Source organism: Aestuariibacter sp. GS-14 (assembly GCF_006494365.1).
Lineage (GTDB): Bacteria > Pseudomonadota > Gammaproteobacteria > Enterobacterales > Alteromonadaceae > Alteromonas > Alteromonas mangrovi.
The window spans coordinates 1-230686 of record NZ_VHIP01000006.1 but is presented as its reverse complement, the minus strand read 5'-3'; the positions used below and the strand labels follow the sequence as shown (position 1 = coordinate 230686).

Genomic DNA, 230686 nt, shown 5'->3' with positions numbered 1-230686 from the left:
TGTCAGGACACTCTGCAACCCGGTATTTTACAAGCCAACCGCGAAGGCAGGTTTGATCCGGCCATCATGCGTCAGTTTGGTGAAATGGGGATGCTGGGTGCAACGATTGACGGCTACGGTTGTGCTGGATTGAGCTACATTGGGTACGGACTGATTGCCCGCGAAGTCGAGCGTGTAGACAGCGGTTATCGCAGTGCCATGAGCGTGCAATCTTCACTGGTGATGCATCCGATCAATCAATTTGGTAGCGAAGCGCAAAAGCAAAAGTTTCTACCAGGCCTGGCAACCGGTGAACTCATTGGTTGCTTCGGTTTAACGGAGCCCGATGCCGGATCAGATCCCGCTGGGATGAAAACCCGTGCGGTAAAAGTGGATGGTGGGTATAAGCTCACGGGAAGCAAAATGTGGATCACCAACTCGCCTCTGGCTGACGTGATGGTAGTGTGGGCGAAAAATACCGATATGGATAATGCCATTTGTGGCTTTCTGCTCGAACGCGGCATGGCTGGCTTAAGCACCCCTGAGATCCATGGCAAGTTATCGCTCAAGGCATCGATCACTGGCGAGATAGTAATGGACAATGTGTTTGTACCAGACGAGAACATCCTGCCGGGTGTGTCAGGGCTAAAAGGCCCGTTCAGTTGTTTGAATATGGCTCGCTATGGCATTGCTTGGGGAGCCATGGGGGCGGCTGAATTTTGCTGGCATGCTGCGCGCCAGTATGGGCTTGAACGTACGCAGTTTGGCAAGCCTCTGGCCCAAACACAACTGTTTCAAACCAAGTTGGCCGACATGCAAACTGAGATTACATTAGGATTGCAGGCGGCTTACCGGGTAGGGCAGTTAATCGATAGCGGCGACTATGATCCTGCAATGATTTCGCTAATTAAACGCAATAACTGCGGTAAAGCGCTGGATATCGCACGCAAATCGCGCGATATGCATGGCGGCAATGGTATAGCCGACGAGTTCCACATAATGCGCCATATGATCAACCTTGAAACGGTGAATACCTATGAAGGTACTTATGATATTCATGGCTTGATTCTCGGACGAGCGCAAACCGGCCTGCAAGCCTTTTTCTAACCACAAAGTAAGGACGTGAAATGAACCTGAATCAGGTAACGCTGCCGGTCACCAATATGCCGGAAGCTGTGGATTTTTACTTAAAGCTGGGCTTCACGCTCATTGTGGATACACCGCATTACGCCCGGTTTGCCTGCCCGGAAGGCGAATCCACGTTTTCGCTATCGTTGACAGACCATTGCGGTGCTCAGCATGCGGTGATCTATTTTGAACACGAACAGCTGGATGAATGGGTAGAGCATTTGCAACGCAAAGGTGTGGTGTTTGAACAGTTGCCGAAAACCGAGCGGTACTTATGGCGCGAAGCCGTTCTTCACGACCCGTCAGGAAACAAAATAAAGCTGTATTGGGCGGGCGAGAACCGACTGAACCCGCCCTGGCGGGTTAATGTAACTGAGTAACTTTGTGAAAGGGAGTGGCACGTCTCAGGCTACTTTGTTGGGTATAGCGAGTGAGTGTCAACTTGATCTGACTTTAAATAAAAGCAGGATGAGTAACGCTTTTATTGGTCAGACTCAAATATCGCTGGAAAGCACAGTTACAATAGCACTCTATTTTTTGTTTACTGAGGTCATGGCTTCTTGTGTGCCAAAATGACACTGTGATTGCTATTTAATCACACTAAGAGCACAATTTTGGTGTGACACTTTGACACATTAGGATGAAGTTTATGGCTACCACAATACCTCGCATCACCGCCAGAGTTGACTAGTATTAACTCATTTGTTTTGAGTGCTGCAAAATCATACAGCAAAGATCAACACGCCCTAGTTATCTAAGAATAGCAATGTGCCTGGTAACGTGTTCATTGAATTTATGATATTTATCTAAATATGATTTCTGATAAACCTATATTTCTGGCGATGTAAACTGTTATGAAACTCATAAATACGCTCTTCGGATGCTACGGTAATACTACCAGATTCGCACTAGCACTTGTGATTGCACTGGCAGTTGTGTCGATAAGTGGATTTGACAACATTACCTATATGCCACTTGGGGTATATTTATTTCTGACCATTGTATTTAGCGCTTTACTGCTCATCGCCTATAAGTTTGGGGTGTTGCCGGGACCACAAGGTTCACTTAGAAAAAAGCAAATGCCATTTTTTTACTACACTGGTATCACGATCGTGAGCACACTACTAATTACTGTTAATGTCTATTTTTTAATCTCGTTAATTCAATAAGCACTTAAAATATATAGAGCTATATTTTTTTACCGTGATTTTCTCAACGGACGGTGTGCCTGCCTATTGTTCCCTTCTGTTTACGTTTTTCTGAGCTAGGTTGAGATCGTGTTAAGAAATAGCGTAACGTTGCTTTTACCCTTAACTACACCTTGTATGTTCATTGTTTTCTTTCAGAATTGTCGCTAGCTGAGATGCCAGTGCTTTGGCTGCGCTTTTGGCATTTTGCAATGAGCGTTCGTGACGATGATCGGCAAACTCCTGATATTCAGAAGCAATCTCGTAAATATCTGTTACGCCGAGATATTTGCTTAGTGTGCGTAAATGCGGTACCAGATGGCCTGATGCTTCGTTAACCCCTCCCTTTTCAAAGCCAAATTCGCCACTTGAGGTAATGATTACTAAGATTTTATTGGATAACAGCGGTGCCAGCGGCTGATCGCCACGGGCCAAGTCAAAGTCGAACGTTTTATTGATACGGATAATTTGGTCAAACCATGCTTTTAATTGGGCAGGCATACCGTAATTATACATTGGTGATGAAATTACTATGAGTTTAGCGCGATCTATTTCGGCTATGAGTTCATCTGACAACGCCAGGGTTTGCATTTGCTGTTTGTCCCTTTTGGCTTCAGAAGTAAACACCGCACCAATCCAGTCCTGAGTAATAAAATGCGGTGGATTCATACCAACATCACGATAGATATATTCATCTATATCCAATTCGCACTTTAGTTGTGTAATAAACAATTTCGCCAGATTTTTAGAGATCGAGTCATGATCAGGGTTAGCATTAGATGCTGCCCTTACACTTGAATCTACATGTAATATAACACTCATTGTTAATGCCTTTGTTAGTTTACTCAGGCTGCTATAATGAAGCGATTGAACATAAGTAACAAACGAGTAAAATGCATCTATGGGTGAGTTTAATTCATCTATTTTGAAGTGCTAACGACAGGAGAGATTATGCAGGTTTCTTTGCCCGCACTGAAAGCGTTTGATGCTGCAGCACGGCTTGGGAGTTTTAAGGCGGCTGCGGCTGAATTGTCCATTTCTCCTACAGCGGTATCGCATCACATTTCTAATCTGGAGCAGCGATTAAGTGTAAGCCTGTTTGAACGTGTGGGAAGGAAGATAAAACTAACTGAAGCGGGAAGGGAACTTTCAGTTGCGACTGGCCAGGGATTTAAAACCATTGAAGCGGCAATCGAAAAAATAGCGGTAACAGACAAACACATCACCGTGTCTACCACATCGTCATTTGCTGCGTTGGTGCTAATTCCTTCGCTACAGGCGTTTTATAACAAGTATCCTGATGTTCAGGTAAATATAATAAGTGGAGAAAGTATCGATACGGATAGTTTCCATTTGCCTGTTAGATTTGGTGAAACAGTGCGGCAAAGCACAGATGATATTCTGGTTACGGAACGGTTTAACGTATTCAGTAGAGTTCAGTCGGTACACCAATATGAGCAGGCTGAACACCTCACCATTTACACAACGGAATGGAAAAATAATGAGCTGCCAAAGGTGCCTTTGAACGCTTGGCTTGAGCTTAATGGCTTGCAGAATAAACCTGTAACAGTCAAAACATTTGATCAGGAGCTATTTGGTATCCAACAGGCACTGCTTGAAAATGCGTTGGTGTTTTGCTCTGCCACACTCGTGAAAGGTTACGTTAAAGCAGGCGTGCTCACAGAACTGCATACAAAAGCTGTTGATTCAGCGCTTTGTTATTACATTCCAGATAAGTCAGATCGTTGTAACAGACACAACGTTAAGTTCATAGACTGGCTGGAAAATCTCATAGGTGACTGAAAAAGATGATTGGTTAAATGCGATTAAACGTTAGGCTATTTATAACTAACGCTCATTGTTATAATCATCGAGTATGTTTGTAATTCTTTGTCGAGAACTACCTGGTGCTGACAGTCAGGTAAGATATGACACGCCATTCCGTGTTTTCAGATACAGAAACAGTCAGCACCGGTAAAACCTGCCCGGCATTTAAAACAAGTAAATAAAACCAACACCCACTTCGGTTTCATAGTCGCTGCGGGCGATAGGGCTCTTACGCACTTCACTGCTGTAATATTCGAACAGTGCCTCACCGTATAGTTGCCAGTGTTCATTCAGGTTATGGCGGAAACTGTAATCAACGCCAATGGAGCGCAACCCGCCGCTTAGCGTGATGGCATCAAGCCCTGATGCTGCTGATTGCGCATCGTTTATACCAAACCCTTTATTGGCATATTCGCTGTCGTGAAAAACGGCCACCAAATTAATTTCTGAGCCGGAACCATCGGTTTGCTCACCAAAACGAGTACCTACACCGAACAAGCCCAGGTTGCCGTCACCGCCCGTTACCACACGCCCTACCAGCCAGTAACGCCAGTCACTGCTGAATGCTCGGCGAGCCTGAAATACTGCTTGAAAGCCTTCGTCCTGACTACCTAGTCCGTTAAGGTGGCCATCATCTGAGTCACCTTCTTCACGCCCTTCTTCAAAGCCCAGTAAGGCTTCAAACAGCCAGACGTCGTCGCGAAGGCCCCGCCAGCCAAAAGCTTCACCAGCAAAATAGTACAGGTTGTCGCCGCTACGCCACTGCACCGCACCGGCCGGTTGAATCTCTAATCCGAATTCGTCGGAGCCCTCATAAGCGGTTTCATATTCCACACCCAGGCCCAATCCAACTGCCCAGCCGTCATTGCCCTTGGAAAAGTCATCCAGGGAGGGCAGGGGAACCAAAGGTGAATTTGTTTCCTGCGCGAGCGTCGAAAAAGGCGCAAGTAAGCTTGCGATAGTCAGGCATAAAAGGGCAAAGTGGTTTTTCATGGTTGGTCTGTCCGTATTCTGGTTTGTTTTACACTGAAGCCACCAATTACTGTATTGAGGCGATTTTGCTTTATAGCGCTGGTTGGTCTCGCAATGTGCTTTACACCCACCCTATACGATAGTAAATGCTGAACAGTTCAGACGGGGTTGATCTAATCGAAAATGACAGTAGGCTGGGGTATTTCAATTGAGTTCTTGCAACGATCACCGCTGTGATTCACGCAGCTTTTTGGCGATATGAGCGCGTTGGATTACATCGGTTGTGAGGTCGAGGGCTTGCTGATAAAACGCGGAAGCTTGCTCACAAGAATCTAACATGGCATAAATTTGCGCGTAGGCTAATAGTGCAGGCTGGAAATGAAACTTGTGTGGATGCTCAATGTTATCCAGATAATTCAGTGCAACTGAGGCCCCCTGACTTTTGAGCATCACCAAAGAAAGCGACACATGTGCACCAAGACTTGGGGCGATGGTAATGAGGCCTGTGTACAAATTCTGAATTTGCTCCCAGTTTTTTTGTCCGGTTATTAATCGGTGGCAGTGGGCACTTTGGATTGCGGCTTCTAGTTGATAGCGGCCAGGTTGCTTTAACAGAAAAGCTTGGTGAATTAGGTATTCGCCTTGCCGCAGTAGTGACTTGTTCCAGTGGTTGGTGTGTTGTTCTTCAAATGGCACAAAGGATCCATCAATTGCAAAACGGCTTTTTGAGCGAGCATGACTAATACTTAACAGCGCTGCCAGTCCGAATGACTCCGCATGTTCTGGCATCAATTTCACCAGTAAAGTAGCCAGAAATAGCGCTTCTTCAGCCATATCTTCATTCGTCTCAACTGCATTGAACCGCAACCAATCAATGGCATAGCAGCCATATATTGCAGCCAGTACAGCATTCACTCTTGATGGAAACGTGTCCGGTTCGGGTATCTCGAATGGGAATTTGCTAACACTTAATTTCTTTTTTGCTCGCACAAGCTTTTGCGCCAAACGCGTTGTGGGAATGGCAAAAGCACGGGCAATTTTCTCTACATTAATACCAAGCACTAATTGCAGCATTAAAGGTGTATGCACATTTTTGTCTATAGCAGGATGCGCGCAAGCGAACAGTAAACCTAATCGATAATCCTCAAAGGCCTTTTCGATATATGGTTCTGCAACTTCGCAATCAATTACCTCAATACTAATATGATTGGCTTCATTGGATTTAAAGCGGTTCAACATATAGTTCACGCCAACGCGATAGAGCCATGCGCCCGGAACACGAGGAATCGCCTTTTTACTCCAATGTTCTGATGCTTGAGCAAAGGCAAATTGCAACGCATCTTCGGCCAGACAAATATCGTTACCGTATTTGATGAGCAAGGAGAGCAACCGGCCATAATCATTTGTTGCCAGTTGCTCTATTTGTTGCTGAATTAATTCGCGGGTTGCCATTGATTATCTTTAAAGTAAACGGCTGTTGGTCTTACCTCAATTACACCATATTGTGCGCCTGGGCATTTCTCAGCCCATGCAAGCGCTGCGTCTAAAGTCGGCACATCAATAACAAAATTTCCCGCTAGTTGTTCATTGCTGTCGATAAAGGGGCCATCTTCTATTTGTAGCTCGCCATTCTTCAATGTCACGGTAGTGCTGGCACTTGAAGGCTGCAGTACATCAGCGGATAACAACACACCAGCTTGCTCTAAGGCTTTTGCATACTTATCAAAAGCCTGCATGAATTCGGCTATGACTTCCGGATTAATTTCCCCGTCTTTCGGCTCGTTGCTGTGAAGTAGTAGTGAATAACGCATTTTAAGTCCTCTTATGTATGTCAGCGGATTGCTGATATACCTACAACAACTGAATAGTGGGCATTTCGACAACACGGTAGAAATAATTATTTAAAATTTAACTTATATGTGAAGAAAGGAAAAATAAAGTCGACTCACTATAAGCAATGAGTGGCTGATTCATTGCTATTCGGATAGCGCTAAGCCTTTTTAACATTGGGCTGCACTCCACGTCGATGAGGAATACAGCCCACACGCTTTAGCCCTGCACGACAAATTTATGCCATTGTCGCTCCAGCGTATTAGCGGTAAATACTATGGCGCTTACCGCGACCAGGTTGGCGTTATCCAGGTTAAATAAGGTGATTATTGCCAATCCACTCGCCACTGAAAACAGAATGCGGGTTGCAATGGTTTTCAGCCACTTAGACTGAGGAGGTGTATCACTCTGCAAATGAGTGTGTGCCATTTTCACTGCCCTTACCGTGGAACGAAGCACTTGCTTCACCCCGCAGTATCGCCAGTGAAAAGAAGAGAATCTACTGAATGGGAGATCAGGATATTAGGGAAGAAGTACGTTGTGTTAATCGGAGTGTTTTACCAACGTGGATAATACCCCAGTGTAAATCCCTGATGATGGAAATATCGTATTATGTTGCATTACGCACAGCAAGTAATCCGCCTAACGCGAAGCGGTACAAATGAGCGGTGAGTTGCTCAACAGATTGTTGTCGCATTTCGGACAGTGGGCCCGGCACCTTGTTGCCAGCCACCAACATAACAAAGCAGGGAGACATCACGCTGATAAGCATGGGGATGAGTGCCGGATCGTCTGGTTTTATGCCACTGATTTGGCTGACGATATGTTTCATAATCTGAATCTTGGGCTGGATCTCTTTGGTCATCAGTATTTGCAGGTTTTCGCTGGGAGCCAGGAACTCGCGTGCGAGTAGTTTGAAATGCCAGCTATCATCAGTTAACGCTGCCGACACAATAATGTGGAGCATGGATTTTAGTTGCTGTTGAGGGTCTGACTCTCGTTTAATCAAACTTTCCAGGTCTTCAAGATGAATAATGCTGGCATGCGCAGTGATCAACGCCTGTTGGTATAACCCCTGGCGACTGCCAAAATGATAGTTTATCAGGGCAACATCAACATTGGCCTCTGATGCAATGAGCTTACTTTGTGTGGACGCCAATCCATGCAATGCAAACAAATTTCCTGCGGTATCCAATAGTTGCTGGTAAGTCTTTTTACCGTCACTTCTCAATGGTTTGGCTTTTTTGGTCATCTTTTAGATGCAGACCACTTGATTCAATATGCAGACAAGTTTAAATTAAATTTAATTTAAACTAAACCGAAAGATGATTCGTCTTGTATAGAAAAGGTTTGAACCAATGAAGCAAACTCGCGTTGCTGTAATGTGCGTGTTAAGCGTATTTGTGTGGGCATGCTCACAACAGGATCTCAGTGTTGTGTACGGCACTGTTGAGCGGGACAGAGTATCGGTACGGGCAACCTCGGCTGAAGTGATTGAATCTATTCATGTTACAGAGGGCTCTACCGTTCAGCAGGGGGAATTGCTGGTATCGTTGAATAGTGCCAGACAACAGCTGGTAGTGAATCAGGCAATGGCCTCGGCAAGCCAGGCTAAATCTGCCTTAGAAAAACTGCTCAATGGTGAACGCATGGAAGATCTGCAAATAGCCCGGGCCGAACTTGATAAAGCAAAAGCGCAATCGCAAGAGAAGACACTTGAATTCCGTCGCATTAAAACACTGAAGGAAAAAGCATTAGGTACTCAGGCTGAATTGGATTTGGCACTCGCCGCATTGCAAACGGCGCAAGCGTCAGAAAATGTAGCTGAACAAACGTTGCAAAAACTCGTTGCGGGCAGTCGATCCGAGGATATCGCCAGTGCACAGGCGCTCTCAGACGCGGCCAATGCCAAGGTCGACTGGGAAACCATTAAATTAAACGAGCTGCGTATTGTGGCTACGCGTAGCGGTATTCTCGATTCGTTGCCATATAATGTTGGCGACAGAGTACAGGAAAACAGTGTTGTGGCAATTATACTGGCCGACACCGTTCCGTATGTACGGGTGTATTTACCAGAACCCTATAAAGCCAAAATTGCTGTGGGCAGTGAGTTGCAACTACACATAGATGGAATCGATGAACCTGTGAAGGGGACGTTGCGATGGCTGTCTGCTGAGCCTGCTTTTACGCCTTACAAAAGTATGAGTGAGGACGACCGTTCCAGGCTGGTGTATTTGGCAGAAATCGACCTGCCCGAACGCTACAAACATCTGAGTGCCGGGATCCCGGTTCAGGTTGCGTTGGACCCGCTATGAGTAACTATGTAATTGAAGCGTTGAACATAACCAAGCATTTTGGCGGGTTCAAGGCGATTAATGACATAACGCTGCGGGTAGAAAAAGGCAACATCTACGGCTTCTTAGGGCCAAACGGGTGTGGCAAATCTACCACTATAAGGGTTCTCACCGGTTTGTTGAGTCCCAGTGCGGGCAGTGTAAAGGTGTTGGGGTACCGTATTCCCGAACAGTCTGAACAATTGCGTTTAAACATAGGCTACATGACGCAAAAATTCTCGTTGTACGACGATTTAACGGTAATTGAAAATCTCCGCTTTATGGGGAAAATTTATGGCCTAACCGGCGCTATGCTGATAACCCGCTGCAAAGATCAAATGCAAACCTATGGGCTCGACCAATTACAACACCAAATGGTAAAAGGCATGAGCGGCGGGCAGAAACAGCGCTTATCTCTGGCGTGCGCCACTATACATCAGCCGAGTCTGCTGTTTCTGGATGAGCCCACTTCTGCGGTAGATCCTGAAAATCGCCGTGACTTTTGGGAAAAACTATTCGATTTGTCTGAGAATGGCACCACGATTCTGGTTACCACCCACTACATGGATGAAGCCGAGCGATGTCACAAGCTGGCAATTATGGAAGCCGGACAAATGCGCGCTGATGGATCGCCGGATGAGCTGATGGCTAAGATGGGGGTGAATATTGTAGAAATTAAAACCGCGGGATTAAGGCAGCTTAAAGCCACATTGCTGGCCAATGAACATATCCGCTCTGCTGCTCAATTAGGGGTAAGACTCAGGGTGTTGGTATACAACCACATTGCGAATCCCATAGACTGGTTGAAAGCAACTTTTCCCGCCTTGCAGAATGCTGAGTTAACGCAGGCCCGCCCAACGCTGGAAGACGTGTTTGTGAGTGTCACAGGAGCGAGCAGACAATGATGTCCACAACGCGAATTGGCGCCGTAATGTTTAAAGAATTCAGGCAGTTGTCGCGCGACAAGTTAACGTTTGCCATGATTGTGATGATCCCGCTTATTCAGCTCACGCTATTTGGTTTTGCAATCAATACCGACGTGCGCATGATCCCGGTTGCCGTGGTAGATAACACTAACAATGCAACAGGCAGGGCAGTTCTGGATACGCTAAAAGCAACACAGGTTGTGGATATTGTGACTTATCTGCCAGATGCGGAAACGGCCAGACAAGCCATTCAAAATGGTGAAGTAAAGGCGGTACTGGTGCTGCCCCACGATATAAACAATCGAATTGAAACTGGTCGGGTACTGGGGCAATGGATGGTGGATGGTACCGATAGCGTGATTGGGGGTGCGATAACGGCATTACAATCCATGCCATTTACATTAACGCCCAAACTGGCCAATCAACAGCAAACCCTGGCTACCTCACAAACGTTCGATATAACGCTTTACTACAACCCTAGCAGGCGCACCGCAATAAATATTGTGCCGGGATTATTGGGCATTATTCTCAGTATGACGATGATCCTGTTTACCAGCATTGCGATTGTCAGAGAGCGCGAGCGCGGTAACCTGGAATTGTTAATTACTACGCCCGTGAGTTCGTTGGAGCTGATGATCGCCAAAATTGTGCCTTATATTTTTGTAGGTATGTTACAGGTAGCGATTGTTCTGGGATTGGGCGCACTTATGTTCAACGTGCCAATAAATGGTAGCCCTATCGATATTGCATTGGGTTCACTGCTGTTTATTTCGGCCAGTCTTACATTGGGGTTACTTATTTCAACCATTGCACAAAGTCAGCTTCAGGCCATGCAAATGACGTTATTTGTACTGCTCCCTTCTATTTTACTATCGGGGTTTATGTTTCCTTATGAAGGCATGCCTGTGGTTGTGCAGTGGATTTCAGAAGCCTTGCCAGCAACACATTTTATGCGCATGATCAGAGGGTTAGTACTGCGCAGTGCTGAGTTGTCGGATTTATGGAAGGATACACTATGGCTGATAGGCTTTACCTTGCTGGGGGTGTTGGTGTCAGCCAAGCGCTTTGCTAAATCACTGGATTAAGAGACTGCTTTTCAGGTACCCGCACTGATGAACTCGCTGCTACCAGCGATTCATCATGTTTTTATATACTTCGTGATCAAGATACGACTTACGCGCCGTTTGGGGAGAATTAGCCAGTTTGGTCTGAACTGCCTGCCAGTCTGGCACTACTTCACCGTCTACAATAAATTGTGAGGCCGCGGAAGGGGCGGTTGCATCCAAGTGAAACGCGTTGGTGAGTGCATCAGTGGTTGAGGTAGTATGTGCTACCTTAGCGCTGGTGATCCAATCAGCTACACCGTCGCCGTTAACGTCTTTAGCCAGCCAACTGATCCCCAGCACCTGATTATAGGTGCCATTTTGCTGTGCTAGCTTGATATAAGTATTGAATGCACTTATTTTTGCTGCAGCGTTGGGCGTATCTGAACGAATACTCAGATGCAAACTTGCCTGAAGTATGGGTTCAGGCGTGCTAAACAGCGGTAGTTCTTTATTTTCAGCCAGCATGCGATTGAATTCCCTGAGCAGCAGTTCGTCTTCTAACAGGTATTCGGCGCGTTGTTCCGACAACTGCTTAAAACTGTCGAAAACGGTTGGGTTTCTTACCCAGGACACAGCTTTAATCAGGCGCAATGGCGGTGTATTTGCCAAACGGTTTTCAGCGGCCACCCGTCCATTGCGAATATGCGAAAAATGGCTGATATCTTCCAGAGAGTTTTTTCGGCTCGCCAGATACAAATTTACCGGCAGGTAAGCGTCGGAATACAGAAAATCACTGCGTTTATCGTTCAGGGAAAGAAACGCATACTCGCCATTGTATTTGCCAGTAAGCAAACCACTTCCCGAAAAAGCCGGGCGGTCGATATGTAAGGTAGCAGGCAAGTCTATGGCTTTCAGTGCCTGTGAAATAAGCACATTGATCCTCGCCGGTTCGTTGTCTTCGGCTACCAGAGTAGGCAACGGATTAGCAACCAGGTTTAGTGGCTCGGCGCCAATGGCATTGCCACTGCCAAACAGTACCGATATAAAACCCAACAGACCCGGCAGTGTGCGTATTGTCATAGTGCTTGTTATACCTTTATTGTGTTGTCAGCGCGGGCTGCATAGTTACCTGCTGCGCCCGCACTGCGTTATCGGATGCTGGCTATTCGCCAAAAGCACCTGCGGCTCCTGGGAACACCACCGGGCTTTCATATCCGTCTTTACTTACACTGGCTACGCCAAAGAAATAGTTGTCGATCACTACGTTGTCCAGCGTAAAACTGGTGACGTTGCCAACAAAACGACTGAATTGCCATTGCGGGGCATCGGTGTAGCGCCAGTAAATTTTGTAGCCAGCAAGGTGTGGATTCTGTTCGGCGTTAAGTGCGTTCCAACTGAGTGTGGTAGACGGTTGAACCGCGCCTTTAATGCTTACATTAACTGGTGGGTTGGGCGCCCAAGCCATACTGGCCAGGCTGGTGGCGTTTAACGCGGTGAGCTTGGCGGCATAATCAAAGTTAACGCCGTCGATGGTATCACCGTACTTAATACCGTCTTCGGTACGCAAGTCCTGATGCTGACGGTTGTAGTTCTCGTTGGTTTCCATAATGCGCACGCCCGGGTAGCCTAAGTCGTTAAACGGGCGATGATGGCCGCCGCGACCAAAACGGTCGAGTCGGTAGATCACCATGGTATCCAGATTTTCAATGTAGCGGTCGGCAATCAAATCAATGTACCGCGCCAGATTGCGGCTGGGTGAATCCACTTCGCCGCCGGTAAAACGACGACTGCGCGCTTCTGCTTCTGTTTCGGTTTGGCGGGTGCCTTCAGCAAAAATACGGGCGGTAGTGTTGTTTATTACGCCGTTAATTCCCTCGATGTTGCCAATCATGTCGTTGTTCAACACCGCTTTAATGCGCCAGCCGTCTTTTTGCGCTTGTTCGGCCATGATTTTGCCGCCAAATAGACCTTGCTCTTCACCCGACAGTGCGGCGTAAACAATGCTACCGTTAAACCGGTACTGGCTGAGTACGCGTGCCGCTTCAATCGTGCCCGCAACACCGGAGGCGTTGTCGTTTGCGCCGGGGGAATCCGATGTGGCATTCATTACGTCAGAAACGCGAGAATCGATGTCGCCAGACATGATCAGATAGCGCTCAGGGTCTGTAATCCCACGTTGAATGGCTATCACGCTGACCACCTCGGTGGCATCGGGTATACGCTTTTCACCGCTAATGGTGGCCGATTGATAATACACTTCCAGACAGTTGCCGCAGGCAGCGGAAATCTTGTCGAATTCCTGCTTAATCCAGCGGCGAGCTGCACCTATACCGCGTGTGTCTGACGTTGTGTCAGACAACGTATGGCGGGTACCAAAACCCACCAGAGTGCGAATATCCTGCTCAATGCGCTGGGCCGATATGGCGTCTGCAATATCGTGAAGTCGCGCCTGATCGATATAAGCCAGTTCAGCACTGGATGCTGTTGCACTGCAAAACAATGTGGCAACGGCGAGTGGAAGTGTTATTTTTTTCATTCTAACCACCTGATTCTGTCGGTTTAAATAAAGGCGTAGGCATCTCCGAACAGATCGTCTTTTAACAGGCCGCGAGCAAAGAAATCATCACGTGCTACTTTGGCCATCTCGAAACGACCGGCAATGTATACCTGGACGCCGGATAAATCGGCATAGTCGGTGAGTACTGCGTGATGAACCCAGCCTTTGCGACCCTGCCAGTTTTCTTCTGCAAACTCTACCACAGGCAAAAAGGTGAAATGCGGGTGGTGAGCGGCTAAAGAAACCAATTCATCGTGATAGTACAGGTCGTCAAGGTGGCGACCACCCCAATACAGGGTAATATCGCGATTGGGATCTTCTTTCAGCGATTGCATCAAAATAGAATAGGCATACGAGAAACCTGTGCCACCAGCAATTAACACAATCGGCTTGTCGGTAGCTTGCAGATACGCTTTGCCGTGTCCGCCAGAAACGTAAATGGCCTTTTCCTGACGCGCGCGCTCAAGTACTTCACCAGCGTATTTATTACCGGGTTCGGCACCAATGTGCAGTTCTAAACGATTATTGTCGTAGGCGGCATTGGCAATTGAAAATGGGCGCTGATCTTTTTCGCCCATATGCACCATAACGTACTGGCCAGACTTGAAATCCAGTGATACGTCGGGGGTTAAATCAACCCGAAAAACGGTTTTGGTCAGCGGCGCAATGCTTTCCACCTGGCATCTAATTTGTGACATGAAAATAGAATCTCTTTTTGTAAATCAAGGTTGCGAGGAGTTGCCCGGCATAATGCCCAGCGTATCCCAAATTTCGTCTACACGACGTTTAACTGCTTCGTCCATTTCGATGGGAACACCCCATTCCCGATCGGTTTCGCCGGGCATTTTATTGGTCGCATCCAGGCCCATTTTGGATCCAAGGCCCGATACTGGCGACGCAAAATCCAGATAATCAATGGGAGTGTTTTCAATCAACACTGTATCACGGGCGGGGTCCATTCGGGTAGTAATTGCCCAGATAACGTCCTGCCAGTCGCGGGCGTTTACGTCGTCATCGCACACCACTACAAACTTGGTGTACATAAACTGACGCAGGAACGACCATACGCCCATCATGACTCGCTTGGCGTGACCAGGATATTGCTTCTTCATGGTTACCACCGCCATGCGGTACGAACAGCCTTCGGGAGGAAGATAAAAGTCCACAATTTCCGGAAACTGCTTTTGCAAAATGGGCACAAATACTTCGTTCAGTGCCACACCCAGAATGGCCGGTTCATCGGGCGGACGTCCGGTGTAGGTTGAATGGTAAATCGGGTCGTCGCGGTGAGTAATGTGAGTAACCGTGAATACCGGAAATTCATCTACTTCGTTGTAGTAACCGGTATGATCGCCGTAAGGTCCTTCCGGCGCGGTTTCGCTCGGGTCGATATAGCCTTCCAGTACGTACTCGGCGCTAGCCGGAACCTGCAAGTCGTTGCTGATGGATTTTACTACTTCGGTTTTGTCGCCACGTAATAAACCGGCAAACGCGTATTCAGACAAAGTATCTGGTACCGGCGTAACGGCGCCTAAAATGGTGGCGGGATCGGCCCCTAAGGCTACTGAAACCGGATAAGGTTGCCCAGGATGAGTCTGACACCATTCGCGGAAGTCCAGTGCGCCGCCGCGATGCGACAACCAGCGCATGATCAGTTTGTTTTTGCCTAGCACCTGCTGGCGGTAGATGCCTAGGTTCTGGCGCTTTTTATGCGGCCCGCGGGTAACCGTTAGACCCCAGGTAATCAATGGCGCCACATCGCCCGGCCAGCAGTGTTGTACCGGCAGTTTGGTCAGGTCAACGTCGTCTCCCGTAATAACATTAGCCTGACAGGGCGCTTTGCGCACCTCTTTGGCTGGCATGTTCAATACTTGTTTGAATACCGGGAGTTTTTCCCACAGATCTTTCAGTCCTTTGGGCGGCTCAGGCTCTTTTAAATACGCCAGCAGTTTTCCTACTTCACGCAGTGCTGACACCGAGCTTTGACCCATGCCCAGCGCTACCCGCTCCGGGGTACCAAACAGATTCATCAGTACCGGGGTGTCGAACCCTTTGGGATTCTCAAACAACAATGCCGGACCGCCCGCTCGCAAGGTGCGATCGGCAATTTCGGTCATTTCCAATTTAGTATCAATAGGTTGGGATATGCGTACCAGATCACCATTGGCTTCCAGTTGCTTAATAAAATCCCGAAGATCTTTGTATTTCATGATGAACAAACTCAGACTGCTGTGGCTCAGGCAGTATACCACTAAAGCGACCAAGCCGATCACATTGATGCATAACAAAAAACTCGCGATAGCCTGAACAGGATCTACAATTAATGACAGAGCCGTTTAATCGGCGCATACTGGCTACAAAGAATAAATTGCCTGGAGACACTATGGCCTTTACCCACGACGTAATTGAAGAGCTGAATTTATTGTTAAAGTTTCCTGCTGAAAGCCTGATGCAGGGACTCAAAATCCACCACGATGCCAGTCAGGCAATCGTAGAAGCCGCATCCAGACTATACACCAAGGGCCTGATCACACAGGTAGATGGTGGATACCTCACCGACCTTGGCATAGACGTTGTAGAGCATACAAGGCGCATAAACAGTGCCATGTGCATTAAATTTAATTAGGTTTTTTTAGCGGCGGCCGATAACCTGAGCATAGATATTGGCCGTTAGCAGGACTCGTTATGCATACCTTCGTTCGTACCTCCATGTTTGCGTTAGCCTGTGCGCTGTTACCAGTGTCGGCGGTCAACGCGCAGGAAGTTAAAGCGGTGCAACTGTACACCCAGGACGAACTAATAAACCTGATTAATAAAAACGAGCACCTCGATCGCGTAGTACTTGATCGTTGTCAGTTGAATCAGGATATCGAAGCCCGCGCAGAAGTGTTAAAAGTGCCGGCCTACCAGTTTTTATGGGGCGATATGCTGGCCTGGGGCGTATGTGTAAGCGCAGACCCGGTGCGTGGTATCGACTTTATGCGCCAGGCTGCTAATCAGGGATTACCCGCCGCCTTAGAGCAGCTCGGTCGCTACTACAGCAAAGGTACGCTGGTACAGCAAGACAGAAAGCGCGCGGTGATTTTCTTACGCGAAGCGGCGGCGCTGGGCAATTTGAAGGCGCAAATGCAATTGGCCGAATTGTTTATTGAAGGCTACGGTAGCCCCTACGATTATCAGGACGCATACCACTGGTTGTACAACGCAATTACCGACGATAAGCCTACCCATAAACAAATAGCGGTGTATTTGGCCGAACTTGAAAAGCTGATGCATCCGCGCGCTGTGCGTGACGCCCGTAAACCGCTGGATAGTTAGTAAGTCGGAACTAGCTTTTGGATTGAAGGTCGTGTTTGCACCATACTTATCTTCCCATCATCTCGCACAGTAACCGTCATACCCGCCTCTAATTCCGTCATCCCCGCCTCTAATTCCGTCATCCCCGCCGCTTATCTAGTCATCCCCGCGTAGGCGGGGATCTTGTTTGGCTGCGGCACACTGTTTAAGTAGACCCCGGGTCGAGCCCGGGGAGACGGGGAGGGGGTCATACCCGCCTCTAATTCCGTCATCCCTGCCGCTTATCTCGTCATCCCCGCGTAGGCGGGGATCTTGTTTGGCTTTGGCACACTGTTTAAGTAGACCCCGGGTCGAGCCCGGGGAGACGGGGAGGGGGTCATACCCGCCTCTAATTCAGTCATACCCGCCTCTAATTCCGTCATCCCCGCCGCTTATCTCGTCATCCCCGCGTAGGCGGGGATCTTGTTTGGCTTTGGCACACTGTTTAAGTAGACCCCGGGTCGAGCCCAGGGTGACGGGGAGCGGAGTCATCCCCGCCTCTAATTCAGTCATACCCGCCTCTAATTCCGTCATCCCTGCCGCTTATCTCGTCATCCCCGCCGCTTATCTCGTCATCCCCGCGTAGGCGGGGATCTTGTTTGGCTGCGGCACAATGTTTAAATAGACCCCGGGTCGAGCCCTGGAAGACGGAGGATCCTATAAAACAACCTGCGAAACGTTACCCTACAAACTGCTCGCGATGCTGAGTTAATACGGTGTAAGTGGTGGCTTTAATATTGCTCACATAATGCCAGGCGGTGTTCACCTGTCCGAGGGTAAATTCCACGGTCATGTAACCTCGCTGATGCAGGTTACAGTATTTCACTTCGTCGATTAACAATGGCAGGGCGCGGGCAAGGTCTTCTGCTTGCTTATCGGTCAAGCCCAAATAGTCTTCGAATCCAGGCGATGATACGCCCGGTGTTGCGTACTCCACAGCAACGGTCTTGCCGGTGTTGTCGGTTAACGCATTTGCCCAGCCGTTGTGGGTGTCACCCGCCAGCACAACCAGCGATTTACCCTTTAGGCTAAACAGGTTTAGCACCTTTTCACGTTCAGCGGCGTAGCCGTCCCAGGCATCCAGGTTGTAGGGAATTTTAACGTTCAATCGCTGTTGTTCGGCCGCAGTAAGCGTACGTCCTTCAAGTTGCTGCTGACGCAGTTCAACCAACTGAGCAATAATGCCCGGCACGGCTTTACGGTCAGTACTGGCGATGATTTCGGCCGGATAATGCATCTTGCCCATGAGTATTTGCTGGCCCAGTACATGCCAGCGGTTGTTACTGGAAGCGACTTGCTTTTGCAACCAGGCAAATTGCTCGTTACCCAACAGAGTGCGCGAAGGGTTGTTTACGTCCCGTTCAAAGGCGGGTAAATCGAACCGGCCGTCGGGTTGTTTGTACGCACCCAACGACAACTGCTTTTCCCGGCCTATCACCCGTGTATCGAGCATGTAAAGGCTCACCAGATTACCAAATTCGAAGTGGCGGTAAATCTGCGGGCTCTCATCGCCCATGGGCGGTCGAATAGGCAGCCATTCGTAATACGCCTGAATAGCTGCTGTGCGACGCGCGAGAAAGTCGCCTTCTCCGGCATTGTGATTTTCAGCCCCCGACATGTACGTGTCGTTGGCAATTTCGTGATCATCCCAAACGGCAATAAATGGCTTGTGCTGATGTAGCAACTGTAACCCTTTGTCTTCGCGATATTGAGCATAACGGGTGCGATAGTCAGCAAGATTGAGTAATTCACCTTCATTGCCCGGCACGAATCCGCGCCCAATCGCATCTGCATTTGCGGTGGCATAACCGCCTTTAGGGTATTCGTAAATGTAATCTCCCAAATGCAGTACTACGTCAATACTGCTGTCTTTTGCTGCGGCATCATAGGCATTGAAATACCCTGCCGGGAAATTCGCGCAGGAAAATACCCCAAATTTAACTCGCGTGGTAACGCCATTGTTCAACGTGATTGTTTCGCCAATGGGTGAGCGTGTTTCACTGGTAAAAAAGCGATAGTAATAGCGCTGGCCTGGCGCCAGATCTCGCACATCTACTTTCAGTGTGTAATCGCGGCTGCGTTCAGTTTTTACCACACCACTGCGCACCGGCTGGGTAAAATCGGGCGTTGTGGCCAGTTGCCAGCGAATGTAACTACTGCTGCTATTGCTGGCAGGCACGGCGCGGGTCCACAGAATAATAGAACTGGACGTAGGGTCGCCACTGGCAACACCGTGAGTAAAGGCAGCGGGTGGAACATAATCATCACCATCGGGTGCAAAGGTTGCCCCACAGCCGGATAATTGCGTTGAAATGGCAATACCGCCGCCAAACAAAGAAGAAAGCTTTATAAAATGTCGTCTGTCCATAACACTGCATCTGAAAGGGCGAAAAAATTACTTTAACCAAGCTTGAGCGGCTTGCCTACCTTGAAACGGCAATTTGCGGTAAATGGTTGAAGTTATGTGTAAAGCGGAGGATAGTAGAACGATGTAAAACCCGTGTAAAAAAGTGAGGGCTGCAATGGAACTGGGCGCATTTTCGGTAAGTCTGACGGTGAAAGATATTCACGCGTCGAAAGCGTTTTACGAGAAATTGGGATTCTCGGAATTTGGTGGCGACATAACGCAACACTGGCTCATCATGAAAAATGGCGATCACATCATTGGGTTATTTCAGGGTATGTTTGAAGGTAATATCCTCACATTTAATCCCGGCTGGAACCAAAGCGCACAGAACCTCGACAGCTTTACCGATGTTCGGGACATCGAAAAGCACTTAATTGCTCAGGGACTCGAACTCACGAAAACAACAGAGCCCGGCGGGCAAGGTCCAGAAAGTATTGCCCTTACAGACCCCGACGGCAATGCAATACTGATCGACCAACATCGTTAAACACACGTTTATGGTGTTATTGACACACTTTTTTACAATACTGTCTTTAAGGGCAGTAGCCAGTAACGCCAACATTGCTTACTGTTGCGATACCAAAACACTATGCGTTGGGCTGTTTTTCCGCTAAATCTGCGTCATTTGGTCTACTTACACGTATATGTTCACGAATAACAATTAAATAAGGCACCTAGAATGAAAAAGCTTTTTGCTATGAGTGCAATTACACTGGCCATGCTGGCTGGATGTAGTGCAGAAAAAGCACAGCAAACCCCTGCTCAGACAGAATCTGCCGCGCCGGCACCAGCAGTCATTATTTCAGCAAACGATGATCGTCAGTACGATACATTTACCCTGCCTAACCAGGTGGAAGTGATGCTGGTATCCGATCCCGCCGCAGAAAAATCCGCTGCCGCACTAAGTGTCAGTGTTGGCTTGTTACACGATCCGATGTCGCAACAAGGGATGGCGCATTACCTAGAGCACATGTTGTTCCTGGGCACTGAGCGCTTCCCGGATACCAAGGGTTACACTGACTTTATGACGGCCAATGGCGGACAGCATAATGCTTATACCTGGCTGGACATCACCAATTACATGTTCAAGGTAAATAACGAAGGTTACCCTGAAGCACTCGACCGTTTTTCCGACTTTTTTAAAGCGCCCAAGCTGTACCCGGAATACACAGAGAAAGAGAAAAACGCCGTAAACGCCGAATGGTCGATGCGCCGTGAAATGGACTTTTTTGGTCAGTTTAAACTGGCTCGCAGTCTGATGGGCGACCACCCTGCAAACCGATTCTTAATCGGTAACCTGGAAACCCTGGGCGACAAAGAAGACAGCAAGCTGCACGCTGAAACCGTGAAGTTTTACGACCAGTACTATTCGGCCAATATCATGAAAGTGGCGATGATCAGCAACCGCCCACTTAGCGAAATGAAAGCGTTGGCAACCCAGTACTTTGGCGATATTAAAAACAAGGAAATTGCTGATCCGGAGGTTACCCAAACCCTGGACTTCGACAAAGTGGGTGGTAAACGCATTCACTATGTACCTAACGAAGATGTTAAACAGCTGAAGATTGATTTTACGATCACCAATAACAGCGACCAGTACGCCTCTAAACCAAACAAATACCTTACCTACCTGATTGGTTCAGAAATGCCTGGCACACCGGCTTACCAGCTCAAAGCCATGGGGCTTATTTCGAATCTGATGGCCAGTGCCTCACCTGATATGTACGGCAACTATGGTTCATTCAGCATTGATATTGATTTAACCGATGCTGGCATGCAAAACCGTGAAGCGATTGTGGCTGTGGTAATGCAGTACATAGACCTGATTCGCGAAAAAGGCGTGGACGAAAAATACTTCAGCGAAATTAAAACCAGCCTGAATAACCAGTTCCGCTTCCTGGAAAAAGCCGACGAATTTGGTTACGTCTCTAATTTGGCAGCGGCTATGCAAAATGTGCCGGCCAAATATGCCGTATCGTCACCGTTTTATTACGAAGCGTTCGATGCAAAATCGATTAACGATGTACTGGCGCAATTAACGCCTGAACATTTGCGAATTTGGTATATCAGCAAAGGCGAGCCGTCAGATAGTCAATTGCACTTCTACGATGGCAAATACATGGTGGCCGACATCAGCGATGAAGAAGTGGCCAGTTGGCAGCAAGCGCCGCAAATTCCTTTGCAGTTACCAGCAGTAAATAACCTGTTACCTGAAAACTTTGACATTAAGACCACAGCAAGCAAAGCCAAGCCAGAGTTGGTAGTAGACAAGGATGGCATTAAGGTATGGCATTACCCAAGCAACGCGTTTGCCGACCAGCCGCGTGGCGAGCTGGAGATTTATATTAACAATGGCAAAGCAGAAACCGACATCAAAGCCAATGTACTTACGACGCTTTGGAAGGATTTATATGCCTTGCAACAAAGTGCACTCATGACAGAAGCCAACATTGCCGGGATGGGTGTTAAGCTTCAGGATGGCAATGGGTTGCGTTTATCTCTTTCAGGCTTTACCGATAAACAGCCTCAATTACTCAAGCAAGCACTGGAAGCATTGGTGGTTGATGTGAACGAACAAAACTTTGCTCAGGCGGTAGACCGCTTCGTTCGCGGCCTGCAAAACGAAGGCAAGCAGTTCCCGTTTTATCAGGCTTTTGATGCGTATAGCCGTTTGGTTCGCAAAGGTAACTTTAACACTGAGGCGTTAATTGCCACGGCACAAGCCTTGAAACCATCGGATTTGACCGACTTCATGCCTGCCTTACTGGGCGAGCATCAGTTACGCGTATTTGCGTTTGGTAACTACGACAGCAACGACCTGAACAATGCCGTTGCGCAAATCACTGCAGCACTGCCACAAGACCGTAAAATCATTGCTTATGATTACCGAGACTTCTGGCTACCACAGGCGGGTGAAAAACTGTTGTGGCAACAGGATTTGGACGTAGCCGATGTGGCGATTGTTGATGTTGCGGTGCACCCGCAAGCCGGTTTTGACGCTCAGGCTCAGGCCGCGGTGCTGCGCGGACACTTCCGCACAGCGGCATTTGATAAGCTGCGTACCGAAGAACAGCTGGCTTACGCCGTGGGTGGCACAGCCGTGCAGATTGGCGAATACACTGGCTTTGCCATGTACATTCAAACACCGGTAAAAGACGTAGCATCCATGCAAGCGCGCTTTGATACCTTTAAGCAAGAGTACCTTGAGCAGCTTAACGACATGACTGAAGAAACGTTCGAGCAGCTAAAAGCCAGTACGCTGGTTACGCTTAAAGAGCCGCCGAAGAACCTGCAGGACGAAGTCAACCCTATTATCACCGATTGGTATAAGGAAAATTACAACTTCGACAGCAAGGAAAAGCTCATTGCCGCCGTGGAGAACGTGACGCTTGAAGGACTGAAAGACTTCTACGCAAAGACCATGCTGAACAACGACGCTGCCAGAGTGTCAGTACAGATGCGCGGTACGAAGTTTGCCGATAAACCATTTGCAGGTTTGGCTGGAGCGAAGCCGATTGCGGATCTGGCTACTTTCCACAGTAAAATGAAAACCCAGTAGTACTACTCAGTGTGAGTTTTGTGAACTGATATCGATAAGGCCCGCTGAATCAGCGGGCCTTTTTATTCGTTATACAGAAAAGGACACACGCATTGCAGGCAAGCTGTTATACTGCAAACAGATTATAAGGAAGATCCATAGACTATGAGTAAAGATCCGCATTTTGAGCGGGAAAAATCCAAATACGAGAATCCGGTAGCCAGCCGTGAATATTTGCTGGAAACACTGAAAAAATATGGCAAACCCATGTCATTCATGGATATTTGTCACAGTGTAAATGCCCTGGATGAAGACAGTCGTATTGGTATTCAACGCCGATTACGCGCCATGGAGCGCGAAGGGCAAATTCAGTTTACCAAACAAAAGCGTTACGCCGTGCTTCAGCAGGAGCAGTTGTTTCGCGGGCATGTGATTGGCCATCGCGATGGCTACGGTTTCTTGCGTCCGGAAGATAAGTCTGGCGATTTGTTTATCAGTGCCGGGCAAATGCAAAATCTGTTACACGACGATTTTGTGGAAGCCAGGGAAAGCGGTACCGATCGCAGAGGCAAGCGCGAAGCTTTTATCAATCAGGTAATTGAACCGCGTAAAGAGCCCATTGTTGGCCGTTACTTTACCGAACACGGGATGGGGGTTGTGATCCCGGACGACAGTCGAATTAATCACGAGATCATTATTCCACCTGAGCATACCCATGGTGCCCGTCAGGGGCATGTTGTGGTAGTGGAGATCACACAACGTCCGCGCAAACGGGTAAACCCGGTTGGCCGTATTGTTGAAGTGCTGGGCGAGCACATGGCGCCCGGTATGGAAATCGAAATGGCCCTGCGCACCTTCGATATTCCTCATCAGTGGCCCAAAGGGGTGACACGGCAGATTGAAGGGCTGGGCGATACCGTAGACGAAGAAGCCAAAGTTGGGCGTGTCGATTTACGCCAGTTACCTTTGGTGACCATTGATGGCGAAGATGCCCGGGACTTCGACGACGCGGTATTTTGTGAACCACTGGATGACGGCGGTTGGCAGCTTTGGGTTGCTATCGCCGATGTAAGCCAGTACGTGCGCATGGGCACAGCACTCGACACCGAAGCGTTAAACCGGGGTAACTCCGTGTATTTCCCCGATCAGGTGGTGCCAATGCTGCCGGAAATTCTGTCGAATGGCCTGTGCTCGCTGAACCCAGAAGTTGACCGCTTGTGTATGGTATGTGAAATGACCATCAGTCCCCAGGGACAGCTCAAGCAATACCAGTTTTATGAAGCGGTAATGAATTCGCATGCCCGTTTCACCTATACCAAAGTGTGGCATATCCTGGAAGGGGATAAAGAGCTTCATCAGCGCTATGCTGAGTTTGTGCCGCACCTGCGCAACTTACACAATTTATATCGCGCGTTGAAAAAAGCACGGGGCCTGCGCGGGGCCATTGAGTTTGAAACGCAGGAAAGTAAGTTTGTATTCAATGCTCAACGCAAAATTGAAAACATTGTGCCCATTGAGCGTAACGATGCGCATAAGCTCATTGAAGAGTGCATGATCATGGCCAACGTGAGTGCAGCGCAATTTATTGAAGCCAACAAGGCCCATGCTCTGTTCCGCGTTCACGATAAGCCCGATGCCGACCGCTTGGCAGCGTTTACGGCCTACCTGGGCGAAATTGGCATTCCGCATCATATTACCGATGGCGCAGCGCCAGCCGACTTTACCGATGTGGTTACCAAAACGCGCTTCCGGCCTGATCAGGAACTGATTCAAACCATGTTGCTGCGTTCTATGAAACAAGCCATTTATGACGGTGAGAATATCGGTCACTTTGGTTTGGCACTGGACGCTTACGCGCACTTCACCTCTCCCATTCGCCGTTACCCTGACCTAGTGGTGCATCGCACCATCAAAGCGATTCTTAAGAAGAAAGGGCAGCACGTGAGTGGCGCAAAAGCCTACAGTGCAGAAGAAATTGAGCAGCTCGGTGAGCAGTGTTCAATGACCGAGCGCCGTGCCGATGACGCTACCCGGGACGTAGCAGACTGGCTAAAATGCGAGTTTATGCAGGACCATGTAGGCGAGACCTTCGAAGGTGTAGTGAGTTCGGTAACTGGCTTTGGTATTTTTGTACGCATCACCGAATACCATATCGATGGCCTGGTGCATATTACCTCGCTCGATGACGACTACTATCGCTACGATGATGTGAAGCAATGCCTGGCGGGCGACAGCGGTGCTAGACAATACCGCCTTGGCGATCCGCTGCTGGTAAAAGTGGCCGCTGTGAATCTGGACGAGCGTAAAATTGATCTAATCCTCGACAGCAAATGGGTAAAAGCCACCACAGGCAAAAAAGTGAAAGTAACCAAAAAACGGGAGCCTCGCAAAACAACCGACGTCAAAGGTAGTCGAAGTGCGCCCAAATCAGCCCCGTCACCAAAAAAACGCGGCTCGAAGAAACCAGATAAAAACAAAGGTAAGCGACGTTAATGGCACAACAAGAGTGGCTATATGGCCTGCATGCACTGCAGGCAGTAATCGACAAAGAACCCGAACGCCTGATTGAAATTCTGGTGTTAAAAGGCCGTGATGACGCACGCCTGCAATCTATTGTAAACGAAGCCCGTCGAATGGGCGTGTCAGTGCAGTTTTGCAACCGCAAGGTACTGGATGACAAAGTAAGCGGTGAACAGCATCAGGGCATTGTTGCCCGGGCGAAGCCTGCGAAAACCCTGGATGAAAGTGACCTGGATTACCTGTTGGACAATACCGATGCACCACTGCTGCTATTTTTGGACGGTGTAACCGATCCGCATAACATAGGTGCATGCTTGCGAACTGCAGATGCTGCCGGGGCGCATGCGGTTATCGTGCCTAAGGATAAATCCGGCGGCTTAACGGCTACGGCGCGCAAAGTAGCGTGTGGAGCCGCTGAAGTTGTACCTTTTATTCAGGTGACTAACTTGTCGCGTACGCTTAAACACATTCAGGAAAAAGGCGTGTGGGTTGTAGGTACCGCTGGCGAAGCAGAACAACTGATTTATGATTGCAAACTCACCGGTCCTACTGCACTGGTAATGGGCGCAGAGGGCAAAGGCATGCGCCGCCTTACCCGTGAACATTGCGATGAGCTGGTTAAATTACCCATGGCTGGCAGTGTGTCGAGTCTGAACGTGTCGGTGGCTACCGGCATATGCCTGTACGAAATAGTGCGACAGCGCACCCTTGGCTAGTTGAGTACACAATGACGCCGGCGGTGTTAGCCAATTGGTTGCAGGCCATTAATGAACCTCATGTCATTTTGGGTTACGGTAGCCTGATGAATGCCGATTCTCGCAACCGCCACTCCAACATTCCCCATCATGGTATCGCAGTGAGTGTACTTGGGTTTGAACGGGCGTGGGTAACGCGCTCGTTGCCAGAACAGCAAACCTACGTTGGCGCATATCAATGTGCAAACGCGCGGTTAAATGCACAGTTAGTCCCTTCTCACCTTGATCCCAGTATTCAACAGCGCGAACAGGACTACCGGTTTACCCCTGTGAGCACTGACCAGCTTCGTTTGCCTTATGACGATACCGTAAATGAAACGCTGATGTCCTGGTTATCTGAAAGACAAGTGTGGATATGCGAAACCTTGCAAATCCATCCTGCCGATAATGATTTTCCGGTTTATCAGAGTTACGTGGATACCTGTCTGGCGGGGTGTCTGGAGCTGGGTGGCGAAGCCATAGCCCGCGAGTTTATTCAGTTAACCGCTTGTTGGGAGCATCCCCGAATAAACGATCGTGCATCGCCAGAATATCCCAGGGCAGCTAGCGTTAGCAGTGCTGCCCAGAACATCATAGATGGACTATTGCATGAATACGGTTATTGAATCTGCGCGTTTGCGATTTCGCCAGCTTACTGCTGACGATGTAGACTTTGTACTGGCAATTACCAGCGATCCGGACTGGTTGTATTTCATTGGTGATCGCGGCGTTAAAGATCCCGACCAGGCCAGACAATATATCGATACCTCGCACAATAGCTTCAGCCAGCAGGGATACGGCCTGTGGGTGGTGGAAAGTGATGCTGTTGAAGGCGATAGCCGGGTGGGGCTGTGCGGCTTTTTACAGCGGTCGTTTTTAGCTTGCCCTGATTTAGGTTACGCGTTTCTGCCTCATGGCAGGGGGCAGGGATTGGCACTGGAAGCGGCTACCCTGGCGCTTAAATGGGCAAAACAACACAATCTGCATGGGCAGATAAGCGCTATATGCCGTTGTGACAATCAGCGGTCGTTGCAATTGCTGGAAAAGGCCGGATTTACGTCCATGGGTAAGTTTTTTCAGCGCGGTGTGCCCGCACATCAATTCTTTTTAATCTCCATTGATAACCAAGGCGCTTCTTACGCTAAATAGCTGTGATATCTGGTGAGTCGGTATAAACTGGAAATTGGTTAAACGTTAGCGGAAGAACAGTGTTACTCAGCCTTTGTTAACCTGCGCGCGTTTAATTTAATGGCAAGTGCACTTTCTCAACTATCCTTGGTCGAAGTGTGCATACAGGATTAACTCCCTCCGGTTGATTAACTGATTCCGCATAGAACAAAAGGATTTGAAATGAGTGTTTTTAAAACTACGCGTCACTTGCTGTTTGCCGCCGTGGCATTGTTATCTTGCAGTGCGCATGCTTTGCCAAATACTGACAACACCAGTATTGAAGTGTTGACTGAACACGCAAAACAAGGGGATTTTGAATACGTAATATCCGTACTGGAAGCTGTAAAAGGCAAAACAGTTGAGCAATATAATTTGCTCATATCCGCACTGATGAATACCGATCCGGATGACGCCGAAGACGCGGCCGAAGAGTTCATTACCGCACATAGCAAAGACTACCGGGCTTACCACATGCACGCCAGTGTAATGGGTGCGCAAGCCTCCAACAGTATTTTTTCCGCGCTGGGTTATGCCAGCAAAGCGAAGCAGAGCCTGGAAACCGCCGTTGAGCTAGCACCCGACAACGTGGAAGTATATCAGGCACTTATGCAGTTTCATTTAATGGCGCCGTCGATAGCGGGTGGCGACATGAAAGAAGCGGAAAAGCTTACCGACAAGATTGCCAGTATTGATCCTCAGGAAGGGCAGTTTGCTAAAGCAACCTATTATCTTCAGGACAAGCAGGAAGACAAAGCCAGCGCCATTTATACAGCGCTAATTGCTCAGGACGATACAAAAATACGTGCAGGCTTAGAGCTGGGTACGCATTATTTGCTGGCTGAGCGCTACTCTGATGCCTTCAATGTGTTGTCTGTGCTATTAACTGCCGAAGTAAACACCGTTGATGATAAAGCGTCAGATAAATGGGACGCTTATGAAGAGAACACGCGTCATTTGCTGTATGGCAAATACCGGTTGGGCTTACTGGCAGTAAAAAGTGGTGAAAATACCCAAACAGGCATTGCGGCGCTGGAACAATATATCAGTGAATACACCGCCACCAACATCGATACCGCATCTCTACCGGGGCTGAATTGGGCCTATCTGCGTCTGGCAGAGCTTCAGCTCAACATTAACGAGATAATAAAAGCCAAACTTACCCTTGCCAGCATTAAAGGGGAAGACGACAAGCGTTTCGCCTCCCTACTCAGTGATCTGAAAAAACAGATTAAAAAGAAAGCCTAGTGTGAACCAGCCCGGTTTATTCGGGCAAACTGCTATACGAATTGGTATTAATTCGTTTGATAGTAAAAGCTGTTGTCTGAGATTTTATGCACGATATCGTATTGGAGCCCCAGGTGATTGTAGTCGCCGGAGGCGGGAATGGCCGTTGAATGAAACAGCACAGCCCCCCAGTGATTATCTGCGATGCCACCAAAGACAATGTTTATGCTCTGCTCATTTATTTTAGCGATGGCTGCTACCTTGTGGCTGGCCATCATCTCTCTGAGCTGAACGGTGGTATTGGCCAGTAACAGCAAATCCGGTGCTTCATTCGGACTGGTCATATGAAAATTAGCCGACGGTACAAACCCGGCCTTCTCCGATGGATAATAGGTGATCAGCTGTGTGGGGCTATAAAACGTGTTATTTACCCTAAACACCTCTGGCGCAGTTTGCTGAACAATAAATACCTGGGCATTTTGGCGTAATAATGCAATGTCGTCGGCGGAATCAGCAATAAAGCGTTTTATGTAATCGATTCGTTCTTGAGTGCAATCCTGCTTTTTGCAAATAGTCAGCGCAGGCAATTGAGACAATTGTTCGCGGGTCACATTTAGCATTCGGCTGCCGAATACGCCAAAGCTGAAATTCGAAAAGGCTTGTTTGTCTTCGTTACGGGTAAACTTAGTGGGCCGGATTTCCAATAAGTTGAATGGGGTAAAAGAAGGCAGGTACGCAAGCGGTAAATCGGTTTGGGGCAGAAGGGTGTCTATGTGTTTAAGCAGCGCGCGGTATTCACTGTCCATCTCATCAGTAAAAAAGTCTGGTTTGGCCGCGTGCGCAAAAATGGCGATAAAAAGGCCACAGCACAATACAAAACATCTAATCATTAGTTAATTCAATTCCCTGTAAAATCAATACTCATTACTGAACTCGTCGATTATACCAATTCGCATAGAAGTTTGCCCTCTCAGAGTGATCCCTAAGGGCTAGTCGAAAACGACTTAGATCACGACGCGCACTCCGAGGCATAGTCATTCTATGTCCGGAGGGCGCAACACAGATGTAAGTCGTTTTGGCCACTCCCTTCGGGCATCACTGGCAGACTTTTTAGCGTTGTTATGCTTGCTTGATTTGGAACCACCAAACCTGCGCAAACAAGCCTAGCTAAAAAGCCAGCCAGTGCTGCTGAGTGGGTAAACTTCTATGCGAATTGGTATTGCTCTAAACCAAATAGACGTCAGCGTTAAGTGGGTATTGGTGTTAGCTTGCCCGAGCCCGATTGTTGCAATCATGTTGCATACGTATTCTTATTGAGTGAAAGGGCTTTCCAGCCTAGGGTTAGCATCTGTTATTTTGCCCGGAATAGAAATCATGTTTACTGCTTTTGTTCGTTCGTTTGGTTGTATGGCTTTATTATTTACTTGCTGCTTTCCAACCGTACTGCAAGCAAAGCCTCACGCGCAAGCTAAGCCAGACGTACAGGCCGACACCTTCGTGCATCTTTTTGAATGGCGTTGGCCTGATATTGCTACTGAGTGTGAGCACTTTTTGGGCCCCAATGGCTACCACGCAGTGCAAGTGTCGCCGCCCAGTGAGCATAGGGCTGGCCCCCAATGGTGGACACGCTACCAACCGGTGAGTTACGAACTGATTAGCCGTAGTGGTGATCGCGCAGAATTCACCAATATGGTACAGCGCTGTAACGCGGCCGGTGTTGATATTTACGTGGATGCTGTGATCAATCACATGGCAGCAGGCAGTGGCAGGAGCTTAACGGGCACCCCATTTACCCGAAAGCAGTTTCCAGACTATACCCCTGGTGATTTTCACCCCGATTGCGGGATCACCAACTACCGCGACCGAAACAATGTTCAGCAATGTGAGCTGGTGGGGTTAGCCGACTTAAAAACCGAAGCGCCTGATGTACAGGCGCGCATTGCGGCTTATTTAAGTGATTTGGTGAACATTGGCGTAGCCGGATTTCGCATCGACGCGTCCAAGCATATGGCCGCAAACGACATCAAACACATACTGGCGCAGGTTCAAGGCGCACCCTGGGTATTTCAGGAAGTCATTGATCAGGGTGGCGAACCTATTCGGGCATCTGAGTACACCGGTAATGGGGCCGTCACAGAGTTTCACTATTCACTGGCCATTGGCGAGGCATTTGGCAATGGCACATTAGCGTCATTGCGACATGCCGTGGCAACCGACAATTGGCTGGTATCAGGTGACGCGGTAGTCTTTGTTGATAACCACGACAATCAGCGCGGGCATGGTGGTGGCGGACACGTTATTACCTTTGTGGATGGCGCATTGTACGATTTAGCGAATGTGTTTATGCTCAGCTGGCCTTATGGGTATCCCAAAGTCATGTCGAGTTATGCTTTTCAAGGTGACACCGACGCGGGGCCGCCTTCGTTAGCTGTTCACGCGAGTAGCCAGCCAGCCTGCTTTGAAGACACATGGCAGTGCGAGCACCGGCGCCCGGTTATCGCGGGGGCAGTAGACTTTCGACGCAATACGGCTGACCAGCAAAGGGTAACCAACTGGTGGGATAACGGCGGCAACCAAATTGCCTTTGGGCGGGGTAGCGCCGGGTTTGTTGTCATTAATGCTGGGGATACGACTCTTAGTACCGCCCTTGAGTCATCAATGGCGCCGGGACGTTATTGCAACATACTTAACGGTAAACCGGATGCCGAAACGGGGCAATGCCGGGGCCAGGAAGTGCTGGTGGATGAACGCGGCAGAATTCAGGTTGCCGTGCCCGCGCTAAGTGCGATAGCGATTCATCACAACGCCAAACCCGGTGGTTAAAAATGGAATTCCAGAACGTAATTCAACACCACAGAAGCAGAATCAAACAGGACGCATAGCGCTATGTCAGAGTTATATAATTTAAACGATAAAGTGGCCATTGTTACCGGCGGTGGAAAGGGACTGGGTTACACCATTGCCGAAACGTTGCTGCGAGAAGGCATGCAGGTAGCAATTTGTGGCCGTACTGAAAAAACCATCACAGACGCGGTTGCCAATTTATCGGCCCAATTTGGCGAGCGCATTTTGGGCGCAGTGTGCGACGTTAGTGATGCTCAACAGACCAGCCGGTTTGTGGAGCAGGTAATCAATCGCTTTGGTGATATTCACGTACTAATCAATAACAGCGGCTTCGGTAAGGAAACCCGAGTGTGGGAAACCAGTGAAGCTGACTGGGACGAGGTAATGAATACCAATGTGAAAGGCACTTTTCTGATGTGTAAACACACCGTGCCCGCCATGATTGCCAATCGCGAAGGGTATATTCTGAATATTGCTTCGCAGGCTGCTTTAAACGGCTATGCTAAAGCCGGCGTGTATTGTGCTTCCAAGTTTGCCATGGTGGGTTTGGGTAAAGCGCTGCAGGAAGAAGTTCGAGAGTATGGTATTCACGTTCATTCCCTGAACCCGGCATTAATTCAATCAGGTAAGCAACCAGGGGACGCCATTGATTCGGGACTGATTCAGAACGAGGATATTGCGAATATGGTGGTGTATTTGCTTAAGCAACCGCGCAGATTGAAAATTGATAATATTGGTATGTGGGGTTTTTAGCCCTAAGTAACCGATTCTTTCTTGAAATTTCGCATCCCAAAGCGCAGTATAAATAATATACGCTATAGTTTAAGTACCCTGGTTTCTGAACGCCAGCATTAAGCTAAGTAGTAGTGCTGGCAAAAGATTTTACTTCCACAACCTAGTGAGGGATGCACTAGTGGCCATGATTTCTGGCATCAAGCAATCTCTGTTCTCCGCTAATCGGCGCGAGGGGCATGCGCTCACCGTGTTGGCCATTGTATTGTTTCTGCTGTTTGATTTTATTGCGTTGTCGTTAAACGTGTGGTTGTCGTATCGCATCGAACAACAGGCAATTAATATTAACCTGTCTGGCCGCCAGCGCATGTTAAGTCAGCGCATGGTCAAAACACTGCTGCTCATGGATAAAACGGTCAGTGACGAAGTGCAGTACTCCGAGTATCTGGAAGAATTGCGCGATACGTTTAATCGATTTGATTTGACCCTTGATGCATTTCACCGCGGAGGGCGGACGTTGTCTGCTGAGTCTGAAATGATTCAAATCGAGCCACTTACCGGTGACGAAACCCGCACCATTATGAATCAGGCACTGTTGGAATGGGCGCCTTTGCGGCAAAAAATTCGCCAGCTAATCGGGCGGGAGTTTGACACCGCATTACTGCAACAGGCAAATGATGTCGCGCAGCGAAAAAACCTCACCCTGTTGGCGCTAATGAATGGGCTTACTATAGAACTTGAGCATGACACTCAACTTGAAGCCCAGCGAATTCGCTTCTTTCAGGGGCTGGCTTTCCTGTTAGCGCTGATCAATTTTTCTGTTGCAATTGTTTTGTATCGTCTCCGAGTGCGCAAAGCACACCATACCCTCGATTTAATCGACAATATTATGAATCGCATTGCCAGTGGCATCGTAGTTGTTGACCAAAACGGGGTAATTGTTCGCGTTAACAGGGTAATGGCTAAAATGAGTGGCTTTTCACAGAAAGAGTTACTGAACAAAAAGTTATCGGTATTACTGGGGGAATTTGAAGGTAAACCGTTTGGGCTTAAAAAGCAGGGGGAGCGCTACCACTGTAAAATTGAAATCAGCAATGTATCGCTCAATAACAAGCCTGCTAAGGTGTATACCGTTATTGATGACACAGAAGCCGTCGCGCAAAAGCAAGAGCTGACGCAACTGGCTTACCATGATCAGCTGACCAATTTGCCAAACCGGCATTTATTTAATGATCGTTTGGAGCAGGAACTAAAGCGTTCTATCAGGCGCGGTGAGAAAATGGCCGTGTTGTTTGTTGATCTTAATGGGTTCAAAGAGGTAAATGATAAACACGGGCATAAATTTGGCGATGTGCTACTGGGACGTGTTGCAATGCGTATGCGCGATGCCGTAAGAGAATCTGATACTGTTGCCCGAATAGGCGGCGATGAATTTACATTATTGCTTACCGATGTCTCTCACTTTGAACAGTGCAAAGCATTGGTTGAAAAAATCCTGCGAGAAATTTGCAAACCTTATTTAATTCATGAATTAGTAGTTGAAATTGGAGCAAGTATTGGTGTGTCGTGTTTTCCGCACGATGCAAATAATGAAGCCGATTTAGTCAGTCTGGCCGATAAGGCCATGTATAAGTCAAAGGCAAGTGGCGAAAGCCGAATCACTTTCGCCAGCGAATGGTTAACAAATACAAGTTTATAGTTCAGGCAGCAAGGTCACTTTGTGCAGAATAATGGGTTCAACAGGGGCATCGGCAAAGCCGAGCAGGGCCTTGTACTCCGTTTTTACTGCACCCATGGCATCTACCACTTCATACCCTTCTACCACTGCACCAAAAACGGTGTAGCCCCAGTTTTTACCAGGATCCAGACTGTCGTTCTCATCGAGATTAAAGAAAAACTGGCGGGTAGCAGTATGCGGATCGTTTTGACGCGCCATGGCTACCGAGTAGAGAGAGTTCTTTAAGCCATTACCGGATTCATTGTAAATTTCAGGAAACGAGGGCTTTTCCTCAAAATCGACGGTGTAACCCCCACCCTGTACCACAAACCCGGGTACAACTCGGTGAAAAATGGTGTCTTCGTAACTGCGTTTATCCACATAGCGCAAAAAATTGTTCACTGTAATAGGCGCTTTGCGTCGGTCCAGTTCAATAACAATGTTACCCATGGACGTTTCCAGTTTTACTTTGGGGTAGTAGTTGTCGGGCTGAATTTGCGAGCCGTCATCAGCCTGTTTGGCGGCCAATACTGGCAATGAAATTAACGCAAAACACAAAAATAGCGTTCTAAGCATAGGGATTCCTTATCGTTTAGCGGCGCTGTAAATAACAAATTTTCTATCGTTAGCGAGGGTTGTTACACCTCCGAACAAGCGCTTGAGTTTAGGGTAATAATCTAGATGCCGGTTGGCTACCACTATCAGATGGCCGCCTTTGTTTAGCAGTTCGTAGGCATCATGGAACATTTGCCAGGCAATATGATCGGTAATGGTATTTTGCTGGTGGAATGGCGGGTTGCAAAATACTTTGGTAACCGTTGGTCTGTCCGGACGGTTCAGCAAGGCTTCCAGGCAGTTACTTGCCACAAACTGGCACTGCGCCAGTTGATGGGGGAAATTCGCTGCGACGTTGTCTCGGGCCGATTCAATTGCCATGTAGGATTCATCTACAAACGTTACGGAGCACTGCGGTGCCAGCGTCAGCGCATTCAAACCTAACACACCATTGCCGCAGCCCAAATCCACAACGTGATCATGATTGGCAACTGACATGTGCTCAAGCAGTAATCTTGCACCAATATCGAGAGACTGACGCGAGAATACATTAGCGTGATTGCTAACGCTTACACTGTTCCCCGTAGGTAATTTGCACTGCCAAACTGTGGGGTAAGGTGAAGCCATCTCTCTGCTGAGCCTGACAGGATCGGGTGAACAAAATATCAGGCGCGATTTTTTCTTTGCCAGTGAGGTATTTGTAGGGCCCAGGTATTTTTCAAATAAATCCAATACGCCCCGGGTAACCGCTTTAATTTTTGCCGCCGCAATAATACGGGTGTCTGGCGTAACAACACTGTGTAGCTGAATAAGCTGGTGTTCCAGCAAGGCCAGCGTGCGCGGGATTTTAATGAGTACCAGAGCCGGTGTGGCTGGCAGTGCGGTAAGGCAATCAATCGCAGAGATCGCGTTACATGCGTTAGCCTGAAGGTTTTCGCTCAGCGATAAACGGGCAATGGTAGAGTCACTTACCCAAACAGGTTGTTGTTCAGCAAAAAAGGTACCGAGTGATCCAAAATCATCATTCATGATTATCCAAGGCTGACCTACAGGTACACTCGGTTCGGTTAACAGGTGTTCGATGAGCAGCTCGTCGGCACTGTCCCAGGCCTGCAGGCTTTTATGTTGGTGTTTGGCCGGATAACGAATCAAGGTTAGTTGCCGGTCAAATAGTGTAAACTCTGTGTTCATGAACGCATTTTATCTTGGTGTTAAATACTGTGCAGTCTGATCTTTTTCTCTCGCCCGCCCAGGGGCTCAAAGCACTGCCGCTAAGAGATGCCCGGGTGAGTTACCAGCCGGACTGGCTGAGTGAGCAAGAAGCATTAACATTACATGCTCAATTACAGCAAAGCTTGCCCTGGCGGCAGGATACTATCAAATTGTACGGTAAATCGGTATTGATTCCACGCCTGCAAAGCTGGCATGGTGCAGCGCATTGTGAATATACCTACTCAGGTTTGCGCATGATACCTCATCCGTTCACCCCCTTGTTAGACTCATTAAGGGAGAGGCTTACTCTCGAGCTGGATACACAATTTAACTGCGTGCTGGCTAATTGGTACAGAGACGGACAAGACGGCATGGGGCTGCATGCCGATGACGAACCGGAACTTGGGCCCGAACCGGTAATCGCATCCATATCGTTAGGGGCAGAACGCAAATTCAGTTTTAAACATTTACCCAGCGGTGAGCGCACCGATATACAACTTGCCAATGGCAGTTTGCTGGTAATGGCGGGTCAAACACAACGTTTTTATCATCATGGGTTGAGCAAGACGCGCAAAGTCATTGATGGTAGAATCAACCTCACGTTTCGCTATATTGCTCCTCACTTATGCAAGTAAATGCTTTTATTGAATCGCAACTCAATGCACATCTTCAGCCAGTATTTCTGGATATTCAGGACGAAAGCCATCAGCACAATGTCGCGCCCGGCGCGCAAAGTCATTTTAAGGTAACGATTGTATCAGATGCGTTTGAGGGGCAGCGCCTGATTGCCCGGCACCGACAAGTTAATGCCTTGCTGGCTGACGCATTAGCCGGACCGGTGCATGCGCTGGCGTTACATACTTACACACCTCAGGAATGGACTGCCCGTGGCGAGCAATCCTTTGCTTCTCCGCCCTGTCGCGGTGGCAGTAAATCAGGCTAGCAGCTACAGCAGGTTCCGCGACGCCAACAGATCAAACGCTACAATGGTCACCGGTAACGACAGCAGGGTGGTAACTGCAATAATACTTGCTGCCAGCCGGTGGTCGCCGCCCAGACTTCGTACCATAACGTAACTGGCGGCGGCCGTAGGCGAAATCGCCATCAGCAGTACAATGCCCAAAGGCATACCCTGTAAACCTGCAAAATAGGCAATCCCCACCATAATAGCCGGGTACAACACACACTTACTTAGCGTGCTTAAGGAAATGTTAAACCAGTCATCGCTGAACGATCGAAATTGCAGTGATGCTCCCGTGCAAAGTAACGCCAGTGGCAGTGTTAACTGCGCGAAGTATTTACCGGTGGTAATGGCAATGCCCGGCAGTGACCAGTTGAAATACGAGAACGGCAGTGCACAGCAAATAGCAATGATCAGCGGGTTTTTAGCAATGCCGGACAGTTGCTTTGTAAGTGAGCGCTTACCTTCCTGATAGAAGTTTAAAACAAATACACTCAGTACATTAAACAGAATAGTTACCAGACCCAGATACACCGAGGCTGCAGCGAGTCCATCGCTGCCATAGGTATTGGCGCAATAAGCCAAACCAATGATCCCCATATTGGCGCGAAAGCCGCCTTGGGTAACCACACCTTTTGCATCAGGGTTGGCAACCAGCACATGACTTAATCCCATAAACACCAGGAAATAACCCAGGGTCCCGGCAAGCCCGATACCAATAAGTAATGGATTTGCGGCATGGCTGAAATCAGCCTGACTGATTGATAAAAACAACAACGCGGGCAGGGCAACGGTGAATACCAGTTTGGATCCCGTTGCAACAAACTCGTCGTTGATCAGTTTAACGCGGATTAACACGTTACCCATTACCAGCAACGCCAGTACGGGCCCGATAACGGTGATCGCAAAATCGATAGTGGAGGACTGCATGAATAGTTTGGTGGTTCGGAAAAGGTTACTTCGTAGCTTAACACTCAAATCCATATATTTTCAGTGTTATTAATGTGTCCCTTTCCTCAAAGCGCATTGATTTGTCCTGTTTATCTGCAATTCAACGAGTGCAGGTCATCGACTCTATTTACATCGGCGGCGTTATACCTGATGTTATAAAGTAACAATTTCAGGAGCTAAGCATGCAGAGCCGGCGACAACTTTTAAAAACATTTACCACGCTATCACTTGGTGGATTATCTCATTCAGTATTCGCCAGCGGTGAGGACTCAACAATAAATGAGCTTGTAGATTTACTTCACACCAATGCATCACCGCAAGCAGTGGCAAGGGATGAGTCTTATTGGAACAAAGTGTCGCGTTATTATCTGAAGGGAACTGATACCATCAACCTTGAACAAGGCTATTGGGGGAAAATGGCACTGCCGGTCGAAGACGAATACATTCGATTGACCCGGAAGATAAATCAGGAAATGGCCTGGTACGCCAGAAAACATTGGTCGGATGATTTTAAGCAGGTGAAACAAACTGTGGCCAGGGCGTTAGGTGCAGAAGTAAACGAAATTGCGTTAACCCGAAATGCCACCGAATCGTTTGTGAATCTAATTACTCAGTATAAAGGATTGCAAAAACAGGACGCTGTTCTTTGGGCCGATGTTGATTACCCGAGTTTTCAGCACATGATGCAATGGCTGGCCAATGAACACAAAGCGGAAGGTATCGCACTATCCTTGCCTTCATCCGGTAGCAAGCAGGATTTCATTGATGCCTATACCGCTGCATTTCAACAACATCCAAATTTAAAGTTGATGTTGTTAACTCATACCAGCAACCAACACGGTTTAACGTTGCCCGTAAAGGAAATTGCGGCCCTGGCTAAATCAAAGGGAATTGATGTAATTTGCGATTGCGCGCAATCCTGGGGGTTGGTTAATTTTAAAATGGACGACCTTGGCGTAGATTGGGCAGTATTTAACTTGCACAAGTGGATTGGGTCGCCTGTTGGCGTGGGTGCTTTGTACATGAAGGCAGGCACACTTGAGCGAGTTTCACCGTTCCCGGGAGAGGCAGGTGGAAATGAATCAGCACAGAATCGAGTGCATATAGCTACGTCTGACTTCGCCGCGTTTCTTGCAGTGCCCCACGCCATTGCATTTCATTTTGCCATAGGGGGTGAAAACAAAGCTGAGCGGTTACGTTATTTGCGCAGCCGCTGGGTTGATGTAGCGAACACACTGCCAAACATTGAAGTGCTGGGTGCAGCCGACGTTGACGGTAGTTCAGGCATGGGCGGATTCAGAATTAAAGGCCAGGTGACCCAGCCGCAGGTCTCGGCGCTTCAACAACGCCTGGAAAACGAGTTTGGTGTATTTACAGTGGTGCGCCAGGATCTCGCCAGTGGCTGTAATATTCGTGTTACGCCACAGGTGTTTACTACGTTAGCGGAAATCGATACGTTCGCCAATGCGTTGATTAATATCGATAAAGCATTGTAATAAAACGTTTCTGTATGATAACTGGATAGGTGGCTAGCTCGAGGTATACTCGCGATTTATACTGGCCACCTGCACCTGATAATCCTGATACCAGTTTTGTTTTCCCTGCTGCTGGGCGGCTTTGTGGAGCGGATCGTTTTTCCAACGTATTACGCTGTCTTCGTCTGGCCAGTAGGATAACGCAATCTCTTTGTCGCCTTCACACAGCGCGGTAAATTCGAGGCAGCCGTATTGGTCTAAAGCCAACTGGCGCAGTTTGCCTGCTTGTTGCAAATACTCGTCATCGAGTTGTTTAACGGTGGCGCGAAAAATAACAACTATCATTGTGGTGCGTCTTTTAACACGGCCTTTAATCCACTTTGCATCAGGGCTTCCCGGCGGTTGTTGATCATGATGCGCGAAATAACTAATCCCGCAATCAGGGCTACCACAGGCACCCAACTGGCAAATCCCACCGCAACGTAAAGCACACCGCCAATACCAACAATCCACAGCAACGGAATTAACCAGCTGTAAAGGGTATAGCTGCGCAGGGCAGAAGGCGTAAAAGCTGCGGCCTGAGCTTGTTCAAGTATTTTAAACTGTTCGTGACGTTCGCGTTGGGCGATTTCAGGGAAATGGTCGATGTACTCTTTAATATCCATAAGATGCGATCAGGTTGTTTATTCGCTGCCAGTAAATCGAATATCACGTGGCTGGTCAAGTTCAGGCGGCATTTATTAACAAACTGTTAAAGGACAAATTCGCCTGACAGTGGTAGGATCGCCGACCGTTTTTTAATCACCCACTGAAGAAGCAAACATGTTTGACATAATCTCCAGTAAAGACAGCAACATCAAGAACGATGTGCTATCCGGGATAACGGTAGCGCTGGCACTGGTGCCAGAAGCCGTTGCCTTTGCCTTTGTGGCAGGTGTAGAACCAATGATTGGTTTGTATGCCGCCTTTATGATGGGTTTGATCACGTCTGCCATCGGCGGCCGTCCCGGTATGATTTCCGGTGCAACCGGTGCCATGGCGGTGGTAATGGTTTCGCTGGTTAGCCAGCACGGTGTGCAGTATTTATTTGCCGCGGTAATACTCGCGGGCTTATTGCAAATACTCTGCGGCATATTCCGGTTAGGTAAGTTTATCCGGCTGGTGCCATACCCGGTAATGCTGGGTTTTGTAAACGGCCTGGCAATTGTGATATTCCTGGCACAGTTAGGGCAGTTCAAAGTAGCTAATGCGCTGGGCGAACAGCAGTGGATGCAGGGCACCCTGTTGTACTGGATGCTGGGTTTGGTTGCGCTTACCATGGCCATTATTTACATTTTGCCACGGATTACCAAAGCCATTCCCGCGTCACTTGCCGCTATTATTACCATTACCTTATTGGTTCACGGACTGGATTTAGAAGCGCGAACGGTAATTGATTTTGTGCGCGATATGCTGCCTGCCGACCAAAAAGACAGTGCGACGCTTGCCGGTGAATTACCGTCGTTTGCCATCCCTATGGTGCCGTTTACCTGGGAAACCTTCATGATTGTGTTGCCTACGTCGGTGATCCTCTGTTTGGTGGGCTTAATTGAATCCTTGTTAACCTTGTCACTGATTGACGAAATGACCGACACACGTGGCCGTGGCAACAAAGAATGTATTGGTCAGGGTGTGGCAAACACCGTGAACGGCTTCTTCGGCGGTATGGGTGGTTGCGCCATGATTGGTCAGAGCATGATTAATATTAACTCTGGTGGTCGTGGGCGCCTTTCCGGTATTACTGCTGCCGTGGTGCTGTTGGGCTTTATTTTATTTGCTGCACCGCTGATTGAAATGATCCCGCTGGCTGCGCTGGTGGGCGTTATGTTCGTGGTGGTAATTGGTACGTTTGAATGGGCGTCGTTCCGCATTATTCGCGGTGTGAACAAGGAAGATGCGTTTGTACTGTTCCTGGTAACTGCGGTGACGGTAATTGCCGACCTGGCCATTGCGGTTGTGGTGGGCGTGATTGTGTCTGCACTGGTATTTGCCTGGAAACACGCGCGCCACATTGAAGTAAAAACGCACGTAGATAAAGACGGCTGGAAAGTGTACGAGTTACAAGGTCCATTGTTCTTTGGGTCGGTTAGTCACTTCCGCGATTTGTTCGATATTGCCAACGACCCGGATGATGTGGTGATTGATTTCCAGTCGAGCCGTATCTGGGACTCGTCAGGTATCGACGCTTTGGATGGCCTGGCCGATAAATACGAAAAAGCAGGTAAAAAGCTGCATATTCGCCACGTAAGTCACGAGTGTTTAGCACTGCTTACCAAAGCGAATAAGTTTGTAGAAATTAACGTTAATGAAGACCCACGCTATCACATTGCATCAGATAAGCTGGGTTAAGTTGCACATTTACGGTTAACGTCTACCGTTTCAGAAACCGAGCCAACTGGCTCGGTTTTTTCTTGTGCGCCCAGTGCTAATTTAGATCAGCACGCGTTGTTCCGAATGGCATTGATATGTAGGTTGCGCGGGGTTATTTCCCGTGGGCAAAAACGGGTTAAGGCTACGTCGCATCCGCCTTCTTGTAAAAACAATACCAAGTCCAGTACTAACCACATTTCCAGAGCGCGCCGAAATCCCTGCGACACCAACTGCAACCGGCGAAACTCACGGTATCTCACTTCTGCCTTTTGCAAAAATGGTGCAAAGTTAATGTCAGGCGGCAGGGCAATGTTACATTTTTCTGCCAGTGTTCGGATCGTTACTTCAGGGCCAAGGGCTACGTAGGAGTAGGGTAACGACGGCGTGGAGCGGTATTCATCTTTGCCGGTGATGTCCCGCTGAATCAAATCAAAGGCCATTCGCCATTCACTTAAGGTGCTCACTTGTTTGCACACTCTTGGTGACGAGGTAACCATTTCTTGTACCGCAAGGCGCACCTGATTTTTACTCAGATACAGGTTGTTGTCAGCAGCGATTGCAGACAGGGGCTCATAATCTCCATGCAGCCACTGATGGTAACAACAGGGTGCAAAGGATAAGTACTGCGAGTTGCTCGCCAGCCATTGCCTGAGCAGAGTTCGGTGCAAGTCGCCACAAGCATGCAAGGCAATAACATGTTCGTGCGAATGAAAATCATGACTTTCTGCCAGCACATCCTTGCAGCTAAAGTGTGCCTTGTTAACCCAGGGCGCAGCAAGTGCGCTGCCTTCATCACACAGTTGTGATTGCATTTCTATACCGTGTAAATCGCGCTGCCAATGATGAGCAACCGCGCGGCCTAAATGCGCTTTACCTGAGCACCAGTCTACCACTGTGGATACGCCTGGTGCCGCCTTTTCCGGCAAGGCGCCAATGAAGGCAAAAATTTGCGACCATTTTCGCCCCGACACGCCCGTTGCCAGGTGTTTGTTGAGTTCCACCGGATGGATGTTCTGCGCAACATTTAAGAGGGCCAGCATGTCCCCATAGTGGGGAATATAATTGGCTAAAAACTGATGGAGTTTCTCTGCACTGTTATCAATGTCATTAAACGCTTTCTCACTGAGTTGCAGTACCTGCTTGCTTAATTCAGGGTAGTGCTTGCGCCACACCATGTCGGGATTGTAAAACGGTGAGTCTCGCCAGAAGTCCTGAAATTCAAGGAGTTGTTTAGTGAGTGCAACAAATTGCTGAGCGTGGTTCATTATTCAGGTTAGTTCAGATAAAACGATTGTTTAGTAATGGCTTGCAACGAGAGAATGATACCTGAGGGTACACTGCAAATCGATTGATAAAGTCAATTTACTTATGTGTAGTGATCATGAGAGGGAAGTACCAATGGCGATTGAAAAATAAGGCTACTCTGATGGGACGTTGGAGACAGATTGAGTGCCGCTATCTGGTAATGGTTACGTCACGAGCGTCGGCACCTTGTTCAATATGAGTGCTGGAAGGGGGGATGGCGAGTTTTGCCATCATCCTGTACCGAATCGCAATGAGGTATGGTGAATCGCATATCACTGACTCACCGCTGTGAATACGCTTCGTTAAGTGCTTTTAACCGGTAGCCATTACCGCGGATAGTGGTGATCTCCAGGCCCGCTGTTGGGGGGATTTTTTGCCGTAGCCTGCTGATGTATACGTCCACAATATTCGTTAGCGGATCGGTATTGCTTTGCCACACACGGCTTAATATACGCTCCCGGGTAAGCACTTTATTCTGTGACTCTATAAAATAGCTCAGCAGGTTGAACTCAATGTTGGTCAGCGTCAACTCCTGCGCATTCTCGTTGTGAATAATACTGGCCAGCTTGGATTCTAAGTCCAGCACCAGATTGGCAAAACGCATTTGTTTGGCTTGCGTAATTGGCTGCGCTCGTTGGCGTCGTCCAAGTGCATTCATACGGGCTAGTAATTCGTCGAAATCGAAGGGTTTACACAAGTAGTCGTCGGCACCTTTATCTAGCCCGTTTACTTTGTCGCCTATATCGTCGAGGGCGGATAACAGTAACACCATCGGTGCATGACTGAGCTGCTTCAGGGGTGAGAGAAGATCAACGCTATCGTCCTCACCAAACATCCTGTCGAGTACCAGCAGATCTGGCTTCTCCCGTTTAACTACGTCAATCAGGTTGTGCAGTGAAGTCTCTTTAATACATTCAAAACCCTCCGCTGTAAGCCCCCGATACAGAAAATTTACTAACGAGATTTCGTCGTCGGCAATTAACACTTTCATGAAACAACATCCATTGGCAAATAAACTTGAAACAAGGCGCCTTCTCCTGGGGTTGAGCTGACCCGGATTTCGCCACCATGAGCCTCAACTATTGCTTTGGCGATAGCCAGCCCAAGCCCCAGGCCCTCCGACTTATGTTTAAAGCGAACAAAGCGTTCGAAGATATGATTAATATCCGAAGGCGAGATCCCTTCTCCAAAATCCTTAATGTCAATGCAGGCACGGTTGTTGATTTGTTTAAGTGACACGATAACTGGCGTTTGCGGCGCTGAATATTTGCATGCGTTATCAAGCAGAATTGCCACTACCTGCTTAAGGCGCTGGTGATCGAAACTTAGCTGCAGCGTTTTGGCGTGATTATCTATTTCAAGGGTAAAGTCGCGGTCTTTGTGCAGGCGTTGCCACTGGCTTACCTGGCCGTGTAAAAAGTCGCCAAGCGCCTGACGGGCGGTGTCGAGTTTTAACTGGCTTAGTTCGGCTCTGGCCAGTAACAGCAAGTCATCCACCAGTTCACTAAGATTTATCGCCTGAACCAGAATGGAATCGAGTGTTTCCCGGTATACCTGTTCAGACGCTGCAGACTGTCGCAGTGTTACCTGTGCTTCACCTCTAATAATGGTGAGCGGTGTTCTGAGTTCATGGGAAACGTCAGCAAGAAACTGTCTTCTCCGGGAATCGACTTTGGTGAGTTGTTCATTAACCTGACTTATTTCTCTGGTTCTTTGCTCGACTTCAAATTCCAGTTGCCGGCGGGACTGTTCTGCTTTCATTTCGTGATCAGCCAGTTTTGTAGCCAGCAGGTTGAGTGACTTTACGAGTTGAGAGAACTCGGTATCCAGAGTTTCCGGTAAGCGTTGCTGGTAATCCCCCGCAGCAATGGCATTGGTTCCGTTATTGATTATGGTAAGCGGCTGATAAAGTTGATTAAACAGCCAGTAACAAGCAAGAATAATACACGGAGTCGCAAACAGGGCTATACCAACCGCGAACCATACGATGGCGGTATTGAGCGTTTCTATTTTGGCGTTAAGTGCGGCTACCACATTACCCTGACGTACTACGGCTGCATTGATAGCTTCACGGAACTCGTTATCAATTTTAACTTCAAGCAGGGTTCGTAAACGATTCTGCTGGTCGAGTGGCGTATTATTATAAATGGCGGTAATGGCTTTAAATTCTGCAATGATGGCGTTAATAAGTGCTGCCAATTCGTCGGTGTCTTCAACACTGCCCGCCGTCAGCTTATTGCCTAGTGCCTGTCTCTGCTGAAGTTCCAAACGTCGGATCTTCTCTAACGACTGACCAATCAGAGCCTGCTTGTTACGAATAATGGCCTGATTGGCACTCTCCCCAAATATGAGCTCGTCGGTGAGCTGCTTAAACATGCGATAAGAAATGCTACTGAGTTTTTGATGCTCTGCCAGCAGGGTCTGCGCCGTATTGCTTTGCTCTAGATTGATTTGGGTCAGATAAGAGGAAACGGCGGTAAAGCACAGCGCAATCATCATGATGAGCCCGGAAGTTATCCCAAATAAATAGATTTTTCGTTTGTACATAAACGTTCGTCGCCATTACCTTTTCCTTATTACGTAGATTTCTCGAAAAGAGTGCAATGTGTACTGCGCTATGTGAACGTATTGTTAATGATGTTCGTATTATTTTCTGGTTTGATCGGGCAGTCCGGTCTATTGCTGTTTATTGTTCGGTAGACGCAAGTCTGAAGAAGTAACAAATTACAGGCGGAGTATTATATGTTCTGGCAACAAAAGACGAAAACCAACCAAGCAATTCAGGCCCTCGAACAGAGTATTATTGCGGTGGTCAGTATCGACGAAAAAAATATAGTTACATTTTTTAACCTTGCTGCAGAACAGATCTGGGGCTATCGAAAAAGTGAAGTCGTGGGTAAAAACGTAGCTATGTTACTTCCTCATGAATTGCGCGCTAAGCACGATAGCTTTGTAAACCACCATCGCCAGACTGGTCAGGATAAAATTGTTGGTAGCTCCAGGGACGTCCAGTTACAACGCAAGGATGGCAGTAAGCTGTGGGTACAATTGTCGTTGTCCAAAATTGTGCTCAACGGGCAAATTCATTACACCGCTTTTGTGCGTGATATTTCTCAGGAAAGAGATTCCCGGGAAACTATGGCGCAAACGCTCGAGCAGGCATTGGATGCCGTTGTCTGTATCGATGAACACAACTGCGTTACCTTGTTCAATGCCGCCGCTGAAACCTTGTGGGGATACGATCGTGAGGAAGTGCTGGGGCAAAACGTGAAGATGCTGGTTCCACAGGCTATTCAGGCAAATCACGATAGATATGTTAACGCTAACCGGGAAACCGGGCAGGATAAAATCGTCGGTACCAGCCGTGAAATTAAAATAGAACGTAAAGACGGTAAAGTGCTGTGGGGGCAGTTATCGTTATCGAAAGTCAGACTTGAAAGCAAAACGTTGTATACCGCGTTTGTTAAAGACGTAACCCAGGAAGTACTCATGCGGGAAGAGCGGGAAATGCTCTCTATGGTTGCCAATGAAACAGATAACTCAGTCATTATTACCAATTCGGCCGGGCTGATTGTGTACGTGAATAAAGGCTTTGAAAGGTTAACCGGCTATTCACTGGCAGAAATTAAACACAAGAAACCGGGCGACTTCCTGCAGGGCCCCGAAACCTCAGTAGACACCATAGCCCGAATTCGCAAGAATCTGCACGACCGTACGCCGTTTTATGATGAAATCCTAAACTATACCAAGAGTGGCGAGCCGTACTGGGTATCGTTGTCTATCACGCCAATCCTGAATGAAAAAGGCGAGGTGAAAAACTATATTTCGGTACAGGCTAACATTACCGAGGTTAAACAGATGGCGCTGGACTTTACCCGTAAAATCAATGCCATCGACAATTCATTGGTGCTAATCGACATTGATAAGGATGGCCGGTTGAAAACGCCCAGTGATTTGCTGGCAGCAAAGCTCGGTTCAAGGGCCACGCAGCAGGCCTTTGTGGATCAAGTGTTAAAAGAACTCAGCGCAGAACACAAGGCAGAGTTGCAGGGCAGTGGGAATATTAAATTGCAGATAAATTTTGGTCATGGTGATTTTCTGTTGTCGTTGGATGCCGGAATTTGTGCACTGAAGAATTTTAAAGATGAAATTACTCAATACGTGTTGTTTGGTATTGATATTACGGCCCGAAGGATTGCTGTTAATCAAACTCAGGAAGCCATGAAGGGAGTGCTCAGTGTAAGTCAGACCATTAGTAATATTATTGGCACTATTAACGGGATTTCAGAGCAAACTAACCTATTGGCGCTTAATGCTGCGATTGAAGCGGCCCGGGCGGGTGATGTAGGTCGTGGTTTTGCCGTGGTGGCGGATGAAGTAAGAAACCTGGCTTCCCATTCTCGTGACGCCAGTAACGAAATTGATAAACTGGTGAAGGATACGGTAACCCGCATAGACGACTTGGCGGTGATGCTAGGGAAAATTGATCAATAACGACCGGGACTAACTGCAAACAGGGTGCAGTTAGTCTTGTAGTTGGTTGATTAATGCGCGTGCGTTAAAGTGGATCGCCTGGGTACCATTTAACTGTGGCCTGGCAAACAAAAAGCCCTGAAATTTACGGACCCCTGTATTATTCAGCCAGAGCCACTCTTCAAAGCTTTCTACGCCTTCAACTATCAGGTGGCTGCCCGTGGCATTGGCAAATTCAAATACCGAGTGCAGAATAGCCTGACGCGGCCCACTTTCATGAATCCCGTTGGTAATAGCTCTATCCAGCTTAATTTTGTCAGGCATGAGATCTGCCAGTAATGAAAGACCGGCGTAACCCGCACCAAAATCATCCAGTGACAGGCGGATCCCTGTGGCACGAATGCTTTCAATTACAGCAAAAAAGGCATCACTCTCTTTCACCATTTCACTTTCGGTGATCTCCAGTATTAATTGTTCCGGTCGCAACCCGCCTTCTTTCAGATAGCGTAATAATTGGTCCACCACTTGTTTATTTTGCGTTATTGCGCCGGGCAGCAAGTTAACCGATAAAGACTGACCGGGTTGTAAAAGTTTTGCGCCCTGTGTGATGGCAATTGCCTTGGAATTTAAATCAAACTCGTATCGTTGTTGCTCAGGAAGGCCGGCTAAAATTAGCTCCGGATAGGTCCCATCCTGATTGCGTAATAGTGCTTCATAGGACGAGATACCACCAATTCGGGTATCGACAATTGGTTGAAAGGCAAATTGAATTTGACTGGCAGGATAAGGGGCCAGCGTAATCGCGCTGGTAGCAATAATACAATTAACTGAGGCTTTGTCTTCTGCCGACACGCAGCTGCGCCAGCGGCCGGTAGCGAAGCTGTTAAGCAACGAGAATACCCTGCTGTCTCGTCTTACGGTAAGGTCTTGAGGTAACCAGTAACACTGGTTATCGGGATTTAAAATTAGGGTCCGCAAATGCCATTTCCCAAATTCGCGTTGGGCGCAGGCGCTGTCGACGACTTTCACAACGTTGGTATGGCGGGGATCGCTTTTAATATGTTCAAACAGACCATGAACGGTTTCGCCCTCACCCTCAAGAACCTGAAAAAAGAATTCTCCATCGAACAGCAATAAACCGGTTATGTTGTTGGCCTTATTAAAGGGAACTGAATCATCGACTATTTTATCGATATCCTGTTCAGACATCTTTTGGGTAGCCCGACTACGATACACCAGTTGTCTTAACATGAGCGACTCCAACATTAACAAGGATGCGGTTCCACACTCCTAGTATAGACACTAACAAGTATACGAAAAGACCTCTCCAATAGTTTATTGATGCCGGTTACAGCACGGCTGAATCCTTGTTGAAACTGCGAGCTTCCAAAGCCTGCGCATTTTTAATGTTCTTTTAATCTTCCTTTCAAGTTTTATTCAGGCTTAAACAATACGCTTAATCATGAACAACAGGCAGTGATTAGTCGACACTGTTTACTTATCTAATTTAGGTATAAGAGAGTATGATTATGCAAAAAATGAACTTAAAAACGTTAGTGGCTATGTCGCTTTCTTCAGTGATATTAACAGGTTGTGCTACCGCGCAATCCCAGCAGTTAAACAGTGCTGCAAGTGAGCCCGCAATGAGCCATTCATCCGCGCCGGTGGCAGATAACCGTTTACTCTATTCTGATTCCTGTATTTCAGAGCGCGAAGTGGTTGAAGCCCAGAAATTATGGGGAGATGGGATTGTTCGTATTGGTTCGGTGTATACGGCTAACGGGGACTATAAAACTGCGGCTGCAGATTTTATTCAGGACATGTATGGCTACGACCTAAGCAGCGTGTTGTTCAAACCCACCCTGGCCGCCAAGGTGCAGTTTAGATCGAGTTTTGACGCAGCATTATCTTACTTTGTAGGTGGGAATGAGTCGTACACTGAAGATAAAGGTTTTGCCATTAAGCCCTATACCAAAGTGAAATTTGACAATGTTGGGATTATTAATAATAGCTGTAGTATGGCAGTGGCCATGGGTAATTATTATTTTACCGACATAAAAGGTGGCGAAACAAAAGTGGAATACACCTTTGCTTATGTTAAGGACAAATCCGGCAAGCTGAGAATTGTTGCACACCAGTCATCATTGCCTTACTCCCCGGCTTGACTCTGCGTATCAGTCAATACATGAGGTAGCTGCCTGCAGCTACCTTTTTTCGCAACTAAGCTGTGTTGGCGGGTTAATAATACCTGAAAAATGGGCGGTAGAAGGTGACTAATGACCGGTAAGGTTGCAAGGCCCTGATGCCGGGAGACGGTATCCTGCTATTGCGCATAACTCGTGCTTTCCCTCGTTAAAAGAAGCAGAAATAAAAAAGCCGAACATTGCGTTCGGCTTCTTATAGCGTAAAGAGGCTGTATTAGCTTTTCTTAGCGGCCAGGAAGTTAATGACGTCCAGGCGATCCTGTTCGGTCATGTCGCGGGTAAATTGTACTTTGTATTTACCGTTAACAATGAAAGTAGGTACCGAACGCACATCGTTGCGGTAATCTTCAATGACTTTATTGTTTTTCGCCAGCATCGACTTAACGCCAAAGCTGTCTACCAGACTGTCAAATTTCTCGCCATCCACACCATTGATCACAAAGATATTGCGGATATCCTTGATGCCGGTAATGGTTGCGCGCTGGCGATGAATGTAGTTAAAAATGGCACCGCTTAACTCGTCTTCCTGCTTCAGCGCTTTGGCCAGCAGCATGCCTTTTGTTACGTCGTCCTGAACTTCCTGACTGGTATAAGGCATGAAGTTTACGTGCACTTTTTCGAATTTAACACCTTTGTCCAGTGCTGCTTTCAGCTTGACTACAAAAGGCTCGGTGCGATAACAGTGAGGACACCAGTACGAGAAAAACTCAACGACCTGAGGTTTTTCACTCAAGGGCTTATCCAGTACTTCATAGTGCTCGCCTTCCTGCCATTTTTCGGCAGCACACGCCTGTAGCGGCACCAATAATGCCAGCATTATCAACAATGCAAACTTCTTCATTCTTGTATACGTCCTTCGTCAAGCTATGGAAAGTGCTGAGGTTATCACAAGGGCCGCACTTCGCCTAGTCGCTATCGACCAGGCGAATGTGGTTGTCGGCAAACCGTTAAAATGAATAGCTGGTGTGAGCCAGAATTCTGCGGTTACTGCCCTGATACCCTACGATATCCTCAAATGATTCATCCAGTGCGTTGTCAATGCGCAAACCTGCCTGCCACTGGCTATCGATTTGATAATCGATGTTAGCCGTCGTTAGCCAGTAAGGCTTTAAATGCAGGGTTTGTGCACTCGCCGGCCACGGTGGGTAGAAAGTATCTAACCGGGTACCAGTATACGCAGCCTTAATATAAGCAGACAAACCCTGAACCGGGAATGAATAGCGTGCAGTGAGTGAGCCTGTGTGATTTGGACGGCGCAGTTCAACTGTTTCAGTTTCACCCTGGGTTGCATCCAGGTATGTGTAGTGTGCCGTTACGCTGATATCGTCATACTGCCACTGTGCGGAGGCTTCAACACCGTCGCGACGCGATTTGCCAAAGGCATTCTGGGCCGTGTACATACCGCTGTCGGCGTCGTACACGAAACCCTGAATCTCGTCTTCTAAGCGCGTTGAAAACACACTTAGCTGCAAGGTGACATTGGCCGGTAAAATAATATCTGCGCCTAATTCAACATCCTGGCTTTGTTCAGGAAGCAGGGCAGGGTTGCCAATAAATGTGGCGGGATAATAGCCATACAGCTCAGTGAAGCTGGGCGTTTTTACGGCTTGCCCCACACTGGCGAATACCTTTACGTTATCGGTAATGGCATAACGTGCCCCGGCGCGATAGCTCCAGGCGCGGCTAAAGCGTTCGTTGTCGTCGTAACGCACACTCAATTGTGTATTCAGCTTGTCGTTGCCCAAACCGGTTAATTCGGCAAACACACTGCTGGTACTGTCTTCACCGCGGTAATTGGGGTCGTCCCAGCTAACCGGGCCACTTTGCTCGAATTCACGGCGCAGGTACTCACTGCCAACTGCCAGTGTGGTTTCACCCAGAGCAACAAAATGCGTCCAGGTAAACTGTTTGCGCTCACCCTGTGTACCACCTGCATCAATACCGTCGGTAGTATTGCTGTTTTCGTTGCGGTTGTAATGAATGCTCACTACGCTGCGATAGGGCAGGTCTGTAGGGGTAAACTGCCAGTTTACCTGTGCTGATAACTGCTCACCATTGGTAACGTTATCCGCATCGGCTGGCAGACCAGTTACCGCGTAATCTACCCCATCGTACTGATTGGTGTAGTCGGTGAAGCGTACTTTTGCATCCAGACTGTGTTGCTCGGCTGGTTGCCACTGAATACCACCATTCAATGTGGTGTTTTCGTATCCGTCGCGCTCACCACCCAGGCGTGACACGTTGTCACCTGCGGTATCAAGCACACTGGCAGAGGCATTTGCCTGAAGTTGCTCGCCACGGAAACTGGCAGAGGCTGCTGCGCGATAGGTGTCGGCGTTACCGGCACCGGCCGACACACTCACAGTGGAATTGGATTGATTGGCCGCTGTGGTGGTAATGCTGAGTACGCCGCCTACGGCACCACTGCCCCACAAGGCGCTTTGTGCACCGCGGAACAATTCAATGCGAACAATATTGGCGGCGGTTAAATGGGCGAAGTCGAATAAGCTGCCCTGGCTGATGTCGTTGGCTACCACACCGTCGATGAGCACCAGCAGATGATTGGTTTCACTGCCGCGCAAGCGCAACTCAGTTAACGAGCCCGGGCTACCAGACTGACTAATACTAATACCCGGTAAACCGCGTAACAAATCGGTGATCTGCGACGCGCCGGATGCCTGAATGTCCTGTTCGGTAAGCACGGTAACCGACGCAGCCAGTTTACTGAGTGCCAGTGGCGTACGCGAACCGGTTACGGTAATGGTTTCAACGGGTGCTGATTGTGCGAATGAAGTAGTTGAAAAGCCCGCAGTGCAGGCCAGTGCTACCGCGCATGAAAGTGTACGAATGATCATAATAGGTTCTCTGTTTGCACTCCCACCGAGTGCCGAGATAAGATTTTCGATGCCTTGCTGGTGCATCGACCCTGCACAGGCCGGTCTCCGGGCTGTCAAACACGCGGTTGCGTGCGTCCCGCCTTCCCGGCAAAGCCGGTGGCGCATAGGGAACACAATAAAACTATTGCTTGATTACCGTTGCGGGGGCAGCGTAAGTCTTTCACTTACTTCCCGATTATCCCAGCGCGTATAAGGCTGGGCACCTGTGTTGGCGGCAATTATAAGTGGATGGAATAAAAAGTAAAATTTTTATACCGCAATGCCAGCTGTACTGGCATGGGTATGTTTATGTGGATCAGTACTGCGGAGTGAGTGACAACGGTGGTTCTTGCAGAACAGACAATTGCTCTTTCAGGGCCAGTACCTGCTGTTCCCAGTATTTGAGTTCACCAAACCACGGGAATGCCCTTGGAAACGCGGGATCTTGCCAGCGATCTGACAGCCAGGCCATGTAATGCACCATTCGCATAGCGCGCAGAGGCTCAATTAACGCCAGTTCCCGATTATCGAAGTCGCAAAACTCTTCATAGGCTTCCAGCATCGTTTCTAATTGCAGTAACTGTTGAGGGCGGTCGCCGCTTAACATCATCCACAAATCCTGCACTGCCGGGCCCATTCGGCAATCGTCCATATCAACAAACATCGGGCCGTCTCGCCACAAAATATTCCCCGCGTGACAATCGCCATGCAGGCGAATGGTCTTTTTGGGTTTGTAGAGCGTTTTGGTTAGGCTTATTACCTGATCCAAAATGGTAAAAAAAGCGTTTTTCAGGCCATCTGGCAACAACTCACTGTGCTCCAGCGTATTGCGCGGCTGAGTTAAAAAACTCTCGGTATTCAGCGTAGGGCGGTGCGCAAAAGGGTTGCTCCCGGCTACTTTATGCATACGGCCGATAAAGCGTCCCATCCACTCAAGGTGGTCAAGGTTATCCAGTTCAAACTGTCGTCCGCCCGCAGACGGAAACAATGCGAAACGGTACTGTTGAGCGTAATGCAGCGACTGGCCATTGTGCAGGCAAGGCGCCACTATGGGAATTTCGGCGTCTGCCAGTTCCTGGCTAAACTGGTGTTCTTCCAGAATTTGCTCGTCGCTCCAGCGCTGCGGCCGGTAGAACTTCACAACAAAGCGTTGCTGCTCGTCGCTAATAAACTGATAAACGCGGTTTTCGTAGCTGTTTAACGCCAGCAGGCCCGACTGGGGATAGATGCCGCACTGTTCAAGTGCGGCAAGGATGGTATCGGGCGACAGCGCGGCAAAAGTAAAGTCACTCACTGAATAATTGGTTACCGGTAGAGGAATTTCGTTGGTTCAAGAACCTCTACAATACTGCCATCCTGGCCGGTAGTCGAGACATGGAAGTAGATTTCGGTTACCCGGCCGTCAAGATTCTCGGGATCCGTTGCCACCGAAACCGGTAAGCTGAACACCTCACCACCCTCTACGGTAACCACTTGTTCACCAATAAACTGATACTCAGCCAACCCTTCTACTTTGATGGTGTAAGTATACTGGGATTGCGATTTGTTCAGCACTTTTAACGTGTAAACGTTCTCTATTTGCCCGTTCAGGTTTTCGCGATACAGCGAGTTGCGGTCACGAATAATGTCGACTTCAAGGGGAACCCGCGTAGCGATATCGGCAATCAATAATCCCACCATTACCAACAGTACTACCAAATACCCAATCAGTTTGGGGCGAACAATGTGGGTGGTGCCTCCATTTAATTCGTGTTCGGAAGTAAAGCTGATCAGGCCTTTGGGGTAATCCATTTTTTCCATTACGCCATTACATGCGTCCACGCAGGCACCGCAGTTAATGCACTCATATTGCAGGCCGTTGCGAATGTCGATACCGGTTGGACATACCTGAACACACAGGTTGCAGTCGATACATTCCCCCAGGCCTTTGTCGGCGAGTTCGGCATGGGCAAGTTTGCGAGGGCGTGGACCGCGTTTTTCACCCCGGTTGGGATCGTAAGACACGGTAAAGGTGTCTTTGTCGAACATTGCCGACTGAAACCGCGCATAAGGGCACATGTGCGTACACATAATTTCGCGCATCCAGCCCGCGTTTCCGTAGGTACACACAGTGAAAAACAGAATTGAAAAGGTCGCCCAAAAACTGGCGTTAAAGGTAAAGAAATCAATAAACAACGGCCCAATTGGCGTGAAATAGCCCACAAAGGTGAGTGATGTTAATAGTGCAACCAATACCCAGGCAGTATGCTTGGCCGTTTTGCGCAGGAACTTGTCTGCGTCCATAGGGCGCTCGTCTAGTTTCATACGCTTGTTGCGGTTGCCTTCAAACTTCTCTTCAAACCATACGTAAATGTATGTCCAGGTAGTTTGCGGACACATAAATCCGCACCACACGCGCCCTGCAAAGGTGGTTATAAAAAACAGTGCGAACGCGGAAACAATGAATATGTAGGCAAGCAGAGTAAGATCCTGCGGCCATAACGTTAATGAAAAAATCGTGAAACGCTGCTCCATAATATCCAGCAGGATGGCCTGATGGCCGTCGTACTGTATCCACGGAAACACAGCGAAAATGGCAATAAATACAAAACCAAACAAACGACGGAAGTTCTCAAGTGGCCCCTGCACAGCCCGCACATATATCCGGCTACGGGGCGTGTATTTCTTAGCCTCCTGGCTGCCCTCGGGCTTGTGAACTTTTACCGGGGTAACGTTTTTCACCGGAATATGATCGTTCATTTGACTACCTTATTTAAAAAACAGAAATCGAAGAATACGGCAGGAGTATATCAACAACATATTAATTTTAATTAATATAGATCAATCCCTGTGTTGTCTTGCCACCACAACGCTGCCGATGCGTTGTGAAAAGCGATAGCTTTTACCGCGCGTAAGTGTATATCACTGATACCTTTTCTTCTATGCCACAATGGTATCAGGCTGTCAGTGTAATCGAACTGATACGTTGAGGTTATACACATGTTCAGAAAATAGGGTGCCAGAGCACAAATGGCAGAGTATCAGCTAAACTATAATCAGGTATAAATTCCACAACGTATCTGAGTGAGAGATTGCGATAAAGTAAATCATGTTGACCTGGTTGTATTTTAGCGCGCATCTGCGCGCTGATTTTTCAGGACGGTATCATTAACTAACGGAGACTATTACTCACATGTTTCGTTCATTTGCCATCGCTTTAGAAATTGCAGTGTTGGTGGTGATTTTACAGTTGCCTTTTGTACAGTATTTACTGTCGGATGTGCAGGCAACCGTAAGTGAATGGATGACCGACATTGCGCAACGGGAAGAACGCGAGCAGCTTGCCGACATTTCTGCCAACATGCAGGGGCAAATTCAGGCTATGCGTCCTTATCAGCAGGAATATATCGCAACCATACTGTCGTCGCGCTTACAGCTTATGCAGTTTTATCATAATTACTGCGCCAACGACGATCACAATCCTTATGTGTACGGTGCCACCTTACATTTGTTTTGTCAGGAAATTGAACGCTCACCGCTGTCTCATCACGACAACAACGGAACTCAACTGACAGCAGTAAAGTAGCCGGGCAAACCGATCATCTTGCACAGTACACCTGTTGTTCATGTTCTGTTAAGGATATATATTAGATACTGAACACCGAGAACATACACTTTGGGTATGCAGTAAAAAGTGCTTGTTGAATAGTCTGAATTTCAGAACGGGAGAGCAATTATGCGTGTACTGGCAAAACTACTATTGTTGTCATCAGCCGCAGCGTTTTCGCTGGGTACGGTGGCAGACGAATCAGAGTCTGTTAGCAACGTTGAAGTAACCTGGGAAGACCCAAAGTCGTATTCTGATATACGCCCAAGTAACGAATCAAGAGTGCGTTTTCGCAATCGGGTAATGCGCGATTTAGGTGAATACTTCGAAGAATTAGCTGCGACATTACCAGAAGGGCAGCAACTTAGTATCACAGTAACCAATTTGGATTTGGCTGGTCAGGTTTGGCCAACGTTTGGTTCGGGGATGGACGTTCGCATTATTCGCGAAATTGATATACCCCGTATGACGTTCAGTTATTCGTTATCTGAAAACAATCAGGTGATTAAAAGCGCAGAAGTGTCACTCAAAGACATGGCATTCATGAATCGCGGCGGCACCATTCACACCAATGACTTACTGCGCTACGAAAAAGTGATGCTAAAACGCTGGTTCGATGAAGAGTTCAGCGACACAGTAGCAAAGTCTTAATTTCTTCCTAGATAAGCGTGGTGTTGTTTTGATACCACGCTTATAACCAATACTATTGGTCTTACCTTTTTTCCGTAAAAAATATTCTTAAAAGTCATTCCTGTTGGTTGTCAGTTTTTTTTACAAACTGTAGAAATGGGGTGATAGCGCTAACTGATTATTTCATAAACTTCTCTTTTATTTTTGTCAGCCAAAACCAAACTTATCGGTACTTTTTGTGTCAGTTATTTTTACACTTATATCAGATTTTTGACCAGACCGTCCGGTCCGTTTACAAATATTAATAATTGATACGTAAAGAAAATTCTCATAACTTGTACCATTGGTACAGGTGTCACAATCTTGTCACTTGATACTGATAGTTTTACTGGCCCGAAACACACACCTAACGATAAGAATTAGGACAACTGGCTTCCAAGGAACAACAATGAAAATAAAGTATCCCGCTCTCATCAGTGCGATGTGGGCGACACAGGTTTTCGCAACCGATGTGTTCATCAATGAGCTTCATTACGATAATGCAGGTACTGACGTTGGCGAGTTCGTCGAAGTCGTGGCACCTGCTGGTACCGATTTAACCGGATATAAAGTGCTGTTTTATAACGGCAGCAATGGCACTCAGTATATCAGCCAGGAACTGGTTGGATTGGTTGCCGACATGGGTAATGGCTTTGGCACTTACGCTATCGACGTATCCGGCATTCAAAATGGCGCACCTGATGGTGTGGCATTGGTAGATGCAAGCAGCACTGTGATTCAGTTTTTAAGTTATGAAGGCAGCTTTACCGCTACAGACGGCGATGCGGCTGGCATGACAAGTGTTGATATTGGTGTAAGTGAAACAAGCGCAACACCAGAAGGCGCGTCTTTACAGTTAACAGGCACCGGCGCACAGTACAGCGACTTTACCTGGCAAGCGTTTAATAACGCTACCAAAGATGCGTTAAACGAAGGGCAAACCTTTACCGGCAATGAAGTTGTGTTTTTTAACGAAATTCACTACGACAACGCTGGCACCGATGTAGGCGAGTTTATTGAAATCGCTGGTACGGCAGGCCTTGATCTGACCGGTATGACCATTGAGTTATACAACGGCAGCAATGGCGCGGTTTACAACACAATTGCACTGTCTGGCACACTGCCCGATAACGGCAATGGTTTTGGTACTATCGCTGTTTTACCGTCTTCTATTCAAAATGGCGCGCCGGACGGCATGGCATTGGTATCGGCTACTGGCGAAGTGATTCAGTTTTTAAGCTACGAAGGTGTCATGACGGCAACTGACGGCGCTGCCGTGGGAACCGACAGTACAGATATTGGTGTAGCAGAAACCGCTTCAACTGAAATTGGCCAGTCTTTGCAATTAAGCGGCTCCGGCACCAGCTATAGCGACTTTACGTGGATCGCAGGGGCAGAAAGCCCAAATAATACCAACCCATCGCAAACCTTTAACGGCAACGGCGGTGGCACTGATCCGGAAGAGCCAGAAGAGCCGGAAGAACCAAATCCAGAAACCGGTGACGTAGCCAAATTGTTCATCAACGAACTGCACTACGACAACGTAAGTTCTGACGTTAATGAATTTGTTGAAATTGCGGGCCCTGCGGGCACCGACCTGACTGGCGTAAGCATTGAGCTTTACAACGGTAACGGTGGTACCGTGTACAGTACCGTTGCGCTTTCTGGCACTATCCCGAATCAGGCAAATGGTTTTGGTACGCTCGTTACGTATATTTCTGGTATTCAGAACGGTTCACCAGACGGTGTAGCCCTTAGCTACAACGGTGAACTGATTGACTTTATTAGTTACGAAGGTGACTTAACCGCTACCAGTGGCAGTGCATCAGGTGTAACAGCATCGGATATCGGTGTTGCTGAAACCGGCACCACACTGGACAGTGAATCCCTGCAGTTAAGCGGCACTGGCAGTGAAGTGTGTCACTTCTCGTGGAGCGGCCCTGCAGCCGCATCGCCTGGTGAAATTAACGCAGGTCAAACTTTCGACACTACCGTTGGGGCAACTTGTGGCGGTGGTGACGGCGGCGACGGTGGTACCGGCGGCGAACTGACACTGGTTAAAATCAGCGCTGTTCAAGGTAGTGGATCGGCTAGCCCGTTAGTGAATACTCAGGTAGCCATTGAAGCAATTGTAGTGGCTGACCATCAGAGTGGCAGTGGTAGCGATGGCGATTTACGCGGATTCTTCGTACAGGAAGAAGACGCCGATGCCGATAGTGATGCGTCAACGTCTGAAGGCTTGTTTGTGTTCGATGGCAGCTCACCTTCGGTAAATGTATCGGTGGGCGACAAAGTATATCTGGTGGGTACTGTAGCAGAATACTTTGGAGATACGCAGCTGGATGTGCAGTCTGGTAGTGTTCAGGTGGTATCTTCAGGCAATGCGCTGCCTACTCCGGCAGTGATCACATTACCTGTGGCAACCACAACTAATTCCAGTGGCGAAGCCATTGCGGATTTGGAAGCCTACGAAGGTATGCAGGTTGTGTTTGCACAAACCCTGGCAGTAACCGAACTGTTTAACCTTGATCGTTTCGGTGAATTACTGCTGAGCAGCGAAGGTCGTCAGGTGCAATATACTGAGATCAATGCGCCATCAGCGTCGGGTTATGCAGCCTATGTTGCAGCCGCTGCGGCAAACCGCTTAATGCTGGACGACGGCTTTAGCATCCAGAATCCTTCACCTATTCGCTTCCCTGCGCCTGGCCTGTCAACGGCAAATGCAGTGCGCATGAGCGACGAAGTGACGAACCTCACGGGTGTGATCAGCTATCGCAAAGCCAGTGGAGGTTCGGGTGATGAGATGTACCGTTTAATGCCAACCGTTGAACCGGTATTTACCCGTCCTGAAGCACGTAAAGACCGTCCTGATGTAGGTGGTTCAATTCAGGTAGCCAGCTTTAACCTGCTGAACTTCTTCAATACCTTTGGTAGCAGCTGTTATTTAGGCGGTGGCACAGGTGATTGTCGCGGTGCGGATAACGCTGAAGAGTATGCTCGTCAGTTACAGAAAACTGTAACCGCTATTACTGCACTTGACGCTGACGTTCTGGGTGTAATTGAGATTGAAAATGACATCGTGGAAGGCTCAAACAGCGCCATGGCGTCACTGGTAACTGCGTTGAATCAAGCCGAATCGGCCTGTAGCAATTATCAGTATGTTGATCCGTTACAGCGCGTGGGTACTGATGCTATTGCGGTTGGCTTCCTGTATTGCGCGGATACTGTAGAAGTAACGCCGGGTAGTACGTTAGCTATTCTGGATGACAGCCAGTTGGCTGCGTTGGGATTAAGCAGCTACGCGCCAGTATTTGATGGTTCATCTACCAGTCGTCCAAGCCTGACTGTCAGCTTCACTGAAAAAGCGACCTCTGAAGTGTTCACGGTATCGGTAAACCACTTTAAATCTAAAGGCGGTTCAGGTACGGGTGGCAATGCTGATGCGGGCGACGGTGCAGGCAACTGGAACGAGCGCCGTACTCAGGCTGCTGAAGTGCTGCATAAGTGGCTGGCCACTTACCCAACTGGCGTTAACGACGATGATATTCTGATCATTGGTGACCTGAATGCGTACAGCATGGAAGACCCCATTGTTGAGTTAACATCTAACGGATACACCAGTGTCACTGCAGGTGAAGCACACTACTCGTATGTATTTGATGGCTTTGCAGGTAACCTGGATCACGGTTTGGCGTCAGCGTCGCTGATGGACCAAATCACCGGAGCAACGTCGTGGAATATTAACTCAGACGAAGCCGATGCGTTGGATTACAACACCGACTTTGGCCGTCCGACGGACATTTTCGATGGCACTACACCTTACCGTACGTCAGATCACGATCCGTTGTTGATTGGTTTGTCGTTATCGTCTGCCTTAAAAGGCGATTTAGATGGTGACGGAGACATTGATCTTAACGACTTCATCCTGATCATGCGTGCAATCCTCACTAAGCGCCCCTATGATGCCGTAAACGACATCAACGGTGATGGCCTGGTGAATACGCTGGATGGCATATTGCTGCGCCGCAGCTGTACACGTTCGCGTTGTGCAGTACGTTAAGCAACAATGCTATTTTAAGCACGTTTTGAACTAATAAAGAAGCCGCTCTCAGAGCGGCTTCTTGTTATGTGAAATCCGAAAAACAGTATTGCTTACACAAGCGTTTTACAGATAGTCAAACTCACTGCCCGATACGGCCAGTATGTTGGCAGCCTCTGCAAACAGCGCTGCTTTATGACCTTGCATACGCGGTAAAATGCGCTCGGCATAAAATGTACAGGTTTTCTGTTTACCGGCAGCGATATGTGGATTGCCACACTGGCTGGCCGCATCGGCCATGGAATACCACAATACACCAAGTAAGGCGTAACCCGTGTATTGCAGGTAATCGCATGCGCCGCCAGATACATTCACCGGATCAAAACCCTTCACCGTTTGCGAAGTGGTATACCACTCCTGTAACAACTGCTCAGCCGTTTGTTTGTTATTGGGCTGTACTATGTTGCTAACTAACTCATTGAATGCCCGATAGGTGCTGTCCAGCATACCTTGCTTATCACGGGTGAGCTTTCTGCCAATTAAATCCTGAGCCTGAATACCGTTGGTGCCTTCATACAACATCGCAATTCGCACATCGCGCATCAGTTGTTCCATTCCCCATTCGCGGATGTATCCGTGGCCGCCATAAACCTGTACACCAAGACTGGTTGCTTCCAAACCGGTATCGGTCATGAAGGCTTTGCATACAGGGGTAAGGAATTGTAAAACGGCATTGGCCTCTTCTTTACGGTCATCTTCGGTATTATGCGCTATATCCATGTACTTGGCATAAAGCATTGCCAGTGCCCGACACCCTTCTGCGAAGGACTTCTGGGTAAGTAACATGCGCGCTACATCGGGCTGAAAAATAATCGCATCGGCTTTGTCGTTCGGTTGCTGAATACCCTGAGGCGCACGCGATTGTAAGCGCTCGCGGGCATAACTTAGCGCCCCTTGGAAAGCGGCTTCAGACGCCCCCAATCCTTCCAGGCCAACCTGAAACCGCGCATCATTCATCATTGTGAACATACAAGCCAGACCCTGATGAGCCTCACCGATTAACCAGCCCGTTGCGCCGTCGAAGTTCATTACGCAGGTGGGGCTGGCTTTAATGCCCATTTTCTTTTCCAGAGCACTGGGGCCGGCAGCGTTGCGTTTACCGGGATTGCCATTCTGGTCGGGCAGAAACTTGGGTACCAGGAATAAACTAATTCCTTTAACCCCAGCAGGGGCGTCGGGCAATCTGGCCAGTACCATATGAATAATATTGTCGGTCCAGTCATGGTCGCCAGCGGTAATAAATATCTTACTGCCCGTGATAGCATAGCTGCCATCACCATTAGGCTCAGCCTTAGCAGACAGTAAGCTTAAATCACTGCCCGCATGTGGCTCAGTAAGATTCATAGTGCCGGTCCATTCACCGCTGATCAGTTTTTCCAGATAGATGGCTTTTAACTCGTCGCTGGCATGTTTAGTGATAGCTAGTACGGCACTCTCGGTTAACATAGTGGTAAGCCGCCAGCTCAGGTTGGCGGAATTAAGCATTTCATGTACGGGTACCGCCATGGAGTAAGGCAAGCCCTGTCCACCGTAGTTTACGTCTCCCAGCATGGCATTCCAGCCGTTTTCCACATAGCTGTGGTAGGCCTGGGCAAATCCCTGGGGGGTAGAAACCTTGCCATCGGTAAGATGACAGCCGTACTCATCGCCTTCGCGATTTAATGGGGCAACCACGTCAGCAGCGAACTTGCCGCCTTGTTCTATGACTTCCATCGCGAGATCGGCGTCAAACTCGCCTAATCCCAGCGAAGCGTAGTGTTCGTTTATCTTTAACCAGTCTTGCAATAAAAAGCGGAAATCCGCAAGCGGCGGTAGGTAGCCGGGCATAGCATTCTCCTAGTTGTATGCATTTGAATCCCGTCATCAGAACAATGGGGTTAAAACCAGTTATTTCCTGACAAGGCATTCAGCAGGGTAACAAATATAAACAAGTGTTTTAATTGTAGGGGTGCTACCCGAAAAATGTACAGCCGGATCAGAAATATTCCGCCACAAAGTCACGATTAGTTGAGCCAGAACAAAGTGAAAATAGGGGGTATTACTACAGAGGATGTGCCGCGACAGTCAGTTTGCCTGCTTTTACGTATGCATCCCGAAGAGGAATGAGATCATCAGCGAAACGCAATTCATCTTCACTGAGTAAAAATGGATCAACCTTTTCAAGCAGTTTCACTTCCAGACCAGACCAGTCAGGTGCATCAAATTGAGCAGGTAATTTGGCAATGGACGAATCGGCCGTGCAGTTGAATACCGGCATGTCGGAGGCGGTGAGCGAAAGCAGAGGGCCTACTTCCACATTGAAGCCGGTTTCTTCCCAGGTCTCGCGATGGGCGGTGCATTGCAAGGTTTCATTACCTTCACGACCACCTGCGGGAAAGTCCAGTTTACCGGTTAAACGATGACGAATAAGCAAGACCGAATTATTCACTCTTATCAAACAAGCAGCCCCCTCAGAGCTGACGTTCTCAGGGAGGGCTGTTGGGACACTTCGGCAAAATGGGGCAGACGGAGTAGGGTCTGAGCAGCCAAAAAGCGTTAAAACTACCAAAATCGCTGTTAAAAGCGATCCGCATTTCAATGGTTTCGGTAGAATTAGTAAGAGAATTTGCATGTTTTTAACAACAGTATGCGCCGCAGCCAAATGTAGGTGATCGCGGGGCAGTATAACAGGGTTTACTATGGCATTGGGTAAAAAGCTGTCGCCGTTATTGTTAGGTGTGGTCGCGATGACCGGTTTATTGGTGTATTTAAACTGGCCGGCAGACAATGTTGCACAGCCCATGGGGCAGCGCGCCACACCTGTTAAGGTGTTTACCGTTGAGAACAGGTTGTTTCCGGTAACCATAGACGCGCTTGGCACGGCTAAAGCGAATGAGTCTGTTACCTTAACGGCGCAGGTTACCGACACGGTTACCCAGGTTCAGTTTAACGATGGCGATACTGTGAAAGCTGGCCAGTTACTGGTTCAGTTGAACAATACCGAAGAAGTGGCGCGTGTTGCGCAACTTCAGGTAAGTCTGGATGAAGCTAAGCGCCAGCTGACCCGCATTAAAAATCTGGCAAAAACCAGTGCTGCTTCTCAGCAACTGTTAGATGAACAACAGGCGCTGGTAAAATCACTGGAAGCGCAAATCGCAGTTGCCAATGCCCAGTTAGCCGATTTGCAAATTCGCGCACCGTTCAGCGGCAAATTAGGCATACGTCAGGTGAGCGTTGGGTCATTGGTGCGCCCTGCCGATGAAATCACAACGCTCGATGATATCAGCGTAATCAAGGTTGACTTTAACGTTGCCGAAAATCACCTGGCAAGCATGGCGGCGGGCCAAAAGGTAACTGCTACCTCAGTTGCTTATCCAGGTCGGGAGTTTTTGGGGGAAATCACCGCCATTGATTCGCGTATTGATCCGGTTACCCGATCGATTCTGGCCCGCGCAATGATCAACAATGCCAGTGCTGATTTGCGCCCGGGTATGCTGATGAACGTAACCATTGAAAAGCAGGTGCTGGACACCCTGGTGGTACCTGAAGAAGCGCTCGTGCCTAATGGTGATAAACAGTTTGTGTATGTGGTAGCCGAAGATAATAAAGTGTCGGAACGGGAAATCCAGATTGGTGAGCGCCGCCCTGGCTGGGTTCAGGTTGTAACAGGATTGCAACTGGGCGAACAAATCATTACCGAGGGCACGCTCAGGGTTCGCGAAGGCTCGCTGGTTAAAATACTGAACCGTTCTGCTCAGGAGAGCTAAGCTATGTGGCTGTCTGATGTATCGGTAAAACGTCCGGTCTTTGCCTCGGTTGTTAACCTGCTGCTGATTATTTTCGGTATTGTTTCTTTTACTATGCTGTCGTTACGCGAATATCCGGACATCGATCCGCCTATTGTGAGCATCAGCACTAACTATCCTGGCGCGTCGGCCAATATTGTTGAAACGCGAATCACCCAGCTTCTGGAAGACCGTATCAGCGGTATTGAGGGCATTAAAAATATCACCTCTACCAGTCGTAATGGACGCTCCGATATTTCCATTGAATTTGAACTGTCACGTGATATTGATGCCGCGTCAAATGACGTTCGCGAGCGGGTTAGTCGTGCACTAAACAACTTGCCTGACCAGGCTGATCCACCGGAAGTGTCCAAGTCGAATTCCGATGAACAGGCGGTGATGTGGTTCAACCTGCGCAGCACCAACCTTAATACCATGGAGCTTACCGATTACGCTGAGCGTTACCTGGTGGATCGGTTATCCATTGTAAATGGCGTTGCTCGCATTCAAATTGGTGGAGGTCGCACCTATGCCATGAAAGTGTGGCTGGATCGCACTGCAATGGCGGCTCGTGGAGTAACTGTGGCCGATGTGGAGTCAGTGATCCGCTCTGAAAACGTAGAGTTACCTGCCGGGCAGGTTGAATCGTTTAACCGCGATTTTGAAGTACGTGTAGCCAGAACGTTTTTAACCCCCGACGACTTTGCTGCATTAACCATTGCCATTGGTGAGGACGGCTATTTGGTCCGCCTTGGCGATGTGGCCAAAGTAGAATTGGCAGCAGTAGATGATGAAACCGAGTTCCGCGGCGATGGCGTGAACATGATTGGTCTTGGGATCATTAAGCAGTCTAAAGCCAATACCCTTGATGTAGCGCGTGCGGCCAGAGCGCAAATTGCAATCATTGAACAATCGTTGCCAGACAATATCTTCATTGTGCCCAGCTACGATTCATCCGTGTTTATTGAAGAGTCAATCTCAGAGGTATACAACACACTGGGCATTGCGATGCTGTTAGTTATTGTGGTGATTTACCTGTTTCTGGGGAATGTGAGTGCCACACTGATTCCGGCGGTTACCGTACCTGTTTCACTGATTGCTGCATTTATTGTGATGCTGGCATTAGGCTTCTCTATCAATCTACTCACGCTACTGGCCATGGTACTGGCGATTGGCCTGGTAGTAGACGATGCGATTGTTGTGCTTGAGAACATTCACCGCCGGATTGAAATGGGCGAAGCGCCGTTGCTTGCAGCCTATCGCGGAACGCGTGAAGTAGGTTTTGCCGTAGTTGCCACTACTCTGGTTCTCATTGCGGTATTTGTGCCACTGGTTTTTCTTGAGGGTAACGTAGGGCGCTTATTCACTGAATTTGCTCTTGCTATTGCTGCTGCCGTGGCCTTTTCCAGTGTAACAGCGTTAACCCTGTCGCCTATGCTCGGCTCAATTTTATTGAAGAAGAGTGAGCGCTCTGGGTTTGGCAATTGGCTGGACGGTCGGTTTAGAAAACTGGAAAACGGTTATCATGCGAGTCTGGGTAAAACCATTCATCAGCCAGTGATGATGATACTGCTGCTGGCCTTTGCTGTGGTTGCCATTTATCAGTTGCATGAACGCATACCGAACGAGTTCACCCCAAAAGAAGATCGCAGTAACTTCTACATCATTATGCAGGCGCAGGAAGGGGCCAGTTTTGAAAGCAATGCGCGCAACCTCAAGTTAATTGAAGATATCGTGATGGAGTATCGCGAAGCCGGTGAATTAGACCGGGTTCTGGTTCGTGCTCCTGGCTTTGGTGGCCGTGCAGCTATGGTAATTGTGGGCGTAGTGCCTTGGGATCAGCGCGACCGCAGCTCATTTGAAATCATGGATGAGATAAGTGAACGCCTGAACGTGATCCCCGACGTACGGGCCTTTGCCAGTATGCGAACTGGCTTAGGCGGCGGTGGCTTTAACCGTCCCGTGCAGTTTGTATTACAGGGTGATACCTATGAAAATCTGGCTGAATGGCGCGATATTCTGATTGAGAAGGCATCAGAAAATCCCAAACTGGTAAGGTTGGATTCTGACTACAAATCCACCTCACCACAGTTATTGATCGAAATCGACCGCGATCGGGCTGCCGATCTTGGTGTGTCAATAAGCGATGTGGGTCGCACGCTTGAAACCATGCTGGGATCGCGCAGGGTATCTACTTTCCTTGATCGTGGCGAAGAGTACGACGTTATTCTTGAAGGGGAAGAATCGGCCTTCAGAAGCCCCGACAGTATTGAGAATCTGTATGTTCGCTCTGGTTATACCGGCAAGCTTATTCCGCTGGATAACCTGCTTAGCTTTACTGAATCTGCCACGTCAGCCCAGCTTAACCGATACAATCGCATGCGCTCAGTGACTATTTCAGCCAACCTTGCCAATGACTACACCATTGGCGAAGCGCTGGATTACCTGAATCATATTGTGGATACCGAGCTACCCGATGGTGTGTCGGTAGACTACAAAGGTGAGTCTCAGCTCTATCACGAGTCAGGCAATTCGTTTATCTTTGTATTTTTGTTAGCGCTGTCGATTACCTATCTTATTCTGGCTGCACAATTTGAAAGCTGGGTGCATCCTTTGGTGATCATGATGACAGTGCCACTCGCGTTACTGGGTGCTTTTATTGGGATTTACTTTGCCGGTATGACACTGAATATCTACAGTCAGATTGGCCTGGTAATGCTGATAGGCCTGGCGGCTAAGAACGGTATTTTGATTGTTGAGTTCGCCAACCAGCTCCGGGATGCTGGCGAAGAATTTGAAGAAGCGTTGCGTAAAGCTTCAGCAATGCGCCTTCGTCCGATTGTAATGACCGGATTTACCACCGTATTCAGTAGTGTCCCACTGGTATGGGCATCAGGTCCTGGTGCCGAAAGTCGCATGGCTATTGGTATGGTGATTTTCGCCGGGGTACTTGTGTCGGCATTTCTTACCCTGTACATCGTTCCTACCGCATATTACTGGATGGCCCGACACACCGGCTCGCCACTAAAACGCACGCACGAACTGGAGAAGCTGGACGCCGAAACGCCTTATGTAAAAGGCGAATAGGGGGATTCTATAGCGTGAAATGCATGAAAAAATAGGTTAATGCAATTACCTGAAAAATTGTTAGTATAGTGTTTGGACATCAGGGAAGATGTTTGAACGTGCCGTTTAACAATGCCACATTTGGGTATTCGGTAACTATTTTCTTCTTTGGTGTTGATTTGGAACATTTAAACCAAGGAAGTATTTATGAACAGACACGCATTCAAGCTTGCTCCTATTTCTCTATCTGTTTTACTGTCGTTGACCGGTTGTATCGAGGTTGATGATAGTGGGAATAAACAGGTAGTTGCCTCACTTAATCAACAAAATGCCATTTTGGCAGAGCAAAATGAATTACTGTCCCAACAGCTTTCAGAGCAAGTAGCAACTATAACAATCTCTGGCGCGGTATTTGACTTAGATACCTTTAAACCCATTTCGGGGACAATTGCGAGTGTACAGGTATTAAAAGGTGAGGTCGTACTTGTAGAGCAGATTCAAACTGAAGATGGATTGTTTTCAATTGAAGGGCTGCCTGCTAGCAGTGACTTAACACTGTACGTAACGTTTAGTGATAATGCATTTGTTAATCGTGCGTTTTTTATCACCACACCGCCCGCCGCAGAAGATGTGGTATTTGATGATATTGGCTATTTAGATGTATCAAAGCCGCTAGATGTAGTGTTCAGCGTTATTGACAACGATAGCGGAGAGGCGATTCCGGACTTACTTTTCTCTGGAACGTCTCACTCCGGAACCAGTAGCTATAGCACAGCATATAATTATCAACATGAAACTACATTTGATGCTGATGAAGGTGTCTATCGTATCACGCTACCTAAATACCTGGACGTAACGTTACGTGCAAACCTGGATTTGGACGGCGATGGCGAGATGGACTACGACATTGCGGTGGGCAATAACACTTATATTGCGGGCGATCGTCTTACGATAACATCTGCAAATGAACTTCAGAATGAAGTTATTAGCCTTTCCGTGGACGACGAACCGATCATCGAAACCAAACTGGTGTATGTAACCTTACTAGATGAATCTGGCTTACCTGTTGAAGGGGCTAGTTTTGTAAACAGTTTAAACGACATCGTGATCTCTGAATATCATACGGATTCCAGCCGTTATGTGATTAGTACCGATTTCAATGGATACGCTTCGCTTAGTATGCCAGCGTTCGAACATGACGGTGTTACCTATTCAACCGGTCAAATAACTATTGATCGGAACTCAAGTGCTTCTGTAGGCGACTACCTGCGTATTTATACCAGCGGCTTTAATTCAAACAGTGGATACAGCATTGACGATACCGAAACTATTTCTATTGTTTTGGTGGCAAAGACAGTGACCGATTCTTTTGATGTTGAAATGGTAACGTCATTCTTTAGCGCTCAGGATTATACTTACACTGTGTACTATTCTGAGCCAGTTGTATTAGCAGATGCGGAAGTGAGTCTGACTTTTGAAAACGTAGAGGTGGTGGCCGGTAATGCAAGTTCAACTGATTCTGTGCCCGCTGGTTTTACTTACATTTCAACGGTGCAGCAAAGTACCGCTGTGAATATACTAGCTGAGCTCAATAACACCAAGTTTACGCTTTCGCCAGACACAGCTTTAAATTCAAATACAGAATATACGTACGACATCGGTTCGTTAATCGCTCCTACTTCTTCCGCGCAAGTAGATTTGTATGGTGATACAAAGGAATTTACCACACCAGTAGATAGCGCAAATGCCTTCGATATCAATGATGTTTATGTGGATAATGCAAACTTCTTCTCTAACGGCACAGTCTTAGTCAGCGAAAATACTGCTGGCGTAGCCAGTAATGATTCGGAGAGTTATAGTTCGGTATATCTGCATTTACCTACCAGTATTGAGTCGTTAAATTATTTGATTTTCAATGTAACTGGTTACACTGAAAGTGGCAACGAATACACTGATTCTCGGCAAATGAATGTTGTACTGGATAATGAAGTGTCAGCTCAAAAGAAATTAGGTGTTTCTGCAGCACGAAACGAAGAAATTCGATACGACACTTATGTGAATTACCTGGTAGGGTCTACTATGGAAAATGGAACATATGAGTATAGGCTCCACACCGGTCAGTATTTGCGTGATAATACGCCATCCAATGTAAACTCAATTAGCTTCAATTACGAATATCAGACTTTAGACGGCGAAACAGTATCTGGTACGCTCACATTACCAGTATTGTAAATCTGTAAAAAATACACCAGTTTAGGCCTGCAATTAACGCAGGCCTTTTCATGGTGTTTCAATGGGTAAAACCTAAATCAACCAATCCGGCAAAGAAGAACACACAACGACCAACAGGGTACACCAAACAAATAGCGTAATAATGAATGTGGGTGTTAATCCCTGACTAATGCGTTGTGGACTGGGTTTGTTGCTTCGGGGAATGAGTGTATTGGTAACGTGTGCGGTTGCGATTGTTATTACAAAACCAATAAAGTTCCACCAGAACCAGAATAGCGGATTATCGCTTAGCCACAGGAACGTATTGCTGAAGACACCCAGCAATAATCCGGTGTTAGCTGCTTTGGCCGTGATGCGCTTGCTATGTATCCCCAACAGAAACGTGGCCAGAACCGGCCCGTAAAAAACGGAACCAATTTTGTTGATGGCTTCTATGATAGTAGGGGCAATATCGCCGGCATAAAAAGACAACAACAGCGTAACCATACCCCAGCCAATGCCCGCGAGCCTGGCAAAGCGCATATATTGTTGGTCGCTTACATCGCTGCCCTTCATCCGGCATATATCTTCTGTTGTCACTGCCGCCAGGCTATTTATTGCGGAACTTAACGAAGACATGGCTGCTGCCATGATAGCCACTACTAACAGTCCGGTTAATCCGGTGGGCAGGTAGTTTACAATGAAAACTGGCATCATCCAGTCAGGCTTGTTGGCAGGAATCTGAGCTTGTAAGTCTGGTGTTTGCATAACCAGTGCACCGATTACCAATCCTGCGCAGCAATATATCAGGGTGATAGGAAAGCGGCTTAAGGCAACGGTGTACATTACTTTGCGTAAATCACTTATGCTGTGCGCTGACAATGAGCGTTGTGCTTCAGATTGATCGCAACCGTAGTATGAAGCATAGAGTACCACCCCACCAAACAGCATGGGGAGTAAGCCAAAGTCATTCCCCTGTAAACCCAGGGAGTCAAGATTGATGGCCTGCAAGCGATTGGTATCAAGTGCGGCCAGTGTGGCGTCTATGCCGCCCATTGCATCCAGCGCCATCACCAAGCAAATCAAGGCTCCGGCCAGAATGAGTAACATTTGTAAGGCATCGCCAAACACTACCGCTTTCATGCCTCCCACCGCAGAGTAGATGAGGGTGATCACCCCTATCAGAACAATACTGTGCCATTGCGCCATCCCCATGGTTCCCTGCAGGATCAGCGAGATGGCGTAAATCATCATTGCGGTGGCGAATGAGCGGCTAAGCTGAAATACAAAACTGATGAGTAAACGCGTAGAGCGTTCGAACCGTCGCTCCAAAAAATCATAAACACTCACCACTCCGCTTTGATGAAGTGTAGGGAGTAGGCGCCACATCATCAGCATCACTGCCAGCGGAAGGGCTAATTCATAAGACAGCCAGATCAGCCCACCGCCCTCGCGTAATCCCACAAAAGCAGGCGCCGAAATAAAGCTGATTGCAGATAATTGGGTAGCCATTACCGACAGTGCCAACGCTGGCCAGGGTAGCGTGCGCCCACCCAGGAAATAGTCTTTACGGGTGGGTTGATTGCGAAAGCTGATCCCCATGGCTAATAAGCCTACGAGATACAGGGCAATGATGCTGTAGTCAATCCAGGTCATAGTCAGATTCCTTTCTTTATTCCAGTATGCAGATTTGATTATTAAATTACCAGTTGATGTTTGGTCGGTCAGGCTGGTGGTTTTATCGCGGTAGTCTTGCCTGAAATTCACTCAACTGATTAGATAGTCTCATTCAACAAAGGGTATAACCTCATGGGTAGACTGGTCGGTATAGTGTTCGTTGCATTGTTGGGTGTAGTCGCGTTTAGTAATCAGGACTGGCGCACAGCCAGCCGGGAACCTGCAGGCATTTCGTTATCACCTGACTTGATAACCGATGCCGTTATCGAAGTATATGCGGCTGATGCCTTTAGCTGGCGAGGCTGGTTTGCTGTGCACACATGGATAGCGGTTAAGCCCGAAATGGCAGAAGAATACACGGTGTATGAAGTGGTTGGCTGGCGCGTGAGACAAGGCCAACCCGCACTGCGCACCTATACCACGAAAACACCCGATCGGTATTGGTATGGGGCGAAGCCAGAAAAGCTATTGTCTGTACAGGGGGTTAAGGCCAGCGCACTGATTCCTCAAATAACCGATGCGGTATCCAGATATCCCTGGGCAAATGAATACCAGGTCTTTCCCGGCCCAAACAGCAACACGTTTCCCGCGTGGATAGGATTACAAGTACCGGAGCTAGAACTGAATTTGCCTTTTAGCGCTATTGGGTCTGGTTATGCAAGTAACAAAAGTGAGCCACGATGATGCTGTTTAACCAGGTACGTTTAACCCTGATTGCCTTTTTTAGCTATATGGTTATGTCGGGGCTACTTACACAAGCGGGCGTTATTCTGAATGCTGTTGCTACTACGTTACAGCTTCCGCCGGCGGTTGCTGTGAGCATGTTTTCGTGGCTTACCGGAGGCGTGCTGGTTGGCACCTGTGTGTCGATGTACCTGTATACCAGATTTCCGCTAAAATATTTGTTGGTACTCACTTACTCAGGTTTGCTTATTTTACTGTTAGTGCTGGGCGTAATCATGCCTCAGAGTTACAGTGCTGTAGCTGCGATCTTCTGGTTATTGGGGCTTGCATGTGGTTGTGGGCTGTCTGGTGGTGCGGTAATCATTTCCAAGATTTATCAGGCGCAGAGACGGGCATCGGCGTTTATTGCAACCGACTGTGCATTCAGTGCTGCGGGTTATCTATTTCCTACACTGGCGGGTTGGTTACTGGCACAGCATTACCCGTGGCAGTACAGCTACCTTGCCGTTGGTGGAATTGCGCTGCTCATTCTGATTTTTGTTCTGTCTGGAGATTGCCCGCAAGCACATGAGTCGCGCAGTCCACTATTACAGGGGAATAGTCGTAATACGGTTGCAGATAACTCTGCATGGCTACAGTTTCGCTCGATAGTTAATGTGCGGGTAGTATGCATGGCACTTGCAGTGTGTTCGTATCTGATTGCGCAAACCAGTTTTCTTACCTGGGCCCCCAGTTATTTGTCGGTTGCATTTGGCTTGTCAGCGGACGCGGCAGGGCAAGTAGTTGGAAATTACTGGGGCGCGTCAATATTTGGATTACTGCTGTCTGTGGCACTGGTCAATGTTGTGCCTACCAGATGGTTGTTAATCTGTGCCAGTATGATGGCTATTGGATTAACTTTCTCCATGGTATCAAGTGGCTCTGGAGAAATGTTTATTTCTCTTGGGTTTGCGTTTGGCTTTCTCACCACGTGTATCTACAAAGTCGCAATATCGCTGGGAACACAGCAGATCCCTAATGCGCCGCCCATGCTGGTTACCTTGATGCTGTTTAGCGGCAGCGTTGGGAGTACTATTGCGCCGGCCATTTCGGGTGTGGTTGTAGCAGCGTCAAACGAGCAAGGCGCACTGTGGTTGTCTGTTTGTTGTTACTTGCTTATGGCACTTTTATTTATTGTTACTCTGGTAAGCGAAAACAAAAAAGGCCAGTCGGGTGACTGGCCTTTGAAACGGGTTACTTAGTGTAACAACTTGGCTTTCTTACTCGTCAAGGAAGCTGCGCAGTTGCTCAGAACGGCTCGGATGACGCAGCTTGCGCAATGCTTTTGCTTCGATCTGACGAATACGCTCACGGGTAACGTCAAACTGCTTGCCTACTTCTTCCAGTGTATGGTCGGTGTTCATGTCGATACCAAAACGCATACGCAGTACTTTTGCTTCACGCGCTGTCAAACCAGCTAACACTTCTTGTGTCGCGTCTTTCAGGCTGTTGCCTGTTGCTGAATCCAGAGGTTGCACTATGGTGCTGTCCTCAATGAAGTCGCCCAGATGCGAATCTTCATCATCACCGATGGGGGTTTCCATCGAGATTGGCTCCTTGGCAATTTTCAGGACTTTACGGATCTTGTCTTCAGGCATCATCATGCGCTCAGACAATTCTTCCGGGGTAGGCTCGCGGCCCATTTCCTGCAACATCTGACGCGAAATACGGTTCAGTTTGTTAATGGTTTCAATCATATGAACCGGGATACGGATAGTCCGTGCCTGGTCGGCGATTGAGCGAGTGATCGCCTGACGAATCCACCATGTTGCGTAAGTTGAAAACTTATAACCACGGCGGTATTCAAATTTATCTACTGCTTTCATCAAACCGATGTTACCTTCCTGAATCAGATCCAGGAACTGCAAGCCGCGGTTGGTGTACTTTTTGGCAATCGAAATTACCAGACGCAAGTTAGCTTCAACCATTTCTTTTTTCGCGCGGCGGGCTTTTGCTTCACCAATAGACATACGACGGTTGATGTCTTTAATGTCTGCGATAACCAGACCGGTTTCTTGTTCAACCTGCGAAATCTTGCTTACGCTACGTTCAATTTCTTCTTTGTACTGTGCCAGTAAGCCAGTATAAACTGCACCGCTTTTCAGCAAAGCGTCCAGCCATCCGGTTGTGGTTTCATTACCCGCAAATGCCTTAATGAAATCTTTCTTAGGCATTTTAGCGTGAATAACGCAGTACTTCATAACCAAACGTTCCTGAATACGAACGCGGTCCATCATTTCACGCATGTTTTTAACCAAGCGGTCGAACTGCTTGGGTACTAAACGGAATTCTTTGAAGATATCGCTAAGCGCTGCGATTTCTTTCCGAGCGGCATCATGTGTGCGGCCCTTTTGTTCAATTACCTTGCGGGTAATTTGGTACTGTTCGCGTAACTGGGCAAATTTTTCGCGTGCTTGCTCAGGATCAACGCCGCTGTCATCTTCTTCTTCAGCGTCGTCATCATCATCGTCGTCATCGTCGTCTTCATCATCCAGTTCTTCCTGTGATAATTCAGAGCCAACGTGGGTCGCAGTAGGGGCAAGGTCTTCTTCGCTGTTTGGATCAACAAAGCCAGAAATGATATCGCTTAAGCGAATTTCTTCTGCTTCGTACAGATCCCATTGGTCCAGTAAGTAGGTAATGGCTTCCGGGTATTCCGCAACTGAACACTGTACCTGATTGATACCGTCTTCAATGCGTTTGGCGATTTCAATTTCGCCTTCACGGGTGAGTAGTTCAACCGTTCCCATTTCACGCATGTACATGCGCACCGGGTCGGTAGTTCTGCCGATTTCACTTTCAACCGTTGCCAGGGCCTGTGCGGCTGCTTCGGCAACTTCTTCATCAGTGGTACTTTCCTGCATCAACAATTCATCGGAATCCGGCGCCGACTCGGCAACCTGAATACCCATGTCATTGATCATGCGGATGATGTCTTCGATCTGATCTGAATCGACAATGTCCTGTGGCAGGTGGTCATTAACTTCAGAAAAAGTCAGATAACCTTGCTCTTTACCTTTCGCAATCAGGAGTTTAATCTGAGACTGCTTGCTTTGCGCCATATACCCTACACTTCTTAAATTCTAACCAATGCAAAACCTGTAAAGTGAGACACTTTACAGGTGTGAATGTTCGATAATCGTTGAACGCCTTATCGAGATACACGTGCTTCAATGTGGTTTTGTCTGTTCAACTGCCTTTTGCGACGGTGGCAGCGAATTACACAGTATAACAGAACCGTCGTTATTTTGACTACTCTACTGCCTATTTTTGACTCGTTTATTTTAATTGGCCGTGGCTGATAATTATCGGCCTGCCTGTCGCTCTTTCATAAGCAAGTTTAGTTCCTGCTTTTCAGCGGCTGACAACGCATTAATACGTGATTTGGATAAAAGTTGATCGATGCGGCTGTCGAAATGCCAATCCAGCAATTTAGCGAAACTGTCGCGATATACCCTGGCCGCGTCCTCTTCCGAGACAAAATGTTCCTGCATAAGCATTTTACCCAAGCTGACAGAGTGGGGGTGATTGCGGAAGTTTTCAAGTACCATGGCTGTGCTGGCTGACGGATATTGCTCACAGAACGCAAACAAATCCTGCAATACAGGCAGGCCTGCAATGCCTGAGCCGGTAAGAAACGCGGGCTGAACTGAATCACTGCAATCGGCTGCCAGGTTAGGATGCTCAAGCAGGAGGCGGATCATCATTCGAATCGGCGACAAGCGTGACTTTTTCATGTTGTCGAAGGTGCCAGCCCGATTGGGCTTCTGCGTCCTGTCGTTGGCGTTGCGAATATCTCTGTCCAGTTTAAACCGGTCGTATTCGCCAACATGCTTGCTAAGCTCTTCCTGCAACATGATTTTTTGTTGTTCGCCTGCTACCTGATCAATCAGGGGCTGAGCTGCAGATTTCAATGCTACTTTACCTTCAGGTGTACCTACCGGGTGCTGTTTAAGTAAGGTATCGAAAAAGAAGCGCGACAGTGGTGCGGCTTGCGCGATCAGTGCTTCAAAGGCTTCTTTGCCAATTTTCCTTACCATGGTATCGGGATCTTCGCCGTCGGGTAGGAACAGGAATTTGAGGTGCACACCGTCTTTTAATACGGGAAGGGCATTTTCCACCGCACGCCATGCCGCATCCCGACCCGCGCGGTCACCGTCGTAACAGCACACAATTTCCTGATTGCTGCGCATCAGCATAGTCATGTGCTCTTGTGTGGTAGCAGTACCCAGTGCTGCGGTAGCGTACTGAATGTCAAACTGACTCAGGGCCACCACATCCATGTAGCCTTCCACAATCAAAATGCGCGGCAGGTTGCGCTGCTGTCGGGTATGGTGATATCCAAACAGTTCATAGCCCTTGTGGAATATGCGGGTTTCCGGCGAGTTCAGGTATTTAGGGCCGTTGCCCTCCATGATTCGTCCGCCAAATCCACATACCCTGCCGCGTTTGTCCCGAATTGGAAACATAATGCGGTCACGAAAAAAATCGTACTGCTTGCCGTTGTCGTTCTGATTAACCAGTTTTAATTCAAGTAACTGTTTGCGTGTGTGTTGGTCTGAACCGAATGCAGACAGTACCGCATCCCAGTCGGGTGGGGCATAGCCAATTTCCCATTGCTTAACTATTTCACCCGACAGTCCACGCTTTTTAAGGTAGTCCACGGCAGCGTTTGCTTGTTTGTGATGCTTTAGCTGATGCTGGAAAAATCGTGTGACTTTTTCCATGAGTTGGAAGTCAGATTCGGTTTGCTGTTTTTTCTCAGGACTAAATGAGCGGGCTCCTATGCCTTGTTCTCTGGGCACGTCGATGCCATGTAACCGGGCGAGCTCTTCAATGGCTTCAACAAATTCAAGGCGATCGAATTCCATTAAAAATGAGATTGCATTGCCATGGGCGCCGCAGCCAAAACAATGATAGAACTGTTTATCCTGAGCTACAGTGAAAGACGGCGATTTTTCGTTGTGGAACGGGCAGCACGCAGAGTAGTTTTTACCGGCCTTTTTGAGGCGCACGCGACTGTCGACGATTTCGACAATATCGGTACGAGCCAGTAAATCATCTATAAACTCGCGGGGGATCTTACCTGCCATAAATGCTACACATTGCCAAAATAGTTAATGCTGGTACACAGTAGACGTACTGTATCAGGCTGGAAGGAATGCGCAAATAGGGAATCTGTTGCTGCAAAACAGGGATGCAGGCATTAATTCAAACGTTGTTTGATCTTTGCACTAAGTGCACCCATGTCGGTGCGACCCTGAACTTTAGGCTTCAGTAAGCCCATTACCTTACCCATGTCTTGCATACCACTTGCACCACTACTGGTCATGGCTTCATCAATCAACGCAGACAGTTCTTCGTCGGTTAATGCTTGTGGCAAGAAGGATTCGATAACAACAATCTCAGCGCGTTCGGTTTGCGCCAAATCATCGCGACCTGCCGCGTCATATTGTGACGCAGCATCCTGACGCTGCTTTACCATTTTGGTTAAAATAGCAAGCACATCGGCGTCAGTCAGGGTAACCTGTTCGTCGATTTCTTTTTGCTTTATGGCAGCAAGGGCCATACGAATAGTTCCCAAGCGAAGTTTTTCTTTCGCTCGCATAGCATCTTTTTGTGCGTCTTTTAAATCGTCAATCAGTGCCATAGAATACTCGTAGATAGCTAATCAATAGACATGCAAAGAGGCCTGTAAGCAGGCCCCACTGCCAATCATTGCTTAGTAAAGTTTTACGCGACGTGCGTTTTCGCGAGCCAACTTCTTAAGATGACGCTTTTTAGCAGCTGCTTTCTTGCGCTTGCGTTCCCAAGTAGGCTTTTCGAAGAATTCACGACGACGTACTTCAGCCAGTACACCTGCTTTTTCACAAGAACGCTTAAAACGACGCAGTGCTACGTCAAATGGCTCGTTTTCTCTTACTTTAACGATGGGCATTAAAATCTCACCTCAAAACTTAACGGATTTCCGGGGTTCAACTGGGTTTTTTCAACCACCCGGGTTAAAAATGGTGCGAAATTCTAAACATTCGAGGCCGGGATGTAAAGTCCGGATAACAAAAAAGGCGATAAAAAATAGTCAGCCTGCTGATTGGTGCTTGTGCTGATTGAGATTGTTGATTGTCCACGAAGCTATGAATCGGGTAAACTTTACCAATGAGATCAGTTTAGAGCAAAGAATTTACTGCCATGCGTGTATTAGGTATTGAAACCTCCTGTGATGAAACCGGTATTGCGGTGTATGACGACGAAGCCGGGTTGCTGTCGCACACTTTATACAGCCAGGTAAAACTGCATGCCGATTACGGCGGTGTAGTACCTGAACTGGCGTCACGCGATCATGTAAGGAAAATTATCCCGCTAATCCAAAAGGCATTGTCCGACGCCGGGTGTAAAGAAGGCGATATCGACGGTATTGCCTATACACAAGGCCCCGGTTTGGTGGGGGCGCTGTTGGTTGGCGCCTCAGTGGGGCGGTCGCTGTCTTTTGCCTGGAATGTGCCGGTTATTGGCGTGCATCACATGGAAGGGCATTTATTAGCGCCGATGCTGGAAGATACCGCTCCCGAGTTTCCGTTCGTGGCACTATTGGTGTCAGGTGGACATTCAATGCTGGTGCAGGTAGATGGGATCGGACAATACACATTGTTAGGTGAGTCAATCGACGACGCCGCAGGTGAGGCCTTCGATAAAACGGCTAAATTATTGGGTCTGGATTATCCAGGCGGGCCATTGCTAGCGAAACTGGCAGAGCAGGGCGAGCCTGGGCACTATGCGTTCCCGCGGCCGATGACAGATCGCCCGGGTTTGGATTTTAGCTTCAGTGGTTTAAAAACCTTTGCAGCCAATACTATTCGCGATGCCGATGATAGTCATCAAACCAAGGCAAATATTGCATTTGCTTTCCAGGAAGCGGTTATCGATACCCTGGCAATTAAATGCAAACGTGCACTTAAGCAAACCGGCTTAAAACGGCTGGTGATCGCAGGTGGGGTTAGCGCCAATACCGAATTGCGCAGTGCGATGAAAAAGCTGATGCAAGATGTGCGTGGTGAAGTATTTTACCCCAGTCTCGGCTTTTGTACCGACAACGGTGCCATGATTGCGTACGCCGGTTTACAGCGATTGAAAGCCGGTCAACGCACGCCGTTATCTGAATCCGTTAAGCCCCGTTGGCCTCTTGATACACTATCTGCACTTTAAAATCATACCGTTATCGCAAATTCGCCGGTTATCCGGCGAATTTCACTGGAATGTAATTCGTCGGCGATAAATACTATTCATTCGAATTTTAAACCATCCTTAACCCACATGTTTTGGATGATTGGATAACAGTAAAGGTATTGATTCGTATGCAGCGCTTTGTTGTGTTAGTTGCAATGTTACTAGCGGTAGTTACTCCTCGCGTTTTCGCAGATTCTTCAGACCAGCACGTTGTGTTGATTTCCATCGACGGATTCCGTCACGACTATATAGAAAAGCATCAGGCAAAACACATTGCAGCCATAGCGCAGCAAGGTACCCGTGTAATGTCGATGCAGCCCGTGTATCCGGCTAATACCTTTCCCAATCACATTTCATTGTTAACTGGCTTGTTGCCAGCGAACCATGGGATCGTTAACAACCGGTTTTACGATAAATCCCGCCGCGATTATTACAGCATGGGGAAAGGGTATCAGGACAGCACCTGGATTACGGCGATGCCCATGTGGAACCTGGTGGAGACGCATGGGTTAAAAGCGGCTACTTTTTTCTGGCCTGAATCCGATGCGCGCATTGGCGGGCAACTGCCAACTTATCACTACCATTATTCGAAATACGCAGACTACCAGCAGCGTATAGATCAAATGATGGAATGGTTATCGTATCCCGAACAATCCCGTCCCCGGTTTATTGCTGGCTATTTCTCGCTGGTCGATACCGTGGGGCACGATTACGGACCCGATGCACCAGAAACCTATGAAGCAGTGCAGCAACTGGATGCCCTTATGGGGCAGCTGTATACCCGTATTCAGGCATTGCCGTTTAAGGTGAATCTGGTGCTGGTATCGGATCACGGCATGACGCCGGTTGACCGCAGCCAGGCAATAGTGGAAGCCGATTTAAATATCAGCGAGGATTTTCTGGTGTTAAATGAAGGTGAGCAAATATTGTTGTATGCCAAGGACGGAGTAGACCAGGCCGCCATTGATGCGCAGCGCAATATTATTAACGCTATGGATTTACCCGGTGTTCAGGTATTTGATGAGGATCAACGTCAGCACTACCGTATGCCGCATAATAAGCGTACCGGGGACTTAATTATTACCATTGCACCGCCAGCTAAATTTACTAAAAACAAAGACAGTAAGGTTGGGCCGGGAGGCCATGGTTATTTGCCTGAACATCCCGATATGGGCGCGTTCTTTGTGGCTGCTGGGCCTGCGTTCAAGTCGGGCTACACGCTGCCTGCCATGAGTAATCTGGAAGTCTATCCGGCATTGGCAAAGATAATGGGCCTAGACTTGCTAACTCCCATAGACGGTGAGTTATCGAAGTTAGCCCCTGCTTTGCTGGTTAACTAATCCGGCAATGTGTGTCAGAGCAATTCTGCTCTGACACCATGCTGTCAGGAGCAAATTATGAGCAAGTCCTATCCCGAAATTACCCAACGTATTTCCAGTAACATGAAAGCCCTGCGCTCAGATATCACCGATACCATGCAAGGGTTTTCAGCAATGGCGCAAGCGGCTACCCGCGATGGCGTGCTTGATAAAAAGACTAAGGAACTGATAGCCCTGGCAATTGGGGTGTCGACCCGTTGTGACGGATGTATTGGCTTTCATGCCAAGGCGCTGGTTGAACTGGGAGCGACTAAAGCGGAAGTGGAGGAAACACTGGGTATGGCAATCTATATGGGCGGTGGCCCTTCGCTAATGTACGCCGCCGATGCGATGCTGGCATTCGAGCAATTTAGCCAGACTGCGAAGTAGTTTTGCATAGTATATCCATAGGGCCACTGGGGCTCTCTATTGAATATGCGCTGATATGGGGTGCTTTATTACTATCTTGGGCAGGCTGTTATGTATTTAGTCGGCGTGCAGATAGCCCAGTAACCTGTTACCAATTTTCCAGCAATGCGGTTTTTGGTGCCTTTGCTGTGGGCTTCTTTTTTGCCAGGCTGGGATTTATTGCCGGACAGTGGTCGTATTTTCATGGTGATGTTATGGCTATGCTGGATGTTCGCGACGGCGGTTTTTCTGTCGGAAGTGGCTTGATCGCAACTGGTCTGTACGTCAGTTATAGTATCCATCGCCATCCTGCAATCCGCTCCACTCTAATGTGGGCAGGCGCTGCAACATCCGCCGTTATGCTCCCTCTTTACGTCGCGGTTTCCTTATCGTTGCGTCCAGAGTGGATGCCTGTGCCTACGGTTGACGCGCTGGCCGGCAGTCCGGTAACACTGTCTGACTTTAAAGATAAACCGCTGGTGATTAATTTCTGGGCAACCTGGTGTCCGCCGTGTAGGCGCGAGATGCCTGCGCTGGCCAGGGCGCAGCAACATAACCCGGACATTCATATTGTGCTGATTAACCAGTCTGAATCGCCCGCTCAGGTGCAGGCGTTTCTCGCGGAGCAAGAGCTCGCATTGAACAATATGCTGATGGACGTCACGGGTGACGTAAGCCGGGAGTTTGGTGTTGCCGTGTTGCCCACCACGTTGTTTTATTCCCGGGATGGCAAGTTAATATACCGGCACGTTGGCGGTGTATCTGATGCCAGTCTGGCAAAAGCAATACGCATGTTGCAGGCTGAATCAACGCCGTAGCTAAACGGGGAGCAAAGCTAAGCTTTTTTCACTAGGGCGTGTTGATCTTTGCTGTATGATTTTGCAGCAGTCTGTGCGACGTTTATACAATGAAGCGCAAGTGAAGTGTAGTCATCTACATGAACTTGGGCTGAAGCAGTATAAATATTGCACCGGCGCTGCCCGAAGGGTTCGCTCTAGGTGTCCACCGCTCTTTGTTGCATGCTCTTGATGCAGAACTACTGCACCTGCGAACATGCGCCGCGATCGCTGAACACCTAGAACGAACAAAATTAATACAGCAAAGATCAACACGCCCTAATGTGAATTGCAAAATCTGGTCTGCTTTTCGTTGGTTTACAAGCCTCTGTATTTCTTTTCATTCTTTCTTTATTTGCATCGTGCCAGTATAGGAATTACGTTTGTAATCTCTATGGTAAAGGGATGTAGAAATGAAATTACCCGTCTATTTAATGGTGATGGCAAGTCTATTTCTTGCTGGATGTGCGAATAAACCAACGGTGTATGTGTACGCAAAATATTTAAGTGAAAGTCAGAAAAAAGAAGTTAAAGAGACGTTAGAGGAGTCGAAGCAATATCAAATCAAAATGAATGATTTCGATATGCCAGCATCCATTACTGAAAATACCCTTCTTTATTCTCTATTGCTTCGCGATCCTGAATTCATTGCACTTGCAGAGGAATTGTCTGTTGAGGCAGGTTTTCCGATTAAGCGTACGCAGGGTATGACGGAGGGAAATCACTGGTATACGAAGAATTCACTGGCTTTGTTTTTATTGCCGGAAGACAACGGCAGTAACCTTGTGCTATTTAAACAAGATCTTATCAACCGATACGAAGGAAAACAGTGTGAAAATGTGACCGCGTTGAATTTAGATAACGACGGCACATTTGTTCTGGATGTTCAGCCCCAAAGCGATGGCTACATGAAAGATTCGATTAAAGGCACCTGGAAATACCGGCAATATCCATTCGTAGAATTGCAAAAAGAGGGGTTAGCCTACGCAGAGTATTATTTTGAAATACAGCAATTCACTGGCAGCGATGTTGTGGGCGAAATAGACTACGTTGAACTTGTTTCGCTCAATGCCGGTTCTCTACCTGGCGGCTGTTCGTTTATTGTGGGCACCAGGCGCTAACACAAGCAGGGCTGTGCTAAGGTACTACTCGTTGGCTTTGCCTTTGTCCCACACTTTACTCTCTTCCCCTGCCAACAACCGCTTGATGTTGTCGCGATGGCGAAAAAGAATCAATATCGACAGCATTGCTACCGGAAGTGTGTACAGGGGTTTGATAAACCAGGTAAAAATGGGGGCTAAGAGCACTGATACTATCGCGCCCAGAGACGAGTAGCCCCAAATAAATACCACCAGTGCCCAACTGGCAATTAGCATGCCCGCCAGTGAAGGGCCAATCGGTAGCATGGCACCAAATGCTGTGGCTACGCCTTTCCCGCCTTTAAAATGAAAGTAAAGTGGATAGATGTGACCCAAACAGGCAGCAATAGCAATGAGGCCTAATGCGACGGGAGGAATGCCCATAAAGTAGGCGGAGTACACGGGGATTGTACCTTTTAATATATCGGCTAACAACACCAGTAATGCCGGGAAACGGCCACCCAGTCTCAGCACGTTGGTTGCACCGGGATTACCAGAACCGTGCTTTCGGGGGTCGGGCAAACGAAATAGTCGGCTGATCAACACCGCACTGGAGACAGACCCAACCAAATAGGCCACGCTTATCATCAGTAAACTCAGTGCAATCATGACTGTATCCGGTGTCATACAATAAGTGTGCACACACTACTAGAATCTAATAGCGAATGCCAGACGCTTGATAAAAGTTCGATATACGGAAGCGGCTGCACAGCTGCATTGGTATGGTATACTGCGCGCAAAAATAACGCCTGAATGATCTGTTTACCGGCGCGTTTGCGATATCACCGCCACTGGCGAGAGGCCATAAAAATGCAACAAATTTTTATTGAAGGACTCAGTGTTCCCACCTTAATTGGGGTGTACGACTGGGAACGCACGCAACAAACTATTCTGATCATGGACCTGCTTATTGATGCAGACCTGACTCAGGCAATGACTTCAGACGATGTTAATCATACTATTGATTATGCAGCGGTTGCCGAGTGCGTAAAAGAAATAGGCGCTGCAACTAGTTTTGAGTTGCTCGAGGCATTATCCAAAGCGATTGTTGATGCGTTGTGTGCGCGTTTTCCTGTCCAAAAGTTGGTGCTAAAAATTGAGAAACCGGGCATTTTGCCCGATGCGCAAAAGGTGGGCATTCAAATCACTCATGAGGTTCGTGCGTGACAGTACACCGTGTCCTGATTGGCGTCGGTTCAAACATCGAGCGTGAATACCATACCAGGCAGGCCTATCAGTTACTCAATCAACATTTTACCAATGTCAGGGTGTCCAGTGTTTACGATTGCCCGGCTGTAGGGTTCGATGGCCCCGGTTTTTACAACTGGGTTGCCAGTGTTGAGACCACATTAAGTCTGTTGGAAACCTATCATTTGTTCAAGCAAATTGAAGCGCAGTTCGGCCGAAAAAACTGGCATAAGACGCCGTGTTCCCGCACAATGGATTTGGATTTATTGTGCTTTGATGATCAGGTATGCAATACACCCGTAGTGCTGCCCCGGCCTGAAATGCTGGAGCGGGCATTTGTACTGCGGCCACTGGCTGAGCTGATCCCCGGTGAGCGGCATCCTTTAACCGGTAATACCTACGAATCGCACTGGCAACAATTTGACCAAGCATCCCAGCCTATACAGCCTATCGCATTTGAATGGAGTTCATCACAGGCATGACATTATTTGAAATCATTGTTCTGGCCATTATTCAGGGCTTAACTGAGTTTTTGCCTATTAGTAGTTCTGCTCACTTAATCTTACCTGCCGAAGTCCTGGGCTGGCATAACCAGGGGCTGGCATTTGATGTAGCTGTGCATGTTGGCAGTTTGCTGGCGGTTATGATTTATTTTCGTCAGGATATCTTCAATATGTCTTTGGCGTTTTTGCAATATGGTTGGCGTAAAGAGCAAACCACTGATAGTCGTTTAGCCTGGTTTGTTGTTATTGCAACAATTCCTGCGGTAATCGCCGGGTTTGCCTTGAAAGACATTATTGAAACCCACGCCAGAAGTGCCGCAGTGATCGCCGTTACTACCATTGTATTTGGTTTATTGCTCTGGTACGCCGATGTGAAAGCAAAGCATGTTCAAAAATTGGAATCCATTACGTTAAAGCAGTCTGTCATTATTGGTCTGGCGCAGATGCTGGCGCTAATTCCGGGAACATCGCGCTCTGGCATCACCATGACCGCCGGACTCATGTTAGGTTTAGATCGCGAGAGTACCGCGCGTTTTTCATTTCTGCTTTCCATTCCCGTCATTCTTGGCGCCGGACTACTGGCGGTAAAGGATTTGGTTGAAGCGGAAACAGCCGTCGACTGGAACGCACTTATTTACGGTGCTGGATTTTCGTTTGTTGCAGCATACCTGTGTATTTTTCTGTTTTTAAACTGGATCAGCCGGATTGGAATGTTGCCGTTTGTGATATACCGATTACTGCTGGGCGCGGTATTACTTGCCTTTATTTTCTGGTAAACCCTTTATTGGAGAGAACGGATGGCTGACACCATTTTTGACAAAATTATAGATAAGTCGATTCCGGCTGATATTTTATACGAGGATGAATTGGCGCTGGCGTTCAGTGATATCAATCCTCAGGCTCCGGTGCATTTTCTGGTGATCCCAAAAAAACGCATTGCCACGATTAATGACATTACCGAGGACGACCGCGAACTGGTGGGTCATTTGTATTTTGTGGCCGCTAAACTGGCAGCGCAAAAAGGCTTTGCCAGCCAGGGTTATCGCGCGGTGATGAATTGTAATGAATACGGCGGACAAACGGTGTATCACATTCATCTGCACGTATTAGCGGGTAAGCCTTTGGGCTGGCCACCTTATACCGATAAAATGAAGCCGCTGGAATAGCGCAGTGAATAAAATAGGAAGCCGCTGAATAGCGGCTTCCTTGTTTTAATTACGTGATTGAAATGACGTTTACTTGAGACCCAGTTGCACCTTGCCCTGTTCGAACACAATATCAACCGGGATACTGGCACTGGCCAGTCTGTCTAAATCGGCAGCCAGTTGTGGTTTAATTACGCCTTTGTCTGCAACTAATTCAGCAACGCCGGTGTAATCTCCGTCGCCCTGCAGTGTCAGAATACGCTCGCTCAACGACGCGACAGCCGCAGACATTTTTTCCATGTTCACGCTGTACAACCCTTTATCATCGCGGTCAAACGCCCCTGCTTCAGCAAAGTAGTTAAAGCGGATCATATTGGCTTTGCCGTGTGCAGAACTGGCTCCAAAGCGCACCGAACGGAAAATACCTGCCATAAAGGTCACGTAATAGTCTTTCAGCGTACCTTCGGTGATTTCGCCTTTTTCCAACAGGCTTTGTACCATGTATAACCCCAGAATATCGGCTTTGCCTTCTTCCAGTGCAGAAGCGTGTTCTTTTAACGCGGCGCGAACTGTTTGCCCACCCGTCAGGGTATTTTTAATGCCCAATCCGTGCGCGACTTCATGAAACATGGTGTTAGCGAAAAACGCGTTAAAGGTAACGTGTTCGCGCTGTGCCGGCGCAATCAATAGATCAGCGATGGGGGCAAGAATATGATCAAACTTAGCCTGCATGGCATTTTTTAACTGTAATCGGCGCGTACCTTTTTCCAATTGCACACGTTCGTCGTTGGGTAGGTTTATCGCAATGGTTTTACTGCCTGCATTAGAATGGCCTGCGTAATACACTACATCATAGGCGTTCAGGTCGGCATCCGACCCTGGGGTTTCTTGTTTGTAAGCATCCGGCACGGGCAAGCCGCGCTGTAGTTCGGGTAAAAACTGAGCGTATTTCGCCAGTTTGTCACTCCAGGCCATATCTTTAATCAGTACATAAGCTTCAAACGCAGCACGGTAGCCGAATAATTGATCTTCGTAGCTTTCAATCGGACCAATAACCAGTTCAATCGGGTTGGTTTTCATGTCCATCCAGGCCATATCCGACGCCAGGTAGTCATCGGAAAGGAGGGCGTCTGCGCGCAATTGCAGGTAATTGGCAAACTCCGGATGATCAGCTAGTTTGGCCGCTTCTTTCAGCAGCGCAGCGGCTTTTTGAAGTGGCGCTGCATAGGCTTGGCTATAAGGTATGCTAGTAAGATTTCCTGCATCGTCGTAACGAACAACGGAATACAGGCCGTCTTTGTCGGTAAACGCAGCATTGTTAAACGCGTCTTTTGTCATGTCATGCGGATAAAACTCTGCGCCTGGGGCTTTTTCAGCAAAGCCGCTTAAAAACGGGCTATCGCCATTTAATCTATCCCATGGGCCATAGTTGATATCAGCAAAATGACGGACTTTTGCATCACTGATTGATGCCAGAAATTCTGCTTTGTTCTGATAAAACGCCTGTTGCCAGAAGAGGTCATCCATAATATCGGATGCGTCAATTAACAACGACAGCATGGCTTTCTGGTTGTCACTCAAATGGCTCAGGTCTGCCTGCAAAGGGACGTTGTGATAAATATCCAGGCGTTCTGGTGCAACTAATAAAGCAGGTGAGGCTGGCGCGCTGGCTTTTGCTGAATCCGTGGATGGCTGACTACAGCCAGTTAAAGACAGCGTTGCGCCTACCAGGGTAGCAAGTAAGGTCTTGGTAAATAACAGTTTCATAGGATTTCCGTCGATTATTGTTGTTCTGTAATTTAATTGTCTGAAAATTAACGTTAGCATAACTAACCTTTTATGCAGATGCTATACTCAGACCAGACAGGGCAAACACGCTGGATGTCACAACAGTTGCGTGTTTCTGTATGGCCCGGCTTTTTTATTGCGCAGGGTCAAAAAGAATAACAATCCCTGGGTGCACGATCTCTGATTCGTTGATATATTGGATTTTATGCATACTAATGCCGATAGCAAGGAAGGCATGAGATCGCAAAAGAATAGTTGCCCGGTGCACGCCAGGCACATAATAAGCCAAGACTAAGGTAGGACTATGTCGACACAAAACGCGCTGTTAACCATTCTGGTTGAAAAGATCAAGAACGATACCCTGGTATTACCCACATTACCTGCAGTTGCCTTAAAAGTGCGTAAAGCAGCAGATGATCCAGACATTAACCTTCATCAGATGGGTGATGTAATTGGATTAGACCCTTCTCTGAGTGCGCGCATGATCAAAATTGCCAACAGCGCTTATATGGGGCGTGCGGTAAAGGTAACGTCGGTTTCTCAGGCTGTTACCCGAATTGGCTTGCGCCAAATTAAAAACATTGCGACGGCACTGGCCATGGAACAACTGTTTGTGTCCAAAAATGAGCTGGTAGGCGATTACATGAAGCGCGAGTGGAACAATACGGTAGACGTAGTGGCCAATGCGATGGCAGCACTGCAAATGTACACTGCCCGTACCAAAAATCGCGAAATGACCATCGATACCATGACGCTTACCGCTTTAGTTCACAACATTGGTGTGTTGCCAATTCTAACGGAAGCCGAGCGCCACGTTGAAGTGTTTGCCAGCCCTACGTTCCTCGATGACGCTATTGATAAACTCGCGCCGCGAATTGGTGGCAGCATCATGCAAAGCTGGGGTTTTGGTGAGAGCTTTGTTACTGTTGCTGAACGTTGGCATGATCTGGCGTACCTGCCAGAAAAACTGGGTTACGTAGATTTCGTGCGTGTAGGCGCAGCGCTATCCGGCCAAATCAACCGTCAGAAAGATGCGATTCTGAACCTTGCCGTTCAGCGTGGTGTAGTGGAAGACGTTAATACACTGTTGTCAGACGAATTCGCTGAAATGCGCGCTGCTGCAAAACAGATTTTTGCTTAAATACAGCAAGCGTTCGCGGCAGCGTTGTTGCCGCGTTCGTTGGCTATTTCCCAACCATCGGCTGTTTCCAGCTATTTGCAACAACCAGAGTTACCACTCCCAGCAACAATCCCCACACTGGCGCACTCATACCCAGTACGGTTAATCCAGACGCACTGCATAGCATTGTCATTAGTGCTGACTGTCGGTAATGGGCTTCTTCCAAGGCGCGAAGCAGGCTGCTTTGTAGCGTGGCAAACAGCGCAATACCCGCCAGCAAATGTGTTACTACAATAGGCATAAGTGTAAACACCGACACAATCGCCACCGCCATTACACCCGACAACAAGTAGCCTAAGCCAGCAGCAACGCCAGCCTTATATCGTTGAGAAGGGTCGTCATCTACGCTATCAGCCATACAAATAGCGGCGGTTATAGCAGCCAGGTTATACATAAACCCACCAAATGGTGCGCAGATCAGTTGAAGCAGAGCGATACCCGTTAGTACAAATCGATTGTCGGGCTTGTATTGATGGCTATGTAAAATACTGATCCCAGGCAAGTTCTGCGACAACATGGTAATAAGAAACAAGGGTATCCCAATGCTCACAAATGCAGACAGTGACCACGCTGGTGTAACCCACTCCAATGCAGGTAGTCCCAACGTTACCGGTTGCACATCGGCCGGGCTCAACATCCAGGCAGCAATGCCTGCGACCAATAGCAGCACTAACATGAGATAGCGCGCGAAAAAGCGGCTGCCTATCAAATAGATCCCTACAAACATTATCGTTAATAGCGGCGAGTGGGTTGCACTGCTAAATACTTTAAGGCAATAGGGAAGCAGTATGCCTGCAAGCATTGCTGCTGCAAGGGCGGGAGGGATTCGCTCTATACCCCGCAAAAGTGCGCGGCTTCGCCCGACTATCAGACTGAGCACGCCCGCGCCAATTAATGCACCGGTGACTTCGGCCAACGTGAAGGCTCCGGCAGTAGAAATAAGAAAAACGGCACCAGGCGTTGACCAGGCGGTAACCACCGGCATACGGAATTTCAGAGAAAAATACAAACAGGATATACCCATGCCGAGGCCAAGCACCAAAAGCCAGCTAATGATTTGGGTTTCGTTTGCGCCTGCTTGACGTGCGGCTTCAATAACAATAACTACCGAACTGCTGTAGCCAACCACTACGGCAGTAAGACCTGCTGCGATATGGCTGATGCGAAATGAACCTGACATGGATAACCTCAATATTGCAGTATCGCGAATTTGCCGTTAATGTGCGTTATAGCGCACGGATGAAACAGCATAACATTGTGCGTTATAACGCACAATTGGGAAATATATGCAGGACAACATTACATACAGTATCGCTCAGCAAATCAAACAGCGCCGCAAAGCGCTGGGGTTGAGCCTGGACAGGCTGTCTGCTGCCAGTGGCGTATCAAAAGCCATGTTGGGTCAAATCGAGCGGCAAGAGTCCAGTCCTACTGTGGCTACCCTGTGGAAAATTGCAACCGGGTTACAGTGTTCATTTTCGGGGCTGCTTAGCAGTACTGAAGTGTCTCCGCATTCCGTAAGCGAGTCACTCAAGCGCAACGAAGCCAATTTTCATATTAATACCCTGTTTGCGTTTAACCCGGAGACCCGCTTTGAAATGTTTGAACTCACGTTGTTAAATGACCACACACAATGGTCTGATCCACATGCCAATGGTGTTTATGAACACGTTGTAGTACAACAAGGCGAATTGTTACTTTACTATAACGAACAATGGCATACGCTTAACGCAGGCGATAGCGCCCGGTTTCATGCTAATCAGCGACACGGGTATAAAGCGAAGGGTCCGTTAACCCGGTTTATCGATGTGATTAGCTATCTTTAGCTACACAAAAACGGCCAACCGACTCACTTTTGAATGGGTGAACAAGGAATGAGTTTGTCTGAATTAAAAGCCCCTCAGGTCAATCTGGCATTGTCAGTCAATGCCAGGTATGTGTGCCTTGACGCCCTTCGCGGCTTCGCTTTGCTGGGTATTCTTATGATGAATGCCATTGCTTTTGCTTATCCGGAAATCGTGTACTCCAATCCCTTTGCGGCAGGGCCGCTTTCGAATGCCGACAAACTGCACTGGTTCTTAAGTGAGCTTCTGTTTGCCGAAAAGTTTTACGCGCTGTTTGCGATGTTGTTCGGTGCCGGTATTCTGTTGATGGCAGAACGGGCCGGGGATGAACAACAGGCCAGACGATTACACTATCGGCGTATGTTTTGGTTACTGATGATAGGCATGCTCCATGGTTATCTGGTCTGGTGGGGGGACATACTGGTTACTTATGCCATTGCTGGCATGATAATTTACCCTTGCAGATACTGGCGAGTCCGCAATTTGTGGATACTGGCGGTGGCGTTGCAATTTGCCATTAGCTTGCTGTATTTACTGATGTACTGGGGGGGGAGTGGTATGTCACCAGACGAACTGACAGAAACCTACCTGACATTCTTTCCTCCAGCCAGTGAATTAACCGCAGAAATTAATGCCAATCGGGGTACCTGGTGGGAGCAGGCCAGTTACCGTGTGGCGTCTACTGTTGAATATCAAACCAGTTATCTTATTCCTTTGTTGGTGCGTATGTCGGGGATCATGCTGATGGGAATGGCACTGTTTAAAACCAGTGTGTTATTAGCTGCCAGGTCATCGCGTTTCTATATTATTCATCTTTCGCTGAGCCTCCCAACAGGCTGGGTATTGAGTGCTACCGGCGCGTGGTTAATTGTCAGCACTGAATTTGCCTTACCCGACTCGTTCTCTATAAATCGATTGTGGAATTTGTGGGGAGCCTTGTTTACGGCGTGGGGTTATACCTGTGCATTTATGTTGTTTGCCCGTCAGCTAGAATATCGTGGGGAGAGTATTGGCGCAGCAATCACCTCCCGACTCGCACCAGTAGGGCAAATGGCACTCACTAACTACCTGATGCAAAGCATACTGTGCAGCCTGGTATTTTATGGATGGGGTTTTGGTCTTTATGCATCGCTGTCGCGCTGGCAGGTCACGGCTGTTGTTGTGATCATTTGGGTTGCGCAAATAACCTGGTCGCGCTGGTGGTTAGCGCGGTTTTATTACGGGCCAGCCGAGTGGGCGTGGCGAAGTGCCACTCAACGCCGCAGGCAAGCCTGGCGGCGTTAATTAGAGGCGCTGATTTACAGGTCTCTGTCTAATCCCAGTGCGTCACTGAGATAGCCAACTACGCCGCAGATTTCAGCAGACATTAAAGCAAACTCCGCATCCAGACGAGCAGCAACCTGATCTTTTGGAATATCCTGGGTTTCTTCTTTAATGCGGTCGGTAAACTTCACCCGTTTGATGGTGCCGTCTTCCTGAATTACTGCTTCCAGCGTTTCGTCGAATTCAAAAGCCACTTTTTGTACGAGTTTACCGGCATCCAGGTGATGCTGAATCTCTTCGCTGTCCAGAGGTTGGTTCTTGCAACGAATAATGCTGCCGGTGTCGTCAGTCGACTTAAACTCTGCTTCTTCCAGCAGGGCAATTTTTTCAGGTGGCTGCTCGGTTAACCAGTGGGTTAACTCGCTCTGTAAGCTGCTGCGAACCAGTGGCACAACGGGTAATGAGCCAAGGGCTTTGCGAACCATTGCCAGGAACGCTTCTGCTTTGCCATCAGCGCTGGCATCTACCACTACCAGATTGTCCGGAATTGAAATAAAGCCATTAATGTAGGTGTTTTTAGTAAACGCCTGTGGCAACAATCGGGTAATAATTTGCTGTTTCAGATCGGACTGGGCTTTTTTACCCACGGGAGAACCAGTTTCCGATTCGATTTGCTCTACTTTTTCGGCCAGTTCAGCATTCACCACAGATGAAGGCAATAAGCGCTCTTGCTTCTTCAACGTGATCCAATAACGCAGTTGCGTCTGATGAAACAGCAAACTGTGTTGTCCCGCTGAATGGAATGGAGATGCGAAACCCATTGTTGCGGTTTCCTGCGTGCCACACGGGCGGAATGCAAATTCATTCAACGCTGTTTGCAGCGCATCGTCATCCAGTGATAAGGGTTGAGTCAGCCGATAGGCCTTAATATTTTTAAACCACATAAAGCAAAATATTCTTCTGAAAAGGGCGGCAAAGGTTAGCAGTGCTGCCCGGTGATCGCAAGCGCGGGTTGACTATAGATTAGGTGCGTTTGGGAAAGCGGATCTGGTATCGCAAACCTTTACCCGGTTCGCTGAATGCTTCAATCTGGCCGTCCAGTGCCTGTGTCACCAGGTTGTACATAATGTGCGTACCTAAGCCACTGCCACCCTGTCCACGTTTAGTGGTAAAGAATGCGTCGAATAACCGGTCAAGTTGACTTTCATTCAAGCCGCACCCGTTGTCTTCATAGGTAATAACAACGTCTTCGTCTTCTTCCTTCACTACCAGATTGATGATGCCGCCGTTCATGTTTTCAAATCCATGAATAACAGAGTTCATGATCATATTGGTAAAGATTTGAGCAATGATGCCGGGCGCTGAACGGATATCCAGATTGTCAGGGCAGTCAATATTCACGGTGTGTTGTTGATGTTTAAATGACGGAGCCAGCGACTGCAACACTTCGTTCAAATAGATTTTTAAATTGAACACTCGCTCAGCTTCGCTGGTTTGATCCACCGCTACCTGTTTAAAACTGGTAATAAGCTCTGATGCGCGGTTCAGGTTAGTAAGCAGCAGGTGTGTGGTTTGTTCAGCTTCACCTAAAAACGAAGCCATGGTTTTGTTGGTCAGAGATTTGTCTTCATATGCCGCTTTTACGGTATCAATGCGGTCGCGCAGGAAACTGGCGGCCGTTACACCAACACCCAGTGGCGTGTTCACATCGTGCGCAATGCCAGCTACCAATCCGCCTAATGAAGCCATGCGCTCAGATTCGAGTAACTGTTCCTGAGCGAGTTTAAGGTGCTCCATAGACTTAGCCAGTTCCTTGTTTTTGTCGCGCAGCACGTTTTCAATATATTGACGGTTCTCGTTTTCCTGACGCAGCTCACGCTGATTGGTGATTAGTTCGTCTTTTTGGCGCTCCAGATCCAGCATGATCTGGCTTAGGGAAGCTGTCTTCTTGGCCACCTCTTGCTCTAACAGTAAGTTTTGGTCGTCCAGCTTTTTGTTTACCCGTTTGAGTTCTTCCTGCGTGCTCTTAAGCTTTTGCTGAGAAATAATCAGATCGTCAATAACCTGGTTATAAGAGTATTGCAGCAAGCGAAGTTCATTTTCGTCATGTAGGGTTAATTTTACTTTAGATTCTTCAGGGTGTTCGGGGTTAAACGCACTCATTTGCTGAGTGATTTCCATTAGCGGGTCGGAAAGCATTCTTCTGAAGGCCGTCATGAATAAAAATACCAAAAAGGCGGTTTTTACAATGGCATTGCCCAGCAGGAAAAATATCCCCACTTCGATACGACTAAAAATGATATTGAAATTAGAGTAAAGCGTGACATCACCCACCGTTGAGGCGCGATTGGAAAACTCGAAAATTAACGGGAAGCTGTAGCTGAACAAACCACCGCTATGGTCATCCAGTTCGCCCGTGCTGATGGGGGCCCTTATTTGCGCGATGGTCATGCCCAGATCAGCTATGTATTCACCATTTTCGTCGCGAATTTGCACGCCTGTAACAATGGGTAATTCCATTAAGCCTTCGGCTATGGATTGCGCCTGGGGTATGTTCACTTCCCAAATGGCTCGGGTAAGACTGGTGGAGAAGGTGTTTTTTAAGGTTTGAAGTTCAGATTCAATATGGCTCTTGGTGCTTAGGTATTCAGTAAATATCTGACCTATGGTAACGATAAATGTCAGTATAAAGTACACCGACAACACACGGGTAAGAAGTTTTCTCGACAATCCTGTCTGCACCGACGCCATTTGCAACCTATTCGCTATACCGACTGAAAAATAACTGCTTCGTCAAGAATATGTGCTATTCGCTGAATTAACAAGTTATACCCGAGAGTTTAACGTTATGAGTGTGTCACTTATACGGAATATAATTCGCAGGCGCCAAAGTTCATAAACTTGACATAATAATGTAATCGTTTAATAAAATTGTCACACACCCTGATAATAATAGCGGCGTTTTCTTATGAGCTGGAAAAAAACTATGTCTAGAAGAGTCTTGTTAGTGGAAGATGAAGCGCCGATTCGCGACATGCTGAAATTTGTGCTGGAGCAGTCAGGATTTGAAACAATTGAGGCGGAAGACTACGACATTGCGCAACAAAAACTGGTAGAGCCCTATCCGGATTTGATTCTGTTGGACTGGATGTTACCTGGTGGTAGTGGCGTGCAGTTGGCTAAGAGTCTGAAGCAACATGAGTTTACCCGCGATATTCCTGTGATCATGATCACAGCCCGCGGGGAAGAGGAAGATAAAATCCGCGGACTGGATGCGGGTGCCGACGATTACATTACCAAGCCGTTTTCACCGAAAGAGCTGGTTGCGCGGATCAAAGCGGTGATGCGTCGCGTTACCCCTACATCTAATGAACAGCCCATCGAATTTAACGGATTAAAACTCGAGCCTATCTCGCACCGGGTAATGGCTAATGACGACGCACTGGACATGGGGCCAACGGAATACAAGTTACTGCACTTTTTCATGACGCACCCGGAGCGGGTATATAGCCGCGAACAACTGCTTGATAACGTATGGGGCACCAATGTGTATGTAGAAGATCGCACGGTGGATGTGCATATTCGGCGTTTGCGTAAGGCAATAGGTGTGCACGGTCACGATGCCATGATACAAACCGTACGTGGCGCAGGCTATCGCTTTTCTACTAAACTGTAAGTCATTGGCACAATGGGGTATAGTTGCCCCATTCAGTTCTGAAACACGGTCGCGCGAGTAAAGGATAAACCGGGATGTACTACCCCTTTTCATGGTTTAAATCGATAGTGCGGTTGTGTCTTTTCCTGTTTATTTTTGCCCTTGTTGGGTGGTATCTCGATGACATGCTGCTGGCAGTAGCCTTGGGCACAACAGGTTTGTTGTTGTTCAACTACTGGCACCTGTTCAAGCTTAATCGCTGGTTGTGGCACAGTAGGAAAATGTCTCCGCCTTCGGTTAACGGCTTGTGGGAACATATTTACGAAGGCATTTATTACCTGCAACGCCGTAATCGCAACAAGCGCAAGGAGCTTGGCGCGCTGGTGAAGCGCTTTCGGGAAGGTTCCGAAGCCTTGCCGGATGCCGCTGTGGTGGTGGATGCCAAAGCCTGTATCATCTGGTGTAACCGGCTTGCGCGTTTAGAACTTGGTTTGCGCTGGCCGGGTGATGCCGGGCGGCGGTTGGATAACCTGATCCGCCATCCTGAGTTCATTCAGTACTTTCATGCCGGCAATTATCACTATCCCATTGAAGTACCATCGCCGCTCAATCCGCAAAAGACCTTTGAATACCGGATTATGCCTTATGGCGAAGAGCATTTATTACTGATTGCCCGTGATGTTACCCGCGTGTCGCAATTGGAAGAAATGCGCAAAGACTTCGTAGCCAATGTGTCTCATGAACTGCGCACACCGTTAACCGTGATCAATGGCTATCTGGAAATTCTGGCTGGTGATGAAGATGAGCTGGATCCCCTCACTCAAAAGGCCTTTATGGAAATGACGGCGCAAACCCACCGCATGCAAAGCCTGATTGAAGACTTGCTGGTATTGTCGCGTATTGAGGCCAGTTCTGAGCGGATTTATGAGAATACGGTAGATATGGCTGCCATGCTGCGTCAAATTGAGCTGGAAGCGGATACCTTAAATAAGGATAAAGGGCACACTATTGCGTTTCATTTGGAACGCGGCGTAAAAATATATGGTATCGAAACCGAGTTGCGCAGTGCCTGTTCAAATTTGATTTTTAACGCCATTCACTATACACCGCCGGGTGGGAAAATTGATGTGTACTGGAAAGTGACTAAAGACGGCGTTAAATTTGCGGTTAAGGACAATGGTGATGGCATTGAGCAGCAACACTTGTCGCGCTTAACCGAACGGTTTTACCGGGTAGATAAAGCCCGGTCACGTAAAACCGGCGGTTCAGGCCTTGGGTTATCTATTGTTAAACACGTATTGAATCATCATAATTCACAGCTTCAGATAACCAGTCAGGTGGGAGAGGGCAGTGTGTTTTTCTTCCAGTTTGATGCCGAAATGATTGCCAGTCAGGACGCTTAAGAATGTTTCGCATTGTTGTATTTTCTTTGCTGTATTGCTGCTCTTGTGTCGCAATAGCTGACGCGCCTGCCTACGAACGCAAACCCGGCGTGGCGGGCAAGATTACTTCGGTTGGCTCAGATACCCTGGCAAACTTAATGACACTGTGGTCACAGGAATTTAAGAGTTTATATCCTGACGTTAAATTTCAAATACAGGCATCGGGTTCATCTACAGCGCCACCTGCCCTAACCGAAGGTACGGCCACCATAGGCCCAATGAGCCGCGAACTGAAACCCAGCGAAATCCAGGCATTTATTCGCGCTCATGGTTATCCGCCTACGGTAATCCAGGTAGCGCTGGATGCCATTGCAATATTTGTTGAGCGACGTAATCCATTGCCGGGTTTAACCTTATCTGAAGTCGATGCGATTTTTTCTGCAACCCGTTTTTGTGGTGGGGAAGAAGCCATTACACACTGGTCACAACTTGGTGTGGATACCTACGGTAACGGTGCGCCAATTCGTCTGTTTAGCCGTAACTCAGTGTCGGGCACCTATGGTTTGTTTAAGATCATGGCGTTGTGCGATGGTGATTTTACCAAAACCGTGAATGAGCAACCTGGATCGGCGTCGGTCGTATTGTCGGTTGCATCCAGTAAGGGCGGTATGGGTTATGCGGCTTACGGATATAAAACCGCCGGCGTGCGTGCGTTGCCGCTGGGTGAAAATGCGCAACAGTTTATTCCGCTGAGTGTCGAAACCGTGCGTGAGCAACAGTATCCCTTTACCCGCTTTCTCTATCTGGTTGTGAACAAGGCACCGGATGAACCTCTGCCTACACTGGTGCGCGAATTTCTTACTTTCGTATTGTCTGAATCGGGGCAAAAACTGGTTGCCCGTGATGGTTATTTTCCGATTAAAGAATCGCTGTTAATGCGCCAACGACGTCAGTTACTGGACGTATCTGAATAAATTGTGACAGATTTACTACCGTTTCAGCTCGGTTCCCTGCTGGATGCTGGTTACTTCTGATATCTGTGTGAATGCATTTAACTTGTTGTTATTAAATAGTTATTTAGTATTCATTCTGAGTTTGCTAGTCTAAAAACTCCGATTGGCCTAATTTTTATCCCCGTTTTTTTATTAAAGTTTTGTGACGAACCTGTAATGTAACATTTCTGTCATTTTGCTTAGGTACTCTTCTCGCGTTTTTAAATTATAAGTCTATTTCTCACTTGGAGACACGCATGGAACTTAAGCAGTTATTTCAAGCCTCAGCCATTGCTGCGGCGCTGGCTCTTGCTGGTTGTGGTGGCGACATTAACATCACTGAAGGTAGTATCGACAACAGCTCTACTGTTACCAACAACTACGGTAACTCGGGCACTGATAGTGGTACAGGTGGTACTGACAGCGGCACAACCGACACGTTACCGGGTGAGAAAAGCAGCTATTTGACTTCTGAAGTATCTGCAGCCCTGGGTCAAACCATTGAAGTTCGCGTACTGTCAGGTACCTTAACAGCTGATGACGCTGACGAAAGCGGAAATATTACGCTGACTAACGATACAGTTTGGGCAATTGAAGGTCCGTTATTTGTTGGTGAAGATAAAGCTAACAGTGTAAATCTGGTAATTGAAGAAGGCACTATCATCTTTGGTCGCAGCGGTGGTGACTACCTGGTAGTTAGCCGTGACTCTTCTATTGAAGCTGTAGGTTCTGCAGATGCGCCAATCATTTTCACTTCGTTCCAGGACGTAGTAGGTGATGAAGTGGGCGCGGGTCAGTGGGGTGGTATTGTATTATTAGGTAATGCGCCATCAAACAAATGTCCACAAGACGGTTCTGACTGTGCTCTTCAGGTTGAAGGTGTTGAAGAAGGCGCGGTATTTGGTGGTACCGATGAAACTGACAGCTCAGGTACGCTTAACTACGTAGTTGTAAAGTATGCGGGTTACGAAATTGCCGTAGATAACGAATTAAACGGTGTGACCTTCGGCGGTGTAGGTTCTGGCACTGAAGTAGATTACCTGCAAGTACACTCAAATGCTGACGATGGCGTTGAGTTTTTTGGCGGTAACGTAAACATTAAACACCTTGTGTTAACAGCTAACCAGGATGACTCAGTAGACTGGGACAACGGTTTCCGTGGTAAGTTACAGTACGTATTTGTTCAGCATGACACTGCTGACGGAGATGCAAACCGCGGTATCGAAGCAGATAACGACGGTTCTACTCCGGACATCACGCCACAGTCGAACCCAATGATCTCTAACCTGACCATCATTGGTAACAACTTCGACGGTGAAGACGATTCAGAAGGCGTGTACCTGCGCGAAGGTACTGGCGCTCAAATCTATAACATGGTTATTACTGGTCCATCTGGCATGGGTGAGTGTTTCGAAGTTGAGAACTCAACTGAGTCACAAGCAAACCTGGCTGACGGCACCATCACTGTTAAGTCTTCTGTTATTGCTTGTGCTAACGGCGAAAACTTCAAGTCAGATACTGCCAACGGCGGCACTGATTTAGCGGCATGGTTCACCGCAGAAACCAGCAATCAGGTTCTGGATGCATCAGCGATATTATTAAGTTCTACTGGTAAGCCATTAGCTGACAGCCCATTATTAGGTGCAGGTGAAGATGCGTCTCAAGTTGACGGTTTCTTCGAAGCGACTGACTTTATTGGTGCGGTTGGTTCTTCTGACTGGCGTCAGGGTTGGGCGTTTGGTTTCGGTGGCGGTACAATTCAGGTAGTTGAATCAACTTCTGGTTGCCCGGCTGGTACGTCTAACATTGCGTCTGTTGACGGTGTAACGACTACCTGTTCATTAAGCGGTACATTAACGACTGACGTTAACCTGACTGAAGGTAACATCTACGCACTATCTGGTGCCGTGTTTGTAGGCGGCGACAACGAGAACAGTGCTACGCTGTCTATCGAACCTGGTGTAACAGTATACGGCGCGTCAGGTAACGATTACCTGGTAGTGAGCCGTGGCTCTAAAATCGAAGCTGAAGGTACAGCAGCTAAGCCAGTCGTTTTCACTTCTTATGAAGATGTAACTGGTGCAGCAACTTCTGCTGGTCAATGGGGTGGTCTGGTTCTTCTGGGTAATGCGCCTTCTAACAAGTGTCCAACAGACGGTTCTGCTTGTGCCCTTCAGGTTGAAGGTGTAGAAGAAGGTGCGGTATTTGGTGGTACTGATATCACAGACAACTCAGGTATCCTGCGCTATGTTCGTGTACAGTTTGGTGGTTATGAAATCGCACTGGATAACGAACTGAACGGTATTACCTTCGGTGGTGTTGGTTCTGGGACTACAGTTGACCACGTTCAAGTTCACGCCAATGCTGATGATGGTGTGGAATTCTTCGGTGGTGCAGTTGACGTTAAGTATCTGGTATTAACTGGTATTCAGGACGATAGCATTGACTGGGACAATGGCTTCCAGGGCCGCATGCAGTATGTGTTGGTTCGCCAGGCTACTGATGATTCAGATGCCAACCGTGGTATCGAAGCAGACAACGACGGTTCTAACCCATCAATTGAACCACAATCTAATCCTTCACTGGCTAACGTAACCATTATTGGTAACAACTTTGACGGTGAAGATGATTCAGAGGGCGTGTATCTTCGCGAAGGTACTGGTGCTCAGTTGTATAACTTCATCGTAACGGGTCCGTCAGGCATGGGTGAGTGTTTTGAAGTTGAAGATTCAACTGAATCACAAACTAACCTTGGCGATGGCACCATTACGTTCAGCAACTCTGTAATCGCATGTGAAAACGGCGAAAACTTCAAAAATGCAGCGACAGCTGTTGATTTGGAAAACTGGTTCCTGAACACTCAAACAGGTAACTCAGTTGCGGCAACTCAGGCTGACGTACTATCAGGTATCTACAGCACTACAACGGCCACACCGTTCGACTTTACTGGCGATAGCTTCTTCGACAACGCTGACTTTGTTGGTGCAGTTAAAGAAGGCGACGACTGGACTGCTGGCTGGACCATTGGTCTGGAATAAAATCGGTAGTTAGTTACGAAGTAAGCCCGTTGCAACGTGTAGCGGGCTTGCTTGTAAGTTTAAGAGAACGTGATGTACTCACATTCTGGTCGATATTGCTTTCAACGAGGTAGCAAAATGAAAAATCCTGCCTACAAGTTTTCTATCAAATCTTTGTCACTTGCGGTGGCTGCCGGACTGTTCGCTCAGTCAGGTGTAGCCCTGGCGCAGAGTGAAGAAGAAGCGATTGAAGAAGTTGTTGCTACAGGAACGCGTCTGAAAGGTACAGCGACCGCTGTAATCGAAGAGCGTAAGAACCAGGCTTTCGTTGCCGATATTATGGGCGCGGAGCAAATTTCCAGAACCGGTGATGGCGATGCAGCATCTGCACTTCGCCGTGTAACGGGTCTGACCCTGGTCGACGGCAAATTTATTTACGTTCGTGGTTTAGGTGAGCGTTATTCATCAACGCAATTAAATGGTGCTTCAGTACCGAGTCCTGACCCAACACGTAACGTTATTCCTCTGGATTTATTCCCATCAGGCATCATTGAAAGTTTGTCTGTGCAAAAGGCCTTCTCGCCTTCTATGCCAGCTTCCTTCGGCGGTGGTAACGTAAACGTCCGTCTTAAATCTATTCCATCACAGTATATTTTTAATATCAGTGGTAGTTTGGGAACCAATTCTAATAACTTCGACGACGCCTATTTTTATAATGGCGGCGGTGATGACTGGATGGGTAAGGACGATGGCACCCGTGCAGCGCCTGCGTCTATTGTTCAGCAATGGAACGAATATAAGTTTTTAGACGACCTGACTCAGGCTGAGTCAGTGGAAATGTTTAAAGCCCTTAATCGTGATTACGATCCGTTCCTGGAAAAAGTGGATCCTGACACAGGCTTAAACTTTACACTGGGTAACAGCCACGACATTGATGATGAGTGGCGTTGGGGATATCTGGTCACCACCGGGTACAACAATCAATGGAATGTTTCTGAAGAATACATCGGTGAGCAACCTCTGCGTGATGGCGAAGATTCTATCCGTATGGTGCGCTTCTTTGATGAAGTGGATACCACCGAACACTCGGTTAAATGGTCTACCCTGATGAGTTTGGGTATCGATTACAACCGTCAGCATCAGATTGATTACAGCCTTATCGTTTTAAACGATACGCGTGATCAGTTCCGCGAGAAAGTAGGTAACTCGGCTAACATTCAGTTAATTGACGACCAGCGCATTCGCGAATACGAAGTATTGTATGAAGAGCGTCGGATGTTCACCAATCAGTTGAAAGGTATGCATACCTTCCCGAGCCTCGGCTTTTTGGGTGTAGACTGGAAATACTCGTTGGGCCGTTCGTCGCGTAACGCACCTGGAAACATGGAAGCGCGCTTCATCCTGACTGATGAAAATCAGGATGGTGTTTTCGATAAAGTAAACGAAAGTGTATTAACTAATGCGCAAACAGCTGCACGTTACTCGTTCCAGGAATTGCATGACCGCGTAGAAAACTACGGTTTCAACGTAAATTATCCGGTGTCTTCGGGTCGTTGGGAAATGGAATTCAAGGGTGGTTACGACTTCATTGAAAAAATGCGTATCGCTGAAAACCGTCGACTTGACGTCAGTACCCGTGCGTTTGCTGATGCGTCTATTTTAGAAGGCAACGTATATTCGGATATATTAACCGACGACGTGCTCGACTCAGCCGGTTACACCAGTATTAATCTGTTGCGTGACACCACGATTGCCGGTGACGATTACATTGCTGCCCAAATGATCGACGCTTATTACTTAGAAGCGGATTTGTTTTTCGATAACAAATGGCGTTTGAGCGGTGGTGTGCGGTATGAAGACTTCCGTCAGGCGGTTGTACCGTTTAATCCGAGAACCAACCAAATTGACTTGTCAGATGATGCTGACCGAGATCAGTTGGCGTTCCTGGAAGATGATTTTTATCCGTCAATTGCTTTGACTTACTTCCTGGAAGAAGACATGCAATTACGTGTGAGCTTCGGTCAAACTGTAGTTCGTCCGGATTTGCGTGAAGTGTCTTCAGCCACCTATATCGATCCGTTAACGGAGTTCCCGATTGGGGGTACCCCGGGTATCCGAACAACGAAAATCGCTAACTACGATATTCGTTGGGAATGGTATCGCGAAGCCGGTAATAACTTGTCTGTGGGTTTATTCTACAAAGACATGACAGACCCGATTGAATCTGTACAGTCACCTGCCCAGGATGGACCGCCTTTGGTGCGTATTGCTAACGCTGAATCAGGTGAGCTTTATGGCGTTGAAGTAGAATTCCTGCAAGGTCTGGAAGTGATTGGGGACGGTATCTGGGACAACCTATTCGTGTCGGGTAACGTTACTCTTAGTGATTCGGAGATCCAATTGGATCGTCAGAACATCGTTGAGCAAACTGGTGTGTCTGCGTCGATTACTAACCTGAAGCGCCGTTTAACAGGTCACTCACAATATGTGGTTAACCTTCAATTAGGTTATGACTCAGATAACGGTGAACATTCAGGATCATTGGTTTACAACGTGTTTGGTGAGCGGATTATTATTCCGGGTATCGACTTCTTCGATGATACCTACGAAGCGCCGTTCCACTCGTTGGATATGGTGTATAAGTACTTCCCGGACTTTAATACCACTGTCACATTCAAGGTTCAGAATATCCTTAATGACCAGCAAGAGCTGGAATTTGAGAATACCCTGGCACGGTCTGAGACAAAGGGAACCAGCTTTAGTTTGTCGTATAAGTACGATTTTTAAATTTGGGTAACCCATTGAAAAAGCCGCTTTTTAAGCGGCTTTTTTCGTTCAGGATAAAGGAAAGTTTTTTTATGACAGTCTGGTAATAAAACTGTCACATAAAACTCCTATCCTACCCGCAGTTTTTAGTGGTCGGTTGTTCCGATTTCTTATAACAAAAAGGTTTGAATGTATGAAGCTTTTTAACACCTTGCTGCTAAGCACGGCACTTTTGTCGGCATCAGCCTTCGCACAGGAGCAGGAATTAAAACCTGCTATGGATGCTGCCAAGGAAATCAATGAGTCTGCGGCTAAATCGCAGCAAAAAATAGACGGTATTACCGATCAGATCGATAGCAAACTGCAGCAGTTCAAAGCGTTGAACAAAGAGATTGAAGGTTTAAATATCTACAATCAGCAACTGCAGAAGCAAATTGCTAATCAGGAACAGGAAATGGCAAATCTGAATTTAGCCATTGATGAAGTGTCAGTTATCGAACGTCAGATCACCCCTCTGATGATTCGTATGATTGACGGCCTGGAGCAGTTTGTAGCGCTGGACGTACCTTTCCTGCCAGAAGAGCGTGCAGACCGCATCGCCAGCTTGAAAACGATGATGGACCGCGCAGATGTAGCGTCTTCTGAGAAATTCCGTCGTGTGATGGAAGCGTATCAGGTAGAAATGGACTACGGCCGTACTATGGAAGCATACAGCGGTATTCACACAATTGCTGGTCAGGAGCGTGACGTTGAGTTTTTACGCCTTGGCCGAACCACACTGATTTATCAAACTCGTGATGCGAGCTCGCAAGGCGTGTGGAACAAGCAAACCCGTCAGTGGGAAGAACTCGACAGTTCTTACCGCACTCAGGTAACCAAAGCATTGCGTATGGCCAAGAAACAACTTGCGCCTGATTTGTTAATGCTGCCAGTTGCTATTACAGACTAAGAGGACGAAGTGATGTTGAAATCGTTGAAAACCATCGTATTTGGTCTGGTTGCGGCAAGCCTGAGTTTGTCTGCCATGGCAGAAAACGAGCGTGCTCTGGATCTGGATGCACTGCTTAAGCAACTGGAAGAAGGTAAGTTTGCGCAAACGCAACAAAACAAACAGCGCGAACAGGACTTCGTTGCGCAGCGTAATGAACAGGATCAGATTTTGCGCGATACCAATAAATTGCGCGAAAACACCCTGGCTTTATCAGAGCGCCTGGAAACCCAATTCGAACAGAACGAGTTTAAACTGGCTGACTTAAACGAAGCGCTTACTGCGCGTTTAGGTTCACTGAAAGAATTGTTTGGTGTGTTACAGCAGGTAGCGGGTGACAGCAAAAACAAATTCTACAACTCCATGATTTCGGCTGAAATTACGGGTCGTGCAGAATTTCTTGATCAACTTGCACAGGATATGGGCTCAAGCTCTAAACTGGCGTCAATTGAAGAAATCGAGCGCGTATGGTTTGAAATCCAGCGTGAAATGACTGAATCAGGCAAAGTCACTAAGTTTACTACCGATGTAGTAGAAGCGACTGGCGCGAAAGTCAATAAAGAAGTGGTACGCGTAGGACCATTTGCGCTGGTTGCTGATGGTAAATACCTCGAGTTTAACGGCGTGACCGGTACCGTTTCTGAACTGCTTCGCCAGCCTGCAGAACGTTATGGTGAGTCTGTTGCTGAACTGCAAGCTTCAAATGGTGATATCGTTAAGTTTGGTATCGACCCAACCGGCGGTTCTATTCTGGGTCTGTTAGTACAGGCACCAAACCTGCAAGAGCGGGTAGAGCAGGGCGGTGTGGTAGGTTATATCATTCTGGTGGTAGGCGCGTTTGGTTTGTTACTGTCTATCGAGCGTCTGTTTACCCTTACTTTAATCCGTGCCAAGGTGAACAGCCAGTTGAAGTCTACTGAAGTGAAAGACAACAACCCACTTGGCCGTGTACTGAAAGTGCGTGACGAGCATCCAAATGCCGACACCGAAGCGCTTGAGCTGCATTTAACTGAAGCTATTCTAGCCGAAGTGCCCAAGCTGGGTCGCAATCTGACGATTATCAAAATCATCTCTGTTGTTGCACCGCTGATGGGTCTGTTAGGTACCGTAACTGGTATGATCAACACCTTCCAGGCAATTACTTTGTTTGGTACCGGTGACCCTAAACTGATGGCAGGTGGTATTTCTACGGCACTGGTAACAACCGTTCTGGGTCTGGTTGTGGCTATCCCAACTACCTTACTGTACGCGATGCTGAATACCCGTAGTAAGAACATTGTTTATATTCTGCAGGAACAAGCTGCTGGCGTGATTGCTGAGCGCGCTGAGCGAGGCTAATCAGTATGATTGAGTTTCTTGAAGCAATTCGTGATTTTACAGAAACCGGAGGCCAGGTACTCCTGGTCATCGGATTCCTGATATTCGTGATGTGGCTCTTGATCCTCGAACGCGCATTGTATCTGTTAATCTGGCACAAAAACTTCAGTAAAGAAGCGGTAACCATTTGGAAAGCCCGTGAAGATCGATCTTCATGGCACGCTGAACAAATCCGCTCCAAGATGATTTCGACACTGACCATACAGTTAAATGGCAGTATCCCGGTAATTCAGGCTCTGGTGGCACTTTGTCCACTGCTGGGTCTGATGGGAACCGTAACCGGAATGATCGAAGTATTTGATGTTATGGCCATCTCAGGCTCAGGTAATGCCCGTTCAATGGCTTCTGGTGTATCCAAAGCCACTATCCCGACAATGGCGGGAATGGTAGGCGCACTGTCAGGCGTATTCGCCTCGACCTGGTTGAACCGCAAGGTGAAAACTGAACGTGCACACCTTGAAGAAGCATTGATCAAGCGTTAAGGCATGCATCGGGTGGTCCCGGTGCATCTAGTAAGGTAAAAGAATTATGAAACAGCATTTCCAAAACCTGGTTGACGAAGAAGAAGCAACGATTGATATGACGCCCATGCTGGACGTTGTGTTTATTATGTTGATCTTCTTCATCGTAACGGCATCGTTTGTAAAAGAAGCCGGTATTGATGTAAACCGTCCGGAAGCCGCGACTGCGGTGAAAAAGGACCGTGCCAATATCCTGATTGCTATTTCAGACAAAGGCGAGATCTGGATCAACAAGCGCCGTATCGACGTAAGAGCTGTGCAGGCCAACATTGAGCGTCTGCATGCCGAAAACCCACAGGGTTCTGTGGTGATTCAGGCAGATAAAAAAGCCACTACCGATACACTCATTAAGGTCATGGATGCTTCGCGTGCCGCTGGCGTGTATGACGTGTCTATTGCAGCGCAAGAGCCATAAGCGAGCATTGCTATGTCACGATTTTTAATCGCATTTGTAGTATCACTGGCGATTACACTGGGCTTGTTTTTTCTGATGCAGTCACTGATTAAAATGGGTGGCAGTGCGTTAACTGAGCCGCCCAAAGGCAGCGTGCTGGACTTCGTTCGCATTAAGCCTGAAGAGCAGGTACAGAAGAAAGATCGCAAGCCGCGTAAGCCGCCAAAGCCGGAAGAACAGCCGCCTCAAATGGATACGCCACAAATGGATTCGCCCAGCCCGGATGCTGATGGCAGCGGGATGGCGTTTTCGGCAGACGTAGGCGATAACATGGGGCTCGACGGCGGTGGTTTAGCGCTGGAGTCGGGTGATGGTGAATACCTGCCCATCGTTAAAGTGTCACCGGTGTATCCTCGTCGCGCACTTCAGCGTGGTATTGAAGGGTTTGTTATCGTTGAATTTACTGTTACCAAGCAAGGCGCAGTAAGAGACGTATATGTAATTGAAGCGAATCCGGAAGGTATTTTTGAACAGGCTGCAATGGATGCCGCTATGAAGTTCAAATACAAGCCCCGGGTAGTAAATGGTGAAGCTACCGAAGTATCCGGTGTGCAAAACCGTATAACGTTCCAGATTGACGGGTAATGACAGTATGAAGCAAACACTCTCCCGCACCCTGTTATCTCTGGTTGCAACGGGCTTGTTGGCAACCGGTAGCGTGTCAACGTTGTTGGTTAGTACTGACGTTGTTGCACAGGAGCAAAAAGCCAGTGAACGTCCTACCCGACGTACGCCGGCATTGCGCTCTAAAGTGTATGATCAGTTGGCTCGTGCGCAAGCGGAAGCCGACGGTGGTAACCTGGCCGGTGCTATTGATATTCTGAACGTTGTAAAAGATAAAGACGACTCAATGAATAGCTATGAAACGGCTATGATGTACAACTTTTACGGCTTTATTTACTACAACGATGAGCAATACGACAAAGCGTTGGAAAATTTTGCCAAAGTGGTTGAACAGCAGCCGATTCCGGAAAGCTTTGAGTTAAGTACGTTGTTCAGTCTTGCCCAGCTACACCTGATGCAAGGCAACTACGCGGAATCTATTAAATACCTTGAGCGCTGGGAAAACCTGAATACCGGTAAAATCCCGCCCAAGAATCTGGTGATTAAAGCACAGGCGTACTATCAGAATAAGCAGTACGCCGAGGCAGCTGAGTTCATTACTGCCGCGATTAAAGGCCATGAAGAAGACGGTATGATCCCGGACGAAGGCTGGCTTATTCTTCAGCGCGCGATCTTTTACGAGCTAAAACAGCCCGAAAAAGTGAAAGACGTGTTGGTGAAAATGGTGAAACTGTTCAACGAGCCTAAGTACTGGATCCAACTGGCAGGCATGTACGGTGAGCTGGGTGAAGAGAAAAAGCAACTGGCCATTATGGAAGCGGCTTACCAGCAAGGCTATGTAAGCTCTGCGGCGGATATATTCAACCTGGCGCAGTTGTATTACTACCACAAAGCTCCGTATAAAGGTGCACGCTTGATGGAACAAGCGCTGAATGATGGCGTTCTTGAGAAAAACCTTCGCAACCTGAAGTTCTTAGGACAAAGCTGGACTCAGGCAAAAGAGCAAACCAAAGCGGTACCGGTTATGGCACAGGCTGCCGATTTGTCTGACGACGGTGAACTGGATGCACAGTTAGCGCAAATCTACCTGAATATGGAAGAATGGGAAAACGCCATAGCGGCTGCTGACAAAGCAATCAGCAAGGGTGAATTGCGCAACCCAGGTATTCCGTATCTGATTAAAGGCATGGCGCTGTACAATAAAAAGCAATACGCTCAGGCGTTAAACGAACTGGCGGAAGCCGAGAAGTTTAAGTCCAGTCGCGGCATGGCCCAGCAATGGTCCAAATTTGTGGCATCAGAGAAAGCCAGCAATGACCAACTCAAAGCTGAGTTAGGTTCTTAAGCCGGTTACTGCAAAAAATGAATGAGGCCAGCATGACGCTGGCCTTTTTGTTGGTACTTGAAATCGGCCGCGATTAGCGCTAAATTTTTGTGCTGAAGGATTCAGAATTTAATAAAGATTAAGGACGTCAGATTATGAAGCGTACACTTGCTTCTTTCGTTGTTGCTGCTGTGTTATGCGGCGCCGCCCAGGCGCAAGAAACGCCCACCAGTTTTTCTCAGGCTTACAATCAATATCAGGAAGCGTATCAAAACGGTACACTTCAGGATGTGATTTTTTATGCTGAACATGCCTACAATTTAGGTGTGCAGCAGTTCGGTAAAAAGCACGAAAATACCGCTGCACTGGCGTATAACCTTGCCAATGCGTATCGCGATGCCCGTCAGTTCGATAAAGCGCTGGACGCTTACGACAATGTTATCGGCCTGCGTGAGGATCTGTACGGGAAATACGATTTGGCAACACTGGAAGCCAGATTGGATCAGTATTATACCTACAGCGATCAGGCAAGTGCGGAACGATCACTGAGTCTCGTGGAGAAAAACACCGGCCGGTTGCACACCATTATGTACTCTGCAGAAGATGTGGCAGAAGCCAATCCGGACGATGCGGCTACTGCGTATTATTTGATTGGTACGGCTATGGCGCACAGTGGCCACATGCCAGAATCGGCACGCAAAGCAAAAAGTATTTTAAGCGAGGGAATAGCCAAAGCAACGGCTACCTGGGGCGAATTAGATATCAGAACGCTGGAACTGCAATACATTCTGGCCCTCATATTCAAAGGTGATTTTAAATTACCGGAAGCCGCGAGTCAGCTTGAGGCCCTCGCAGCAAAAATTTCTAAAAATGCTTACGAATCGCATCCGTGGGCGTTGCAGGCTCACGCGGTATTGGTGGAACTATACACCACCATGGATCAGCACGATAAAGCAACCAAACATTGCCAGATTATCGGGCAGGTAAGACCCTGGAAAGAGAATGTCGAGCCTGAACCTATTTTCCGTAAGCGAGCAAATTATCCACGTACACTCGGCCAGGCGAATATTCCAGGCGAAGTGGTGCTGAAATACGATATCGATCCTGAAGGCTACGCGGTAAATATGGACGTGGTATCGGTAGAAGGCGGTGATGAGTTTGCGAAATCTGCCCTGGTCGCATTAACGTACTGGCGCTTTGCGCCCAAATACGAGAATGGGCAACCGGTAACAGCGCTAAACAACTATTCAAAATTTACTTTTAGTATTTATAACTAGGGCGTGTTGATCTTTGCTGTATAAATTTTGTTCGTTCTAGGTGTTCAGCGATCGCGGCGCATGTTCGCAGGTGCAGTGGTTCTGCATCAAGAGCATGCAACAAAGAGCGGTGGACACCTAGAGCGAACCCTTCGGGCAGCGCCTGTGCAACATTTCTACTGCTTCAGCCCAAGTTCATGTAGATGACTACACTTCACTTGCGCTTCATTGTATAAATGTCGCACAGACTGCTGCAAAATCATACAGCAAAGATCAACACGCCCTAGGCAGAAGAATGAAAACACTCAAACAACTCACAATGGGAGTGTGTTTTGGGTTGGCAAGTAGTGTAGTCAACGCGCAAACAGTAACCACATTCAGCGAGGCGTATAACAGTTATACGCAGGCAATCAAGGAAGGTAACGGCGAGCAGGCCGTTACCTTTGCGAATCAGGCATTGTCTTTGGCCAGTGAGACAATCCTCGCCGATGCCGACAACCACTATGCGTTGCAGTATAACCTGGCAAATGCCCTGCGCTTAAACAAGCAATTAAGTGAAGCCGAAAACGCGTACCAGTTGCTCACCAATTATTCTTCGACGACATTTGGTGCATTGCATTTGAAGACATTTTTAGCGCGATTGGAATCCTACGATTTATTGCGCTCGAGTGCGAAAGCGCCGTTTACGACATCCACGTTTGAGCGTGCTGAAAAATTCTACAAAGCCATTCTGAATGATTTAGAAGACGTGCCTGCGACACCTCTCCATGATGCTGCTTTAATTTACTATAGCGCTCTGTCGCCTATTACGCGTTACGGCTCTACACCACTGACATTTTCCAGAACCGATACCCTGGTAGAAAAAGCGCGTGGGTTGGCGAACGAAAGTTGGGGGCCAGACGATGTCAGGACAATTCATTTAAACTTCCTGCAGGGAAAATTGCATTTTGCGCGTGGAGATTACGAACAGGCGAGTGGTTATCTCGAGTCAGTTGCTGAACGTGTTAATGATGCGCTGCTTTACACCCATCCCTGGGCATTAAAAGCGCATGCCATGTTAGTTGAAGCCTATTCAAGAATGGGGGAAGAAGACAAGGCCACCCAGCATTGCTAAATCATTGGCAGAATGACGCCATGGGATGACAATCAGGAGCCCGATCCTATCTATCGTGTTAATCCGGTTTATCCGCGGGACGCTGCTATAGCGCGAAGAGAAGGCTACGTGGTAATTGAATTTGATATAGATGAGCAAGGCTTTGTGCATAGCCCTGATGTACTGGAATATCAGGGGAGCAAGAAATTCATACGCTCAACGCTTGATGCATTAGAGCAATGGCGTTATGCACCAAAGTTTACCGACGGAGAACCGGTAGTCGCGCAAAATATGAAAGTACAAATGGACTTTAAATTAAGCAGATAAAAAATAGCAAAGTGATGAATTCATAGGGATTCATCACTTTGTCACAGACCACAGGCATAGTCGGCGCATCTTGATTTCTCAGTGCGTTAACACTATGACATTTTCCCGCCGTCACTTCATTAAAACTGGTTTGGCAACCGGTATTGCCGCGCCGTTTTTTCATCAGGCATTTGCTAATACAAGCAGTGCATTATTTGATTGTGGTGTCGCCAGCGGCGATCCAACCCATGATGCAGTCATCCTTTGGACACACACTGCCAGGCCTGTAGCACTTGAATGGCAGGTGGCAGAAGATTTGAATTTTGCCCGCGTAGTTAAACAAGGACGGGGAAACACAGTCGATGCGTCAGACTGCACCTTCAAAGTAGACGTAACGGGCCTCAACCCGGGATCGGTTTACTACTACCGGTTTATTGCAGGTAAAGAGCAAAGTGAACCGGGCCGCACGAAAACCCTGCCACAAGGTAATCTTCATTCACTGTCGATAGCGGTGGCCAGTTGTTCGAATTACCCGTTTGGCTATTTTAACGCTTATCACCATATTGCGGCCGATGCGGACATTGATTACGTCGTGCATTTGGGCGATTACATTTACGAGTATGGCCAGGACAGTTGGGGCGATAAAGAAGGTCAGGCATTGAATCGCCGTCATCTGCCTGCGCATGAAATCGTGAGTCTGGCCGACTACCGAATGCGACACCGTCAGTATAAAACCGACAACGGCTCGCGTCTGATGCACGCGGCACATGCATTAATTCCCACCTGGGACGATCACGAATCGGCCAATAATCCTTATATGGATGGGGCGCAAAATCACCAGTCGAATGAGGGAAGCTGGGCGGCAAGACGTGCTGCGTCAATCCAGGCTTATTATGAGTGGATGCCACTACGTGAACCATTGCAAAGTGCGGATAAAGCAAACCTGTGGCGACATTTTAATTTTGGCGATTTGGCTACCCTCACCACGTTAGAAACCCGTCATACCGGGCGTAGCCTGCAAATTGATTATGCTGAACACTTGAAGCAGCTCAATACCGAACAGGCGTTAAGGCACTTTATTGAAACTGTGTTGGGGGATCCCAGCCGCACCATGATAAGTGTTGCCATGGAGCAATTTTTACAAGCGCAGCTATCGGCGTCGGTGAAACAATCGAAGTGGCGTTTAATTGGCAACCAAATTCCTATTGCGCGAACCCATGTCCCCAAGGTTAACGACCTCACACTGCCGGCTGAACTCGCCAAAAACGATGCGGTCGCGGCGCACTTTGCCTACTTTGTGGCGCTGGGTAAACTGGATTTGCCGATTTACCTGGACACCTGGGATGGCTACCCGGTAGCCCGCGAGAAGTTTTATCAGTTATGTCAGTCGGCTAATGCCACGGATTTGATCGTGCTCACTGGCGACAGTCATGCATTCTGGGCAAATCAGCTGTTTGCGGGTGACGGCGATGCCATGGGAGTAGAGTTAGGTACGGCCGGAATTACCTCACCGGGTGATTTTGAAGTATTAGGTACAGGGCTTGCCACTGAGCTGGATAAGCGGGTAGCGAATCACAATCGGGAAATTATCTGGACTGACTGTCAGCACCGGGGATATGTGAAGGTTATACTGAATTCAGATAGCGTAAAAGCACAGTTTATTGCTGTAAACACGATCAGTTCAGAGCATTATCGGGCAAACCTATTACGAGAGTATCGGATAACTAAACAAGGCAAGTCGCTTAGCATGACTTTGGTGTAAACCAGCGGCTTGTTATGTTTGTTTAAACGGTAACATCGCGGTGTCCAGTGCGTATTGATCATTGCTACACAAGGTTAGTGACTGGCTGCTCGCGTAAATGCTTTTCGCGTGCTGGGCAACGGCTGAGCTGGCACTGCCGGTGCAACGTGGAAGCAGGTTGGCTAAGTTTTTTAACAAGTGAATGAGCACGGCAGGTTGCGCGCTGGCAGCCTGTCTTATTTGTGCGTAAGCGGTATCAATTAAACCTTCGAATGTGAATGTCCTGCGCTTCAACCAAACCGCTGTATTTTTGTTTATCAGCGTATTGGCGGGGAATTCGCGTTGGCAAATCAGCACACATGCCGCGGTGAGTTTATCGATACAGGTAATTGCAGTATGGGGATCGTTAATGCCCGGCGACAAGGCCCTTAATGCGATCTCTACCAACTGACTGATCGCGAACTCCGGATCCTGTATGGGGGTGCGTTCACTTCCCAATACGATAGCGCGACACAGGGATGCAAATGTATCTGCCTCAACGGGTTGTCTGCTGTAAACAGTGACCAGACGATCACCGTTTACCACATGATCACCGCTGCGGATGTGAATTTCACAACCAACCACTTTTACGGCAGGTAGCGCCAGGAAGCTGGCATAGTTAATGGTTTGCACGTAACCACTTGAGTCGGCATACAGTTCAACCGCGAAACTGTCATCGTGCCCGGGCCAGCTTTCATTGACTGGCTGCAAATCGGCGTTGGATTCCGGTTTGGGTAACAAGCCGTCCATACTGTTACAAAACCCGGTATAGCAATTCGCGATCACCTGGTCGGCCTGAATGGAGCGGGATACGTGATGAATAAAATACACAATGGTTACGCAGTCTGTGATGGCAAAGAATACCGTTATGCCCGCCAGCAGCGAAATGGCATCCTGGTTATCAGACATAGACGACAGATGGTGTAACGACAGTAAGCAGAATAAAAAGGTAGACACCATGAGCCCCAGCACGGACTGGGTGCTTTTGTCGTTCATAAAGTTGCGAATGAGTCGCGGGCCGAACTGATTTGAGGCCAGGGTAAGGGCAACCAGAGTCATAGAAAAAGCGATACTGGTAAAGGTGATCATTGCACCGGCAACGGTAGACAAAAGCTGCTGAACGTTGTCGGTGGTTACTTCGGGGACCAGTGGTCGCAGCATGTCTGGTAAAAAAGCACGTTCAAAGACCGACAAGCAGGTGTAGCACAAGGCTACACTACACAACATCATCATCACTGGTATAAACCAGTAGCTGGTAGACAACGATTCCCAGAAAACGCGAACGCGTGCAGTGATAATGCTCAACGACACCCTATTTCCCTTTGGCTCACCTTGTGTAATTGCTCACGCTAACATGTTTTTTCCTGTAGCTATACTGTTTACGATGAGTCAAAGTCAAGCGAGGGTGGATTACCCTCGCTTTGTATTTACCGATAGGTGAGATCAGGCCTCAGCAATTGCCTCGCGACAGGCTTTGGTTTGTGCCACCAGCGCCTGACGGACTTCCATTCCGCTGTGGCAGGGGTCGGCAAAGGGAATAAACACAATCTTACCTTCGGCTGACTGATAATGCGCGCCTTCGGAAAATACGCTCAACATAGTCACCTTATTGGTTTTCACGTTGGCGAAATGCGCCAGAATGAGTTGCATGGCTTCCTGATGATCGTCGTTCATGTGGCTGATCATGCCAGCGGTATTCGCTTGCCATTCCTCGGTGTTACTTTGCCAGTACTCCGGATTGATCCAGTGAATTTTGCCGAATCCACCAATAAAACGCACGCGTGCCACACTGATTTTGTAGAAATGAAAATCATGGGTTTGTTGATAAGCCCGCGCTTGTGGAAATAGCTGAAAATACTGTTCTGAACACAAACTGATTGCGGCTTCGTCGGTGAGCTGGCTGGCGTCACCCATTATGGTTACACGGCCATTTGCCTGTGAGTCATCTTCACTGGGATCAAATACAGTCAGACTAACTTTGCTGTCGGCTTTAATATTACGGGTATGTAACGCAATATCGCTGATGTAAATGATTACCTCTCCAGTGTGGGTAATAACAAATGGCACAATGGAGCCAAACGGGTAGCCGGGCATCGATGTCGACTGGGTACTCAGTACGCCGGAGTGCTGGGTACGACAAAGTTGTTTGGCTTCAAACGCGAGCGTTTTCATGGTCATGGGAGTTCCTATTTTTTGTTAAATCACTATACAACACGCCGTTAATGGGTAACCAGAGGCGGTTTACCCGGGCGTTCAATCAGTTCAATTGGGGTGCGATAACAACGTGTTAGCACCGGTTCGGTTAAAACTTGTTGCGGTGTGCCTTGAGCAATACAAATCCCTTCGCCCAAGACCCACATTTGCTGGCAGTATGGCGACACTAAGTTGATGTCATGACTAATGCACAATACCGACAATCCCCGTTTCGCAAGCAAAGAAAGCTGCTCCATCACGCCGCGCTGATGGCGTAAATCCAGTGCTGATGTCGGTTCATCCAGCAGCAGTAATTTGCCATGAAAATCAGGCGTGATATTTAGTGGTTGATGCTCCGGTATGAGCTGCAACACGGCTTTGGCCAGAAATATCCGCTGCCGTTCGCCGCCCGAGAGGCTTTGAATGTCCCGCCCCAGTAAGTGGGTTAATGCAAACCATTCTGCAACGGTTGCTACCCAGGCCGTGCGCAACGTCAGGGGCTCTTTGTAAAGGCTGCGGCCCAATAACAGAATTTCGTCGGTCATGTAGGCAAACGGTGTGTTGGGGTGCTGCTGCATCACTGCACGTTGTTTTGCCATGGCAGACGGAGACCACGCCGATAACGGTTTGTTATGCAGGGTGACCGGCAGGTCGTGATTGCGGATCCCGGTTAAATGAAAAAGCAATGTGGATTTTCCACAGCCATTCTCACCCACAACCGCGGTCATTTCGCCGGGTTTGAGTTGGCCGGTTAAATTGCTGATCAGCGTGCGGTTGCCACGGGAAACCGTTGCATTATGAATGGCTAATACAGGCTCAGTCATCTGTGCGGCCCCGCTGTTGGTAGAGTAAATACAAAAAGAACGGCGCACCCACTGCTGAAGTGATGATCCCAATAGGGATTTCCAGCGGGCTGAATAAACTGCGGGACACACAGTCCGACAGTACTAACAATACGCTGCCCAGAATGCCACTGGCCGGCATCAGATAGCGCTGATCAACACCCACTAAGTTGCGGCAAATGTGCGGAATAACCAAACCAATAAAACCAATGATGCCGCACAACGCGGTTGCCAGTGCTACTGCAAAGGCCACTGTCCAAAGCAGCAGGTTTTTGTAGCGTGTAACGTTAAGCCCCTGATAAGCAGCTTCTTGTTCGCCCAGCGCAAACAGGTTTAATGCCGCGCGACAACGCCAGAACACACAGGCGCTCACCAGCAGGCAACTGCTTAACATTGCCACTTGCAACCAGTTTGCGCCTGCCAGACTGCCCATAGTCCAGTAAGATATTTGCCGTAATGCGTCGTCATCGGCAACGTAGCTGATTGCGCCAATTACGGTGCCCGTTAACGCATTAATGGCAACGCCAGCCAGAATAAGTGTACTCACTGCTACGCCATGAGGACGTTTTGCCATATGCAACACCATCGCTACCGTGAGCAATGCACCGCAAAAAGCGGCGATCACCGTTGCAAACGGCGTGATCGCCGGCCAGTAAAGTGGTAATACTGCCATACTGGTTGCCGCAGCGGCGGCTGTACCGCCGGATATACCAATTAGGCCCGGATCGGCCAATGGGTTTCTTACCAGGCCTTGCATGGCACACCCTGCCATGCCCAGTAATGCACCAACGCAAATGGCCATCAGCGTTCTTGGCAAGCGCAAATCCCACAACACATACCATTGCATTGCAACATTGCGTGCTGCGGTGTCATCTGCCGTAAGGTACTGCCAAATAGCAGACCATTGCCATTGGTAGCTGCCCAGTGACACCGACAGCCAGGCACTGACGGCTACCGCAAGCAATGCGACCGTCAATATCTGTTGTCGACGGGCGTCACGACCAACAATATGCCGGTTAACCTGCATGTCGACGGCTGATGCAGACAGGTTAGTCACGGCGCGCGAGCTCCGTTTTAGCGGTAGCCGTTACAATTTGAGCGAGCGTGTCGGCAATACGTGGCGATAATCCCAGGCTGGTGGCGCTGGACAGTGCGGTTATGGCGCACTGTTTTCCGGCGTTGGTCATGGTGATCGCCGGATGCGCGCATAACGCATCCATCGCCGCCTGATCTGAGCCAAAGTGACTGGCCATAAAAATCACATCCGGATTAGCTTGCATCACACTCTCGTTGCTCATGAGTTTGTACTCATTCAGCGCAGAGGCGATATTTTGCATTCCCAGTGCCGAAAATAATGCATCGGGTAAGGTGTCACTGCCTGCTACCGTAAGCCCCCGGTCGTTATTGGCCACAACATACAAAGCTTTTTTACCCTTAATGGTGGCTACCTCTTCTGAATGCAGCACGGCGTCCACGGCCTGGCTTACCTTTCTGGTAAGTGCTGTGGCGTTCGCCTGCGCGTCTACATCCGTGCCAAGGACGGTGATCAAACTGTACAAGCCGTCGAGGGTGCGGGGTTGGTTATAGGTAATCACAGTAACGCCGGCTGTTTTTAGTTGTTCAAGGGTCGCGTCGGGACCCGTGGCAGCGGCACCCAGCAGATGAGTGGGCTGTTGTGCCAGTACGCCTTCGGTGCTGAGCTGGCGGAAATAGCCCAGCTTAGTGAGTGTTGCTGCCTCATGCGGGTAAAAGCTGGTGCTGTCGGTAGCCACTACGTAGTCACCGCGGTCCAGTGCAAACAGGATTTCGGTTACGCTGGCTCCGGCCGAAACAATGCGCATTGGCTCATTGGCGGAGACATTGCACAGCCAGAGCGAACAAAGAAATATCAGAACACGTTGCATAAATCAGTCTCATCAGGCGCACCTGGCTTGGTGTGTGGCAAGCCAGGTGCTAATGGGTTATTCGGTAATGGCGTCGGCGCGGAAGCTGAAATTACCCGATGTACCCGCGTCATCGTAATAGCTGGTGATTTGGAATTTGTAAGTCACCTCGCCCACCTGGATCAGATAAACACCAAATTGCGAATACAGCAGGTGCGTGGTGCCATCGTAGTAGTACCAGGGCGCAGCGTCGAATGCGTATTCGGTATAGGCATCACTGGTAAAGCCCATATAGGGCGCGGCGGCTGTATCGATCCCAGAATAGGTTTGCCCATCGGTTTTAATTACGGTGGCATCGTCGGCCAGTGTCAGAGAAAAGGCGGCACCACTGTCTCCACAGGTCAGCATGAGATCCCAGTCGTCTGCTGCGGTTGCCGTTGTCTGAGTGTCAAAGTCGATATAGGTATCGTCGGTACAGGCTTCGGTTTGCACTGTCAGCGTTTGCGCCGCGGCAAATTCGCTCTGTCCGTCGAGTACACTCTGGTGGGCTATTTCAAACGTGATTTCGCCAATTTCGCGGCCGGTTGTCTGTATATCGGTCACGCGAAACTTTGTGTAGTTACTGTCGGAAAAAACAATGTAATACACATCATCTGCGGCTGATACTATGTGAGTAGTCATGTCGTAATTGTAAAAACTGGTGCCCACCACAGCCGCGTCTTCATCTGTGGTAAAGGATTCTGCATCCGGCACATCGGCCAGGGTAATCGCAGTGTAATCTTCCAGTTCACTGTCCGCTGTAGCCGCGGTAAACATCTCTGCAATCACATTGCCGTCAGCATCAAAGAAGTCGGCATTATTACCGGTAAAATACAGACTAACCGGGCTGTCCTGAGCCGTATTCAGCCATACCTTGGTGCGGCGAAAGGCAATGTCCCATGTGGTATCAGTCGCCGCTTCTTCATCGGTGAGCTCAACGGTGCTTTGGGTATCCAAATCAAAATACACAGTGGTAGGTTCGCTGGTGGATCCTGTACTGAATGGACCGAAAATCTCGCCCTGTGTGCTGCTCTCTTCTACCGGGGTAGCACTGCCATTGCTACTGCTGCCGCCACAGGCACTTAACAATACTGCCATCGAGGCGGGGATGATCATGGCGGGTAAACGCGCGGTTGAAAACTTCATGGAAACTCCTGCTGTGATTAAAATTGATACTGCGTGCTAAACACCAACTGGCGACTCTCGAGCCCGCGGGCATCGAACAAGCTTTGTTGTGTTTTTGCGGCGTTCTGATGTTGGTCGAATATATTTTCTATGCCCACCTGCCAACTCAGGTGGTCGGAAAACTGATGTTTAAATTGCACATTGGCGGTAATGGCGTGGTCGCGGTATACGCCTGTGTAACTGCTGTCGGGGGATTCGTCGTCACTGGCAACCACATAAAACTGAAGATCGGCATCCCAGGGTAAAATCTGATAGGTAACAGAGGTTTTGAGTAAATGACGCGGGCGTTCTGCCAGGCGCTGCTGAGTGCCGTCTTTGGCATCCAGGTAGCTGTAATTTACCTGCCATTTTGTGTGCGTGCTTTCTGCTGACAATGCAAGATCGAAACCCTGAATAACCGCTTTCTCAACATTGCTGTAAACAAACACATCAACACCCGCCTGTTGAGACAGATCGGCATTGGCGGTGGTAATGATAAAGTCGTCAGCATCGGTGTAATGCAGATTGACATCAGTAGAAAACTGCCAGTCTTCCGCGGCACTGTATTGCCATTTCAGCCCCGCAGACAGGTTGTCGGCGGTTTCCGGCACCAGCTCGTCGTTGCCAATAATCATGTAGCCCAGATTACTGTGGTCAAATATGTAGTAACGCTCTTTGAGGTTGGGCACACGATAGCTTTGCCCGGCTCCAACACGCCATTGAAAGTTGTGCTGTCCGATTGCTTGTTGGTAACTCACACTGCCACGCCAGGCCTGATGCCAGTTAAAGTCGCTGTCGTACTGAATTCGCGATCCCAGTAAAAACTGCATGTGCTGCCAACTGGCATTGATTTGCGCGAACCCCTCAGCCGACTGTCGACTGGCGTCGTCCACTTCCACAACACCCGTTGCCTGGTTGATTTGATCCAATTGGTCCTGATGCAAGGTGACACCGGCAATCCATTCCCAATCGCCCATCAGGATTTTCTGCAATTCCAGTTCCTGCATAGCAATTTGTGTATCGCGCAGGCCGTTAGTATTGCCGCTGATTTCGCTGTGCCCCAATGCCCGTGCGCTGATGTGCCAGTCGTTTGCTTTCGCTATGCGAATATCCTGCTGCCATTGTTCGACGTCTGATTGGTAGCTAAGTAACGAGGATTGTCCGGGTACCGCAGACAGTACCTTGTGTTTGTTTTCCGCAAACCAGCGGGATTTGCTGGAAAAGCGCAGGTCAGAGAATTCCCGGGCTAAGTCAACATGTAAAAAGGTTTTGTCGTTAGACGCGCCGTTTTGCAACACAGTATCGGGATCGTAATCAAACCCCGGATCGTCGATATACTGCACATTAAGGCTGGTTTGCCAATCGTAGAAAGTGTCGGTTGCTTGTAAGCGGTATAGCTGGCCCCAGTTGTCTTCTTCCCTGGCATTGTTCGCGTAACTGTTTGCCTCAAACGTTAAACGCACAAAACCGTCGCTGGGGGCTTCGGTGATAATGTTGATTACACCGCCCATTGCTGAGCTGCCATACAGCACTGAGGCTGCACCGCGTACTATCTCGATTTGCTTTATGTTATTTACGCTTATCTGGTCCAAATCAACCGCTGAACCAGTGGGAGAGATGAGTGGCTGGCCGTCCATCAAAACTAATACGCGATCGGCACTGAATCCTTGTAGCTGAATGTTGTATCCGTCCTTGCGACTTCGGGTTACCACCACGCCCGGCATGATCTCGAGTAATTGCCGCAGTGTGCCTCGTGATAATCGCTCGATAGTGGCCTGCTCAATAATCTCGACATTTACCGGCGATGCATAGAGTGCTTTGGCGCTTCGGGTGCCGGTAACTACAATGGTTTCTGGTGCGTCAGCGGTATTCGCTGTCGCCTGGCCACTGGTTTGAATGAGTAAAGCCATGGCTACCAGTGAGCGGGGCATTGAACGGGACTGTTTGTTAAATGTCATTGGAAATACAAATGATAACGATTATCATTTGATCTTAATCAAACTTTGATTTGTTTGGCAAGCGTTAATCTTAAAAATGCGTTAAACGGTTGAAGTACAGCGATTTTTGATAAAGCGAAAAGGCACCCAAAAGAGGGGGAGTAAAGAGGGTTAGTTAATGTTAAAGCAACGCATTCTGTTTGGGGCGCTGCACAATCCAACGGGCAAGATCCTGACGTAATATACGGTAAAGCTCACCGCCAACCGCGCCAGCGATGGCCTGCCAAACAATACCTGCAACACTGCGTGTACCAGCAATTAACGTTACCTCTAGCAAGGGATGCATAATTGCCAGCATGAGCAACATCGATAACGCACCAGCCAACGGATGCAGCCAGTTGCGTTGTAGCTTTAGCCAGCGGCCTAACTTGCCGCTGATAAATAAGGCTAGCGTGAGGGTGGCAAAGATAGCGCCCCCGAATTTGGGTAATAATCCCCACCAGTCCAGCGCGGTATGCTCAAGCCACACGTTGCCGTTAATGCTTACGCCGAGATCGGTTAGGTTTTGCAGCACAAATTGCGATTGGGAGACACTGGCAATAGTGTAACAAACCAGCCAGGCAACCAGCAGTGCACCCGCTTTGGTAAAGCGGCTGATATTGGTGTCGACTTCAAAAACGGTGGCGTATTCAGACATTCACTACATCTCTGGCTAACCTGAAGGTAAATTCGTACGACTAAGGTATTTAGCGGTATTCAATAATTTCATGGTAAGCTGCGCAATACAAGTTGTAGATCATTATTCAGGCATGAAATCAGGTTTGTTGAACGGTTGGCGGATGTGGGCGGCCAGTTGTTTCTTTACTCTCTCTTCCACGCTGGCGACAGGCGCTACGGCTGAGCCGCCGGTATTGACTGGTAATTACCACCAGACCCAGGTTGCGGGATATTTAACCTTTCCATGGGCTGCGGTTGAAAATCCGCTGGGCGGGTGGTTAATTACCGAGCGTAGCGGCGACATTATAGAATATGATCACGCTGGTCAGCGCCAGGAAATTCCGCTGCAATTCAGCCAGCTGTATGTGGCTGGTCAGGGCGGATTGCTGGATATTAAACTGGCCCACGACTTTACTGAATCGCGCCGGGTCTATTTGAGTTATGCTACGGGTAATGAAAACAAAAACTACCTGACATTTGGCACTGCGGTACTCAACGCCAAAGAACCTGTTGTAACCGACATCTTTACCCTTCCAACCCCAAAGGATACGCCAGTGCATTATGGCGGGCGGTTATTGCAGTTGCCCGACGACACCTGGTTAATGACCAGCGGCGATGGATTTGATTATCGCGAACAGGCGCAGCAGAAAAACAGTTTTTTGGGTAAGGTGCTTCGCTTTACTACGGAGGGCAAACCTGCCGCTGACAATCCGTTTATCCATGGTGAATCACTGGCTGAAAAATACATTTACACCCTTGGCCACCGAAATCCGCAAGGCTTAATACGCGATCCTGAAAGCGGTAAAATCTGGTTGCATGAACACGGCCCGGATGGCGGTGACGAAATTAATTTACTGGTGCCTGGCAATAACTATGGCTGGCCGGTTGTAACGCAAGGTAAAGACTATTCCGGGGCGCGTATATCGCCGTTCTCACATTATGAGGGTATGCAGGATCCAGCGTTAAACTGGACGCCGTCGATTGCGCCCTCTGGGATGACGGTTTATCACAATGATGTGTTTCCGGCATTACAGAATCATCTGTTGGTAACGAGCCTCAAAAATAAAGCGCTGTATGCCGTGTCATTAGACCAAAATCCCATGGCGGCGGTACAAATATTTGCTACTATAAACGAACGTCTTCGCGACGTAATTATTGGCCGCGACGGGGCAATTTACGTATTGACCGACGGGGAGCGGGCCCGGATTATGCGTTTTTCACCATTGCGTCCGGAAAATGTGCCAGAACACAGCTTGCGCTAATGGCCAACAACGATCCAAATTACCGCTGAATCCTGACAATAGGCTGGCTGAATGGCCGCTATAAACTGGCGAAAGCGCATAAAAATTCAAATTTGCAACATAAGCCGTTATAATTCCGGCGTTTTAATAGTCACTTCCTGCCAGGGACCGTCTGAATTTGCAGGAATAACCATGAGGAAAACATCGTGTTAGAAGAATATCGCAAACACGTAGCTGAGCGTGCTGCTGAAGGAATCCCGCCAAAACCGCTGACTGCGGAGCAAGTGGCCGGATTGGTAGAGTTACTGAAAAACCCGCCTGCAGGTGAAGAAGCGTTCTTGTTAGAGTTGATCTCTGAGCGTGTACCTCCTGGTGTGGATGAAGCGGCGTATGTTAAAGCCGGTTTCCTGAGCGCAATCGTGAAGGGCGAAATCAGCTGCGATCTGATCAGCAAAGCGAAAGCCGTCGAGTTACTGGGCAACATGCACGGTGGTTACAACATCGTAACTCTGGTTGAATTATTAGACGACGCCGAACTGGCACCGCTTGCTGCCAAAGAACTGAAGCACACGCTGCTGATGTTTGACGCTTATCATGACGTAGAAGAAAAACACAAAGCAGGCAATACTCACGCTACCGACGTAATCAAGTCCTGGGCAGAAGGTGAGTGGTTCACTTCGCGTAAGCAAATGGACGACAAAATCACTTACACTGTGTTCAAAGTAACCGGTGAAACCAACACAGATGACCTGTCGCCTGCTCCTGATGCATGGTCGCGTCCTGATATCCCTCTGCATGCCCTGGCTGCTTATAAGATGACCCGTGACGGCCTGGAGCCGGAAGAGCACGGCGTAAAAGGCCCAATGAAGCAAATCGAAGATATCAAGTCGAAAGGCTATCCGGTTGCATTCGTGGGTGACGTGGTAGGTACCGGTTCTTCGCGTAAATCTGCAACTAACTCTGTTCTGTGGTTCTTCGGTGAAGATCTGCCAGGCGTGCCTAACAAGCGTGGCGGCGGTGTGTGTATTGGTACTAAAGTGGCACCAATTTTCTTCAACACCATGGAAGATGCCGGTGCGTTGGTATTTGAAGCTGACGTAGACAAAATGAACATGGGTGATGTTATCGACATCTATCCATTTGAAGGCAAAATCACTAACCACGAAACTGGCGAAGTGCTGGCTGAGTTCGACTACAAGTCTAAGGTAATTCTGGACGAAGTACGTGCTGGCGGCCGTATTAACCTGATCATCGGTCGTGGTTTAACTGAGAAAGCCCGTGAAACGCTGGGTCTGGGTTCATCTGACTTGTTCCGCAAACCGGATCAACCAGCTGATACCGGCAAAGGCTATACCCTTGCTCAGAAAATGGTGGGTAAAGCATGTGGCGTTGAGGGTATCCGCCCCGGCACATACTGCGAACCTAAAATGACGACAGTAGGTTCACAGGACACGACTGGTCCTATGACGCGTGACGAATTGAAAGATCTGGCGTGTCTTGGTTTCTCTGCAGACCTGACCATGCAGTCTTTCTGTCACACTGCGGCCTATCCTAAGCCAGTTGATATTGAAACTCAGCACACGCTGCCTGATTTCATTATGAACCGTGGTGGTGTGTCTCTGCGTCCAGGCGACGGTATTATCCACAGCTGGTTAAACCGTATGTTGTTGCCTGACACCGTAGGTACAGGTGGCGACTCACACACCCGTTTCCCTCTGGGTATTTCATTCCCGGCCGGTTCTGGTCTGGTAGCGTTTGCTGCAGCCACTGGCGTTATGCCACTGGATATGCCTGAATCAATTCTGGTTCGCTTTAAAGGCGAGCGTCAGCCTGGAATCACCCTGCGTGACCTGGTACATGCGATTCCGCTGTACGGTATCAAGCAAGGCCTGCTGACTGTAGAGAAGAAAGGTAAGATCAACGCTTTCTCTGGTCGTATCCTTGAAATCGAAGGTCTGGAAGACTTAACTGTAGAACAGGCATTCGAACTGTCTGATGCGTCTGCTGAGCGTTCTGCTGCAGGTTGTACAATCAACCTGTCTGAAGAGTCTATTGCTGAATACCTGCGTTCTAACATCACCATGCTACGCTGGATGATCAACGAAGGTTACGGCGATCCTCGTACCCTTGAGCGTCGTGCTCGTAAGATGGAAGAGTGGCTAGCTAACCCAACACTGATGCGTGCTGATGCTGACGCTGAATACGCAGAAGTGATTGAAATCGACCTGTCTGAAATCAAAGAGCCTATCGTGTGTTGCCCGAACGACCCGGATGATGCCAAAACATTGTCTGACGTTGCCGGCGACAAGGTTGATGAAGTATTCATCGGTTCTTGTATGACTAACATTGGTCACTTCCGTGCGGCAGGTAAACTGCTAGAGCAATACAACAAGACTATCCCGACCCGTCTGTGGATTTCTCCACCGACTAAGATGGATAAAGCGCAGCTGATGGAAGAAGGTTACTACAACATCTACGGTCGCGTTGGTGTACGTACTGAAATGCCAGGCTGTTCACTGTGTATGGGTAACCAGGCACGTGTTGACGCCGGTACTACTGTACTGTCTACCTCTACCCGTAACTTCCCTAACCGATTAGGTGATGGTGCGAATGTATACCTGACCTCTGCTGAGCTGGCTGCAGTAGGCGCGATCATTGGTCGTCTGCCAACCGCTGCTGAGTACATGGAGTATGCCGGTAAGATCGATTCCATGGCGGCTGATGTATACCGCTACCTGAACTTCGATAAGATGGAAAGTTTCAAGAAAGCGGAAGAAGAAGCTAAAGCTAAGATCATTCCAACATTGAATGTTGCCTGAGTTAGCATATAAACTAGAAAGCCGGGCACCGTAAGGGCCCGGCTTTTTTTATGCCGAATTATAAATAACAAGGAAAGACTATGCGTATTCGCAACCGCTTACAAACGGGTATATTACTCGGTATGCTATGCAGCACTTTGGTTTGGTTTTCTGCGTCAGCAGTAACCGAAGTCGAATTTGATTCGGTGCGGGTGCAAATTAATGATATAAAGCTTGAACTGGAATTCGCGCAGCATTTTGAACAACGAGCCCAGGGCTTGATGTTCCGCCAGTCACTGTGCGAGGATTGCGGGATGCTATTCTTATTTGAACCAGAAAAACAAGCAAGTATGTGGATGAAGAATACCTTTATTCCACTGGATGTGGCATTTATCGACAGAAACGGCGTGATCACAGATATAAAAGCGCTGCAACCACATGACTTAACATCTGTGGGGGCATCAGGCGTAGTGAAATATGCGCTAGAAATGAACCAAAACTGGTTTAAACAACACGGCGTTCGTGTTGGCGACCGGTTGCTTGTCAATCCTTAAACTGAGAACTCTCAGCGTAATAACGGAGAAAACCGTGAGTAACGCGTTAACCATTGCAAAATTTGGTGGCACCAGTGTCGCTAATTATGCGGCCATGCAAAACTGCGCCAGAATTGTTGCCGGCAATCCGGCAACCCGCCTTGTTGTTGTAAGTGCAGCAGCCGGCGTCACTAACTATCTGGTGAGCCTTGCGCATACGCCAATGACCCAGCAACAAATCAATGACACCGTACAGAAGGTAGTTGATATTGAACTGGCCATTTTGAATGCACTGAAAGATAAGACTAACGTAGAGCCTAAGTTAAATGAACTACTGGATGAACTGCGTGGCCTGGCTTGTCATGAAGAAATTCTGCATCGCAACGACCTGAAAGACCAGTTGTTATCGATGGGCGAGCGTATGTCATCACTCATGTTTGCTGCTGTGCTGGCAGAGCTGGGTGTGGCCACGCTTAACTTCGACGTTCGCAAAGTGTTGCGTACAGACAGTGAGTTTGGCGAAGCAGCGCCGCAAATTGAGATCATCGAAGAAAACGCGAAGAAGCTGTTACAACCTGAAATTGCAAACGCCATTGTGGTTACTCAGGGCTTTGTGGGCGCCGATGAAGAAGGCCGTACCACTACGCTGGGGCGCGGCGGTTCTGACTTTACCGCAGCACTGCTTGCAGAAGGTCTGGATGCAGACGTATGTGAAATCTGGACTGATGTAACGGGCGTGTACACTACCGACCCGCGAATCACCCCGGCGGCACATCCTCTGCCTGAACTGAGCTTTGAAGAAGCGGCTGAAATGGCCACGTTTGGTGCCAAAGTGCTTCATCCTGCCACCATGGAACCAGCGGTACGTAAGAATATCAAAGTGTTCGTAGGTTCAAGTAAAGAGCCTGAGAAAGGCGGTACCTGGATTGTTCGCGATTGTGATTACGAACCGCCTTTCCGTGCTATTACCCGTCGTAAGGAACAGGTAATGGTAACGGTAAAAACACCCAAAATGATGTATGCACAAGGTTTCCTGCAGCAGGTGTTTGCCATTATTGCAAAACACAAACTGAGTGTGGATTTGGTAACTACATCGGAAATTTCTGTGTCGTTTACCCTGGATAATCCGGCAAACTCAGTGGCACAGCGACTGAATCGTGAAACCATTGCCGAACTTGAAACCATCTGTGACGTAAAAGTTGAAAAAGACTTTGATCTGGTTACCGTGGTGGGCAACCACATGCAAACAAGTAAAGGCGTATCCAGCCGGATTTTTGCGGCGGTGTCCGACTTTAACCTGCGTATGATCTGCTTTGGTGCTAATCCGCACAATATTTCATTCCTGGTGAATGAATCGGACAGTACCGAAATTGTAAAAATACTGCACAGCGAGTTATTTGAATAAAGACATCAGAAAGCCGGTGTGCAGCATTGCGCTCCGGCTTTTGTTTGCGATTATTTAACCGTATCCGCGTCAAACATAATCCATTTGTTCCGCCCCTGGCGTTTTGCCAGATACAAAGACTTATCGGCTTCCTCAAAGGACGGAATGGAATGTTCACCCAGCACATCCTGACTCACTGAAATGCCTATACTGATAGTGATATGATCAGCCACTCCGCTAAAGTCATGTGGGATTTGAGCATCTTTAAAGGCTTGCAATATACCCTCTGCAACGCGAATCGCACCGGTGTCACTGGTATTCGGCAATAAAATTGCAAATTCTTCACCACCGTAGCGTGCCAGAAAATCTGTTTTTCTGGGCAGTTGGGATTTAAGTAAATCGGCTACTTGCTTTAAACACTCATCGCCCTGGCTGTGGCCATAGTTGTCGTTGTATTGTTTGAAGAAGTCTACGTCAAGCAACATTACCGTAAGCGGCCAGCGTTGTCTGGATGCCACGTGAATCTCTTGCAAATAGCGTTCATCCAGCGCCCGTCGGTTAGCGATACCCGTTAGTGCATCGCGCAAACTCAGTTCTTCTAATGATGCCTTTTGATATTCTATGGTTGCTGCAAATTTCTCAAAGCTACTGGCCAGTTCGGCAATCTCGTCTTTACCACCCAACGCAATTTCCTTGCTGTTACCAGCAGCGCGTTGTTGCACCTGGGTTCGCAGTGTTTTTAATCTGCGCACTACCGCGTGGTGGATAAACAGTACAAAACACACATAGGCTAAAAACACGAAAACGAAAATCAAACTGATGTGTTTTACCTGTTGAGATACCAGACGGGAAGTGCTGTGTGCCGTCGCCAGCACGGATTCGTTGAGCTGGTGAGATTCAAATTCATTTAATCGGGCATAATCCGAAATCAGATTGCGTACGAAGTTACCCCGGCCCCTTACCCGGCCCACTATCTTTAATTGTGACTGACGAAGCGCAATTAAACCTGCGGTATCATCCAGAATTATTCTGCGAATTTGAGCACTTATGGCAGTAGCGCTGTCAATTTTACTGGCACTCTGGGCCTTAGACAGACTATCAAGTTCGTCCAGTAAAGTACTTAAATAGCGCTGTTGCTGACGGATCAAACTAAGCTGATCGGTTGTTAATACTTCCGATGAGCGGGCAACAATATTGGCTAACGCCAGGTACCAGGGTTGATTGGCCAGACTGGCAACCGACGCCGAGCTCGTTTCCGTTACATTGCTGTGCAGCGTATAGAGCTTTTCCTGCTGACTGGTAAGCAATACGTTGATCGTTAATTTTTGTTCTACCAGGGAGTTTAGGTCAGCTAATTCACGACGTATCGACTGTAATTGCGCCATCATGTAGGCATTGTCAGTTTGATCCATCACTACATCGTCAAGCGAGATTAATTGCTGATTAATCGCATCGTAAGCAATACGCCGCATAGCATCCGAATTCGCGCTCGACAACCTTTCTGTTACGCTCATCAGCAGGCTCATTTGCGAGTACAGTTCGCCAGAATGCACTACGGTGGGAAGTGATTCACTGGTCATCAGGGTTAACGAGTCTTCAAAGGATTTCAGCTTCGAATAGGTGGTAATGGCCAGTATCAAAATGGCAACAATTAGCGTGACCAGTCCAAAATTAATAATGCTGGTTAATGAATAAAGGTGCTTCTTGTCGGCATCTGCAGCCATTACTTGTAAGGGCGATTGTTTAATCATCAACCATTCCTTCCAATTGACGATATAAACTTTATTCTGCCTGACTTATTAGTGGAAACGGTTTGCTGACGTCGCAAAACACTTATCACAATATCGGCAATGAGCGGCGTAACTTGCTGACTAAACGGCACTTCGCTACCCAATGTCAGCGCTTTATAGCCGTCACCCCCACCGGCTAAAAAGTCAGATGTCGCCAGACTGTAAATCTTAGCGTCTACCAGCACCTGGCCGTTTACTTCTATGTGTTTAATACGCTGGCCCACGGGCGCTGATAAATCTACATTCATGGTAACACCGGAGATATGGGGAAATCGTCCGGCAACCTGTTCAACCTCACTGAATCCGTTTTCCAAAGCGGCTTTTAAATGACGTCCTGCGATGCGCAATACGGTAATGCGGCTGCGAAAGGGCAATTCGGTTGAGATATCTTCACGCGTGAGGACGTGCCCCGGGCTGTAAAGTCGCTCCCCCCGAATGGCACCGCCATTAATCAATGCCACATCGGTATGACTGGCCGAGCGCAAGGCATCACTAATCAGGTTGCCAAAGCCATTTTCACTGGTTCTCACTTCAAAACGTTGTGTGTTCATGCTGGTGGATAATGTTGCGATTTCTTCGCTCAGCAGCACGCTGATCCTGTCGTCATAGGCATTGATTTGTGAATCGACCGCCTTGTTTAAGGGAAACTGGTTTAACGGCAGGGTTGATACTGAAATTTGTTTCTCTGATTGCGCGTCCTGCCATTCAATATTAATAACGGCAGCGGTACCCTGAGACGTTATAAATACGTACCCCGGGTGATCGCTACTGCGCTGGTTATCACTGGTAAGTGTGAAATGCGGATCGGTACGCAATACCAGGTCAACAACGCCCTCCTGCAACAGGGAGTCAATAAAATCGTGTCGGTCAGAGGTCATGAGTACCACTACATCCGCACCTTCATTTTTAAGGAGGTTAACCTGAGCGCGTGTGGCCTGTTCGGGTTCATTAATGTGGAGGCGCTGTAACAGGTATTCTTCTACTACAGAATCGTGAATAACTGACACTATACCTATATTTACGCCGGGCTTCTCAATGATCAGCCGCCGCACAGCACCGTCTATATTGTCGCCGGTGAGTGGGTCTGTAGCATTGCTGAGTACCATAGGAAAAGCAGCTTCATAAGCACGTAACGAAAACTCATCCTCAAAATAGCTAAATTCTCGCTTAGCTACCGCCATGGCGTCGGGTTCCAGGGTATTCAGAATATCGATAATGTGGGCGCCGCGATCAAATGAGGAGAGCATACTCGGCGCAAGACTGCCCCCACCGAACAAAAACGTGGTGCTGGCGTGTTGTTCTCTGGTTTGGTCAAGCAATGTAGCAAGGTTGGCATAGCTGCCAAACGGCTCATTTTTAATCAATGGCAGTTCTGCTGCGTAAACAATGGAAACCTGACGTGATAAGGCATGCGTGCTTGCAGAAAATATCGAGGCAACAAAAATAATCGCCAGGCACAATAGTGGACGGTGCATGCTAACCAAACTCCTTTAACCCCACATGGTAAGGGCAATGTAACACCACTTCCACATTGTCGCGGATAAATGCGATAAGACAAAGCATTTTTGCATAATTATTGGCCTAACGGTTTGATTGATAAGATTCTACGCAATTTCTCCCCGAATCTTTGGCCAGGTACAAGGCCTTATCGGCCTGATCTATTAGCTCTGCGTGATGCAGTGGTATGCCTGCGGGCTTGGTGCTGATTCCAATCGATACCGTCAGCACATGATAAGGTGACATCACATGAGAAATGCCGGTATTGAATATGCGTTTACACAAATTCTCTGCCACCATCAGCGCATCGCTCGCGTCGGTATCCCGCAACACGATTAAAAACTCTTCTCCCCCCATGCGACAAACAAAGTCCGTTGCCGCGTGGGTATTTTGTTTAAGCATGGTGGCAACATCAATCAATGCTTTGTCGCCCTGACTGTGACCATAGTTGTCGTTAAACGACTTAAAATGGTCTACATCGATAAGCAGCATCGACACGGGAATGGTGCTGGTGTTTGCAGCTTCTGCCAGAGTAAGCAGGTGCTGATCAAGATAGCGACGATTGGCGATACCGGTTAACGGATCGGTGTAACTCATATTTTTGAGCTGCTGATTATGCTCAATTAACTCGGCTCTTTGATCTTTAACCAGCTTAAACAGCTTGTCGATATGATTGCCGAGTTTCCCAATGTCATCATAACCCTTTAATTCGATGCTCTTGGTGTAATCCGAAGTAGCCATAACTTCTGCCACAATGTTTAGCATTTTTCTCAAAGGTACCAGTATTTGATGACGAATAAACACGTAAAACAAATACAGCATTAACGATGCGGAAAGTAAGCCAATGAGCAGGGTGATATCAAAAATATCGTGATCAAACGGATATGTGGTTTCATCAAAACTCAACACAAAAAAAGGCTTGTTCCTATAATCATTAAACAGCAAATTAAGTCGGTGCTCATAGGCGTCTCCGTGAAAGGAATCCGGGATAAACGCGTTAACCGTATTCGGAGGGGCATCCTGTGCTGATGGCGTTAAGGTAAGTTGAATAGGTTTCTGCAAGGCCTGACTCAGCAATGACATCCGCTTGTCATTAATATACGACCAGATCAAACTGGTACCGGCAATAATGCCCATCGCGTCGCCGGTTGTAATTGCATGGGATACCACAATGGCGGGTTTTTCATTGATTGTGACTAATCCCCAGCGCGACAGAGGCTCTTCTTCAGCGTCCACGGCGTTAAACAGAAAATGCTGAGTAATGGAGTGACCAGGGGTAGAAAAAACGGGATTGGTGATTACCTGGTAAGGCGGTTCGATACTTTGCCCGGCAATAAGTTGGTGATCACTGGCATAAAAATACCAGCCATTTATATTGAGCTGGCTGAAGGTTTCATGCAAAAAATAGGTTTCTTCGAACCATTGAGCATCGCGCTCTGTAGCGGCCCGGTGCATTTCATCCCACACGGCGTTGTCCAGCGAAATTCCTCTAAGGGTTTCAATCTGCTGGTTAAATGCTTCTTGCAGTCGCAATAAATCGGCCTTATTGGCGTTACCAGCCATTTGTTCAAGCGCTGGCAAAGTCCAGTAGAAGCGGATGAACGCTTGGGTAGCCAGGCTAAAAATCAATGCCATGGCTACTGCTAATAGGAGTTTACTTCGAAGACTCAGACTCACTACATCACACCGTATAAAATCTTACATTAAGCGTAGTCGACAGTGCGGAAAGCTCAACTATTGAGCCTCATCTCACTACGGGAAATACGAGCAGGTAACAATTCATACGGGCTTGCGCACGATTGGGGGCGATGTTCTAATGCCAGTACTATGATTGAATTAACTTCACAACTTTCTATTGCTGATCAGGAAATCGAACTACAGGCTATTCGCGCGCAGGGTAGCGGTGGTCAAAACGTCAATAAAGTCAGCAGCGCAATTCATTTGCGATTCAATATTACATCGTCATCCTTACCAGACGAAGTAAAAGCCCGGCTGCTTGAAAGCACGGATAGTCGCTTAACCAGCGAGGGGGTTATGGTGATAAAAGCGCAGCGATTTCGCACTCAGGAAAAAAATAAAGAGGATGCGATTTCCCGTCTGACCGAGTGGGTATCCGCTCAGCTAAAACAAGACAAACCCCGCAAATCAACACGGCTGAGCAGGGCAGTGAAAGCGCGCCGCAAGGATGCAAAACAAGCCCAAAGCCAGCGAAAACAACACCGTCAGAAAGTGCAGTTCTAGGCAGAGGGCGTCAGCCAGTTGTTCATGTGCGTTAGTAAAGTGTGCAGGCGAGCCGGTCTGGGTTTTAACTGGTGCTCAACCAGATAAATGGTCTCGCTTACTGGCTTCGCAAGCCTGTGTACCTTTACCGAAGATGGCTTGCTAAAAGCGGCTACGGCATAGGCGGGTAATACCGTAAATCCCAGCCCGCGACTAACGGGTTCCAAAATTAATCCAATCTGGTTTGAAAAGCCGTTCTCGGGAAGTGAATGCGGATAACTGTACTGAGGATAATTCGCACTAAGCAGTAAGTCAGCGTGGTGTGTGGCATCCGGATGGGCAATGAAACCAAGGGATTGCAACGTTTGCCACGAAATCTCTTTTACGTTGGCAGGGGTCACCAATAGTAATGGTTCCTGGGCAATAGCGGTGGCTGTTATTTCCCGGTGAGTAGCCGGACGAGTCATTAAACCAACATCAATCGTATTGTTTAGCACCGCATTCTCAATATCGCGATTGGGAGCAAAGCGAAAGTCGATCTGCAATTCCTTGTGTTGTTGCTGCAAATCCAGGCAGTGTGGGTAGAGTTTCAGGCCGATACTGCCAGGTGACATGACACGTATTTTACCTGCATAAGGAGAGTCAAATCCTATGCCTTGCTCCAGGTTTTGTATAGCTGTTAGCACCGATCTGGCGTCGCTGAGTAATCGTGCGCCCGCATCGGTCAGCACAAATTGTTTGCCCTGGCGTATTACCAGCGTGTTTTTAACCTGTTGCTCCAGCTTCATCACGTGCTGACTCACCCCTGATTGCGTCATAAACAGCTTTTCCGCTGTGCGGGTAAAGCTTTGCTCATCGCATAAGGTACAAAATGTTTGCAGCCATTTAGTGTTTATCATAACAAAATGTAATTAGTTTGATTTTGATTGATAATTTTACGTAATCCTTGGCGAAAGTTAAGCTTTAAATCAGTCTAAATAGGAGGATTTATGAGCAATACATATCCACGAACGTTTTCACACATTGGTATTTCAGTCCCCGATGTTGAACAAGCGGTTGCGTTTTACACCAGCGTGTTAGGCTGGTATCTGATTATGCCGCCCACAGACATAACAGAAGATAATTCGGCCATTGGCGAAATGTGTACTGATGTGTTTGGTAAAGGCTGGCAGCATTTTAAGATCGCACATTTGTCTACAGGTGATCGCATTGGCGTTGAAATATTTCAGTTTGATCAGCAGCAAAATCCAGACAACAACTTTGAGTACTGGAAAACCGGTATATTCCATTTTTGCGTGCAGGACCCTGATGTAGAAGGATTGGCCGCGCGTATTGAGGCTGCCGGGGGCAAACGCCGGATGCCTGAGCCCCGCTATTACTATCCGGGCGAAAAGCCGTACCGAATGATTTATATGGAAGATCCCTTTGGCAACATTCTGGAAATCTACAGTCACAGTTACGAACTGATTTATAGTGCTGGCGCGTACTGAACCCGATTAACAGCTTGCGCCGACCACGTTGTGGCGGCGCACTGTGCATTCACCCGGCCCTTAATAAAACCATTTCAAAATATGTCTGCGCCTTGACCAATCCCTGAACTGGTTGCATGCTGAATATGGCACACTAGGGTGCACACCATCCTGGCGTTAAACTGTCTTTTTTATTGCTGATCACAGCCAGCATTTGTGCGTAGCAATCAAAATTCAAATCTCATCGTTGTAAGTAAAAATAATAAAAGGGAATGTCATGAAAACAATGTCTTTACTGACAGTGGGGGTCATGTCTGCCATGTTGCTGGGTTGTGGGCAGCCCGACTCTGCATCGCAACAGTCTTCGCAGGCCAGCATGCCGTCGGAAGAAAATATTGCAGCAAAAGCGGGTGGCGTATCAATGGGAATCGATTACAACGTTCCTGTTGATTACTTCACATTGGGAAACGGCCTCAAAGTGGTACTGTCGCCCGATAAAACCTCGCCAACCGTAACGGTAGCCGTGTATTACAACATCGGTTTTCGCAATGAGCCCCGCGACAGAACCGGCTTTGCGCATTTGTTCGAGCACATGATGTTCCAGGGCTCTGACAACCTGGGTAAAATGGAATTCATTAAACTGGTGAACGATAGTGGTGGGGTGTTGAACGGCTCCACGCGCTTTGACTACACCAACTACTTTGAAATAGTCCCTTCTCACAAGCTGGAAACCTTTTTATGGGCAGAGGCCGATCGTATGAAAGGTCTGGCTATTACTCAGGAAAATCTCACCAATCAGCAAGGTGTGGTTAAAAACGAAGTGAAGGTAAACGTGCTGAATCAGCCCTATGGCGGATTCCCCTGGCTGGACATGCCGCAATACGCATTCAACAACTGGTATAACGCACACAATTTCTATGGCGATCTGGCGGACCTTGACGCCGCATCACTGGAAGACGTCGATGCGTTCTTTAAAATGTACTACGCGCCCAATAATGCCGCGCTGGCCATTGTGGGCGATTTTGAGCCTGCTGAAGCCAAGGCGATGGTAGAAAAGTACTTTGGCAGCATTGCCTCTGCCGAAGTTGCGCCGCAACCTGATTTGTCTGAACTTCGACAGGAAAAAGAAAAAGTCTTCAATAAGTTCGACAAGTTAGCGCCTAAACCTGCGTATGCGTTTGCTTATAAAATGCCACCCCGTGGTACACCTGAATACTATGCTATGGGTATAATCGACCAGATCCTGGTGCAGGGTGAAGACAGCTTGTTGTATCAGGAATTGGTGAAAAACCGCCAGATCACAGGAGACGTTGGTGGCGGTATTAACTACTTACTGGGTAATATGTTTAATTACAATGGCCCGATGTTATGGATGAGTTCATTTACTCACGACGATACTGTGAGCCGTGAGCAAATTACCCAGGCTATCGATACCGTAGTCAGTCAGCTTACTGAAAAGCCGCTGAGTGAAGAGGCCATGTCTCGGGCGATCGTAAAAATCCGCTCCAGTTTGTTTGATGCTATCGATGATTTTTACGGGTTTGGCAGGGCTGATTTACTGGCAAGCTTCGCATTGTTCGACAATGATCCGGGCAAGATTAACGAGCTGGAAGCGAATTTTAAGCAGGTCACACCTGAACTGATTATCAGTACCGCCAAGGAATATTTGCGCCCGACAAACCGGACTGTGCTAACCGTTACGCCAGGTGACGATCCTTTAGCACAATCCGCCAGTGATAAGGAGTAATCAGCATGACGAATTTTAAAACACTCTCTGTATCAGCTTTGTTGCTGATGATCTCTGCTGTATCTGTGGCGAAGGAACTGCCCCCTGTAGGAGGCAAGCCAGGTAATTTCGTGGTACCACAAACCAAACAAGTGGTATTGGACAACGGCCTGAAAGTAACGTTTATTCCCTATGGCAGTACGCCCAAAGCAACAGTGCGTTTGGTTACGCACACGGGCAATATTGATGACGGTGGCAAGGTATGGCTAGCGGATCTTAGCTTTGAAATGTTGCGTCAGGGCACGGCGAATCAATCTGCTCAGGCACTGGCTACTTCGGTTGCCAGTATGGGGGGGCAGGTAGAAACATCGGTTGGCCTGGATTCAAGCTGGGTGGGTATGGATGTGCTGAGTGAGTTCGCCGATGAAGCCGCTGCTACCCTTGCTGATATGGTGCTGAATGCGAGTTTCAACGAAAAGGATCTGGCGCGCATTAAAGTTGACCGTCAACGCGAACTGGAAGTAGCGAAGTCGCGCCCTTCCTCTATTGCAACTGAAGCCTTCTACCATAAAATTTACGGTAATCACCCGTATGGTCAGCTTTATCCTACGCAGGAAACCCTGGCTGCTATTACCACAGAAGAAACTGCCGCGTTTATTCGCACGCAGTTTGTTCCTAACCGAAGTCACCTGTACGTCTCGGGTGTGTTTAACGATCTGGTTGTGCTGGCGGCAATAAAAAATGCCTTTCAGGATTGGCAGCCAGGCGCTGAGAGGGAAAGTAAAACTGTGTTGGCTCAGGCAGGCCCTTCCGTTACCGTAATCAACCGCCCGAATGCGCCACAGTCTACTTTGCGTCTGGGTCTTGTTACCATCGCGCCTGACCACGAAGATGCGATGACCATGAACGTAATGAACACGTTACTCGGTGGGGCATTTTCCAGTCGTATCACATCGAATATCCGCGAAGATAAAGGGTATACCTATTCGCCGCGCTCATCTGTGATGGACAGGGTAGGTACGGGCTTTTGGTATCAGGGAGCGGATGTCACCGCAGAATCAACCGCCGCCTCATTGCGCGAAATTGTAAAAGAGATCAATTTACTGGCCAGTGAAAACCCGTCTAAAGAAGAACTGTCGGGTGTGCAAAACTACATGGCAGGTATTTTTGTGCTTCGCAACAGTTCGCGAAGCGCCATTATTAGTCAGTTAGCCTTCACGGAATTACACGGACTTGACGCCAGCTATCTGCAAACCTACGTAGATAACATTTACGCCACTACTCCGGCAGACGTCAGTAATGCAGTAAAGCAATACCTGGACGTAGGTAAAATGCATCTGGTTATAGTGGGTGATGAGGCCGACGTGAAATCTCAGCTTAAAACCCTGGATGGGGTATTCGCACTCTAGTCAAAGCAGCAGTAAGTAGCCACCGGGCAACGCCGGTGGCGCTATATTTTACTCTCAAGTTTAGCGCGTTAGCTGGTTTTGAGTTTATTGAGCTGTTCAATCAGGTTGTGGGATGATTGATAAATATTCTGTGCGCTACTTTCTGACATTTTAGACAACGACGCTATTGCTTTAGTTGAATCGCCAATCACGACCATATTCTTATTTAACTCTTCAGATACATGACTTTGCTGTTCGGCTGCGGCCGCAATTTGAATAATACGGTGGTTAATTTCTTCAATTTGCGCAACGGTTTCTTTCATTTTCAAAAACGCTGCATTAGCACACGACGCGGCACTTTCTGCTTTGTCCGTGCCTTTTTTGATTATGTTCACGGTATGCGAAACTTCGGTTTGAAGCGCAGTGATCACTTGCGATATTTCGTCAACCGACACGGCTGTTTTTGACGCAAGGGCACGTACTTCATCGGCCACCACACTGAATCCTCGTCCGTGATCGCCAGCCCGCGCGGCTTCAATGGCGGCGTTAAGTGCCAACAGGTTGGTTTGTTCGGCTATCGAACCAATGACATCCAGAATTTTCCGAATGTTTTCACTGCGCTCCGATACCGCTTTTACTGCGTCGGATGCAACAGCAATTTCACTGGATAATTCTGACGCTTGCTTTGACGCGGCCGATACTTCGGCTTCCGTTTCCCGCACTGAACGTGTCGCCGCAGAAGTGTTGTCAGCCGCAGAAGAGGCCGTATTGGCGACTTCCTGTGCGGTTGATGACATTTCGGTAATGGCCGTTACAATGGTTTCAACTTCGGCCTGCTGTATGTACATTTGCTGATGCGTTTGCTGCGCGTTTTCTTTACTCACCTCGCTCAACGCTATCACTTCAGCACCCGCGCGTTTGGCGGCATCAAGCAGCGCTCTTACGGTTTCTCTGAACTGATTGAAGCCGTTGCCTAATCGGATCAGTTCAGCATGAGAATGTACGTTGATCGCTTGTGTTAAATCACCGCCCTGGCCGGCCAGTTCTGCCATGCGGTCCGATACCATCTCAACGGGACGGACAATACTTCGGGTAAACAACTGGATAAGTACAAGGGCTACAATGGTTAACGCGATTGCAATTACAGCGGTATTGGTGAGGATACTGGTAATTTCATCTGAAATCATATCTGACACAGTGTAAACAGGCTGCATAGCGGTTGCGACGTTAATGGCTACAACCAGTTCCCAGTTTACCCCTGCGGTGGCAATCGGAATCGGCTGTACCACATACAAGTAATTATCCAGGGTGGTCGCCATATTTTTACCCGAAGTTTGCAACAGTTTTTCGCTTTGCTTAAACACGCTGTTAAAGGGTTTGGCCAGGCTGTCTTCCAGGTCTGTGGCGGCGGCAAGAAAGCCTTTGTGACTAACGATATACACTTTTGCGTTACCCTCGTACAAGGACGCTTTTAACTCATTAGCGAGCTTTTGCAGTATAGGTAAGTTCAAATCCGCACCCACCACGCCGCGGAATTTGCCTTGTGCTATTACTGGTACCGCCAGGCTGGTCATGAGTTCGCTGTAGCCAGGGCGAATTTCGTAATTGTAAGGATTGGAAGCACAGGGTTTTAGTGAGTCAGACGAACACAAGTACCACTCCGCCGCGCGAAAGCCATATTCATCCAGTGTTGTATCGTGTTTCTCATTGGCGTCATCAATTGGCACCTGCGAAATCGAACCGTCGGCCTCTTTCACAAAATACACTTCAAAACTGCCATGGCCATCAACCGAATGTGAAAATCCGCTGGTGTATTGCTGATCTTTCCCATCAAACTGGTTATCTTCGAATTGGGCATACAGTGAAGATACGCTGGCGGTTTTAAGCGCGTTCCTCACCATTGCTTCTACCTGTTCACGGGTAAAAGACTCGGGAATGTCACCCTCTATGTTGCTTTTAATCAGGGCAGAGATACCCAGTGGTACTGAAAACGACTTCTCAAATAAATTACCAATCTGAGCGGCAATGGCATTGGCCCGGGAACGCACGGTGCCTTCGATCTGACTTGATACCTCTTCACTCACCTGATGGGTGATCACTTGCTCGGTTTTACCCAGCGAATAAATACTCACGCCGATATAACTGGTGGACATCAACACAAAAAGCGCACCAACAACCAGAAGCAATTTTAAAGATAAACTCTTTCCTTCAAAAAACATGGGCGATCCCCGCACTAAATTTTATCGACTATCAAATTCCCGTTTTACAATCCAAACGTATATCCAATTGTGCCTAACGCTTTGATATCTTTATCGTATGCTAAATCTGTTTTTTCCAGTCCCAGAGTAAAGTCCAAGCCAAGCCAACTGAAGGCGGCCTCTGCTTTTACGTGAACATAGTCTTTATCGTTGGTATCCCAACTGTACTGTTCGGGGTCCAGGCTGGCAGAACGGTCAATCTGAAACGTGAGTAACACATCGTCATTTAACTGGTATGCCTGCGAGAGGGCAACGATATAGTGTCTGGCACCTGAGCCAAAATAGTCATTGGAATACCAAATCTGAGCACGTGTATCGTTGTAGCTTAGGGCAATGTAAGCTTCGGCGTAATCGTACTGACTGCTGTCGTCACCGCCCAGATATGTGTACATAGCCACACCGGCATCGTAAGCGATGTGTTCGGATATATTGCCTGTATGCCCCACGTAATAATCCAACTCGTAATCGGTGCCTTCTCCGTAATCTACCCCGGACGCAAAACTGCCGGCATACCAGCCTGCATCGTTCCACCAATCCAGACTGCCCTGGACGGTAGGCTTGTCATTGGTTTGTGATACACCGTTAAACAAATAGTCTGAGACTAACGTTGTAGTAACCGATACTTCAGCGAAACAGGTCGACGATAAGGCCCAACAACACATCACCCCAAGCGGGCGTACAAAACGGTTGCGCATACACAAACACTCATGCTTTTCCAAGTTATCTAAGAATAGTTAAGTAATTTCATTTGTGACAACTATGTTAGCGAATTAAAAATGTCGGGTATGCTGAAATGGTTCTTTGGTCAGCACGCGTTTAACTCGCAGGAGTTTGAGCCTGTGTCTGAGGCGCTGGTAGGAGGGTATCAAGGGGCAACAGGCTCGCAAACTGACAAACGACCCAAACCGGTTCGTATCCGGAACAATTAAACGGTGCGTATTGACCCTCTGAACACACTGACCTAGCGTGAGGCATGATTACCAATCTGTTGAATCTATGCTGAAGCCTAATGCCTTTTTACGTTGCTGCTTAATGTGTGTTGTTACATTGTTGAGCGCCCGTTCTGATGCGTCGGAATCGAATACATTTACTTTCCCTGTCAATCAATCCTCAATACCGCTTTTCACCAGTCACTCAGATCCTTTGATCACGTGGGCTGTTGAAGACTTTGCCGTTAATGTGAGTCGCAGGCTAGGCGTGAAAGTATTAGTAACTGATCAACGATTTACCGACGTCTCAGGGGTTATTGTGTCTGTTGAACCCGGCCATCCAAGGTTAGCAGCCCTCGTGAATACACCACACGGGCAGTGGGAAGGGTTTACTGTGTTTGTAGAGCACGCGAATTTGCATATCGTTGGGGCGGATGTAAGAGGCGCGGTGTATGGATTAATGACGGTGGCCGAAAAGTTGGGTATCTCCCCCTGGCAATGGTGGGCGGATACTGGCGTAACGCCAGTGTTACCGGAAATGGTAGCGGCAAAGGGGCCGGTCATGCTCACCGGTTTGCCTCTGCTAGACAGTCCGGCTGTAAAATACCGGGGCGTATTTTTAAATGATGAGGACTGGGGATTATTGCCATGGGCTTCAAAAACGCTCGAACCTAGCGTGGGCAATATTGGGCCACTCACCTATGAGAAAATATTTCAGCTACTACTGCGCTTGAAAGCCAATACCATCTGGCCAGCCATGCATCCCGGCACCAGGGCATTCTTCACCGTTGATGGTAATAAAGCCATGGCGGAGCGCTATCAGATTCATATTGGTACCTCGCATGCAGAACCCATGATGCGCAATAACGTTGATGAGTGGGAGAGTGCTAAAAGGGGCGAATTCGACTTTGTACATAATGCCAGCAGGGTGAACAAATACTGGGAAAGCCGGGTAAGCGAATTAAAAGATACACCGCAACTGCCAATATTTACGTTAGGGATGCGGGGTGTTCACGACAGCCATATGCTTGGCACATCGTCTACCGAACAATCGGTGCAAGTGTTACAAAATGTACTGGATACCCAGCGCACAATGCTGTCAGACATTTATGGAAACAGCAATGTCGTTAAGCAGGTTTTTACCCCCTATAAAGAAGTACTTGCACTCTACGGGGCCGGTTTGGTCGTGCCGGACGATGTTACGCTGATATGGCCGGATGATAATTATGGTTATATCCGCAGGCGGAGCAATGCTAACGAACAGCAACGATCAGGTGGAAGTGGCGTATATTATCACCTGAGCTATTGGGGCAGGCCCCATGATTATCTTTGGTTGAGCACTACCCATCCCGCATTAATTCAGTTTGAAATGGCCAGGGCGTATGCCGACGGGGCCAATCAAATGTGGATAGCCAATGTGGGGGATATTAAACCCTTAGAGTACAACATGGAGTGGTTTCTGCATCTCGGCTGGACCGGACCAGATGATCCTGACGATTCTGCCAGGCAGTATTTAGTTCGCCAATTTGACAGAGATTTTGGTGAGAGTCTCGCGCAACCGTTAGCCAACCTGATGTTGGATCACTATCATCTGGCGTTTATTCGCCGCCCGGAATTTATGGGTTGGAGCCAGACTGAGCCTGCTACGCAAACCGGTTTAACAAGCTTTACCGAAACCCAAATCAATCAGCGGTTGGATACGTATGAGCACCTGGTTGCTACCGTGAATAATTTAGAACAATCGCTGTCTGAGGCGCAGCAAGCTGCCTGGTTTCAACTGGTCGCTTATCCTGTAAAAGGGGCCGCAGCGATGAATCGCAAGTGGCTTTACCGGCACCTTGCCAGTCTGAATGCCTCCCCGGTGCAGCAACAGCGCCTGATAGAAAAGGCGCGTGAAGCACATAGCGACATTCAACAATTAACGGCAACCTACAATGGGCTAAATAAGGGAAAATGGAATAGGATGATGGATGCCAGTCCCAGGCGATTGCCGGTATTTGCTGAGCCTGAAGTTATTACAACCGGGGTAAACGTTGCGAGTCAGCGGTATAAGTCTGTTTCACTGACTGTCAGTGATATGTATGCCCCAGTAGGGACGCAGTGGCAGGTAATGCCTGAACTGGGCTATTCGCGCCATGCAATGACAGTATTTCCTTTAAAATCCCGCTATTTTGATCACGAAAAACCGGCTATTTCTTTTCAGTTTACCCTCGAGGAAGCGGCCGATGTAATGGTTGATATTGCAACCTTGCCCACTCACGCCAATGCGTTTGATCATCGCCTGGACGCGTCATTAAACGGCAAATTGATTAAGCAAACCTTGCTTAATACGCAAGGGCGGAGTGAATCATGGAAACAAGGCGTACTGACTAATCGAATATTAACTCAGGTTAAGCTTGAGGGGTTAGCTGCCGGTAAATATGAACTGACACTTGCAGTGAATCAAACGGGAATTGTAGTGGACGAAGTGCTAGCTACAATGACCAAAGCAGGGCAGAAATAAGAAATGCGGGCAAACGGCTAAGCCGTTTGCCCGATAAGGATTTATTACACTTTAAACTGACGAATCGAACTTTGCAGTTCTTCTGCAAGACGAGCAACTTCAGAACTCGACTCAGACGTTTGTTGAGCACCAACCGTGGTTTCTTCAGCAATACCAACAATGGTTTCAAGCTTCTCACTGATGTCCTGGGATACCAGGTTTTGCTCACGGGCAGACTGCTCGATTTGCGAACTGACATCGTGGGCACGGTGCACGGCATCAGAAATGATGTCCAGCGCTTTGGTCGCCATGTCGGTTTGTTCAACACACTTGGCAGTTTGTTCTTTACCCTGATTCATTACCGCAACGGCTTTTTCTGCGCCTTCTTGCAATACTTCAATCATGGCATTGATTTCACGTGTTGATTCCTGAGTACGGCTGGCCAGCGTTCTTACTTCGTCCGCAACTACCGCAAAACCACGGCCTTGTTCACCTGCACGAGCCGCCTCAATGGCAGCGTTCAGTGCCAGCAGGTTGGTTTGATCGGCAATGCCGCGAATAACGTCAAGAATACTGCCGATACTGGCGCTGTCCTGATGTAATTTATTAATTACCTGAGCAGCCTGATCTACATCTCGGGCCAAAATTTCAATGGTGGCTTTGTTTTGCAACGAAATGCTGCGAACCTTATTAGACTCTTCATCGGCGTGACGAATTTCTTCCAGCGTGTTTTCCGCATTTTGCGTAACCAACTGTGATGTAGAGTGCATTTCGGTTGTTGCAGTGGCAACCAGACCGATTTGGGTTTTTTGATCCTGAATGGACTTGGTAGTTTGCGTGGTAACCGCTGAGGTTTGCTCAGAAGCGGCTGCCAGCTGTTCTGCGCGCAAATTAATGCCCTGGATCAGATCTTTCAGGCTGGAAATAAGCTTATTACAGTTTCTCGCCAACTGGCCAAACTCGTCTTGCTTGGAGTCGTCCAGTTTATGGGTTAAGTCGCCAGATGAAGCTATATTCAGTAATTCGTTTACCTTAGCCAGTGGAACTGTGATTGCCGATACGGTTTTCATTCCGGTTAAGAACGCAATCACCAGTGACACGGCAACAATCACCAGTACACTGGTTGTTCCGGTAGCGACACTGGCGGTGACTTTCTCTTCAAGGGATTTAGCTTTTTTGTTGGTCAGCGCCAACAAATTTTCGAGTTCGTCGATTGCTTCAGAGGCTTTCTCGTCGGCCTGACCGAGCGATTGTTGTGTTTGGTTGCGCAATTCAAGGCGACTCATGTGCAACTGAATGATACCGTCGCTGCCAGTCACCGCATCAATGGCCTCGTTCACCATGCCTTCAATATCGCTGAGCATGCCGGTGCTATCCTGACCATCTGCAGCCGTAACCATGGCGTCAAGTTGGTCGTTAATTGCTGTTACGGCAAATTTAACTTCGTTGCTCAGTGTGTCGGCACGCACCAATGTTTGCGTTTTAATGTAGTCGTTTGTGACTGTCATCAGCGTTAACAGGCGTGATTCCAGATCAGCACCCAATTGCGCGGCTTTTTTCAGCTTGTTATTGCGCGCTACTGCACTGTTATCACTGAAATCCAGCAGATTAGTAGAAGCGTCATCGGCGTTGTCTTCTACATCTGACAAGCGGGAGGCGACTTCGTCGCGTTTACGCAAGTACTGTAAGTGGCTGTTGTACAAACTGTTTACGGTAGTCAGATACTCTTCATACTGACCGCGCACAGTTTGCAGTGAAGATTTAAGCTGGGGATCGTTTTTAACGGTTGCAGCCAGTTCTTTGTAGGCAGCATCGAAACGTTGATTAGCGTCGTTAAACTTCGCCTGGCTCGACTCAACTGACGAAATTTCCTCAGAAATATAGGCTTCAAAGGTTAACCGGCCCATATTCAGGAAGGTCGCCTTAAGTGTATTGCTGCCAATGACCGTTGGCATGGCAACCTTGTTCACTTCTTCTACATCGTCGTGAACTGAACTTAAATTAAATAACGAAAATACACTGATAATAAAGAGTAATGTGCTTATGGCGACAAAACCAATAATGATTCGCGCTTTAACCGTTAAATTCATTCTGGCTCCCAGAGCTTTTTATAGTTTTTAGTATCCAAACAGTGTTTTTACGTCGCTTGTTCATGCGTCTGGTATTACTGATTGGCCTTCAAGGTTCTGATGCTGCGTCCCCTACAGCACAACTTCCATAACAGTCCTTGATAAGTCCGGCAACAATCATTGCTGCAATTACTTTTATACCAACCTTTCAGGCATGATACAAAAGTATTACGCACAAAATACCGAGATCAGACTTCTTTAACACTCCCGTTACATAGTATCGGTCGAAATTCTAAAAATTTGAAGCGTTGATCACAAATGTTTGTTCGCTATCCAGCTCGTAAGCCGTGAGTTGATTGCCCCAAACATAGCCGGTATCCAGTGCGATAAATTGAGATGAACTGGTTTGGCCCATCAAAGCGGCCCAATGACCAAAAATAACCCGCTGGTCAGGCTGGAGATGCGAATTTGCAACCTTAAACCACGGGATTAGTGAGGCGGGGGCATCCTGTGGCGACGACTTGGCTTTGAGGTTCAGTGCTCCATCAGCCTGCATAAAGCGCATTCTGGTGGTACTGTTAATAATAAAACGTTGGCGGGCGGAGCCTTTTAGTGCATTTTTCCAGTGAGAAGGGCCGTTTCCGTACATATTTTCAAGTAACTGACACCATCGTGGGCCATGCAGTTCCTGAGCGATTTCATTACTTAACAGCAGTAACTGTTCAATAGACCAGGTGGGATGTAAACCCGCGTGAACCATGACCGTTTTATCGTCCAGCATCATGGCCAGTGGCCACTGGCGGTACCAGTCGATTATTTCTGGGATTTCCGGACAGTTAAGTAAAGTATCCAGCTTATCGTTGGCCTTGGCTTTCTTAAGTCCCTGAGATACGGCTAAAAAGTGTAAATCGTGGTTGCCCAGCACGGCTTTAAATTGTGTCCCCAGGCTTCGCAGGAATCGTATCGTACTGAGAGAATCTTCACCGCGTGCTATCAGATCACCCACGGTGTAGAGAGTATCGCAGGCAGGATCAAACTTTACTGCGTCCAGTAACCGGCACAGCCCCTCGTAACATCCCTGAATATCTCCTACAACGTACCTTGCCATGCGCCTAATTTATAATATTGGGCAAAGCCAGACGAAAAGGCGCAATTGGCACCCGAAATTGCTCACCCTGATCGGTCTTCATTTCGTAATAGCCTTGCATTGTACCCACTTTGGTATCCAGAACTGAGCCACTGGTATATTGAAAACTTTCACCGGGGTTAATGGTTGGTTGTTTGCCAATGACCCCTTCACCACTCACTTCAATCTGCTTGCCATTGGCATCAGTAACCAGCCAGTAACGATGGGTCAGGGTTACCGCACAGCTATTGTGGTTGCTAATGGTAATTTGATAAGCGAAAGCAAACTTATCGCTGTCGGAGGGTAAATGTTCAGGCAGATGTCGGGTCACTACCTGAACAGTCACCTGTTCTGCCAGAACCGATTCAGGTGTTGGTGTTGTCATGTTCGTCTACCCAGTTGGCTATAACGGCGAAATCCTGCAGCGACAGGGTTTCTGCGCGGCGGGTGGGATCAATGCCAAGTGCCAGTAATTGCGATTCTTCAATACACTCTTTTAAACTGTTGCGAATGGTTTTACGGCGTTGATTAAACGCCAGTGTGCATACACGCTCAAGTGTTTTCACCGAGCTTACCTGTACTGGCGGCTCAGCGTGTGGAGACAGTCGCACAACGGCTGAATCGACTTTTGGAGGCGGAACGAATGCACCGGGTGGCACATCCAGTACAGGCTGCACCTTGCAATAATACTGTGCCATTACCGACAACCGGCCATAATTTTTATGTCCCGGGGTAGCGGCAAGACGATTCACCACTTCCTTCTGAAACATAAAATGCATGTCTTTGATCAGGTTCGCAAAGCTGAATAAGTGGAACATAATTGGCGTAGAGATATTGTAAGGCAGGTTGCCAAACACGCGCAGTGGTGCGTCTACCTTAGCCAGTTCACTAAAATCTACCTTAAGTGCATCCTGTTCAACAATGGTTAATTTACTGCCATGAAACGGGTGGTGACGCAGTCGTTTTGCCAAATCGCGGTCTAATTCCACAACTGTCAGGGCATTTACACGTTCACACACCGGGTCGGTTAACGCGCCCAGTCCGGGGCCAATTTCTACCAGGTTGTCACCATCCTGCGGGTTGATTGCGTCAACGATCCGCTCGATAACAAAGGTATCATTTAAGAAGTTCTGACCGAAGCGCTTGCGCGCGGTGTGACCTAAGTGAGTTTTATTCATTGTTGATGTTTTGCTAACTCTATTGCTTTAAGCATGGCCTGGGTAAAGCTGCCGCAGTCGGCTACGCCTTTACCCGCTAAATCCAGCGCCGTACCGTGATCCACCGAGGTACGAATAAAAGGTAATCCCAGAGTAATGTTTACCGAAGCGCCAAAACCTTTGTATTTTAGCACGGGCAAACCCTGATCGTGGTACATCGCCAGCACCACGTCTGCGTCTTCCAGGTATTTGGGCTGAAAAATGGTGTCGGCTGGCAATGGCCCTGTAATCCGAATGCCCTGTTCCCTTAATTCGTTCAGGGCTGGGGTAATGGTAACGATTTCTTCGCGGCCGATATGGCCATCTTCACCGGCATGAGGATTTAAACCACACACATAAATATGTGGCTGTCTGATGTTAAACTTCAGTTTCAGGTCGGTATGAATGATATGAATCACTTTGTGCAGGCGTTCACGGGTGATAGCACGCGATACATATTCCAAAGGTATGTGAGTGGTGGCGAGCGCCACGTTCAGTCCTTTGGTTGAGAGGAGCATAACCACGTCGATGGTATTCGACTGATGGGCAAAATACTCGGTGTGACCGCTAAAAGAGATCCCCGCTTTATTGATGATGCCCTTGTTGACTGGCCCGGTTACCACAGCACCAAAGTCACCTTCAATATTCGCCTGACAGGCCTGGCGAAGGGTTTCCACCACATAATGGCCATTTTCACTGTTCAGTTCTCCAGGCACAACCGGTACAGCCGCAGGAATTGGTTGAATAAATAATTCACCGGGCTCCTGTATACGGGTCTCACCGGGTACATAGTGAGTCAGCTTAAGTGGTTTACCCAACATGCTGGCGCGTTCCAGCATCATGGTTTCATCGGCGAATATAACCAGTTGAGCCGGCCAGGATTGCTGGGCCAGCTCAATTGTCAGGTCAGGACCTATCCCAGCGGGCTCGCCGGGCGTAACTGCAATTTTTAGCGGTGTCATACAGAGGCCTTCAGTTTACTCACTAAGGACTTCGATATAAGCCGTGTCGCGCATTTCGCGTAACCAGTTCTCGCTCTCTTCCGCAAATTTACGATTGTAAAGGAGTTGGTAGGCTCTATCTTCCTTGCGTTGTTCGGTCGCGTCATCTACTCGGCGGTCCAGTAATTGAATTAAGTGCCAACCGTGTGCGGAGCGAACAGGATCACTGTACTCTCCCGGGGCCAATCTGGCCAGCGCATCTTTAAATTCTGGTACGTACATATTTGGGTCTGCCCAACCCAGTTCTCCACCACGTAGTGCAGAGCCCGGATCAGCAGAGTGCTCTTTTGCCAGTTCCGCAAAGTCTGCATCACCTGCCAGTACTTTTTCTTTAAATTCTTTCAGCATTTTCTGCGCGCGTTCTTCGCTTAAAATAATAGACGGTTGGATAAGAATATGACGCGCGTTAACTTCTTCTACTTCAACAACTTCAATCCCACGGGTATCAAGAATTTTCAGAATGTGAAAACCGGCACCGCTTCGAATCGGGCCAATCAGGGCGTTTTTGCGTTTGCCTTGTACTGCATCAGCAAACAGGGTAGGCATAGCGTTAATATTCATCCATCCCATGTTACCGCCATCCAGTGCTTCTGAACCCGACGATGCCGCAATGGCAATACGTGAAAACTCAGAACCGTTGTTTAGCAGGTCAATAACTTTATCGGCGCGCTCACGGGCATCAGCCACATCTTCGTCGGTTGCGGCGGCAGGAAGGCCAATCAGAATGTGGCCCAGTTCGTACTCTGCCTGATCGCCACCTTGTTGAGCCATGATTTCAACCAGTGTGGATATTTCCTGTGGGGTAATGTAAATCCGGCGGCGCACATTGGCGCGGCGCACTTCGCCCATGATCATTTCTTCGCGGACGCTTTCGCGGTAATCGTCATAAGCCATACCCTGACGCGCCAGCTCTTCGCGCAATTGCGCGACAGTGACACCCTGGTTTGCTGCAATGTTGGCTATAGTTTGGTCGAGCTGAGGGTCACTGATACGGATCCCCATCATGCCGGCACGCTGAAGCTGCAAATTCTTGAGAATCAAACGTTCGATGGCCTGAGTGCGCAGTGCAAGGTCCGACGGTAATTGTTGCCCTTTGGCTTCTGCATCGGCTTTTACTTCGCTTACCAGCGACTGAACCTCGCTTTCCAGCACGACGCCCTGGTCAACGATCACGGCCACCTTGTCCAGAACTTGTACCTGAGCAACGGCAGGCAGGCTGAATACCAAACCCAATAACAAACCACGAATAATATACTTCATAAACTCTCTTGCTTAGTGTTTGAATGGTCAATGCTACGGTTAATTTAACACGTAGGGCTGACGGTAACCGAACATGCCATCTTTTAGCATATCGCGGTTTGAGCGCGCTGACCCAATTCCCTTAAAGATAAATTGTAATCCGATACTTGAGTCAAACTCGTTGGTGTTTTGCTGACCCAACGCGTCATAGCGATTACTCAGGCTGCGTTGCGCAACTAAACGCACAGCCCAGCAACAGGACTCGTACTGTACCCCAAAATAGTTCTCGATGCTTCTGTCTCTTTCCAAATCCCGGTAAGAACGCCCTACCCAGTGCCAGTTTTTCGCAATTGGCCAACTGGCAGACATACCGAGTTGATCAATGGTTTCTCCTGATAAATCCCGCACAAAGCGGTGACTCAATTGCACCAGGCTGTCGTTATCACGGCGGTACTCCACCACCATACTGCTGCGTTCAACTTTGTCGTTGTCGGTAGCAATTTGAACGGTGGAATGAACAAACCAATTTTCGTGCAGGCGCCAATCTAACTCAGCTGCCAGTGCCGAACGGTTGCGATCGTCGGTTGTTGCCGTGATCCGGGTATCAGCCAGATAGAATATCTGACCCAGGCTCACCACAAATTGTTCCCTGTTGGCGCTGTCAATTACGCGAGAAGTTACCCCAAGGGTAATTTGATTGTTGTCGTTAATCCGGTCCAGACCCGTAAATTCCTGACCCCGGAACAATCCGTTTACGTCGTTCAGCAAGGCAGTTGTATCGTACAATCCAATGTTTGACTGGTCTTCATACGACGTGTACAGGTATTGCATTTTGGGTTCCAGGGTAACGGTCATGTCGTTACCTAACAGATCGTCATTGCGCTCCAGATACAATGAACTGAACAAACGTCCCTGGGTAAGTGTCCGGTTTACTTCTTCGTCCAGTGCAGTGCCTTCAATCTGGCGCTGATGGTAATAGGTGTTCATTACCGTCAGCTCCGCGGTCATCTCACCCCAGTAGCGCTGGTAGGGCAATGACAGGGTTGGCGCTACGTGCCAACGCAGTGCCGTAGGGTTGTTTTCCTGCGCGTTGTCGAAATAGGCCAGCTCTGAATCTACGGTAAGTGCCAGCATCTCACCAAGGGGCTGACGCAACTGTATTTTGGCTTCAGGCAATGCGCGGTAAATATCCTGGTAATCCCCGATAGTGTCGAAGTCGCGCACATACAGGCTGAAATCGGCATGGCTGGAAAAATACTCCACGCCTAATGTGCGGTTTATCGTGGTATCAGAGCGGTTGTAATAGTCTGATCCTAAATCCACAATGTAGTTGTTGTCGCTTATGCCATTTAAATCGGCATTCAGCATCCAGTTATCGCTTAATGCGCCCTGATGCTGATAGCGGTAGAAATAGCGGCTGTCGTTATTGTCGAGTTTGGTGTCTCTGGGCAGGTACTCTAAAAACAGATTGCCCTGCGACTCCTCGGTTAAATAGCGAAATTCAGTTTTTAACTGCACACCGCGATTTGACATTAGCCGTGGCGAAATGGTCATGTCGTAATTAGGTGCGAGATTCCAGTAATAAGGCTGCTCGTAATCAATCCCGGTAGAGGTTGAACTGCTGATCAGCGGAAATAACAAACCGCTCTGACGTTGATTGCTTACCGGAAAAGCAAAATAGGGTAAGTACAATACCGGTACATCTCCCAAATAAAAGCGGGTATGGCGGGCTTCACCCATGCTTTTGCCTTGCTCGATGCTAATTTCAGACGCCACCAGTCGCCAGTCTTCCTGCCCGAGCGGACAGGTTGTAAAACTCACTTCTTTCAGGCTTATCCCTGCGTCTGCACTGATATCGATTTCTTCGGCTGCGCCATGGCCAATAAACCCGGTTAATTGGTATACCGTGTTTTTCATATTTAACGACTGGGTTTGTGAGCTTACTGTCAGCCCATCACTGCTTACGCTTAACTGACGGTCACTGTAGCTTACATCGCCAGTAGCAGACATCGCTTTCCCGTTATCGCTTACCGCGGCTTTTGAGGCATGAATAATGGCGCTATCGGTAACAATGTCCACATTGCCTGCAAAACTGGCCAGCTGGTTTTCCAGCACCTGCGCAGAGTCCGACATCACCTTTACCTGTTTTTTCGACAGCAACTGGCTTTCGTTAAAAGGGCGGGCTGTTACTACACAGGCGGCATCATCTGAGACAGCGTCAGGGGCAATACTCTGTGCCCGGGCCGCCGTAGCAAACCAGCTTGTGCTGAGGCAGCACAGCAGTAAAAGCGTTTTGGCATGGCGCGATTTGGGTTCGCTAAATAATGTCGACAGCAATGTAACTTACTCGATGTTCACCGGTGAAAGTAATGAATCACTTACCGCTAACATTCGTTTGCGTAGGTAAGCGTGAGAACAAGGCGCTAATTCTATGCACTTCGTCGCCATTTACCAACAGCAGACCTGAAAAAAATCGAAAAATTCCCCTGATATCCCCAATTTCCTGGTTGAATGACGAAGCGTTTACCATTTTCGCTGGCTAAGGCATGATAATGTACGCGGGTTTTGATTCGTGCATTGCATCATATTTGGGAGGAATACATGCCATCTTGGGGCACCGTACTTGGCTTTATGTTTGGATTTCTGGCATTTCGGGTGCCTGGAGCCATACTGGGCGCTGTTGTAGGTTATTTATTCGACAAAGGCTACGCGCAGGACTTTAACCAGTCTGGCGGCTTTGGACGCTTTTTTACCAGTCAGGATGGCATGAAGCAGCAGGCGATTTTCTTTCACAGTCTGTTTGCCTCGTTGGGGCATCTTGCCAAAGCTGATGGCAAGGTAACCGAGCAGGAAATACTGGTTGCATCGCGCCTGATGGACGACATGAAACTGCACGGTGACGCGCGCAAAGAAGCACAGCAAGCGTTTCGCGAAGGCAAGGATCGCGATTTTCCGATTGCCGATATCCTTAGGCAACTGCACGAGTCCTGCCACGGCCGTCGCGATATATTACAAGTGTTTCTGGAAATTCTTATACAGGCAGCCTTTGCCGATGGGCATTTGTCGCGTGATGAATACCAGGTACTGGAGAAAGTGGCGAAACCACTGGGGTTTGTTCGCAGAGATTTGGATTATCTGATTGCCATGTACGAAGCGGAGATCCGCTTTCGCCGTCATTCGCGTTCCCAGGGGGCGGGGCAGGGGCAGCGACGTCAGGCGCAGTCAACAAGTGGCCCATCGCTTGACGATGCTTATACCATCCTTGGCGCATCGGCCAGTGACGATGAGAAAACCATAAAGCGCGCTTATCGCAAACGCATGTCTGAACATCATCCCGACAAGCTGGCCTCTAAAGGATTACCGCAGCAAGCCATGGAAATTGCCAAGTCTAAAGCGCAGGACATTCAGGCCGCTTACGAGCTGATTAAAGCTCGCCGGGGCTTTAAATGAGTAAGGCTGCTTTGCTGTTGCGCGACAATGACACCGATGACATTGAAGCCTTCATTGAGCATTTGTGGCTGGAAAAAGGCCTGAGCGATAACACGCAGCAGGGATATCGACGGGATTTGTGCGACCTGGCGCAATTTTTAACCGCCAGGAAACGCCCGCTGATTGTAAAAGTATCACTGGACGATCTGCGTGACTACCTGGCATACCGGGATGAAAACGGATTGTCGGCCCGCTCTACTCAACGCGCAATAAGCGCAATGCGTCATTTTTATCGCTTTAGTGTGGCAATGCGATTTCGCGAAGACAATCCGGTATCAAAACTTGCCATGCCCAAAGCCGCTAAAAAGCTGCCGGGTACCTTAAGTGAGGCAGACGTAGACGCATTGCTTGAAGCCCCCAATACCGAAGATGACATTGAATGTCGCGACAAAGCGATGCTGGAAGTGCTTTATGCTACCGGGCTGCGGGTAAGTGAGTTAACCGGATTGCGAATGTCGCAAATCAGTTTAACCCAGGGCTTGGTCAGGGTTACCGGCAAGGGTAATAAAGAACGGTTGGTGCCGTTAGGCGAGCAGGCGCTTGATGCGTTACAGCATTATTTAAAAGCGGCGCGCCCGGCATTACTGAAGCATCAGACCGATGTGGTATTTGTAAGTAAACGCGGCGTGCAAATGACCCGGCAAACGTTTTGGCATCGCATTAAATACTACGCGGTGGTGGCTGGGATAACAGAGCATTTGTCGCCACATACCCTCAGGCATGCTTTTGCCACGCATTTACTGAACCATGGTGCGGATTTACGCGTAGTGCAAATGTTACTGGGGCACAGTGATTTATCGACAACACAAATATACACCCATGTTGCTACCGAGCGATTGCAAAGCCTGATTGGCGAACATCACCCTCGGGGATAGCAAAGCGTTGAATCGCGTTAAATGGAATCCAGATATATCGCATTGCGCCTGCGGCGAGCAATCTTCAATGCCGGGTTCGAATGAGGTATGATGCAATTTTTCGGGGAATTAACGGTCTTATGACCATCACCCTCAATTTCATTGGCACACAAAGAGTGATGCCAGTCACAGGAGTAAGTATGAGATTGTTTTCCCGCGGCGTGGCCGTGATCCTGAGTGTAATAGCGTGTGGCGCTCAGGCAAACGTATTGGCTAATGCTGCAAATGATCACATCAAAGCGAAGATTGAATCTACCTTGCAATGGGAAGTAAACGCCATTGCTGATTCGCCGGTACGCGGCCTGGTTCAGGTGAGCACTGAAAACGGGCTCTTCTATGTGAGCGCCGATGGTACCTATATTTTGCAGGCTAAAATTTATAACCTCGATGAGGAAATGCGCAACGAAACCGAGATTGCGTTGGCAGACATGCGCATAGAGGGCCTTAAGCAATTTGATCATTCCTACATTGAATTTAAGGCCAAACGCGAAAAATACGTGGTAACGGTATTTACCGATACCACTTGTGGATATTGCAGAAAGCTGCATGAACAAGTGGGCGCCTATAACGATGCAGGCATCACAGTGCGGTACCTTGCCTATCCCCGCGCAGGCTTGAATAGTCCTACATACCGTCAGATGGTAAATGTGTGGTGTGCAGCCGATCCAAAAGACGCTATGACCAGCGCTAAAAACGGTGAAACCGTTGTGGCGGCTAACTGTAGCAACGATATCGCCAAACAATTCCAGTTTGGTCGCAGTATTGGTGTAAACGGCACACCCAATATTATTTTGTCTAATGGGACCATCATTCCAGGCTACCAGCCTCCAGAGCAATTATTGGCTGTACTGCAGGACATTGCGGGATAACTACCAGTGTGCTGATGTGCAATGCCTGCATCGGTGCAATAAGCTAAATCATTGCCGCATAAACCCCAATGGGTGATTGTGCGGCAAACTCAATCATCATCGGCGTTTCATGGGTTTATCAATTCAACGACGCGAACTTGCGTCAACACCACTGCCAGTTAATCTTCATCCGGTACTTGCCCGCATCTATAACGGTAGGCGAATTGCCACGCCAGCGCAGTTAGATACCGGTGCCAAAGCGCTTTTACATTACAGCGAACTGCTGAACAGTGAAAAAGCCGCCGGCCTGATTGCCGATGCGTTGGCAGCCAACGAGATGATCACCATTATTGGCGATTTCGACGCAGACGGTGCGACCAGTACGTCGTTATGCATGCTGGCACTGTCTGAAATGGGCGCAACACGGTTGGATTATCTGGTGCCAAATCGTTTCGATTTTGGTTATGGATTGTCGCCGGAAATCGTTAATGTAGCGGCAGAGCGCGGTACCCAGCTGATTATTACGGTAGACAATGGTATTGCCTGTCACGCAGGGGTAGAGCGGGCTAAAGCACTGGGCATAAAAGTCATCGTTACCGATCATCACTTACCAGCCGACACACTACCCAATGCCGATGCAATCGTTAACCCCAATCAACCAGATTGTACTTTTCCTTCCAAATCCCTGGCTGGTGTGGGCGTTGCCTTTTATCTGATGCTCGCCTTACGGGCTGAACTCGATCAGCGTGGCTGGTTCGCCAGCGCGGGCTGCCCGTTACCTAACCTGGCAAATTATCTGGATATTGTGGCGGTAGGTACAGTGGCCGATGTTGTAGTACTTGATCAAAATAACCGGATTCTGGTGCATCAGGGGTTACAGCGAATTCGGGCCGGGCGTTGCCGCCCCGGGATCACAGCCATGCTGGATGTGGCGCAGCGTCAGGCGGCCAGGATCACGGCATCTGACCTGGGGTTTGTTGTGGGGCCTCGGTTAAATGCGGCGGGTAGACTTGATGATATGGCAGCAGGCATTGAGTGCTTATTGTGTACTGACGCCATGCAAGCAAGAGCACTGGCCGCAGAGTTGGACAGTTTAAACCAACAGCGAAAAACCATTGAACAGGATATGAAACAACAAGCCGAGGAGGCGCTTGCGGCGCTTGAACTTGGCGAGGGCGGCACTGCGCTTAACGCTATCGTGTTGTTCGACGAGGCATTCCATCAGGGCGTGATTGGCATTGTAGCCGGACGCTTAAAAGACAAGCACAAGCGGCCAGTAATTGTGTTCGCCCGTCAGGATGACGATACCCTCAAGGGGTCTGCGCGTTCAATTGATGGGGTGCACATACGTGACCTGCTCGACGCCGTTCATACTGCGAATCCTGAATTAATTATAAAATTTGGTGGCCATGCGGCGGCAGCCGGATTATCAATTCCGGCAGATCAACTGGATCGGTTTACTCGCGTATTTTCCCGGTATGCGGGTGAAGCGCTCAAACATATTGGCGATCCTCATGTAATTGTCACTGACGGCGAGCTGGCAGATACCGAGCTGAGTCTGGATGTTGCGCAACTACTGCGTCAGGCCGGCCCGTTTGGTCAGGGATTTCAGCCGCCGTTGTTCGACGGTGTGTTCCATCTGGTGCAACAACGCATAGTCGGTGAGCGCCACTTAAAAATGGTGCTGGCTCATCCGCATAGTGGCGAGGAGTTTGACGCCATTGCATTTAATATCGATACTCACATCTGGCCAAACGCGTCGATTCGTCAGGTAGAAATAGCCTACCAGCTGGACATTAATTTTTTCCGTGGCCGGGAGTCACTACAACTGTTGGTGGATGCCATTGCCCCGTTATGAGTGTTGACAAATTACTCGCCAAACATCCTTCTCTTACCCATTCTGAAAATGTGAAGGTGTTATCGCACACGCAACGTCAGGAGGGCGACTGGATACGTCATACGCTGATGATAGAGGGGGTGGATGTGCCATTTGTATTCAAACGCGGCAAGCCATATCAGTCGTTAAAAGGCGCGCGGGTAAATCTGACTTACTATCCTGTTAGCGAAACCGTGGCGGGCATGGCGTTTGAACAAATGAAAGTCGTTCGAATTAAGCGTGCGTAAGCAAGGAGCCAGCGTTTAACCATGACCCCAAACTGGCTTAATGCATATGTGTTGCACCGACGCCCCTACCGGGAAACCAGCTTTCTGGTAGATTTTTTTACCTATGAACAAGGGCGGGTCAGCGCCGTGGCTAAAGGTGTGCGCGGGGCTAAATCAGACAAGCGCAGCCTGCTTCAGCCTTTTCAGGCGCTGCGCATTCAGCTATCGGGTAAATCAGATTTAAAAAATTTAACGCAAATTGAAGCCGCTGCGCCGGCGCTCAACGTAACCGGCGACGCGCTTTACTGCGCCTTTTACGTTAACGAACTTACCAATCGGGTTTTGCCCCAGGGCCTGGCGGCAGAAATGCTGTATCAAACGTATGGCAATACGCTGGACAATTTAAAAAATACCGCACAGCTTGATCGTCCGTTACGCGAATTTGAAATGGCATTAATTGCCGAATTGGGCGTGATCCCGGATATGACGGCCGAGGCGTTTTCCGATGCGCCTATTCACCCGCAAGGATGGTACGACTATTTTGCCGAGCAGGGTTTTAGTGCAGTGGCGCAAGCCGGACGAAACAGCTACCTGGGTCAGGACTTATTGTCGCTGGCAGAGGGCGAGTATACCAGTAGTGCCCTGAAAACCGCCAAGCGCCTCACCCGTCAGGTGCTTCAGCCCTTTATAGGCGATAAGCCACTTAAAAGCCGGGAACTGTTTCTGGCCGGGCGTTAGCAGCAGTGTTGTAATCTATCCTGCTAGCAACAAGGATTGCAGCTGCAATTACAATTAATACTCACAATATCATTACCGCAGCGCATCCCGATATTTATCGACAAGCCTATCACTGGTACAATTGCCGCGCATTTTTACCCTACAGGCTTCTGGTAATGAACGATATTTTTCTTGGCGTTAACATTGATCACATTGCAACGCTGCGCAATGCACGTGGCACTTCTTATCCTGATCCGGTGCATGCCGCCGATATCGCAGAGCGTGCGGGCGCAGATGGTATTACAGTACACCTGCGTGAAGATCGCCGTCATATTACAGACCGCGACGTACACATTCTGGCGCAGACCATCAAAACCCGTATGAATCTGGAAATGGCGGTAACCGAAGAAATGCTGGGTATTGCCGAACAGGTTAAACCGGTGTTTTGCTGTCTGGTGCCTGAAAAGCGCGAAGAACTCACCACCGAAGGCGGGTTGGATGTTGCGGGTAACCTGAGCCGTATTACCGATGCGTGTAAGCGTCTGGCTGAATCTAACATTCTGGTATCGCTGTTTATCGACGGCGATGAAAGGCAAATTGACGCAGCGAAAGCCACGGGTGCGCCCTTTATTGAAATTCACACTGGTCACTACGCCGATGCTACCAGCGAAGCGCAGCAGCTTCAGTATTTAAGCCAGATCCGCAAAGCCGTTGAATACGCGCACTTGCTGGGTTTGCAGGTTAACGCGGGTCACGGATTGCATTACCACAACGTAAAGCCTATTGCGGCTATTCCGCAAATTCTGGAACTGAACATTGGTCACGCTATTGTGGCACGTGCAGCATTCGACGGACTGCACAATGCCGTGGCGGATATGCGTAAATTAATGCAGGAAGCCCGCACCAGCGCGCTACTGCAACAACGCTGAGTTAGTGAGTATGGCCATTGCTGGCATCGGTACCGACATTGTTGAAATTGCACGGTTAAATCGCGATCAGGCGCAGCGTGATCGCTTGGCAAAACGCGTACTCACCGACGCGGAACTTGCCTGCTATCAGTCGCACAGTCAGCCAGAACGCTATCTGGCTAAGCGGTTTGCAGCCAAAGAAGCGGCGGTGAAAGCGCTGGGTACCGGCATTGGACGGGGTATTGGCTGGCAACAAATGTGCATCACAAATAATGCACTTGGCGCGCCTGAGTTGCAGGTAAGCGGCGAGTTTGCTGCGCTGTGTGAGCAGCGCGGAATCGCGCACTGGCACGTATCCTTGTCGGACGAGCAGCATTACGCTGTCGCAACCGTTATTTTGGAAACCCGCTAAGCTATGGCCCGTTCAAATCAGCCTAAACGGGGTAAATCCCGGCCTCAATCGTCACGTAAATCGTCTGCTGCGAAGAGTCCGGCGATAACGGTAACTGCCACCATCGACACCTGGGATGCGAGAGGGCGGGGAGTGAGTCGCAGTCATCAACCGGTGTTGTTTGCCGACGGTGCATTGCCTGGCGAAACCTGCAAGGTGTTGGTAAGCAAACAAAAAAAACAGGTGTTTGAAGGCGAGGTGATTCAAATTGAACAAGCCTCAGAGCACCGTATAGCCCCTTTTTGTCCGCTGATTAACCAGTGTGGTGGGTGTTCACTGCAACATGTCGCGCCGGAACAAGCCCTCATCTGGCGGCAGGATGCGCTGGACTCGCAGTTGCGACGCCATCACAAATTAGCGGCATTGCCCTGGCAAACACCCATTGTAAGTCCGCATCCTGGTTACCGGCGTAAAACCCGTTTGGCGATTGATGCCCGTGACCCTTCCGATATTAAACTAGGGTTCAGGGCGGCGGGTGCGAAAGCCATTGTGAATGTGCCGCATTGCCCGGTATTAACCAGTCCGCTTAACAACCTGTTACCTGCATTACACCAACAACTGAAGCAGTTAAAGCGCGCCGATTTACTCGGCCATATTAGCTTACTCGAAAGCGATAATGCCATTGCGGTTACTTGCCGGGTAACTCAGCGCTTGCCTCAACAGGATCTCGATAGCTGGCGAGCGTTTGCTGAAACACATAATCTGTTGCTTCGTGCCGATTATGGCGACTCAGGCAGCGTGGTGTTGCGGGGGCAAACGGACAGCCTTACCTGCGCCACAGCCGATAGTTGTTATGTGTCTGTGACTACCGAAGATTTTGTGCAGGTAAATCATCAGGTCAATCTGGCAATGGTTGAGCAGGCCCTGAACTGGCTGGCGTTATCGCCACAGGATACGGTATTGGATCTGTTCTGCGGGCTGGGCAATTTCAGTTTGCCTATTGCAAAAAAGGTAAAACAGGTTACGGCGGTTGAAGGGGTTGCCACAATGGTGCAACGCGCAGACGCCTGTGCTCAGGAACAGGGCATTACCAATATCGAATGGCGCTGCGAGGACCTCTCCGATCATCAGGTGGTGAGTGCCCTAGCAATTAATAATACAACCAAAGTGTTACTGGACCCCTCGCGGGAAGGCGCGCACACTGTGTGTGAGCAATTAGCTAAACACAAGGTACCGTCAATCGTGTATGTATCTTGCAACCCGGCGACACTGGATCGCGATATTGCGCCGCTGCTGGCGGCAGGCTATCGCATCAGTAAGGTTGGCTTGATGGAAATGTTCCCGTTTACACAGCATATCGAGATGATGATGCTGCTAACCTGTGATTAAGCTGGAACACAACACGGATAAGCGCGGTCTTATCGTTTTAAGCTGCATTAATAAATAAATGACGCAGGACAATTGGTGAAGAATAATGGTTTCAACCCGTAAAGTGCATGAAGCACAGCGGCCACCGTTTGAACAATGGCTGGCCAGTCTGGATATGTCTGAACTAACACGTCAGAAGTTGCGTGAAATTTCGCACATGCCGGAACAATTGCTGGTTGGACAGGAAATGGTTGAGATCCTGCACCAGTTGAACATGGATGACGCTACCCTGCAGGCCGCATTGGTGTTTCCGTACTGTCAGCAGCACATGCTTACCGATGCCGAGGTAAAAGAAACCTTTGGCCCGGAAATAGAGCAATTAATTGTAGGCGTGCGCAGAATGGATGCCATTCGCTCATTGCACAACCGCAAACAATCAGCGAGTAAATTTTCCGCGTCAGATGAACAACACATCGACAGCATTCGCCGCATGTTACTGGCAATGGTGGAAGATGTGCGCGCGGTGGTGATAAAAATGGCCGAGCGCATTTGTGCGCTGCAGCAGGTTAAAAAAGCCGACGAAGAAACCCGGGTTATGGTGGCACGTGAATGCGCCACTATTTATGCTCCTTTGGCAAACAGGCTGGGCATTGGTCAGTTAAAGTGGGAACTGGAAGATCTGGCATTTCGCTATTTACACCCGGTAACCTACAAGCAAATTGCCAAGCAGCTCGATGGCAAACGCCGCGAGCGCGCTGAGTACATAAACAATATCGTGGCCGAATTACAATCGCTGGTAGATGATGAAAACATCAAAGCCGAAGTGTATGGCCGCCCCAAACACATTTACAGTATCTGGAAAAAGATGCAGAAAAAGCATCTTACCTTCGAACAGCTTTTCGACATTCGCGCAGTGCGTATCATTGCCGAACGTTTGCAGGATTGTTATGCGGCACTGGGTACGGTACATGCCAATTACAAGCATATCCCCAACGAATTCGACGATTACATTGCCACGCCAAAAGCCAATGGCTATCAGTCTATTCACACTGTAATTATTGGGCCTGAAGGCAAAGCCGTAGAAATTCAAATTCGTACTCAGAAAATGCATCAGGATGCGGAGCTGGGTGTAGCTGCGCACTGGAAATACAAGGAAGGTAGTACCGGCAAAGCATCGGGCTATGATGAACGGATCAACTGGCTACGGAAAATTCTGCAATGGCAGGAAGAAGTGGCCGAGTCAGGCGATCTGGTAGAAGAATTACGCAGTCAGGTATTCGACGACCGGGTGTACGTGTTTACCCCCAAAGGTGACGTAATCGATTTGCCACAGGGTTCTACGCCGGTGGATTTCGCCTACTATATTCACAGCAACGTAGGGCATCGCTGTATTGGCGCTAAAATCAACGGGCGCATTGTGCCGTTCACGTATCAGTTGCAAAGTGGTGACCAAATCGATGTGCTTACCGGCAAAGAGCCAAATCCGTCGCGAGACTGGTTACACCCCGGATTGGGCTATGTGCATTCGTCGCGTGCCCGCGCAACTATTCACAGTTTCTTTAAAAAGCAGGATAAAGAGAAGAACCAGCAAGCCGGCAAGGAATTGTTGGAACGCGAGTTAGTCAAAGCGCATATTGCTCTCAAAAAGGCGTCAGAAGCTTGCGAAAAATTCAATATGCCTTCGCTCGATGAACTCTACGCAGCGATTGGCGCCGGCGATATTCGCGTGATGTCGGTTGTTAATTATCTGCAGCAATTGTTATCCCCTGCGCCGGTTGAACCCGAATTAAGTCCGAAGCTGAAAACGCGAAAAGTAGCGCGCAGCAAAGGCAAGAAAGACTCTGTGGTGGTCGAAGGGGTAGGCCATTTGCTAAGTCAATTGGCTAATTGTTGCCAGCCGGTACCGGGTGAGCCTATTTTGGGTTACATCACGCAAGGGCGCGGTGTAAGTGTGCACAAAGAGAGTTGTGAGCAACTGCAGAATCTGTTAACTCAGCATCCTGAACGCCAGATTGAGGTGAATTGGTCAGACGAACTCAATGTGGGATTTGAAGCTGCCGTTGACGTGTATTGCACCGATCGCACTGGTTTACTGCGAGACATTACCACCGTGTTGGCAAACGAAGGCGTGGCGCTGCTTGGGGTGAACAGTTTAAGCGACAAAGCCCAGCAAACCGCGCTTATTTCGTTGTCGGTGGAAGTGGCCGATTTGAATACATTGTCGCGAATGATGTCGCGTCTTACTCAGCTTAAGGATGTGCTGGATGTCAGACGAAAAGCCAACTGAACCGGGGCAGGCCCTTGAACGCCTGCTTACCATCATGGCGCGTTTGCGCGACCCGCAAAAGGGCTGTCCCTGGGATGTGCAACAAACCATGCAGTCGCTTACCCGCTATACCATTGAGGAAGCCTACGAAGCCGTAGATGCTATTGAGCGTGGCGGTATTGAGGATATACGCGATGAACTGGGCGACCTGTTATTTCAGATTGTGTTCTACGCGCAAATTGGCAAGGAGCAGGGAGCCTTTGATTTTGCCAGTGTCGCTAACGCGATCAGCGATAAAATGGAGCGCCGCCATCCGCATGTGTTTGCTGATGCGGCTACCAGTGAATCGGAACTGGCAGCACAATGGGAAGCGATAAAAGCGCAGGAAAAGTACAAAGCCAAACACACACACTCGTCCATTCTTGATGACATCCCCGCAGGACTGCCGGCGTTAATGCATGCGCAGAAAATTCAGAAGGCCTGTGCCAAGGTGGGCTTTGACTGGCCCGATATTGCCCCCGTTCTCGACAAAGTAAACGAAGAGATTGAAGAAATTCAGGCCGAACTCAATGAGGCTACAATTAATCAACAGCGGCTGGAAGAAGAAATTGGCGATGCGTTGTTTGCTATAGTTAATCTAGCCCGGCATGCCCGTGTTGATGCTGATACCGCCTTGCGCAGAGCCAGTTTGAAGTTCGCAAAGCGGTTTGCGCAGGTGGAACTTGCCGCGCACAACAAACAGCAATCCCTGACACAGTTAAGTCTGGATGAGATGGAAAGCCTGTGGCAACAGGCAAAACTAAAAGAGCGCTAGTTGTCGGTTTGCGTGCTTTTCAATATGGCTTCTTCAAGTAGCTGGCGCATTTCTGTGGCGTCGTTTCCCCACAGTGGATTGGTATACTTGTAAGCTAAATCAGGATTATTGAGTTCAATCATAATGCGGCTAGGATCCGTTGCCAGCAGCATAGCCTTTTTATGGTTGTCGTGTTTTTCAAATAGCACTTTCAATTCACCGTTATTCAGCATTCGCAATAACCCGATTTGCAAACGATTCACTAACTCTGGTTTAAGTGGTGATACAAAAAAATACTCGTAGCTGGGGTATCGCAAAATAAAATTATCTTCGAGTTTAATACGCTTGGCCTCGTGCCTTTCAAGATCATTACTGACTTCTATGACATTGCGAGGAAAATAATCCACCATGCCTTTTTCAACTGCTGTGAACATGGTTTGAAACCATAAACTCCACTGCGCCCCTTCTACCTTGAACCCGTTGTGTCTTAACACGGTTAAATCCGGCCAGTCATTGCCTTGTACGCCCACCAGGTTTTGTAAATCAGCTTTGGTTAACGACGTTGGATACTGAGCTTGTTTATAAGCGTTGATAACCAATACCCTGTAGCCTGCCAAACCTTGTAGCAGTGGGAATCGAACCGGTAACAATTGTTGTTCCCGCTCATTGGATGTTGCACTCCACATTACATCGCCTTCGCCAGCTTGTAATTTTATGATTTGACGGGCTTGCGGCATAGGTTGCGGGTGAGGTACGGCAACCGCCTTACCAAATTCGGGGGTAAGTTCCAGTATCCGCTGCAGAATCTGTGCATGATAATAGCCGTATGCGTCATCTGCAAAGGCGCGTGTGAAAATGACTTCACCCGGCTCGGAGGCCTGAGCACGCGGTACGAATAAGGTGATTAAAACAACAAATACGGAGAGTTTTTTCATGTACTACATCGAATATAAACAAACCCTTTAAGGCTAGAGGAGTTTTTTTGTTTTTACCAATGAAAAAAATAGAAAATAGGGGTTCGCTTTTTGGGCAATTACTGTATAATTCGCGCCCTGCCCAGTTACACCCACTTTGGGAAAGTGGAAGAAATCAGTGGATTCGAAGGGGTCCGAATATTGATTTTTCAGGGGGTTTTTACAAAAAACCTAAGTAACGACGAATATTTTTCGGGTAAATTTAAAAATGAAAACTTTTGTTGCAAAGCCAGAAACGGTTGTACGTGACTGGTACGTGGTAGACGCCACAGACAAAACTTTAGGCCGCTTAGCTTCAGAAATCGCTCTGCGTTTACGTGGTAAGCACAAGCCTGAGTACACACCGCACGTTGACACTGGTGACTACATTGTAGTGATCAATGCAGAGAAAATTACTGTAACTGGTAATAAAGCTCAGGGCAAAATGTACTACTCGCACACTGGTTACCCAGGTGGTCTGAAAGAAACGAACTTTGAGAAGCTGATCGCTCACAAGCCAGAAATGGTACTTGAAAAAGCGGTTAAAGGTATGTTGCCAAAAGGTCCTCTGGGCCGTGCAATGTTCCGCAAGCTAAAAGTTTTCGCAGGTGCTGAGCACAAGCACGCTGCACAACAACCTCAAGTATTGGACATCTAAGGAGTTACTCACATGGCAGATACTCAATATTACGGCACTGGCCGTCGCAAAAGTTCTACTGCTCGTGTATTCCTGCGTCCAGGTACAGGAAACATCACAGTAAACAAACGTGCTCTTGACGAGTACTTTGGTCGTGAAACTGAATGTATGGTTGTTCGTCAACCACTTGTGTTAGTTGAAATGACTGAGAAATTTGACCTTTACATCACTGTTGCTGGTGGTGGTTCAAACGGTCAGGCTGGTGCAATCCGTCACGGTATCACTCGTGCTCTGATGGAATACGACGAAACACTTCGTCCGGCACTGCGCAAAGCTGGCTTTGTTACTCGTGACGCGCGTCGCGTTGAACGTAAGAAAGTTGGTCTGCATAAAGCACGTAAGAAGCCTCAGTTCTCAAAACGTTAATTCGTTTTATCTGGTTTCAAAAAACCCGGCATCTGCCGGGTTTTTTTTTAGATCTAATCGCGCTTTTCCCTGTAATTACTTGCGCACTGTATTTACTGGCGTACAAAATATTTGAATGGTAGATGAACATGTTGATTAAACTGGTTAGAAACGCCCTTGGGCTGGTCATTGTATCGGTAGATGTGTTAACGCGCTGGAGCCGCGTTAAACGGACTCCCGAAGCACAACTGAAGGCAAATGAAGCGGCTAAACACCTTACGCTGTATCATTTCTTTGCTTGTCCGTTCTGTATCAAAACCCGTAGAGCGATTTACAAGCTGAATGTGCCTGTTGAAAAACGCAGTGCGGTACAAGGCTCTCCTTTCAGAGATACGCTCCTCCAGGGCGGTGGCAAAGTTCAGGTACCTTGTTTGCACATTCGTCATCCTAATGGCGATGAGCAGTGGATGTATGAATCAGGTGAGATCATTGCTTATCTCAACAAGCAGTTTTCCGTTTCCTGATGAACTGAGTGCGGTTAACCCGCTGTGTTACTCAAAAACACCCGAATTACAGAACAAAATAAATGCCGTGAATGGGCAATAAATTCCGTCGTTATCTTTTGAAGTAACCTACACTGTGATGTGTAAAACACATTATGGCCAAGGTGTTACAGAAAATGATAAATCGATGTAAATAATATGTGATGGCGAGTATGCAGGTTTACGACTTTCGGCTCATCAGCTTTGATGGGGCTCAAACCTTACAACTATTTATCCAGTTAATTCCAGTAATTCCTTGTGTTTTGAGGGGGTTTTCTTTTATCATTTTCGGTCGAAAAATTTGACTTTCTTTCGTGAAATCGCCGAACTGTAAAAAGTGCCAAGAGCGAGTAACACGATAAGTACCATGAATACCGATAAACACTGACCTAGGTAGGTGATTGTCAGTTTCATATTATCCAAAACCTGGAGAAAAGTGGATGAGCAATGTGTCTGTAGATGCAAAAGAGTCTGCGCTGAGTGATGACAAGCCGCAAGACAATCCGCGTCGTCGGTTCCTGACCGTAGCAACGTGTGTTGTTGGTGGGGTAGGTGCAGCCGGTGCAGCCGTACCTTTTATAGCGTCTTGGAATCCAAGTGCAAAAGCTAAAGCTGCCGGTGCTGATGTTGAAGTGGATATCAGTGCAATTGAACCTGGTCAGTTGATTCGTGTTATGTGGCGAAGCAAACCGGTATGGATTGTGCGTCGTACCCCTGAGATTCTTGCTGAACTTGGCAAACACGAAGATAAGTTACGTGACCCTAATTCTGAAAATGAGCAGCAGCCTGCTTTTGCGAAGAATCAGTATCGTTCACTTAAAGAAGAATATTTGATCCTGGTTGGTATCTGTACCCACCTGGGATGTTCTCCACAGCATATGAAAGATGGTGCTTTCGAAGAATACGTTGAAGGCGTACCAGACGGTTTCTTCTGCCCATGTCACGGTTCTAAGTTTGATATGGCTGGTCGCGTATTTCAAAACGTACCCGCTCCATTAAACCTGGTAGTACCCCCTTATCAGTACGTGAATGACCACACGGTCATTATCGGTTCAGAAGCGGAGGTTGTATAACATGCAAGCGTTTTTAGCCTGGATCGAAGCTCGTATCCCAATGATGCGCGTGGCAAACATGCACGCCATCCAATACCCAGCACCCAAAAACATGAACTTCTGGTATGTGTTTGGGTTTTTAGCCACTGTTGTACTGGTAAACCAAATCGTTACCGGTATCTGGCTAACCATGAACTTCAACCCAACTTCTGAAGGTGCGTTTGCTTCAGTAGAATACATCATGCGTGAGATTGATTACGGATGGATCATCCGTTACATGCACAGCACCGGTGCTTCTGCGTTCTTTATCGTAGTGTACCTGCACATGTTCCGCGGCATGATTTACGGTTCTTACCAAAAGCCACGTGAACTGCTGTGGATCTTTGGTATGCTAATTTACCTTGCGCTGATGGCAGAAGCATTCATGGGTTACGTACTTCCTTGGGGGCAAATGTCTTACTGGGGTGCACAGGTAATCGTATCGCTGTTTAGTGCCATTCCTGTAATTGGTCCTGACCTGGTTCAGTGGATCCAGGGTGACTACGTTATCTCTGGTGCTACGCTGAACCGTTTCTTCGCACTGCACGTTATTGCACTGCCTCTGGTAATTGTAATTCTGGTATTCCTGCACATCATTGCACTTCACGAAGTGGGTTCTAACAACCCTGACGGCGTGGCGATTAAGCATAAGAAAGGCAGCTTATCAGAAGACGAAAAAACTAAATTCGAAATTCACGAATACTACACCAGCAAATACGACATTGCTGACGACGTTCTGCCATTCTTCCCGCACATCGTACTGAAAGATCTGGTTGCGTTCTGTTTCTTCCTGGCTGGCTTTACTTACATCTTGTTCTTCGCTCCTGAAATGGGCGGCAAGTTCCTGGAGCATCCAAACTTTGAAATTGCTAACCCGATTAAAACGCCTGCGCATATTTTCCCTGTTTGGTACTTCACGCCGTTCTACGCGATTCTGAAAGCGGTTCCGGACAAGTTGTTTGGTGTAATTGCAATGTTTGGCGCAATCATCTTCCTGTTCCTGTTGCCTTGGTTTGACCGCGGCACTGTGAAGTCATGGCGCTACCGCAGTGGCTTGCACAAAACTAACCTGATCGTGTTTGCCATTGTATTTATCTTCTTGGGTTACCTGGGTGGTACACCGCAGGAAAACTGGAAAATTACTGCTTCACAAATTCTGACAGTAATGTATTTCGGTTTCTTCATTCTGCTGTTTATTTACAGTAAAAATGAAACCACAAAACCAGTTCCAGCGAGGATCCCTAAATGAGAAAACTAATTTGTATTCTGGCTTTCTTAGTGCCTGGTATTGCGTTGGCCTCTGGCGGTGACGTTCACCTGGACAAAGCAAACTATGATTTATCTGATAAAGCGTCGTTACAACGCGGTGCCAAGATTTTCATGAACTACTGTCTGGGCTGTCATTCTCAGCAGTACCAACGTTATCAGCGTACCTTTAACGACCTGGGTATTCCGGAAGATCTGGCACAGGAAAACTTGCAGTTTACCGGTAAAAAAATCTCTGATTACATCACACGTTCAATGCCTGCAGAATCTGCGGCTGTGTGGTTTGGTGCAGCGCCACCTGATCTGACACTGGTAGCCCGTGTTCGTGGTGGAGACTGGATCTACACTTATCTTCGTTCGTTTTATGTTGATGAGTCGCGTCCTTTCGGTGTAAACAACACTGTGTTCCCGGAAGTGGGTATGCCTCACGTACTGCAACCTCTGCAAGGTACACCGCGCATGACTGAGGAAGAAGCGCTGGTTGATGGCGAGAAAGTGATGCGTCACGTGGGTATTAAGACCGACGGCGACGGCAGCCTGACTACCGCTGAATATGACCAGGCAGTGCTTGATTTAGTTAACTATCTGGAATACACCGGCGAGCCTTTCCGCTTAGAATCAGAAGCCATCGGTAAATGGGTTTTGGTATTCATTTTAGTACTGTTTGTATTTGTATACTTGCTGAAAAAAGAATACTGGCGAGATGTGCACTAATTAAACTGATTTATAGTATAATGACCGACAGGGGGCTTCTCGCCCCCTTTTTTCACTTTAATCGGGTGTTAAAGTGAACAGTTTCAAACGTATCTCTGACGGAGGAGAATGAATGGCCGTAGCCGCGAATAAACGTTCAATCATGACGTTGTTCTCAGACACAATTGATATCTACAGTCACCAGGTTCGCATCGTATTGGCGGAAAAAGGTGTGGGCGTAGAAATCTGCTACACTGACCCCAGCAAGCTGCCTGAGGATCTACTTGAACTTAACCCGTATGGTACGGTACCAACGTTGGTCGATCGTGAATTGGTGCTTTATAAATCGCACATCATCATGGAATACCTTGATGAGCGTTTTCCGCATCCTCCATTAATGCCGGTTTATCCTGTATCTCGTGGTCAAAGCCGCCTGATGATGCACCGCATAGAACAAGACTGGTACAGCCTGGCAGCACAAATTTTCCGTGGTGAAGGCGACGTAGATACGGCGCGAAATGAACTGCGTGAAGCGCTGTTGAGTCTGGCGCCTGTTTTCTCTGAAATGCCTTATTTCATGAGTGAAGAATTCAGCCTGGTTGATTGCTATCTTGCTCCGTTGTTATGGCGTTTGCCTGCATTGGGCATTGAGCTATCAGGCAATGGCAGCAAAGACATTCATTCTTATATGAATCGCATTTTTGCCCGTAGCTCGTTTAAAGCATCGCTGACCGATCAAGAACGCGAAATCCACAATCCGCTATGACCCAAATGACGTCAAACCAACCCTATTTATTGCGTGCGTTTTTCGACTGGATTGTTGATAACAATCTCACGCCATATATAGTGGTAGACGCCACCAACGAATTAGTGGAAGTGCCTCTGGAGTTTGTGAAAGACGGTCAGATAGTACTTAATATCTCACCGTCTGCCTGCGTGAATTTTTATCTGGATACTGATGGATTGTCATTTCAGGCCAGATTTGGAGGTCAGCCTCGTCGTATAAGCATGCCTTGCCATGCTGTTCTGGCGATATACGCCAGAGAAAACGGCGCGGGAACTGTGTTTGCTGCTGAGCCTGTTGAGGAGTCAACAGACAGTGCTTCATCAATCAGCGAAGTTAAAACCGACGCGGAAGTGCCACCCCAGGTTCCGCCAAAGCCAACAGGCAAACCAAACCTGAAAGTGGTTAAGTAACACATCCTAAATATCCGGCATTCGCCGGATTTTTTTTGCCGTGTGATCAAAACCTGCGCAGATATAAAATAGTGAAGTTTCTGTGATAATTTCGCGAAACCTATCACGCATTATTTCCTTACCACGCGTCAGTGAATGTCAGCTGACCGCTTTTGACCCTTGTAAGGAGATACAATGAAACGTTCAAACCTATTTCGTTTAATGCTCGCTGCTGGCCTGGCCGGTGCGGCTGTTCAGGCCCATGCTGTAGATGTGGAATTAGAGATTCAAAACCTCACTCGTGGGATTTACTTTACGCCTATTCTGGTTGCTGCTCATCCTTTTGATCAACAGCTTTTCAGAGTAGGTGATCCCGCAACTACAGAGCTTCAGTCGATGGCAGAAGGTGGTGATATTTCTGGTTTGGAAACCGCTGCAATGGCATACAACGCAAACATCATCAGTAATCCAGCTGCAGGACTGTTAGCGCCTACTATGTCAACCAGCGCAACATTCTCCACGTCGGAGTCAAATGAATATCTTTCTATCGTGGCAATGATGTTGCCAACTAACGATGGATTTATTGGTTTAGATACCTGGGAAATTCCAAAGGAAGCAGGCACTTATACGGTTTATCTGAATGCCTATGACGCTGGTACAGAAGCGAACGATGAAATTAGGGGTGGCGGCTCACCAGGTACGCCGGGTATGCCTGTTCCTCCACCGTTAGAAGATATGATTGGTACCGGCGGCAGTGGTGTTACTTCAACCATCAATAATGCAATGGTTCACGTTCATCCTGGTAACTTAGGTGACGCTGATATGATGGCGGGCCAGAGTGATATTCAAAACACCGTTCAGCGCTGGCTAAATCCGGTGGCTAAAGTCACTATTACCGTTACGGAATAAGGGGGCGTCATGAAGCTTTCAACGTTACGAAATGTGGTGCTACTGGGCATAGGTTCGGTGTTACTTGCCGCTTGTGATCACAACGACAATAAGCGCAATACGCCTGAGCCGGAACCGGTTACGCGAACCTACTATCTGGGATTGCTGAATGTGACAGAATCCCAGCCATTTTCACCTGTTACCGCATTAATTCACAATGACCAGCGATTATGGGAAGTGGGTGAATCAGCATCTGTACCATTGGAAATACTGGCAGAGGGCGGTGACAACAGCGAATTGATGATTCTGGACGGTGTAACTATGGCTGAAACAGGCCTTGCACCATTACCTCCGGGATATTCAGAAGGCTTTGAATTTACTATCGACGAAGATGATGTTGCTTACCTTACAGTAGTCACCATGCTGGTGAATACCAACGATGCCTTTACCGGCATAACAAACAAATCGCTCGCTGAGTTAGCGGTACATGATTCAATCACAATGATGTTACCAGTCTACGATGCGGGCACAGAAGCAAATGATGAAGTAGCTGGCACTATTCCGGGCCCGGCGGATGGTGGTGAAGGATTTAATGCTGAACGTGATGATGCTGACACCGTGAGTTATCACCCCGGGGTTGTGTCCTCTCAGGATGGCTTGCCTGAATCAGTGTTAATGGCTGAACACCGGTTTGATAATCCGGTAGCCCGATTAATTATTACCCGCGTGGAATAATTCGTTAGCTTTTCCGGTCTGTTGGATAAGAGTTACGCTGTTTTAGCCCATAGTATAAAGCAGCGAGCCTGGCTTCATAGTGAACCAGTCAGGCAATTCGACAGACCGGGGAAACGGAATGATTTTAATAGTAAATCAAGGTACTGCTCATTGTTCAGATTTACATCGTTGCTTGCAACGCGTGAATGAACAGTGTGCAACGGCAACCAATATGGTAACGGCGCTGCATAAATGTACTCATGAATACGTGCCTGTAATTGTGCTGGCATTAAGCCAGCCACTGATTAATTGTCTGGATGATTTCAGAGCGCTGGTGCGCAAGGCGGTGAATTCGGCGGTCATCGTGGTTGCGCAACAAGGCTGTGATGCTGAGCGGATTTTGTCGCTTGAACTAGGGGCGCAGGATTATTTGGATTATCCCTGCAATCCCGCTGAATTACAGGCCCGCGTGCGGGTGCAGTTACGCAGAACACCGGGTTCGTCGTTGAAGATGAAGGATCAACCTGTGCAGATCGGGTGTTTTCGCATCGATCACAATTACCATCACGCCACGGTTAATGGTTATAAGCTGTCGCTCACCGCCACGGAATTTGATTTATTGTATTTTTTGGCCAGTCATCCGGATCAGGTGTTTACGAGGGGGCAATTACTGTCGTCGGTATGGGGATATCATTACAGTGGCTACGAACACACGGTTAATAGTCACATTAATCGCCTGCGCAGTAAGCTTGAGAAAGCCCCATTGGAAAGCAAACTGGTGGAGACGGTATGGGGCGTGGGTTATAAATTCAACTCATCTAGTGTAATGCCCACAGCATTAGCACTGCCCTACAGTGCTTAAACTAAGAACAGTGTAGCGCTGCCTAAAAAAGCAAAAATACCCACAACATCGGTAATAGTGGTAAGAATAACACTGCCTGCCAGCGCTGGGTCAATTCTCAATTTCTTCATAATGATTGGCAGTGTGGCGCCCGATAGCGCTGCAGCAATCATGTTCATCAGCATTGCAAAGGCAATGATCAGCCCCAGCGTGAGATCTTGTTTCCACAGCGCGATAACCGAGGCTATTAGTACCGCCCATATCACGCCATTTAAGCCGCCTATGGCAAGTTCCTTGTAAATTAACCAGCGGGAGTTCGACGGGTTAACATGGCCCAGCGCCATACCTCGGATAACCAGCGTAAGCGTTTGGTTCCCGGCTACACCGCCCATGCTCGGTACAATGGTATTCAGAATCGCCAGCACTGCCAGTTGGCTCAACGTTGCTTCAAATAAGTCACTCACTGCCGCTGCCGCCAGTGCGGTAAGCAAGTTAACACCCAGCCACACCGAACGCCGCTTGGTACTTTGCATAACGGGTGCAAAGGTATCTTCTTCGTCGTCTAAACCCGCCATACTCATCATCGAGTGTTCAGCATCTTCACGAATAATGTCTACTACGTCATCAATGGTGATTCGACCTACCAAGCGGTGTTTGTCGTCAACGACGGGGGCTGATAGCCAGTTATAGCGTTCGAACATGCCAGCCACTTCATCGTCGGGCATATTGACCAGAATGGCTTCTGGCTCCTCATCCATCACTTCCGATACTTTAGCTTCCGGATCGGCAGTAAGCAAACGGGATACCGGAACAATTCCCACCAAATTATCGGTGCGGTTTACCACGTAAAAGGTATCGGTATTTTCTGGTAATTCGCCTTTCAGGCGCAGGTAGCGCAGCACCACATCTACTGACACGTCGGGTCTGAGTGTGATGGTGTCGGTATTCATTATAAAACCGGCGGTTTCTTCGCCGTAAGACAACGCCTGCTCGGCACGATGCCTGTCCTGCGCATCCATCGATTGAAGAATGTCCTGTAACACCTCATCTGGCAGACTCGACAGCGTTTCTGCCAAATCGTCGGTATCCATGTCTTCAAGGGCGTCTACAACCCTGGCTGGCATCATTTTGGCGATGATACCGTTGCGCACATCTTCCGATAATTCTTCTATTACGTCGCCGTGAAAATCACTGTCGATCAGTTCCCACAGATCATCACGGGTTTTAGTTGGACTGGATTCCAGAATATGGGCAACATCGCAGGGCGGCATTTCGTGGAGACTTTTGCGCACAGAGACAAACCGGCCTTCTGACAAAGCCTGATTAATGTCACGTAACTGACTCTGTGCGTATTTTGATTCGATAGCTTCTGCCACCTGACATCTCCCAAATGCGCCACGCGGCACGCCGGTGTTTAGATTACCGCAGCAGGTTTATTCTGTCATGATCAAAACAATTGATTGCTTGTTTTTTATTCCATAAATGCTGGTTAAGTTTAATTTTAATAATTAATCAATATCTTATTTCACATAATTTATACAATTTTACCCTTCGGTATTTGATATAAAAGAATAATAAAAATAAATAAAAAACAACATCTTATACTAAAGTTGAAGGAAGAGTTGTGGAAGCGCTATTACGACAGAACAAAAATAATTTAATTGGCCTGTTTCAATCGGTTAATCGGCATAAGATTAACCTTGGCAGTTTGAACACCTGGTGGGATAAGGTCGCCCTGATCGGTAAAATCAACAGTTTGAACGTGCCGCAAAGTTTGTTGATGAACATGCTGGAGACCAAAGCGGAGTTTGCAGAATTACAGGCTACGCTGATTGAAAACCTGCTCGCCGAACAACTTGAACAGCAGCATCGAAGAAATAAGGCAATTGCGCAGGTCATTGTGGATATTCCAAATCGAAACCTGTTCGAACGTACTGCCGATGTAGGATTTCTGGCGACCGACGCCGACTTAATTGCCTTCCTTTCCAAATCTTCTTACAGCGATACCGAGCAGCAGGACATGCACGCGCGGCTTCAGGCCTATGCAGCCAAATACAGTGTGTATGATGACATACTGCTTATTGATACAAAGGGGCAAGTTAAGGCCCAATTGGATATGCTGCACCCGGTAAAGAATACCGATGACCCGGTGATTGCTGAAGTGTTTCAGGGTAAGCAAGATTATTACGAAATTTGCCGTTACTCTTGTTTACGCCCGAACAAGTCGTTGTCCTCGCTTTTTCTCGCTCCGGTGAGAGCGGCAGAACGAGACGGCGGTGGCATACTGGGCTTACTGTGTTTAAGCTTTAAACTCGAAGATGAAATGGTGGTGTTGTTTAACGATTTGGGAAGTAGCAGCGAGTCGGTATTTGCGCTGCTCGATAACGCGGGGAGGGTATTGATTTCAAGCCAACCCGAACGATTAAGTAAAGATACGTTGCTTACCTTGAACGATGAAACCCAAATGCTCACGCTTAATCATCACCGCTATCTGGTTACCCGGGCGAAAACCCGCGGGTATCAGGGATACATGGGGCTAGGTTGGCAAGGATGTGTCCTCCTGCCGTTAGTGCCTGTGAACGAAAAGCGCGATGTGCTGCCCGCCACTGAAAAAGCAGGAGAGCGATGGAAAGGCTTTTCACCCGCGTTAAAAGGCATTCAGCGGCGGTCAAAAATCGTCACAGATGATCTGAACTTGGTTGTGCTGAATGGACGAATCGCCGCCGCGCGAAGTGATGCCGACGAGTTCATCCCTATTTTGGAAGAAATCCGTAATATTGGTCGGCAAATGCAATCAATATTCAGCGATTCTGTTGAACAATTGATGAGTACAGCACTGAGTACACACTTCAACGATTTGCGATTTGACGCAGCACTGGCTATCGACATCATGGATCGCAATCTCTACGAGCGGGCAAACGACTGCAGATGGTGGGCACTCACCACAAAATTCATTGAATTACTGCCGATCGCGTTGCACTCTGAGCCATCCCAACAAACGCTCACCGCCATTCTGAAATACATCAACGGCCTTTACACGGTTTACACAGGTGTCTATTTATACGATGAACAAGGGCGAATGGTTGCTGCTTCAAATACTGATTTTAACAAGCAAATTGGCCAGACTGCCGATGTGACATCGAACTGGCAGGGGGTAAAAAACATCCATACCCCGCAGCAGTACTGCGTGTCGCAATTTGTACCCGGCACTTACTACCATGGCCAGCATACCTATGTGTACAATGCGGCGATTCAGCACCAGGGCACGCTGTTAGGGGGGATTGGCCTGATATTTGACAGTGCACCTCAGTTCAGAGACATGTTGAATGACGTGGTTACTGGTAGTAAAGGCAAGCGGATTGCTGCGTATGTAGAACGAAGCGGCAAAGTAATAGGCGTAAGTAAAGGCGCGCCGTGGAAAGTGGGTGACGCGCTTGCACTGCCAGCGTCAGTAACCGGCCAGCCTAATGGCGCCCAGGGAGCTGGCTTGTTTGAGCTAGCGGGTAAAGAGTATACGTTGGGTTACGCCGTATCCAAGGGATACAGAGAGTACAAAGTGTCTGATGATTATAAAAACGACGTGATCGCAATTGTTGCCGAGGTGAATGCCGGTGATTAACGCCGCATTGCCTCAAACAACGACGGCTCCCAGGGGCGCATGGCCATTAATAACCCCATGTGCGTCCGCTGGGCGATGGGCAGTCTTGAATCCTCTTCGTTTAGTTCGGCGGCTTCGCGGGTGATCTGATTTAACCGACGCTGCAATATTTCAATGGATGATTGGGAGTAACGTCCCCGCAGGTAAAAGCGAAAAGTCCAGGGTTCGTTTTTTTTGGGGGCCATGAACTTCACCATCACCTCCTGTTCCATAAATCGCTCAAGCGGGCCGCCAGGGATCCACCGGAAATCCTGCGCAATGAGCAACCGATAACGATTGCCTGGGTGTAATTCAATGAGTTTCAGGCGGTCCAACTTAGCGAATAACTGAATGGCCTCGTGTTCGCTGATATTGTAGTGAGTTGTTATTTCATCAAATTGCCAGCCATCCCTCACACATACCGCCGCAAGCAGTAGCTTGGGGTTTTCCAGCAGTTGTTGTTCCTGTGATGCAGAAAGCTGTGATACTTTTTGCTGCTGCTGAGCCATCAGCATAAACACGTCGCTTAACGTGATCCCCATTAGCTCCGTAATCTGCTCAAGTCGCTCTAACGAAAAGCTCTGTTGTGAAAAACAGCGCTTAATGCTGGCCTCGCTAAGCTGAAGAGCGGATGCGATATCCCGATAGGTTAGCTCATGCTCTCTGAGCAGTTGTTTTAAAGTGGCAGTAAGCTGCTTAATTTGGCTCATAGTATTAATATTTGATACCTTTGGTGGTAAAAGATACTACATTTTTTCTATGAGTTTACAATATTTGTACTTGAGACTAATTTGATTAGGCATTCAAGCAAACCTGTAAACAAGGAAATTCATTATGAAAAAGTTAGTAGCAAGTGTCGTTATGGTGATGTTAGCCAATCCAGTTTTTGCCGATGACTCAGTAGATCACAGTGCACAGGCCAGTAAACACAGTGTGTTAGCGAGTGTTGAAGGTGTGTCGGTTGGTGCCAGTGTAGCCAGTGCTGTTGTGGCCGTGCCGGTTATTGTCACTGCCGCTGCGGTGGTTACCGTAGCCAGTGCTGCAGACAGCATGGCTGATTCGGTTCACCAGAGCCATCAAAGCAGTGAGAAAAAGCCCCTGGTTATTACCACGAAGGTAATTACCCGCGACCCACCTCCATCGGAAGTGGTGGTTGAACAAACGGTTGTAAACCATTAATTCTTACAGTAGCGGGAGCGAATGATGCGTTATATTGCAATACTCATTACCAGCCTGACACTGCTGGTGAGTCAACCCACTTTTGCCGGTAGTCAGGCTACCGGCGAAGCTCAGTTTCCAGCCGAAGACATTGTTGCGTTTGCAAAGCAGGTTGAACAATATGCGGCTGAGCAGCAAGCGTATGCCTTCATTATTGCGCGTCAGGGACGCCCCGAAAAAGATTTACCAGAGGGCATTACCTTTACGCACGTAGCCGTTGCGGTGTATTCCAACATTGAACTGGATAACGGCGAAGTGGTGCAAGGTTATGCAATCCACAATCTTTACCAGCGCGCAAAGGATCCGGGTCACAGCGATATTATTGTTGATTACCCGGTAGATTTCTTCTGGGCAGCAAAAGCCATGAAAGCCGGGATTATCATTCCTTCACCTGCTATTCAACAGAAATTGGTAGCGTTGATAGCGTCGGGCAAGCATCTGGCATTGCATAATCCCAACTATTCTGTTGTTGCCAATCCGCACAATCGCTATCGTCAGAATTGTACCGAATATACGCTGGATGTGTTACAGGCGGCGATCTATCAAACAGAAGACATTGATCGGATCAAAGAGAATAACAGTGCCTACTTTACCCCACAGCCTGTCAACATGAGCCGATTTAAACTGGCGATCGGTGGCATGTTTTCTGATGGCGTTACGCTAAACGATCACAAAGGGAAAGTCGCTACGGCCACATTCGGCAGTTTACAGCGCTACATGAGCAAGTACGGATTATCTGAGCAGGCTGTGATCATGCAGTCAGACGGCTCTATCACTGTGTTATAAGGATATATTATGAAACCAACCAAAGCATTTAGCATTGCCTCTGCCATCGCCCTGGCAACCGGTTCGGTGGCTTACCTGCTGGGACTTTACAACGCCACTATGATGTTAAACGAAAAAGGGTATTACTTTGCCGTTTTACTGCTAGGCCTGTTTGGCGTAGTGTCTCTGCAAAAAAGTATACGCGATAAGCTGGCGGGTATTATGGTTACCAAGCCTTATATGGTGGCTTGCGTGGCCGCTACCGCTGCCGGCATTGCATTACTGGTGATTGGTTTGGTGAATGCCGAATTGGTATTAAGCGAAAAGGGCTTTTTTGGCATGGCCTATACGCTGAGCTTGTTCGCCGCTATTGCAGTGCAGAAAAACGTTCGCGACAGTGCCGAAATACAGCCTGAATAATTTATCCGGGTTGCCATTCCATACAATCTGAACGGCTGAGCAATAGTGTCAGCCGTTCTACTGCACAGCACGACTGCTGAATTGCAGATCCGCCAACACCCAGTACATCCCCAACTGAAATAATGACAAAGCGCCTGCCATGGATAAACTTAGTGGTGTGCTCAATGTGAGTGAAAACGTGATCGCAAAGGCCGCGATAAATAAACCGGCTAGTACCCAGAATGCTGGTTTCATAGAGATGTCTCCTTAACGCCATTTAATGTGATGTAAGGAGTATGAGTGAAAATATTAATTAGAGAAAACGGGACTAATCGATAGCGTTAATCTTAAAAAGCAATCAAGCCCCGCCAACAGGTGCGGGGCATGGTTACTTAAATTGATTAAGCGTAAACAGCTTTCAACGCGTTCACACAAGCATCGGTTTCTTCAGGTGTTCCCACACTGATACGTGACCAGGTGTCGTAGCCCGGCCAGGTGCGGCCTACTACTTTAATGCCTAATGCCCGCATTTTGGTTGCGAATTCTTCATGCGGCATGCCGGTGTCCATATAAATAAAATTGCCCTGTGGGTTTTTAGCATACGGACGGCCCAACGCTTCTGCTGCCGCGGTTAACTTAGCGCGCTCTTTACTCACGTAATTGCGCATTGTATTGAGGTTTTCCAAATCTTCCATGCTGGCCATGCCGGCAACCAGACCAAGATAATTTACACCACCCATGCGTAGCGCACGGCCCAACTGCTTCGCCTGTTCGGCTGGCATTATGGCGTAACCCAGGCGCTGGCCTGCCATGGCGTGAATTTTCGAGAAGGTACGACAAATAACCACGTTGTAACCGTCGGCCGCCAGTTTAGACTGAACGTTTGATGGATAGGCATCCGACATTTCGATGTAGGCTTCGTCAATAAACACCTGGGCTTTTTGCGAAACCCGCTTGGCAAACGCAGTGAGTTTTGCTGGGTCAAGCGCGCGACCGGTTGGGTTGTTAGGGTTACAAATATACACCGCAGTGGTGTCATCGGTTACCGCAGCTTCAATGGCATCTAAATCGAAGTCCATGTTAGCGTCGAGCGGCACGTAAGTGACGTCGGCACCCATAAACTCGGCGCCACGGGGAATGCCTTCGTAGGTCGCTACAGACGTAACCAGCTTATTGCCGTTTTTAGTGATCCAATCGGCGTAGCCAAACAGGATAGGTGATGAGCCGTTGGTTACTACAATCTGATCTTCCGATACGCCTTCCTGGGCGGCAATTTTTTTCACCAGCACATCCACAGTGGCATCTGCATAACGACAGAGGTTAAACAGTTCGCCCTGCATGGCTTTTACCGCTTTGGCAGAAGGACCAAACGCGTTTTCATTTGAAGAAAGACGGATTAATCCATCGTTTAAATTTGGTGTTGCCGACGGGAAGTGATCGGTTTTCATTCCCGCTGCACTTAGTTCTTTCACACTCGAATCCACACACGCTGACAACGCAGCGGCACCCGCACCAATTCCGACAGTTTTTAGCCATTTGCGGCGTGAGGAATCAACAGGTGGTAAGTTTTGCATTTCACGTTTCATAGGCTGCTCTGTTCAGGGTTATAAAGTATACGGAATACCCAGATTAATTATTAATCACAGGCAATGCAATACCCCTATATAAATCAATCAGATGAAATAGGCAGTTCAGAGCAGAGATCAGGATAAACTTACAAAAAATGCGGATAAGTTGCAGTTTAATGGTTGGGCCATTAAAAAATGTTGTGCAAAATGGAGGGCATTTGAGGTTTATGTCCGGTATTCACAGGTGAACACCGGACAGGTGACGGGGTATTATTCGTCTTCGTTGAAGCGTCCAACGATGAGTGACTCTACAGCATCCATCGCTTCTGCAGCCTGGTCGCCCTCACAAATAATATCCACCTGTTCACCCTGGTGGCTTTCAAGCATCATCAGGCCTAATACGCTGTTGGCGTTACATTCGTTATCGCCCTTTTTCACAATAATAGTGGCTGTAAACTGATTTGCTAACTGAACTAACTGCGTAGCAGCACGTGCATGTAAACCAAGTTTGTTTACTATGGTCAGGGTTTTTTCAATACGCATTATCGGTTGAGCTCGCGGTGGCGGATTTGTACATCCGGGTGTTTATCACTAAAGAGTTTGGCTAACGTTTGCGCCACAAATACCGAGCGGTGCTGTCCGCCGGTGCAGCCTATAGCAATGGTTACATAGCTGCGGTTATTGCGTTCGAGGTGCGGCAACCAGGTGGTCAGCAAATTCTGAATTTGCCAGATAAACTTGGTTACGATGGGCTGTGATCCAAGAAATGCTTCTACCGGAGAGTCTAAACCGGTTAAATGTTTCAAATCCGGCTCCCAGTGTGGGTTGGGTAAAAAGCGCGCGTCGAACACGTAATCGGCGTCTTTAGGGATGCCGTGTTTAAAGCCGAAAGACTCAAACACCAACACTAAACGGGAACTCTTTTTGCCCAGTATCCGTTCGCGGATCAGTTCAGCCAGTTGGTGGATTGACAGATTGTCGGTGTCGATATACAAATCGGCGCGTTCGGTAACCGGGGCGAGCAGTTCGCGCTCTGCCTGGATGGATTCGGCCAGTGATTTGTTAAGCTTTGCCAGTGGATGCAAACGACGTGTTTCGCTGAATCGCTTAACCAGGATATCGTCGCTGGCATCAATATACACGATGGTCATTGTCCAGGACGAGGGCAAATAATCCAGAATTTCAACCAATTCATCCGGGTCTTTTGGCAGGTTCCGCACATCAATACTTACTGCAACCTGATCGTATTCATCTACTACAGTGTGAGTAAGTGTGGGCAGCAAATTTACCGGAATGTTGTCAACACAGTAATAACCCAGGTCTTCCAGTGCGCGTAACGCAACAGATTTACCTGAGCCAGAGCGCCCGCTGATAATGATGAGTTTCATGTGTAGCCCAGTTCCTTGTTAGCCGGTTGTTCAACCATCACAGAGAGCAGCTATAACCTCTTCTTTGGTTTCGGCTCCACGAATGGCTTTGATAATATCTTTCTGACTGAGTTTACCTGCGATAGTTGCCAAAGTCTGCAAGTGGCCTTGAGTTTGATTTTCCGGCACTAATATCGCAAAGAAAATATCGACGGGCTTATCGTCAATAGCGTCAAAGTCAATAGCGGGCGTAGTCGTCACCACCACGGCGGTCACTTTGGATAAATCTGCCAGCCTGCCGTGCGGCAGTGCAATACCATTGCCAATACCAGTACTGCCAACTTTCTCCCTGGCCATCAATGCACTGAGCACTGTTTCCTTGTCGATTTCGGGACTCGTCTGAGCGGCGATATCACTGATAATTTCAAGAATTCGTTTCTTGCTATTGCACTGAACCGCACACTCGGTGCGGTCCAGGCTCACTAACGCTTGTATATTCATAAGGTTGGTGACTTAATGTTTTTTGAGCTTTTCCTTGTGCTTGATAACCTGTCTATCCAGTTTGTCTACCATGCTATCAATCGCCGCGTACATATCGGAATCTTCAGACGAAGCAAACACTTCAGCACCGCTTAAGTGCACTGTAGCTTCCGCTTTTTGACTCAGTTTTTCAACATTCAGGATCACATGCACATTGGATATGTGATCGAAGTGTCGCTCCAGTTTAGTAAATTTTGTCTCAACATAATTACGCAAAGAATCGGTAATCTCAACGTGATGACCTGAAAGATTAATTTGCATAGTTCGTCTTCCTTATATTTCAGCCTAAATGAGGCTCTTGCGTTGGTTAGACGGTGGAATCGAAAGCGATTCCCGGTATTTTGCTATTGTCCGCCGGGCAACCATAATGCCTTGATCAGCCAACAATTGAGCAATCTTGCTATCGCTGAGCGGTTTACTGGGCTTTTCTGCGGCAACCAGTTTCTTAATTAACGCACGAATTGCTGTAGACGAACATTCGCCGCCAGACTCAGTGGCAACATGGCTGGAGAAGAAGTACTTCAACTCAAAAATACCACGCGGAGTGTGCATGTACTTTTGTGTTGTCACGCGCGAAATGGTGGACTCGTGCATATCTACCATTTCTGCTACGTCATTCAGTACCATGGGCTTCATCATTTCCGGCCCGTGTTCAAAAAAGCCAAGTTGCTGTTGCACAATACAGTTTGCCACTTTCATCAGCGTTTCGTTACGCGATTCCAGGCTCTTAATGAACCATTTGGCTTCCTGCATATGTGAACGGATAAACTGTGAATCTGAGCTGTTTCGCGCTTGGCGACTCATGGCCGCGTACTGCTGGTTAACGCTCAGTTTCGGTAAACTATCCGGATTGAGTTCTACCATCCATCGACCATTGCGCTTGGTCACCGACACATCCGGGATCACGTACTCAGGCTCTTTGGTAATAAGAGCACTGCCAGGACGGGGGTTAAGTGTTTGCAACAAACGCATGGCTTCACGCAAATCGTCCTCTTTTAGACGCGATTTACGCATAAGGGTTCGATAATCTTTACTGCCAAGTAAGTCGGCGTATTCGTCGATCAGCATTTTTGCTTCGTTCAGCCAGGGCGTATCTTCGGCAAATTGCTTTAACTGAACCAGAAGGCACTCCTGTGGCGTCCGTGAACCAGAACCAATCGGGTCAAACATTTGAATGCGTTTCAGTACGCATTCCACTTCGTCCATTTCTATGGGCTCATCCACATCGTCTTCAGAATTTACGCTTTGAAGAATGTCGTCCAGGCTAACCGTTAAATATCCTGATTCGTCAATTGAGTCGATGATAGCGATAGCTATAGCCCGGTCTACATCGCTGAATGGGGTTAAACGCATCTGCCAAAGCAAATGGTCCTGAATGTTGTCGGTGGTTTCACCCTGAAAAATTTGTTCGTCATCGTTAGATGACGGGCCCGGGGCAGGGGCCGAGCCTGCTGAGTAGTATTCGTCCCAGGTGCTGTCTATGGGGAGTTCATCGGGTAATTCGTTTTTCTCCAGCGCTTCGTTGGTATCCATACTGTCGCTGCTGGTACTGGGTTGCGCCTCGTTGTGGGCATCCAGGTTGTTTCTTTCAAAGTGGTCGGTATCGCTGCTTTCGTCTATTTCCAGCAGTGGATTAGCATCAAGTGCTTCCTGAATTTCCTGTTGTAAATCCAGTGTAGAAAGTTGCAGCAGCTTTATAGCCTGCTGTAACTGCGGCGTCATGGTAAGTTGTTGACTAAATTTGAGTTGTAAAGATGGTTTCATCTACTTCTTTTCTTAACGCCCTGTTATTGGATGGGGTATTGCATCAAGCTTTTTCATATTTACCTTAACTATAGCCTGAATTGCTCACCAAGGTATACATCCTTCACTTTTTGATTACTTAAAACCTCTTCTGCGGTGCCCTGGGCTATCAGTTCACCCTGGCTCACTATGTATGCTTTCTCGCACACATCAAGGGTTTCCCGCACGTTGTGGTCGGTAATTAATATACCGATATCCCTATCCCGCAAATGCTGAATGATCTTCTTTATATCATTAACCGAAATTGGGTCAACACCTGCAAAGGGTTCGTCCAGCAAAATAAATTTGGGATTGGCCGCCAGAGCCCTGGCAATCTCTACCCGACGGCGCTCACCGCCAGATAAACTCATGCCTGTACTATTGCGTATATGGTTGATATTAAATTCATCAAGCAGGGCATCGGCTTCGCTCTGGCGTTCATCTGCACTTAAATCTTTACGCGTTTGCAGAATAGCCATGATGTTGTCGAATACACTGAGTTTGCGAAAAATAGACGCTTCCTGCGGCAAATAGCCAATGCCATGGCGCGCGCGTTCATGCATGGGCTGGCGGGTTAAATCCATGTCGCCAATGCGTATGTCGCCTTTGTCGAGCGGCACCAATCCAACGATCATGTAAAACGTAGTGGTTTTACCTGCGCCATTAGGACCGAGTAAACCTACAATCTGGCCACTTGACACTTCAACACTAACGTCCCTTACCACCTGGCGGGATTTATAGGATTTTGCCAGGTGTTTCGCTGTGAGTACTGCCATTAGCGCTGGTCTTCCTTAGCGTCGGTATCAGGTGTTGGGTTCTTGGGCTTTTTGTCCTGCTTATCTTGCTTTTCCTGCTTTAACGCATCAATAGTTTGGGTGCTGAATACCGTGGTAACACGGCCAGTGCCACTGCCATCGCCTTTGGCGATCAGTTGCTCTTTTTCCATGTTGTAAACAATGGAGTCACCTTTCACCACAGAGCTGTTTTGCAGTAGTTCTGCTTTGCCGGTTAGCGAGATCGTGCGGCTACCTACTTCGTAGCGAATTTCAAATGCCTTGGCTTCCACGGTGCGACCATCATCCAGCTTTTGGCGGTAAATAGCAGGCTTGCCCGTGGCAGAAAACACTTCTTTACCTTTGCCTTCAGTGGCTTCTACTTCTACCCGGTCGGCCAGAATATTCAGGCTGCCTTGTACAATTTGTACGTTGTCGATAAACACCGACTTTTTATTTTTACCGTCTAAGAATTGCGATTCAGCTTTTAGCTCTATCGGCTTTTTAAAGTCCGATTGTTCTGCATAAGCAGTGGTTGCTAACACGGCTAGTGCAACACTAGTTAGCAGGCTGATAAGTGGTTTGTACATGTTGATTTAACTCATAAGTTTTATTCAGCAAATCGGCCGTTAATCCATTGCTTTGAATAGTAAATTCAGGTCCGGAAATCACAACGTGAGCTTCTGATACCATCGACTGTTTGTCCAGATCTATTTCCAGATAATCGGTTTCAACCCGTTGTACAAAGTCGTCCGGGTTTTTACTCACAATCACCACGTTGTTTTCTAACTGGATCATATTGTTATCGTAAAGTGTACCTTCGCTGGCTACTACCTGCCATGGCGGCTCGCCCGATGTCTGATAGATAGTATATTGCGGTGCCAGAAAGAGCACAAAGCCTAAAAACTGATAATGTTCCATTCGCGATGAAAAGACTTGTTGAATACGGTTGCCTTCTTCGTCATATATGGTGGTGGTGAGATTGCGCGCCTGGTAGGTTGGCGTAAGGGCACGGGCATCTTCATCCAGTACCTGCTTGGGTGGCTCTTCCATTAAGCCGGGTAAATACAGTCCTAATGCCAGAATAAACAGGCCGGCAATAATTAATCCTAGTCGGCTCATACACTGGCCCCAAGAATGCCTTTCAATTTGCCTTTTGCCTGCAATATGGTGTCGCATACTTCCCGCACGGCACCAAATCCGCCTGGCAAGGTGGTTACCCAGTTAGCCTGCGCTATCACCTGAGGATGGGCATCTCTAACAGCAATATGCACGGCAGAATGTTCGAACATGCCGGTATCGGGCATATCATCGCCAATGGCGGCTACGTCCTGCGGTTTGATGTTGAGTTTTTTAAGCAGGGCAGCCAGTGCGTCAGCTTTGTTCTCTTCGCCCTGAATGATGTGCTGTACCGTGAGCGATTTCATGCGATTAGCCACAATGGCAGACGTTCGACCGGTGATAACAGCAACTTCCACACCGGCGTTAATCAGCGCTTTTACACCGTAACCATCACGGGTGTGAAAGGCCTTCAGTTCTTCACCATTATTGCCCAAATAAATTCTGCCGTCGGAAAACACGCCGTCTACGTCACATACCAATAATCGCAGTGTGCGTAACTGCTTGAATTGCTTTAACGCTATCGGCCCATAAAGGGTATCAACGGTATTCATTAAATTACTCCGGCTTTTAACAACATATGCATGTTAAAGGCACCAATAGGCTGTCTGTTTTCGTTTACTACCAGTAATGCGCTGATTTTGTAGCTTTCCATCAGATTCAGGGCTTCTACAGCAAGTTCCCCTGCCTGAGACGTTTTACAGCCTTTAGTCATCACATCTGCCACCGCCGTGGTGTGAATATCTACCCGGGCATCCAGCAAACGTCGCAAGTCGCCGTCAGTAAATACGCCAAGTAATTCATTGTGTTCATTAACGATGCCGGTAAGTCCTAATCCCTTTTTGGAAATTTCCAGCAGAGCCTGGGTAATGGTGGCCGAAACAGACACTAACGGGATTTCTTCGCCTTTGAGCATAATGTCATCAACCGTGAGTAAGAGTTTTCTGCCCAGGCTGCCGCCAGGATGTGACAATGCAAAATCATCAGAGGTAAACCCTTTGGCATCCAGCAATGCAACCGCCAGTGCGTCGCCCAGGACCAGGGTTACCGTTGTGCTGGTGGTGGGAGCCAGGCCAAGCGAGCAGGCTTCCTGCTCGACACCGATGTCCAGTACTACGTCTGCATATTTTCCCAGTGTGCTGTCGGCGCGATTAGTAATAGCAATCACGGGTACATTCATGCGTTTTACTACGGGCAACAGGTTGAGCAATTCTCCTGTTTCGCCTGAATTCGAAATGGCTACCAACACGTCGTTTGAGGCCAGCATGCCCAAATCACCGTGATTAGCCTCGCCTGGGTGCATAAAAAAAGCTGGCGTACCTGTGCTTGCCAGTGTGGCGGCAATCTTGTTGCCAATGTGCCCGGATTTTCCCATGCCACTTACCACTACTTTACCCTGACACTGCATGAGCAGTTTACAGGCATTGGCAAAGTGTTCGTCCAACCTGCTACTGAGCGCTGCTATCGCGTTTAGCTCGATGTCGACTACTTGTTTACCCGAGGCAATAAATTGAGCGTTTGTTGTTGTCATTATGCGAATAACCAATACTGATAGGCGAAAAAACTAAGCAACAATAAACCGGCTTCGATACGGGTTATCTGCCGGGTTCCCCGGAAATTAAAGCTGAAGGTGAGCAACAATAAGGTCATGCCGAGCATAACAAAGGCGTCACGGTTTGCTGCGTTTTCATCCAGTAAACCAGGCGCTATCAGCCCTGGCATTCCAAGCACCGCCAATAAGTTAAAGATGTTTGAACCGATAACATTACCCAGTGCTAAATCATCCTCGCCTTTCATTACGCCAGCCACACTGGCTGCTAATTCAGGCAGACTGGTGCCAAGTGCAATAATCGTTAAGCCAATAATAAGATCACTCAAACCAAAATAGCGTGCTATGTAAACTGCGGAATCTACCATGTATTGTGCGCTCAGTGGCAACAGGATCAGCCCGACACCAATCCACAAAACGGCTTTGCCGGTTTCTTCCTGCGAAGGAATCTCATCGGAGGTTTCATTGATGAGTGGATCGCCTTTTTCTACCAGCAACGAAATCCACGCCATACCAGCCAGTACAAAAATAAACAGGAGTATAAGAATAATGCCTTCGCGGGCGCTTAATTCCCCATCGTACAGAAAATAGACCGCAATAATGTTAACGGCAAGCAGAACCGGAAATTCGCGTTTAAGCGTGCTGGATGAAACGAGCAGCGGTTTAATCAGGGCCGTTATGCCCAGTACCAAACCGATATTGGTAATATTTGAACCAAGCGCATTACCCACGGCCGTATTTGTATTACCGCTCAAAGAGGCGACCGCAGATACCACGATTTCAGGTGCAGAAGAGCCCATCGCCACAATGGTTAAACCAATCATCATGGGCGATATGCCAATGTTCCTTGCCAGCGCTGAAGCACCATATACAAACTTGTCTGCGCTCCAGCTAAGCACCGCCAGACCGGCCAGGAAAATTGCGATTTGTGTTACCACGCGAAAACCTGCAATGCACCAAAAAGTGTATTCTCGCAAAAAAAAGCGCGTATTCCTATGCTTGGGTGGGGAGAAATATTGGCTTTTGCTGGTCCTATGGTTGAACACAGCAACAGATTACTCATCGTTTACATCTATTTACGATATATACCTACATGAATGTATGTAATTGGAAATTGCTGTGGTAGACTTTAGTTGAATATAAAAAGGTAGGGGGATCTGTCTCCCAACGCAGACTAACGGTTTACTTTTAATTGCCGGTAAACTGTATTGTATCGGTCTAGGTTAGCGGTTTGGTTAGCAAAGTACCTAAATTCGAGGATATCGAATGAGTAAACCGGATCTTTCAAACAGACCGTATAAGCAAAATACCTGATAATTTGGCCAGTTATTTGCTAACGCCTAAGCGCTAAAGCTGAGTGCAGCAAGCCCGTTAGTTATAAATTGTAACGTATTTGTGTTTAGAGGATGGCGTTGAAACAGCGTACAATCCTACGAAGGAACCGAGATTGGGCTTCTGATCTGAAATGTTAGCCATATTTCAGTCTGTAACAGGAAAAACAAACAAACATGGACTATTTAGTCAACGTAGACAATATGACCTTTTCCCGTGGTGACCGCGTGATCTACGACGGTATATCGTTACGGGTACCCAAGGGCAAGATTACGGCAGTAATGGGGCCCAGTGGTATAGGCAAAACAACGTTATTGAAGCTCATCGGTGGGCAATTGCAACCCGATCAGGGAGATATCACATTTGATGGTGATTCAATTGTTCGCATGTCGCGCCGCGAATTATATCAAACCCGCCGCAGGATGAGCATGCTCTTTCAAAGTGGAGCACTTTTCACCGATATGTCAGTGTTCGACAACGTTGCGTTTCCATTGCGCGAGCACACTAAGTTGTCTGAATCGGTAATTGCGACCATTGTCGCATTAAAGCTACATGCAGTTGGATTACGCGGCGCAGCGCAGTTAATGCCCAGTGAATTGTCAGGCGGGATGGCGCGTCGTGCCGCGTTGGCCAGAGCCATCGCGCTGGATCCAGACCTGATTATGTACGATGAACCCTTTGCGGGTCAGGATCCTATTTCGATGGGCGTATTAGTGAAGCTGATCCGCGAATTAAACGACGCACTTAATTTAACCAGCATCGTGGTAACACACGACGTAACGGAAGTGCTGACGATTGCCGACTACATTTACATCATGGCTGACAAGCGCATTATTGGCGAAGGTACTGCAGAGCAAATTCAGGGGAGTAAATCTGAACTGGTTCAGCAGTTCCTGCGCGGAGAAGCCGATGGTCCTGTGCCATTTCATTTTCCTGCTCCATCGTTAGAGAAAAGTTTGTTGGGAGAAGAGATTTGAATTGGATTCGTCAAATCGGGCGTACCACGCTAGACCGTGTTTCGGCAACCGGGCGAGCAGGGCTGATGTTGTTTGGTGCTCTCGTAGCGCCGCCCAGTTTTAAAAATATCCCGCTTACCATCAAGCAAGTGTACGTGGTAGGTGTGCAGTCGCTGGCTATTATTATTGTGTCAGGGTTGTTTATCGGCATGGTAATGGCGCTGCAAGGCTACACTATTCTTACCGATTACGGTGCAGAAGGCAGCCTTGGGCCAATGGTGGCGCTGTCGCTACTGCGCGAATTAGGACCGGTTGTTACAGCTCTGCTGTTTGCTGGTCGCGCAGGCTCTGCACTCACTGCAGAGATTGGTTTAATGAAAGCCACTGAACAGTTAAGCAGTTTAGAGATGATGGCGGTGGATCCGCTGCGCAGAGTCGTCGCCCCGCGTTTTTGGGCAGGTATGTTGTCGATGCCAATGCTGGCGTTAATTTTCTCTGCAGTTGGTATTTTGGGCGGCCACCTGGTGGGCGTCGACTGGTTAGGTGTTGATTCGGGCAGCTACTGGTCAATTATGCAGTCAACGGTCGACTGGGACAAAGATGTCATAAATGGGGTCATAAAAAGCCTCGTGTTTGCCTTAGTTGTGACCTGGATTGCCATATTTAAAGGTTATGATTCGATACCAACATCCGAAGGTATCAGTCAGGCCACCACACAAACCGTGGTGTTCTCATCATTAGCAGTTTTGGGGCTGGATTTTGTTTTAACCGCCCTGATGTTTGGTATCGAGTAGGGGAAAGTAATGAACCGATATAAGACGGAATTAATGGTCGGCGTATTTGTGGTAATGACCATTGCAGCCTTGTTATTACTGGCACTTAAAGTGGCCAATCAAACCGTAGTAACAGACGGTGATACTTATACCCTGTATGCCAAATTCGACAATATTGGCGGATTGAAAGTGCGCTCACCGGTAAAAGTGGGTGGCGTGGTAATTGGCCGGGTAAGCAGTATTAAATTAGACAGAAACGATTACAGTCCGGTGGTGGAGCTGACTATTCAAGCAGAGTATAACGCATTTCCGGAAACCAGCTCGGCGTCTATTTTGACGTCTGGCTTACTGGGGGAGCAATACGTCGGATTCGAGCCAGGTTTTACCATCGATGGGGTTGAGAATCTGGCGAATGGTGACTATATCGAAGACACAAGTTCAGCTCTAGTGCTGGAAGAACTCATCGGTCAGTTTCTGTTCAGCCGTGGTAGTGAAGAATAATACTTACTTAGCCTGTTTGGTAAGTAAGTCGCAAGCAGTTTGTTAGGAGAGTGAAGTTGAAAATCAAATTTGGCGTTGTGTTTACCTGCTTATTAATGATGGTGTTACCCGCAGTAGCACAACAAGCAGACATAGATACGCGTAATCCGTATGTAATGGTTGAGCAAGTTGGGAGCCGTACGTTCGAACGCATGAAGAGTTCGAAAGAGCAAATCCAGCAGAACCCGGAATTACTGCGTACCATTATGGAAGAAGAGCTATTGCCCTACATTGATTATCAATACAGTGCCTTTAAAGTACTGGGCAAGCACTTTGATTTTAAAAATGCCGATAAAGATAAACTCATTGAGTACATCCGTGTATTTCGTCAGTACCTGATCACCAGTTATGCTGACGCGCTGAGTTATTACGATGATCAGGAGGTGATTTTTGCCCCTGAGCAGGACTTTGACGGCGATAAGAGCGCAACAGTACGCGCAGTGATCCGCGACGGTAACCGTCCGGATATCAGTGTCGCGTTTAAGGTGCGCAAAAGTGGTAAAGCTGATGAATGGAAAGCCTACGATATGGTGGCTGAAGGCATCAGCATGCTGCAAAACGAAATTAAGCAATACGAACCGGTTATTCGCACAGAAGGCATTGATAAAGTAATTGAAGTCATGCGTGAACGTATTGAAAAACCCATGCAACTGAAAAGTCTGGATGATATTTCCGGCAACAAAGGTGATAAAGCATGAGTACTGTCTCAGTGATCGCCTTGAATGGCGCACTGGATCGCCAGAGCCTGACCAAAGACTGGTGGGCATTGCTTAGCAATGCCGACAAGCAGTCTTATCGTCAGGCTGGGGCCTGTAGCTTTGATTTTAGTCAGGTGGAGCGGGTCGACAGTGCCGGTTTAGCGTGGACAATTAATGCAATCCGGGATGGCAGAGCGCAAGGGATTAAAATAACCCTGTGCAACCTTCCTGAAAAAATGCTTAAATTAGCGAAAATCAGTGAAATCGATGCGTTTCTGCCTGTGCACAACGCCACACTATCGCAATAGAGTCTATGGACATCAAAGAAATAGAAACCCTTTTGAAAGACAGCCTTAACCTTGCCGAAGTTTACGTAAAAGGCGAAGGTTCTCACTTCAACATCATTGCCGTAAGCGATGCGTTTGCTGACATGAGTCGCGTTAAGCGCCAGCAATTCGTTTATGCGCCACTCAATGCGTTCATTGCCGATGGTTCGATGCACGCTGTATCGATTAAAACCTTTACCGAAAAAGACTGGAAACGCGAACGCCAGTTTAATCTTCCGCAGTAAACACCCCAGGAACAGGTTGTGGACAAACTAATAATTAAAAAAAGCCCGCCTTTGGCCGGTGATGTGGTGATCTCTGGAGCTAAGAATGCAGCGCTACCGCTGCTGATGACCAGCTTACTCACGTCTGAGCCTTGTCGTTATACCAATGTACCGGCGCTGCGCGACATCAACACTACCGTTGCGTTGCTAAAAGAGCTGGGTGTGGGAGTAGCGGAAGATGAAAAGAATACTGTTACGTTACACGCCGAAACATTGACAAGCGATACGGCGAGCTACGAACTGGTGCGCACCATGCGTGCATCCATTCTGGTTTTAGGGCCATTACTCGCTCGTTTAGGTACCGCTAATGTATCCTTGCCAGGCGGTTGTGCAATTGGCGCTCGTCCGGTGAACCTGCACCTTGCAGGGCTGGAAAAAATGGGTGCGCACATTAAAGTGGATGAAGGCTACGTAAAAGCCAGTGTAGACGGACGCCTGAAAGGGGCTCGTATCTTCATGGATATCGTAAGTGTGGGTGCCACCGAAAACCTGATGATGGCCGCCGCGCTGGCTGATGGTGAAACCGTTATTGAAAATGCCGCACGTGAGCCCGAAATTGTGGATTTGGCCAACTGCCTCAACAGCATGGGCGCGAATATCACTGGTGCGGGCACCGATAAAATCCGTATTCATGGTGTTGAATCGCTGCACGGCTGCGACTATCGCGTGTTACCGGATCGAATTGAAACAGGTACTTACCTTGTTGCAGCCGCGGTTACTGGTGGTCATGTGCGTTGTCTGAAGGCAGCGCCAGACACATTGGACGCCGTGCTTTCTAAATTGCAGCAGGCAGGTGCCGAAATCACCACAGGTGACGATTGGATTGAACTGGACATGCGCGGCAAAACCTTGTCGGCAGTGAAAGTGAAAACAGCACCCCATCCGGGCTTCCCCACTGATATGCAGGCGCAATTTGTCGCCCTTAATGCGGTTGCAAAGGGCACGGGCGTGATCACCGAAACCATTTTCGAAAACCGGTTTATGCACGTGCCTGAACTTCAGCGCATGGGCGCAGAAATTGAGCTGGAAACCAACAGTGCGGTAAGCAAAGGTGAGTCTAAGTTAAAAGGCGCCCCCGTTATGGCAACAGACTTACGCGCTTCTGCCAGTTTGATCATTGCCGGGCTGGTTGCTGAGGGTGAAACCCACATTAGCCGTATCTATCACCTTGATCGAGGCTACGAAGCTATCGAACAAAAGCTGGGTGGTTTAGGTGCTATTGTTACCCGCGCCAGCGAGTAATTTCGGCCAGCAATCGCAAAACGATACCCCATCCGTCGTCCCGGAAATTAGGAAGTACTTATCCGGGATCTCATCGCGGGTAATTTGAAATCACAGCCTTTTAACGTAGGTCCCGGCTCGGAGGCCGGAAAGACGGCGCTACTGCTGGGGAATGATCAGTTCTGCAACGGTAACTTGCATGGTGATGGTACGGGCATTGCGGCTAATTTCCATTTCAAGCACTGTACCGGGCTTTGTTTCTGCAATCATATCCAGTGTTTTTGATGCGCTTTCAAGGCGTATTCCATCTATTGCCATAATCACGTCGCCAGGCTCTAAACCGGCAATTGAAGCTGGCGAGTTTTGCGCTACTGCTTTCACTTCAATGCCTGGGCGTCCCCGGAGTTCTTCACCCACGAAACCTAACTGGCCGCGGGTCACCTTGCCATTGGTAATAATGTCGTCCATTACGCGCTTCGCCAATTCGTAGGGCACGGCGAAGTTGATACCGTCGACTATGTACGTGCCACGGCGTTCATCACGAACCTGGAAGTTGGCATTGGTAATCCCAACCAAATAGCCATTACTGTCTACCAGAGCGCCGCCTGAGTTACCCTGATTAAGCACTGCATCAGTTTGAATAAAATCCACAAAGTTAGAGAGCCCGGTACGCCCGGCTCGGCTTACAATTCCCTGAGTAATGGTCTGGCCCAGGTTGTAGGGGTTACCTATTGCCATGACTACATCGCCAACGCGTAAATCGGTTTCGTCCATTTGCGGGATCACGTGCAGATTGTCTTCATTTACTTTTAATACCGCGAGGTCGGTGAGCTGGTCGGTACCCACAATTTGCGCTTGCGCAACACGGTTATCCTGCAGCGCCACAAAAATACTATCGGCGTCTTTAATGACGTGATTACAGGTAATGATATAGCCGGATTTAGTCATGATCACGCCGGAGCCCAGGCTGGTGCGTTGGCGGGGTTGATAGTAATTGTTCGGACTATTTTCAATGCTCACACTGTAGATGTTTACCACTGCCGGCGCAGAGCGACTCAGCGCAGAATAATAGGTTTCCCGGCTGGCGGCGGGCGATGTAGAGGAAAACCAGTTTTCACCAAAACCAGCCCCACGGCGTAAATCGGGCACGAGTAAGAGGATAAGCGCGGCTACCACCAGGCCCAGAAATACGGAACGAAATATAAAAACTAAAAACTGCCTGCTCGACACAATCTTTCAAATTCAGGTTGGGGGATATGAATGATATCCAAGGCATTTATAACAATGTGATTAGGATAGCATTTTACGCTTGCTCTGTGCACAAATAAAAAAAACGGTGGCTGTTGTTACAGCACACCGTTTGAATTGTCTCTTTTCTGCAAGCCTGGGCTTAGTGCGTGAGACGGCCGGCCGTGACTACCGTTAGGTTAGCGAATTACCAGGTAAAGCGAGGCGTTACCACGACGCACGTTTAAGGCAAATACGCCTTTGGCACCGTCCATTATTTCGCGTAACTCCATCACGTTAGTGATTCGGCGGTTACCAACACTCATGATAACGTCGTCTTTTTGCAGGCCAATGCGGGCAGCAGGGGAATTTTCCTCTACATTACTCACCGAAACTCCAGCGTTTCCGGCCGCATCCTCACCGTTTACCAGCGTTGCACCTTCAAGTGCAGGATGAATTTGCTTCGCAACTACTTCAGTCTTAGCGGCGTCGTCCAGCACAACCTTGCGTTTCAAACGCTCGCCTTTGCGAATTACAGTGAGTTCTACCTCAGCACCCGCACCCATACTGGCAATCTTGGCTCGCAACTCAGCAAAGCTGGTCAGGTCTTTGCCGTTTACGGCAATGATGATATCACCCGCCTGAATACCGCCTTTATCTGCTGCAGAATCCGGCTGAACTTCACTTACAAACGCACCTTTGTTGAACTCGGAGTTCATAGCTTCTGCCAGACCCGCATCTACGTTGCTGCCAATAATACCTAACTGACCACGACGCACTTCGCCAAATTCAACAATTTGATCTACCAGACTCTTCATCATATTCGTTGGTATGGCAAAACCAATACCTACGTTTCCGCCATTCGGCCCGAAAATCGCCGTATTGATACCCACCAGTTCTCCGTGCAGGTTTACCAGTGCGCCACCAGAGTTACCGCGGTTAATAGCTGCGTCGGTTTGAATAAAGTCTTCATAACCGCCAATGTTCAGACCCGACCGTCCGAGCGCACTGACAATGCCTGATGTAACGGTTTGCGATAAACCAAAGGGGTTGCCAATTGCCACTACAAAATCACCCACGCGCACAGCATCGGAATCTGCCAGTGGCAGCGCGGTTAAATTATCGGATTCAATTTGCAGAATAGCGATGTCACTTTGTTCATCGGCGCCTAATTTTTTGGCGATAAACTCGCGGCCATCAGTAAGCTTAACGGTGATTTCATCAGCATTAGCCACTACGTGCGCATTGGTGACTACGTAGCCCTTCTTGGCGTCAATGATGACACCTGAGCCCAATCCACGGAACGGTCGTTCCTGCACCTGCTCAGAGGGGCCTCCAAAAAAGTAACGGAACATTTCAGGCACCTGCTGTCGTGAGGTTTGGGTACCTTCTACCGCAATACTCACCACAGCCGGCATTGCCTCTTCCAGCATTGGAGCCAGAGTGGGCACTTCTTTTTTACTATCACCAAAGAAAGGAAGAGCAGCTTGCGTTGATACCGACATACCAAGGGTACTTACAACCATACCCGATACCAATACAAGCTTTCGAAAAGACTTATTCATAGACACATAACTCCTAGTCTCATTGCGTTCTTGCAACTACCTACCCAAAGACTATGTGACTATTGGAAAAGTTCCGTATTTTAGTCTTTGTCTGCGGCAGATGGCGTACTGGCGCCGACAAACAGACCGGAACTTTGACCTGCGAAGTCACGGGGTTGGGTGTCACTGTTCGCAGTTTGTTTAACTCTATCTGAACCTTTTAAGTTGTTTCGTAAATACGCGGTAGTGTGCTCACCATAAAACGGTACCGCCGGTACGGCATCACTGTCGTCAGTTTCCAGCAAGGTCTCGTAATCCGCTACACACTGTTTAAGGTCAGAACACTGTTTTTCAAGTCCTTCAATTGATTGTTTTACCTGAAACAAATGATGCTGTGCCTGTTGAGCCAATAATTCCTTCAGCGCTTTTTCAGCGGCTGCATTCGCTTTTACTGCGCCTTCCTGAGTAAAAATATAACGGGCTACAAAAAATCCGACAATTAAACCAATTACCAGCATTGCTAAGGAAATAACCACTTCCATTTTTTTCTCCAATGTTTCAAAAACCGGAACCTGATTAGACTAGAGGCCTCCGGAAACTGCTAGTGCAACATCTGCCGCTGCTCATGTCGACTATAGCAAGAACTGCGTCATTTTGCTCAGACAGTTTGTGGCAAAATGTATCTTGCGCCCATTATCACGTATGCGCGGTGAGGATGCTACCCATGTTGAACAGACCGCTTAAAATAACGTCGCTGAATTGGTATTCAGCCTGAATTCGGGGCATAATTGCGCTTTTAAAGCGCTAATCTAATTTCGTGGTACTCGGGAGTAAATCAGGCGATGACGCCGTGGGAAAAATACCAACAAGACCTTACACGGGACGATTTTAAGTTCGACCCGGCACAAGAAAATGCAGTACGGGAATTGCAGCGCTTATACGACGACTTAATGTTACAAGGGATGCCCAGGTCGTCCCTGGCTGCAAAAATGAAATCCATATTTGGGGCTAAATCCACCGCGCATTCCAGCATGAAAGGCATCTATTTTTATGGTGGCGTAGGCCGTGGCAAAACATACCTGGTGGATACCTTCTACCACTGTTTGCCGTTTGAAAAGAAAATGCGTGTGCATTTTCACCGCTTTATGCACCGGGTGCACGACGAGCTCAAGCTGCTCGGCGGTAAACAGGACCCCCTGAAAATCGTAGCTAAGAAGCTGGCTGACGAAACGCGCATCATATGTTTTGATGAGTTTTTTGTATCGGACATTACCGATGCCATGATATTGGGCACCCTAATGGAAGCCCTGTTTGCGCATGGTATTGTATTGGTTGCTACGTCGAATATCGTGCCCGACGAACTGTACCGCAATGGTTTACAGCGCGCCCGTTTCCTGCCCGCTATTGCATTGATCAACGCCCAGTGCAATGTAGTTAACGTAGACAGCGGTATCGATTATCGTCTGCGTACTTTGGAACAGGCCGAAATTTACCATTATCCGCTGGACGAAGAGGCCATGCTAAATTTACATGCTTATTTTGGTCAGTTAGCGCCGGATGAAGGCACAGAGGGCGATAAAATCGAGGTAAATCACCGTATGCTGCAAACCCTGCGCGATGCAGACGGTGTGCTGATGATCGACTTCAAAGAATTATGTGAAGGGCCGCGCAGTCAGTCAGACTATATTGAATTGAGTCGTTGCTATCACACGGTATTACTGGCCAATGTAAAACAAATGGGTCAGAACAACGACGATACCGCCAGACGGTTTATTGCCATGGTAGACGAATTCTATGAGCGACACGTTAAACTGATTATGTCTGCTCAGGTGGCATTACCGCAATTGTATACCGAAGGCAGGTTAAGTTTCGAGTTCAAACGTTGTCTGAGTCGCCTGCAAGAAATGCAGTCACACGATTATTTGGCCAAAGAACACTTACCATAATCACTAAAAATCGGTAAACTCGGGCCTTTTACAAAACGCCGACACCAGAAAGTCAGAAAGCAGAGATAGTTAAAATGGGAAGAGCATTTGAAGTAAGAAAGGCGGCCATGGCAAAAACCGCCGGCGCCAAAACCAAGGTGTATTCAAAATACGGTAAAGAAATTTACGTGTGTGCGAAGAACGGCGGTGCCGATCCCGACACCAACCTGTCGTTACGCCGTTTAATGGACAAAGCCAAGAAAGATCAGGTACCTGGTCACGTTATTGAAAAGGCCATCGACAAAGCCGCCGGCGGCGCAGGTGAAGATTTCGTACCAGCCCGTTATGAAGGATTTGGGCCGGGTAACTGTATGGTGATCGTTGATTGTTTAACCGACAACAACAACCGCACCATTACCGACGTGCGTAACTGTTTCACTAAAACCGGTGCTAAAATTGGTGCACCCGGAGCGGTGTCACATATGTTCGACCATCAGGCTATTTTTGTGTTTGATGGTGAAGACGAAGACGCGGTACTTGAAGTATTAATGGAAGCTGACGCTGACGTAACCGAAGTGGAATGCGAAGACGGTAAAATTTCCGTTTACGCACCTAATACCGAGTTTTTCAAAGTAAAAACCGCGTTACTGGAAGCGTACCCTGAACTGAACTTCGAAGTAGAAGAAATCACCTTTGTGCCTCAAACCAATGTGGATATCAGCGCAGACGACATGCCTATGTTCCAGAAATTCATGGACATGCTGAACGACTGCGACGATGTACAGGACGTTTATCACAACGCGATTACGCCAGACGCAGCAGAGTAATAATAACGTCGATATCCCGGGCTTGACCCGGGTTAAAAATACCATCTCCCCGGCCTTGACGCGGGACTTACTCCAAAGGCTGTGATGTCAAAAAGATCCCGGACAAATGCTGCGCATTTTCCGGGAAGACGGGGCGGGTAATAATGCGCTCATTATTCACTCCTCTAAGCCGGTTTAAAAACATCGTCTTCCCGGGCTTGACCCGGGACCTAGCCGAAAAGGCCGCGATTTCAAACAAACCATCCTTTCAAAGCGCTGGAATAAAATCATTATCTTCAAACGCATCCTGAATAAATTTCACGAATACACTTAAACGCATTGCCATATGTCGATTGGGTGGATATATCAGTGAGATTAGCAGTTTGTCTGGTTGATAGGCCTCCAATATGGGCACAAGCGTACCATTGGCTATAGCATCCCCCACAATAAAAGTAGGTAGTAGCGCGATGCCTTGCCCCTTCAGGGCAGCGTGCTTGAGTACGTCACCGTTATTCGAGCTTAGTACGCCATTAATTTTTACCCGCATCGGGGTGCGCTGATGCATCAGATCCCAGTAATTCCCATGCAGTAAATTGCCGTATTGCAGGCAAGGTAACTTGGTGAGTTGGGACGGTTCAACAGGTTTACCATAGCGTGTTAAAAAAGCAGGAGAGGCGACCATGCGCCGCGACGTATAGGTAATGTCGTGTTCAATTAAGGCAGGATTGGTCTCTGGCAGTCCAATGCGAAGTGTTACATCAAACTGATTCGATAACGGATCACGCTTTTCATCCGATAGTTCCAATTGAATACGAATATCGGGGTACTGCCGCATAAACGCCAACACCGCAGGCGTAAGGTGTGATAACCCAAACGACATCGGCGCATTAACCTTAATCACTCCACGCAGGCCGGTATTCCCTTGTAACAGTTGCGTTTCGGTATCGTGCAGGTTATCCAGTAGCGGCACTATGTTTTCCAGGTAAGCTAATCCTGTGTGGGTAAGTGATACCCGCCGGGTAGTACGGTTAAACAGGGTCACCTGTAAATGGTCTTCCAGCCATAACACCTGGCGGTTTAACTGAGAGCGCGATAAACCCAGTAGTCTGGCTGCAGCAGCAAAACTACCTTGATCAGCCACCGTTACAAAAGCGCGCATCGCGGTGAGTTTGTCCATCATCTAATCTTATTGTTGTGTGATGTGCAACAGTGTAGTGCTTGGTTGATGTATTGTCTCTTTTTAAGGTGTTGCTAAACTCACGCTATCTGATTTGAGGAGAGTTAATATGAAAATTCGTGACGCGAACGCACGGGGTGATGTAAATATCGGTTGGTTACAATCAAAACACAGCTTCTCATTTGGTCATTATTACGATGCGAATCATATGGGACATGGCCCGTTGCGGGTTATTAATCAGGATACGGTACAGCCCGGTGGTGGCTTTGCTGAGCACGGCCATGCAAATATGGAAATTATTTCCTATGTGTTGAGTGGCGCATTGGCGCACAAAGACAGCGAAGGCAATGAGTCGGTGATCCGTCCTGGTGATGTACAGAAGATGACGGCAGGCACGGGTATTCGTCATAGTGAATTTAATCACAGCCGCAGTGATACCGTTGAGTTTCTGCAAATTTGGGTGGTACCCAATAAGAAAAACGTGGCCCCTGGCTATGTTCAACAACACATTCCGACACTGGCTGAACCAGCAAATGAGCTTACTTTAATTTTCAGCGAATCGGGCAAAGGAAATTCCTTACCCTTGTATCAGGATGCTGATATTTTTGCTGGCAGATTAAAAGATAATACGGTATGGGAACACGCGTTACCGACATCACGTATTGGCTGGTTGCAGGTAATTAGCGGCAACGCCACGGTAAATGGTAGCAAAGTTGGCGCAGGTGACGGGGTGGCGTTTAGTGCGGGTGAACGGGTCAAACTGTCTGACACACAAGGGTTTCATGCCTTGTTTTTTGATATGAATAATGGCTGATTAGCTGTGTATGCGAATGAATATTAAAAAAGGTGAGCAAGTGCTCACCTTTTTTATAACGTATGTTGTTAAAGCGATTGAATGATCACAGTGTGAGGTGATGTGTGCTCATACCGCAGTGGAAAATTGTCAGCCAGCGCAGCCAGTAAACCGTCGATATCATTGGCATTAAATAACCCTGCAACCTGAATATTGGCCAGCGAGGCATCTCCTAACTCAATGGACAGGGTGGTGTAACGAGACACTTCACGTACGACATCAGCCAGTGATTCTCCGCGAAAAATAAGTTTGCCGGTTTGCCATGATACGCCGGCGTTGAGCTCTGCTTCGTCCACTCTGCGCACGGTTTTAACAGGTTCAGACAAGGTCGTCCGATGTCCTTGCGAAACCGACAGCGAGTTACCAGGCAGACGCACATCAACCGACTCTCTTAGTGACGTTATCGGTGCAGATTGTTGAGCTACCCGCACACGTCCTTCTGTCACCAGCAAGTCCAGCGTGTTATTCACCCATTCTACATTGAACGCGGTGCCTACGGCCTGAATGATTTGACCATCCGCAATCACACTCAATGGGCGACGATTATCTTTGGCAACCTCGATATGCAGTTCACCCTGCTTTAATTCAATGAGTCGTTGATGATCCGTGTAGGTAACAGCCACCTGAGTATTGGTATTTAAGGTTAATTTACTGCCATCGCTTAATATTAATTCGCGCATTTCGCCCACCTTGGTACTTAATGCATTTTCAAATTGAACGGTAGCAATAGATTGCGATGGCGGTTGCCAGGCACTTAGTCCCAACCAACCCAGCAACGCCACGCAAAGAAACGATGCAGCAATAGCCACTGGGCGCATTACACTGCGCTGTGAGCGCGGCGCCGGGACTATTTCTGCTAATTTACTCAGTACTTCCATTTTGTCCCACAAGGCGGCAACTTCAAGAAACGTATCCTGGTGCACCGGGGTTCTCAGCCAGAGTTTAAGTGCGGTTACGTCCTGTTGAGATAAACCGTTATCCAGTTTCACCAGCCAACGGCTGGCTTCATCCAGAATGCGGTCATCGCCGTGTAACGGCACAACATTGTTGCTGCTGTGTTCAGCCATGATTATTACTCCGCACACCGGCAGCCATATTTTCGCTCTGTTGTACTTTGCGCATATGCACGGTACAACGTTTAATGCCTTCAGCTATATGCTTTTCCACTGTTTTTTCACTTATACCTAATTCTGATGCAATGTCTTTTTGTGTGTGCCCGTATACTTTCTTTAGCACAAATGCCCTGCGGCACTGTGGTGGAAGCAGCCGAACGGCATCGCAAAAATGCGCAAATTCCTGTTGGCTGGTCATTTGCCTTGTTGTTTCATCCTCAAGGTCATTTTGCTGACTGTCCAGTTCATCGATTGCTTCAATCGCATCATCAATTAATCTTACATCAGCGCGTTTAAGATGGTCATAAGCAAGATTACGCGCCGTTTTATATAAAAATGAACGGGGTTCCCGTATGTGACTGGTATCCTTTACCTGGCACAGTCTTACGTAGGTGTCCTGTAAAATGTCATCCACTTCTTTTGGCGGCACTATACGCGACAGCATTTTGGCAATGCCGTTACGGGCCGTCATGTAGGCGTTGTGAATAGTACTATCGACAGACATTTTCATTATTATTATGTGGCTTTTACTCTATAGACGAACACGGATTGTATTTCCCCCAGTGCATTATAGATAAAATTGCGGTAGGTCGTGAAATAACGATATTGTTAACAAAATGTGATTGCTTCTTTACAGTGGCTACACACGTATTATAGGGTTGTGCATCGCAAGCAGATGCCCTCTGTGCACTGAGACAGGCGAAAGTAAACTATTGGGTGGAACGGGTGAAGTTGTGGCGATTGTGAGCCTGATTGCAGTAAACGGATGATTAACTTGAAACGTGTGAGTTGGATTGATCTGCTGCCAATAGCTATGGTGTTGGGCTTTGGGCTGTGCGTGTCGTTGCACGCCAGCGGGGCAGAACAAGGCGAGCGGGAAGCGCGCACTATTGCTTTTACTATTCCCCATCAGTTTGCAGATGAAGCCCTGATTGCGTTTGCCAACCAGGCCGGGCTCACCATCGTATTTCCCTACAATAAGGTACGCCATACCCGGGCTAATGCCGTTGAGGGCGATTATACGGTTGAGCAGGCAATCACACTGTTATTGGCCGGCACGGATTTAATTGCTGAAGTCAGTGAATCCGGCCGAATCAAAGTGTCGCTCAAACACGAAAATCATGACACTTCGGGCATTTTCAATTGGGTCTCAAGATTTTTTGCCAGACAAAATGATTTACTCAGTGTACCGGTAAATAATGATCAGCAACTGGTTGAGTACATTGAAGTACGTGGCTTACGTGCAAGAACGGCACAGTCTCTGGCAATAAAACGCGACTCAGATTATTTGCTGGAAACCATACAATCTGTAGAAATGGGTAAATTCCCTGATCAAAACCTGGCTGAAGCACTTCAGCGGGTATCGGGTGTTGCCATCGATCGCGCCGAAGGCGAAGGACGTTATGTTACCGTGCGCGGTTTTGGCCCGGAATTTAACCGGGTATTGATTAATGGTCGACAACTGGCAACCGATAGCCTTGGACGAGAGTTCAGCTTCGACACGCTGGCATCAGAATTGGTAAGCAATGTTACCGTATATAAACAAAATCAGGCTTCACAGCAAACCGGCGGGATAGGCGCCACTATTGATATCATAACCGATAAACCGCTTTCCTTCAGAGGGATGCGGGCCTCCGCAAGCGCTGAAATGCAATACGACGACAATGCTGACCAATGGACGCCTCAAGGCTCCGTGTTGTGGCGCAACACGTTTATGGATCACAAACTCGGGGTATTGATGTCGCTCACTCATCACCAGCGCGATGCCCGCATCGACGAAGCTCAAATCGACGGTTGGTTGGTAAATACGGATGTACCTGAATCGTCGTTGAACCGGGCATCCGACACATTGTATGTACCTCGAAACTACGACCAGCGGGTACGGTTTGACAATCGGACCCGGACTGGCGGCACGCTGGTCCTGCAATATCGCCCCAATGCAGATTTAGACATTACTGCAGACTACCTGGGCTCGCGTTTTAACGTTAATACCTCCGCCACTTCCATGGGCCATTGGTTTACGTCCAGCAATCTTGAAGATGTGCTATTGGATAGCAACGGCACCGCAGTGAAATTTTCTCAGCAGGAGGGGCACGCTACCGACTTTCACGCCCGCACCTTTAATCGCGATAGCGCATTGTATGCCGGTGGCGTAAATATTGACTGGCAGGTAAATGAGTATTTCTCGCTTAACAGTGATATATCTGTGTCGCGTGCTACGTCTCAGGATAAACGCGGCGATGGTAATGCATTATCACTGATTGGTTATTTAAATCGCTCGACGTTTGATCACACTCAGGGGCTGGTGTTGCCCTCGATTTACGGCTTTCAAACGGCTAACCCTTCACAGGTAAATGCCGCTGGTGATGAATTGGGTGTTGGCAGCTATCTGGATCCGGCAAATGGCCGTTCACATGTTATGCTTAAACGCGGATGGGATGTCAGTGATACTGTGCGTCAATGGAAAGCGGATGGTCGTTATTTATTAAATAACCGAGGCCTCACACAGGTTGATTTTGGCTGGCGTGTGGCCGACCAAACCAAGCAGAATACGCGTTACGACAACGAGTTCAACGCCCGTCACTGTACCTTTTGTGGTTATTTTGATGCGCCCGATATTCCAGACAGTTTTCAACGTTTGTTTAACGCCGGTGATGACTTTCTGGACCAGGTAAGTGGTCACGACGGCATCCCACACCAATGGCTCCGCCACAATGGGCCACAGTTATTCGCCTTTCTGGAAGACGCCGGAGATGTTGATTTAAGTGCGGTTAAACGCAATAACTCATTTGTAATAAACGAAAAAACATATGCACTTTACGCCGACCTAACCTATGAATGGGATTTTTCCTCTCTCTATGTGGTGGCGCACACGGGTGTTCGATTGGCTCACACCGACGTTGAAGTGTCTGGGATTTCCGAACAATTGGCATCGCTGGTGATCCTGGATAAAACCGAACTTGCGCCTGTTATGGGGGCAGTAGAGCCGGTGAATTTCTCGCAGTCTTATTCAAATTGGCTGCCTAATGTTCAGGTTAAGGCAAGCTATCGCGATAAATGGGTAGTCCGAGGAGCCTACTCTCACAGTATAACGCGACCTACGCTGTCTCAGATGACTCCCGGTATTAGTTTCACCAGCACCCGGCAGGGCGGGGATTTACGGGCATTTATAGGGAACCCGTTACTGCAACCGTTTGAGTCGCGCAATCTGGATGTGGCGTTGGAATTTTACTATCAGAAAGACAGCTACCTGGCCGCGGCAGTTTACCGCAAATACGTGGATAACTTTATTTTAAGCGCTAATCAGGATGTGCCATTTCCGGGCGTAACCGATCCGAGCACTGGCGACGATCCGAATGCGCCGGACAGTGCAGACAGCACCGCCGTGTTTGACATCGTTAGCCCGGTAAACGGGCAAACTGCCATGGTGGATGGTGCTGAATTAAGCTGGCAGCATGCCTTTGGCGATTCCGGCTTTGGTGTTCAGGCTAATTTGAGTTCGGTAAGCAGTAATGCCGAACTCGACAAAGACGATGTTAAAACCAAGTTTGCGCTTACCGGACTCTCTGGGGGGGGGAATCTCGTGCTTTTTTATGAGCATGGCCCACTACAGTGGCGAGTAGCCTATAACCGTCGTGAGGGCTTTTTGCAGTCATTGGTGCAGTCGCAAAGTAACGAGCCTACGTTTGTGAATCCCTATCAGCAATGGGATGTCAGTGCCTCATATCAACTCAATGGTCGTGTTACAGTGTATGTTGAAGGAATTAATCTCACCAACGAAACCGTTCACAAACACGGCCGGTTCAATAATCAGCTGTTATTGGTTCAGGACTCAGGCGCTCGCTTTATAATAGGCGTGAGCGCTACTTACTAATACCAATTCTGCACGTAGCGGTTAGCCGCCCTGTTGCATCACTATGAGCTGTATAGCGGTTTGCAGGTAAACTATCTGAGCACACGGCACGGGCCGGAAAAAATATGGCGCGATTGAAAATAGCATCTATCTTGTCGGTTTGTTCAAACTGAGTTGCCAACCGCTGTGTTGGGTGTGAAATTACGCCACTCTCTGTTGTGTGTAATGAGAGATCACTACGTAAGATGCGGATATGCTCGCTGTCGTGTCTTTGATTAAGTCCAGCGATCTTGTTTCGGTAAAAAGAGGTGCCGTCCTGCGGGTTATCAAACAGGTAATGAATCATTATCCATTCCTCGCACTCATTTACACCTGGTTTCGAAGTAGACTTTGCATTGGATGGTCTGGCTGAATCTGCTGAAGGGTGGCAGAACCGCGCATCCTGTAGAGTAAATTCCTGGTTGTCTAATCCGGCCAACCAAAATATGGCGGGTAAAGTGCGGTGCAAAAATGCAGGGTAATGCCCAGGCATGGGTTTCAATCCAGCACTTTCTGAGTGCATTTCGCAATCAGCCAAACTCACCAAAGAATCGGGTTCCGGATGAAAATCATCTACTATTAACAAGGGCGTACGGCTGTTGCAGATATACTGTAAACGGATTGCGCCTATTGGCGCGTTGTTGTCAGCGATAGCTAGCATTGGCATCTCTATTCCTTGTGTTAAATATTAATATCCCGTGGTCTGGCATCCAGGGAAGCTTCCGAAAAAGTGGGCCAACAGGTGTAAAAACAGGGAGAGCACTCCTATTGGCCACACAAGCACGGGTGCAAAACACATTGCCAGTCAACTCAACAGTGAACTGGCAACTAAGCATATAGACGACTTAGGCTTATGAATCCCCCAGAGTAATTTACAAAAAGATCACATTGCCAACTGTTTGTTTTTATTAAGCTATTGAAATTTAATTGTTTAATTTGGTTTTGCTTTGCTTGTGAATAGAGGCTGACGGTAAGTATTTGTTTTGGCGAACAAGTCGATTGGTATTATTGGGTAAACGCGGTATCATTCGCGCCGGAGATGGCCAGGTAATCGCTGCTTCCGCTTGCGGAAGGGGAGGAAAGTCCGGGCTCCACAGGGCAGGGTGCCAGATAACGTCTGGGCGGCGCGAGCCGACGACCAGTGCAGCAGAGAGTAAACCGCCTAAGCGCTTCGGCGCCGGTAAGGGTGAAAGGGTGCGGTAAGAGCGCACCGCGCAACTGGTAACAGTTTGTGGCACGGTAAACTCCACCCGGAGCAAGACCAAATAGGCTCCCTTCACGTGCGGCCCGCACGGGGAGCGGGTAGGTTGCTTGAGCCAGTGAGTGATTGCTGGCCTAGAGGAATGATTACCACTCGCGAGAGAACAGAACCCGGCTTATACGGCCATCTCCACTCTTTTCTTATCACCTTATCAGGCGTCGTTGTATTCTTTAACGATGAGTCTTGCTTCACTCATCGACGCGGCAAGTGCATTAACACAATGTTCGTCGAGCTTTCCATCGTTCACCATTTTTTGCAGCTCTGCCAGCGCGTCGGGTATCGACCAGGGCTTTTTGTAAGGACGCTCATGCGTGAGGGCATCAAAAATATCCGCCACAGTAACAATGCGGGCTTCTATGGGGATCGCATCGCCAACCAAACCATTCGGGTAACCAGAACCATCCATGTATTCGTGATGGCAGGCTATAATGTTACGCATGATTTGCGCCGGTTGCAGGCTCAGAAGTCCGAAGTTACCCAGAATTTCGTCGATAATACTGACGCCTTTCGTTACATGCATCTCTATGATTTTTCGTTCTTCCGGGGTTAACTTGCCATTTTTGAGCAGGATGGCATCAGGAATGCCAATTTTGCCAATGTCGTGAAGTGGCGCAAACAAATAAATATGCTCTATGATTTCGTCGGTAAGCTGATAACTTGCCGGTACATGCTGGGCAATCAATTTGCTGAATTCCGCCATGCGGGTGAGGTGCATACCCGTCTCAAAATCCCGCAGACCCGCAATGTTGCGTATGGCAGATGCCGTAGCAACAAGCAACTGGGCTGTAGCCACTTCACAGGAAACCACTTCGGCTATCTGATTGCATTTTACCAGTAGTTGCCGCTGCACCTGCTCGGTGAATGTGTTGGTTTCATCACTGTCGAGAAACAAAAATCCTACCAGGCGATTGTGATGATAAATGGGTACCGTAAACGAACTGGCGTATCCCTGCTCCAGCAACCATGCCGAGTGTTCGGTGTCGGGTTTTATTTCAAGCTGAATGTTTTCAATCACCCGGCATTCCTGATTGTCAGCCAGTGACTTAAGAGAAGGCATATTGCTTAGTATAGTTTGATACGCCGTAATCGCGTGCCCTTCCCGGGTACTGTGAATAAAGGTTTTTAAAACATCATGTTTCTCTTCGTACAGCGCGCAAGCAATCCGGATGATATGAGGATGGTCGCGAAGTATAGCGTCATGAAACTCATGCAATTTAGCCGTGAGTGTCTCGGAATTAGAGTCGATATGTACCGATTGATAAGTGATCATCGCTGTGTTTTGCCTCCAAGCTAATTTAAAGCTAGACAAAATCAGTGAAATCTCAAACTTTTTTTATCTCTTTTATTTGCCCGATACCTGGTCGGGTAATCAAGGTTGGTTGTTAATATGTTGTTAATGTGCAAGAGCAGTAACATTCTGAATTTACTGTCATTATTTCTTCACCGAATGGTCAAGTTTCGTTCATGGATTTGTCACTCAGCCGCCTTAGCCTATCTCGCAATCAGCACATTATTCACCTCACACATATAACAACACTCTTTTAAGGAACACACATGAACATGAAAGTAACTTACAAGCGCTCGCTACTGGCGCTGTCAGTACTTAGCGCGATTGGCGCACCGGTTACGTTTGCAGAAGAAGCCGCAAGCGTTCCCAGTGAAATTGAAGAAGTCACGGTGATTGGCAGAAGCGTTTCTTATGCAAACAATGCCACGGATGACTCAATGCTAAAACAACAGGCCAGCCTGACCAGCGTATTGGCAGCAGTAGACAACCTGCCGGGCGTGTTAATTAATGAAGGGGACACCTTTGGATCGGATGACTGGTCTACCAGTATTTCAATCCGTGGCTTTCAGGTCGATCTGAGCCAACAACAAATTGGTATTACAGTTGACGGCATTGCCAACGGTAATTCCAACTACGGTGGTGGTGCCAAAGCTAACCGTTATATCGACACCGAAAACCTGCGTGCAGTAGAAGTGTCTCAGGGTACCGCCGATATCGCGTCGCGCTCAAACGAAGCACTGGGCGGCACATTAAACTTTACTACTATTAATCCGGGCGTTGATGAGCAATTGGTAGTCAGTGGCACAACCGGTGATTTTGGTGCCCAAAAGATGTATATGCGTTTGGAAACCGGAGAAATTGCACCGAATACCTATGCCTGGATGAGTCTGTCGTCACAAAACAATAACGATTGGATGGATGGCGTGGGCGAAGCCAATCGCGATCACTATGCCGCAAAAATTGTGAGTTACCTGGATGATATGGACATCACTGCGTATATGTCGTACGACGATACCCACGAAGATAACTACCAGCGAATTTACGGTTTAAGCCAGTTTGAGCAAAACCCAGAATGGGATCAGTTAACCTCTGATTGGACGGGGATCCCATATGTTGACCAATCTTACCGACGTGGCTGGTCAACATTACGTGAAAACTGGTTCGCGTATCTGGAAGCCAATATGACACTGGGCGCGGTTGAGGTAAAAGCCAATGCGTATTATCACGAAAACAGCGGACGCGGTGACTGGATCCCGCCTTATATTGTGGATGTCACTAACGATGGCACTAACGGTCATTCAGAATTGGTACACGGTAATACGGCATTGGGCGGCGCTGTTTTAGGCCAAATCTTCTTTGTGGATGCCAACGGTATGTCTCTCAGCCCCGAAGCGGGCTGTGTCAGTTCACTTACCTTCCCATACGGTGGAGGCGGTGCACAGTACGACCCGGCTTGTTATCCCGACAATGCCATTCCGGTTAGCTCATACCGTCATACTAACTATAAAAAGCAACGCGCAGGTATAAACGTAGACGCCGTATGGACAACTACTATTGGCGATATGGAAAACACCGTTCGCGGCGGTTTGTGGTACGAAGACTACAATCGTGAAGAAACCCGTAGCTGGCAAAAAATTATAGATTCCACGGTAGGTTATGAATTTGACCACGTTCCTTACTGGATCCAGTACAGCCGTGAATTCCCAGTAGAAACCTTAATGTTTTATGTTGAAGACGAATTCGACTTCAATGTAGCCAAAGTGCGTGTGGGTGCCAAGCAGTTTAACGTGGATGTTGAAAAGAAAGACCGTTTCGACAGCAGCAAAAATCTGGCGGTATCGTCAGACTCTGACGTCTTACTGTCGGCTGGTGTTGTTGCACCGTTACCCGTTGAAGGTGTAGAAGTATTCGCGGGTTATGCAGAAAACTATGCAGCAATTAAAGATGTGGTACTGGAACGCGACGATGCTGACTTAAGCAAAGTAGAGCCAGAAACCGCTGAAAATATTGATGTGGGTATTCGTTATTCAATACCGGGTTTAAATGCAAGCTTAACTTACTACAGCATCAGTTTTGAAAACCGCATTCGCTTTGTAAGCAGCGAGGACGTAACGGGTATCGACTTCCTTGAATCGGCTGCAGGTGGCTATATCAACGACGGTGGGATTGAGTCTGACGGTATTGAAATGGCTGTGGATTATCAGGTCACCGATTCACTGGGCTTGTATGTGTCGTACACTTACAACAATTCAGAATATACCGATGAAGGCTCTGAAGGCGTTCAGGTAATTGGTACGCCGGAAGATATGGCGGTTGTGAGTCTGGACTACCAGCGCGGTATTTACAGCGCCGGGCTCTCTACCAAATACGTAGGGGAGCGCTCTGCGGGCTCATTCACGGTTGATGCTTACTCGGTGAGCGACTTCTACCTGGGCGCTACCCTTGAGAAGCCGGTATCGGGCATTGAGCAAATTGACGTACGGCTTACCATTAATAACCTTATGGACGAAAGCTACCTTGGCACTATCGCAACCGGGGCTGCCTGGATAGGTGCGCCGCGTACCACTGCACTAAACTTCAAAGCAATTTTCTAAGTCCTTATGCGCTGTTAACAAGATATTGCCACCTTTAATATAAGGTGGCATTTTTGTTTTAAATTTATTAATTTAAATCTTTACATAACATTTAATAAATTATTCATGGAATCTCAATGACGTTTCTTGTAGCGTGTTGCACATTATTGATTCAATTTTGTTGCTTATGCGCGTATCTTCCTGGTCAGTCCGTACCCGATTATTTATTTTGATAACGATGTCATTGTTGGCAATGGCAACACTGGAAACGCTGAATATTAGCCATCAGTATCAGGATGCGCTGCAATTTCGCGAGGAGCAGATACAACAGTTGGTCCAGGCATCGGTGGGGCAGCTTGAGTATTATCATCAGCAAGCGCAAAGCGGTGTAATGTCGCCTGAAGACGCTAAAGCTATTGCTCTTGATGTACTGAACCGGCAGTTTTTTGGCAACGACGGTTATTTTTTTGTGGTGGATCAGGATGCCGTAATGATTGGGCATGGTGAGCGACCCGATGTACGGGGCAAGTCATTCGCCAGTACCCTGAGTGAAGATGGTATCGCTATTTTTGCCAATATGGCTGCACTGATAAAAAATCGGCAACAGGACGGCGACTTTTTTAATTATAAGTGGAAGCCAGCGGGCGCCACTAAACCTGAGGCAAAAGTAAGTTACGTGCAGGCGTTCCAACCCTGGGGTTGGGCTGTTGGTACCGGAGTGTATATTTCCGATATCGAACAAACCGTGGTAAGCAGCGCGTTAAGTAGTTTGATTGGACTGTGCGTTGTTGGCGTGCTGCTGGCTGTGATTGCCATCGTTATCATTCGCTCTATCGTGCGCCCTCTGCACGAAATAGAAAGCGTGATCGACAGCATGGCAGATGCCAATTTATCGCACCGTGTCACTTACGTGGAAGATAACGAACTGGGCCATATGGGCCGTTCGGTGAACAAAATGCTGGAGAATATGGTGAGCCTTATTCACCAGCTATCGTCTTCTGCTACACAACTTCATGGCAGTGCCCAGCAACTTTCTACAGCGTCATTACAAACCCACAAAGGCAGTGGGGCGCAAGTTAATCTGACGCATCAAATCCGCAATGGGGTAGACAGCATGCTTACCACTATCGACTCTATTTGTAAGCAAAGCGCGGAATCGTCGGCGTTAGGCCGCGATGTGAATGTGCGTGTTCATCAAAGCAGTGAGCAATTAAATGCCAGCCAGCAAATGGTGGAAAACTTACTCGGCGCGGTAAGCACGACGGCTAATAGCCTGCGTTCACTGGAAAAAGACACGGTGGAAATCAGTGCCGTGATGGTTGAAATTGAAAGTATCTCTGAGCAAACGAATTTGCTGGCATTAAACGCAGCCATCGAAGCGGCCAGAGCGGGCGAGTCTGGCAGAGGGTTTGCTGTAGTGGCTGATGAAGTGCGCAATCTTGCCTCGCGCACCCGTAGTTCAACCGAAGTGGTGCGCAAATCTATTGAACAATTACAAACCAGTGTTGACAGTGCCGTTGTGGCAATGGAACAAAGCGTGGACGAAGCTGAAAAAGCCCGCACCCTTACTGAGCAAGCCAACGGGGAATTGGCCGGTTCGGCAAAGGATATGACTACCATTCAGTCGATGATTGAGGACATTTCTCAAATCACCGAAGAACAAACCGTGGTAGCCCGTGATATCGAAACACAAGTGACTGCCATTATGGGTGTATCAGACGAAGTAAATGAAGCCACCGAGTTGGTGGCATCTAATGCTGAGCAGCTGAGTCAGCTGGCCGAAACACTGCAAAGCCAAATCAGGCATTTTAGCGTGTAACCTGTATCTTGCTCAGGGCTTATTTAATTGAGAATGGGGTGAAATTAGTGTGCTCATCGTAAACATCCACACCCTCTGCGCGTTTGAGCACGGCGATGACTTTATAGGTAACCGGCGTTAACAGTACCTCCCATAACACCTTGAGGCCATAGTTGGTGAGCATCACGGTAATAATTAACTCGGTACTCCAGATCCCCCAAAAGGCAACCGGATAAAACACCATTGAGTCTACAGCCTGTCCCACCACGGTAGAACCAATAGTGCGTTGATAGAGCGCCTTGCCTTTCGACATCACTTTCATTTTTGCCATCACGAAAGCATTGGTAAATTCGCCCAGCCAAATTGCCAGCACAGACGCCAGTACAATTCGCGGAGCCTGACCAAAATTCATGGCAAAACTGTCCTGACGACTGATTCCACCCACGTCCTGATTCCAGTTTGGTGAGGGCGGCATTTCAGTAATAAACCACGCCATAAACGCGGCGAACGCCGCAGCAAAAAAGCCCGCCCAAATAGCACGGCGCGCCCGTTGATAACCGTATACTTCGGTGAGTACGTCACCCAGCACATACGAGAGCGGAAAGAAGATTACCCCAGCGCCAAAGGTGAATCCGGCAATTTCGGCAACCTTGCCGGCACCGATAATATTGGAGCAAACAATCAAAATACAGGTGGCACCCAGCATAAAATCAAAAAAGCGAAAGTGCCGCGTTGACGTGTCGGTTACTTTGTTCAGCGATGTGTTCATAAAGTCTGCATGAAAATGACTAAAAGAAAAACCTAAGATAACAGAAGAGGTTGGGTATAAATAGACGTGTTAATCTACTTGCGCAATGTTGTACCATTGCCACACTTTATGACGCAACTCAGATTCGTTAAAAGGCTTACTAATATAGTCGTTCATGCCTGCCGCTATACAGGTATCCCGATCGCCTTTCATCGCATTCGCGGTCAGGGCAATAATGGGCACATTCTGATAACTGTCCCCCGCCTCTCCAGAGCGTATACGTCGAGTGGCTTCGTAGCCATCCATTACCGGCATCTGGCAGTCCATCAGAATCAGATCAAATTGCGCTTTGGCACCTTTTAAGGCGTCGATGGCTTCTTGCCCATTTGCCGTTACCATTACTCTGCAATCGTTTAAATGCTCCCGCGCTACCACCTGGTTAATGGTGTTGTCTTCTACCAGCAATACCAGTGGTTTATAACTGCCTGTGGCAAAGCTGTCAGCCGATTGGCTCTGTGCCCCTGTGTATTGTGCCGGAGCATCCTTGAGCGCAGGATACAGCAAAACAGAAAAGCTAAAGGTGCTGCCTTTGCCTTTTGTACTGGTTACGTGAATATCACCACCCATTAGTTGAATAAGTTGCTTGCTGATAGCCAACCCTAATCCTGTGCCGCCGAATTGCCGTGTTGTGGATTCATCTTCCTGGCTGAACAATGAGAAGATATTGTCGAGTTGACTCGCTTCAATGCCAATACCAGTGTCAGACACTTCGCATTTTAGCGTAAAGTGATCCTCAGCCCGCACCAGGGTTGCCTGAACGGTCACTTTGCCTTGGGAGGTGAATTTCACAGCATTGCTTAACAGATTGCTTAGGATTTGACGTATACGAACGGTATCGCCACTCACCCATTGTTCGCTTAGCGAACATGTTAGGGTTACCGGAATATCCTTCGTTGCTCCTTCAAACGCATAGTGTTCAATGGTTTCGTTCAGCAAATCCATCAAATTAAAATCGTGTCGCTCAACGGTGAGTTTGCCGGCTTCGATTTTTGAAAAGTCCAGAATATCATTGATGATATGCAGCAGGTCTTTGGTGCTTTGGCGCGCCATGCGTACATAGTTTTGTTGTGATTCATCCAGCTTGCCGTTGGTTAACAGCCCCAGCATGCCGTAAATACCATTAATTGGCGTACGGATTTCATGGCTCATACTGGCCAGAAAGCGCGATTTCAGTTGGGTTGACTCTTCCGCACGTAGCTTTGCTTCTTCCAGATAACGGGAGGTCTGTTCTTGTAGTGTTACGTCCTGTTGGATCCCGATAAAGTGCGATACGCTGCCATCGCGTTGTTGAATGGGCGATAGCGTCAGTTTGTTATAAAACTCCGAACCGTCTTTGCGGTAATTGAGTAGCGTAATTTCAACTCCTTGACCGGTATTGATGGCGTCAGATATTTGCTGGATATGTTCAGGTGCGGTGTTGGGGCCTTGCAGGAACCGGCAGTTCTTGCCTAATACCTCAGTTTTGCTGTAACCCGTGAGTTTTTCAAACGCTGTGTTAACGTAAATCAATGGGTTGCCCGGTTGATTGATGTCTGAAATAACAATACTCACCGTGGCCTCGTTCATTGCCCTGGTGCGAATTAATACGTCTTTTTCCAGAATAACCCGCTGCGTAATGTTTTCACCTACCAGAATATGCCCGATGAACTCGCCTTCGTCGTTCAGCATGGGGCTGGTGTTCCAGCTTACATGCAGTTGTTCGCCGGTGCCTTTTTGATAACTGAGTTGCAGCTTTTTAGCTGTGCGCACTGCCGGGTGTAATACATTCTTCAGAATATCGTCAAAGGTTTGTTCGTAGTGTTCCGTGAAATGGGTAAATGCCGAGTTCGACAGAATAATCTGGTCGTCGTTGTTTACTACTACCAGTATTTCTTCCATGGAGTTAGTAATGTTGCGAAACCGGTTATTCGACAGCGACAGGTCGTTCACACTTTCAATAAGCTGCTCAAATGCATAGCGGATTTGCGACATTTCGAGTGTGGGCTCCTGCGCTTTTTCGCTACGCCCCTGGCTACTGTCTATTTGGTGTTCGAGGTTTTCATGCAGGCGTTGCAGCGTGAGTGACGATAGATTCGCCGCAGCGCGTACACTGTATAAACTGGTAAGGATAATGGAAATAACAGCAAGGGTAAGAATAGGGATAAGCCAGAATATATTGTTGTAAGCGTTAATAAAGGGCTCAAAACTCACCAGCAAGAACTTATCCCATTGGGCACTTGCAGTGTATTGCGTGTTCAAATCCAGTGAATAATAGTTTGTACCCACGGGGTACTGCTTTGGATGGCTTGAATAGAGTACCTTCCCTTGCTCACCAACAATCAACTGTGTGGCGACATTCGGGCGATTGCTCACTATCCAGTGCAATGAATCTACGTAAAACGCCAATGCGCCTTCCGCCATGCCGTTAATCATTACGGGGGCCACAATGAACACACCGTCTTCGTTTACAGATGTATAGGATTCGGCGTTACTCAACACCTGAGTTTGCCAGGCATTTAAATAGTGTACCGGTACTCGGTCATCCCAATTTTTGAATAGCAGCTTGTCTCCTGCAAAGTTAAACAGGGCAAGGCTAAGATTGCGATCTTCGGTGATTTGCGTCGATTGAATGAACAACGGCAGATAATACTGCTGATAATCCATATCAATTAAACCGTTTACCAGCAGATCATTATTGGCAATGGTAATCAGCTCTGAGCGGGTAAGTTCGATACTTTGTTCAATACTGTCTTTTAAATCGGTTAAATACCCCTTGTGCACTTCCCCGATATGGCGATTGGCGGTTAAAAAAACCGCTGAGAAGATTATCAGGGTAATCGCAACCAGAATAACCGCCAGTTTGGGCAGCATTATGCGTTGAAGATATTGCCTTAGTGACGGCAAACGCGACATCAATTAACCTCGGGGTAGGGTTCTAAATGTCCGAGTGCATTAAAGCGGGACATAAAATAATCGTCAGCAAACAATGCATCGTGCCTGGTTGGCGTAAATGGCGGTATGTATTGTTTAATCAGCCCCTGATGTTCGCTTAAGTTTTCCATCGCAGCCTTCACCGCATTTGCATCCAGTGTGCCAGCTTGTTCGGCTGCTTTGGCTATTATATGTATTAAATCGTAGGCATGTGCAAGCCCAACGACGCCTAAAATGCTATCGCGCTGTGCATTGGTATCGAATCGATTGCGGTAAGCATTAAATACGCGTTGGTTAATCTCGTCCTGTGGATTGCGTTCAAAACTGAAGGTTTGCAATACAGCAAAATCCAATTGATTGAGCGTTGATAAGCCGATCCTGGCGGCAAAATCGCCGCCTGCAATGCCCCAATGTGAAATCATTGGCAACGGTTTTTCGAGTTGCACCATGGTATTGGCAATCACCACCCCTTCCGGCGCATTCACCACCATAAACAACGCCTGCGCATCACTTTGTGCTATTGCCCGCATTTCCTGCTGAAAGTCTTGTTGACGCCAGTTGATCCACTGCACACTTACAATAGAAATGCCATACGCTTCACTGTGTTGTTGTAACGACGCTAAATTCGAGCGACCCCATCCAGTGCGCTCAAGTGCCAGAGCTATACGCGAAATACCGCGTGCGGCTGCGTGACGCAACATCACTTTGGCCGCTTCTGCATCGCGCACCGAAATGCGAAATACGAAATTGGGGGAATAGTCATTGTCGATGATACTGGTACCGGCAGCCCACGGGCCCAGGTAAATCAGTTGATGTTTATGAATATAAGGCAATTCGGCCAGCGCAACCGGGGTATGTACACCCCCCAAAACCGCCAGCAGGTTCGGGTTTTTAGCATAGGCTTCAATATTTTTAATACCCCTTGCAGGGTTTCCCCGGTGATCGCTGATTTCGAGCACAACCTGCCGGTTAAGGATGCCGCCCCGCGCATTAATTTCGTCGATCGCCAGTAATGCACCGCGCTTGATGGCCTGACCCCCTTCTACGGCTACAGAACTCATATCGGCATCAAGACCAATTACTATGGGCTGTGATGCAATTACAAGTTTTGCGCTACACAACATTACTACTAGCATTGTAACAAAGGTGGCGGCAGTGTTTACCAGTAACTGCTGGTATCTCACAAAGTATCCTTTTGGCTAAATGTTAATGGGTAATTACCCGGTTATATCATCAAGCATAACAAACAAATACAGGCTTAAAGATAAATTATTTATCTGCTGTTTCAATGGCTTTCCAACGCACAAGAGTAGTTTTATGCAATCCGGTATTGGCTAACTGGCACGGTAATTGTTTTATTTGCATGGCAATTGTTAAGTATTTGTATATGGTTATAGTAGATGTCTGAGCAAAAATGAATGTGGTTTGCTGTTTATTTTCCAAATGAAAGTAACAGTCTTAACAAGCGTATAATCAATAACGGCAGAAAAAAGCAGGCGTTTAGGGCGGGATACTCGCGTAAAACGCACTACGCTTAAAAGAATAACAATAAATAAGGTGAGTATGCAGGTTCCTTCTATCATCGACGTCGAAGCAAGTGGCTTTGGTGCGCACAGTTATCCAATCGAAGTTGGCGTGGTTCGCGAGGACGGCGGCAAATTTTGTCAGTTGGTGAAACCCTATGAAAGCTGGACGCACTGGGAGCCTGAAGCCCAGGCATTGCACGGGCTTAGCCGCGAACATCTGCTTAAGCATGGCCATGATGGCCGCGAGGTTTGTCTGGCGTTGAACGAATTTTTACAAGGGCGCACTGTGTATAGCGATGGCTGGGTAGTGGATCATCCCTGGCTTATTAAATTGTTCAGTGCCGCCGGAGTGCCTATGAGCTTCGAGATACGGGCGTTGGAATATGTGCTGTCTGAGTATCAAATGGACCACTGGCAAAGCGTAAAAACTCATGTCACTGCAACCTACAAAAATGCCAGACACCGTGCCAGTGTGGATGCGCATATTATTCAACAAACCTATTATCAAACCCGTCAGGTGGCATTGAATCGAAACTTGTCTGCTGTTTATCACGGGAAATAAACTATACCAATTCGCATAGACGTTTACCCACTCAGCAACCCCCTGAGGGCAAGCTTCTATGTGAATTGGTATTATCTGGTTAAGGAGTCTCGAGTTGAAAACCATTGGATTAATTGGCGGAATGAGCTGGGAGTCCACAGCGCTGTATTACCGTTTAATCAATCAGGATGTTAAACGACGCTGCGGTGGTCTGCATAGCGCGCCGCTCATTTTACACAGCGTGGATTTTGCGGAAATTGCAGAACTTCAGCATAACAACGACTGGCCGTCTCTCGCCCGTGAGTTGTGCAATATCGCGATTAACCTGCAACAGGCAGGTGCGCAGGCGCTGGTGATTTGCACTAATACCATGCATAAAGTGGCTGCTGACATCACGGAAGTGGTGCATATACCGGTAATTCATATTGGCGATGCTATCCTTGATGCCTGTAAACAGAATGACTTTAAAAAAGTCGCATTATTGGGGACGGCCTTTACCATGGAGCAACCGTTCCTGAAAGAACATCTGCGCAATGGGGGGCTGGACGTATTGATACCCAATCAACCGGAGCGACAAATCGTTCACCGCGTTATTTATGAAGAGTTGTGTCAGGGCAGGGTCGTTGAACAGTCAAAACGGCAATATCAGGCAATCATTGAGCAGTTAAAACAGCAAGGTGCAGAGGCCGTGATTCTGGGATGCACTGAAATTGGATTGTTGATCTCTCAGGATGATTCGGTATTACCTGTGTTAGATACCACAGTGTTACATGCTAAAGCAGCGGTGGATTTTATCGTAGAAGAATAGGCAACTGAAAACAACGCTAGAAGAAGTAATGCACGCCCATTACCAGTGAGTTGTTATTTTCATCTCCCACATACCTGAATTCATAACCAACGGCTAATCCAAAACCGTAAGGCTCACCGAATTGCCAGCCAACGCCAGCGGCTGTGGCGTTGTGCCCGGTGAGTGGTAACTCTGCCGCCTGTGGACTTAAAAAATACTGTGTATTGCGCAAGGTGGCGTAAACCCATTGCGAAGATGACGCCGTTACTGCTCTTCTGGCCGACACACTCACGGCGGCCACATCAAGCAAATTTACGCTGGGTAATAAGTCCGGCACGTACGTATTACCGCGACTATTCATGTGCACATCAAACCGCCATTTGGGCAGTCGGGCATTTTGGTATTTTACAAAGTATTGTGCGTTACCTACAGGGGCGCTTACCAGAGGGGATTCTGGTAAAACTGAAGGTTGATTTGCCAGCAGAGGACTACAAAAACTACCGGCCAGACACAACACAAGTGTGCGGCACAGTCGCATGTTTTAGGTTCCGGTTTTTTGTTGAGTGTTTTTATTAACTATAGCGTTATTCACACGTATCACAATAGCGCTTTAAAATTAATTTATGTCTTTCTTAATTTATTTTTCTGCCTTGTAATCTTCAGCCTTCCACTATCAAGTTAGTGCTTACAAACTGCATGTGAGCGCATCTGTAATAATCTGTTAATGTTATGAATTTTAAAGATAAAAATACTTGGTAATACCGGAGTAGGAAAAACCCGGGTTTATTCGGTAGCGTGGAAAATTTTTATATCCTGCGCTAACGTTAAGTTATCCGGCGGTTAAAGGAGTGCCGTTTAAGTGAGCCAGGATATTGTTCGTATACGAGGATAATGTGATGCGTGCAGAATGGGAAACAGAGCGAAAGTTTGTCGTAACGGGAGTGCCTGACGGATTATTGGAAACCCGCAAGTCTGTGCCGGTCCGACAGGGGTTTTTATCGTCCGATGGTGAGCGTCATGTGAAGATATGTGACGAGGGTGGCATCTTCACCATGATGGTGAAACAAGGGTTCGGCTTTAAGCAACAAAATACAAACGTTGATATTAGTGCCGATCAATTTGAACAGTTGTGGCCGCTTACCAAACATATGCGGGTAGAAAAGCAGCGTTACCGCTTAGGGCATATGGGGCATAATTTGGTGCTGGATGTGTTCGCAGGGCATCTGGCCCCATTGATATTAGTGGAGGTGGAGTTTGATTCTGAAATGCACAGCCGGCAGTTTTTACCGCCAGATTTTGCAGAGTTTGAAGTGACTCATCGACGTGAATATCAGCTTGCACATCTTGCCAAATGTGGATTGCCTGATTCACTGGCATTAATGAGTTGTCATTACTAACCGTTTGTTCATGCAACTTAAACACAAAAAAGAGGCAACCAGTGCCTCTTTTTTTATAGTATTAATGCGTTAATTTATTTTACTGAATTGCGCAGTAACTCTGCTTTGTCGGTGGCTTCCCATGGGAATTCTTCACGACCAAAGTGTCCGTACGCTGCGGTAGGACGGTAAATCGGACGTTCCAGGTCCAGCATTTTGATCAGGCCATAAGGGCGCAAGTCAAAGTGCTCTTTTACCAGCGCAACCAGTGTGTTTTCATCTACTGTGCTGGTACCAAATGTATCAATACTGATAGAGGTTGGTTCAGCCACACCAATAGCATACGACACCTGAATTTCGCAGCGCTTGGCCAGGCCAGCAGCAACAATGTTTTTGGCTACGTAACGGCCCGCATACGCGGCAGAGCGGTCTACTTTGGATGGATCTTTTCCTGAGAATGCACCACCACCATGACGCGCCATACCACCATAGGTATCTACAATGATTTTACGGCCTGTTAAGCCACAATCGCCCATTGGACCACCAATTACAAACCGGCCGGTAGGGTTAATGTGGAACTTGGTGTCCTTTGTAATCCACTCAGCAGGCAGCACTGGCTTGATGATTTCTTCCATTACCGCTTCGCGCAAGGTGGCCGTAGAAACAGAATCACAGTGCTGGGTAGACAGTACAACCGCATCAATACCCACTGGCTTGCCGTTTTCATAAATAAAGGTTACCTGGCTCTTGGCATCCGGACGCAGCCAGTTAAGCTGGCCTGATTTACGCACTTCGGCCTGACGCTGAACCAAACGGTGAGAATAAGTAATTGGCGCAGGCATCAGTACGTCAGTTTCGTCTGAGGCATAGCCAAACATTAAGCCTTGATCACCTGCACCCTGTTCTTCCGGGCTGGCGCGATCCACACCTTGGTTGATGTCGGGGGATTGCTTGCCAATTGCATTCAGTACGGCACACGAATCAGCATCAAAGCCCATATCTGAATGGGTGTAGCCAATATTGCGCACGGTTTGACGGGTCAGTTCTTCAATGTCTACCCAGGCAGACGTAGTGATTTCACCGCCAACTAATACCATACCGGTTTTTACAAAGGTTTCGCAGGCAACACGTGCCCTTGGGTCCTGCTCAAGAATGGCATCAAGGACCGCATCGGAAATTTGGTCGGCAATTTTATCCGGGTGTCCTTCCGACACAGATTCGGATGTAAATAAACGCGTTGCCATGATTTCTCCGTAATGTTCTTAAAGCTGAATTCAACTATTGTAGCAAGCACAATAATAAATACCAGTCTTTACTTCTGGACGTCTAAAGGTCTATTTGTTACGTTTACTTGACACAAAGGATCAGTTCATCGTTATAAATATTACGGAAATCCCAAAACTAAGGCAGAAAACACGTTGAACTGGATAAGTCACTGGGCGACAATACGTGCCCCAGTGTAAGACGTAATCGCTGACAGCCAGGGCAAGAAGCGCCAGAGCCGCAGCAACACTCAATATTTCAGGAGACAACATGCCTTCTCGTCGAGAACTCGCCAATGCCGTTCGGGCATTAAGTATGGATGCCGTTCAGCAAGCAAAATCGGGTCACCCTGGTGCGCCTATGGGCATGGCCGATATTGCACAGGTACTTTGGTGCGATCACCTGCAACACAACCCGGCTAACCCGGATTGGGCAAACCGCGACCGCTTTGTACTGTCGAATGGTCACGGCTCTATGTTGCTTTATTCATTGTTGCACCTTACCGGTTACGACTTACCGATCACCGAATTAAAGCAATTCCGTCAATTGCATTCAAAAACGCCAGGTCACCCTGAGTATGGTTATGCTCCGGGTGTAGAAACCACTACAGGTCCGTTAGGACAAGGTATCACCAATGCAGTAGGTATGGCGCTGGCAGAAAAAGTGCTGGCTGCGCAGTTTAACCGCGACAACTTCCCGGTAGTTGATCATTTCACCTACGCCTTTATGGGCGATGGTTGTTTAATGGAAGGGATTTCCCACGAGGCATGTTCACTGGCCGGCACGTTAGGTTTGAACAAGCTGATTGCTTTCTGGGACGACAACGGTATTTCTATCGACGGTGAAGTAGAAGGCTGGTTCACCGACAACACGCCAGCGCGATTTGAAGCCTACGGCTGGCACGTGATCACTGACGTGGATGGTCACGACGCTGATGCAATCAATGCTGCCATTGAAGCGGCAAAAGCAGAAACCAGCAAGCCAACCCTGATTTGCTGCAAAACGATCATTGGTTTTGGTTCGCCTAATAAACAAGGCAAAGAAGACTGCCACGGTGCACCATTAGGTGACGACGAGATCGCGTTAACCCGCAAAGCACTGGGCTGGAACTACGCGCCATTTGAAGTACCTGCTGAGATTTACGCCGGTTGGGAAGGCAAAACTAAAGGCGGCGAAGCTGAACAGGCCTGGAATGCCCTGTTTAACGACTATGCTGCGGCATACCCTGAATTGGCCGCTGAGCTGAAGCGTCGTTTATCTGGCGACCTGCCAGCCGACTTTGAAGCCAAAGCCGATGCCTACATTGCGTCGTTGCAAGCCAACCCGCAAAACATTGCCAGCCGTAAAGCATCACAAAATGCGCTGAAAGCATTTGGCCCATTACTGCCTGAAATTCTGGGCGGCTCTGCCGACCTGGCAGGCTCTAACCTGACAATCTGGTCGGGCAGCAAAGGCGTAGAAAAACACGATGCCAGCGGTAACTACGTATACTACGGTGTGCGTGAGTTTGGTATGTCAGCCATGATGAACGGTATTGCTTTGCACGGCGGATTTAAAGCCTACGGCGCGACCTTCCTGATGTTTATGGAATATGCGCGTAACGCTGTTCGCATGGCGGCATTGATGAAGCAGCCTGTTATTTTTGTTTACACTCACGATTCCATCGGTTTGGGTGAAGACGGCCCGACTCACCAGCCGGTAGAACAAGTAGTGGCCATGCGCGCTACACCAAACCTCGACAACTGGCGTCCGTGTGATCAGGTCGAATCTGCCGTTTCATGGAAACAGGCTATTCTGCGCAGCGACGGTCCAACCTCGTTGATTTTCACCCGTCAGAACCTGGCTCAGCAGCCACGTGATGCGCAGCAAGTAGCAGACATCGCCCGTGGTGGATATGTGCTGGTAGATTGTAACGGCACGCCAGATCTGATTCTGATTGCAACCGGTTCGGAAGTGCAGCTTGCAGTAGATGCAGCCAAACAACTGAGCGAGCAGGGCAAAGCAGTACGCGTAGTGTCTATGCCATCTACCGATGTGTTCGAACGTCAGGATGCTGCATATCGCGAAGCTGTTCTGCCTTCAGCCGTTGTGAAGCGCGTTGCGGTAGAAGCTTTGTCTAAAGAGAGCTGGTACAAATACGTTGGCTTTAATGGTGCCATTGTGGGTATGGACACCTTTGGTGAGTCTGCACCGGCGGGCGAGCTGTTCAAGCACTTTAATATTACTGTTGAGGCAGTGGTAGAGGCGGCGCTGGGGCTGTAAATGCCCTGGCCAGCAGGCTAGAAAAATATGGTAAGAATAGCCATTAATGGCTTTGGCCGGATCGGCCGAAACGTGTTGCGGGCACTCTATGAGAGTGGCCGCAATCAATCTATGAAAGTGGTTGCTATTAATGAACTGGCCGACCCGGCCGGTATGGCACACTTACTCAAATTCGACACTTCCCATGGCCGCTTTGCCTGCCATGTGGAACGCGACGGCAGCGATCTCATTGTTGCCGGCGATCGCATCCGTTTATGTCATCAACAGGATATTCAGGGCTTGCCCTGGGAAGCGCTGGGTGTAGATATTGTGCTGGAATGTACCGGGCAGTATCAGGATCGCGCCAGTGGTGTGTTGCACATTCAGAATGGCGCTAAAAAAGTGCTGTTTTCGCAACCCGGTGCCCCCGACATGGACAACACCATTATTTACGGTTGTAACGAAGATACCCTGCGCCCGGAGCATACGGTGGTGTCTAATGGTTCCTGCACAACCAACTGTATCGTGCCAGTTATTCAGGTGCTCGACGAAGCCTTTGGCGTTGAGAGCGGCACTATCACCACCATTCATTCTTCAATGCATGATCAACAGGTGATCGACGCTTACCATCCTGACTTACGCCGAACCCGCGCAGCCAGCCAGTCTATTATTCCGGTAGATACGCGTTTAGCGCGCGGAATAGAACGGATTTTGCCTAAGTTTGCCGGTAAATTTGAAGCCATTGCCGTGCGGGTACCCACTATAAACGTAACGGCCATGGATTTGAGTGTAACTCTGGCGGCTCAGGTTACCATTGAACATGTAAACAGTGCCCTGCGAAACGCCCGCAGTGGCAAGCTTGCCGGGATTCTTGATTACACCGAAGAACCGTTAGTATCAGTGGATTTCAATCACGATCCGCATTCGTGTATTGTAGATGGTACGCAAACCCGAGTGAGCCACAAGCAGTTGGTGAAAACCCTGGTGTGGTGCGACAACGAATGGGGATTTGCAAACCGTATGTTAGATACGGCACTGGCGATGTATCAGGTGGGTAGTCATTAAGTTAATGCATTTTTGGTTTTAGTTTAATTCAGATAAGGAAGAGCAATGTCAATCCCAAGCATGTCAGATATTGAATTGTCGGGTAAACGCGTATTGATTCGTCAGGATCTCAACGTACCGGTAAAAGACGGAAAAGTGACGTCAGATGCGCGTATTAAAGCATCGCTACCTACCATCGAAGCCGCGTTAAAAGCCGGTGCAGCTGTTATGGTAATGTCTCACCTGGGTCGCCCGGATGAAGGCGTGCCAGCGGATGAGTTTTCATTGCAACCGGTAGTGGACTACCTCAATGGCGTGCTGGATACCAAGGTAACACTGGTCAAAGATTACCTGAATGGCGTAGACGTTGCGCCGGGCGAGTGCGTGATCTTAGAAAACGTGCGCTTTAACAAAGGCGAGAAGAAAGACGACGAAGCCCTGTCTAAGCAATACGCCGCACTGTGCGACGTGTTTGTTATGGACGCGTTTGGTACGGCGCACCGTGCTCAGGCGTCTACGCATGGCGTTGCCAAATTTGCGCCGCAAGCTGTTGCAGGCCCGTTACTCGCAGGCGAACTGGAAGCGCTGGCTAAAGCGCTGGATAACCCGGCCCGCCCCATGGTTGCCATTGTGGGTGGTTCAAAAGTGTCTACTAAGCTGACCGTGCTGAAATCGCTGGCTGAAAAAGTGGATCAGTTAATCGTAGGCGGCGGTATTGCCAATACCTTTATTGCGGCGCAGGGCCACAACGTAGGTAAATCTCTGGTTGAAATGGATCTGGTTGACGAAGCCAAACGCCTGATTGCCCAGGCACAGGCCAATGGCGGGGATATTCCGGTACCTACCGATGTGGTAACCGGTAAGGCGTTTGCTGAAGATACTCCGGCTGAGCTTAAAGCGGTTGCCGACGTAACCGATGACGATATGATTTTTGATATCGGCCCAGACAGCTCTGCGGCGTTGGAAGACATTCTGAAAAACGCGGGTACCATTGTGTGGAATGGTCCGGTTGGTGTTTTTGAGTTCGATCAGTTCGCTGCTGGAACAAAAGCGCTGTCTGAAGCCATCGCAGCAAGCAATGCGTTTTCAATTGCCGGTGGTGGTGATACGCTAGCAGCAGTAGACAAATATAACATTGCAGACAAAGTGTCGTACATCTCAACCGGTGGTGGCGCTTTCCTGGAATTTTTAGAAGGGAAAATCCTGCCTGCCGTTGCGATCCTCGAAGAAAAAAATAAAAACTAATATCGCACGCAGACAATTCCCGGCCAGGTACCTGTTATAGATAAATCAGGGCCTGGCAGCCTGCTAACGGATAAGCAGGAAAAACGATTTTTCGTAACCCTACAGCCGTTTAATCGCGGTACATGAAAAAGAAAGGAGTGTTGCACATGGCATCACAGGCACAGCAAGCTATGCTAGATAAAATCCTCACTCAGGGAGGCTTTATTGCCGCGCTGGATCAGAGTGGTGGAAGTACCCCAAAAGCCCTTAAACTCTACGGAATCGATGAGTCAGCTTACGCTAACGACGACGAAATGTATGGCTTAGTTCACGCTATGCGTACCCGTATCATTACCTGCAATGCCTTCTCCGGTGAGCGCGTACTGGGCGCTATTTTGTTCGAAAATACCCTGGACCGCGACATCGAAGGTTTGTCTTCGGCAAAGTTCCTGTGGCAAAAGAAAGGCGTTGTGCCGTTTCTGAAAGTCGATAAAGGCCTGGAAGCAGAAGCCAATGGCGTACAATTAATGAAACCCATCGCTGGTCTGGACGCACTGCTGGCAAAAGCCAATACGCAGGACGTGTTCGGTACTAAAATGCGTTCGGTAGTGAAACTGGCTAATCAAACCGGCATTAAAGCTGTGGTTGAGCAGCAGTTTGAAGTGGGTAAGCAAATTCTGGCAGCGGGTCTGGTACCTATTATCGAGCCTGAAGTTGACATTAACAGCCCGGAAAAAGCCGAAGCGGAAGCGCTGCTGAAGCAGGAAATTCTGGCGGAGTTAAATAAACTTGGCGACTTAAAAGTCATGCTGAAGGTAACCATTCCGGAGCAAGCTGATTTTTACAAAGAGCTGGTGGATCACCCCAACGTATTAAAAGTAGTTGCACTATCTGGTGGTTATAGCCGTGATGATGCAAACGCCAAACTGGCAGAAAACCACGGTATGATTGCAAGCTTCTCGCGCGCACTTACCGAAGGCGTATCTGCACAGCAAAGCGATGAAGAGTTCGAAGCGGCGCTGGACGCGGCCATTGAATCTATCTATCAGGCATCATTAACTTAATGATGTGTTAAGTGACGCCAGGCACACTGGCGTCGCTATATTACCTTTCCCTAATATCCCACTGGTCATTCCTGATCAAATCACGTATATTTCATAACCGACTTTAACAATACAATAACAATAAAGCAGGTTATCGTTTTGATGGAATATGATTACGTGGTAGCTCAAACCCTGTTACTTGGGGTGGTCGCTTTAATTGGCATTGTTTTCACGTTCGCGCTTCCCGTTCCCAATCACAAAAGTAAAGCTAGGTCTGGACGGTTTGCCCGTTTATTTCTCGCTTGCTGCTGGCTGGTAGAAGTCTGTCAGACTATTCGTTATTCCGGCTATGAAGATGCAGGCAGAATGGGCTTTTATTTGGCATCCTTGTGCGCGGCATATATGTTAATGATGACCATCGTTAAACGTTATGGTCACTCTCTTACCCGTAAACAGATTGCGCTGGTGTTGTGTCATTTTACCGCTGTAGCAGCCTGCTCAGTGTTGTTACAATTCGAATACCTGACACAGTGGGTGGGTAACACATTTATTTTGTTAAGTGTTGCTTTTCCGGTGTGGCTGGCCGTACGCAGAGTTAAAATTTATCTGGCTGCGCAGAGCCTGGGCGACAAAGTACTCTATGCCGTATTGTCTGTGGTGTTCTATTCACTATTGGGGATTGTACCGCTTTACTTAATCTTCTTTAACGCCAGCAACGTTCATCATCATGGCTTAACGTTTGCGCTCTTATTGGTCTTTATTCTGGTGTTTATGTTGTCGTTTGCGGTAAGTGTACTGCATTCACTGGTAAACCGACTCCACACTCAAGTGCATACCGATCCGCTTACCGGTGCGAAAAATCGCCATTTTTTTTACGAAATAGCGCCTAAGCTCAGTGCGCACGCACTAAGAAACAACGACATTCTGTCGGTAGTGGTATGTGATATTGATCATTTTAAAGCCATAAACGACAAGCACGGCCACGTAGTGGGCGATGTGGCGCTCAAGCGATTCTGTAAAATCATACAGGATCAACTGCGCGCAGAAGATACCCTTATTAGAATGGGTGGCGAGGAGTTTCTGGTGCTTACGCCGCATTGCGACCGCAATCAGGCTACCGAACTGGCAGAGCGCCTGCGTCAGGTGATCAGCCAAACCGAAATTGATGCCAAGGGCATTAAACTGCTGTTAACTGCTTCGTTTGGGGTGATTGAAATGACGCCCAGCAGCGAATTTTTCAGCAGCGTAAAAGAAGCCGACCAAGCACTGATTAATGCCAAAGCGGCTGGCCGGAATCAGGTTATTACGGTTTAGGTAACATTCAGTAAGGGGTCTTAGGAAACATCCAGCAAGGGTTGTTTTGGAATCGCGGCCTTTTTGAGTAGGTCCCGGGTCAAGCCCGGGATGACGGTGAAAGGTTGTATTCACTTAGCCGTCGTCCCGGAAAGTGCGAAGCACTTGTCCCTATCCGTCGTCCCGGAAAGTGCGAAGCGCTTGTCCCCATCCGTCGTCCCGGAAAGTGCGAAGCACTTGTCCGGGAACTTGTGAAACATCCAGCAAGGGTTGTTTTGGATTCGCGGCCTTTTTAAGTAGGTCCCGGGTCAAGCCCGGGATGACGAGGAAAGGTTGTATTCACTCAGCCGTCGTCCCGGAAAGTGCGAAGCGCTTGTCCCCATCCGTCGTCCCGGAAAGTGCGAAGCACTTGTCCGGGAACTTGGGAAACATCTAGCAAGGGTTGCTTTGGAATCGCGGCCTTTTTAAGTAGGTCCCGGGTCAAGCCCGGGATGACGGGGAAAGGTTGTATCCAATTAGCCTTCGTCCCGGAAAGCGCGAAGCGCTTATCCCCATCCGTCGTCCCGGAAAGTGCGAAGCACTTGTCCCCATCCGTCGTCCCGGAAAGTGCGAAGCACTTGTCCGGGAAC

At 48.2% G+C, this 230686-nt stretch carries 202 protein-coding genes, 1 other RNA gene and 1 riboswitch (1 of these 204 cut by a window edge); of the genes, 116 read left to right on the top strand and 87 right to left on the bottom strand.

The features are described from left to right. Together FJ444_RS12175 and FJ444_RS12170 are read left to right on the top strand one after the other, a co-directional pair. On the top strand, positions 1–1086 hold the 3' portion of the coding sequence (locus FJ444_RS12175; RefSeq protein ID WP_140958570.1) for an acyl-CoA dehydrogenase. 93 nt of this gene lie to the left of the window's left edge; 1086 of the gene's 1179 nt are visible here — the last part of the coding sequence; its start codon lies beyond the left edge, outside the window; it ends in the stop codon at positions 1084–1086. Positions 1087–1106: 20 nt separating this feature from the next. Then, positions 1107–1487 carry a VOC family protein gene (locus FJ444_RS12170; protein WP_140958569.1) on the top strand — a complete coding sequence of 127 codons (381 nt, stop codon included), beginning with the start codon at positions 1107–1109 and terminating at the stop codon, positions 1485–1487. Between the two features lie 930 nt (positions 1488–2417). Here FJ444_RS12170 and FJ444_RS12165 read toward each other — a convergent pair. Then, positions 2418–3116 (bottom strand): FMN-dependent NADH-azoreductase, encoded by a 699-nt coding sequence (locus FJ444_RS12165; protein ID WP_140958568.1) that lies wholly within the window; start codon positions 3114–3116, stop codon positions 2418–2420. A 129-nt stretch (positions 3117–3245) separates the two neighbouring features. Here FJ444_RS12165 and FJ444_RS12160 point away from each other — a divergent pair, with 129 nt between their 5' ends. Then, positions 3246–4097, top strand: a complete 852-nt coding sequence (locus FJ444_RS12160; RefSeq protein WP_140958567.1) for a LysR family transcriptional regulator — start codon at positions 3246–3248, stop codon at positions 4095–4097. A 189-nt stretch (positions 4098–4286) separates the two neighbouring features. Here FJ444_RS12160 and FJ444_RS12155 read toward each other — a convergent pair whose 3' ends face one another. From FJ444_RS12155 to FJ444_RS12135, 5 genes are all read right to left on the bottom strand, one after another. After that, on the bottom strand, positions 4287–5114 hold the full coding sequence (locus FJ444_RS12155; protein WP_140958566.1) for a MipA/OmpV family protein: 828 nt from the start codon (positions 5112–5114) through the stop codon (positions 4287–4289). Positions 5115–5318: 204 nt separating this feature from the next. After that, on the bottom strand, positions 5319–6545 hold the full coding sequence (locus FJ444_RS12150) for an RNA polymerase sigma factor (RefSeq protein ID WP_140958565.1): 1227 nt from the start codon (positions 6543–6545) through the stop codon (positions 5319–5321). Continuing rightward, on the bottom strand, positions 6527–6904 hold the full coding sequence (locus FJ444_RS12145; RefSeq protein WP_140958564.1) for a YciI family protein: 378 nt from the start codon (positions 6902–6904) through the stop codon (positions 6527–6529). The genes FJ444_RS12150 and FJ444_RS12145 overlap by 19 nt, the downstream gene beginning before the upstream one ends. Positions 6905–7142: 238 nt before the next feature. Beyond that, positions 7143–7352: a hypothetical protein gene (locus FJ444_RS12140; protein WP_140958563.1), complete on the bottom strand. Its 210-nt coding sequence runs from the start codon at positions 7350–7352 to the stop codon at positions 7143–7145. Positions 7353–7533: 181 nt separating this feature from the next. Next, positions 7534–8175: a TetR/AcrR family transcriptional regulator gene (locus tag FJ444_RS12135; RefSeq protein WP_140958562.1), complete on the bottom strand. Its 642-nt coding sequence runs from the start codon at positions 8173–8175 to the stop codon at positions 7534–7536. A gap of 106 nt (positions 8176–8281) precedes the next feature. Between FJ444_RS12135 and FJ444_RS12130 the strand changes: the two genes are divergently transcribed. Genes FJ444_RS12130 through FJ444_RS12120 form a run of 3 tightly spaced genes read left to right on the top strand, consistent with a single transcriptional unit; the run spans position 8282 to position 11267 of the window. Beyond that, positions 8282–9238 carry an HlyD family secretion protein gene (locus FJ444_RS12130; RefSeq protein WP_140958561.1) on the top strand — a complete coding sequence of 319 codons (957 nt, stop codon included), beginning with the start codon at positions 8282–8284 and terminating at the stop codon, positions 9236–9238. Continuing rightward, on the top strand, positions 9235–10161 hold the full coding sequence (locus FJ444_RS12125; protein WP_140958560.1) for an ABC transporter ATP-binding protein: 927 nt from the start codon (positions 9235–9237) through the stop codon (positions 10159–10161). Before FJ444_RS12130 ends, FJ444_RS12125 begins: the two co-directional genes overlap by 4 nt. Next, positions 10158–11267, top strand: a complete 1110-nt coding sequence (locus tag FJ444_RS12120; protein ID WP_140958559.1) for an ABC transporter permease — start codon at positions 10158–10160, stop codon at positions 11265–11267. Before FJ444_RS12125 ends, FJ444_RS12120 begins: the two co-directional genes overlap by 4 nt. Before the next feature lie 39 nt (positions 11268–11306). On the opposite strand, the gene FJ444_RS12115 is transcribed toward FJ444_RS12120, so the two are convergent. From FJ444_RS12115 to ubiD, 4 genes are all read right to left on the bottom strand, one after another. Then, positions 11307–12308 carry a hypothetical protein gene (locus tag FJ444_RS12115; protein ID WP_140958558.1) on the bottom strand — a complete coding sequence of 334 codons (1002 nt, stop codon included), beginning with the start codon at positions 12306–12308 and terminating at the stop codon, positions 11307–11309. Between the two features lie 82 nt (positions 12309–12390). Next, positions 12391–13764, bottom strand: coding sequence for a M28 family metallopeptidase (locus tag FJ444_RS12110; RefSeq protein ID WP_140958557.1), 1374 nt, complete (start codon positions 13762–13764; stop codon positions 12391–12393). A gap of 23 nt (positions 13765–13787) precedes the next feature. Then, entirely contained in the window at positions 13788–14483 is a 696-nt protein-coding gene (gene fre, locus FJ444_RS12105; protein WP_140958556.1) for an NAD(P)H-flavin reductase, read from the bottom strand. 24 nt (positions 14484–14507) lie between these two features. Then, positions 14508–15995 (bottom strand): 4-hydroxy-3-polyprenylbenzoate decarboxylase, encoded by a 1488-nt coding sequence (gene ubiD, locus FJ444_RS12100; protein ID WP_140958555.1) that lies wholly within the window; start codon positions 15993–15995, stop codon positions 14508–14510. Positions 15996–16168: 173 nt separating this feature from the next. Between ubiD and FJ444_RS12095 the strand changes: the two genes are divergently transcribed. Further along, entirely contained in the window at positions 16169–16411 is a 243-nt protein-coding gene (locus FJ444_RS12095; protein WP_140958657.1) for a TIGR02647 family protein, read from the top strand. Between the two features lie 83 nt (positions 16412–16494). Further along, complete coding sequence (locus FJ444_RS12090; protein ID WP_255439157.1) at positions 16495–17103, top strand: tetratricopeptide repeat protein; 609 nt, start codon at positions 16495–16497, stop codon at positions 17101–17103. A gap of 697 nt (positions 17104–17800) precedes the next feature. On the opposite strand, the gene FJ444_RS12085 is transcribed toward FJ444_RS12090, so the two are convergent. Next, the gene (locus tag FJ444_RS12085) at positions 17801–19489 is read right to left on the bottom strand and encodes an alkaline phosphatase (protein ID WP_140958553.1); all 1689 of its coding nucleotides are present in this window, start codon (positions 19487–19489) and stop codon (positions 17801–17803) included. 154 nt (positions 19490–19643) lie between these two features. On the opposite strand from FJ444_RS12085, the gene FJ444_RS12080 reads away from it, so the two are divergent. From FJ444_RS12080 to FJ444_RS12050, 7 genes are all read left to right on the top strand, one after another. Then, positions 19644–20015: a VOC family protein gene (locus tag FJ444_RS12080; RefSeq protein ID WP_140958552.1), complete on the top strand. Its 372-nt coding sequence runs from the start codon at positions 19644–19646 to the stop codon at positions 20013–20015. A 192-nt stretch (positions 20016–20207) separates the two neighbouring features. Then, the gene (locus FJ444_RS12075; RefSeq protein ID WP_140958551.1) at positions 20208–23087 is read left to right on the top strand and encodes an insulinase family protein; all 2880 of its coding nucleotides are present in this window, start codon (positions 20208–20210) and stop codon (positions 23085–23087) included. 144 nt (positions 23088–23231) lie between these two features. Then, complete coding sequence (rnr, locus tag FJ444_RS12070) at positions 23232–25559, top strand: ribonuclease R (protein WP_140958550.1); 2328 nt, start codon at positions 23232–23234, stop codon at positions 25557–25559. After that, on the top strand, positions 25559–26302 hold the full coding sequence (gene rlmB, locus FJ444_RS12065) for a 23S rRNA (guanosine(2251)-2'-O)-methyltransferase RlmB (protein ID WP_140958549.1): 744 nt from the start codon (positions 25559–25561) through the stop codon (positions 26300–26302). The genes rnr and rlmB overlap by 1 nt, the downstream gene beginning before the upstream one ends. Before the next feature lie 11 nt (positions 26303–26313). Continuing rightward, a complete protein-coding gene (locus tag FJ444_RS12060) occupies positions 26314–26946 on the top strand; it encodes a gamma-glutamylcyclotransferase (RefSeq protein ID WP_140958548.1) in 633 nt (210 codons plus the stop codon). After that, positions 26930–27469 (top strand): GNAT family N-acetyltransferase, encoded by a 540-nt coding sequence (locus tag FJ444_RS12055; protein ID WP_181405148.1) that lies wholly within the window; start codon positions 26930–26932, stop codon positions 27467–27469. The genes FJ444_RS12060 and FJ444_RS12055 overlap by 17 nt, the downstream gene beginning before the upstream one ends. A gap of 201 nt (positions 27470–27670) precedes the next feature. Beyond that, on the top strand, positions 27671–28735 hold the full coding sequence (locus FJ444_RS12050; protein WP_140958546.1) for a lipopolysaccharide assembly protein LapB: 1065 nt from the start codon (positions 27671–27673) through the stop codon (positions 28733–28735). Positions 28736–28782: 47 nt separating this feature from the next. On the opposite strand, the gene FJ444_RS12045 is transcribed toward FJ444_RS12050, so the two are convergent. After that, positions 28783–29604 (bottom strand): hypothetical protein, encoded by an 822-nt coding sequence (locus tag FJ444_RS12045; protein ID WP_255439144.1) that lies wholly within the window; start codon positions 29602–29604, stop codon positions 28783–28785. Between the two features lie 484 nt (positions 29605–30088). Here FJ444_RS12045 and FJ444_RS12040 point away from each other — a divergent pair, with 484 nt between their 5' ends. The 3 genes from FJ444_RS12040 (at position 30089) to FJ444_RS12030 (ending at position 33989) form a co-directional block, all read left to right on the top strand. Next, positions 30089–31537: an alpha-amylase family protein gene (locus FJ444_RS12040; protein ID WP_370298043.1), complete on the top strand. Its 1449-nt coding sequence runs from the start codon at positions 30089–30091 to the stop codon at positions 31535–31537. Between the two features lie 63 nt (positions 31538–31600). Further along, the gene (locus tag FJ444_RS12035) at positions 31601–32311 is read left to right on the top strand and encodes an SDR family oxidoreductase (RefSeq protein WP_140958545.1); all 711 of its coding nucleotides are present in this window, start codon (positions 31601–31603) and stop codon (positions 32309–32311) included. A 166-nt stretch (positions 32312–32477) separates the two neighbouring features. Beyond that, complete coding sequence (locus FJ444_RS12030; protein WP_255439156.1) at positions 32478–33989, top strand: diguanylate cyclase domain-containing protein; 1512 nt, start codon at positions 32478–32480, stop codon at positions 33987–33989. On the opposite strand, the gene FJ444_RS12025 is transcribed toward FJ444_RS12030, so the two are convergent. Both FJ444_RS12025 and FJ444_RS12020 read right to left on the bottom strand, forming a co-directional pair. Then, positions 33984–34583 (bottom strand): peptidylprolyl isomerase, encoded by a 600-nt coding sequence (locus tag FJ444_RS12025; protein WP_140958543.1) that lies wholly within the window; start codon positions 34581–34583, stop codon positions 33984–33986. The genes FJ444_RS12030 and FJ444_RS12025 overlap by 6 nt on opposite strands. A gap of 9 nt (positions 34584–34592) precedes the next feature. Next, a complete protein-coding gene (locus tag FJ444_RS12020; RefSeq protein ID WP_140958542.1) occupies positions 34593–35753 on the bottom strand; it encodes a methyltransferase in 1161 nt (386 codons plus the stop codon). Between the two features lie 29 nt (positions 35754–35782). Here FJ444_RS12020 and FJ444_RS12015 point away from each other — a divergent pair, with 29 nt between their 5' ends. Both FJ444_RS12015 and FJ444_RS12010 read left to right on the top strand, forming a co-directional pair. Further along, a complete protein-coding gene (locus FJ444_RS12015; protein ID WP_140958541.1) occupies positions 35783–36409 on the top strand; it encodes an alpha-ketoglutarate-dependent dioxygenase AlkB in 627 nt (208 codons plus the stop codon). Beyond that, the gene (locus tag FJ444_RS12010; protein WP_140958540.1) at positions 36400–36717 is read left to right on the top strand and encodes a BolA family transcriptional regulator; all 318 of its coding nucleotides are present in this window, start codon (positions 36400–36402) and stop codon (positions 36715–36717) included. The genes FJ444_RS12015 and FJ444_RS12010 overlap by 10 nt, the downstream gene beginning before the upstream one ends. 3 nt (positions 36718–36720) lie before the next feature. Here the strand turns inward: FJ444_RS12010 and FJ444_RS12005 are convergent, their stop codons facing one another. Beyond that, positions 36721–37665 (bottom strand): AEC family transporter, encoded by a 945-nt coding sequence (locus tag FJ444_RS12005; protein WP_140958539.1) that lies wholly within the window; start codon positions 37663–37665, stop codon positions 36721–36723. Positions 37666–37868: 203 nt separating this feature from the next. Here FJ444_RS12005 and FJ444_RS12000 point away from each other — a divergent pair, with 203 nt between their 5' ends. After that, positions 37869–39182: an aminotransferase class V-fold PLP-dependent enzyme gene (locus FJ444_RS12000; protein WP_140958538.1), complete on the top strand. Its 1314-nt coding sequence runs from the start codon at positions 37869–37871 to the stop codon at positions 39180–39182. Positions 39183–39215: 33 nt separating this feature from the next. Here the strand turns inward: FJ444_RS12000 and FJ444_RS11995 are convergent, their stop codons facing one another. Beyond that, a complete protein-coding gene (locus FJ444_RS11995) occupies positions 39216–39506 on the bottom strand; it encodes an antibiotic biosynthesis monooxygenase (protein ID WP_140958537.1) in 291 nt (96 codons plus the stop codon). Next, positions 39503–39826, bottom strand: coding sequence for a hypothetical protein (locus FJ444_RS11990; RefSeq protein WP_140958536.1), 324 nt, complete (start codon positions 39824–39826; stop codon positions 39503–39505). Before FJ444_RS11990 ends, FJ444_RS11995 begins: the two co-directional genes overlap by 4 nt. Positions 39827–39983: 157 nt before the next feature. On the opposite strand from FJ444_RS11990, the gene FJ444_RS11985 reads away from it, so the two are divergent. Further along, complete coding sequence (locus FJ444_RS11985) at positions 39984–41549, top strand: SulP family inorganic anion transporter (protein WP_140958535.1); 1566 nt, start codon at positions 39984–39986, stop codon at positions 41547–41549. A gap of 86 nt (positions 41550–41635) precedes the next feature. On the opposite strand, the gene FJ444_RS11980 is transcribed toward FJ444_RS11985, so the two are convergent. The 3 genes from FJ444_RS11980 to FJ444_RS11970 all read right to left on the bottom strand — a co-directional run bounded on the left by FJ444_RS11980 (position 41636) and on the right by FJ444_RS11970 (position 45422). Further along, a complete protein-coding gene (locus tag FJ444_RS11980; RefSeq protein ID WP_140958534.1) occupies positions 41636–42835 on the bottom strand; it encodes a methyltransferase in 1200 nt (399 codons plus the stop codon). Positions 42836–43155: 320 nt separating this feature from the next. Beyond that, positions 43156–43866 carry a response regulator transcription factor gene (locus tag FJ444_RS11975; RefSeq protein WP_140958533.1) on the bottom strand — a complete coding sequence of 237 codons (711 nt, stop codon included), beginning with the start codon at positions 43864–43866 and terminating at the stop codon, positions 43156–43158. Beyond that, positions 43863–45422 (bottom strand): HAMP domain-containing sensor histidine kinase, encoded by a 1560-nt coding sequence (locus tag FJ444_RS11970; RefSeq protein ID WP_140958532.1) that lies wholly within the window; start codon positions 45420–45422, stop codon positions 43863–43865. Before FJ444_RS11970 ends, FJ444_RS11975 begins: the two co-directional genes overlap by 4 nt. A 195-nt stretch (positions 45423–45617) precedes the next feature. On the opposite strand from FJ444_RS11970, the gene FJ444_RS11965 reads away from it, so the two are divergent. Then, positions 45618–47369: a PAS domain S-box protein gene (locus tag FJ444_RS11965; RefSeq protein WP_140958531.1), complete on the top strand. Its 1752-nt coding sequence runs from the start codon at positions 45618–45620 to the stop codon at positions 47367–47369. Positions 47370–47399: 30 nt separating this feature from the next. Here the strand turns inward: FJ444_RS11965 and FJ444_RS11960 are convergent, their stop codons facing one another. Continuing rightward, positions 47400–48599: a diguanylate phosphodiesterase gene (locus FJ444_RS11960; RefSeq protein ID WP_140958530.1), complete on the bottom strand. Its 1200-nt coding sequence runs from the start codon at positions 48597–48599 to the stop codon at positions 47400–47402. Positions 48600–48877: 278 nt separating this feature from the next. Between FJ444_RS11960 and FJ444_RS11955 the strand changes: the two genes are divergently transcribed. Further along, positions 48878–49513, top strand: a complete 636-nt coding sequence (locus FJ444_RS11955) for a phosphoribosyl-AMP cyclohydrolase (protein WP_140958529.1) — start codon at positions 48878–48880, stop codon at positions 49511–49513. 253 nt (positions 49514–49766) lie between these two features. Here FJ444_RS11955 and FJ444_RS11950 read toward each other — a convergent pair whose 3' ends face one another. The 4 genes from FJ444_RS11950 to ccoG form a co-directional block, all read right to left on the bottom strand. Beyond that, positions 49767–50393: a thiol:disulfide interchange protein DsbA/DsbL gene (locus FJ444_RS11950; protein ID WP_140958528.1), complete on the bottom strand. Its 627-nt coding sequence runs from the start codon at positions 50391–50393 to the stop codon at positions 49767–49769. A 106-nt stretch (positions 50394–50499) separates the two neighbouring features. Further along, positions 50500–52407, bottom strand: a complete 1908-nt coding sequence (locus FJ444_RS11945) for a TonB-dependent siderophore receptor (RefSeq protein WP_140958527.1) — start codon at positions 52405–52407, stop codon at positions 50500–50502. 60 nt (positions 52408–52467) lie between these two features. Then, positions 52468–52671, bottom strand: a riboswitch (cobalamin riboswitch). Positions 52672–52744: 73 nt separating this feature from the next. After that, complete coding sequence (locus FJ444_RS11940) at positions 52745–53722, bottom strand: serine/threonine protein kinase (RefSeq protein ID WP_140958526.1); 978 nt, start codon at positions 53720–53722, stop codon at positions 52745–52747. 11 nt (positions 53723–53733) lie between these two features. Continuing rightward, the gene (gene ccoG, locus FJ444_RS11935) at positions 53734–55167 is read right to left on the bottom strand and encodes a cytochrome c oxidase accessory protein CcoG (RefSeq protein ID WP_140958525.1); all 1434 of its coding nucleotides are present in this window, start codon (positions 55165–55167) and stop codon (positions 53734–53736) included. A gap of 433 nt (positions 55168–55600) precedes the next feature. Between ccoG and FJ444_RS11930 the strand changes: the two genes are divergently transcribed. The 3 genes from FJ444_RS11930 to FJ444_RS11920 all read left to right on the top strand — a co-directional run bounded on the left by FJ444_RS11930 (position 55601) and on the right by FJ444_RS11920 (position 60743). Beyond that, positions 55601–55993 (top strand): hypothetical protein, encoded by a 393-nt coding sequence (locus FJ444_RS11930; protein WP_140958524.1) that lies wholly within the window; start codon positions 55601–55603, stop codon positions 55991–55993. 150 nt (positions 55994–56143) lie between these two features. Then, positions 56144–56665, top strand: a complete 522-nt coding sequence (locus FJ444_RS11925; RefSeq protein ID WP_140958523.1) for a DUF3016 domain-containing protein — start codon at positions 56144–56146, stop codon at positions 56663–56665. A 427-nt stretch (positions 56666–57092) separates the two neighbouring features. Beyond that, positions 57093–60743: an ExeM/NucH family extracellular endonuclease gene (locus FJ444_RS11920; RefSeq protein ID WP_140958522.1), complete on the top strand. Its 3651-nt coding sequence runs from the start codon at positions 57093–57095 to the stop codon at positions 60741–60743. A 105-nt stretch (positions 60744–60848) separates the two neighbouring features. On the opposite strand, the gene FJ444_RS11915 is transcribed toward FJ444_RS11920, so the two are convergent. Continuing rightward, on the bottom strand, positions 60849–62609 hold the full coding sequence (locus FJ444_RS11915) for an acyl-CoA dehydrogenase family protein (RefSeq protein ID WP_140958521.1): 1761 nt from the start codon (positions 62607–62609) through the stop codon (positions 60849–60851). 214 nt (positions 62610–62823) lie between these two features. Further along, entirely contained in the window at positions 62824–63393 is a 570-nt protein-coding gene (locus FJ444_RS11910; RefSeq protein ID WP_140958520.1) for an NUDIX hydrolase, read from the bottom strand. A 67-nt stretch (positions 63394–63460) separates the two neighbouring features. Between FJ444_RS11910 and FJ444_RS11905 the strand changes: the two genes are divergently transcribed. The 3 genes from FJ444_RS11905 (at position 63461) to FJ444_RS11895 (ending at position 69844) form a co-directional block, all read left to right on the top strand. Next, positions 63461–64528 carry an efflux RND transporter periplasmic adaptor subunit gene (locus FJ444_RS11905; protein WP_140958519.1) on the top strand — a complete coding sequence of 356 codons (1068 nt, stop codon included), beginning with the start codon at positions 63461–63463 and terminating at the stop codon, positions 64526–64528. Positions 64529–64531: 3 nt separating this feature from the next. Beyond that, entirely contained in the window at positions 64532–67633 is a 3102-nt protein-coding gene (locus FJ444_RS11900; RefSeq protein ID WP_140958518.1) for an efflux RND transporter permease subunit, read from the top strand. 186 nt (positions 67634–67819) lie between these two features. Next, the gene (locus FJ444_RS11895) at positions 67820–69844 is read left to right on the top strand and encodes a hypothetical protein (protein ID WP_140958517.1); all 2025 of its coding nucleotides are present in this window, start codon (positions 67820–67822) and stop codon (positions 69842–69844) included. Positions 69845–69916: 72 nt separating this feature from the next. On the opposite strand, the gene FJ444_RS11890 is transcribed toward FJ444_RS11895, so the two are convergent. Further along, the gene (locus tag FJ444_RS11890) at positions 69917–71479 is read right to left on the bottom strand and encodes a sodium/solute symporter (RefSeq protein ID WP_140958516.1); all 1563 of its coding nucleotides are present in this window, start codon (positions 71477–71479) and stop codon (positions 69917–69919) included. A 153-nt stretch (positions 71480–71632) separates the two neighbouring features. Here FJ444_RS11890 and FJ444_RS11885 point away from each other — a divergent pair, with 153 nt between their 5' ends. After that, positions 71633–72184, top strand: coding sequence for a DUF3750 domain-containing protein (locus FJ444_RS11885; RefSeq protein ID WP_140958515.1), 552 nt, complete (start codon positions 71633–71635; stop codon positions 72182–72184). Next, positions 72181–73425, top strand: a complete 1245-nt coding sequence (gene tsgA, locus FJ444_RS11880) for an MFS transporter TsgA (protein WP_140958514.1) — start codon at positions 72181–72183, stop codon at positions 73423–73425. Before FJ444_RS11885 ends, tsgA begins: the two co-directional genes overlap by 4 nt. A gap of 18 nt (positions 73426–73443) precedes the next feature. Here the strand turns inward: tsgA and rpoD are convergent, their stop codons facing one another. From rpoD to rpsU, 4 genes are all read right to left on the bottom strand, one after another. Then, positions 73444–75285: an RNA polymerase sigma factor RpoD gene (gene rpoD, locus FJ444_RS11875; protein WP_140958513.1), complete on the bottom strand. Its 1842-nt coding sequence runs from the start codon at positions 75283–75285 to the stop codon at positions 73444–73446. A 243-nt stretch (positions 75286–75528) separates the two neighbouring features. Beyond that, positions 75529–77316 (bottom strand): DNA primase, encoded by a 1788-nt coding sequence (gene dnaG, locus FJ444_RS11870; RefSeq protein WP_140958512.1) that lies wholly within the window; start codon positions 77314–77316, stop codon positions 75529–75531. A 113-nt stretch (positions 77317–77429) separates the two neighbouring features. Next, positions 77430–77873, bottom strand: coding sequence for a GatB/YqeY domain-containing protein (locus tag FJ444_RS11865; protein WP_140958511.1), 444 nt, complete (start codon positions 77871–77873; stop codon positions 77430–77432). Between the two features lie 72 nt (positions 77874–77945). Further along, positions 77946–78161, bottom strand: a complete 216-nt coding sequence (rpsU, locus tag FJ444_RS11860; RefSeq protein WP_140958510.1) for a 30S ribosomal protein S21 — start codon at positions 78159–78161, stop codon at positions 77946–77948. Between the two features lie 251 nt (positions 78162–78412). On the opposite strand from rpsU, the gene tsaD reads away from it, so the two are divergent. From tsaD to FJ444_RS11835, 5 genes are all read left to right on the top strand, one after another. Next, entirely contained in the window at positions 78413–79426 is a 1014-nt protein-coding gene (gene tsaD, locus FJ444_RS11855; protein ID WP_140958509.1) for a tRNA (adenosine(37)-N6)-threonylcarbamoyltransferase complex transferase subunit TsaD, read from the top strand. Positions 79427–79575: 149 nt separating this feature from the next. After that, a complete protein-coding gene (locus FJ444_RS11850; RefSeq protein WP_140958508.1) occupies positions 79576–80787 on the top strand; it encodes an ectonucleotide pyrophosphatase/phosphodiesterase in 1212 nt (403 codons plus the stop codon). 57 nt (positions 80788–80844) lie between these two features. After that, a complete protein-coding gene (locus tag FJ444_RS11845) occupies positions 80845–81195 on the top strand; it encodes a carboxymuconolactone decarboxylase family protein (RefSeq protein ID WP_140958507.1) in 351 nt (116 codons plus the stop codon). Positions 81196–81197: 2 nt separating this feature from the next. Next, positions 81198–82031: a TlpA disulfide reductase family protein gene (locus FJ444_RS11840; protein ID WP_140958506.1), complete on the top strand. Its 834-nt coding sequence runs from the start codon at positions 81198–81200 to the stop codon at positions 82029–82031. Between the two features lie 431 nt (positions 82032–82462). Further along, on the top strand, positions 82463–83170 hold the full coding sequence (locus tag FJ444_RS11835; protein WP_140958505.1) for a hypothetical protein: 708 nt from the start codon (positions 82463–82465) through the stop codon (positions 83168–83170). 24 nt (positions 83171–83194) lie between these two features. Here the strand turns inward: FJ444_RS11835 and plsY are convergent, their stop codons facing one another. Beyond that, positions 83195–83797 carry a glycerol-3-phosphate 1-O-acyltransferase PlsY gene (gene plsY, locus FJ444_RS11830; RefSeq protein WP_140958504.1) on the bottom strand — a complete coding sequence of 201 codons (603 nt, stop codon included), beginning with the start codon at positions 83795–83797 and terminating at the stop codon, positions 83195–83197. A 201-nt stretch (positions 83798–83998) separates the two neighbouring features. On the opposite strand from plsY, the gene folB reads away from it, so the two are divergent. The 4 genes from folB to FJ444_RS11810 are packed head-to-tail and all read left to right on the top strand — an operon-like array spanning position 83999 to position 86045. Beyond that, positions 83999–84355, top strand: coding sequence for a dihydroneopterin aldolase (gene folB, locus FJ444_RS11825; protein WP_140958503.1), 357 nt, complete (start codon positions 83999–84001; stop codon positions 84353–84355). Then, positions 84352–84858 (top strand): 2-amino-4-hydroxy-6-hydroxymethyldihydropteridine diphosphokinase, encoded by a 507-nt coding sequence (folK, locus tag FJ444_RS11820; protein WP_140958502.1) that lies wholly within the window; start codon positions 84352–84354, stop codon positions 84856–84858. Before folB ends, folK begins: the two co-directional genes overlap by 4 nt. Further along, on the top strand, positions 84855–85655 hold the full coding sequence (locus FJ444_RS11815; protein ID WP_140958501.1) for an undecaprenyl-diphosphate phosphatase: 801 nt from the start codon (positions 84855–84857) through the stop codon (positions 85653–85655). The genes folK and FJ444_RS11815 overlap by 4 nt, the downstream gene beginning before the upstream one ends. A gap of 21 nt (positions 85656–85676) precedes the next feature. Beyond that, positions 85677–86045: a histidine triad nucleotide-binding protein gene (locus tag FJ444_RS11810; RefSeq protein WP_140958500.1), complete on the top strand. Its 369-nt coding sequence runs from the start codon at positions 85677–85679 to the stop codon at positions 86043–86045. A gap of 69 nt (positions 86046–86114) precedes the next feature. Here FJ444_RS11810 and FJ444_RS11805 read toward each other — a convergent pair whose 3' ends face one another. Next, complete coding sequence (locus FJ444_RS11805) at positions 86115–87791, bottom strand: Zn-dependent hydrolase (protein WP_140958499.1); 1677 nt, start codon at positions 87789–87791, stop codon at positions 86115–86117. Between the two features lie 325 nt (positions 87792–88116). Between FJ444_RS11805 and FJ444_RS11800 the strand changes: the two genes are divergently transcribed. Beyond that, positions 88117–88953: an HDOD domain-containing protein gene (locus FJ444_RS11800; RefSeq protein WP_140958498.1), complete on the top strand. Its 837-nt coding sequence runs from the start codon at positions 88117–88119 to the stop codon at positions 88951–88953. Positions 88954–88996: 43 nt separating this feature from the next. On the opposite strand, the gene FJ444_RS11795 is transcribed toward FJ444_RS11800, so the two are convergent. Next, entirely contained in the window at positions 88997–90172 is a 1176-nt protein-coding gene (locus FJ444_RS11795; RefSeq protein ID WP_140958497.1) for a benzoate/H(+) symporter BenE family transporter, read from the bottom strand. A 106-nt stretch (positions 90173–90278) separates the two neighbouring features. On the opposite strand from FJ444_RS11795, the gene FJ444_RS11790 reads away from it, so the two are divergent. Continuing rightward, positions 90279–90818: a helix-turn-helix domain-containing protein gene (locus FJ444_RS11790; protein ID WP_140958496.1), complete on the top strand. Its 540-nt coding sequence runs from the start codon at positions 90279–90281 to the stop codon at positions 90816–90818. 54 nt (positions 90819–90872) lie between these two features. Continuing rightward, positions 90873–92120 (top strand): DUF418 domain-containing protein, encoded by a 1248-nt coding sequence (locus FJ444_RS11785; RefSeq protein WP_181405147.1) that lies wholly within the window; start codon positions 90873–90875, stop codon positions 92118–92120. Positions 92121–92134: 14 nt separating this feature from the next. On the opposite strand, the gene rdgC is transcribed toward FJ444_RS11785, so the two are convergent. Further along, a complete protein-coding gene (gene rdgC / locus FJ444_RS11780; protein ID WP_140958494.1) occupies positions 92135–93043 on the bottom strand; it encodes a recombination-associated protein RdgC in 909 nt (302 codons plus the stop codon). 79 nt (positions 93044–93122) lie between these two features. After that, positions 93123–94850: a HAMP domain-containing sensor histidine kinase gene (locus FJ444_RS11775; RefSeq protein ID WP_140958493.1), complete on the bottom strand. Its 1728-nt coding sequence runs from the start codon at positions 94848–94850 to the stop codon at positions 93123–93125. A gap of 235 nt (positions 94851–95085) precedes the next feature. On the opposite strand from FJ444_RS11775, the gene phoB reads away from it, so the two are divergent. From phoB to FJ444_RS11700, 15 genes are all read left to right on the top strand, one after another. Further along, on the top strand, positions 95086–95775 hold the full coding sequence (phoB, locus tag FJ444_RS11770) for a phosphate regulon transcriptional regulator PhoB (protein WP_140958492.1): 690 nt from the start codon (positions 95086–95088) through the stop codon (positions 95773–95775). 74 nt (positions 95776–95849) lie between these two features. Next, a complete protein-coding gene (gene phoR, locus FJ444_RS11765) occupies positions 95850–97157 on the top strand; it encodes a phosphate regulon sensor histidine kinase PhoR (RefSeq protein WP_140958491.1) in 1308 nt (435 codons plus the stop codon). Between the two features lie 2 nt (positions 97158–97159). After that, entirely contained in the window at positions 97160–98110 is a 951-nt protein-coding gene (locus FJ444_RS11760; RefSeq protein ID WP_140958490.1) for a PstS family phosphate ABC transporter substrate-binding protein, read from the top strand. 275 nt (positions 98111–98385) lie between these two features. Further along, a complete protein-coding gene (locus FJ444_RS11755) occupies positions 98386–101166 on the top strand; it encodes a hypothetical protein (protein WP_140958489.1) in 2781 nt (926 codons plus the stop codon). 117 nt (positions 101167–101283) lie between these two features. Next, on the top strand, positions 101284–103932 hold the full coding sequence (locus FJ444_RS11750) for a TonB-dependent receptor domain-containing protein (RefSeq protein WP_140958488.1): 2649 nt from the start codon (positions 101284–101286) through the stop codon (positions 103930–103932). A gap of 172 nt (positions 103933–104104) precedes the next feature. Continuing rightward, positions 104105–104860, top strand: coding sequence for a DUF3450 domain-containing protein (locus FJ444_RS11745; protein WP_140958487.1), 756 nt, complete (start codon positions 104105–104107; stop codon positions 104858–104860). Between the two features lie 12 nt (positions 104861–104872). Further along, a complete protein-coding gene (locus FJ444_RS11740) occupies positions 104873–106237 on the top strand; it encodes a MotA/TolQ/ExbB proton channel family protein (protein ID WP_140958486.1) in 1365 nt (454 codons plus the stop codon). A gap of 5 nt (positions 106238–106242) precedes the next feature. Further along, positions 106243–106758 carry a MotA/TolQ/ExbB proton channel family protein gene (locus FJ444_RS11735; RefSeq protein WP_140958485.1) on the top strand — a complete coding sequence of 172 codons (516 nt, stop codon included), beginning with the start codon at positions 106243–106245 and terminating at the stop codon, positions 106756–106758. 46 nt (positions 106759–106804) lie between these two features. Beyond that, positions 106805–107212: a biopolymer transporter ExbD gene (locus FJ444_RS11730; protein WP_140958484.1), complete on the top strand. Its 408-nt coding sequence runs from the start codon at positions 106805–106807 to the stop codon at positions 107210–107212. A gap of 12 nt (positions 107213–107224) precedes the next feature. Next, positions 107225–107836 (top strand): energy transducer TonB, encoded by a 612-nt coding sequence (locus FJ444_RS11725; RefSeq protein ID WP_140958483.1) that lies wholly within the window; start codon positions 107225–107227, stop codon positions 107834–107836. A 7-nt stretch (positions 107837–107843) separates the two neighbouring features. After that, positions 107844–109160, top strand: a complete 1317-nt coding sequence (locus FJ444_RS11720; protein WP_140958482.1) for a tetratricopeptide repeat protein — start codon at positions 107844–107846, stop codon at positions 109158–109160. Between the two features lie 134 nt (positions 109161–109294). Continuing rightward, complete coding sequence (locus FJ444_RS11715; protein WP_140958481.1) at positions 109295–110416, top strand: energy transducer TonB; 1122 nt, start codon at positions 109295–109297, stop codon at positions 110414–110416. Positions 110417–110690: 274 nt separating this feature from the next. Beyond that, positions 110691–111509, top strand: coding sequence for a lipopolysaccharide assembly protein LapB (locus FJ444_RS11710; RefSeq protein ID WP_140958480.1), 819 nt, complete (start codon positions 110691–110693; stop codon positions 111507–111509). A 12-nt stretch (positions 111510–111521) separates the two neighbouring features. Further along, positions 111522–111815 carry an energy transducer TonB gene (locus tag FJ444_RS11705; RefSeq protein WP_140958479.1) on the top strand — a complete coding sequence of 98 codons (294 nt, stop codon included), beginning with the start codon at positions 111522–111524 and terminating at the stop codon, positions 111813–111815. 94 nt (positions 111816–111909) lie between these two features. Next, positions 111910–113556: an alkaline phosphatase gene (locus tag FJ444_RS11700; RefSeq protein WP_140958478.1), complete on the top strand. Its 1647-nt coding sequence runs from the start codon at positions 111910–111912 to the stop codon at positions 113554–113556. Between the two features lie 12 nt (positions 113557–113568). Here the strand turns inward: FJ444_RS11700 and FJ444_RS11695 are convergent, their stop codons facing one another. The 8 genes from FJ444_RS11695 to FJ444_RS21655 all read right to left on the bottom strand — a co-directional run bounded on the left by FJ444_RS11695 (position 113569) and on the right by FJ444_RS21655 (position 122329). Next, a complete protein-coding gene (locus FJ444_RS11695) occupies positions 113569–114885 on the bottom strand; it encodes a DUF2254 domain-containing protein (RefSeq protein WP_140958477.1) in 1317 nt (438 codons plus the stop codon). 132 nt (positions 114886–115017) lie between these two features. Next, the gene (locus FJ444_RS11690) at positions 115018–115752 is read right to left on the bottom strand and encodes a HugZ family protein (protein ID WP_140958476.1); all 735 of its coding nucleotides are present in this window, start codon (positions 115750–115752) and stop codon (positions 115018–115020) included. Between the two features lie 41 nt (positions 115753–115793). Next, a complete protein-coding gene (locus FJ444_RS11685) occupies positions 115794–116591 on the bottom strand; it encodes an ATP-binding cassette domain-containing protein (RefSeq protein WP_140958475.1) in 798 nt (265 codons plus the stop codon). Continuing rightward, positions 116584–117666 carry an iron ABC transporter permease gene (locus tag FJ444_RS11680; protein ID WP_255439142.1) on the bottom strand — a complete coding sequence of 361 codons (1083 nt, stop codon included), beginning with the start codon at positions 117664–117666 and terminating at the stop codon, positions 116584–116586. Before FJ444_RS11680 ends, FJ444_RS11685 begins: the two co-directional genes overlap by 8 nt. Continuing rightward, a complete protein-coding gene (locus FJ444_RS11675; RefSeq protein ID WP_140958474.1) occupies positions 117659–118513 on the bottom strand; it encodes a hemin ABC transporter substrate-binding protein in 855 nt (284 codons plus the stop codon). Before FJ444_RS11675 ends, FJ444_RS11680 begins: the two co-directional genes overlap by 8 nt. 57 nt (positions 118514–118570) lie before the next feature. After that, positions 118571–119677 (bottom strand): HmuY family protein, encoded by a 1107-nt coding sequence (locus tag FJ444_RS11670; RefSeq protein WP_255439141.1) that lies wholly within the window; start codon positions 119675–119677, stop codon positions 118571–118573. 17 nt (positions 119678–119694) lie between these two features. Then, positions 119695–121653, bottom strand: coding sequence for a TonB-dependent siderophore receptor (locus FJ444_RS11665; RefSeq protein ID WP_140958473.1), 1959 nt, complete (start codon positions 121651–121653; stop codon positions 119695–119697). 160 nt (positions 121654–121813) lie between these two features. Then, complete coding sequence (locus FJ444_RS21655) at positions 121814–122329, bottom strand: hypothetical protein (RefSeq protein WP_255439140.1); 516 nt, start codon at positions 122327–122329, stop codon at positions 121814–121816. Positions 122330–122441: 112 nt separating this feature from the next. Here FJ444_RS21655 and FJ444_RS11655 point away from each other — a divergent pair, with 112 nt between their 5' ends. From FJ444_RS11655 to lysC, 4 genes are all read left to right on the top strand, one after another. Further along, on the top strand, positions 122442–123611 hold the full coding sequence (locus FJ444_RS11655) for a PQQ-dependent sugar dehydrogenase (protein ID WP_181405146.1): 1170 nt from the start codon (positions 122442–122444) through the stop codon (positions 123609–123611). Positions 123612–123796: 185 nt separating this feature from the next. Then, a complete protein-coding gene (gene acnB, locus FJ444_RS11650) occupies positions 123797–126409 on the top strand; it encodes a bifunctional aconitate hydratase 2/2-methylisocitrate dehydratase (protein ID WP_140958471.1) in 2613 nt (870 codons plus the stop codon). 80 nt (positions 126410–126489) lie between these two features. Continuing rightward, positions 126490–126942: a DUF192 domain-containing protein gene (locus FJ444_RS11645; protein WP_140958470.1), complete on the top strand. Its 453-nt coding sequence runs from the start codon at positions 126490–126492 to the stop codon at positions 126940–126942. A 34-nt stretch (positions 126943–126976) separates the two neighbouring features. Next, positions 126977–128326 carry a lysine-sensitive aspartokinase 3 gene (gene lysC / locus FJ444_RS11640; protein ID WP_140958469.1) on the top strand — a complete coding sequence of 450 codons (1350 nt, stop codon included), beginning with the start codon at positions 126977–126979 and terminating at the stop codon, positions 128324–128326. Positions 128327–128376: 50 nt separating this feature from the next. On the opposite strand, the gene FJ444_RS11635 is transcribed toward lysC, so the two are convergent. The 3 genes from FJ444_RS11635 to FJ444_RS11625 form a co-directional block, all read right to left on the bottom strand. After that, on the bottom strand, positions 128377–130056 hold the full coding sequence (locus tag FJ444_RS11635) for a diguanylate cyclase (protein WP_140958468.1): 1680 nt from the start codon (positions 130054–130056) through the stop codon (positions 128377–128379). Next, positions 130056–131570, bottom strand: coding sequence for a bifunctional UDP-sugar hydrolase/5'-nucleotidase (locus FJ444_RS11630; protein WP_140958467.1), 1515 nt, complete (start codon positions 131568–131570; stop codon positions 130056–130058). The genes FJ444_RS11635 and FJ444_RS11630 overlap by 1 nt, the downstream gene beginning before the upstream one ends. 106 nt (positions 131571–131676) lie before the next feature. After that, complete coding sequence (locus tag FJ444_RS11625) at positions 131677–133227, bottom strand: diguanylate cyclase (RefSeq protein ID WP_140958466.1); 1551 nt, start codon at positions 133225–133227, stop codon at positions 131677–131679. A gap of 192 nt (positions 133228–133419) precedes the next feature. On the opposite strand from FJ444_RS11625, the gene arfB reads away from it, so the two are divergent. Further along, positions 133420–133833: an alternative ribosome rescue aminoacyl-tRNA hydrolase ArfB gene (gene arfB / locus FJ444_RS11620; protein WP_140958465.1), complete on the top strand. Its 414-nt coding sequence runs from the start codon at positions 133420–133422 to the stop codon at positions 133831–133833. Here the strand turns inward: arfB and FJ444_RS11615 are convergent. Continuing rightward, entirely contained in the window at positions 133830–134711 is an 882-nt protein-coding gene (locus tag FJ444_RS11615; protein WP_140958464.1) for a LysR family transcriptional regulator, read from the bottom strand. The two genes, arfB and FJ444_RS11615, sit on opposite strands and share 4 nt — an antisense overlap. Before the next feature lie 90 nt (positions 134712–134801). On the opposite strand from FJ444_RS11615, the gene FJ444_RS11610 reads away from it, so the two are divergent. The 3 genes from FJ444_RS11610 (at position 134802) to FJ444_RS11600 (ending at position 138416) form a co-directional block, all read left to right on the top strand. Then, entirely contained in the window at positions 134802–135302 is a 501-nt protein-coding gene (locus FJ444_RS11610; RefSeq protein ID WP_140958463.1) for a lactoylglutathione lyase family protein, read from the top strand. A gap of 256 nt (positions 135303–135558) precedes the next feature. Next, entirely contained in the window at positions 135559–137028 is a 1470-nt protein-coding gene (locus FJ444_RS11605) for a pitrilysin family protein (RefSeq protein ID WP_219993898.1), read from the top strand. A gap of 5 nt (positions 137029–137033) precedes the next feature. Then, positions 137034–138416, top strand: coding sequence for a pitrilysin family protein (locus tag FJ444_RS11600; RefSeq protein ID WP_140958462.1), 1383 nt, complete (start codon positions 137034–137036; stop codon positions 138414–138416). Positions 138417–138484: 68 nt separating this feature from the next. Here the strand turns inward: FJ444_RS11600 and FJ444_RS11595 are convergent, their stop codons facing one another. After that, positions 138485–140614, bottom strand: a complete 2130-nt coding sequence (locus tag FJ444_RS11595; RefSeq protein ID WP_140958461.1) for a methyl-accepting chemotaxis protein — start codon at positions 140612–140614, stop codon at positions 138485–138487. Positions 140615–140658: 44 nt separating this feature from the next. Beyond that, on the bottom strand, positions 140659–141348 hold the full coding sequence (locus FJ444_RS11590; RefSeq protein WP_140958460.1) for a TorF family putative porin: 690 nt from the start codon (positions 141346–141348) through the stop codon (positions 140659–140661). Positions 141349–141796: 448 nt separating this feature from the next. On the opposite strand from FJ444_RS11590, the gene FJ444_RS11585 reads away from it, so the two are divergent. After that, positions 141797–144085, top strand: a complete 2289-nt coding sequence (locus tag FJ444_RS11585; protein ID WP_181405145.1) for a glycosyl hydrolase 115 family protein — start codon at positions 141797–141799, stop codon at positions 144083–144085. Positions 144086–144129: 44 nt separating this feature from the next. Here the strand turns inward: FJ444_RS11585 and FJ444_RS11580 are convergent, their stop codons facing one another. From FJ444_RS11580 to FJ444_RS11550, 7 genes are all read right to left on the bottom strand, one after another. After that, positions 144130–146154, bottom strand: a complete 2025-nt coding sequence (locus FJ444_RS11580; RefSeq protein ID WP_140958458.1) for a methyl-accepting chemotaxis protein — start codon at positions 146152–146154, stop codon at positions 144130–144132. Positions 146155–146425: 271 nt separating this feature from the next. Further along, entirely contained in the window at positions 146426–147241 is an 816-nt protein-coding gene (locus tag FJ444_RS11575; RefSeq protein ID WP_140958457.1) for a symmetrical bis(5'-nucleosyl)-tetraphosphatase, read from the bottom strand. 4 nt (positions 147242–147245) lie between these two features. After that, complete coding sequence (gene apaG, locus FJ444_RS11570) at positions 147246–147644, bottom strand: Co2+/Mg2+ efflux protein ApaG (RefSeq protein WP_140958456.1); 399 nt, start codon at positions 147642–147644, stop codon at positions 147246–147248. Then, entirely contained in the window at positions 147625–148437 is an 813-nt protein-coding gene (gene rsmA, locus FJ444_RS11565; protein ID WP_140958455.1) for a 16S rRNA (adenine(1518)-N(6)/adenine(1519)-N(6))-dimethyltransferase RsmA, read from the bottom strand. Before rsmA ends, apaG begins: the two co-directional genes overlap by 20 nt. Then, positions 148434–149417: a 4-hydroxythreonine-4-phosphate dehydrogenase PdxA gene (gene pdxA, locus FJ444_RS11560; RefSeq protein ID WP_140958454.1), complete on the bottom strand. Its 984-nt coding sequence runs from the start codon at positions 149415–149417 to the stop codon at positions 148434–148436. The genes rsmA and pdxA overlap by 4 nt, the downstream gene beginning before the upstream one ends. A 15-nt stretch (positions 149418–149432) precedes the next feature. Next, on the bottom strand, positions 149433–150716 hold the full coding sequence (gene surA / locus FJ444_RS11555) for a peptidylprolyl isomerase SurA (RefSeq protein WP_140958453.1): 1284 nt from the start codon (positions 150714–150716) through the stop codon (positions 149433–149435). Positions 150717–150755: 39 nt separating this feature from the next. Further along, positions 150756–153032, bottom strand: coding sequence for an LPS-assembly protein LptD (locus FJ444_RS11550; RefSeq protein WP_255439139.1), 2277 nt, complete (start codon positions 153030–153032; stop codon positions 150756–150758). Between the two features lie 264 nt (positions 153033–153296). Here FJ444_RS11550 and djlA point away from each other — a divergent pair, with 264 nt between their 5' ends. From djlA to mazG, 11 genes are all read left to right on the top strand, one after another. Next, complete coding sequence (gene djlA / locus FJ444_RS11545) at positions 153297–154145, top strand: co-chaperone DjlA (protein ID WP_140958452.1); 849 nt, start codon at positions 153297–153299, stop codon at positions 154143–154145. Beyond that, complete coding sequence (gene xerD / locus FJ444_RS11540; protein ID WP_181405144.1) at positions 154142–155059, top strand: site-specific tyrosine recombinase XerD; 918 nt, start codon at positions 154142–154144, stop codon at positions 155057–155059. The genes djlA and xerD overlap by 4 nt, the downstream gene beginning before the upstream one ends. A 179-nt stretch (positions 155060–155238) precedes the next feature. Then, positions 155239–155967, top strand: coding sequence for a bifunctional protein-disulfide isomerase/oxidoreductase DsbC (dsbC, locus tag FJ444_RS11535; RefSeq protein ID WP_140958451.1), 729 nt, complete (start codon positions 155239–155241; stop codon positions 155965–155967). 109 nt (positions 155968–156076) lie between these two features. Then, positions 156077–157804: a single-stranded-DNA-specific exonuclease RecJ gene (gene recJ / locus FJ444_RS11530; RefSeq protein WP_140958450.1), complete on the top strand. Its 1728-nt coding sequence runs from the start codon at positions 156077–156079 to the stop codon at positions 157802–157804. Next, positions 157801–158070: a hypothetical protein gene (locus FJ444_RS11525; protein WP_140958449.1), complete on the top strand. Its 270-nt coding sequence runs from the start codon at positions 157801–157803 to the stop codon at positions 158068–158070. The genes recJ and FJ444_RS11525 overlap by 4 nt, the downstream gene beginning before the upstream one ends. Positions 158071–158091: 21 nt before the next feature. Beyond that, complete coding sequence (gene recO, locus FJ444_RS11520; protein WP_140958448.1) at positions 158092–158787, top strand: DNA repair protein RecO; 696 nt, start codon at positions 158092–158094, stop codon at positions 158785–158787. 155 nt (positions 158788–158942) lie between these two features. Then, positions 158943–159695: a pyridoxine 5'-phosphate synthase gene (pdxJ, locus tag FJ444_RS11515; protein ID WP_140958447.1), complete on the top strand. Its 753-nt coding sequence runs from the start codon at positions 158943–158945 to the stop codon at positions 159693–159695. A gap of 10 nt (positions 159696–159705) precedes the next feature. Further along, on the top strand, positions 159706–160086 hold the full coding sequence (acpS, locus tag FJ444_RS11510; RefSeq protein WP_140958648.1) for a holo-ACP synthase: 381 nt from the start codon (positions 159706–159708) through the stop codon (positions 160084–160086). A 3-nt stretch (positions 160087–160089) separates the two neighbouring features. Further along, positions 160090–161454: a 23S rRNA (uracil(1939)-C(5))-methyltransferase RlmD gene (gene rlmD / locus FJ444_RS11505; protein WP_140958446.1), complete on the top strand. Its 1365-nt coding sequence runs from the start codon at positions 160090–160092 to the stop codon at positions 161452–161454. A gap of 85 nt (positions 161455–161539) precedes the next feature. Further along, entirely contained in the window at positions 161540–163720 is a 2181-nt protein-coding gene (gene relA, locus FJ444_RS11500; RefSeq protein WP_140958445.1) for a GTP diphosphokinase, read from the top strand. Next, positions 163698–164513, top strand: coding sequence for a nucleoside triphosphate pyrophosphohydrolase (gene mazG / locus FJ444_RS11495; RefSeq protein WP_140958444.1), 816 nt, complete (start codon positions 163698–163700; stop codon positions 164511–164513). The genes relA and mazG overlap by 23 nt, the downstream gene beginning before the upstream one ends. On the opposite strand, the gene FJ444_RS11490 is transcribed toward mazG, so the two are convergent. Beyond that, positions 164510–165427, bottom strand: coding sequence for a transporter substrate-binding domain-containing protein (locus tag FJ444_RS11490; protein WP_140958443.1), 918 nt, complete (start codon positions 165425–165427; stop codon positions 164510–164512). The genes mazG and FJ444_RS11490 overlap by 4 nt on opposite strands. A gap of 247 nt (positions 165428–165674) precedes the next feature. Here FJ444_RS11490 and rplM point away from each other — a divergent pair, with 247 nt between their 5' ends. From rplM to FJ444_RS11435, 11 genes are all read left to right on the top strand, one after another. After that, entirely contained in the window at positions 165675–166103 is a 429-nt protein-coding gene (rplM, locus tag FJ444_RS11485) for a 50S ribosomal protein L13 (RefSeq protein ID WP_140958442.1), read from the top strand. Between the two features lie 12 nt (positions 166104–166115). Beyond that, the gene (gene rpsI, locus FJ444_RS11480) at positions 166116–166508 is read left to right on the top strand and encodes a 30S ribosomal protein S9 (protein WP_140958441.1); all 393 of its coding nucleotides are present in this window, start codon (positions 166116–166118) and stop codon (positions 166506–166508) included. Between the two features lie 122 nt (positions 166509–166630). Then, positions 166631–167011 carry a glutathione S-transferase N-terminal domain-containing protein gene (locus FJ444_RS11475; protein ID WP_140958440.1) on the top strand — a complete coding sequence of 127 codons (381 nt, stop codon included), beginning with the start codon at positions 166631–166633 and terminating at the stop codon, positions 167009–167011. A gap of 458 nt (positions 167012–167469) precedes the next feature. Then, positions 167470–168102, top strand: a complete 633-nt coding sequence (gene petA, locus FJ444_RS11470) for a ubiquinol-cytochrome c reductase iron-sulfur subunit (protein WP_140958439.1) — start codon at positions 167470–167472, stop codon at positions 168100–168102. 1 nt (position 168103) lies between these two features. After that, positions 168104–169369, top strand: coding sequence for a cytochrome b N-terminal domain-containing protein (locus FJ444_RS11465; protein ID WP_140958438.1), 1266 nt, complete (start codon positions 168104–168106; stop codon positions 169367–169369). Beyond that, positions 169366–170100, top strand: a complete 735-nt coding sequence (locus FJ444_RS11460; RefSeq protein ID WP_140958437.1) for a cytochrome c1 — start codon at positions 169366–169368, stop codon at positions 170098–170100. The genes FJ444_RS11465 and FJ444_RS11460 overlap by 4 nt, the downstream gene beginning before the upstream one ends. 112 nt (positions 170101–170212) lie before the next feature. Beyond that, positions 170213–170845 carry a stringent starvation protein SspA gene (sspA, locus tag FJ444_RS11455; RefSeq protein ID WP_140958436.1) on the top strand — a complete coding sequence of 211 codons (633 nt, stop codon included), beginning with the start codon at positions 170213–170215 and terminating at the stop codon, positions 170843–170845. Beyond that, positions 170842–171276: a ClpXP protease specificity-enhancing factor gene (locus FJ444_RS11450; RefSeq protein WP_140958435.1), complete on the top strand. Its 435-nt coding sequence runs from the start codon at positions 170842–170844 to the stop codon at positions 171274–171276. The genes sspA and FJ444_RS11450 overlap by 4 nt, the downstream gene beginning before the upstream one ends. 174 nt (positions 171277–171450) lie before the next feature. Next, positions 171451–172164: a spondin domain-containing protein gene (locus FJ444_RS11445; RefSeq protein WP_140958434.1), complete on the top strand. Its 714-nt coding sequence runs from the start codon at positions 171451–171453 to the stop codon at positions 172162–172164. Positions 172165–172173: 9 nt separating this feature from the next. Then, complete coding sequence (locus FJ444_RS11440; protein WP_140958433.1) at positions 172174–172878, top strand: spondin domain-containing protein; 705 nt, start codon at positions 172174–172176, stop codon at positions 172876–172878. Between the two features lie 118 nt (positions 172879–172996). Continuing rightward, positions 172997–173719 (top strand): response regulator transcription factor, encoded by a 723-nt coding sequence (locus tag FJ444_RS11435; RefSeq protein ID WP_140958432.1) that lies wholly within the window; start codon positions 172997–172999, stop codon positions 173717–173719. On the opposite strand, the gene mgtE is transcribed toward FJ444_RS11435, so the two are convergent. Next, the gene (gene mgtE, locus FJ444_RS11430; RefSeq protein WP_140958431.1) at positions 173716–175074 is read right to left on the bottom strand and encodes a magnesium transporter; all 1359 of its coding nucleotides are present in this window, start codon (positions 175072–175074) and stop codon (positions 173716–173718) included. The two genes, FJ444_RS11435 and mgtE, sit on opposite strands and share 4 nt — an antisense overlap. A 248-nt stretch (positions 175075–175322) precedes the next feature. Between mgtE and FJ444_RS11425 the strand changes: the two genes are divergently transcribed. Next, positions 175323–177317: a cache domain-containing protein gene (locus FJ444_RS11425; RefSeq protein ID WP_140958430.1), complete on the top strand. Its 1995-nt coding sequence runs from the start codon at positions 175323–175325 to the stop codon at positions 177315–177317. Here the strand turns inward: FJ444_RS11425 and FJ444_RS11420 are convergent. Then, complete coding sequence (locus tag FJ444_RS11420; RefSeq protein ID WP_140958429.1) at positions 177314–178045, bottom strand: helix-turn-helix domain-containing protein; 732 nt, start codon at positions 178043–178045, stop codon at positions 177314–177316. The genes FJ444_RS11425 and FJ444_RS11420 overlap by 4 nt on opposite strands. 124 nt (positions 178046–178169) lie before the next feature. Between FJ444_RS11420 and FJ444_RS11415 the strand changes: the two genes are divergently transcribed. From FJ444_RS11415 to yiaA, 3 genes are read left to right on the top strand one after another with little or no spacing between them, the layout of a single operon-like run. After that, entirely contained in the window at positions 178170–178514 is a 345-nt protein-coding gene (locus FJ444_RS11415) for a hypothetical protein (RefSeq protein ID WP_140958428.1), read from the top strand. 21 nt (positions 178515–178535) lie between these two features. Beyond that, positions 178536–179339 (top strand): DUF2145 domain-containing protein, encoded by an 804-nt coding sequence (locus tag FJ444_RS11410; RefSeq protein WP_370298042.1) that lies wholly within the window; start codon positions 178536–178538, stop codon positions 179337–179339. A 9-nt stretch (positions 179340–179348) separates the two neighbouring features. Continuing rightward, positions 179349–179738, top strand: a complete 390-nt coding sequence (gene yiaA, locus FJ444_RS11405; protein WP_140958427.1) for an inner membrane protein YiaA — start codon at positions 179349–179351, stop codon at positions 179736–179738. 57 nt (positions 179739–179795) lie between these two features. Here the strand turns inward: yiaA and FJ444_RS21390 are convergent, their stop codons facing one another. The 13 genes from FJ444_RS21390 to FJ444_RS11345 all read right to left on the bottom strand — a co-directional run bounded on the left by FJ444_RS21390 (position 179796) and on the right by FJ444_RS11345 (position 189353). Then, complete coding sequence (locus tag FJ444_RS21390; protein ID WP_181405143.1) at positions 179796–179972, bottom strand: hypothetical protein; 177 nt, start codon at positions 179970–179972, stop codon at positions 179796–179798. 146 nt (positions 179973–180118) lie between these two features. Beyond that, positions 180119–181303 (bottom strand): histidinol-phosphate transaminase, encoded by a 1185-nt coding sequence (locus tag FJ444_RS11400; protein WP_140958426.1) that lies wholly within the window; start codon positions 181301–181303, stop codon positions 180119–180121. A 252-nt stretch (positions 181304–181555) separates the two neighbouring features. Continuing rightward, the gene (locus tag FJ444_RS11395; RefSeq protein ID WP_140958425.1) at positions 181556–181828 is read right to left on the bottom strand and encodes an HPr family phosphocarrier protein; all 273 of its coding nucleotides are present in this window, start codon (positions 181826–181828) and stop codon (positions 181556–181558) included. Beyond that, positions 181828–182673, bottom strand: coding sequence for an RNase adapter RapZ (rapZ, locus tag FJ444_RS11390; RefSeq protein ID WP_140958424.1), 846 nt, complete (start codon positions 182671–182673; stop codon positions 181828–181830). Before rapZ ends, FJ444_RS11395 begins: the two co-directional genes overlap by 1 nt. 30 nt (positions 182674–182703) lie before the next feature. Next, the gene (ptsN, locus tag FJ444_RS11385; protein WP_140958423.1) at positions 182704–183153 is read right to left on the bottom strand and encodes a PTS IIA-like nitrogen regulatory protein PtsN; all 450 of its coding nucleotides are present in this window, start codon (positions 183151–183153) and stop codon (positions 182704–182706) included. 12 nt (positions 183154–183165) lie between these two features. Continuing rightward, positions 183166–183453: a ribosome hibernation promoting factor gene (gene hpf, locus FJ444_RS11380; protein ID WP_140958422.1), complete on the bottom strand. Its 288-nt coding sequence runs from the start codon at positions 183451–183453 to the stop codon at positions 183166–183168. Between the two features lie 24 nt (positions 183454–183477). After that, complete coding sequence (locus FJ444_RS11375) at positions 183478–184956, bottom strand: RNA polymerase factor sigma-54 (protein ID WP_140958421.1); 1479 nt, start codon at positions 184954–184956, stop codon at positions 183478–183480. Positions 184957–185024: 68 nt separating this feature from the next. Then, on the bottom strand, positions 185025–185750 hold the full coding sequence (gene lptB / locus FJ444_RS11370; protein ID WP_140958420.1) for an LPS export ABC transporter ATP-binding protein: 726 nt from the start codon (positions 185748–185750) through the stop codon (positions 185025–185027). After that, positions 185750–186337 (bottom strand): lipopolysaccharide transport periplasmic protein LptA, encoded by a 588-nt coding sequence (lptA, locus tag FJ444_RS11365; protein ID WP_140958419.1) that lies wholly within the window; start codon positions 186335–186337, stop codon positions 185750–185752. The genes lptB and lptA overlap by 1 nt, the downstream gene beginning before the upstream one ends. After that, positions 186306–186869 (bottom strand): LPS export ABC transporter periplasmic protein LptC, encoded by a 564-nt coding sequence (gene lptC, locus FJ444_RS11360; RefSeq protein ID WP_140958418.1) that lies wholly within the window; start codon positions 186867–186869, stop codon positions 186306–186308. Before lptC ends, lptA begins: the two co-directional genes overlap by 32 nt. After that, on the bottom strand, positions 186866–187420 hold the full coding sequence (kdsC, locus tag FJ444_RS11355; RefSeq protein ID WP_140958417.1) for a 3-deoxy-manno-octulosonate-8-phosphatase KdsC: 555 nt from the start codon (positions 187418–187420) through the stop codon (positions 186866–186868). The genes lptC and kdsC overlap by 4 nt, the downstream gene beginning before the upstream one ends. Further along, positions 187420–188397, bottom strand: coding sequence for a KpsF/GutQ family sugar-phosphate isomerase (locus FJ444_RS11350; RefSeq protein ID WP_140958416.1), 978 nt, complete (start codon positions 188395–188397; stop codon positions 187420–187422). Before FJ444_RS11350 ends, kdsC begins: the two co-directional genes overlap by 1 nt. Next, the gene (locus FJ444_RS11345; RefSeq protein WP_140958415.1) at positions 188397–189353 is read right to left on the bottom strand and encodes a calcium/sodium antiporter; all 957 of its coding nucleotides are present in this window, start codon (positions 189351–189353) and stop codon (positions 188397–188399) included. The genes FJ444_RS11350 and FJ444_RS11345 overlap by 1 nt, the downstream gene beginning before the upstream one ends. Positions 189354–189923: 570 nt before the next feature. Here FJ444_RS11345 and mlaF point away from each other — a divergent pair. From mlaF to murA, 7 genes are all read left to right on the top strand, one after another. Continuing rightward, positions 189924–190724 carry a phospholipid ABC transporter ATP-binding protein MlaF gene (gene mlaF / locus FJ444_RS11340; protein WP_140958414.1) on the top strand — a complete coding sequence of 267 codons (801 nt, stop codon included), beginning with the start codon at positions 189924–189926 and terminating at the stop codon, positions 190722–190724. Next, complete coding sequence (gene mlaE / locus FJ444_RS11335; RefSeq protein WP_140958413.1) at positions 190721–191497, top strand: lipid asymmetry maintenance ABC transporter permease subunit MlaE; 777 nt, start codon at positions 190721–190723, stop codon at positions 191495–191497. The genes mlaF and mlaE overlap by 4 nt, the downstream gene beginning before the upstream one ends. A 9-nt stretch (positions 191498–191506) precedes the next feature. Next, positions 191507–191977 carry an outer membrane lipid asymmetry maintenance protein MlaD gene (mlaD, locus tag FJ444_RS11330; protein WP_140958412.1) on the top strand — a complete coding sequence of 157 codons (471 nt, stop codon included), beginning with the start codon at positions 191507–191509 and terminating at the stop codon, positions 191975–191977. Positions 191978–192039: 62 nt separating this feature from the next. Then, positions 192040–192714 (top strand): phospholipid-binding protein MlaC, encoded by a 675-nt coding sequence (locus tag FJ444_RS11325; RefSeq protein ID WP_370298046.1) that lies wholly within the window; start codon positions 192040–192042, stop codon positions 192712–192714. Further along, positions 192711–193022, top strand: a complete 312-nt coding sequence (locus tag FJ444_RS11320) for a lipid asymmetry maintenance protein MlaB (RefSeq protein WP_140958411.1) — start codon at positions 192711–192713, stop codon at positions 193020–193022. Before FJ444_RS11325 ends, FJ444_RS11320 begins: the two co-directional genes overlap by 4 nt. A gap of 5 nt (positions 193023–193027) precedes the next feature. Next, positions 193028–193285 carry a BolA family protein gene (locus tag FJ444_RS11315; RefSeq protein WP_140958410.1) on the top strand — a complete coding sequence of 86 codons (258 nt, stop codon included), beginning with the start codon at positions 193028–193030 and terminating at the stop codon, positions 193283–193285. An 18-nt stretch (positions 193286–193303) separates the two neighbouring features. Continuing rightward, a complete protein-coding gene (murA, locus tag FJ444_RS11310) occupies positions 193304–194566 on the top strand; it encodes a UDP-N-acetylglucosamine 1-carboxyvinyltransferase (protein WP_140958409.1) in 1263 nt (420 codons plus the stop codon). A gap of 138 nt (positions 194567–194704) precedes the next feature. Here murA and FJ444_RS11305 read toward each other — a convergent pair whose 3' ends face one another. The 3 genes from FJ444_RS11305 to FJ444_RS11295 all read right to left on the bottom strand — a co-directional run bounded on the left by FJ444_RS11305 (position 194705) and on the right by FJ444_RS11295 (position 197858). After that, positions 194705–195775 (bottom strand): trypsin-like peptidase domain-containing protein, encoded by a 1071-nt coding sequence (locus FJ444_RS11305; protein WP_140958408.1) that lies wholly within the window; start codon positions 195773–195775, stop codon positions 194705–194707. Between the two features lie 197 nt (positions 195776–195972). Beyond that, on the bottom strand, positions 195973–197337 hold the full coding sequence (locus FJ444_RS11300; RefSeq protein WP_140958407.1) for a DegQ family serine endoprotease: 1365 nt from the start codon (positions 197335–197337) through the stop codon (positions 195973–195975). Between the two features lie 80 nt (positions 197338–197417). After that, positions 197418–197858: a ZapG family protein gene (locus tag FJ444_RS11295; RefSeq protein ID WP_140958406.1), complete on the bottom strand. Its 441-nt coding sequence runs from the start codon at positions 197856–197858 to the stop codon at positions 197418–197420. A 300-nt stretch (positions 197859–198158) separates the two neighbouring features. Between FJ444_RS11295 and zapE the strand changes: the two genes are divergently transcribed. Then, positions 198159–199262, top strand: a complete 1104-nt coding sequence (gene zapE / locus FJ444_RS11290; protein WP_140958405.1) for a cell division protein ZapE — start codon at positions 198159–198161, stop codon at positions 199260–199262. A gap of 74 nt (positions 199263–199336) precedes the next feature. Further along, complete coding sequence (locus FJ444_RS11285) at positions 199337–200068, top strand: YebC/PmpR family DNA-binding transcriptional regulator (protein WP_140958404.1); 732 nt, start codon at positions 199337–199339, stop codon at positions 200066–200068. Positions 200069–200315: 247 nt separating this feature from the next. On the opposite strand, the gene FJ444_RS11280 is transcribed toward FJ444_RS11285, so the two are convergent. After that, the gene (locus tag FJ444_RS11280) at positions 200316–201227 is read right to left on the bottom strand and encodes a LysR family transcriptional regulator (protein WP_140958403.1); all 912 of its coding nucleotides are present in this window, start codon (positions 201225–201227) and stop codon (positions 200316–200318) included. Positions 201228–201333: 106 nt separating this feature from the next. On the opposite strand from FJ444_RS11280, the gene FJ444_RS11275 reads away from it, so the two are divergent. Further along, positions 201334–202038, top strand: a complete 705-nt coding sequence (locus FJ444_RS11275; RefSeq protein WP_140958402.1) for a pirin family protein — start codon at positions 201334–201336, stop codon at positions 202036–202038. 68 nt (positions 202039–202106) lie between these two features. Here the strand turns inward: FJ444_RS11275 and FJ444_RS11270 are convergent, their stop codons facing one another. Further along, the gene (locus tag FJ444_RS11270) at positions 202107–203144 is read right to left on the bottom strand and encodes a FecR family protein (protein WP_140958401.1); all 1038 of its coding nucleotides are present in this window, start codon (positions 203142–203144) and stop codon (positions 202107–202109) included. After that, positions 203137–203694 carry an RNA polymerase sigma factor gene (locus tag FJ444_RS11265; RefSeq protein WP_140958645.1) on the bottom strand — a complete coding sequence of 186 codons (558 nt, stop codon included), beginning with the start codon at positions 203692–203694 and terminating at the stop codon, positions 203137–203139. Before FJ444_RS11265 ends, FJ444_RS11270 begins: the two co-directional genes overlap by 8 nt. 279 nt (positions 203695–203973) lie before the next feature. Between FJ444_RS11265 and FJ444_RS11260 the strand changes: the two genes are divergently transcribed. Further along, positions 203974–207063, top strand: coding sequence for a TonB-dependent receptor (locus FJ444_RS11260; protein ID WP_255439152.1), 3090 nt, complete (start codon positions 203974–203976; stop codon positions 207061–207063). Here FJ444_RS11260 and FJ444_RS11255 read toward each other — a convergent pair. Then, positions 207053–207748, bottom strand: a complete 696-nt coding sequence (locus FJ444_RS11255; RefSeq protein WP_140958400.1) for a DUF6445 family protein — start codon at positions 207746–207748, stop codon at positions 207053–207055. The genes FJ444_RS11260 and FJ444_RS11255 overlap by 11 nt on opposite strands. A gap of 368 nt (positions 207749–208116) precedes the next feature. On the opposite strand from FJ444_RS11255, the gene rnpB reads away from it, so the two are divergent. Beyond that, an RNA gene (rnpB, locus tag FJ444_RS11250) (RNase P RNA component class A) lies at positions 208117–208477 on the top strand. 16 nt (positions 208478–208493) lie between these two features. Here the strand turns inward: rnpB and FJ444_RS11245 are convergent. Next, the gene (locus FJ444_RS11245; protein ID WP_140958399.1) at positions 208494–209612 is read right to left on the bottom strand and encodes an HD-GYP domain-containing protein; all 1119 of its coding nucleotides are present in this window, start codon (positions 209610–209612) and stop codon (positions 208494–208496) included. Between the two features lie 290 nt (positions 209613–209902). On the opposite strand from FJ444_RS11245, the gene FJ444_RS11240 reads away from it, so the two are divergent. Together FJ444_RS11240 and FJ444_RS11235 are read left to right on the top strand one after the other, a co-directional pair. Next, positions 209903–212224, top strand: coding sequence for a TonB-dependent receptor (locus FJ444_RS11240; RefSeq protein WP_370298045.1), 2322 nt, complete (start codon positions 209903–209905; stop codon positions 212222–212224). Between the two features lie 217 nt (positions 212225–212441). Beyond that, entirely contained in the window at positions 212442–214022 is a 1581-nt protein-coding gene (locus FJ444_RS11235) for a methyl-accepting chemotaxis protein (protein WP_181405142.1), read from the top strand. A 19-nt stretch (positions 214023–214041) separates the two neighbouring features. Here the strand turns inward: FJ444_RS11235 and FJ444_RS11230 are convergent, their stop codons facing one another. From FJ444_RS11230 to FJ444_RS11220, 3 genes are all read right to left on the bottom strand, one after another. Next, a complete protein-coding gene (locus FJ444_RS11230; RefSeq protein WP_140958396.1) occupies positions 214042–214770 on the bottom strand; it encodes a queuosine precursor transporter in 729 nt (242 codons plus the stop codon). A gap of 69 nt (positions 214771–214839) precedes the next feature. Continuing rightward, positions 214840–217701, bottom strand: coding sequence for an ATP-binding protein (locus FJ444_RS11225; protein WP_140958395.1), 2862 nt, complete (start codon positions 217699–217701; stop codon positions 214840–214842). After that, positions 217701–218903 (bottom strand): ABC transporter substrate-binding protein, encoded by a 1203-nt coding sequence (locus FJ444_RS11220; RefSeq protein ID WP_255439136.1) that lies wholly within the window; start codon positions 218901–218903, stop codon positions 217701–217703. The genes FJ444_RS11225 and FJ444_RS11220 overlap by 1 nt, the downstream gene beginning before the upstream one ends. Before the next feature lie 379 nt (positions 218904–219282). Here FJ444_RS11220 and FJ444_RS11215 point away from each other — a divergent pair, with 379 nt between their 5' ends. Next, entirely contained in the window at positions 219283–219807 is a 525-nt protein-coding gene (locus tag FJ444_RS11215; protein ID WP_140958394.1) for a hypothetical protein, read from the top strand. Positions 219808–219901: 94 nt separating this feature from the next. Beyond that, entirely contained in the window at positions 219902–220594 is a 693-nt protein-coding gene (locus FJ444_RS11210; RefSeq protein ID WP_140958393.1) for an aspartate/glutamate racemase family protein, read from the top strand. A 16-nt stretch (positions 220595–220610) separates the two neighbouring features. Here FJ444_RS11210 and FJ444_RS11205 read toward each other — a convergent pair whose 3' ends face one another. Further along, on the bottom strand, positions 220611–221111 hold the full coding sequence (locus FJ444_RS11205) for a hypothetical protein (protein WP_140958392.1): 501 nt from the start codon (positions 221109–221111) through the stop codon (positions 220611–220613). A gap of 358 nt (positions 221112–221469) precedes the next feature. Here FJ444_RS11205 and FJ444_RS11200 point away from each other — a divergent pair, with 358 nt between their 5' ends. Further along, positions 221470–221970 carry an adenylate cyclase gene (locus tag FJ444_RS11200; RefSeq protein ID WP_140958391.1) on the top strand — a complete coding sequence of 167 codons (501 nt, stop codon included), beginning with the start codon at positions 221470–221472 and terminating at the stop codon, positions 221968–221970. Between the two features lie 74 nt (positions 221971–222044). Here the strand turns inward: FJ444_RS11200 and metK are convergent, their stop codons facing one another. Beyond that, a complete protein-coding gene (gene metK / locus FJ444_RS11195) occupies positions 222045–223193 on the bottom strand; it encodes a methionine adenosyltransferase (RefSeq protein ID WP_140958390.1) in 1149 nt (382 codons plus the stop codon). A gap of 289 nt (positions 223194–223482) precedes the next feature. Here metK and tkt point away from each other — a divergent pair, with 289 nt between their 5' ends. The 5 genes from tkt to FJ444_RS11170 all read left to right on the top strand — a co-directional run bounded on the left by tkt (position 223483) and on the right by FJ444_RS11170 (position 230078). Then, positions 223483–225474 (top strand): transketolase, encoded by a 1992-nt coding sequence (tkt, locus tag FJ444_RS11190; protein ID WP_140958389.1) that lies wholly within the window; start codon positions 223483–223485, stop codon positions 225472–225474. Between the two features lie 27 nt (positions 225475–225501). Continuing rightward, positions 225502–226518 (top strand): erythrose-4-phosphate dehydrogenase, encoded by a 1017-nt coding sequence (gene epd / locus FJ444_RS11185; protein WP_140958388.1) that lies wholly within the window; start codon positions 225502–225504, stop codon positions 226516–226518. A 45-nt stretch (positions 226519–226563) separates the two neighbouring features. After that, a complete protein-coding gene (locus FJ444_RS11180) occupies positions 226564–227742 on the top strand; it encodes a phosphoglycerate kinase (protein ID WP_140958387.1) in 1179 nt (392 codons plus the stop codon). A 146-nt stretch (positions 227743–227888) separates the two neighbouring features. Beyond that, positions 227889–228785, top strand: coding sequence for a fructose bisphosphate aldolase (locus FJ444_RS11175; RefSeq protein ID WP_140958386.1), 897 nt, complete (start codon positions 227889–227891; stop codon positions 228783–228785). Positions 228786–228926: 141 nt separating this feature from the next. Beyond that, a complete protein-coding gene (locus FJ444_RS11170) occupies positions 228927–230078 on the top strand; it encodes a GGDEF domain-containing protein (RefSeq protein ID WP_255439151.1) in 1152 nt (383 codons plus the stop codon). Positions 230079–230686 lie beyond the last annotated feature (608 nt).

What these genes read in the sequence shown, in the direction of transcription:
- FJ444_RS12170 (WP_140958569.1), top strand. Translation starts at nt 1,107, where the DNA reads ATGAACCTGAATCAGGTAACGCTGCCGGTCACCAATATGCCGGAAGCT.
- FJ444_RS12165 (WP_140958568.1), bottom strand. Translation starts at nt 3,116, where the DNA reads ATGAGTGTTATATTACATGTAGATTCAAGTGTAAGGGCAGCATCTAAT.
- FJ444_RS12160 (WP_140958567.1), top strand. Translation starts at nt 3,246, where the DNA reads ATGCAGGTTTCTTTGCCCGCACTGAAAGCGTTTGATGCTGCAGCACGG.
- FJ444_RS12155 (WP_140958566.1), bottom strand. Translation starts at nt 5,114, where the DNA reads ATGAAAAACCACTTTGCCCTTTTATGCCTGACTATCGCAAGCTTACTT.
- FJ444_RS12150 (WP_140958565.1), bottom strand. Translation starts at nt 6,545, where the DNA reads ATGGCAACCCGCGAATTAATTCAGCAACAAATAGAGCAACTGGCAACA.
- FJ444_RS12145 (WP_140958564.1), bottom strand. Translation starts at nt 6,904, where the DNA reads ATGCGTTATTCACTACTACTTCACAGCAACGAGCCGAAAGACGGGGAA.
- FJ444_RS12140 (WP_140958563.1), bottom strand. Translation starts at nt 7,352, where the DNA reads ATGGCACACACTCATTTGCAGAGTGATACACCTCCTCAGTCTAAGTGG.
- FJ444_RS12135 (WP_140958562.1), bottom strand. Translation starts at nt 8,175, where the DNA reads ATGACCAAAAAAGCCAAACCATTGAGAAGTGACGGTAAAAAGACTTAC.
- FJ444_RS12130 (WP_140958561.1), top strand. Translation starts at nt 8,282, where the DNA reads ATGAAGCAAACTCGCGTTGCTGTAATGTGCGTGTTAAGCGTATTTGTG.
- FJ444_RS12125 (WP_140958560.1), top strand. Translation starts at nt 9,235, where the DNA reads ATGAGTAACTATGTAATTGAAGCGTTGAACATAACCAAGCATTTTGGC.
- FJ444_RS12120 (WP_140958559.1), top strand. Translation starts at nt 10,158, where the DNA reads ATGATGTCCACAACGCGAATTGGCGCCGTAATGTTTAAAGAATTCAGG.
- FJ444_RS12115 (WP_140958558.1), bottom strand. Translation starts at nt 12,308, where the DNA reads ATGACAATACGCACACTGCCGGGTCTGTTGGGTTTTATATCGGTACTG.
- FJ444_RS12110 (WP_140958557.1), bottom strand. Translation starts at nt 13,764, where the DNA reads ATGAAAAAAATAACACTTCCACTCGCCGTTGCCACATTGTTTTGCAGT.
- fre (WP_140958556.1), bottom strand. Translation starts at nt 14,483, where the DNA reads ATGTCACAAATTAGATGCCAGGTGGAAAGCATTGCGCCGCTGACCAAA.
- ubiD (WP_140958555.1), bottom strand. Translation starts at nt 15,995, where the DNA reads ATGAAATACAAAGATCTTCGGGATTTTATTAAGCAACTGGAAGCCAAT.
- FJ444_RS12095 (WP_140958657.1), top strand. Translation starts at nt 16,169, where the DNA reads ATGGCCTTTACCCACGACGTAATTGAAGAGCTGAATTTATTGTTAAAG.
- FJ444_RS12090 (WP_255439157.1), top strand. Translation starts at nt 16,495, where the DNA reads ATGTTTGCGTTAGCCTGTGCGCTGTTACCAGTGTCGGCGGTCAACGCG.
- FJ444_RS12085 (WP_140958553.1), bottom strand. Translation starts at nt 19,489, where the DNA reads ATGGACAGACGACATTTTATAAAGCTTTCTTCTTTGTTTGGCGGCGGT.
- FJ444_RS12080 (WP_140958552.1), top strand. Translation starts at nt 19,644, where the DNA reads ATGGAACTGGGCGCATTTTCGGTAAGTCTGACGGTGAAAGATATTCAC.
- FJ444_RS12075 (WP_140958551.1), top strand. Translation starts at nt 20,208, where the DNA reads ATGAAAAAGCTTTTTGCTATGAGTGCAATTACACTGGCCATGCTGGCT.
- rnr (WP_140958550.1), top strand. Translation starts at nt 23,232, where the DNA reads ATGAGTAAAGATCCGCATTTTGAGCGGGAAAAATCCAAATACGAGAAT.
- rlmB (WP_140958549.1), top strand. Translation starts at nt 25,559, where the DNA reads ATGGCACAACAAGAGTGGCTATATGGCCTGCATGCACTGCAGGCAGTA.
- FJ444_RS12060 (WP_140958548.1), top strand. Translation starts at nt 26,314, where the DNA reads ATGACGCCGGCGGTGTTAGCCAATTGGTTGCAGGCCATTAATGAACCT.
- FJ444_RS12055 (WP_181405148.1), top strand. Translation starts at nt 26,930, where the DNA reads ATGAATACGGTTATTGAATCTGCGCGTTTGCGATTTCGCCAGCTTACT.
- FJ444_RS12050 (WP_140958546.1), top strand. Translation starts at nt 27,671, where the DNA reads ATGAGTGTTTTTAAAACTACGCGTCACTTGCTGTTTGCCGCCGTGGCA.
- FJ444_RS12045 (WP_255439144.1), bottom strand. Translation starts at nt 29,604, where the DNA reads ATGATTAGATGTTTTGTATTGTGCTGTGGCCTTTTTATCGCCATTTTT.
- FJ444_RS12040 (WP_370298043.1), top strand. Translation starts at nt 30,089, where the DNA reads ATGTTTACTGCTTTTGTTCGTTCGTTTGGTTGTATGGCTTTATTATTT.
- FJ444_RS12035 (WP_140958545.1), top strand. Translation starts at nt 31,601, where the DNA reads ATGTCAGAGTTATATAATTTAAACGATAAAGTGGCCATTGTTACCGGC.
- FJ444_RS12030 (WP_255439156.1), top strand. Translation starts at nt 32,478, where the DNA reads ATGATTTCTGGCATCAAGCAATCTCTGTTCTCCGCTAATCGGCGCGAG.
- FJ444_RS12025 (WP_140958543.1), bottom strand. Translation starts at nt 34,583, where the DNA reads ATGCTTAGAACGCTATTTTTGTGTTTTGCGTTAATTTCATTGCCAGTA.
- FJ444_RS12020 (WP_140958542.1), bottom strand. Translation starts at nt 35,753, where the DNA reads ATGAACACAGAGTTTACACTATTTGACCGGCAACTAACCTTGATTCGT.
- FJ444_RS12010 (WP_140958540.1), top strand. Translation starts at nt 36,400, where the DNA reads ATGCAAGTAAATGCTTTTATTGAATCGCAACTCAATGCACATCTTCAG.
- FJ444_RS12005 (WP_140958539.1), bottom strand. Translation starts at nt 37,665, where the DNA reads ATGCAGTCCTCCACTATCGATTTTGCGATCACCGTTATCGGGCCCGTA.
- FJ444_RS12000 (WP_140958538.1), top strand. Translation starts at nt 37,869, where the DNA reads ATGCAGAGCCGGCGACAACTTTTAAAAACATTTACCACGCTATCACTT.
- FJ444_RS11995 (WP_140958537.1), bottom strand. Translation starts at nt 39,506, where the DNA reads ATGATAGTTGTTATTTTTCGCGCCACCGTTAAACAACTCGATGACGAG.
- FJ444_RS11990 (WP_140958536.1), bottom strand. Translation starts at nt 39,826, where the DNA reads ATGGATATTAAAGAGTACATCGACCATTTCCCTGAAATCGCCCAACGC.
- FJ444_RS11985 (WP_140958535.1), top strand. Translation starts at nt 39,984, where the DNA reads ATGTTTGACATAATCTCCAGTAAAGACAGCAACATCAAGAACGATGTG.
- FJ444_RS11980 (WP_140958534.1), bottom strand. Translation starts at nt 42,835, where the DNA reads ATGAACCACGCTCAGCAATTTGTTGCACTCACTAAACAACTCCTTGAA.
- FJ444_RS11975 (WP_140958533.1), bottom strand. Translation starts at nt 43,866, where the DNA reads ATGAAAGTGTTAATTGCCGACGACGAAATCTCGTTAGTAAATTTTCTG.
- FJ444_RS11970 (WP_140958532.1), bottom strand. Translation starts at nt 45,422, where the DNA reads ATGTACAAACGAAAAATCTATTTATTTGGGATAACTTCCGGGCTCATC.
- FJ444_RS11965 (WP_140958531.1), top strand. Translation starts at nt 45,618, where the DNA reads ATGTTCTGGCAACAAAAGACGAAAACCAACCAAGCAATTCAGGCCCTC.
- FJ444_RS11960 (WP_140958530.1), bottom strand. Translation starts at nt 48,599, where the DNA reads ATGTTAAGACAACTGGTGTATCGTAGTCGGGCTACCCAAAAGATGTCT.
- FJ444_RS11955 (WP_140958529.1), top strand. Translation starts at nt 48,878, where the DNA reads ATGCAAAAAATGAACTTAAAAACGTTAGTGGCTATGTCGCTTTCTTCA.
- FJ444_RS11950 (WP_140958528.1), bottom strand. Translation starts at nt 50,393, where the DNA reads ATGAAGAAGTTTGCATTGTTGATAATGCTGGCATTATTGGTGCCGCTA.
- FJ444_RS11945 (WP_140958527.1), bottom strand. Translation starts at nt 52,407, where the DNA reads ATGATCATTCGTACACTTTCATGCGCGGTAGCACTGGCCTGCACTGCG.
- ccoG (WP_140958525.1), bottom strand. Translation starts at nt 55,167, where the DNA reads ATGAACGATCATATTCCGGTGAAAAACGTTACCCCGGTAAAAGTTCAC.
- FJ444_RS11930 (WP_140958524.1), top strand. Translation starts at nt 55,601, where the DNA reads ATGTTTCGTTCATTTGCCATCGCTTTAGAAATTGCAGTGTTGGTGGTG.
- FJ444_RS11925 (WP_140958523.1), top strand. Translation starts at nt 56,144, where the DNA reads ATGCGTGTACTGGCAAAACTACTATTGTTGTCATCAGCCGCAGCGTTT.
- FJ444_RS11920 (WP_140958522.1), top strand. Translation starts at nt 57,093, where the DNA reads ATGAAAATAAAGTATCCCGCTCTCATCAGTGCGATGTGGGCGACACAG.
- FJ444_RS11915 (WP_140958521.1), bottom strand. Translation starts at nt 62,609, where the DNA reads ATGCCCGGCTACCTACCGCCGCTTGCGGATTTCCGCTTTTTATTGCAA.
- FJ444_RS11910 (WP_140958520.1), bottom strand. Translation starts at nt 63,393, where the DNA reads ATGCAAATTCTCTTACTAATTCTACCGAAACCATTGAAATGCGGATCG.
- FJ444_RS11905 (WP_140958519.1), top strand. Translation starts at nt 63,461, where the DNA reads ATGGCATTGGGTAAAAAGCTGTCGCCGTTATTGTTAGGTGTGGTCGCG.
- FJ444_RS11900 (WP_140958518.1), top strand. Translation starts at nt 64,532, where the DNA reads ATGTGGCTGTCTGATGTATCGGTAAAACGTCCGGTCTTTGCCTCGGTT.
- FJ444_RS11895 (WP_140958517.1), top strand. Translation starts at nt 67,820, where the DNA reads ATGAACAGACACGCATTCAAGCTTGCTCCTATTTCTCTATCTGTTTTA.
- FJ444_RS11890 (WP_140958516.1), bottom strand. Translation starts at nt 71,479, where the DNA reads ATGACCTGGATTGACTACAGCATCATTGCCCTGTATCTCGTAGGCTTA.
- FJ444_RS11885 (WP_140958515.1), top strand. Translation starts at nt 71,633, where the DNA reads ATGGGTAGACTGGTCGGTATAGTGTTCGTTGCATTGTTGGGTGTAGTC.
- tsgA (WP_140958514.1), top strand. Translation starts at nt 72,181, where the DNA reads ATGATGCTGTTTAACCAGGTACGTTTAACCCTGATTGCCTTTTTTAGC.
- rpoD (WP_140958513.1), bottom strand. Translation starts at nt 75,285, where the DNA reads ATGGCGCAAAGCAAGCAGTCTCAGATTAAACTCCTGATTGCGAAAGGT.
- dnaG (WP_140958512.1), bottom strand. Translation starts at nt 77,316, where the DNA reads ATGGCAGGTAAGATCCCCCGCGAGTTTATAGATGATTTACTGGCTCGT.
- FJ444_RS11865 (WP_140958511.1), bottom strand. Translation starts at nt 77,873, where the DNA reads ATGGCACTGATTGACGATTTAAAAGACGCACAAAAAGATGCTATGCGA.
- rpsU (WP_140958510.1), bottom strand. Translation starts at nt 78,161, where the DNA reads ATGCCCATCGTTAAAGTAAGAGAAAACGAGCCATTTGACGTAGCACTG.
- tsaD (WP_140958509.1), top strand. Translation starts at nt 78,413, where the DNA reads ATGCGTGTATTAGGTATTGAAACCTCCTGTGATGAAACCGGTATTGCG.
- FJ444_RS11850 (WP_140958508.1), top strand. Translation starts at nt 79,576, where the DNA reads ATGCAGCGCTTTGTTGTGTTAGTTGCAATGTTACTAGCGGTAGTTACT.
- FJ444_RS11845 (WP_140958507.1), top strand. Translation starts at nt 80,845, where the DNA reads ATGAGCAAGTCCTATCCCGAAATTACCCAACGTATTTCCAGTAACATG.
- FJ444_RS11835 (WP_140958505.1), top strand. Translation starts at nt 82,463, where the DNA reads ATGAAATTACCCGTCTATTTAATGGTGATGGCAAGTCTATTTCTTGCT.
- plsY (WP_140958504.1), bottom strand. Translation starts at nt 83,797, where the DNA reads ATGATTGCACTGAGTTTACTGATGATAAGCGTGGCCTATTTGGTTGGG.
- folB (WP_140958503.1), top strand. Translation starts at nt 83,999, where the DNA reads ATGCAACAAATTTTTATTGAAGGACTCAGTGTTCCCACCTTAATTGGG.
- FJ444_RS11815 (WP_140958501.1), top strand. Translation starts at nt 84,855, where the DNA reads ATGACATTATTTGAAATCATTGTTCTGGCCATTATTCAGGGCTTAACT.
- FJ444_RS11810 (WP_140958500.1), top strand. Translation starts at nt 85,677, where the DNA reads ATGGCTGACACCATTTTTGACAAAATTATAGATAAGTCGATTCCGGCT.
- FJ444_RS11805 (WP_140958499.1), bottom strand. Translation starts at nt 87,791, where the DNA reads ATGAAACTGTTATTTACCAAGACCTTACTTGCTACCCTGGTAGGCGCA.
- FJ444_RS11800 (WP_140958498.1), top strand. Translation starts at nt 88,117, where the DNA reads ATGTCGACACAAAACGCGCTGTTAACCATTCTGGTTGAAAAGATCAAG.
- FJ444_RS11795 (WP_140958497.1), bottom strand. Translation starts at nt 90,172, where the DNA reads ATGTCAGGTTCATTTCGCATCAGCCATATCGCAGCAGGTCTTACTGCC.
- FJ444_RS11790 (WP_140958496.1), top strand. Translation starts at nt 90,279, where the DNA reads ATGCAGGACAACATTACATACAGTATCGCTCAGCAAATCAAACAGCGC.
- rdgC (WP_140958494.1), bottom strand. Translation starts at nt 93,043, where the DNA reads ATGTGGTTTAAAAATATTAAGGCCTATCGGCTGACTCAACCCTTATCA.
- FJ444_RS11775 (WP_140958493.1), bottom strand. Translation starts at nt 94,850, where the DNA reads ATGGCGTCGGTGCAGACAGGATTGTCGAGAAAACTTCTTACCCGTGTG.
- phoB (WP_140958492.1), top strand. Translation starts at nt 95,086, where the DNA reads ATGTCTAGAAGAGTCTTGTTAGTGGAAGATGAAGCGCCGATTCGCGAC.
- phoR (WP_140958491.1), top strand. Translation starts at nt 95,850, where the DNA reads ATGTACTACCCCTTTTCATGGTTTAAATCGATAGTGCGGTTGTGTCTT.
- FJ444_RS11760 (WP_140958490.1), top strand. Translation starts at nt 97,160, where the DNA reads ATGTTTCGCATTGTTGTATTTTCTTTGCTGTATTGCTGCTCTTGTGTC.
- FJ444_RS11755 (WP_140958489.1), top strand. Translation starts at nt 98,386, where the DNA reads ATGGAACTTAAGCAGTTATTTCAAGCCTCAGCCATTGCTGCGGCGCTG.
- FJ444_RS11750 (WP_140958488.1), top strand. Translation starts at nt 101,284, where the DNA reads ATGAAAAATCCTGCCTACAAGTTTTCTATCAAATCTTTGTCACTTGCG.
- FJ444_RS11745 (WP_140958487.1), top strand. Translation starts at nt 104,105, where the DNA reads ATGAAGCTTTTTAACACCTTGCTGCTAAGCACGGCACTTTTGTCGGCA.
- FJ444_RS11740 (WP_140958486.1), top strand. Translation starts at nt 104,873, where the DNA reads ATGTTGAAATCGTTGAAAACCATCGTATTTGGTCTGGTTGCGGCAAGC.
- FJ444_RS11735 (WP_140958485.1), top strand. Translation starts at nt 106,243, where the DNA reads ATGATTGAGTTTCTTGAAGCAATTCGTGATTTTACAGAAACCGGAGGC.
- FJ444_RS11730 (WP_140958484.1), top strand. Translation starts at nt 106,805, where the DNA reads ATGAAACAGCATTTCCAAAACCTGGTTGACGAAGAAGAAGCAACGATT.
- FJ444_RS11725 (WP_140958483.1), top strand. Translation starts at nt 107,225, where the DNA reads ATGTCACGATTTTTAATCGCATTTGTAGTATCACTGGCGATTACACTG.
- FJ444_RS11720 (WP_140958482.1), top strand. Translation starts at nt 107,844, where the DNA reads ATGAAGCAAACACTCTCCCGCACCCTGTTATCTCTGGTTGCAACGGGC.
- FJ444_RS11715 (WP_140958481.1), top strand. Translation starts at nt 109,295, where the DNA reads ATGAAGCGTACACTTGCTTCTTTCGTTGTTGCTGCTGTGTTATGCGGC.
- FJ444_RS11710 (WP_140958480.1), top strand. Translation starts at nt 110,691, where the DNA reads ATGAAAACACTCAAACAACTCACAATGGGAGTGTGTTTTGGGTTGGCA.
- FJ444_RS11705 (WP_140958479.1), top strand. Translation starts at nt 111,522, where the DNA reads ATGACGCCATGGGATGACAATCAGGAGCCCGATCCTATCTATCGTGTT.
- FJ444_RS11700 (WP_140958478.1), top strand. Translation starts at nt 111,910, where the DNA reads ATGACATTTTCCCGCCGTCACTTCATTAAAACTGGTTTGGCAACCGGT.
- FJ444_RS11690 (WP_140958476.1), bottom strand. Translation starts at nt 115,752, where the DNA reads ATGACCATGAAAACGCTCGCGTTTGAAGCCAAACAACTTTGTCGTACC.
- FJ444_RS11685 (WP_140958475.1), bottom strand. Translation starts at nt 116,591, where the DNA reads ATGACTGAGCCTGTATTAGCCATTCATAATGCAACGGTTTCCCGTGGC.
- FJ444_RS11675 (WP_140958474.1), bottom strand. Translation starts at nt 118,513, where the DNA reads ATGCAACGTGTTCTGATATTTCTTTGTTCGCTCTGGCTGTGCAATGTC.
- FJ444_RS11670 (WP_255439141.1), bottom strand. Translation starts at nt 119,677, where the DNA reads ATGAAGTTTTCAACCGCGCGTTTACCCGCCATGATCATCCCCGCCTCG.
- FJ444_RS11665 (WP_140958473.1), bottom strand. Translation starts at nt 121,653, where the DNA reads ATGACATTTAACAAACAGTCCCGTTCAATGCCCCGCTCACTGGTAGCC.
- FJ444_RS21655 (WP_255439140.1), bottom strand. Translation starts at nt 122,329, where the DNA reads ATGTCTGAATACGCCACCGTTTTTGAAGTCGACACCAATATCAGCCGC.
- FJ444_RS11655 (WP_181405146.1), top strand. Translation starts at nt 122,442, where the DNA reads ATGAAATCAGGTTTGTTGAACGGTTGGCGGATGTGGGCGGCCAGTTGT.
- FJ444_RS11645 (WP_140958470.1), top strand. Translation starts at nt 126,490, where the DNA reads ATGCGTATTCGCAACCGCTTACAAACGGGTATATTACTCGGTATGCTA.
- FJ444_RS11635 (WP_140958468.1), bottom strand. Translation starts at nt 130,056, where the DNA reads ATGATTAAACAATCGCCCTTACAAGTAATGGCTGCAGATGCCGACAAG.
- FJ444_RS11630 (WP_140958467.1), bottom strand. Translation starts at nt 131,570, where the DNA reads ATGCACCGTCCACTATTGTGCCTGGCGATTATTTTTGTTGCCTCGATA.
- FJ444_RS11625 (WP_140958466.1), bottom strand. Translation starts at nt 133,227, where the DNA reads ATGGCATTGATTTTTAGCCTGGCTACCCAAGCGTTCATCCGCTTCTAC.
- arfB (WP_140958465.1), top strand. Translation starts at nt 133,420, where the DNA reads ATGATTGAATTAACTTCACAACTTTCTATTGCTGATCAGGAAATCGAA.
- FJ444_RS11615 (WP_140958464.1), bottom strand. Translation starts at nt 134,711, where the DNA reads ATGATAAACACTAAATGGCTGCAAACATTTTGTACCTTATGCGATGAG.
- FJ444_RS11610 (WP_140958463.1), top strand. Translation starts at nt 134,802, where the DNA reads ATGAGCAATACATATCCACGAACGTTTTCACACATTGGTATTTCAGTC.
- FJ444_RS11605 (WP_219993898.1), top strand. Translation starts at nt 135,559, where the DNA reads ATGAAAACAATGTCTTTACTGACAGTGGGGGTCATGTCTGCCATGTTG.
- FJ444_RS11600 (WP_140958462.1), top strand. Translation starts at nt 137,034, where the DNA reads ATGACGAATTTTAAAACACTCTCTGTATCAGCTTTGTTGCTGATGATC.
- FJ444_RS11595 (WP_140958461.1), bottom strand. Translation starts at nt 140,614, where the DNA reads ATGTTTTTTGAAGGAAAGAGTTTATCTTTAAAATTGCTTCTGGTTGTT.
- FJ444_RS11590 (WP_140958460.1), bottom strand. Translation starts at nt 141,348, where the DNA reads ATGCGCAACCGTTTTGTACGCCCGCTTGGGGTGATGTGTTGTTGGGCC.
- FJ444_RS11580 (WP_140958458.1), bottom strand. Translation starts at nt 146,154, where the DNA reads ATGAATTTAACGGTTAAAGCGCGAATCATTATTGGTTTTGTCGCCATA.
- FJ444_RS11575 (WP_140958457.1), bottom strand. Translation starts at nt 147,241, where the DNA reads ATGGCAAGGTACGTTGTAGGAGATATTCAGGGATGTTACGAGGGGCTG.
- apaG (WP_140958456.1), bottom strand. Translation starts at nt 147,644, where the DNA reads ATGACAACACCAACACCTGAATCGGTTCTGGCAGAACAGGTGACTGTT.
- rsmA (WP_140958455.1), bottom strand. Translation starts at nt 148,437, where the DNA reads ATGAATAAAACTCACTTAGGTCACACCGCGCGCAAGCGCTTCGGTCAG.
- pdxA (WP_140958454.1), bottom strand. Translation starts at nt 149,417, where the DNA reads ATGACACCGCTAAAAATTGCAGTTACGCCCGGCGAGCCCGCTGGGATA.
- surA (WP_140958453.1), bottom strand. Translation starts at nt 150,716, where the DNA reads ATGAAGTATATTATTCGTGGTTTGTTATTGGGTTTGGTATTCAGCCTG.
- djlA (WP_140958452.1), top strand. Translation starts at nt 153,297, where the DNA reads ATGCCATCTTGGGGCACCGTACTTGGCTTTATGTTTGGATTTCTGGCA.
- xerD (WP_181405144.1), top strand. Translation starts at nt 154,142, where the DNA reads ATGAGTAAGGCTGCTTTGCTGTTGCGCGACAATGACACCGATGACATT.
- dsbC (WP_140958451.1), top strand. Translation starts at nt 155,239, where the DNA reads ATGAGATTGTTTTCCCGCGGCGTGGCCGTGATCCTGAGTGTAATAGCG.
- recJ (WP_140958450.1), top strand. Translation starts at nt 156,077, where the DNA reads ATGGGTTTATCAATTCAACGACGCGAACTTGCGTCAACACCACTGCCA.
- FJ444_RS11525 (WP_140958449.1), top strand. Translation starts at nt 157,801, where the DNA reads ATGAGTGTTGACAAATTACTCGCCAAACATCCTTCTCTTACCCATTCT.
- recO (WP_140958448.1), top strand. Translation starts at nt 158,092, where the DNA reads ATGACCCCAAACTGGCTTAATGCATATGTGTTGCACCGACGCCCCTAC.
- pdxJ (WP_140958447.1), top strand. Translation starts at nt 158,943, where the DNA reads ATGAACGATATTTTTCTTGGCGTTAACATTGATCACATTGCAACGCTG.
- acpS (WP_140958648.1), top strand. Translation starts at nt 159,706, where the DNA reads ATGGCCATTGCTGGCATCGGTACCGACATTGTTGAAATTGCACGGTTA.
- rlmD (WP_140958446.1), top strand. Translation starts at nt 160,090, where the DNA reads ATGGCCCGTTCAAATCAGCCTAAACGGGGTAAATCCCGGCCTCAATCG.
- relA (WP_140958445.1), top strand. Translation starts at nt 161,540, where the DNA reads ATGGTTTCAACCCGTAAAGTGCATGAAGCACAGCGGCCACCGTTTGAA.
- mazG (WP_140958444.1), top strand. Translation starts at nt 163,698, where the DNA reads ATGTCAGACGAAAAGCCAACTGAACCGGGGCAGGCCCTTGAACGCCTG.
- FJ444_RS11490 (WP_140958443.1), bottom strand. Translation starts at nt 165,427, where the DNA reads ATGAAAAAACTCTCCGTATTTGTTGTTTTAATCACCTTATTCGTACCG.
- rplM (WP_140958442.1), top strand. Translation starts at nt 165,675, where the DNA reads ATGAAAACTTTTGTTGCAAAGCCAGAAACGGTTGTACGTGACTGGTAC.
- rpsI (WP_140958441.1), top strand. Translation starts at nt 166,116, where the DNA reads ATGGCAGATACTCAATATTACGGCACTGGCCGTCGCAAAAGTTCTACT.
- FJ444_RS11475 (WP_140958440.1), top strand. Translation starts at nt 166,631, where the DNA reads ATGAACATGTTGATTAAACTGGTTAGAAACGCCCTTGGGCTGGTCATT.
- petA (WP_140958439.1), top strand. Translation starts at nt 167,470, where the DNA reads ATGAGCAATGTGTCTGTAGATGCAAAAGAGTCTGCGCTGAGTGATGAC.
- FJ444_RS11465 (WP_140958438.1), top strand. Translation starts at nt 168,104, where the DNA reads ATGCAAGCGTTTTTAGCCTGGATCGAAGCTCGTATCCCAATGATGCGC.
- FJ444_RS11460 (WP_140958437.1), top strand. Translation starts at nt 169,366, where the DNA reads ATGAGAAAACTAATTTGTATTCTGGCTTTCTTAGTGCCTGGTATTGCG.
- sspA (WP_140958436.1), top strand. Translation starts at nt 170,213, where the DNA reads ATGGCCGTAGCCGCGAATAAACGTTCAATCATGACGTTGTTCTCAGAC.
- FJ444_RS11450 (WP_140958435.1), top strand. Translation starts at nt 170,842, where the DNA reads ATGACCCAAATGACGTCAAACCAACCCTATTTATTGCGTGCGTTTTTC.
- FJ444_RS11445 (WP_140958434.1), top strand. Translation starts at nt 171,451, where the DNA reads ATGAAACGTTCAAACCTATTTCGTTTAATGCTCGCTGCTGGCCTGGCC.
- FJ444_RS11440 (WP_140958433.1), top strand. Translation starts at nt 172,174, where the DNA reads ATGAAGCTTTCAACGTTACGAAATGTGGTGCTACTGGGCATAGGTTCG.
- FJ444_RS11435 (WP_140958432.1), top strand. Translation starts at nt 172,997, where the DNA reads ATGATTTTAATAGTAAATCAAGGTACTGCTCATTGTTCAGATTTACAT.
- FJ444_RS11420 (WP_140958429.1), bottom strand. Translation starts at nt 178,045, where the DNA reads ATGAGCCAAATTAAGCAGCTTACTGCCACTTTAAAACAACTGCTCAGA.
- FJ444_RS11415 (WP_140958428.1), top strand. Translation starts at nt 178,170, where the DNA reads ATGAAAAAGTTAGTAGCAAGTGTCGTTATGGTGATGTTAGCCAATCCA.
- FJ444_RS11410 (WP_370298042.1), top strand. Translation starts at nt 178,536, where the DNA reads ATGATGCGTTATATTGCAATACTCATTACCAGCCTGACACTGCTGGTG.
- yiaA (WP_140958427.1), top strand. Translation starts at nt 179,349, where the DNA reads ATGAAACCAACCAAAGCATTTAGCATTGCCTCTGCCATCGCCCTGGCA.
- FJ444_RS21390 (WP_181405143.1), bottom strand. Translation starts at nt 179,972, where the DNA reads ATGAAACCAGCATTCTGGGTACTAGCCGGTTTATTTATCGCGGCCTTT.
- FJ444_RS11400 (WP_140958426.1), bottom strand. Translation starts at nt 181,303, where the DNA reads ATGAAACGTGAAATGCAAAACTTACCACCTGTTGATTCCTCACGCCGC.
- FJ444_RS11395 (WP_140958425.1), bottom strand. Translation starts at nt 181,828, where the DNA reads ATGCGTATTGAAAAAACCCTGACCATAGTAAACAAACTTGGTTTACAT.
- rapZ (WP_140958424.1), bottom strand. Translation starts at nt 182,673, where the DNA reads ATGAAACTCATCATTATCAGCGGGCGCTCTGGCTCAGGTAAATCTGTT.
- ptsN (WP_140958423.1), bottom strand. Translation starts at nt 183,153, where the DNA reads ATGAATATACAAGCGTTAGTGAGCCTGGACCGCACCGAGTGTGCGGTT.
- hpf (WP_140958422.1), bottom strand. Translation starts at nt 183,453, where the DNA reads ATGCAAATTAATCTTTCAGGTCATCACGTTGAGATTACCGATTCTTTG.
- FJ444_RS11375 (WP_140958421.1), bottom strand. Translation starts at nt 184,956, where the DNA reads ATGAAACCATCTTTACAACTCAAATTTAGTCAACAACTTACCATGACG.
- lptB (WP_140958420.1), bottom strand. Translation starts at nt 185,750, where the DNA reads ATGGCAGTACTCACAGCGAAACACCTGGCAAAATCCTATAAATCCCGC.
- lptA (WP_140958419.1), bottom strand. Translation starts at nt 186,337, where the DNA reads ATGTACAAACCACTTATCAGCCTGCTAACTAGTGTTGCACTAGCCGTG.
- lptC (WP_140958418.1), bottom strand. Translation starts at nt 186,869, where the DNA reads ATGAGCCGACTAGGATTAATTATTGCCGGCCTGTTTATTCTGGCATTA.
- kdsC (WP_140958417.1), bottom strand. Translation starts at nt 187,420, where the DNA reads ATGAATACCGTTGATACCCTTTATGGGCCGATAGCGTTAAAGCAATTC.
- FJ444_RS11350 (WP_140958416.1), bottom strand. Translation starts at nt 188,397, where the DNA reads ATGACAACAACAAACGCTCAATTTATTGCCTCGGGTAAACAAGTAGTC.
- mlaF (WP_140958414.1), top strand. Translation starts at nt 189,924, where the DNA reads ATGGACTATTTAGTCAACGTAGACAATATGACCTTTTCCCGTGGTGAC.
- mlaD (WP_140958412.1), top strand. Translation starts at nt 191,507, where the DNA reads ATGAACCGATATAAGACGGAATTAATGGTCGGCGTATTTGTGGTAATG.
- FJ444_RS11320 (WP_140958411.1), top strand. Translation starts at nt 192,711, where the DNA reads ATGAGTACTGTCTCAGTGATCGCCTTGAATGGCGCACTGGATCGCCAG.
- FJ444_RS11315 (WP_140958410.1), top strand. Translation starts at nt 193,028, where the DNA reads ATGGACATCAAAGAAATAGAAACCCTTTTGAAAGACAGCCTTAACCTT.
- FJ444_RS11300 (WP_140958407.1), bottom strand. Translation starts at nt 197,337, where the DNA reads ATGAATAAGTCTTTTCGAAAGCTTGTATTGGTATCGGGTATGGTTGTA.
- FJ444_RS11295 (WP_140958406.1), bottom strand. Translation starts at nt 197,858, where the DNA reads ATGGAAGTGGTTATTTCCTTAGCAATGCTGGTAATTGGTTTAATTGTC.
- zapE (WP_140958405.1), top strand. Translation starts at nt 198,159, where the DNA reads ATGACGCCGTGGGAAAAATACCAACAAGACCTTACACGGGACGATTTT.
- FJ444_RS11285 (WP_140958404.1), top strand. Translation starts at nt 199,337, where the DNA reads ATGGGAAGAGCATTTGAAGTAAGAAAGGCGGCCATGGCAAAAACCGCC.
- FJ444_RS11280 (WP_140958403.1), bottom strand. Translation starts at nt 201,227, where the DNA reads ATGATGGACAAACTCACCGCGATGCGCGCTTTTGTAACGGTGGCTGAT.
- FJ444_RS11275 (WP_140958402.1), top strand. Translation starts at nt 201,334, where the DNA reads ATGAAAATTCGTGACGCGAACGCACGGGGTGATGTAAATATCGGTTGG.
- FJ444_RS11270 (WP_140958401.1), bottom strand. Translation starts at nt 203,144, where the DNA reads ATGGCTGAACACAGCAGCAACAATGTTGTGCCGTTACACGGCGATGAC.
- FJ444_RS11265 (WP_140958645.1), bottom strand. Translation starts at nt 203,694, where the DNA reads ATGTCTGTCGATAGTACTATTCACAACGCCTACATGACGGCCCGTAAC.
- FJ444_RS11255 (WP_140958400.1), bottom strand. Translation starts at nt 207,748, where the DNA reads ATGCCAATGCTAGCTATCGCTGACAACAACGCGCCAATAGGCGCAATC.
- FJ444_RS11245 (WP_140958399.1), bottom strand. Translation starts at nt 209,612, where the DNA reads ATGATCACTTATCAATCGGTACATATCGACTCTAATTCCGAGACACTC.
- FJ444_RS11240 (WP_370298045.1), top strand. Translation starts at nt 209,903, where the DNA reads ATGAAAGTAACTTACAAGCGCTCGCTACTGGCGCTGTCAGTACTTAGC.
- FJ444_RS11235 (WP_181405142.1), top strand. Translation starts at nt 212,442, where the DNA reads ATGTCATTGTTGGCAATGGCAACACTGGAAACGCTGAATATTAGCCAT.
- FJ444_RS11230 (WP_140958396.1), bottom strand. Translation starts at nt 214,770, where the DNA reads ATGAACACATCGCTGAACAAAGTAACCGACACGTCAACGCGGCACTTT.
- FJ444_RS11225 (WP_140958395.1), bottom strand. Translation starts at nt 217,701, where the DNA reads ATGTCGCGTTTGCCGTCACTAAGGCAATATCTTCAACGCATAATGCTG.
- FJ444_RS11215 (WP_140958394.1), top strand. Translation starts at nt 219,283, where the DNA reads ATGCAGGTTCCTTCTATCATCGACGTCGAAGCAAGTGGCTTTGGTGCG.
- FJ444_RS11205 (WP_140958392.1), bottom strand. Translation starts at nt 221,111, where the DNA reads ATGCGACTGTGCCGCACACTTGTGTTGTGTCTGGCCGGTAGTTTTTGT.
- FJ444_RS11200 (WP_140958391.1), top strand. Translation starts at nt 221,470, where the DNA reads ATGCGTGCAGAATGGGAAACAGAGCGAAAGTTTGTCGTAACGGGAGTG.
- metK (WP_140958390.1), bottom strand. Translation starts at nt 223,193, where the DNA reads ATGGCAACGCGTTTATTTACATCCGAATCTGTGTCGGAAGGACACCCG.
- tkt (WP_140958389.1), top strand. Translation starts at nt 223,483, where the DNA reads ATGCCTTCTCGTCGAGAACTCGCCAATGCCGTTCGGGCATTAAGTATG.
- epd (WP_140958388.1), top strand. Translation starts at nt 225,502, where the DNA reads ATGGTAAGAATAGCCATTAATGGCTTTGGCCGGATCGGCCGAAACGTG.
- FJ444_RS11180 (WP_140958387.1), top strand. Translation starts at nt 226,564, where the DNA reads ATGTCAATCCCAAGCATGTCAGATATTGAATTGTCGGGTAAACGCGTA.
- FJ444_RS11175 (WP_140958386.1), top strand. Translation starts at nt 227,889, where the DNA reads ATGGCATCACAGGCACAGCAAGCTATGCTAGATAAAATCCTCACTCAG.
- FJ444_RS11170 (WP_255439151.1), top strand. Translation starts at nt 228,927, where the DNA reads ATGGAATATGATTACGTGGTAGCTCAAACCCTGTTACTTGGGGTGGTC.